Source organism: Erwinia aphidicola (assembly GCF_014773485.1).
In the GTDB taxonomy this organism is placed as follows: Bacteria; Pseudomonadota; Gammaproteobacteria; order Enterobacterales; family Enterobacteriaceae; genus Erwinia; species Erwinia aphidicola.
The window spans coordinates 402,675-633,360 of the sequence record NZ_JACXBP010000002.1; the positions used below are offsets into that span (position 1 = coordinate 402,675).

Annotated in this window: 196 protein-coding genes, 4 tRNA genes and 1 pseudogene (2 of these 201 only partly in view); 77 read left to right on the forward strand and 124 right to left on the reverse strand. The window is 56.5% G+C overall.

What is annotated here, in order from left to right; all coding sequences use genetic code 11:
• The 11 genes from ID864_RS06330 to nnr form a co-directional block, all read right to left on the reverse strand.
• Positions 1–832, reverse strand: the 5' portion of a protein-coding gene (locus ID864_RS06330) for an adenylosuccinate synthase (protein WP_048917431.1). It extends 467 nt beyond the left edge of the window; only the first 832 of its 1,299 coding nucleotides appear in the window; the start codon lies at positions 830–832; its stop codon lies beyond the left edge, outside the window.
• Positions 833–954: 122 nt separating this feature from the next.
• Positions 955–1,155, reverse strand: a complete 201-nt coding sequence (locus ID864_RS06335; RefSeq protein WP_048917398.1) for a DUF2065 domain-containing protein — start codon at positions 1,153–1,155, stop codon at positions 955–957.
• A gap of 81 nt (positions 1,156–1,236) precedes the next feature.
• Positions 1,237–2,241 (reverse strand): protease modulator HflC, encoded by a 1,005-nt coding sequence (gene hflC, locus ID864_RS06340; RefSeq protein WP_048917399.1) that lies wholly within the window; start codon positions 2,239–2,241, stop codon positions 1,237–1,239.
• Positions 2,242–2,244: 3 nt separating this feature from the next.
• The gene (gene hflK, locus ID864_RS06345; protein ID WP_048917400.1) at positions 2,245–3,507 is read right to left on the reverse strand and encodes an FtsH protease activity modulator HflK; all 1,263 of its coding nucleotides are present in this window, start codon (positions 3,505–3,507) and stop codon (positions 2,245–2,247) included.
• Positions 3,508–3,575: 68 nt separating this feature from the next.
• Positions 3,576–4,856, reverse strand: a complete 1,281-nt coding sequence (gene hflX, locus ID864_RS06350; protein WP_099753547.1) for a ribosome rescue GTPase HflX — start codon at positions 4,854–4,856, stop codon at positions 3,576–3,578.
• Between the two features lie 244 nt (positions 4,857–5,100).
• Positions 5,101–5,412: an RNA chaperone Hfq gene (hfq, locus tag ID864_RS06355; RefSeq protein WP_048917402.1), complete on the reverse strand. Its 312-nt coding sequence runs from the start codon at positions 5,410–5,412 to the stop codon at positions 5,101–5,103.
• A gap of 101 nt (positions 5,413–5,513) precedes the next feature.
• A complete protein-coding gene (gene miaA, locus ID864_RS06360) occupies positions 5,514–6,464 on the reverse strand; it encodes a tRNA (adenosine(37)-N6)-dimethylallyltransferase MiaA (RefSeq protein WP_048917403.1) in 951 nt (316 codons plus the stop codon).
• On the reverse strand, positions 6,457–8,301 hold the full coding sequence (gene mutL / locus ID864_RS06365) for a DNA mismatch repair endonuclease MutL (protein WP_191149580.1): 1,845 nt from the start codon (positions 8,299–8,301) through the stop codon (positions 6,457–6,459). The genes miaA and mutL overlap by 8 nt, the downstream gene beginning before the upstream one ends.
• Positions 8,302–8,410: 109 nt before the next feature.
• Positions 8,411–10,087: an N-acetylmuramoyl-L-alanine amidase AmiB gene (amiB, locus tag ID864_RS06370; RefSeq protein WP_191149581.1), complete on the reverse strand. Its 1,677-nt coding sequence runs from the start codon at positions 10,085–10,087 to the stop codon at positions 8,411–8,413.
• Positions 10,084–10,560: a tRNA (adenosine(37)-N6)-threonylcarbamoyltransferase complex ATPase subunit type 1 TsaE gene (gene tsaE / locus ID864_RS06375; protein WP_048917406.1), complete on the reverse strand. Its 477-nt coding sequence runs from the start codon at positions 10,558–10,560 to the stop codon at positions 10,084–10,086. The genes amiB and tsaE overlap by 4 nt, the downstream gene beginning before the upstream one ends.
• Positions 10,557–12,080 (reverse strand): bifunctional ADP-dependent NAD(P)H-hydrate dehydratase/NAD(P)H-hydrate epimerase, encoded by a 1,524-nt coding sequence (gene nnr / locus ID864_RS06380; RefSeq protein ID WP_048917407.1) that lies wholly within the window; start codon positions 12,078–12,080, stop codon positions 10,557–10,559. Before nnr ends, tsaE begins: the two co-directional genes overlap by 4 nt.
• Between nnr and queG the strand changes: the two genes are divergently transcribed.
• Positions 12,079–13,218 (forward strand): tRNA epoxyqueuosine(34) reductase QueG, encoded by a 1,140-nt coding sequence (gene queG, locus ID864_RS06385; protein WP_048917408.1) that lies wholly within the window; start codon positions 12,079–12,081, stop codon positions 13,216–13,218. The genes nnr and queG overlap by 2 nt on opposite strands.
• Before the next feature lie 314 nt (positions 13,219–13,532).
• Here the strand turns inward: queG and ID864_RS06390 are convergent.
• A tRNA-Gly gene (locus tag ID864_RS06390) sits at positions 13,533–13,608 on the reverse strand.
• Between the two features lie 200 nt (positions 13,609–13,808).
• Complete coding sequence (locus ID864_RS06395) at positions 13,809–14,276, reverse strand: nucleoside deaminase (protein ID WP_048917409.1); 468 nt, start codon at positions 14,274–14,276, stop codon at positions 13,809–13,811.
• A gap of 110 nt (positions 14,277–14,386) precedes the next feature.
• On the opposite strand from ID864_RS06395, the gene cynR reads away from it, so the two are divergent.
• Complete coding sequence (gene cynR, locus ID864_RS06400; protein ID WP_048917410.1) at positions 14,387–15,265, forward strand: transcriptional regulator CynR; 879 nt, start codon at positions 14,387–14,389, stop codon at positions 15,263–15,265.
• A gap of 82 nt (positions 15,266–15,347) precedes the next feature.
• On the opposite strand, the gene ID864_RS06405 is transcribed toward cynR, so the two are convergent.
• From ID864_RS06405 to orn, 3 genes are all read right to left on the reverse strand, one after another.
• Positions 15,348–15,423: transfer RNA gene (locus ID864_RS06405), tRNA-Gly, on the reverse strand.
• 33 nt (positions 15,424–15,456) lie between these two features.
• A tRNA-Gly gene (locus ID864_RS06410) sits at positions 15,457–15,532 on the reverse strand.
• Positions 15,533–15,707: 175 nt separating this feature from the next.
• The gene (gene orn, locus ID864_RS06415) at positions 15,708–16,253 is read right to left on the reverse strand and encodes an oligoribonuclease (RefSeq protein ID WP_048917432.1); all 546 of its coding nucleotides are present in this window, start codon (positions 16,251–16,253) and stop codon (positions 15,708–15,710) included.
• A 101-nt stretch (positions 16,254–16,354) separates the two neighbouring features.
• Here orn and rsgA point away from each other — a divergent pair, with 101 nt between their 5' ends.
• The 3 genes from rsgA to mscM all read left to right on the forward strand — a co-directional run bounded on the left by rsgA (position 16,355) and on the right by mscM (position 21,758).
• A complete protein-coding gene (gene rsgA / locus ID864_RS06420) occupies positions 16,355–17,416 on the forward strand; it encodes a small ribosomal subunit biogenesis GTPase RsgA (protein ID WP_048917411.1) in 1,062 nt (353 codons plus the stop codon).
• A 97-nt stretch (positions 17,417–17,513) separates the two neighbouring features.
• Positions 17,514–18,413 (forward strand): archaetidylserine decarboxylase, encoded by a 900-nt coding sequence (asd, locus tag ID864_RS06425; RefSeq protein ID WP_099753549.1) that lies wholly within the window; start codon positions 17,514–17,516, stop codon positions 18,411–18,413.
• Positions 18,414–18,422: 9 nt separating this feature from the next.
• Entirely contained in the window at positions 18,423–21,758 is a 3,336-nt protein-coding gene (gene mscM / locus ID864_RS06430) for a miniconductance mechanosensitive channel MscM (protein WP_048917413.1), read from the forward strand.
• A gap of 82 nt (positions 21,759–21,840) precedes the next feature.
• On the opposite strand, the gene ID864_RS06435 is transcribed toward mscM, so the two are convergent.
• Positions 21,841–23,025: a LysR family transcriptional regulator gene (locus ID864_RS06435; protein ID WP_048917433.1), complete on the reverse strand. Its 1,185-nt coding sequence runs from the start codon at positions 23,023–23,025 to the stop codon at positions 21,841–21,843.
• Positions 23,026–23,190: 165 nt separating this feature from the next.
• Between ID864_RS06435 and galB the strand changes: the two genes are divergently transcribed.
• The 8 genes from galB (at position 23,191) to ID864_RS06475 (ending at position 30,689) form a co-directional block, all read left to right on the forward strand.
• Complete coding sequence (galB, locus tag ID864_RS06440) at positions 23,191–23,931, forward strand: 4-oxalmesaconate hydratase (RefSeq protein WP_048917434.1); 741 nt, start codon at positions 23,191–23,193, stop codon at positions 23,929–23,931.
• A complete protein-coding gene (locus tag ID864_RS06445) occupies positions 23,928–24,641 on the forward strand; it encodes a 4-carboxy-4-hydroxy-2-oxoadipate aldolase/oxaloacetate decarboxylase (RefSeq protein ID WP_048917414.1) in 714 nt (237 codons plus the stop codon). The genes galB and ID864_RS06445 overlap by 4 nt, the downstream gene beginning before the upstream one ends.
• A gap of 3 nt (positions 24,642–24,644) precedes the next feature.
• Positions 24,645–25,733, forward strand: a complete 1,089-nt coding sequence (locus ID864_RS06450; protein ID WP_191149582.1) for a 4-oxalomesaconate tautomerase — start codon at positions 24,645–24,647, stop codon at positions 25,731–25,733.
• A 4-nt stretch (positions 25,734–25,737) separates the two neighbouring features.
• Positions 25,738–26,622 (forward strand): NAD(P)-dependent oxidoreductase, encoded by an 885-nt coding sequence (locus tag ID864_RS06455; protein WP_191149583.1) that lies wholly within the window; start codon positions 25,738–25,740, stop codon positions 26,620–26,622.
• Positions 26,623–26,771: 149 nt separating this feature from the next.
• Complete coding sequence (locus ID864_RS06460) at positions 26,772–27,227, forward strand: GlcG/HbpS family heme-binding protein (protein ID WP_099753553.1); 456 nt, start codon at positions 26,772–26,774, stop codon at positions 27,225–27,227.
• A gap of 16 nt (positions 27,228–27,243) precedes the next feature.
• Positions 27,244–27,771, forward strand: a complete 528-nt coding sequence (locus ID864_RS06465; protein WP_048917417.1) for a sugar dehydrogenase complex small subunit — start codon at positions 27,244–27,246, stop codon at positions 27,769–27,771.
• Positions 27,764–29,365, forward strand: coding sequence for a GMC family oxidoreductase (locus ID864_RS06470; RefSeq protein WP_048917418.1), 1,602 nt, complete (start codon positions 27,764–27,766; stop codon positions 29,363–29,365). Before ID864_RS06465 ends, ID864_RS06470 begins: the two co-directional genes overlap by 8 nt.
• 52 nt (positions 29,366–29,417) lie before the next feature.
• Positions 29,418–30,689, forward strand: coding sequence for a cytochrome c (locus ID864_RS06475; RefSeq protein WP_224750440.1), 1,272 nt, complete (start codon positions 29,418–29,420; stop codon positions 30,687–30,689).
• Here the strand turns inward: ID864_RS06475 and idnR are convergent.
• From idnR to idnD, 4 genes are all read right to left on the reverse strand, one after another.
• Positions 30,686–31,681 (reverse strand): DNA-binding transcriptional regulator IdnR, encoded by a 996-nt coding sequence (gene idnR / locus ID864_RS06480; protein ID WP_048917420.1) that lies wholly within the window; start codon positions 31,679–31,681, stop codon positions 30,686–30,688. The two genes, ID864_RS06475 and idnR, sit on opposite strands and share 4 nt — an antisense overlap.
• Positions 31,682–31,751: 70 nt before the next feature.
• Positions 31,752–33,071 carry a gluconate:H+ symporter gene (locus tag ID864_RS06485; protein ID WP_048917421.1) on the reverse strand — a complete coding sequence of 440 codons (1,320 nt, stop codon included), beginning with the start codon at positions 33,069–33,071 and terminating at the stop codon, positions 31,752–31,754.
• 51 nt (positions 33,072–33,122) lie between these two features.
• On the reverse strand, positions 33,123–33,887 hold the full coding sequence (idnO, locus tag ID864_RS06490) for a gluconate 5-dehydrogenase (RefSeq protein WP_048917422.1): 765 nt from the start codon (positions 33,885–33,887) through the stop codon (positions 33,123–33,125).
• Between the two features lie 9 nt (positions 33,888–33,896).
• Positions 33,897–34,928 carry an L-idonate 5-dehydrogenase gene (gene idnD, locus ID864_RS06495; RefSeq protein WP_191149584.1) on the reverse strand — a complete coding sequence of 344 codons (1,032 nt, stop codon included), beginning with the start codon at positions 34,926–34,928 and terminating at the stop codon, positions 33,897–33,899.
• Positions 34,929–35,171: 243 nt separating this feature from the next.
• On the opposite strand from idnD, the gene ID864_RS06500 reads away from it, so the two are divergent.
• The gene (locus tag ID864_RS06500; protein ID WP_191149585.1) at positions 35,172–37,181 is read left to right on the forward strand and encodes an NADPH-dependent 2,4-dienoyl-CoA reductase; all 2,010 of its coding nucleotides are present in this window, start codon (positions 35,172–35,174) and stop codon (positions 37,179–37,181) included.
• Positions 37,182–37,221: 40 nt separating this feature from the next.
• On the opposite strand, the gene ID864_RS06505 is transcribed toward ID864_RS06500, so the two are convergent.
• The 5 genes from ID864_RS06505 to ID864_RS06525 all read right to left on the reverse strand — a co-directional run bounded on the left by ID864_RS06505 (position 37,222) and on the right by ID864_RS06525 (position 40,856).
• Positions 37,222–38,268 (reverse strand): diguanylate cyclase, encoded by a 1,047-nt coding sequence (locus tag ID864_RS06505; protein ID WP_099753558.1) that lies wholly within the window; start codon positions 38,266–38,268, stop codon positions 37,222–37,224.
• Between the two features lie 147 nt (positions 38,269–38,415).
• The gene (locus tag ID864_RS06510) at positions 38,416–38,730 is read right to left on the reverse strand and encodes an ArsR/SmtB family transcription factor (RefSeq protein ID WP_191149586.1); all 315 of its coding nucleotides are present in this window, start codon (positions 38,728–38,730) and stop codon (positions 38,416–38,418) included.
• A gap of 16 nt (positions 38,731–38,746) precedes the next feature.
• Entirely contained in the window at positions 38,747–39,865 is a 1,119-nt protein-coding gene (locus ID864_RS06515; RefSeq protein WP_048917427.1) for an alkene reductase, read from the reverse strand.
• A 267-nt stretch (positions 39,866–40,132) separates the two neighbouring features.
• A complete protein-coding gene (locus ID864_RS06520) occupies positions 40,133–40,342 on the reverse strand; it encodes a hypothetical protein (protein ID WP_187498197.1) in 210 nt (69 codons plus the stop codon).
• On the reverse strand, positions 40,317–40,856 hold the full coding sequence (locus ID864_RS06525; protein ID WP_191149587.1) for a hypothetical protein: 540 nt from the start codon (positions 40,854–40,856) through the stop codon (positions 40,317–40,319). The genes ID864_RS06520 and ID864_RS06525 overlap by 26 nt, the downstream gene beginning before the upstream one ends.
• Before the next feature lie 391 nt (positions 40,857–41,247).
• On the opposite strand from ID864_RS06525, the gene ID864_RS06530 reads away from it, so the two are divergent.
• A complete protein-coding gene (locus ID864_RS06530) occupies positions 41,248–41,961 on the forward strand; it encodes a polyphenol oxidase family protein (RefSeq protein WP_191149588.1) in 714 nt (237 codons plus the stop codon).
• A gap of 124 nt (positions 41,962–42,085) precedes the next feature.
• On the opposite strand, the gene rlmG is transcribed toward ID864_RS06530, so the two are convergent.
• The gene (rlmG, locus tag ID864_RS06535) at positions 42,086–43,213 is read right to left on the reverse strand and encodes a 23S rRNA (guanine(1835)-N(2))-methyltransferase RlmG (RefSeq protein WP_099753561.1); all 1,128 of its coding nucleotides are present in this window, start codon (positions 43,211–43,213) and stop codon (positions 42,086–42,088) included.
• Positions 43,214–43,295: 82 nt separating this feature from the next.
• On the opposite strand from rlmG, the gene ID864_RS06540 reads away from it, so the two are divergent.
• Complete coding sequence (locus ID864_RS06540) at positions 43,296–43,799, forward strand: M48 metallopeptidase family protein (RefSeq protein WP_187497810.1); 504 nt, start codon at positions 43,296–43,298, stop codon at positions 43,797–43,799.
• Positions 43,800–44,071: 272 nt separating this feature from the next.
• Positions 44,072–44,521 (forward strand): response regulator transcription factor, encoded by a 450-nt coding sequence (locus ID864_RS06545; protein WP_191149589.1) that lies wholly within the window; start codon positions 44,072–44,074, stop codon positions 44,519–44,521.
• Between the two features lie 75 nt (positions 44,522–44,596).
• Here ID864_RS06545 and ID864_RS06550 read toward each other — a convergent pair whose 3' ends face one another.
• A complete protein-coding gene (locus tag ID864_RS06550) occupies positions 44,597–46,288 on the reverse strand; it encodes a chloride channel protein (protein ID WP_191149590.1) in 1,692 nt (563 codons plus the stop codon).
• Positions 46,289–46,421: 133 nt separating this feature from the next.
• Here ID864_RS06550 and ID864_RS06555 point away from each other — a divergent pair, with 133 nt between their 5' ends.
• Entirely contained in the window at positions 46,422–47,417 is a 996-nt protein-coding gene (locus tag ID864_RS06555; RefSeq protein ID WP_191149591.1) for a Gfo/Idh/MocA family protein, read from the forward strand.
• 250 nt (positions 47,418–47,667) lie between these two features.
• A complete protein-coding gene (locus ID864_RS06560; RefSeq protein ID WP_048917438.1) occupies positions 47,668–48,633 on the forward strand; it encodes a TerC family protein in 966 nt (321 codons plus the stop codon).
• 68 nt (positions 48,634–48,701) lie between these two features.
• Here ID864_RS06560 and ID864_RS06565 read toward each other — a convergent pair whose 3' ends face one another.
• The 4 genes from ID864_RS06565 to ID864_RS06580 all read right to left on the reverse strand — a co-directional run bounded on the left by ID864_RS06565 (position 48,702) and on the right by ID864_RS06580 (position 51,912).
• Positions 48,702–49,046 (reverse strand): DUF4156 domain-containing protein, encoded by a 345-nt coding sequence (locus ID864_RS06565; protein ID WP_048917447.1) that lies wholly within the window; start codon positions 49,044–49,046, stop codon positions 48,702–48,704.
• Positions 49,047–49,221: 175 nt separating this feature from the next.
• Positions 49,222–50,868, reverse strand: coding sequence for a chaperonin GroEL (gene groL / locus ID864_RS06570; protein WP_048917439.1), 1,647 nt, complete (start codon positions 50,866–50,868; stop codon positions 49,222–49,224).
• 60 nt (positions 50,869–50,928) lie between these two features.
• The gene (locus tag ID864_RS06575) at positions 50,929–51,222 is read right to left on the reverse strand and encodes a co-chaperone GroES (protein ID WP_048917440.1); all 294 of its coding nucleotides are present in this window, start codon (positions 51,220–51,222) and stop codon (positions 50,929–50,931) included.
• Positions 51,223–51,450: 228 nt separating this feature from the next.
• A complete protein-coding gene (locus ID864_RS06580; RefSeq protein WP_048917441.1) occupies positions 51,451–51,912 on the reverse strand; it encodes an FxsA family protein in 462 nt (153 codons plus the stop codon).
• A 366-nt stretch (positions 51,913–52,278) separates the two neighbouring features.
• Between ID864_RS06580 and aspA the strand changes: the two genes are divergently transcribed.
• From aspA to ID864_RS06605, 5 genes are all read left to right on the forward strand, one after another.
• Positions 52,279–53,715: an aspartate ammonia-lyase gene (gene aspA / locus ID864_RS06585; RefSeq protein WP_048917443.1), complete on the forward strand. Its 1,437-nt coding sequence runs from the start codon at positions 52,279–52,281 to the stop codon at positions 53,713–53,715.
• A 116-nt stretch (positions 53,716–53,831) separates the two neighbouring features.
• Positions 53,832–55,133: an anaerobic C4-dicarboxylate transporter gene (locus ID864_RS06590; RefSeq protein ID WP_048917444.1), complete on the forward strand. Its 1,302-nt coding sequence runs from the start codon at positions 53,832–53,834 to the stop codon at positions 55,131–55,133.
• A gap of 141 nt (positions 55,134–55,274) precedes the next feature.
• Positions 55,275–56,999 (forward strand): protein-disulfide reductase DsbD, encoded by a 1,725-nt coding sequence (locus ID864_RS06595; RefSeq protein WP_191149592.1) that lies wholly within the window; start codon positions 55,275–55,277, stop codon positions 56,997–56,999.
• Between the two features lie 44 nt (positions 57,000–57,043).
• Positions 57,044–57,622 (forward strand): transcriptional regulator, encoded by a 579-nt coding sequence (locus ID864_RS06600; protein ID WP_048917446.1) that lies wholly within the window; start codon positions 57,044–57,046, stop codon positions 57,620–57,622.
• A 110-nt stretch (positions 57,623–57,732) separates the two neighbouring features.
• Positions 57,733–57,808, forward strand: a tRNA-Phe gene (locus tag ID864_RS06605).
• Positions 57,809–57,901: 93 nt separating this feature from the next.
• On the opposite strand, the gene eptA is transcribed toward ID864_RS06605, so the two are convergent.
• The 3 genes from eptA to ID864_RS06620 form a co-directional block, all read right to left on the reverse strand.
• Entirely contained in the window at positions 57,902–59,542 is a 1,641-nt protein-coding gene (gene eptA, locus ID864_RS06610) for a phosphoethanolamine transferase EptA (RefSeq protein WP_191149593.1), read from the reverse strand.
• Positions 59,543–59,679: 137 nt separating this feature from the next.
• On the reverse strand, positions 59,680–60,567 hold the full coding sequence (locus ID864_RS06615; RefSeq protein WP_053110506.1) for a formyltransferase family protein: 888 nt from the start codon (positions 60,565–60,567) through the stop codon (positions 59,680–59,682).
• Positions 60,568–60,597: 30 nt separating this feature from the next.
• Positions 60,598–60,921, reverse strand: coding sequence for a hypothetical protein (locus ID864_RS06620; RefSeq protein WP_048918606.1), 324 nt, complete (start codon positions 60,919–60,921; stop codon positions 60,598–60,600).
• A 20-nt stretch (positions 60,922–60,941) separates the two neighbouring features.
• On the opposite strand from ID864_RS06620, the pseudogene ID864_RS23695 reads away from it, so the two are divergent.
• Positions 60,942–61,067: pseudogene (locus tag ID864_RS23695) on the forward strand (POTRA domain-containing protein); the annotation flags it as partial.
• A gap of 178 nt (positions 61,068–61,245) precedes the next feature.
• Here ID864_RS23695 and ID864_RS06630 read toward each other — a convergent pair.
• From ID864_RS06630 to tssH, 22 genes are all read right to left on the reverse strand, one after another.
• Complete coding sequence (locus ID864_RS06630; protein ID WP_062818474.1) at positions 61,246–62,508, reverse strand: O-antigen ligase family protein; 1,263 nt, start codon at positions 62,506–62,508, stop codon at positions 61,246–61,248.
• A complete protein-coding gene (locus ID864_RS06635) occupies positions 62,505–63,593 on the reverse strand; it encodes a glycosyltransferase (RefSeq protein WP_224750421.1) in 1,089 nt (362 codons plus the stop codon). The genes ID864_RS06630 and ID864_RS06635 overlap by 4 nt, the downstream gene beginning before the upstream one ends.
• Positions 63,594–63,802: 209 nt before the next feature.
• Positions 63,803–66,664, reverse strand: coding sequence for an autotransporter outer membrane beta-barrel domain-containing protein (locus ID864_RS06640; RefSeq protein ID WP_191149595.1), 2,862 nt, complete (start codon positions 66,662–66,664; stop codon positions 63,803–63,805).
• A 25-nt stretch (positions 66,665–66,689) separates the two neighbouring features.
• On the reverse strand, positions 66,690–67,298 hold the full coding sequence (locus tag ID864_RS06645; RefSeq protein WP_062818477.1) for a helix-turn-helix domain-containing protein: 609 nt from the start codon (positions 67,296–67,298) through the stop codon (positions 66,690–66,692).
• 344 nt (positions 67,299–67,642) lie between these two features.
• A complete protein-coding gene (locus ID864_RS06650) occupies positions 67,643–68,146 on the reverse strand; it encodes a type VI secretion system baseplate subunit TssE (RefSeq protein ID WP_099755048.1) in 504 nt (167 codons plus the stop codon).
• Positions 68,133–68,930, reverse strand: a complete 798-nt coding sequence (locus tag ID864_RS06655) for a type VI secretion system accessory protein TagJ (RefSeq protein ID WP_191149596.1) — start codon at positions 68,928–68,930, stop codon at positions 68,133–68,135. Before ID864_RS06655 ends, ID864_RS06650 begins: the two co-directional genes overlap by 14 nt.
• A 17-nt stretch (positions 68,931–68,947) precedes the next feature.
• Complete coding sequence (locus tag ID864_RS06660; protein ID WP_048918751.1) at positions 68,948–69,790, reverse strand: TagK domain-containing protein; 843 nt, start codon at positions 69,788–69,790, stop codon at positions 68,948–68,950.
• A gap of 4 nt (positions 69,791–69,794) precedes the next feature.
• The gene (locus ID864_RS06665; protein ID WP_099755045.1) at positions 69,795–70,061 is read right to left on the reverse strand and encodes a PAAR domain-containing protein; all 267 of its coding nucleotides are present in this window, start codon (positions 70,059–70,061) and stop codon (positions 69,795–69,797) included.
• A gap of 69 nt (positions 70,062–70,130) precedes the next feature.
• Positions 70,131–72,728 (reverse strand): type VI secretion system Vgr family protein, encoded by a 2,598-nt coding sequence (locus tag ID864_RS06670; RefSeq protein WP_191149644.1) that lies wholly within the window; start codon positions 72,726–72,728, stop codon positions 70,131–70,133.
• A 60-nt stretch (positions 72,729–72,788) separates the two neighbouring features.
• Positions 72,789–73,481: a T6SS protein Cts1T gene (locus ID864_RS06675; RefSeq protein WP_191149597.1), complete on the reverse strand. Its 693-nt coding sequence runs from the start codon at positions 73,479–73,481 to the stop codon at positions 72,789–72,791.
• A gap of 28 nt (positions 73,482–73,509) precedes the next feature.
• Positions 73,510–77,346, reverse strand: coding sequence for a type VI secretion system membrane subunit TssM (tssM, locus tag ID864_RS06680; RefSeq protein WP_191149598.1), 3,837 nt, complete (start codon positions 77,344–77,346; stop codon positions 73,510–73,512).
• A gap of 11 nt (positions 77,347–77,357) precedes the next feature.
• Entirely contained in the window at positions 77,358–78,725 is a 1,368-nt protein-coding gene (gene tssL / locus ID864_RS06685; protein ID WP_191149599.1) for a type VI secretion system protein TssL, long form, read from the reverse strand.
• Positions 78,725–80,071 (reverse strand): type VI secretion system baseplate subunit TssK, encoded by a 1,347-nt coding sequence (gene tssK, locus ID864_RS06690; protein ID WP_048918658.1) that lies wholly within the window; start codon positions 80,069–80,071, stop codon positions 78,725–78,727. Before tssK ends, tssL begins: the two co-directional genes overlap by 1 nt.
• A 3-nt stretch (positions 80,072–80,074) precedes the next feature.
• Positions 80,075–80,614, reverse strand: coding sequence for a type VI secretion system lipoprotein TssJ (gene tssJ, locus ID864_RS06695; RefSeq protein ID WP_191149600.1), 540 nt, complete (start codon positions 80,612–80,614; stop codon positions 80,075–80,077).
• Positions 80,615–80,695: 81 nt separating this feature from the next.
• Entirely contained in the window at positions 80,696–81,181 is a 486-nt protein-coding gene (locus ID864_RS06700; protein WP_191149601.1) for an Hcp family type VI secretion system effector, read from the reverse strand.
• A 150-nt stretch (positions 81,182–81,331) separates the two neighbouring features.
• Positions 81,332–82,831: a type VI secretion system contractile sheath large subunit gene (tssC, locus tag ID864_RS06705; RefSeq protein ID WP_062818479.1), complete on the reverse strand. Its 1,500-nt coding sequence runs from the start codon at positions 82,829–82,831 to the stop codon at positions 81,332–81,334.
• Between the two features lie 15 nt (positions 82,832–82,846).
• Complete coding sequence (tssB, locus tag ID864_RS06710) at positions 82,847–83,371, reverse strand: type VI secretion system contractile sheath small subunit (RefSeq protein WP_062818480.1); 525 nt, start codon at positions 83,369–83,371, stop codon at positions 82,847–82,849.
• Positions 83,372–83,457: 86 nt separating this feature from the next.
• Positions 83,458–84,048, reverse strand: a complete 591-nt coding sequence (locus ID864_RS06715; RefSeq protein WP_099755141.1) for a fimbrial protein — start codon at positions 84,046–84,048, stop codon at positions 83,458–83,460.
• Positions 84,039–86,678, reverse strand: a complete 2,640-nt coding sequence (locus ID864_RS06720) for a fimbria/pilus outer membrane usher protein (protein ID WP_191149602.1) — start codon at positions 86,676–86,678, stop codon at positions 84,039–84,041. Before ID864_RS06720 ends, ID864_RS06715 begins: the two co-directional genes overlap by 10 nt.
• A gap of 70 nt (positions 86,679–86,748) precedes the next feature.
• Complete coding sequence (locus ID864_RS06725; protein ID WP_048918770.1) at positions 86,749–87,516, reverse strand: fimbria/pilus periplasmic chaperone; 768 nt, start codon at positions 87,514–87,516, stop codon at positions 86,749–86,751.
• A 106-nt stretch (positions 87,517–87,622) separates the two neighbouring features.
• Complete coding sequence (locus ID864_RS06730; protein ID WP_048918771.1) at positions 87,623–88,186, reverse strand: fimbrial protein; 564 nt, start codon at positions 88,184–88,186, stop codon at positions 87,623–87,625.
• Positions 88,187–88,263: 77 nt separating this feature from the next.
• On the reverse strand, positions 88,264–90,960 hold the full coding sequence (gene tssH, locus ID864_RS06735) for a type VI secretion system ATPase TssH (protein WP_191149603.1): 2,697 nt from the start codon (positions 90,958–90,960) through the stop codon (positions 88,264–88,266).
• A 362-nt stretch (positions 90,961–91,322) separates the two neighbouring features.
• On the opposite strand from tssH, the gene tssF reads away from it, so the two are divergent.
• From tssF to ID864_RS06775, 8 genes are all read left to right on the forward strand, one after another.
• The gene (gene tssF, locus ID864_RS06740) at positions 91,323–93,203 is read left to right on the forward strand and encodes a type VI secretion system baseplate subunit TssF (RefSeq protein WP_048917477.1); all 1,881 of its coding nucleotides are present in this window, start codon (positions 91,323–91,325) and stop codon (positions 93,201–93,203) included.
• Positions 93,200–94,228 (forward strand): type VI secretion system baseplate subunit TssG, encoded by a 1,029-nt coding sequence (gene tssG / locus ID864_RS06745; RefSeq protein WP_191149604.1) that lies wholly within the window; start codon positions 93,200–93,202, stop codon positions 94,226–94,228. The genes tssF and tssG overlap by 4 nt, the downstream gene beginning before the upstream one ends.
• A 31-nt stretch (positions 94,229–94,259) precedes the next feature.
• On the forward strand, positions 94,260–95,366 hold the full coding sequence (locus ID864_RS06750; RefSeq protein ID WP_224750422.1) for a type VI secretion system protein TssA: 1,107 nt from the start codon (positions 94,260–94,262) through the stop codon (positions 95,364–95,366).
• 3 nt (positions 95,367–95,369) lie between these two features.
• Complete coding sequence (locus tag ID864_RS06755) at positions 95,370–96,368, forward strand: fimbrial protein (protein ID WP_099754414.1); 999 nt, start codon at positions 95,370–95,372, stop codon at positions 96,366–96,368.
• A gap of 28 nt (positions 96,369–96,396) precedes the next feature.
• Positions 96,397–97,746 (forward strand): GlcNAc-transferase family protein, encoded by a 1,350-nt coding sequence (locus ID864_RS06760; protein ID WP_191149605.1) that lies wholly within the window; start codon positions 96,397–96,399, stop codon positions 97,744–97,746.
• Positions 97,740–99,545, forward strand: coding sequence for an OmpA family protein (locus ID864_RS06765; protein ID WP_191149606.1), 1,806 nt, complete (start codon positions 97,740–97,742; stop codon positions 99,543–99,545). The genes ID864_RS06760 and ID864_RS06765 overlap by 7 nt, the downstream gene beginning before the upstream one ends.
• 10 nt (positions 99,546–99,555) lie before the next feature.
• Positions 99,556–100,047: a DcrB-related protein gene (locus ID864_RS06770; RefSeq protein ID WP_099754416.1), complete on the forward strand. Its 492-nt coding sequence runs from the start codon at positions 99,556–99,558 to the stop codon at positions 100,045–100,047.
• Between the two features lie 162 nt (positions 100,048–100,209).
• Positions 100,210–102,330, forward strand: a complete 2,121-nt coding sequence (locus ID864_RS06775; protein WP_191149607.1) for a TonB-dependent siderophore receptor — start codon at positions 100,210–100,212, stop codon at positions 102,328–102,330.
• A 35-nt stretch (positions 102,331–102,365) separates the two neighbouring features.
• Here the strand turns inward: ID864_RS06775 and ID864_RS06780 are convergent, their stop codons facing one another.
• On the reverse strand, positions 102,366–103,304 hold the full coding sequence (locus ID864_RS06780; protein ID WP_048917483.1) for a LysR family transcriptional regulator: 939 nt from the start codon (positions 103,302–103,304) through the stop codon (positions 102,366–102,368).
• A 100-nt stretch (positions 103,305–103,404) separates the two neighbouring features.
• Here ID864_RS06780 and ID864_RS06785 point away from each other — a divergent pair, with 100 nt between their 5' ends.
• Positions 103,405–104,634, forward strand: a complete 1,230-nt coding sequence (locus ID864_RS06785; protein WP_191149608.1) for an MFS transporter — start codon at positions 103,405–103,407, stop codon at positions 104,632–104,634.
• Here the strand turns inward: ID864_RS06785 and ID864_RS06790 are convergent.
• Positions 104,579–105,439 carry an EamA family transporter gene (locus ID864_RS06790; RefSeq protein WP_224750423.1) on the reverse strand — a complete coding sequence of 287 codons (861 nt, stop codon included), beginning with the start codon at positions 105,437–105,439 and terminating at the stop codon, positions 104,579–104,581. The two genes, ID864_RS06785 and ID864_RS06790, sit on opposite strands and share 56 nt — an antisense overlap.
• 187 nt (positions 105,440–105,626) lie before the next feature.
• Between ID864_RS06790 and ID864_RS06795 the strand changes: the two genes are divergently transcribed.
• A complete protein-coding gene (locus ID864_RS06795; protein WP_191149609.1) occupies positions 105,627–106,124 on the forward strand; it encodes a MarR family winged helix-turn-helix transcriptional regulator in 498 nt (165 codons plus the stop codon).
• Positions 106,125–106,129: 5 nt separating this feature from the next.
• On the opposite strand, the gene fsa is transcribed toward ID864_RS06795, so the two are convergent.
• Complete coding sequence (gene fsa / locus ID864_RS06800; protein ID WP_048917486.1) at positions 106,130–106,795, reverse strand: fructose-6-phosphate aldolase; 666 nt, start codon at positions 106,793–106,795, stop codon at positions 106,130–106,132.
• 253 nt (positions 106,796–107,048) lie between these two features.
• Positions 107,049–107,786 (reverse strand): DeoR/GlpR family DNA-binding transcription regulator, encoded by a 738-nt coding sequence (locus tag ID864_RS06805; protein WP_048917487.1) that lies wholly within the window; start codon positions 107,784–107,786, stop codon positions 107,049–107,051.
• Positions 107,787–108,100: 314 nt separating this feature from the next.
• On the opposite strand from ID864_RS06805, the gene ID864_RS06810 reads away from it, so the two are divergent.
• Positions 108,101–108,913, forward strand: coding sequence for a Cof-type HAD-IIB family hydrolase (locus ID864_RS06810; protein ID WP_099754417.1), 813 nt, complete (start codon positions 108,101–108,103; stop codon positions 108,911–108,913).
• A 95-nt stretch (positions 108,914–109,008) separates the two neighbouring features.
• Here ID864_RS06810 and hglS read toward each other — a convergent pair whose 3' ends face one another.
• Positions 109,009–110,343 (reverse strand): 2-oxoadipate dioxygenase/decarboxylase HglS, encoded by a 1,335-nt coding sequence (gene hglS / locus ID864_RS06815; RefSeq protein WP_048917489.1) that lies wholly within the window; start codon positions 110,341–110,343, stop codon positions 109,009–109,011.
• A 203-nt stretch (positions 110,344–110,546) separates the two neighbouring features.
• Here hglS and ID864_RS06820 point away from each other — a divergent pair, with 203 nt between their 5' ends.
• A complete protein-coding gene (locus ID864_RS06820; RefSeq protein ID WP_191149610.1) occupies positions 110,547–111,185 on the forward strand; it encodes an RpiB/LacA/LacB family sugar-phosphate isomerase in 639 nt (212 codons plus the stop codon).
• A gap of 43 nt (positions 111,186–111,228) precedes the next feature.
• Here the strand turns inward: ID864_RS06820 and ID864_RS06825 are convergent, their stop codons facing one another.
• The 3 genes from ID864_RS06825 to ID864_RS06835 are packed head-to-tail and all read right to left on the reverse strand — an operon-like array spanning position 111,229 to position 114,741.
• Entirely contained in the window at positions 111,229–112,605 is a 1,377-nt protein-coding gene (locus ID864_RS06825) for a cytochrome c (protein ID WP_099754419.1), read from the reverse strand.
• A complete protein-coding gene (locus ID864_RS06830; RefSeq protein ID WP_191149611.1) occupies positions 112,605–114,194 on the reverse strand; it encodes a GMC family oxidoreductase in 1,590 nt (529 codons plus the stop codon). The genes ID864_RS06825 and ID864_RS06830 overlap by 1 nt, the downstream gene beginning before the upstream one ends.
• A 28-nt stretch (positions 114,195–114,222) precedes the next feature.
• Positions 114,223–114,741, reverse strand: a complete 519-nt coding sequence (locus ID864_RS06835) for a sugar dehydrogenase complex small subunit (RefSeq protein WP_048917492.1) — start codon at positions 114,739–114,741, stop codon at positions 114,223–114,225.
• A 171-nt stretch (positions 114,742–114,912) separates the two neighbouring features.
• Between ID864_RS06835 and ID864_RS06840 the strand changes: the two genes are divergently transcribed.
• Positions 114,913–115,332, forward strand: coding sequence for a nucleotide triphosphate diphosphatase NUDT15 (locus tag ID864_RS06840; protein WP_048917493.1), 420 nt, complete (start codon positions 114,913–114,915; stop codon positions 115,330–115,332).
• 506 nt (positions 115,333–115,838) lie between these two features.
• Positions 115,839–116,618 (forward strand): HalD/BesD family halogenase, encoded by a 780-nt coding sequence (locus ID864_RS06845; protein ID WP_048917498.1) that lies wholly within the window; start codon positions 115,839–115,841, stop codon positions 116,616–116,618.
• 2 nt (positions 116,619–116,620) lie between these two features.
• On the opposite strand, the gene ID864_RS06850 is transcribed toward ID864_RS06845, so the two are convergent.
• The 3 genes from ID864_RS06850 to treF form a co-directional block, all read right to left on the reverse strand.
• The gene (locus tag ID864_RS06850) at positions 116,621–117,706 is read right to left on the reverse strand and encodes a DUF2817 domain-containing protein (RefSeq protein ID WP_048917502.1); all 1,086 of its coding nucleotides are present in this window, start codon (positions 117,704–117,706) and stop codon (positions 116,621–116,623) included.
• Positions 117,707–117,718: 12 nt separating this feature from the next.
• Positions 117,719–118,498 carry an ABC transporter substrate-binding protein gene (locus tag ID864_RS06855; RefSeq protein WP_191149612.1) on the reverse strand — a complete coding sequence of 260 codons (780 nt, stop codon included), beginning with the start codon at positions 118,496–118,498 and terminating at the stop codon, positions 117,719–117,721.
• 160 nt (positions 118,499–118,658) lie between these two features.
• Positions 118,659–120,293, reverse strand: coding sequence for an alpha,alpha-trehalase TreF (gene treF, locus ID864_RS06860; protein WP_191149646.1), 1,635 nt, complete (start codon positions 120,291–120,293; stop codon positions 118,659–118,661).
• A gap of 611 nt (positions 120,294–120,904) precedes the next feature.
• On the opposite strand from treF, the gene ID864_RS06865 reads away from it, so the two are divergent.
• On the forward strand, positions 120,905–121,531 hold the full coding sequence (locus tag ID864_RS06865; RefSeq protein WP_099754805.1) for a LysE family translocator: 627 nt from the start codon (positions 120,905–120,907) through the stop codon (positions 121,529–121,531).
• A gap of 1 nt (position 121,532) precedes the next feature.
• On the opposite strand, the gene ID864_RS06870 is transcribed toward ID864_RS06865, so the two are convergent.
• Positions 121,533–121,820 (reverse strand): aconitase family protein, encoded by a 288-nt coding sequence (locus ID864_RS06870; RefSeq protein ID WP_318153225.1) that lies wholly within the window; start codon positions 121,818–121,820, stop codon positions 121,533–121,535.
• 188 nt (positions 121,821–122,008) lie between these two features.
• On the opposite strand from ID864_RS06870, the gene ID864_RS06875 reads away from it, so the two are divergent.
• Entirely contained in the window at positions 122,009–122,902 is an 894-nt protein-coding gene (locus ID864_RS06875; protein WP_062818482.1) for a LysR family transcriptional regulator, read from the forward strand.
• A gap of 86 nt (positions 122,903–122,988) precedes the next feature.
• On the opposite strand, the gene ID864_RS06880 is transcribed toward ID864_RS06875, so the two are convergent.
• Positions 122,989–123,768, reverse strand: coding sequence for an L-threonylcarbamoyladenylate synthase (locus tag ID864_RS06880; RefSeq protein WP_099754802.1), 780 nt, complete (start codon positions 123,766–123,768; stop codon positions 122,989–122,991).
• 138 nt (positions 123,769–123,906) lie between these two features.
• On the reverse strand, positions 123,907–124,974 hold the full coding sequence (locus ID864_RS06885; RefSeq protein ID WP_048917504.1) for an SDR family oxidoreductase: 1,068 nt from the start codon (positions 124,972–124,974) through the stop codon (positions 123,907–123,909).
• A 96-nt stretch (positions 124,975–125,070) separates the two neighbouring features.
• Here ID864_RS06885 and ID864_RS06890 point away from each other — a divergent pair, with 96 nt between their 5' ends.
• Positions 125,071–125,979, forward strand: coding sequence for a LysR family transcriptional regulator (locus ID864_RS06890; RefSeq protein WP_062818487.1), 909 nt, complete (start codon positions 125,071–125,073; stop codon positions 125,977–125,979).
• A 40-nt stretch (positions 125,980–126,019) separates the two neighbouring features.
• On the opposite strand, the gene ID864_RS06895 is transcribed toward ID864_RS06890, so the two are convergent.
• Entirely contained in the window at positions 126,020–126,817 is a 798-nt protein-coding gene (locus ID864_RS06895; RefSeq protein WP_048917509.1) for an IclR family transcriptional regulator, read from the reverse strand.
• Between the two features lie 334 nt (positions 126,818–127,151).
• Here ID864_RS06895 and ID864_RS06900 point away from each other — a divergent pair, with 334 nt between their 5' ends.
• From ID864_RS06900 to araD, 11 genes are all read left to right on the forward strand, one after another.
• Entirely contained in the window at positions 127,152–128,678 is a 1,527-nt protein-coding gene (locus ID864_RS06900; RefSeq protein WP_048917510.1) for a sugar ABC transporter ATP-binding protein, read from the forward strand.
• Positions 128,679–128,719: 41 nt separating this feature from the next.
• Positions 128,720–129,820, forward strand: a complete 1,101-nt coding sequence (locus ID864_RS06905; protein WP_191149613.1) for an ABC transporter permease — start codon at positions 128,720–128,722, stop codon at positions 129,818–129,820.
• Entirely contained in the window at positions 129,817–130,917 is a 1,101-nt protein-coding gene (locus tag ID864_RS06910; protein ID WP_191149614.1) for an ABC transporter substrate-binding protein, read from the forward strand. Before ID864_RS06905 ends, ID864_RS06910 begins: the two co-directional genes overlap by 4 nt.
• Before the next feature lie 10 nt (positions 130,918–130,927).
• Positions 130,928–131,773 carry an SMP-30/gluconolactonase/LRE family protein gene (locus ID864_RS06915; protein ID WP_191149615.1) on the forward strand — a complete coding sequence of 282 codons (846 nt, stop codon included), beginning with the start codon at positions 130,928–130,930 and terminating at the stop codon, positions 131,771–131,773.
• 272 nt (positions 131,774–132,045) lie between these two features.
• Entirely contained in the window at positions 132,046–133,041 is a 996-nt protein-coding gene (gene yiaK / locus ID864_RS06920) for a 3-dehydro-L-gulonate 2-dehydrogenase (RefSeq protein WP_191149616.1), read from the forward strand.
• 14 nt (positions 133,042–133,055) lie between these two features.
• On the forward strand, positions 133,056–133,526 hold the full coding sequence (locus ID864_RS06925; RefSeq protein WP_187498537.1) for a YhcH/YjgK/YiaL family protein: 471 nt from the start codon (positions 133,056–133,058) through the stop codon (positions 133,524–133,526).
• A 12-nt stretch (positions 133,527–133,538) separates the two neighbouring features.
• Positions 133,539–134,834, forward strand: a complete 1,296-nt coding sequence (locus tag ID864_RS06930; RefSeq protein WP_099753696.1) for an MFS transporter — start codon at positions 133,539–133,541, stop codon at positions 134,832–134,834.
• Positions 134,831–136,312: an FGGY-family carbohydrate kinase gene (locus ID864_RS06935; protein ID WP_099753697.1), complete on the forward strand. Its 1,482-nt coding sequence runs from the start codon at positions 134,831–134,833 to the stop codon at positions 136,310–136,312. Before ID864_RS06930 ends, ID864_RS06935 begins: the two co-directional genes overlap by 4 nt.
• On the forward strand, positions 136,309–136,971 hold the full coding sequence (ulaD, locus tag ID864_RS06940) for a 3-keto-L-gulonate-6-phosphate decarboxylase UlaD (protein WP_099753698.1): 663 nt from the start codon (positions 136,309–136,311) through the stop codon (positions 136,969–136,971). The genes ID864_RS06935 and ulaD overlap by 4 nt, the downstream gene beginning before the upstream one ends.
• Before the next feature lie 2 nt (positions 136,972–136,973).
• A complete protein-coding gene (locus ID864_RS06945; RefSeq protein WP_099753699.1) occupies positions 136,974–137,831 on the forward strand; it encodes an L-ribulose-5-phosphate 3-epimerase in 858 nt (285 codons plus the stop codon).
• On the forward strand, positions 137,828–138,526 hold the full coding sequence (gene araD, locus ID864_RS06950) for an L-ribulose-5-phosphate 4-epimerase (RefSeq protein WP_048917519.1): 699 nt from the start codon (positions 137,828–137,830) through the stop codon (positions 138,524–138,526). The genes ID864_RS06945 and araD overlap by 4 nt, the downstream gene beginning before the upstream one ends.
• A 130-nt stretch (positions 138,527–138,656) precedes the next feature.
• Here the strand turns inward: araD and ID864_RS06955 are convergent, their stop codons facing one another.
• The 3 genes from ID864_RS06955 to ID864_RS06965 are packed head-to-tail and all read right to left on the reverse strand — an operon-like array spanning position 138,657 to position 142,508.
• Complete coding sequence (locus ID864_RS06955) at positions 138,657–139,973, reverse strand: cytochrome c (protein WP_048917520.1); 1,317 nt, start codon at positions 139,971–139,973, stop codon at positions 138,657–138,659.
• Between the two features lie 10 nt (positions 139,974–139,983).
• A complete protein-coding gene (locus ID864_RS06960) occupies positions 139,984–141,768 on the reverse strand; it encodes a GMC family oxidoreductase (RefSeq protein ID WP_048917521.1) in 1,785 nt (594 codons plus the stop codon).
• Positions 141,769–141,770: 2 nt separating this feature from the next.
• Complete coding sequence (locus tag ID864_RS06965) at positions 141,771–142,508, reverse strand: gluconate 2-dehydrogenase subunit 3 family protein (RefSeq protein ID WP_048917522.1); 738 nt, start codon at positions 142,506–142,508, stop codon at positions 141,771–141,773.
• A 161-nt stretch (positions 142,509–142,669) separates the two neighbouring features.
• Here ID864_RS06965 and ID864_RS06970 point away from each other — a divergent pair, with 161 nt between their 5' ends.
• On the forward strand, positions 142,670–142,870 hold the full coding sequence (locus ID864_RS06970) for a hypothetical protein (protein WP_048917523.1): 201 nt from the start codon (positions 142,670–142,672) through the stop codon (positions 142,868–142,870).
• Between the two features lie 75 nt (positions 142,871–142,945).
• A complete protein-coding gene (locus ID864_RS06975; protein ID WP_099753709.1) occupies positions 142,946–144,337 on the forward strand; it encodes an MFS transporter in 1,392 nt (463 codons plus the stop codon).
• 60 nt (positions 144,338–144,397) lie between these two features.
• Here the strand turns inward: ID864_RS06975 and ID864_RS06980 are convergent, their stop codons facing one another.
• Positions 144,398–146,476, reverse strand: coding sequence for a sensor domain-containing protein (locus tag ID864_RS06980; RefSeq protein WP_224750425.1), 2,079 nt, complete (start codon positions 146,474–146,476; stop codon positions 144,398–144,400).
• A gap of 454 nt (positions 146,477–146,930) precedes the next feature.
• Here ID864_RS06980 and sbmA point away from each other — a divergent pair, with 454 nt between their 5' ends.
• Positions 146,931–148,169 carry a peptide antibiotic transporter SbmA gene (gene sbmA, locus ID864_RS06985; protein ID WP_191149617.1) on the forward strand — a complete coding sequence of 413 codons (1,239 nt, stop codon included), beginning with the start codon at positions 146,931–146,933 and terminating at the stop codon, positions 148,167–148,169.
• A gap of 93 nt (positions 148,170–148,262) precedes the next feature.
• Here sbmA and ID864_RS06990 read toward each other — a convergent pair whose 3' ends face one another.
• Positions 148,263–149,909, reverse strand: a complete 1,647-nt coding sequence (locus ID864_RS06990; RefSeq protein ID WP_099753701.1) for a dihydroxyacetone kinase subunit DhaK — start codon at positions 149,907–149,909, stop codon at positions 148,263–148,265.
• A gap of 595 nt (positions 149,910–150,504) precedes the next feature.
• Between ID864_RS06990 and leuA the strand changes: the two genes are divergently transcribed.
• Positions 150,505–152,181, forward strand: coding sequence for a 2-isopropylmalate synthase (gene leuA / locus ID864_RS06995; protein ID WP_048917529.1), 1,677 nt, complete (start codon positions 150,505–150,507; stop codon positions 152,179–152,181).
• On the opposite strand, the gene ID864_RS07000 is transcribed toward leuA, so the two are convergent.
• The 4 genes from ID864_RS07000 to gltP all read right to left on the reverse strand — a co-directional run bounded on the left by ID864_RS07000 (position 152,160) and on the right by gltP (position 162,753).
• Positions 152,160–152,927, reverse strand: coding sequence for an AraC family transcriptional regulator (locus ID864_RS07000; RefSeq protein ID WP_048917530.1), 768 nt, complete (start codon positions 152,925–152,927; stop codon positions 152,160–152,162). The two genes, leuA and ID864_RS07000, sit on opposite strands and share 22 nt — an antisense overlap.
• Before the next feature lie 74 nt (positions 152,928–153,001).
• Entirely contained in the window at positions 153,002–154,546 is a 1,545-nt protein-coding gene (locus tag ID864_RS07005) for a methyl-accepting chemotaxis protein (RefSeq protein ID WP_191149618.1), read from the reverse strand.
• Positions 154,547–154,832: 286 nt separating this feature from the next.
• Positions 154,833–160,907: an autotransporter outer membrane beta-barrel domain-containing protein gene (locus ID864_RS07010; protein ID WP_191149619.1), complete on the reverse strand. Its 6,075-nt coding sequence runs from the start codon at positions 160,905–160,907 to the stop codon at positions 154,833–154,835.
• A 541-nt stretch (positions 160,908–161,448) separates the two neighbouring features.
• Positions 161,449–162,753: a glutamate/aspartate:proton symporter GltP gene (gltP, locus tag ID864_RS07015; RefSeq protein WP_048917532.1), complete on the reverse strand. Its 1,305-nt coding sequence runs from the start codon at positions 162,751–162,753 to the stop codon at positions 161,449–161,451.
• A 520-nt stretch (positions 162,754–163,273) separates the two neighbouring features.
• Between gltP and acs the strand changes: the two genes are divergently transcribed.
• The 3 genes from acs (at position 163,274) to actP (ending at position 167,337) form a co-directional block, all read left to right on the forward strand.
• Positions 163,274–165,229 carry an acetate--CoA ligase gene (acs, locus tag ID864_RS07020; RefSeq protein WP_191149620.1) on the forward strand — a complete coding sequence of 652 codons (1,956 nt, stop codon included), beginning with the start codon at positions 163,274–163,276 and terminating at the stop codon, positions 165,227–165,229.
• 141 nt (positions 165,230–165,370) lie between these two features.
• Positions 165,371–165,682: a DUF485 domain-containing protein gene (locus tag ID864_RS07025; protein WP_048917534.1), complete on the forward strand. Its 312-nt coding sequence runs from the start codon at positions 165,371–165,373 to the stop codon at positions 165,680–165,682.
• Positions 165,679–167,337, forward strand: a complete 1,659-nt coding sequence (actP, locus tag ID864_RS07030) for a cation/acetate symporter ActP (RefSeq protein ID WP_062818491.1) — start codon at positions 165,679–165,681, stop codon at positions 167,335–167,337. The genes ID864_RS07025 and actP overlap by 4 nt, the downstream gene beginning before the upstream one ends.
• Before the next feature lie 99 nt (positions 167,338–167,436).
• On the opposite strand, the gene ID864_RS07035 is transcribed toward actP, so the two are convergent.
• The 3 genes from ID864_RS07035 to ID864_RS07045 form a co-directional block, all read right to left on the reverse strand.
• On the reverse strand, positions 167,437–167,982 hold the full coding sequence (locus ID864_RS07035; protein ID WP_048917536.1) for a YfaZ family outer membrane protein: 546 nt from the start codon (positions 167,980–167,982) through the stop codon (positions 167,437–167,439).
• 140 nt (positions 167,983–168,122) lie between these two features.
• The gene (locus tag ID864_RS07040; protein WP_191149621.1) at positions 168,123–168,821 is read right to left on the reverse strand and encodes an LrgB family protein; all 699 of its coding nucleotides are present in this window, start codon (positions 168,819–168,821) and stop codon (positions 168,123–168,125) included.
• Entirely contained in the window at positions 168,814–169,242 is a 429-nt protein-coding gene (locus ID864_RS07045) for a CidA/LrgA family protein (RefSeq protein WP_191149622.1), read from the reverse strand. Before ID864_RS07045 ends, ID864_RS07040 begins: the two co-directional genes overlap by 8 nt.
• Before the next feature lie 108 nt (positions 169,243–169,350).
• Between ID864_RS07045 and ID864_RS07050 the strand changes: the two genes are divergently transcribed.
• Complete coding sequence (locus ID864_RS07050) at positions 169,351–170,253, forward strand: LysR family transcriptional regulator (RefSeq protein ID WP_187497523.1); 903 nt, start codon at positions 169,351–169,353, stop codon at positions 170,251–170,253.
• Between the two features lie 79 nt (positions 170,254–170,332).
• On the opposite strand, the gene ID864_RS07055 is transcribed toward ID864_RS07050, so the two are convergent.
• The 4 genes from ID864_RS07055 to soxR all read right to left on the reverse strand — a co-directional run bounded on the left by ID864_RS07055 (position 170,333) and on the right by soxR (position 175,035).
• Positions 170,333–171,982, reverse strand: a complete 1,650-nt coding sequence (locus ID864_RS07055; protein WP_048917539.1) for a Na+/H+ antiporter — start codon at positions 171,980–171,982, stop codon at positions 170,333–170,335.
• A 178-nt stretch (positions 171,983–172,160) separates the two neighbouring features.
• On the reverse strand, positions 172,161–173,510 hold the full coding sequence (locus ID864_RS07060) for an NCS2 family permease (protein WP_191149623.1): 1,350 nt from the start codon (positions 173,508–173,510) through the stop codon (positions 172,161–172,163).
• Positions 173,511–173,862: 352 nt separating this feature from the next.
• Entirely contained in the window at positions 173,863–174,525 is a 663-nt protein-coding gene (locus tag ID864_RS07065; protein WP_048917541.1) for a glutathione S-transferase family protein, read from the reverse strand.
• Positions 174,526–174,567: 42 nt separating this feature from the next.
• Complete coding sequence (gene soxR / locus ID864_RS07070; RefSeq protein ID WP_048917542.1) at positions 174,568–175,035, reverse strand: redox-sensitive transcriptional activator SoxR; 468 nt, start codon at positions 175,033–175,035, stop codon at positions 174,568–174,570.
• A gap of 92 nt (positions 175,036–175,127) precedes the next feature.
• On the opposite strand from soxR, the gene soxS reads away from it, so the two are divergent.
• Positions 175,128–175,520, forward strand: coding sequence for a superoxide response transcriptional regulator SoxS (gene soxS, locus ID864_RS07075; RefSeq protein ID WP_099753706.1), 393 nt, complete (start codon positions 175,128–175,130; stop codon positions 175,518–175,520).
• A gap of 1 nt (position 175,521) precedes the next feature.
• Here the strand turns inward: soxS and ID864_RS07080 are convergent, their stop codons facing one another.
• Positions 175,522–176,850 (reverse strand): diguanylate cyclase domain-containing protein, encoded by a 1,329-nt coding sequence (locus tag ID864_RS07080; RefSeq protein ID WP_230048711.1) that lies wholly within the window; start codon positions 176,848–176,850, stop codon positions 175,522–175,524.
• A 441-nt stretch (positions 176,851–177,291) separates the two neighbouring features.
• Here ID864_RS07080 and ID864_RS07085 point away from each other — a divergent pair, with 441 nt between their 5' ends.
• Positions 177,292–177,573 carry a YjcB family protein gene (locus ID864_RS07085; protein WP_048917544.1) on the forward strand — a complete coding sequence of 94 codons (282 nt, stop codon included), beginning with the start codon at positions 177,292–177,294 and terminating at the stop codon, positions 177,571–177,573.
• 58 nt (positions 177,574–177,631) lie between these two features.
• Here the strand turns inward: ID864_RS07085 and ID864_RS07090 are convergent, their stop codons facing one another.
• The gene (locus ID864_RS07090) at positions 177,632–178,588 is read right to left on the reverse strand and encodes an ATP-grasp fold amidoligase family protein (RefSeq protein ID WP_048917545.1); all 957 of its coding nucleotides are present in this window, start codon (positions 178,586–178,588) and stop codon (positions 177,632–177,634) included.
• A gap of 8 nt (positions 178,589–178,596) precedes the next feature.
• Entirely contained in the window at positions 178,597–179,853 is a 1,257-nt protein-coding gene (locus ID864_RS07095; protein WP_048917546.1) for an MATE family efflux transporter, read from the reverse strand.
• Between the two features lie 558 nt (positions 179,854–180,411).
• Here ID864_RS07095 and ID864_RS07100 point away from each other — a divergent pair.
• Positions 180,412–180,807 carry a transposase gene (locus tag ID864_RS07100; protein ID WP_048917547.1) on the forward strand — a complete coding sequence of 132 codons (396 nt, stop codon included), beginning with the start codon at positions 180,412–180,414 and terminating at the stop codon, positions 180,805–180,807.
• An 858-nt stretch (positions 180,808–181,665) separates the two neighbouring features.
• Here ID864_RS07100 and ID864_RS07105 read toward each other — a convergent pair.
• From ID864_RS07105 to gstA, 3 genes are all read right to left on the reverse strand, one after another.
• On the reverse strand, positions 181,666–182,628 hold the full coding sequence (locus ID864_RS07105; protein WP_048917548.1) for a DMT family transporter: 963 nt from the start codon (positions 182,626–182,628) through the stop codon (positions 181,666–181,668).
• A gap of 70 nt (positions 182,629–182,698) precedes the next feature.
• Positions 182,699–183,532, reverse strand: coding sequence for an AraC family transcriptional regulator (locus ID864_RS07110; protein WP_048917549.1), 834 nt, complete (start codon positions 183,530–183,532; stop codon positions 182,699–182,701).
• Positions 183,533–183,599: 67 nt separating this feature from the next.
• On the reverse strand, positions 183,600–184,205 hold the full coding sequence (gene gstA / locus ID864_RS07115) for a glutathione transferase GstA (RefSeq protein WP_048917550.1): 606 nt from the start codon (positions 184,203–184,205) through the stop codon (positions 183,600–183,602).
• A 212-nt stretch (positions 184,206–184,417) separates the two neighbouring features.
• Between gstA and ID864_RS07120 the strand changes: the two genes are divergently transcribed.
• Complete coding sequence (locus ID864_RS07120) at positions 184,418–185,353, forward strand: VirK/YbjX family protein (RefSeq protein WP_048917551.1); 936 nt, start codon at positions 184,418–184,420, stop codon at positions 185,351–185,353.
• A gap of 5 nt (positions 185,354–185,358) precedes the next feature.
• Here ID864_RS07120 and ID864_RS07125 read toward each other — a convergent pair whose 3' ends face one another.
• The 3 genes from ID864_RS07125 to dld all read right to left on the reverse strand — a co-directional run bounded on the left by ID864_RS07125 (position 185,359) and on the right by dld (position 188,333).
• Positions 185,359–185,805, reverse strand: a complete 447-nt coding sequence (locus ID864_RS07125; protein WP_099753707.1) for a DUF3828 domain-containing protein — start codon at positions 185,803–185,805, stop codon at positions 185,359–185,361.
• A 135-nt stretch (positions 185,806–185,940) separates the two neighbouring features.
• A complete protein-coding gene (locus ID864_RS07130; protein ID WP_048917553.1) occupies positions 185,941–186,645 on the reverse strand; it encodes an alpha/beta fold hydrolase in 705 nt (234 codons plus the stop codon).
• On the reverse strand, positions 186,642–188,333 hold the full coding sequence (gene dld, locus ID864_RS07135) for a D-lactate dehydrogenase (RefSeq protein WP_099753708.1): 1,692 nt from the start codon (positions 188,331–188,333) through the stop codon (positions 186,642–186,644). Before dld ends, ID864_RS07130 begins: the two co-directional genes overlap by 4 nt.
• A gap of 337 nt (positions 188,334–188,670) precedes the next feature.
• Here dld and ID864_RS07140 point away from each other — a divergent pair, with 337 nt between their 5' ends.
• Positions 188,671–190,068: an amino acid permease gene (locus tag ID864_RS07140; protein ID WP_099754668.1), complete on the forward strand. Its 1,398-nt coding sequence runs from the start codon at positions 188,671–188,673 to the stop codon at positions 190,066–190,068.
• Positions 190,069–190,123: 55 nt separating this feature from the next.
• On the opposite strand, the gene gdhA is transcribed toward ID864_RS07140, so the two are convergent.
• The gene (gdhA, locus tag ID864_RS07145) at positions 190,124–191,467 is read right to left on the reverse strand and encodes an NADP-specific glutamate dehydrogenase (RefSeq protein WP_191149624.1); all 1,344 of its coding nucleotides are present in this window, start codon (positions 191,465–191,467) and stop codon (positions 190,124–190,126) included.
• Positions 191,468–191,863: 396 nt separating this feature from the next.
• Between gdhA and ID864_RS07150 the strand changes: the two genes are divergently transcribed.
• From ID864_RS07150 to ID864_RS07160, 3 genes are all read left to right on the forward strand, one after another.
• The gene (locus ID864_RS07150; protein ID WP_191149625.1) at positions 191,864–192,778 is read left to right on the forward strand and encodes a lipid kinase; all 915 of its coding nucleotides are present in this window, start codon (positions 191,864–191,866) and stop codon (positions 192,776–192,778) included.
• A gap of 94 nt (positions 192,779–192,872) precedes the next feature.
• Positions 192,873–193,115, forward strand: a complete 243-nt coding sequence (locus ID864_RS07155; RefSeq protein ID WP_191149626.1) for a DUF4160 domain-containing protein — start codon at positions 192,873–192,875, stop codon at positions 193,113–193,115.
• The gene (locus tag ID864_RS07160) at positions 193,099–193,347 is read left to right on the forward strand and encodes a DUF2442 domain-containing protein (protein WP_191149627.1); all 249 of its coding nucleotides are present in this window, start codon (positions 193,099–193,101) and stop codon (positions 193,345–193,347) included. The genes ID864_RS07155 and ID864_RS07160 overlap by 17 nt, the downstream gene beginning before the upstream one ends.
• A 109-nt stretch (positions 193,348–193,456) precedes the next feature.
• Here ID864_RS07160 and ssb1 read toward each other — a convergent pair whose 3' ends face one another.
• Positions 193,457–194,005 carry a single-stranded DNA-binding protein SSB1 gene (gene ssb1, locus ID864_RS07165; RefSeq protein WP_048917558.1) on the reverse strand — a complete coding sequence of 183 codons (549 nt, stop codon included), beginning with the start codon at positions 194,003–194,005 and terminating at the stop codon, positions 193,457–193,459.
• Positions 194,006–194,256: 251 nt separating this feature from the next.
• Here ssb1 and uvrA point away from each other — a divergent pair, with 251 nt between their 5' ends.
• Entirely contained in the window at positions 194,257–197,085 is a 2,829-nt protein-coding gene (uvrA, locus tag ID864_RS07170; protein WP_191149628.1) for an excinuclease ABC subunit UvrA, read from the forward strand.
• Positions 197,086–197,385: 300 nt separating this feature from the next.
• Positions 197,386–198,438, forward strand: a complete 1,053-nt coding sequence (locus ID864_RS07175; RefSeq protein WP_048917560.1) for an NAD(P)-dependent alcohol dehydrogenase — start codon at positions 197,386–197,388, stop codon at positions 198,436–198,438.
• A gap of 77 nt (positions 198,439–198,515) precedes the next feature.
• On the opposite strand, the gene ID864_RS07180 is transcribed toward ID864_RS07175, so the two are convergent.
• The 6 genes from ID864_RS07180 to dnaB all read right to left on the reverse strand — a co-directional run bounded on the left by ID864_RS07180 (position 198,516) and on the right by dnaB (position 203,546).
• Complete coding sequence (locus tag ID864_RS07180) at positions 198,516–198,839, reverse strand: MmcQ/YjbR family DNA-binding protein (protein ID WP_048917561.1); 324 nt, start codon at positions 198,837–198,839, stop codon at positions 198,516–198,518.
• Positions 198,840–198,841: 2 nt separating this feature from the next.
• A complete protein-coding gene (locus ID864_RS07185) occupies positions 198,842–199,261 on the reverse strand; it encodes a secondary thiamine-phosphate synthase enzyme YjbQ (protein ID WP_191149629.1) in 420 nt (139 codons plus the stop codon).
• 105 nt (positions 199,262–199,366) lie between these two features.
• Positions 199,367–200,560 carry an amino acid aminotransferase gene (locus ID864_RS07190; protein WP_180276788.1) on the reverse strand — a complete coding sequence of 398 codons (1,194 nt, stop codon included), beginning with the start codon at positions 200,558–200,560 and terminating at the stop codon, positions 199,367–199,369.
• A gap of 39 nt (positions 200,561–200,599) precedes the next feature.
• Complete coding sequence (locus tag ID864_RS07195; RefSeq protein WP_048917564.1) at positions 200,600–201,214, reverse strand: YitT family protein; 615 nt, start codon at positions 201,212–201,214, stop codon at positions 200,600–200,602.
• Between the two features lie 276 nt (positions 201,215–201,490).
• The gene (locus tag ID864_RS07200; protein ID WP_099754663.1) at positions 201,491–201,970 is read right to left on the reverse strand and encodes an Lrp/AsnC family transcriptional regulator; all 480 of its coding nucleotides are present in this window, start codon (positions 201,968–201,970) and stop codon (positions 201,491–201,493) included.
• Positions 201,971–202,130: 160 nt separating this feature from the next.
• Complete coding sequence (dnaB, locus tag ID864_RS07205) at positions 202,131–203,546, reverse strand: replicative DNA helicase (RefSeq protein ID WP_048917566.1); 1,416 nt, start codon at positions 203,544–203,546, stop codon at positions 202,131–202,133.
• 100 nt (positions 203,547–203,646) lie between these two features.
• Between dnaB and ID864_RS07210 the strand changes: the two genes are divergently transcribed.
• Positions 203,647–204,627, forward strand: a complete 981-nt coding sequence (locus ID864_RS07210; RefSeq protein ID WP_048917567.1) for a quinone oxidoreductase — start codon at positions 203,647–203,649, stop codon at positions 204,625–204,627.
• A 269-nt stretch (positions 204,628–204,896) separates the two neighbouring features.
• On the opposite strand, the gene pspG is transcribed toward ID864_RS07210, so the two are convergent.
• From pspG to ID864_RS07230, 4 genes are all read right to left on the reverse strand, one after another.
• Complete coding sequence (gene pspG / locus ID864_RS07215; protein ID WP_048917568.1) at positions 204,897–205,130, reverse strand: envelope stress response protein PspG; 234 nt, start codon at positions 205,128–205,130, stop codon at positions 204,897–204,899.
• A 156-nt stretch (positions 205,131–205,286) separates the two neighbouring features.
• Positions 205,287–206,282 carry a tRNA dihydrouridine(20/20a) synthase DusA gene (dusA, locus tag ID864_RS07220; protein ID WP_048917569.1) on the reverse strand — a complete coding sequence of 332 codons (996 nt, stop codon included), beginning with the start codon at positions 206,280–206,282 and terminating at the stop codon, positions 205,287–205,289.
• Positions 206,283–206,562: 280 nt separating this feature from the next.
• Positions 206,563–206,841, reverse strand: coding sequence for a type II toxin-antitoxin system RelE/ParE family toxin (locus ID864_RS07225; protein WP_099754661.1), 279 nt, complete (start codon positions 206,839–206,841; stop codon positions 206,563–206,565).
• Between the two features lie 157 nt (positions 206,842–206,998).
• Positions 206,999–208,228, reverse strand: coding sequence for a conjugal transfer protein TraF (locus tag ID864_RS07230; protein WP_048917591.1), 1,230 nt, complete (start codon positions 208,226–208,228; stop codon positions 206,999–207,001).
• A gap of 443 nt (positions 208,229–208,671) precedes the next feature.
• Between ID864_RS07230 and zur the strand changes: the two genes are divergently transcribed.
• On the forward strand, positions 208,672–209,187 hold the full coding sequence (gene zur, locus ID864_RS07235; RefSeq protein ID WP_048917571.1) for a zinc uptake transcriptional repressor Zur: 516 nt from the start codon (positions 208,672–208,674) through the stop codon (positions 209,185–209,187).
• Positions 209,188–209,268: 81 nt separating this feature from the next.
• Here zur and ID864_RS07240 read toward each other — a convergent pair whose 3' ends face one another.
• From ID864_RS07240 to ID864_RS07255, 4 genes are all read right to left on the reverse strand, one after another.
• Positions 209,269–209,478 (reverse strand): CsbD family protein, encoded by a 210-nt coding sequence (locus ID864_RS07240; RefSeq protein WP_048917572.1) that lies wholly within the window; start codon positions 209,476–209,478, stop codon positions 209,269–209,271.
• Positions 209,479–209,694: 216 nt separating this feature from the next.
• Entirely contained in the window at positions 209,695–211,017 is a 1,323-nt protein-coding gene (gene dinF, locus ID864_RS07245) for an MATE family efflux transporter DinF (protein WP_191149630.1), read from the reverse strand.
• A gap of 84 nt (positions 211,018–211,101) precedes the next feature.
• Positions 211,102–211,710 carry a transcriptional repressor LexA gene (lexA, locus tag ID864_RS07250; protein WP_048917574.1) on the reverse strand — a complete coding sequence of 203 codons (609 nt, stop codon included), beginning with the start codon at positions 211,708–211,710 and terminating at the stop codon, positions 211,102–211,104.
• Between the two features lie 106 nt (positions 211,711–211,816).
• Positions 211,817–212,185 (reverse strand): diacylglycerol kinase, encoded by a 369-nt coding sequence (locus tag ID864_RS07255; RefSeq protein ID WP_048917592.1) that lies wholly within the window; start codon positions 212,183–212,185, stop codon positions 211,817–211,819.
• 128 nt (positions 212,186–212,313) lie between these two features.
• Between ID864_RS07255 and plsB the strand changes: the two genes are divergently transcribed.
• A complete protein-coding gene (gene plsB / locus ID864_RS07260) occupies positions 212,314–214,737 on the forward strand; it encodes a glycerol-3-phosphate 1-O-acyltransferase PlsB (RefSeq protein WP_048917575.1) in 2,424 nt (807 codons plus the stop codon).
• A 149-nt stretch (positions 214,738–214,886) separates the two neighbouring features.
• Here plsB and ubiA read toward each other — a convergent pair whose 3' ends face one another.
• From ubiA to malK, 5 genes are all read right to left on the reverse strand, one after another.
• Positions 214,887–215,756, reverse strand: a complete 870-nt coding sequence (gene ubiA / locus ID864_RS07265; protein WP_048917576.1) for a 4-hydroxybenzoate octaprenyltransferase — start codon at positions 215,754–215,756, stop codon at positions 214,887–214,889.
• A 1-nt stretch (position 215,757) separates the two neighbouring features.
• A complete protein-coding gene (gene ubiC / locus ID864_RS07270) occupies positions 215,758–216,276 on the reverse strand; it encodes a chorismate lyase (RefSeq protein ID WP_048917577.1) in 519 nt (172 codons plus the stop codon).
• Positions 216,277–216,489: 213 nt separating this feature from the next.
• The gene (gene malM, locus ID864_RS07275; protein ID WP_099754521.1) at positions 216,490–217,407 is read right to left on the reverse strand and encodes a maltose operon protein MalM; all 918 of its coding nucleotides are present in this window, start codon (positions 217,405–217,407) and stop codon (positions 216,490–216,492) included.
• 77 nt (positions 217,408–217,484) lie between these two features.
• Positions 217,485–218,768, reverse strand: coding sequence for a maltoporin (locus ID864_RS07280; protein WP_048917579.1), 1,284 nt, complete (start codon positions 218,766–218,768; stop codon positions 217,485–217,487).
• A gap of 18 nt (positions 218,769–218,786) precedes the next feature.
• The gene (gene malK, locus ID864_RS07285; protein ID WP_099754520.1) at positions 218,787–219,917 is read right to left on the reverse strand and encodes a maltose/maltodextrin ABC transporter ATP-binding protein MalK; all 1,131 of its coding nucleotides are present in this window, start codon (positions 219,915–219,917) and stop codon (positions 218,787–218,789) included.
• A 330-nt stretch (positions 219,918–220,247) separates the two neighbouring features.
• On the opposite strand from malK, the gene malE reads away from it, so the two are divergent.
• From malE to malG, 3 genes are read left to right on the forward strand one after another with little or no spacing between them, the layout of a single operon-like run.
• The gene (gene malE / locus ID864_RS07290; protein WP_048917581.1) at positions 220,248–221,444 is read left to right on the forward strand and encodes a maltose/maltodextrin ABC transporter substrate-binding protein MalE; all 1,197 of its coding nucleotides are present in this window, start codon (positions 220,248–220,250) and stop codon (positions 221,442–221,444) included.
• Between the two features lie 22 nt (positions 221,445–221,466).
• Positions 221,467–222,999 carry a maltose ABC transporter permease MalF gene (malF, locus tag ID864_RS07295; protein ID WP_187498036.1) on the forward strand — a complete coding sequence of 511 codons (1,533 nt, stop codon included), beginning with the start codon at positions 221,467–221,469 and terminating at the stop codon, positions 222,997–222,999.
• 7 nt (positions 223,000–223,006) lie between these two features.
• A complete protein-coding gene (malG, locus tag ID864_RS07300; RefSeq protein ID WP_048917583.1) occupies positions 223,007–223,897 on the forward strand; it encodes a maltose ABC transporter permease MalG in 891 nt (296 codons plus the stop codon).
• A 78-nt stretch (positions 223,898–223,975) separates the two neighbouring features.
• On the opposite strand, the gene psiE is transcribed toward malG, so the two are convergent.
• From psiE to pgi, 6 genes are all read right to left on the reverse strand, one after another.
• Positions 223,976–224,392 carry a phosphate-starvation-inducible protein PsiE gene (gene psiE / locus ID864_RS07305; RefSeq protein WP_048917584.1) on the reverse strand — a complete coding sequence of 139 codons (417 nt, stop codon included), beginning with the start codon at positions 224,390–224,392 and terminating at the stop codon, positions 223,976–223,978.
• A 208-nt stretch (positions 224,393–224,600) separates the two neighbouring features.
• Positions 224,601–226,694: a YjbH domain-containing protein gene (locus ID864_RS07310; protein ID WP_048917585.1), complete on the reverse strand. Its 2,094-nt coding sequence runs from the start codon at positions 226,692–226,694 to the stop codon at positions 224,601–224,603.
• The gene (locus tag ID864_RS07315; protein WP_048917586.1) at positions 226,694–227,452 is read right to left on the reverse strand and encodes a capsule biosynthesis GfcC D2 domain-containing protein; all 759 of its coding nucleotides are present in this window, start codon (positions 227,450–227,452) and stop codon (positions 226,694–226,696) included. The genes ID864_RS07310 and ID864_RS07315 overlap by 1 nt, the downstream gene beginning before the upstream one ends.
• Entirely contained in the window at positions 227,449–228,093 is a 645-nt protein-coding gene (locus ID864_RS07320) for a YjbF family lipoprotein (RefSeq protein WP_187498038.1), read from the reverse strand. The genes ID864_RS07315 and ID864_RS07320 overlap by 4 nt, the downstream gene beginning before the upstream one ends.
• 78 nt (positions 228,094–228,171) lie before the next feature.
• The gene (gene yjbE, locus ID864_RS07325) at positions 228,172–228,438 is read right to left on the reverse strand and encodes an exopolysaccharide production protein YjbE (protein WP_048917588.1); all 267 of its coding nucleotides are present in this window, start codon (positions 228,436–228,438) and stop codon (positions 228,172–228,174) included.
• A gap of 749 nt (positions 228,439–229,187) precedes the next feature.
• Positions 229,188–230,686, reverse strand: partial view of a glucose-6-phosphate isomerase gene (pgi, locus tag ID864_RS07330; RefSeq protein WP_048917593.1) — the 3' portion only. The gene runs 145 nt beyond the window's last position; the window shows 1,499 of its 1,644 coding nt (coding positions 146–1,644); its start codon lies beyond the right edge, outside the window — the gene reads right to left on this strand; its stop codon occupies positions 229,188–229,190.

Genomic DNA, 230,686 nt, shown 5'->3' on the forward strand with positions numbered 1-230,686 from the left:
GACCTGCACCAACGCGAGTGGAGTAGGCTTTGACAATGCCCAGCACGTAATCAACGTAGCGCGGACCAATACCTGAACCGGTTGCCACGCCGCCTGCGGTGGTGTTGGAAGAGGTCACGTACGGATAGGTACCGTGGTCGATATCCAGCAGCGTACCCTGCGCGCCTTCGAACATGATCAGGTCGCCACGCTTGCGCGCGCCGTCCAGCAGTTCAGAAACGTCAACCACCATGCCCGTCAGGATATCGGCAATCGCCAGAGTATCCGCCAGCACTTTGTCGAAGTCGACTGCCTCTTCTTTGTAGAAGTTCACCAGCTGGAAGTTATGGTAATCCATCACTTCTTTCAGCTTGGCCGCGAAGGTTTCTTTGTTGAACAGGTCGCTAACACGCAGGCCGCGACGGGCAACTTTATCTTCGTAGGCCGGGCCGATACCCCGACCGGTGGTGCCGATCGCTTTCGCGCCACGGGCTTTCTCACGTGCCACATCAAGGGCAACGTGATATTCAAGGATCAGCGGGCAGGCTTCTGAAATGAACAGACGTTCGCGTACCGGGAAGCCACGATCTTCCAGACCTTTCATCTCTTTCATCAGCGCGGCAGGCGACAGAACAACACCGTTGCCGATGATGCTGGTGACGTTTTCACGCAGGATGCCAGATGGAATTAAGTGGAGGACGGTTTTCTCACCGTTGATGACTAGCGTGTGGCCAGCGTTATGGCCACCCTGATAGCGCACTACGTATTTAGCGCGTTCTGTCAGAAGGTCAACAATCTTACCTTTACCTTCGTCACCCCATTGGGTGCCCAGTACGACGACGTTCTTACCCATTTTCAAAATCACCGATTGCTTAAAAAAGGATTCTACCATCGTCATTTTAGTCTTTCAGCTGTTTTAGCATACGATTGCGGACTTTTTTGCCAAAGTGCGCTACATCACCCGCAGCGTTAAGCCTATGCCCCGTTCGCGCGGCTGAGCATGTAGTAGATTACTGCGCCTGCCACCACCAGCCCACCGCCAACCCGGCGCAGCAGTCCATCGGGCATGTTTGCCATTGCCAGAATCATCCGCCGCCACAGCTGCGGATAGAGCACCGGGCCTAACCCCTCGAACACCAGCACCAGCCCTAACGCCATCCATACAGTTGTATTCATTATTGTTACTCGCCGCTTCGCCTGGAAAATCCCATAAAAAAAGGGCCGGAGAACCGGCCCTTCGCACGTTATAGCAGATTATTAGCGCGTGGAGGAAGACGGACTTTTCATAAAGCGGAAGAAGTCGCTATCCGGGCTCAGCACCATCACATCCTGATTGCTCTTGAAGCTGTTGTCGTAAGCACGCAGGCTACGCATAAAGGCGTAGAAATCCGGATCCTGACTGAAAGCATCAGCAAACAGTTTGGCCGCTTCGGCATCACCTTCACCCTGCGTGATCAGAGCCTGACGGCGGGCTTCTGCCAGCGTACGTTCAACTTCGTAGTCGGCCTGAGCACGCACTTTGGCGGCTTCTTCCGCACCCTGAGCACGCTGGCTACGGGCAACGGATTCACGCTCGGCACGCATACGCGCATAGATCGCATCAGACACTTCAGTTGGCAGGTTGATCTGCTTGATGCGCACGTCAACCACCTGGATACCCAACGCCGCCATACTGTTCGGGTTGATAGCCGGTTCGTTGCTGTTGGTCTCGCTCTCAACGCGCTTAGCCACAGAGGCAATCGCATCGTCTGCTGCTGGCGTAGCCACTTCATCATCCGCACCCGCACTACCGGTGTTCAGCGCATCGCGCACATCGGTGGTCAGACGGCCACGGGAATCGGTGACGATATCTTTCACGTCCAGACGCCCAATCTCAGAACGCAGACGGTCGCTGAACTTACGTTTCAGCAGCACTTCGGCCTGAGAAATATCACCGCCGCCGGTGGCGAGGTAATAACGGCTGAAGTCGCTGACGCGCCATTTGATATAGGAGTCAACAATCAGATCTTTCTTCTCTTTGGTGACGAAGCGGTCGGCCTGGTTGTCCATGGTCTGGATACGCGCATCAAGTGACTTCACAGATTCCAGGAATGGGATCTTGAAGTGCAGGCCTGGCGCATACACCAGCGGTTTATTTTCATCATCGCGCAGAACTTTACCGAAGCGCATCACAATGCCGCGCTGGCCTTCCTGCACCACAAACAGTGACGCGTACAGCACCACCAGCACAACAATCAATAGTACGATTAATGGCTTACGCATCGATTACTCTCTCCCTTCGCGCTGGCTATCGTTACGCTGAGCATTCACCCGGCGCTGATCCATGATGTCGTCCGGACTGAACGACGAACTGCTGCTGGCGCGCTCGCTGCTGCCTGAAGCGGGTGGCAGACGCAGCAGGCTGCTGCTTCCGCTCTGGTTATTGCCGGATGCCGCGCCACTCTGGCCGCGCATCAGCTGATCGAGAGGCAGCACCATCAGGCTGTTGCCTTTATCGTTAACCAGCACCTTACGCGTGTGTGACAGAACACGTTCCATGGTTTCGATATACAGACGCTCGCGGGTGATCTGCGGTGCGGCTTTGTATTCCGGCAGGATACGCGCAAAGCTGTCGACTTCACCCTGGGCTTCCAGCGTCACGCGGGACTTGTAGGCACGAGCCTGCTCAAGGATACCCTGCGCATCACCACGGGCGCGCGGCAGCTTATCGTTGGCGTAGGCTTCGGCTTCACGTACCGCCTGCTCACGGTTCTCACGTGCGGCAATGGCATCATCGAATGACGCTTTAACGTCTTCCGGTGGGCGCGCCGTCTGGAAGTTAACGTCCAGCAGGGTAATACCCATATCGTAAGGGCGAATCGTCTCTTCCAGCTCGCGCTGGGTTTCGCTACGCACCACGGTACGCCCTTCGGTCAGAATTCGGTCCATGGTCGAGCGACCAATCACGCCACGCAGGGCGCTGTCGGTTGCCTGACGCAGGCTGTCATCGGCGCTGGTCACCGCGTACAGGTAGCGTTCCGGATTGGTGATGCGGTACTGCACGTTCATCTCAACGCGCACCACGTTCTCATCCGAGGTTAGCATGGTGCCGGAAGCAGAGAGCTCGCGCACCGCCTCCACGTTCACCGCACGTACCTGATCGACAAAGGTCGGTTTCCAGTTCAGACCTGGCTCGACCAGATGGCTAAACTTACCGAAGCGTGTCACCACGCCGCGCTCGGCTTCTTTGATGGTGTAGAAACCGCTACCGGCCCAAATCACCACCACGGCCACGGCCACGATGCCAACCAGACGCCCGCCGCTGCCCGGCTTGCGCGGTGCGCTGCCGTTACCTGACCCGTCACCGCCGCTTTTTTTGCCACCGCCCAGTCCACCAAGCTTATTGCTCAGCTTACGGAAGATATCATCTAAATCAGGAGGCCCCTTATCGCGCCCTCCTTTATTTCCCCCAGAGTTGCCGCCTTGATTATTGCTGCTTCCCCACGGGTCGCGGTCCTGTCCGTTATTCCCGGGCTGATTCCACGCCATGTTTATACTCCATTAATTGTGTGTGCGGTGGTATCCCAAGCCGGGATACGCGTGTCAGGCAACATCAGTCAAACAATGTAATCCACCAGCGTCGGTTCCTGTTTGCACAGTCGGCGCCAGTCGACGATCGGCATGCGCACGTGTAATCCCACGCTACCGTCCTCTTCATTCCACTCTTTTTCAATCGCCTGCAACTGGTAAAAACGGCTACGCAGCCGCCCTGCAGCCGGCGGTAGACGTAAATCATACTGCGCAATCTCACCGGCCAGGCGCTCGGTCAGCGCCTGAAACAGCAGCGGGATGCCCTCTCCACTTTGGGCGGAGAGCCAGACCCGGATTGGCAGGTTCTCTTCATCACGGTCGATACGCGGGACGAAACCGTCAAGCATATCGATTTTATTCATCACCAGCAGGCTGGGGATTTCATCGGATTCAATCTCTTCCAGCACTTCGTTTACCGCTTCGATGTTCTCATCGACCCGCACGTCCGCTGCGTCAATCACGTGCAGCAGCAGCGCGGCCTCGCGGGTTTCCTGCAGCGTGGCTTTAAACGCGGCCACCAGGTCGTGCGGCAGGTGGCGAATAAAGCCTACGGTATCGGCCAGCACCACTTCGCCCACATCCACCACGTCAACGCGGCGCAGAGTCGGATCGAGGGTAGCGAACAGCTGGTCGGCCACGTAAACCTCAGACGTGGTCAGGCGGTTAAACAGTGTGGATTTACCGGCGTTGGTGTAACCCACCAGCGACACGGTCGGCACATCGGCCTTGTTGCGAGCCTGCCTGCCCTGCTCGCGCTGTTTCGAGACGCGCTCAAGGCGGGAGAGGATCAGAGTAATGCGATTACGCAGCAAGCGGCGGTCGGTCTCCAGCTGGGTTTCACCCGGCCCGCGTAAACCGATACCGCCTTTCTGGCGCTCAAGGTGCGTCCAGCCGCGCACCAGCCGCGTGGCCAGATGGCGCAGCTGCGCCAGCTCAACCTGTAATTTACCTTCATGGGTGCGCGCACGCTGGGCAAAAATATCGAGGATAAGCCCGGTGCGGTCGATAACGCGGCACTCGCACAGCGCTTCAAGGTTGCGCTCCTGCGCCGGACTCAGGGCGTGATCGAACAGCACCACGGTGGCACCGCTCTCTTTTACCGCTTCGGCGATTTCGACAGCTTTTCCTTCACCGACAAAATATTTGGGGTGTGGCGCTTTGCGGCTGCCAGTGACAACGCGCAGCGCTTCTACGCCAGCAGAAGAGACCAGGGTTTCGAACTCCTGCAAATCTTCCGTATCTCTGTCTTGCGAGAAATAGATGTGAACCAGTACGGCCTGCTCACCGGCATCATAACGGTCAAACAAACTTAAAACCTCTCAGTACCTTGTTAAACCTGCTACGCGTTGGGGCCATACAGCGTTAATACCAGATTCAAAATGCGCGTCCAGCTTGCCAGACGGCGTTTTTATGATCCCACCCAACCGGGGTGAGATGAGGAATTCAGCGATAGTTCTCTTGTTTAATTCTTGTTCATTATTCGAGTATCATCGCCAGGACGGGGAACCTGAATGCCAAAGACTCCCCGTCGTGGAGGGACAGCCACGCTACTTATTCAGCATCTTCACTGTCTTGTGAAGGCTGAGAAGACGCCCCCTGGTTACTGCCACTATGATGATAGTTGCTGCTTCCGCCACCCGTGTTGTTACTGTGGTGGGAGACCGGACGGGACGGAACAACGGTAGAGATCGCGTGCTTATACACCATCTGGCTAACCGTGTTTTTCAAAAGAATAACAAATTGGTCAAACGACTCGATCTGGCCCTGAAGTTTGATACCGTTTACCAAATAAATCGAAACCGGAACACGTTCGCGACGCAGTGCGTTCAAGAACGGATCTTGCAATGATTGCCCCTTAGCCATTCTATCTTTTCCTTATATGCTTGTTGTTTGTAACTTAAGAACCCTGCGGTTCGAAATACGACGTAAAAATTTGCGCAAGAAAACAGACCAATTGTACACAATCACCCATGCTTCGCACTAAGAACCTGTAACACTTGGGAGTACGCCGCTTCAGGCTGTTCGCTGTCAAGCCAGTGAACGTCCTTCCAGCCGCGTAACCAGGTTATCTGGCGCTTAGCCAACTGCCGGGTTGCGCAAATCCCCCGATAAACCATGTCATCGTAATCAATTTCACCGGATAAAAATGACCACATCTGGCGATAACCAACACAACGAATGGAAGGCATGTCCGTATGCAAATCACCTCGTGCAAAGAGCGCCCGAGCCTCCGCTTCAAATCCTGACGCCAGCATCTGATGAAAGCGCTGCTCAATTCGTTGATGGATCAGCTCGCGGCTCGCGGGTGCGATGGCGAACTGGGCAACATCATACGGCAGAGCTTCGCCCGATGTTTTTGTCAGTTCCGTTAAAGTTTTACCCGAAATAAAAAAAACTTCCAGTGCTCGCGAGAGTCTCTGGGGATCATTCGGATGAATACGACGTCCAGCAACGGGATCTACATCACATAACTGGCGGTGAAGTGCTTCCCAGCCCTCTTCACTCGCCATCTGCTCTATACGCTGACGTACCTCTGGATCCGCCGAGGGCAACGGCGACAATCCTTCCAGCAACGCCTTGTAGTAAAGCATGGTGCCACCAACAAGCAACGGAATATTCCCACGTTGGGTAATTTCCGCCATTTCAGCCAGCGCATCGCGACGAAACTCAGCGGCTGAATAGGTTTCAGCCGGGTCGCGGATGTCCAGCAAACGATGGGGCGCAAGCGCCAGTTCTTCGGCAGAAGGCTTGGCGGTGCCAATATCCATTCCGCGGTAGATCAGCGCCGAATCAACACTGATTAGCTCAACCGGTAACGCCTGACGTAATGCAATCGCCAGTGCGGTTTTACCGGAGGCCGTCGGCCCCATCAAAAATATTGCCTTAGGCAGGCCAGCCGTGGATTGTTCACTCATGCTTCAGGGCATTCATCGCCGTCGCAAGATCGACATCTTGCAGTAATCCAGAAGGTGGCGATTTCACCAGTTGCGGGCAGAGTCGTTCGACTTCAGCCAGCAGGGAGATCGCCTGCGAGTGATTCCAGTGCTGATGTTCAGAGACCGCCTGGCGCGCTAACCACTGCGCCGTCTGGCTGACTGAAACATCCTGCTGCCGGGCCAAATACCCTAACATTTCTGGAATCAAGTTTTGTAAATTTTGTTGGCGTAATGGTAAAGGCACGGCGCGCAGCATCACATGATGGCCGTCAAACTGCAGGTCGATACCCATCTGGTTTAATAAAGCCGTGCTGCTGCTACCCGCCTCTCGTTCCGCCTTCTCCAGCTTTAGCCGGACCGGAATCAGCAGCGGCTGCGGTTTTAACGCCTCGTTGCCAGGGTCGAGCTGCGCCTGCTTTAACCAGCGCTCCGCCACCGCTAACGCCACCAGCGCCAGCCCTCTCTTCCCTTCGACCAGCGCATACTGCTGCTCTACCACCGTCAGCACGCGGCCAAAGCTGTGAACGTGGGCGCCGAGCGGTGGCTCTTTTACCGGCTGCGCAGCAGGCTCTTCGCTGCGGGCGGGCGCTGGGGTTTTCAGCAGCTGCTGATACACCGCGCCTTCCCGTTGCTGATAGGTCGGAGGCAGCGGCGGCTGCCTGCTGCTGCCTCCCCCTCCGCCACCCGACGTTGCCGCCGGGCGCGGCGCCGCTGCCGGTGCCGGCGTGGCGAAGTGATTGCCGCCAGCCGCCTGGCGGTTTTCCGGCTGCCAGCGTTCAGCGGGCGCGGAATCGGTCACGTCGGGCAGGCTTTCCGCACCGGTTTCCTGTAGCGCGCTGACCACGCCCTGATAGATAAAGTCGTGCACCAGCCGCGACTGATGGAAGCGCACTTCGTGTTTCGCCGGATGCACGTTGACATCCACCTGGTGCGGATCGATCTCGAGATAGAGTACATAAGCGGGCTGATGCCGATCGCCGAGCTTATCCTGATAGGCCTGGCGGATGGCATGATTGATCAGGCGGTCACGCATCATACGCCCGTTGACGTAGCAATATTGCAGCTCAGGCAGCGCTTTCGACCCGACCGGGTCGGCGACCCAGCCGTGCAGGCTCAGCTCGCCGTGCTGCCACGCAATTTTGAGTGCATGGGTCAGGAAAGCGGTGCCGCAGATCGCTCCTAAACGGCGCTCGCGCTGGCTGTTATCGCTGACGCCGCGGTACTGGCGCATCAGTTTGCCATTGTGGCTGAGGGAGATCGCCACATCAAAGCGTGCCAGCGCAATACGGCGGATCACTTCATCAATATGGGTAAATTCGGTTTTCTCGGTGCGCATAAATTTACGCCGCGCCGGGGTGTTATAGAACAGGTCCAGCACTTCCAGGGTAGTGCCGACCGGGTGCGCGGCCGGTTTCACCGTGACGCTCTGATCGCGCCCTTCAGCATAGGCCTGCCAGGCTTCACTTTGCGCCTCGGTGCGCGAGGTCAGCGTCAGGCGTGAAACCGAACTGATACTGGCCAGCGCTTCACCACGAAAGCCGAGGCTGATAATCGCTTCAAGGTCATCCAGCGTGGTGATTTTACTGGTGGCGTGGCGCGCTAAGGCCATTGCCAGCTCGTCTTTACCTATGCCACAACCGTTATCGCGAATGCGGATCAGCCTGGCGCCGCCCTTCTCGATATCAATGTCGATGCGCGTGGCACCGGCATCCAGGCTATTTTCCACCAGCTCTTTGACTACCGAAGCCGGGCGTTCAACCACCTCTCCGGCGGCAATCTGGTTAGCAAGCTGTGGCGGTAATACCTGGATGGGCATGATGTATCCTTGAGTTCGTTTGGCACGGGCCGATCGGGAAAAAAGATCGGCCCCTACAAACGACAGCGAACATTGTAGGGGCGGACCCTCTTTTTCGGTCCGCCCGGGATTATGACGTCGGGATCTTCAGCGTCTGGCCCAGCATCACATTCTGCGACTTCATTTTGTTCGCCTGCTGGATCGCCTGCGGGCTGACGCCGTATTTGGCCGCAATCGCCGTGAGCGAGTCACCGCGCACCACTTTATGGCGCAGCGGTTTTTTACTTCTGGCCACGCTGGCCGTCGCCGCACTGCTGCTGCCTGCCGGCACTTTTAGCCGCTGTCCGACCCACACCACGTCTCTTTTCAGGGTGTTCATCGCACGCAGCGTCGCCATGCTGACGCCGTAGTTCGCGGCGATACCGGACAGCGTCTCACCGCGTTTCACCACGTGGCGCTGCGTCGGGCCGCTGTACTCTGTGCCTGCCGGGGCCGGGTTAGCTTCTACCTCAACCGCCGCTGCGGACTGCAACGGACGGTTTTCCTCCTTTGGGATTGATTGCAGCGGGTGCGCCAGGAAGTAGTTGCGTAAGCCTTTATAAATCGACTCGGCAATCTTCTGCTGGTATGCGCTACTGCCTAGCAGTCGCTCCTCCGAAGGATTACTGATAAAGCCGGTTTCCACCAGCAGGGAAGGAATATCCGGCGAGCGCAGAACGCCCAGGCTGGCATGTTCCGGTCGGCGCTTGTGCAGTGCGCCCACGCGCTGCAGCTGAGCAATCACTTTTACCGCGACATCATATCCCACCCGCTGCGAGTGGCCGAACTGCAGGTCGAGCACCGCCTGGCTGAGGTAGGGATCCGCCTGGCTATTTGCCAGCAGATCTCCGGCCCCGCCAAGCAGTTCAGACTGTTTCTCATGCTGCTCTAACCAGCCTGCCATTTCACTATTGGCGCGGCGGTTCGACAGCACCCATACCGATGCACCGGAGGCGCTGCGGTTTGGCGCGGCGTCGGCGTGAATCGAGACCAGCAGGTTGGCGTTCTGCTTACGCGCCACGTCCGAACGGCCCATCACTGAGATAAAGTAGTCGCCATCGCGCGTCATCACCCCTTTAAACATCGGGTCGGCATTCAGCAATGCCTTCAACTTGCGGGCAATGGCGATGGTCACATTCTTCTCTTTCAGCCCGCCGCCGCCAATCGCGCCAGGATCCTGACCACCGTGACCGGCATCGATCGCCACAATCACCGTGTCATTGCTGCTGGCAGCGCTGCGCGGCCGTGCCACCTGATTACCGCTGCTCACTGCCGTCACCGGGTTGGCATCGAATGGGCTTTTAGGCGGAGTGCTGCTGACCGGGCGTGAGGCGGTAGCGCTGCTGACCGGCGCACTGCGGCTGGCCGTTTGCGCCGGCTGCGTGCCGGAAATGGTGAACACCACGTTGTAATTGCTGCCGCTGCGCTTGGTGACCGCCCGCGTTTTGCCGCGCTGGGTCAGTTCAAACACCAGGCGGATGCTCTGGCTGTCCTGCGCGTTGCTGGAGCGGATGCGCTTCACGATATTCTCACCGCTGAAGGTCAGCGGTAATCCCTGCACCACCGCACTCTGGCGGATGTCGAGCACCACGCGCTCCGGATTATGCAGCGGGAAGAAAGCGTAGATCGGCTGTGAGCTAAAGCTGAGCGTCACTTCCGCCTGATTACTGCCGTTCGAGACTTTGATATCGGAAAGATTGGCGGAGAGCGCGCTAAACGAGCAGCAGAACAGGGCCAGCAGGCACCAGAATTTAAAACGCAGCATCATGCCTCACCCTGCTCAGCAGCAACGCGCTGCAGCATGGTTTCGCCCGCGGGCGAGCAGGCGCGCAGTTGGGCCTGGCGTGCGTGGCCGACATAGCTAAGGTGCAGCTCCAGGTCGGGCTCGGGTAAGACGCCTGCGCCCTGCTGCGGCCATTCGACCAGGCACAGGCTGTCCGCGCCGAAGTAATCACGAATGCCCATAAACTCCAGCTCTTCCGGGTCGGAGAGGCGATAAAGGTCAAAATGATAAACGCGGCGATCGGGCAGTTCATAAGGCTCCACCAGCGTATAGGTCGGGCTTTTAACATTGCCCTGATGCCCCAGCGCCTGCAAAAATCCGCGGCTAAAGGTGGTTTTACCCGCACCCAGGTCGCCATAAAGATAGAGGGTCGCCGCGCCGTCACAGGCGCGGGCCAGGCGGGCACCCAGTGCGAGGGTTGCTGCCTCATCGGGCAACGCAATTTCACAGGTCATCATTCTTTTGTATTCGACATCTCAGGATTGACAAACAGATACAGCTCGGAAAACAGATCGGTGGCTAACATCCCGCGTGTACCCTGACGTTTTGCCACCGCTTCGGCCGCCGCTCCGTGCGCTACGCATCCTGCGCAGGCGGCATCGTACAGTGAGAGCTTTTGCCCTGCCAGACTGCCGATGATACCAGATAACACATCTCCCATGCCCCCGCTGGCCATACCGGCATTACCCACATCCGCTATCGCCATGCTGCCGCCGGCGTCGGCGATTAACGTTCCGGCACCTTTTAACACCACGACACCGCCATAACGCTTCGCCAGGCGCCTTGCAGCAAGTAAGCGGTCACTCTCAATTTCACTGACTTTACAGTTAAGTAAGCGGGCCGCTTCACCGGGGTGCGGCGTAATGATTCGATTTTGACGTTTATCGGGGCTGATTGCCAGCAGGTTAAGCGCGTCAGCGTCCCAAAGCATCGGTTTCTGGCAGTTTTCTACTTTTTTCAGGGCTTTTTTGCCCCAGGCATTCTGTCCCAGACCGGGGCCAATCACGATGACATCGGCCCACTCCAGACCGTCATCCATTGCGGCCGCGCTCAGTTCCTGCACCATCAGTTCTGGCCGGGCGGTCAGCAGCGGGCCAAGGTTATCTTTGTGAGTAAGTACTCGCACCAAGCCAGCTCCACTTCGCAGCGCGGCCTCGGCGGTCATGCGGATGGCTCCCGCCGTGCCGTGGTCACCGCCAATCACCAGCAGCTTGCCGTGATCGCCCTTGTGCGAGGTGGGCCGACGCGGCTGCAGCCACTGCGTCAGGCTGGTGGCATCATAACGGGCCAGCGGCGCGGGCTGGGTGTCCAGCCAGCTATCCAGACTCAGCGCATGACAGTGCAGCTGCCCGACATGGTCACGCGCTTTGCCGGTCAGTAATCCCGGCTTAAGGGCAATAAACGTTAAGGTATGGTCGGCATTTATCACGCTGCCGGGCGCTGTGCCGTTAGCAGCCACTAACCCCGAGGGCACATCAACGGCAAAAATCGGCGCTGAATGGCGATTAGCCTGCTCAATCAGCTGGTCATACGGCGCTTGCACAGCCCGGTTGAGGCCGGTACCCAGCAGCGCATCGACAATCACCTCCACCTTTTCCGGCCAGGCGATCGCCGCATCGTGGATCGCGCCGCCCGCCGCCAGCCAGCCATCGCGCGCCTGCTGCGCCTCTTCCGGCAGCGCCTTGCTACCCTCCACGGCGATCACCGTCACCGTCAGCCCGGCGGACTGCGCCAGCCGCGCCACGATATAGCCATCGCCGCCGTTATTGCCATGCCCGCACAGCACCAGCCAGTGCTGAGCCGCAGGGTAGCGCTGGCGCAGCTGCGCAAATGCCGCTTCGCCGGCGCGCTGCATCAGTTCGAACAGCGTGAGGCCGAGTGCATCGGCCCCTTCGCGCTCCAGCCGGGCTAACGCCTCTACAGGCCAGACAGAATAGGGTAAACTGTCAGAGTCTTTCTGCTGGTTCAGGTTATTCATGTCGCATCCTCTCGATTTCAATCAACTCGCCCTGGATATTAAACAGTGGGGGCTGGCGCTCGGCTTTCAGCAGGTGGGTATCTGTGATACCGACCTGACGCTGGAAGAGCCGCGGCTGCAGGCCTGGCTGGATAAGCAATATCACGGTGAGATGGACTGGATGGCGCGTCACGGTATGATGCGCGCCCGTCCCCATGAACTGCTGCCCGGCACGCTGCGGGTGATCAGCGTGCGGATGAACTACCTGCCTGCCAAAGCAGCCTTTGCCAGCACGCTAAAAAATCCGCGTCTCGGATATGTTAGTCGCTATGCGTTGGGGCGTGACTATCACAAAGTATTACGCAACCGCCTGAAAAAGCTTGGCGATATGATCCGTGAGCACTGCGAACAGGCTGAGTTCCGCCCCTTTGTTGACTCCGCCCCGCTGCTGGAGCGCCCGCTGGCGGCGAAAGCCGGGCTGGGCTGGACCGGCAAACATTCGCTGATCCTCAATCGTGAAGCCGGCTCCTGGTTTTTCCTCGGCGAGCTGCTGATCAATCTGCCGCTGCCGGTGGATCAGCCGGTTGAGGAGAACTGCGGGCGCTGCGTCGCCTGTATCACTACCTGTCCAACCGGCGCCATTGTTGAACCCTACACCGTCGATGCCCGCCGCTGCATCTCCTATCTCACCATTGAGTTAGAAGGCGCAATCCCGGAAGAGTTTCGACCGCTGATTGGTAACCGTATTTACGGCTGTGACGACTGCCAGCTGATCTGCCCGTGGAACCGCTACGGCCAGCTTACCGATGAGGATGATTTTAGCCCACGTGCGGTACTGCACGCTCCGCCGCTGACCGATCTGTTTGCCTGGGATGAAGCAAAATTCCTGCGCGTGACGGAAGGGTCGGCTATCCGCCGCATTGGTCATCTGCGCTGGCTGCGCAATATTGCGGTGGCGCTGGGGAATGCCCCGTGGGACCAAGCCCACCTGTCAGCGCTGCAAGCGCGGCTGGGTGAAAACAGCATGCTGGATGAGCATATTCACTGGGCGATAGCCTGCCAGCTGGCGCGTAGAGATGAAAATACGATTGAAGTGCAGAGCAGCCAGCAAAAACGCCTGGTGCGGGTGGTGGAGAAAGGCTTACCCCGTGATGCTTAAATGCACAACACGCTGAATATTACCGAAGCGAAATCTTTTCCACATGCTGTGAATAAAAATAAAAACTCGTTGTCATTCAAGCGTCACAGAAAGCACAAGCGATCCAGATAACATTTTGAAATAATCACAATAAACTTAAAATCAATGAGTTACACAAGTCATGTAAGATTTTGCTCATTTCAGCTGATAAGCGTGCGGCAACAGAAGCTGTGGATAAGTCTGTTTAGAAAATTATTTCAGAGAGGGTAAATGAGCGAGCGCACGGCGTCTGGCGCTGTGGATAAGTATGGGGCTAAATGAGAAAAAATTTTATTTGGAGCGGGAAACGAGACTCGAACTCGCGACCCCGACCTTGGCAAGGTCGTGCTCTACCAACTGAGCTATTCCCGCTTAGGAGTGGTGCTGCTTTACTGCGCTAAAAACCTGTAAGTTATTGATTATACTGATTTTTAACCCTCTCTTTCTGAGGAGAGGTCGCCATTATGTACCTGTTTAATGGTGCTGGCAAGCGTTGCGTCAAAAAAAATTCATGTTGCACACAAATGCAACAGCACGCACTGCGCCTGCCAGCGGGCTGGCCAGCTGACTGGTTACTGAGAGTTCAGCTGTTGCCAGCGCTGATAAACCTTAATTGCCTCGCCACTCTTCTGCTGAACCATCGGCAGCCGGCGCTGGGCAATCGGCTTGCTGTACTCAGCATAGAAGGTATCCAGCTCAAAGTACTTGCGGTCATCCTGGTAGAATGGCGCGTAGTCTTCGCGCGTGGTGAGATAGACCACTTTTTTCGGGCTGCAGTAGTAGAGCGAACCCAGGCACATCGGGCACGGGCTGGCGAGAATATAAATTTCGCAGTCGGTCAGGTTTTCCGTGCCCAGCTTAGTGCAAGCTTCACGAATTGCGAGGATCTCCGCATGCGCGGTCGGATCGCTGGTCTGCGCAACTTGATTGGCGCTTTCTGCAATCACTTCGCCATTGCGCACAATCACCGTGGCAAACGGGCGCCCGCCCTCTTCAACGTTTTTCAGCGCCAGGTCAACGGTGCGTTGTACAAAATCCATGATCTTCTCCTCATTAGCAGTAGTGACAGCACTGAGGTTAAGCGCGCATTGGTATAATGTAAAAGTCGCATTTATAATCAATGCTATAAGCTGAAGTTATAGGAAGTGGTATGCTGTTGCGCCATATTCACTATTTTCTGGCCGTGGCCGAGCACGGCAGTTTTACCCGTGCTGCCAGCGCGCTCTACGTCTCCCAGCCCGCCCTGTCCCAGCAGATTAAACAGCTGGAGGAGACGCTCGGGGCGATACTGTTTGACCGCTCCGGCCGCACAGTACGCCTGACCGATGCCGGTGAAGTGTATGCCCGCTATGCGCAGCAGGCGCTGCGCGAGCTGTCGGCGGGCGAACGGGCTATCCACGACGTCGACAACCTCAGCCGAGGCGCGTTGCGCATCGCCATCAACCCGACGTTTACCGGCTACCTGCTTGGTCCGCTGGTGGCACGCTTCCATCAGCAGTATCCGTCGATTACGCTGGCGATCCGCGAGATGCCGCAGGAGCAGATGCAGCAGGATCTGCTGGCTGACCGGCTGGACCTGGCGCTGGGGTTTGCCGACGGCGTGCAGGCGGATATCGACGCCCAGCCGCTGCTGAGCGAGACGCTGGCGCTGGTCGTTGCCCGCCATCATCCGCTGGCCATTGAGAGCCAAATCGGGCTGAGCGCGCTTAACGACCTGCATCTGGTGCTGCTGACGCCCGAATATGCCACCCGCGAACAGATTGACTATTACTGCCGCCAGCACCAGCTGCGGCCAAAGGTGCAGATGGAAGCCAGTTCGGTCAGTGCGGTGGTGGAGATCGTGCGGCGCACGCAGCTGGCCACGCTGTTACCGGCGAAGATTGCACGGGAAAACGGGGAGCTGAAGGCGGTTGCACTCTCCCCTTCTCTGCTGGAGAGAACGGCGGTGCTGCTGCAAAGAAAAGGGGGCTATCAGACGGCGGCGGCGCGGGCGTTTATCGACCTCGCCAGACTGAGCTTTGCCCGCTAAGCCGCGCGAAAAACAGGCATAAAAAAAGAGCCTTGCGGCTCTTTCTTTAATTGCTTACAGACCGGGATCTGCAAACTGAATTTGGAGCGGGAAACGAGACTCGAACTCGCGACCCCGACCTTGGCAAGGTCGTGCTCTACCAACTGAGCTATTCCCGCTTGGGTGGTGCTGATACGGCTAAAAACGTAATTTGGAGCGGGAAACGAGACTCGAACTCGCGACCCCGACCTTGGCAAGGTCGTGCTCTACCAACTGAGCTATTCCCGCTCTGCGTAACGATGTAAATTCTTCACCGGTACGGGGTGCGCATTATACGAGGATTTTATCCTGTAGCAACCCTGTCCCGCTAAAAATTTTCACTTTTACGTCTGACTGCCGATTAAAACAGCGTAATGGGGTTTTAATCGGCAATCTGGCGCGAAAACAGCCTGCTTTCAGGCAATTAAAGCTGAATAAAATGTTCGCGGTAATAGGCCAGCTCGGCCACGGATTCGCGAATATCGTCCATCGCCTGGTGGGTACCCTGCTTTTTAAAGCCTGGCAGGATCTCCGGCTTCCAGCGACGCGCCAGCTCTTTCAGGGTGCTAACGTCGAGATAGCGATAATGGAAGTAGGCTTCCAGCTCCGGCATATATTTGAACAGGAAGCGGCGATCCTGGCCGATGCTGTTGCCGCAAATCGGCGAGCTGTTGTGCGGCACCCACTGTTTAAGGAACTCAATCGTCGCCAGCTCGGCGGCGCGGTCATCGTACTGGCTGGCCTTGACGCGTTCCACCAGGCCACTGTGGGTATGCGTATTGACGTTCCACTCATCCATCAGCGCCAGCTGCGCGTCAGACTGATGCACGGCAAACACCGGGCCTTCCGCAAGGATGTTTAAATCGGCATCGGTCACCAGCGTGGCGATCTCAATAATCCGGTCCTGCTCCGGGTCCAGCCCGGTCATCTCAAGGTCAATCCAAATCAGGTTATTAGCATTAGCAGTCATATCGGGTCTCACGGTGTTGAGCGGCATTGTTCACAATTAGCGTGTATGATAGACGTTTTGCCCTGCCAGGGCGAAATATGCCGAACAGGGTGTGAGGAACAGTGACTAAAAACAAACTATCCAAAGGTCAGCAACGTCGCGTAAGTGCCAACCACGATCGTCGCCTGAAGCAGCGTGCTGATAAACCCGAGCCAGATGACAATCTGTTCGGGGAAGCGCGTGATGGCGTGGTGATCAGCCGTTTTGGTATGCACTGCGATGTGGAAGATGCGGATGGTTCAGTTCACCGCTGCAACATCCGCCGTACTATTCGTTCGCTGGTGACCGGGGACCGCGTGCTGTGGCGCCCGGGTGCTGAAGGCGCAGCCACGGTCAAAGGCATTGTTGAAGCCGTCCACGAGCGCACCTCGGTGCTGACCCGCCCTGACTTTTATGACGGCGTGAAACCGATTGCCGCCAATATCGATCAGATCGTGGTGGTCTCGGCCATTCTGCCCGAGCTGTCGCTGAACATTATCGACCGCTATCTGGTGGCCTGCGAAACGCTCGGCGTGGAGCCGCTGATCGTGCTGAACAAAACCGACCTGCTGGATGAGGATGGCCGCAGGTTCGTTGACCAGCAGATGGATATCTATCGCCATATTGGCTACAAGGTGCTGATGGTCTCCAGCCATCGCAAAGAGGGTCTGACGGAGCTGGAAAGCGCGCTCACCGACCGTATCAGCATCTTTGCCGGGCAGTCGGGCGTGGGCAAATCCAGCCTGCTGAATGCGCTGCTGGGGCTGGAGCTGAGCAGCGCGGAGATCCTCACTAATGACGTCTCCGATAACTCGGGCCTGGGCCAGCACACCACCACCGCATCACGCCTGTACCACTTCCCGCACGGCGGCGATGTGATTGACTCGCCGGGCGTGCGGGAATTTGGTTTATGGCATCTGGAGCCGGAACAAATCACCCAGGGATTTGTCGAATTCCGTGACTATTTAGGTGGCTGCAAATTCCGCGACTGTAAGCATGACACCGACCCCGGCTGCGCCATCCGCGAAGCGGTGGAAAAAGGTGAGATCGACGAATCGCGTTTTGTTAACTATCACCTGATTCTGGAAACGATGTCTGAAGTGCAGGCGAAAACGCGCCGCAACTTTACCACGGACAAAGACTGACCGGGGCGCGCCCGCAGGCAGGCAATAGCCTAATCCTGCCGGCGCTGCTACAATCCGCCCCCTTTTATCGAGTGTCTTGCCAAGCCAGGAGGCTAACGTGTTAGATCGTATTAAACTCGGCCTGAATAATGTATTGCCTAAAAAAGCCCTGACTGAACTGGCAGGCTGGGGTGCCAGCAAGCGTGCAGGATGGCTGACCAAAGCCGTTATCGATGCTTTTGTCTGGTATTACAAAGTGGATATGAAAGAGGCGCAGAAACCCGATACCGCCAGCTATCGCACGTTTAACGATTTCTTCGTGCGCCCGCTGCGTGACGATGCCCGCCCGATTGAGACTGACCCAAACCTGCTGATCCTGCCTGCCGATGGCGCCATCAGCCAGCTGGGCCGCATTCACGGCGACCAGATTTTCCAGGCGAAGGGCCACACCTATTCGCTGGAAGCGCTGCTGGCCGGAAACGCCGCGATGACCGATATGTTCCGCGACGGCGAGTTCGTTACCACCTACCTGGCCCCGCGCGACTATCACCGCGTGCATATGCCGTGTAACGGGATCCTGCGCGAAATGATCTACGTACCGGGCGACCTGTACTCGGTAAACCCGCTGACCGCGCAGAACATTCCCAACCTGTTTGCCCGTAATGAGCGCGTCATCTGCCGCTTCGATACTGAAGTTGGCCCGATGGTGCAGATTCTGGTGGGCGCCACCATTGTCGGCAGTATTGAAACCGTCTGGTCCGGCACCGTGACCCCGCCGCGTGAAGGCGTAATCAAGCGCTGGAGCTGGCCGGGTGCTGACGAAGAAGGCGCCGTGGTGCTGCTGAAGGGCCAGGAGATGGGCCGCTTCAAGCTGGGTTCCACGGTGATCAACCTGTTCGCGGCGGGTAAAGTGAAACTGGCAGAGAGCCTGGCGGCAGAGAGCAAAACCCGCCTTGGCGAAACGCTGGCCATCGCACTCCAGAAAGAGAGTGCGGAAGACGTCCTCCATCACCCATAGCAGAGCGCCATGTCACGCCTGATCCTCACGCTTTTGTTAGGCTGGAGCTTGCTCCAGCCGGTTTATGCCGCCAGCGCACCGGATGCCGCGCAGATCAAACAGGAACTTGATGAGGCAAAGTCAGACAAAACCACCGCGAATCAGGCGGAACTTGTCGCCGCCCTGCAGGGCACGATTAACTGGCTGGATGAGCGCGAGGAGTCCCTTCAGCGCTCAAACGATTACCAGCAGGTTATTGATGACTTCCCTAAGCTCTCGCGCGAACTGCGCCAGCAAATCGTCAATCTGACCGACAGCAGCAGAACGCTGCGCAGCAATATGAGCGCGGCCGATCTCGATCAGGAGATCCTACAGGTCAGCAGTCAGCTGCTGGAAGAGAGCCGCCAGGCGCAGCAGGAGCAGGACCGCGCGCGCGAAATCAGTGACTCCCTTTCCCAGCTGCCGCAGCAGCAGACCGAAGCGCGCCGCGCGCTCAATGAAATCGAACGCCGCCTGCAGGGGCAGCCCGCTGCCACCACCCCGCTCGGCCAGGCTCAGCTGGCACAGCGCCAGGCGGAGTCCGCCGCGCAGAAGGCCCGCGTTGACGAGCTGGAGCTGGCGCAGCTGTCGGCCAACAATCGTCAGGAGCTGGCGCGTATGCGCGCGGAAGTCCACCAGCGCAAGTCCGCCGAGCTGGATGCCTACCTGCAGGACCTGCGCAATCAGCTCAACGGCCTGCGTCAGCGTGAAGCGGAAATGGCGCTGGCGCGCACCGAACAGCTGGCGGAAAACAGCGGCGACATGCCCAAAGGTATCACCGATCAGTTCCGCGTCAACCGCGAGCTCTCCGCCGCGCTGAACCAGCAGGCGCAGCGCATGGATCTGGTGGCCTCGCAGCAGCGCACCGCCGCTAACCAGACGATTCAGGTGCGCCAGGCGCTGAGCACCATCCGTGAGCAATCACAGTGGCTCGGCGTCTCGAACGTGCTGGGGGAAGCGCTGCGCGCTCAGGTATCACGCCTGCCGGATATGCCTAAACCACAGCAGCTCGACAGTGAAATGGCCCAGCTGCGCGTGCAGCGCCTGCACTATGAAGATCTGCTGGAGCGCCAGCAGTCGCTGCGCCAGCTGCGTCAGGACGATAACAGTAACCTGACCAACGAGCAGAAACGCATCCTCGAGGCGCAGCTGAAAACCCAGCGTGAGCTGCTGACCTCCCTGCTCTCCGGCTGCGATAACCTGATTCTGGAAGTCACCAAGCTGAAAGTGGGCAACAGCCAGCTGGTGGATGCGCTGAACGAAGTCAAAGAAGCCACCCACCGCTATCTGTTCTGGACCGCCGACGTCAGCGCGCTGAGCTTCAGCTATCCGCTTGATTTAGCGCGCGATCTGCAACGCCTGCTGTCGCTGGATACCCTCGGCCAGCTCGGCGGGGCGATGGTGATGATGGTCACCAGCCGTGAAACCGTGCTGCCGATCATCGGCGCGATCCTGCTGGTCGGCTTTAGCATCAGCTCGCGCCGCCACTTCCGCCGCTTCCTTGAACGTGCCTCCAGCAAAGTCGGCAAAGTCACGCAGGACCATTTCAGCCTGACGATGCGCACCGTATTCTGGTCAATACTGGTGGCATTGCCGCTGCCGGTGCTGTGGGCCGCGCTCGGCTACGGTTTACAGCACGCCTGGCCCTATCCGATTGCCGTGGCGATTGGCGATGGCGTCACCGCCAGCGTGCCGCTGCTGTGGGCGTTTATGATCAGCAACAGCTTCGCCCGCTCTCAGGGGCTGTTTATCGTTCATTTCCGCTGGCCGCAGGCGCGCGTGGCGCGTGCGATGCGCTTTTACACGCTGTGCATCGGGCTGGTGGTGCCGCTGATCATGCTGCTGATCGCCTTTGATAACCTCGAAGACCGCGAATTTTCGGCCACCCTCGGTCGCCTGTGCTTTATCCTGATCTGTGGCGCTCTGAGCATGGTGACCGTCAGCCTGAAACGCGCCGGTATTCCGCTGCACCTGGATAAAGAGGGTAACGGCGAGAATTTTATTAATAACGTGCTGTGGAACGCGATGATCGCCATTCCGCTGCTGGCGGCGCTGGCTTCCTGCATCGGCTATCTGGCCACCGCCCAGGCGCTGCTGGCCAGGCTGGAAACTTCGGTGGCGATCTGGTTCCTGCTGCTGGTGATTTACCACATTATCCGCCGCTGGATGCTGATCCAGCGCCGCCGCATCGCCTTTGATCGCGCCCGTCAGCGCCGCGCCGAGATTCTGGCACAGCGTGCACGCAGTGAAGAGGAGCTGACTGCGCAGCAAACCGCTGCCGATAATATCGATGTGGAAGAGCCGGTGATCGACCTTGATGCCATCAGCGCACAGTCGCTGCGGCTGGTGCGCTCGATCCTGACGCTGATCGCGCTGGTGTCGGTGATCGTGCTGTGGTCGGAGATCCACTCTGCCTTCGGCTTCCTCGAAAACATCCGCCTGTGGGATGTCAGCACCACCGTGCAGGGGGTGGAGAACCTGCAGCCGATCACCCTCGGATCGGTGCTGATCGCCGTGCTGGTGTTGATTATCACCACCCAGCTGGTGCGCAATATGCCTGCCCTGCTGGAGCTGGCGCTGTTGCAGCACCTCAGCCTGACGCCGGGTACCGGGTATGCCGTCACCACCATCACCAAGTATCTGCTGATCCTGATTGGCGGGCTGAGCGGCTTCTCCATGCTCGGCGTCGACTGGTCGAAGCTGCAGTGGCTGGTGGCGGCCTTAGGGGTCGGGTTAGGGTTTGGTTTGCAGGAGATTTTCGCCAACTTTATCTCCGGCCTGATCATCCTGTTTGAGAAACCGATCCGCATCGGCGATACCGTCACTATCCGCGACCTCACCGGCAGCATCACGCGCATCAATACGCGTGCGACCACGATTACCGACTGGGATCGCAAAGAGATTATCGTGCCGAACAAGGCCTTCATCACCGAGCAGTTTATCAACTGGTCGCTGACCGATCCGGTGACGCGCGTGGTGCTGACCATACCCGCTGCGGCAGAAGCCAACAGTGAAGAGGTCACCAACGTGCTGCTGACCGCGGCACAGCGCTGCAGTTATGTGCTCGATACGCCGCAGCCGGAAGCGTTCCTGGTGGATTTACAGCAGGGTATTCAGCTGTTTGAGCTGCGTATTCACGCCGCTGAAATGGGGCACCGCATGCCGCTGCGCCATGAGCTGCATCAGCTGATCCTGCGCGGTTATCATGAGCACGGGCTGGAGATGCCGTTCCCACCGTTCCAGGTACGCATGGAGACTATCGGTCGTAAAACGCCGGCCAGCAACGGCGCGCCGGCGGCGAGAAATTATAAGTCAGGCGGATTGTGATTTAAGCATGTCGCGGCTGCCCATGAAATATCCCCGACTTCGTTCGCTCAACGTGCGCTAACCGGTCAGAGGGAGGGCTAATTCAGGGTGCACACACCTCGCGCAGACAGCGGATTAGCGCATCGGCTGCCGGGGAGTGCAGGCAGCCGGCGCGCACCGTCAGCCCGATGGCGCGCTCGGTATCCGGCAGCGGTACCGGCAGCGCCACCAGCGCGCCGGAGGCCAGCTCAACTTCCAGCTGATGCGCGGAGACCGCCGCCAGCATATCAGACTGCATCAGCAGCCCGCGCACCAGCGCCAGATCGCCGGTTTCCACCACCGGATTAGGTGCCGGGATGCCCATTGCCTGAAAGCTGTTGTCCAGCAGATGGCGGGCAGGCGTTGCCGAACGCGGCAGCACCCAGCGCGCCGCCCGCAGATCGGCGCTGGAGATGTCACGCCCCACCAGCGGATGATCGTGGCGCGCCAGCAGCACCATGCGCTCGGAAAACAGCGTTTCACGCGTCACGTCGAGCGCCTCTTCATCACGCCGCAATGCCCCAAAGATAAAATCGATATCGCCGGAGCGCATCTCAGAGGCCAGCACGCCAAACGCGCTTTCGCTGGTCACCACCCGCACGCCAGGGTAGCGCGCCGTCAGCATCACAATCGCCTGCGGCAGAATGCGCGTGCGCCCCAGCGGCAGAGCACCGACCCGCACCGTCCCCTCCAGCACCCCGCTGCGGGCGGCGATATCAGCCGGAATATGGCGCAGTTCATTCAGCGCTCGCCGCACGTTAGGCTCTATTTCACGCCCGGCCAGCGACGGCATCATGCCGTGTGGGGTGCGCTCCAGCAGTGCGACGCCCGCGCCGTTTTCCAGCACGCGCAGCGCTGCACTCACCGCTGGCTGGCTCAGCCCGAGCCGGGCTGCCACTGTCTGCATATGCCGCGTCTGGCACAGGGTGATAAAAATTTGCAGGCGACGCACGTTGAATAACCACAGCGGCTCCGCGTCGCTGCGCAACCCCGCGCGCCCGTGCAGTTTTGCCAGCCGCTGCGGCACCTGATGCAGTTCATCAATTGCCCGTAGCGCGCGCGGCAGCACGCATTTGCCGAGGTCGGTCAGCATCATTCCCCCGGCGTGACGCTCAAATAACGTCACGCCTAAAGTGAGTTCGAGATCGCGAATTGCACGGGTTATTGCCGACTGGGTGCGAAATAATTCATCCGCAGCACGGGAGACACTCCCCTGGGCGACCACCTGACTGAATGCTCTGATTTGCATCAGGTTTGTCAGTTCCTGCGTTGCATTTTCCACTCTGATTCCCTGCCTGTTTTCGCCACCGTCCGAAGTTGCAATATAAATAAAACGCATACCCGCTGCAATCAAATGAATTATCGCCACCGCGCCGGCGGTGACAGCATGGAAAAAAACAGCGGAGGAAGTGCCATGACTGAGAACACCCCAAAAAAAACCGCGCTGGTGGTTAGCGCCCACTCGGCAGATTTCGTCTGGCGCGCGGGTGGGGCCATCGCTCTGCACCATGCCCGGGGCTATGACGTCCACGTGGTCTGCCTCTCATTTGGCGAGCGTGGCGAATCGGCCAAGCTGTGGCGCAAGGGTGAGATGAGCGAGGCCAAAGTGAAGGCGGCCCGCCGCAGCGAAGCGCAGGCCGCAGCGGAGATCCTCGGCGCCAGCATCGAATTTTTCGATCTCGGCGACTACCCGCTGCGCCCCGATAAAGAGACGCTGTTCCGTCTGGCGGACGTCTATCGCCGCGTGCAGCCGCACTTTGTGCTGACGCACTCGCTGCAGGACCCGTACAACTATGACCATCCGATGGCCACGCATCTGGCGCAGGAAGCGCGCATCATCGCCCAGGCCGAAGGTTACCGCCCGGGCGAGAAGATCATCGGGGCACCGCCGGTCTACTGCTTTGAACCGCATCAGCCTGAACAGTGCAGCTGGAAGCCGGACGTGCTGCTGGATATCACCACGGTGTGGGACAAAAAATATCAGGCCATCCAGTGCATGGCCGGGCAGGAACATCTGTGGGAATACTACACGCGGGTGGCGCAGCAGCGCGGCGTGCAGGCCAAGCGTAACGTCGGGATTACCAGCAGCCGCGACATCGTATACGGCGAAGGCTACCAGAGTATCTTCCCACGCGTGACGGAGGATCTGGCATGAGCATCATCGGTAAAAAGGGCGTCGTCGTGCGCCAGATCCCACGCGCAGCCAGCAGCGACATTGACGCGCTGGCCCGCTCCGGCGTCGCCACCGTCCATGAGGCCCAGGGGCGAAAAGGGTTGCTGGACCCGGCCATCCGCCCCATCCAGCAGGACTGCGGCATCGCCGGGAGTGCAGTCACCGTGCTGGTGGCACCGGGTGACAACTGGATGTTCCACGTGGCGGTAGAACTCTGCCAGCCGGGGGACGTGCTGGTGGTTGCGCCCACCTCTCCGTGCAGCGACGGCTACTTCGGCGATCTGCTGGCGACCTCATTGCAGTCACGCGGCGTGCGCGGGCTGGTGGCAGACCTTGGCGTGCGTGATACCCGCACGCTGCGCGCCATGGGCTTTGCCGTCTGGTCGCGGGCCGTGTATGCGCAGGGCACCGTGAAAGAGACGCTCGGCTCGGTCAATGTGCCGCTGGTGTGCGCCGGGCAGCCGATCTGGCCCGGAGATGTGATCGTCGCCGATGACGACGGCGTGGTGGTGGTAGCGCGCCGCGAAGCCGCCAGCGTGGCGGAAAAAGCGCAGCAGCGCGAAGCGCTGGAAGAGAGCAAGCGCGACCGCATGGCGGCAGGCGAGCTGGGGCTGGATATCTATCAGATGCGCCCGCGCCTGGCGGAAAAAGGGCTGCGCTATGTCGACACGCTTGAGCAACTGGAGGAGTAACCCATGCGCCAGCGCCGCATCCCCTGTTTACTGATGCGCGGCGGCACCTCAAAAGCCGCCTGCTTCCTGGCAGACGATCTGCCATCGGATCCCTCCGTGCGCGACCGGGTGCTGCTGGCGGTCATGGGCTCGCCCGATATCCGCCAGATAGACGGTCTGGGCGGCGCCGATCCGCTCACCAGCAAAGTGGCGATCGTCAGCGCTTCCCGCCGTGACGATGCGGATGTCGACTACCTGTTTGCCCAGGTCAACGTCGATCGGCCTTACGTTGATTACGGGCAGAACTGCGGCAATATTCTCGCCGCCGTGGGGCCATTCGCCGTTGAGCGTGGGCTGGTGACGGCGGGCAGTGAGCGTACCCGCGTGCGCATCTTCATGCAAAACACCGGGCAGATTGCCGAGGCGGAATTCGCCACCCCAGGCGGCGAGGTCGACTATGACGGCGATCTGCGCATCGATGGCGTACCAGGCACCGCGGGCGAGATCGCCCTTACCTTCGAAGAGATTGCCGGATCGAGCTGCGGGGCGCTGTTGCCGACCGGCCAGCCGCGCGATCGCTTTGACGACGTCGACGTCACCTGTATCGATAACGGCATGCCGGTGGTGCTGCTGCGCGCTGCGGATGTGGGCCGCAGCGGCTATGAGAGCCGTGAGCAGTTGGATAACGACAGCGAGCTGAAGCAGCGGCTGGAGTCGATTCGCCTGCAGGCCGGGCCGCGCATGAATCTGGGCGACGTCAGCCAGCGTACGGTGCCGAAAGTCACCCTGCTGGCCGAGGCGCGCCACGGCGGTGCTGTCAGCTCGCGCACCTTTATTCCGCACCGCTGTCACGCGTCGATTGGCGTGCTCGGCGCGGTCAGCGTCGCCAGCGCCTGCCTGATCCCGGGCAGCGTTGCTGACGGGCTGGCGCGCATCAGCAACGCCCCCCAGCAGCGCCTGAGCGTGGAGCATCCCAGCGGTGAGTTCAGCGTGCTGCTGCAGCGCGCTGGCGATAATCCGCTGGCGGGCTGCGGGCTACTGCGCACCGCGCGCGCCATTTTTGCCGGGGAAGTCCTCATCCCTGCGGCTGTCTGGCCGCTGAGCAAGGAGTAGCGTTATGAACATCACCTTTATCGGTTTTGGCGAAGCGGGCGGCATCCTGGCCCGTGACTTACAGGCGCAGGGCCATGTGCTGACGGTGTGGGACCGTAAAGCGCTGGAGGCGCAGAGCCTGCCCGCGCTGCGGGAAAAAGCGCTGCAGAGCGGCGTGCGGCTGGCGCCCTCGCTGGCTGAGGCGTTGCAGAGCGCCACGCTGGTCTTCTCCACGGTCACCGCATCCCAGGCGCTGGGCGTGGCGCAGCAGGCCGCGCCGCTGCTCAAGGCCGGGCAGCACTTCCTCGATCTGAATTCGGTGGCCCCGCATACCAAACGCGCGGCGGCCGACGCGGTGGGTGCGCACGGGGCCAGCTATATCGACGTCGCCGTGATGGCCCCGGTGCCGCCAAAACGCCTTGCCACGCCGCTGCTGGTCGGCGGAATTCAGGCTGAGGCAGTTAATGCCCTGCTGCTGCAGCTCGGTCTTAACAGCCGGCTGCTGGGCAGCGAAGTGGGGGAAGCTTCGGCCATTAAGATGTGCCGCAGCATCATGATCAAAGGGCTGGAAGCCCTGACCACTGAGTGTCTGAGCGCGGCGCGGCAGTACGGCGTCGAGCAGGCGGTGCTCGACTCACTGCACGCCAGCTTCCCTTCGCTCGGCTGGGATGGACAGCTGCCGCACTACCTGATTAGCCGCGTGGCGGAGCACGGCCAGCGCCGCGCCGAAGAGATGCAGGAAGTGGTGAAAACCCTGCGCGACGTCGGGGTTCCACCCGCCATGAGCGCGGCCATCTTCACAACCCAGCAGGGGCTGGTGGACGCACTGCAGGCGCGATCGCTGGAGTATCAGCAGCTCACTCCGTTTGTCTGGCAGGAGACGCTGGATAAGATCTATCCAGCACAATGAGTTATGTGGATAGAGGCATGAGTTTTGTTTATCGCGCGTTGCCTGGCTATGGGCAACGGCGTAGCGTAACGGCGACGAGATGGTCGTCTGAAAAAAATAAATACCGGGGCCAGTGCGCTCACCGGTGAATGGATATCAGGAAGCAATGTATGAAACTTAGAGCATCTGTAACCCTCTCCCTACTCCTGGCGGCTGGCATTGGCCAGGCCGCAGCGGCGCAGCTGGACGCCTCTCACGCTGACCAGGTGATCGCCAGCGTGAAAAACAGTATCAGCGCGCAGCACAGCACCGGCTGCGTCGCCGTGGTGGATGCCAGCGGCACGCTGCTTGCCTTCCAGCGCCTGGATGGCGCCTCGCCGGGCTGTGTCGATGCGGCAATCGGTAAAGCGCGCACCTCCGCGCTGTATCACGCCCCCTCGCTGAAATTTATGCAGCGCTTGCAGAGTGGCGAAACCACCGTGCTGGCTATCCCGCATGCCATCGCACTCGGCGGCGGTTATCCGCTGGCTCTGCAGGATGAAGTGGTCGGCGCCGTCGGCGTCAGCACGCCGAAACAGGAGCTGGACAATCAGGCTTCAGAGGCTGCCGCTCAGGCACTGAAATAACGCCAGGGGAATTCTGATGATAACTCTCTCACGCCGCCGGTTACTGACCGGCACGGCGGGCCTGCTGGTGGCTGGCGTCCTGGCTCAGGTGCTGCCCGCCAGCCTGGCCTTTGCCAGCCCTCCGCTGGCCGCTGCGGTGGCACCGTCCGCCAGTTTTCGCGCCATCTCCGTCAGGCTGACCGCTTTTGATCAGCCGGATGCCCTGCTGTCCCAGCGCCTGTACAGCTGGCTGCATGACCATTTCCCCCTGTTGGACAGCCAGCTGGATACGCTCAACACGCTGCTGCAACAGCAGCCTGACGCCAACGGCAGCGCCCTGTTAACGCTGCTGGCGGCGCAGCCTAAAGCGCTGAACGACCTCTATCAGGCGCTGGTTTCCGGCTGGTATCTCGGCGTGGTCGGCCCGCTGCCGCGCCCGCAGTGTATTGCCTTTGAAAATATTGCCAGCTATCGGCTGGTTCGCGATTCCCTGTTACCGCCGAGCTATGCGCCGGGGCAACCTGATTTCTGGACGCAGCCGCCAGCAAGGAGAGCACATGTCTGATTCATTAAGCGCCGATGTGGTGGTGATTGGTGCCGGGATTGCCGGTTCGCTGGCGGCACTGAAGATGGCCAAAGCGGGCGCTTCGGTGCTGATGCTGGAGTCCGGGCCGGAGATTAAGCGCGACGAAGCGGTGGAGTATTTTCGCAACTCGCCGTTTAAAGGCGACTTTACCGAACCCTTCCCGCCGCAGCCGTGGGCACCGCAGCCGAAGTTTATTCCTGCCGATAATAACTACCTGATCCAGAAAGGGCCGGACCCCTATCGCGCCCAGTACCTGCGCGGCATCGGCGGTACCACCTGGCACTGGGCAGGCCAGGCATTTCGCCTGCTGCCGAACGATATGCGCATCCACTCTCTGTACGGCATCGGGCGCGACTGGCCCATCAGCTACGCCGAACTGGAGCCGTACTACTGCGACGCCGAATACCAGATGGGCGTCTCCGGCGACAGCGATCTGGCGTCGCCGCGTTCGCGCCCCTACCCGCTGCCCGGCATTCCGCTGCCGTACGGCTTCGAACGCCTCAGGCAGCGCCTCGGCCCGCTGGGCTATGAGGTGGGTATTGGCCCGCAGGCGCGCAATAGCATCGCTTACGATGGCCGCCCAGCCTGCTGCGGCAACAATAACTGTATGCCGGTCTGCCCGATCGATGCGCAGTATCACGGCGGTATTTCGGCGCGTAAGGCGCTGGATGCCGGGGTGAAAATCGTTGCCAATGCGGTGGTGTTCCGCATTGAAGCTGATGACAAAGGGACCATCCAAGCGGTGCACTACCTCGATCGGAACAAAGTGCGCCATCGCGTCACCGGTAAACAGTTTGTCCTGACGGCCAACGGTATTGAAAGCCCGAAAATTCTGCTGCTCTCCACCAGCGAACGCTACCCGGACGGCATCGCCAACAGCTCCGGCATGGTCGGGCGCAATCTGATGGATCACCCGGGATCGTCGGTGGAGTTCTACGCCGATGAGCCGGTGTGGTTTGGCCGCGGGCCAATGCGTCCGGGCAGCATCAATAATCTGCGCGACGGGGATTTCCGCAGCGAGCGCTCGGCGCTGCGCATCGACCTCGCCAATACCTCGCCGGTGCGCTACCTCACCGAACGGCTGGTGCGCCAGGGCTACTACGGCAAAGCGCTCAACGACAAGCTGGCCTTCCAGTCCGAACGCTTTGTCCAGCTGAAGTGCCTGCTGGAAATGCTGCCGGAACCGCAGAACCGCGTCACGCTCAGCAAAACCGAAAAGGATGCCTGGGGCATTCCGCGGCTGGAGGTCTACTACAGCTTCCCGGAATATGTGCATCGCGGCTATGACCAGTCGATGATCGACTTCCAGCGCATGGTGAAGGAGATGGGCGGCAGCGAGGCGATCTACAGCAAGCGCGGCGTTTACGACAATAACCAGCACATTACCGGCACCATGATCATGGGCAGTAATCCGCAGGATTCCGTGGTGGACGGCCACTGCCGCACCCACGATCACCCGAACCTGTTTATTGCCGGAACCGGGATCATGCCGTCAGCCTCGACGGTGAACTCAACGCTGACCGGAACCGCGCTGGCACTGCGTATGGCCGACACCGTTCTTTCCAGCCTGTAAGGAGCACCCGATGAAAATTGTTTTAAGCACCTTCGTCATCGCGGTGGCCCTGATGCAGTGCGCAGCGGCGCAGGCGGCAGACAACAGCGCGCTGATCAAGCGCGGCGAGTACCTGGCGCGGGCGGGCGACTGTACCGCCTGCCATACCGCCACCAACGGCCCGCTGTTTGGCGGCGGCTTTGCCGTCAGCACCCCGTTTGGCCAGATCTGGGGTAGTAACATCTCTTCCGATAAGCAGTACGGCATCGGCAGCTGGAGCGACGACCAGTTTGTCGCGGCAGTGCAGGAGGGCATCGGCAAAAATGGCGAGCAGCTCTACCCGGCGATGCCTTACGACTCCTTCACCAAAATGAAGCGCGAGGATGTGCTGGCGATTAAAGCTTACCTGATGTCGATGCCTGCGGTGCATCAGGCGTCACCGCAGACCGACCTGCCGTTCCCGTTCAATCAGCGCTGGGGGATGCGCTTCTGGAAGTGGTTCAACTTTGATCGGGGTGAGCTGCAGAACGATGCGCAGCAGAGCGCACAGTGGAATAACGGCCGCTATCTGGTTGAGGCGCTGGCGCACTGCGGCACCTGCCATACGCCGCGCACTCTGACGATGGGCATGGATAACGATAAACCGCTGGCAGGCGGCGATCTGGGCGGCTGGCTGGCGTACAACATCACGCCGGATAAGCAGGCCGGGATTGGTGACTGGAGTCAGCAGGAGCTGGTGACCTACCTGAAAACCGGCTTTGTCGCCGGAAAAGCCAGCGCCTCCGGCCCGATGGCGGAAGCTATCGAGCACAGCCTGCAGTACCTGCCGGAGAGCGATCTTGAGGATATTGCCACCTATCTCAAGAGCGTGAAGCCTCAGGGGGATAAGCAGCAGACCCGGGCGCGGGACAGCTGGGGGCAACCGTCGAATGCGCTGATTACGCTGCGCGGTGCGGATGCCGCCACGCGTGATGCGCAGCCGGGTGCGGTGGTGTTTGCCGGCAACTGCGCCAGCTGCCACGGCGCGGACGGAGCGGGTTCGGGCAAAGGCTTCCATGCCTATCCATCGCTGTTCCACCACACCAGCACCGGCGCGGCCGATGCGCGTAACGTGGTGTCGGTAGTGCTGAACGGCGTGCGCCGCCACATGGCCGAAGGCGAGATCTTCATGCCCGCCTTTGCCCCGGAGCTGAGCGACCAGCAGGTGGCCGACGTCAGTAATTTTGTCAGCCAGCAGTTTGGTAACCCGGCGGCGGCAAACGTCAGCGCGAAGCAGGTTAATACGCTGCGCGAGGAGGCCAAACTGGCCTCGCCACCGGTTTTCCAGCAGGGCGATAAGCCTTAAATGGTCTCACCCATAAAGATCTGATAGCTGAGATCGACCGAGTCGGCGACAAAATGACTGTCGCCGATTTTTTTTAGCAGCAGCTCCGCGGCGGTGTAACCGATCGCATAACGCGGGGTGATGACGCTCGCCATTGTCGGGTACATTTCGCGGCTGATATCCAGCCCGTGAAAGCCGGCGATGGCAATACGCTGCGGCACCGCAATGCCGTGACGCTGGCAGTGCAGCAGCGCACCGAGCGCCAGATCGTCATTGGTGCAGAACACCGCATCAAGGTCGGGATGCCGCTCCAGCGCGCTGGCGAGCATCGCCGCCCCCAGCTTCTGCGAGGAGATCGCCTTTGGATTGATGCGCAGCCCCACCCCGCCGTGCTGCTCCATCGCCTGGCAGTAGCCCTGATAGCGAAACTCATCGCGCCGGTCATCCTGCGAGCCAAAGTAGATAATATTGCTGCGCCCCTGGTCGAGCAGCACCCGCGTCATATCGTAGCCCGCGCTGAAGTTATTAAAGCCAACCTGCATATCCAGACAGCCGCCTTGGGTGTCCATCACTTCAACAATCGGGATCTGCGCCGCACGCAGATATTTCACCGCACGCAGGGTGTGATCCTTCTCGCTCAGCAGAATGCCGTCGATGTTGTACGACAGCAGATTGATGATCTGCTCCTCTTCCGTCTGCCTGTCGTAGTTGTAGTTGGCGATCAGCGTCTGGTAGCGGCCCTCCTTGGTCGCCGCTTCAATGCCGCTCAGCAGGTCGGCGAAGATCTGATTTTTAAACGAGGGGATCAGCACGCCGAGGGTGTAGCTTTTCGAACTGAGCAGCATCTCCGGCGCGCGGTTGGGAATGTAGTTTATCTCTTCGATGATCTGCGCGATTTTCGCCCCGGTCTGCGGCGAAACGCGGTCGGGGGTGCGCAGATAGCGGCTTACCGTCATTTTGGTTACGCCAGCAAGCGAAGCGATGTCCTGCAGGGAGATTCGGTGCGCGCGCATCAGGGTTCCGTGATTAAATGTGAAAAGGGGCGACCAGAAAATCGGTCGCCCCCTACTGTACAGCACAGGATTAATGAATAATCGCGTTCAGGATCAACACCCCTGCCAGGCCGAGGAAGGAGATCAGGGTTTCCATCACCGTCCAGGTTTTCAGCGTTTCGACCACGCTCAGGTTGAAGTAACCTTTGAACAGCCAGAAGCCCGGGTCGTTAACGTGGGAGGCGATAACGCTACCGGAGCCGACCGCCAGCACCATCAGCGCCGGGTCGGCGTGGGTGATAGCGATAATTGGCGTGACGATACCCGCGGTAGTAATCGCCGCCACGGTTGCTGAACCCAGCGCGATACGCAGCATCGCCGCGACCGTCCAGCACATCAGCAGCGGAGACAGCGACGAGCCTTTCATCATATTGGCGATGTAGTCGCCCACGCCGCTGTCGACCAGCACCTGCTTAAAGGCACCGCCACCGGCGATAATAAAGACGATCATGGCAATGGCGGCAATCGACGAACCGCACATCTCCATCACCTCTTCCATCTTGCGTCCGTTCCGCAGGCCGAGGGTGAAGACGGCAATCACCACCGAGATAAACAGCGCCACCGCCGGGTTGCCGACAAATTCGAAGAACTGGCGCAGCACGTTCTCTTTCGGCGTGGTCAGCTCAAACACCGCCGCCACCGCCATCAGGATCACCGGGATCACTGCGGCAAAAATGCTGGTCCAGAAGCCCGGCATTTCGTGGTCTTCGAAGATTTTCGGGTTATACAGCCCTTCCGGCGGCGATTTTTCAAAGCCTTTGAGGAATTTAGAGAAGATTGGCCCGGCGATAATCACCGTCGGGATGGTGATGATCATGCCGTACAGCAGCGTGGTGCCGAGATTGGCGCCAAAGATGGTGGCGATCGCCGTCGGGCCCGGGTGCGGCGGCAGGAAGCAGTGGGTGACCGACAGCGCGGCAACCATCGGCAGGCCAACGTACAGCATCGGCATACCCGATGCGGCAACCACGGTAAACACCAGCGGCAGCAGCAGCACGAAGCCGATTTCATAGAACATCGCCAGGCCGACGATCAGCCCGGTGACCATCAGCGCCCACTGCACGCGCTGCTTGCCAAACGAGGCGATCAGCGTGGTGGCAACGCGCTGCGCGGCCCCGGTGTCCGACACCAGTTTCCCCAGCATCGCCCCGAATCCGAGGATCAGCGCCAGGCTGCCGAGCGTGCCGCCAACCCCCTTCTGGATTGAGGCGATAACGGCCAGCGGCGTCATCCCTTCCGCCATCCCCACCACGGCGGAGACAAATATCAAGGCGATAAAGCCGTTGACCTTGAAGACGATCATCAGCACCAACAGCAGGATTACGCCAATAGCTATTATTGTAATGGGCATAAAGCACTTCCTTTAAGGTAGAGGTAGGTACAGGTGAATAAGTTGTAGCTGTTACACCGCCACTCGCATGCCACCATCGACAAAAAGTAAGTGGCCGTTCACAAAATCAGAGGCTTTCGATGCCAGGAACACCGCCGCCCCGATCAACTCCTCCGGGTTACCCCAGCGCGCCGCCGGGGTGCGCTTGCACAGCCAGGAGGTGAAGGCTTCATCATCCGCCAGTGCCTGGGTCATTTCGGTTTTGAAATAGCCCGGGGCAATGCCGTTGACCTGAATATTGTGGCGCGCCAGCTCCACGCACATGCCGCGCGTCAGCATGGTGACCGCCCCTTTCGACGCGGCATACGGCGTAATGGTGTCGCGCCCCAGCTCGCTCTGCATTGAGCCGATGTTGATAATTTTACCTTTCTGGCGCGTGACCATCTGACGGGCCACCGCCTGCGAGACCAGGAACACCGCCGTCTGGTTGACCGCAATCACCTCGTTCCAGTCCTGCTCCGGGAATTCGAGGAACGGGCGGCGGCGCTGGATCCCGGCGTTATTCACCAGCACGTCAATCGGGCCTATTTCACTCTCAATCTTCGCTACCGCCGCGTTCACTTCGGCGGACTGGGTGACGTTAAAGGCCACCGCGTGGGCCTTAAAGCCCTGCTGTTGCAGCTCGGCGGCGGCTCTCTCTGCGCCCTGTTGCGTGGTGGCGTTGATAATCACCTCTGCCCCGGCTTCGCACAGGCCCTTCGCCATCAGAAAGCCGATGCCGCGAGCGGAACCGGTGATCAGCACGCGTTTGTTTTCCAGCGAGAAAAGTGTGGTCATGGTCATCCCTTAAAAAGTTAGCTGCACTTTGGCGGCTTTGCTCTTGTCACCGGCAAACTGCAGCGCCGCATCGATATTCTGGTAGTCATAGGCACCGCTAAACAGCGGCAGTGGGTTAACCGTGCCGTTGCCGAGCCACTCAACCGCCGTATTGAACTCGGTGGTGAAGCGGAAAGAGCCGACCAGATTAATCTCTTTGGCGATCAGCATCATGATCGGGAAGCCCGGTACGTCGCCGCCCATACCGACCTGCACCAGCGTGCCTTTGGCGCGGGTGACTTCCAGGCAGCGGGTCAGCGAGGAGGGATGGCCGGAGGCCTCAAACGACACGTCAAAATAGCCCTTATCCGCCAGGTAGGACGCAAAATCGCCGTCTGCGGCATGAATGGTGCGGGTAGCGCCCATGGCGGTTGCCATCTCCAGCGAGCGCTCGCTGACGTCGGCACAGACCACCTCCGCCGCGCCTTTGGCTTTCGCCGCGGCGGCAATCAGGCAGCCAATCGGACCCACGCCGGAGATAAACACTTTTTTGCCTTTCAGCGCGCCGCCCTGGTTGGCCGCGTGAATGCACACCGCCAGCGGTTCAGCGAACACCATAATGGTGTCGTCGGCGGCGTTGTCGTAGGGGATGCACTGCGCGCTGTCGACCACTTTGTACTGGGTAAAGCCGCCGTCCACGTGCGGGGTATACATCGCGCTGCCGAAGAAGCGCATGGTGGTGCACTGGTTATCTTCATCCGCCAGGCAATACTTGCAGCAGCCGCACGGCTTCGACGGGTTAACCGCCACTTTCTGCCCCTCTTTTAGCGCCGGGTTATCGCTTTTCACCACCTGGCCGATCACTTCGTGGCCGAGGATCATCGGCATCTTCACCGCAAAACTGCCGACTTTACCGTGCTGGTAGTAGTGCAGATCGGAACCGCAGATGCCGCCGCGCGTGATGCGCACCAGCGTGCCTTCGCCCTGGTAGTTGACCTGCTGGCTGATGACTTCAACCTGTTCTTTACCGTTAATCATGCAGGATTGCGTGATGGTGCTCATGACGTACCTCTAAATGCGTATCAGTTCAGCTGCCTATCAGACAGATGTTTAACTTGTAAAACTGTGAATCAGATCACCAAAATTCATGTTACTAAACCCATGTTACGCATAACGTGAAGCAGGTAGCCCTTTCAGGGTAGCGGGAATCAGTGGCGCGCATCACAAAGCCAATAACTGCACTTTCGTCACGGTCATATCACCGCTACAGTAGAACTCATCCGACCACTTCAGGAATCGCTGACGATGAGCGTCTCACTGTTTGCCCCCCTCGACCTGGGATTCACCCAGCTTAAAAACCGTTTTCTGATGGGTTCGATGCATACCGGGCTGGAAGAGCACCCGGATGGCGCGGCGCGGCTGGCCGCTTTTTATGCCGAGCGCGCCCGTGCCGGGGTGGCACTGATTGTTACCGGCGGCATCGCCCCCTCGCCGGAGGGGGGGGTGAGCAGAGGCGCTTCGGTGCTCAACGATGCGTCGCAGCTGCCGCATCACCGCGAAGTTACCGACGCGGTGCATCAGGCGGGTGGCAAAATCGCCATGCAGATCCTGCACGCCGGGCGCTACAGCTATCAGCCCGCGCTGGTCGCCCCTTCCGCACTGCAGGCGCCGATTAACCCGTTTACACCGCGCGCGTTAAGCCATGATGACATTGTCCAGCTGATCGCCGATTACGCCCGCTGTGCGCGGCTGGCGCAGCAGGCGGGCTATGACGGCGTGGAGATTATGGCCTCCGAAGGCTATCTGATTAACCAGTTCCTGGTGGCGCGTACCAACCAGCGCGACGACGAATGGGGCGGCGATGAAGCCCGCCGTCAGCGGCTGGCGCTGGAGATCCTGCGGGCGGTGCGCGCCGCCGTCGGTGAGGCGTTTATTATTATCTTCCGCCTGTCGATGCTCGACCTGGTGGAACAGGGCAGCACGCTGGAGCAGACCATCCGCCTGGCCAAAGCGGTGGAGCAGGCCGGTGCGACGCTGATCAACACCGGCATTGGCTGGCACGAGGCGCGCATTCCGACCATCGCCACTTCGGTGCCGCGCGCGGCGTTTGGCTGGGTAACGCAGACGCTGAAGCAGCATCTGCGCATCCCGCTGATTACCACCAACCGCATTAATCACCCGGACGTGGCGCAGGCGCTGCTGGACGAGGGCTGCGCTGATATGGTGTCGATGGCGCGGCCGTTCCTTGCCGACGCGGAGTTTGTGCTGAAAGCGCAGCAGGGGCGAAGCGATGAGATCAACACCTGCATTGGCTGTAACCAGGCCTGCCTCGACCAGATTTTCGTCGGCAAGCTGACCTCCTGCCTGGTGAATCCACGCGCCTGCCACGAGACCGAGCTGGTGATGACGCCCGCGCAGCAGATCAAACGCATTGCGGTGGTCGGTGCCGGGCCAGCCGGGCTGGCGTTTGCCGTTAACGCCGCGCAGCGCGGCCACCGGGTGACGCTGTTTGATGCCAGCCCGCAGGTTGGCGGCCAGTTCAATATTGCGCGTCAGATCCCCGGTAAAGAGGAGTTCAGCGAGACGCTGCGCTATTATCGCCGCCAGCTGGAGCTGCACCATGTTGTCCAGCGGCTGAATCACACGGCCCGTGCAGACCATCTGGCCGGGTTTGATGAAGTGGTGCTGGCGAGCGGTATCGTGCCGCGCACGCCGCAGATCCCCGGCATCGATCACCCTTCGGTGCTGAGCTATCTCGACGTGATCCGCGATAAAAGACCGGTCGGGCCGCGCGTGGCGATTATTGGCGCGGGCGGCATCGGCTTTGATACGGCGGAGTACCTGGCTGCCAGCGGCGAGCAGACCGCGCTGGATATCGCCGCATTTTGCCAGCAGTGGGGCATCGACCGCAGCCTGCAGCAGCCCGGGGGCCTGAAGCACCCGGTTCTGCCGCACAGCCGTCGTGACATCTGGCTGCTGCAGCGTAAACCCGGCAAGCCGGGCGCCGGGCTGGCAAAAACCACCGGCTGGATCCACCGCGCCAGCCTGCAAATGCACGGTGTGCAGATGTGGGGCGGCGTGCATTATCTGCGTATTGATAATGACGGGCTGCATATTCTGCGCGACGGCGAACCGCAGCTGCTGGCAGTCGATAACGTGGTGATCTGCGCCGGTCAGGAGCCCAACCGCCGTTTAGCCGATGCGCTGATGGCGCAGGGGAAGCAACCGCATATTATCGGCGGCGCGGATGTCGCCGAGGAGCTGGATGCCAGGCGGGCAATTGCCCAGGGCACCAGGCTGGGGCTGGCGATTTAGTGCCGGAATAGCGCGGGCCAGGCCGGATCCTGTCGGGTACTCAACTCGCCAGGATAACCTGGTCACGCCCCTGCTGCTTCCCTTTGTACAACGCTTGATCCGCGCGTAGCAGAGCGCTTTCAAAATCCTCCGCCGGGCGTATTTCGCTCACGGCCAGGGTTGCGGTGACGGTAATGGGCTTATCACCTGTCTGTCCGGCCCAATTGCGGATGCGCGACAGGATTTTATCCGCTACTGTCTCTGCCACTTGCGCCGATGTCAGGGGCATCAATATCAGAAATTCTTCGCCCCCCCAACGCGAAGCCACATCCGTCGTGCGCACATGACTGCCGATCGCCTCCGCGACGCGTTTGAGGATCAGATCGCCCCATTCGTGACCCAGGCGATCGTTAATCTGTTTGAAGTGATCGACGTCCAGCAAAATGATGGCTGTTGGCCCCGACTCAGATAATTGCCCGACCTCCTGCATGACCCGGCGGCGGGTGTAGAGATTGGTCAGGCTATCGCGATTGGCCGTGTGAAACAGTTTGGACTGCACAGAACGGGTGAAGCCCACGGATAAGGCGGTGCAGTGCAGCAGCACGCTAAGTGCGGCAAACACATTGATGACGCCGATCACCTCCAGCAACTGCCCCCCGACGCCAGAATTGATCCCCATGTGCCCTCGTAACGCAAACCCAGCCACCGAAACGGCAACGATGGCAAAATTAAGCATTAAACGTGGTACGGGTGCATGTTGAAAACTAAACGCGATAATCGGGATCAGGCAATACAGGTAAAAGTAAAAATTGCTGTCCCAACCCAGCTTCCAGGTCGCCAGCAGGGCATGCAGAATAATTTCTACACTCATCAATATGCCAGTAAAACTATAGCGACCTGCGCGTATCGCCTTCAGGCAGAACACATAAACGAAAATACTGACGACATTACCCGCTGCAAGGGAGGGAAATTGCAGCACGATAAACAGGATGAGAAATACGATGTGAATACCTAAGGCGAGCCACACAATGGGCACAATGTGCAGCCAGAACTGTCTGGTCGTTTCGCGCAGCAGTTGTGCGTTGTCACGCGACGATAGGGTATTCATCAGGCAGCCTCAGTGGGGGGATGGAGTGATATTATTACAGTTGATAAGTGCGAAACGTAATGCAGGGTGTGAAGAGTGTGATGTGGTCGTACAGGATTAATTCAGCGTGACTCTGGCGCAGTCTGACTGGCGTGATAATCCTGACTATCAGAGTTCCTGCAGTGACTGGGTGACGACACGGGTCAATTCGCCAATACGCGGTTCGCAGCGGCGATAATAGGTCCACTTGCCCACCTTGCTGGCTTCAATCAGGCCTGCATCATACAGCACCTTGAGGCAGAGTGAAGTGGCGGGCTGCGATAAGCCCGCCTTATCCTGAATGAGGCTGGCGCAGACGCCATATTGTTCGAAGGGATAGAGCTGGGAATAACCAGCAAACGCTTCTTCAGGATTTTTTAGCCATTTCAGTACTGCAACTCGCGTGGGGTTGGACAGCAACTTTAAGGCATTTTCCGCTGACATGCAGCCTCACAAAACATCAGGATGGATAAACAGGATAATCAGTATATCCTTTCTCATCACCGCCATACAGTGAGGAATTATCCGCGATATTGAGAGGATGGCCGCATTTTAAACGCTGCGGTAAATCCGGATTGGCAATAAAGGGGCGGCCAAAGCCGAACAGATCTCCCCAGCCTTTTTCCAGCATCCGTTCCGCTTTTTCCTGGGTATAGCGGCCTGAATACATAATGGGCGAACGGAAAGTTTCGCGCAGGGCGATCCTGAAGCTTTGCGGCAGCTCCGGACTGTTTTCCCAATCGGCTTCCGCAATGGAGAGATACCCCACGTCGAGCTCGTTGAGCAGCTGCGCGGCGCGCAGGTATGTGGCGTGCGGATCGCGCTCAACCAGTCCCAGATAGACGCGCTCTTCATCGGTGCTCGAAAACAGCGGCGCAAAGCGAACGCCAACGCGATGGCTGCCAAACACCGAACTGACCGCCTCGGTGACTTCGCGCAGAAAACGCAGACGATTATCCAGTGAACCGCCGTACTCATCATCGCGAAAGTTAGTATGTTCAGAAATAAACTGGTTAATCAGGTAGCCGTTGGCGGAGTGCAGTTCGACACCGTCGAAACCCGCCGTTTTCGCATTCTCCGCAGCGATTCGATAAAGTTCTACGATCTCTTTCACTTCTGCGGTGGTCAGCTCGCGCGGCGCGCTGGGTGCCGTCAATATTCCGGCTCCAGGCGCGGTTTCAATAAACACCCTGACGTTATCAGCGGCTACGGCTGAGGGGGCCACGGGTGGCTGGTTGCCCGGCTGAAGTTCCTGATGCGAAACGCGCCCCACATGCCAGAGCTGGCAGAAAATCGTGCCGCCTTCCTGATGTACCGCCTCGGTGACTTTTTTCCAGCCGGCAATCTGCGCAGCGCTGTGAATACCGGGCGTCCACGCATATCCCTGGCCGCGGGGTTCAATTTGTGTGCCTTCCGTCACCATAAACCCTGCGCTGGATCGCTGGCGGTAGTATTCCACCATCAGATCGCTGGGGATGTTGCCCGGCTGTGCGCTGCGGCAGCGTGTCAGAGGGGGCAAGGCGATACGGTTGCGTAGCGGCAGGCCACCCAGCGTCAGGGGGGTAAAAAGAGATGACATAACGAAAAATCCTCTGGCTGATAAAGTGGCGACATTATATTTATACATTTAAATTTGTAAATGCATTGTCCGTTCTTTTTTTCTCTGGCGCAACGTGGATAACCCTTCTCCTGCAGCCCGGATCCACAGCGAACCCGGCATTTTATCTGCTGACCGGGCGGACCAGAAAAGAGGGTCCGCCCCTACGCGACTCATGCTGGCTGGCTCTAACGGGAGGAGCGAAAAATAATAAAAAGCCCCTGCAACGGGGCTTGGTACCACGATGCTTTAGTCTGTAGCTTTGTCCGGCCGGGGGGGTCTCTTTGCAGGCTTCAAACACTCACCGACGTAGCGCCCATCGACGATTTTAATCTCACCCGAGGCCAGCTTTTCACGAACCAAACGGCCAGCGGCTTCGTGGAGTCGCTTACCCAGTTCCAGCGTCAAACGTTCGACCGCAGCGTTGTGCTGCTCAATAGTATTTTGTGGTGACGACATAACATCTTCCTCCTTTAGCAACATCACTGTAGGGGTGCCAGCCAGCAAACCTGGCCTTAAACAACCTGCTCTGTCTGAATCCATTCACACCCAGGGCTTTACTGTACAGAGTTGTTAAATCTGTTTTGCGCTGATGCTGTAGATCAATGGCGGCACAGAAGACATAAGCTCCTGCGTGACAAACACTATAATGATCAAAAATTATACTTGCAACCTCACGAAAAACGCTTCCAGCGTTATTAGCGGAATGACTAACATGACCGAAACCTTTAAATGACACAGTATCAGGATCAACCTCATCGAATGCCAAAGTCCATACTCCGCTGGCAGGAAATACGAAGTCAGGCTTAACGACAAATATATCAACTGCCTTATCGTTAAGATCATGAATATTTTCAACTCGTTGAAACCCAACGCCAAATAACTTGCCCCCTACGGAAAAAAGCCTGTAAATCATTTCACTACCGAATCGATCGTCAAAGGGTGCAAGCCACTGAATCGGGTTATTATTCATAGAGCGCCTCCTTGCTCTTGCTGCTTTTAGCGCCTCAACCAGATGCCGATCTGTTCCATGACTTTCAGGTCGAGGTGATTAATCCCCCAAGCTTGCCTCATAATTAAAATAATTTTATTAAATCTCTTTCAACTGACTTACTTCTCTTTATTTTTGGAATCGCTCTCGCAAACTATTTTCCCTGTTACAGCGATTTTTCATAAATTTAAAGTTCTGTTAAGCGGGTAGTTTCAACATGGAGGTAGCGGGCGGACCAGAAAAGAGGGTTCGCCCCTATAACAGTCGACTTCTGAAAATGTAGGGGCCGATTATTTTTTCGTTCGGCCGGTGGAATGGTTTCCGCCCGCTTTTCTGGTAGCATCGAGCTCTTTCCCGCTTTGAGGAATTCACCATGCCCTCCCCTTATCGCTCACCGCTGCTTTCCCGTTTTGACTGGCTCGACCACGCGTTTCTGCCCGCCGGGGAGCGCCCGCCGCAGGGGACGCTCTACAATCAGCAGCGCCATAGCGCGCGCGTGATCCGCGATGTTGAGGCCCTGCCGGTCAAAAGCCAGGATGCGGACGGGTTAATTGGCAGCGGGTCAAATCCGGTGGCGGTATATACCGCCGATTGCCTGCCGATCTTGCTGGCCGATACGCGCCAGCAGCAGGTGGCGGCGGTACACGGTGGGTTAAAAGGGGTGCTGAGCGGCGTGCTGATTAATGCGATACAGGCGTTATGCGCACGCGGGGCGACGCCGGATAGCCTGTATATTGCCATCGGCCCGGCGATTGGGCCGTGCTGCTATGAGCTGGGGCAGGATGTGATGGCGTGCGCGCAGCAGGATGACCCGCAGCAGCTGGCCGGATTGCTGCCGTGGTCGGCGCAGGCGGTCAACAATCCGCTGGCGCAGCGCGCGCAGGCGCAGGGCACGACGGGGGGAGTGTGGTTCGATCTGCCGCTGCTGGCACAGCGCATTGCCCGGCGTGCGGGCGTGCCGCAGGCGCAGATTGAGCAGGCGGGGATTTGTACCTACTGCATGGCGGAGGAGAAAGCCAGCTACCGCCGCAACAGCCATTGCCAGCACGGGTATGAGCAGCGCTTCTCGTGGATTGCGAAGCGGTGATAACAGCGGGCGAGGCATGCCTCGCCACTACGGTGGTGCAGGGTTTTCGTAGGGGGCGGGCATGCCTCGCCACTACGGTGGTGCAAGGTTTTCGTAGGGGTCGGGCATGCCCGACCCGCATGATTTACGGCATCTTCACCGAACGCAGCACCACAAATTTCTGGTTGCTGGCGACGGTCGTGCAGTTACCAAACAGCTTTTTCATTTTGTGGTAGTTATCGAGGTGGCGGTTGCCGACAATACGCAGCTCGCCGCCGTCCTGCAGGCAGCGGCGCGCATCGCGCAGCATCTGCCAGGCGATATGGTCGGTGACCGCGCTCTGCTGGTGGAACGGCGGGTTGCACAGCACCGCGTGCAGGCGATCGGACGGGAAGCCGGCCAGCGAGTTATTGACGCGAAACTCGCTGCGCGCCAGATCCTGCGGGCGGTTGGCTTCAATGTTCATGCGGCTGGAAGCCACCGCCATATACGACTCATCGACGAAATGTACCTGTGCCAGCGGGTTCTGCTGCAGCGCCATCAGGCCAATCACCCCATTGCCGCAGCCGAGGTCAACAATCTCCCCTTCCAGATCGGACGGCAGATGCTGCAGGAAGAAGCGCGCGCCCACGTCCAGCCCGCCGCGCGAGAAGACGTTGGCGTGGTTGCCGATCTGATAGTCGGTGCCATCCAGCTGCCAGCGCGCAATCACGTCACTCTCTGCCAGTGCGGGCTTTGTGAAGGTGCCGTAAATCAGACGCGCTTTTTTCCACGCCAGCGAGGTGGTAGTCGGGCCAAGCACTTTTTCAAACAGCTGCAGGGTCGAGGTGTGGATGTCCTTCGCTTTACCGGCGGCGATAATCTGGGTCTGCGGGGTAACAACAGCGCGCAGCGCACGCAGCTGCTGCTCCAGTAATGCGAGGGTCTTTGGCACTTTCATCAGCACGCGGGCCGGAGCGGCCGGTAGCGCTGCCAGGCTGTCCAGCAGCTGCACATCGCCCTCATCCAGCCCGTTGAGCGCCAGGTTCTGCCGCGTCGCCTGCTGGTTCAGCCACGAATCACTGATGCTGTATACGCCCTCGCCCGCCAGCGCACAGCCCAGCGCGCCGAAGGTATCGTTAAAGATCAGCGTCGGGCCGTTAACCGGGGCATCATCAAGATGGCGCAGCAGATATTCGTCGGCCGCATCCCAGGCCTGCAACGGGCTCTCTTCGCGCATTTGTGGAAATCGATGCAGCGTCAGCGTGCGGTTGCTCAGTTCAAGTTGGCTCATGGGATCACCTTAGTGGTAAAATTTCCGCGTTTTATCCCCTAAAACGGGCGCGCAGTAAACGTTTTTCTTTAATGGAGTTCGCATGTCGTCACTGATTTACCTGCAAGGTTACCCTGAATCACTGCTGTCACAGGTGCGCACGCTGATCGAACAGCAGCGTCTGGGCGAGGTGATCAACCAGCGTTATCCCTCCACGCACGGCATCACCAGCGATAAAGCGCTGTATGATTACGCGCTGGATTTAAAGAATCAGTCGCTGCGCAATGCCCCGCCGTTAAATAAAGTGCTGTACGACAGCAAGATCAAAGTGATGAAGCACGCCCTGGGGCTGCATACCGCTATTTCCCGCGTGCAGGGTGGCAAGCTAAAGGCCAAGGCGGAGATCCGCGTGGCGACCATTTTCAAACAGGCGCCGGAAGCGTTCCTGCGTATGATTGTGGTACACGAGCTGGCGCACATCAAAGAGAAGGATCACAACAAAGCGTTTTATCAGCTCTGCTGCCATATGGAGCCGCATTATCATCAGCTGGAGTTTGATACGCGGCTGTGGTTAACGGCGCAGGCGCTGGAGGGGCGCGAGAGTTAATTTAAGTCGTCATCTCGTCAGAATAATCCTACGGAAACAGAGGATTGCACTGATAGACAATAAATGGGGCCAGGAGTGTAATGAGATTATTCTAATTACACGGTCACCTGATTATGTCCCATATCGCCATACTTGATAGCGACGCATTTTGTATTAAAGGCGTTGAGGAATATTTTAAACTCAGCGAGATCCCAACAGTCGGCTGTTCTTCGCTGATCCAACTGGAAAATATCCTACAGAAAAATAGGATTAAGGTTGTCATTAGCGAGCTCATGACGGATAGCAATAATCTGTTCGCCTGCATTGATTTCTATAAGAATTTTCAGCACCGCTGGCCTACCATCAAGCTGGTTATTTTTACCCGCCTGCGCGATCCGGCACTGATTGCTTACGTGCGTAAAATTCTGCCGCGCTGCGAGCTGGCATTTAAATATGAAAGCGCTATTGCCCTGTCGCTCTGTATTACACCCTCAAGGTTGCATCAGCAAACCGTAGAAGAGGAGCTGGCCTGTTATCAGAAGGATATTTTAACCGCGCGTGAGTTTTATCTGCTGCGCTTCCTGTCGGAAGGGAAATGCCATAAGGATATTTCGCGCCGCTTGCCGCTGAGCATTAAAACCATTAGCTACTATAAATTAAAAATTATGGAAAAGCTGAAATGCAAAAACATGGCCGACTTCCAGAAAAGAATGAATGACTTTGGGGTTTACTATTATCAGTAACCTTTGTCAGCTTCACCAGCCGCTGTCAGACGCTGAGCGCCCCACGCAAAGGGGCGCTCTCTGTTTTTTTCAGCCTCAGATAAAGTCTTTTGCCTGCTGGATCAGGCTGGTTTTAGTCAGCGCGCCGAGAAACTTCTTCTCTACCGGGTTATTCAGCACCGGCAGGCGCTCCAGCGTCACCTGGGCGAAAGCTTCCCATCCCTCTTTGATGGTCTGATTTTCATAGATATAGGGGAAGCTGCTGTCCATCACGCAGCTCACCGGGGAGGTCAGGGTAATCTCTTTATCCAGCACTTTATGCGAGATGTCATGGATCGACACGGCGCCAAGGAACTTCCCCTCCTCGCTGACCACATAAACAAAACGCTCGCGCTTCAGGGAGCTGACCGCCAGCGCTTTGCCCACTGAGGCCTCCGGCGTCAGCGCCGCACCGGAAATAATAAACTGCGAAATGATGCCGTTATCAAAGTTGAACTTGGCGTCAGAGCGGCTGAAGTGGTTGTTCATCACCGGATAGGTGCTGGTGGAATGCAGGCGGTAAACCGTCATCGAGGCCAGCACGCAGGCGATCATCGCCGGAAACAGCAGGCTGCTGTTGAGCGTCATCTCCAGCACCATCAGCATCGCCATCAGCGGAGCCTGACTGACCGAGGCCAGCACCGCGCCCATACCCACGGCGGCGAACACTTCGGCATTACCGATGGGTAGCCCGGCAGCGGCGGCCACCAGCGCCACCGCCTCCCCCATCAGAGCACCAATCAGCAGCGCCGGGGTAAACAGGCCGCCCACCGCGCTGGAACCCACCGAGATCGCCGTCGCCAGCATCTTCAGCAGCAGCAGCGCCAGCAGCATCGGCAGCAGGAAATCCCCGGCCATAATGCGTACGATCACTTCGTAACCATTGCCGAGGATCTGGGTGCTGCCAATCGCCAGTACACCGACCAGCACGCCGCCGATACCGAGGCGCAGCGGCAGGCTTTTCAGCGGCGCGAACAGCCGCTTGCTCTGACCAATCAGCCCGATCATTGCCCAGCCAAGCAGCCCGGCCAGCAGCCCGATAAGCACCGTCAGGGCGATACTGCCTGCAGAGAGGTCAAACTGGCTGTGGGAGAAGGGATAGATGGCGGAGCGAAAGCCCAGCGACCACATGGTTAGCACCGCGACGCCGGCGGCGATGATTAGCGGGATCAGCCGCTGCATCGAGGAGATGCCAAAAGCGATCTCGGCGACGAAGATCGCCGAAGCCAGCGGTGCGTGATACACCGACGCCAGCCCGGCCGCGGCGGCCATCGCCACCACATCGCTGTTTTTCAGCGGCAGGGAGCGGAACAGCCAGCGCCCCATCAGGCTGCCGCTCAGCGCAGAGAGCTGCACCATCGGCCCTTCGCGCCCGATGGACGCACCGCTGCTGATACTCGCCAGCGAGGAGAGCCCGCGAAACAGCGAGGTTTTCGTCGGCACCGCATCGAGCCGGGCGTTGATCACTTCCAGATAGTCGGTGCGCACCGTCTCTTTCTGCTCGATGGCGGCGGCGTAGCGCAGGAAAAATCCGGCGACCAGCCCGCCCGCGCCAATAATCAGCGGCCAGCAGTACCAGAGGTAGGCGCGCATTGACTGCGTGATATCACCGGCGCCGCCAAAAATCAGGGTATCCACCAGGGCGATGGCTTCACGAAAGAGCAGCGTCACCAGCGTGGCGACCAGCCCGACGGGTATGGCGACCAGAATGCTGGTCCAGTTAAGTGCGTGCCTGCTGCTGATACTCATCGGGTTCCCTCAGGATGATTTCCTGTATGGTGCGAGAGGTGAGCTGAAAAATCAAATCACGCCTTTTTGTCATTGCCTCACTTTACACAAATGGTAATCTGCCTTTTCGTTCACCCAGCCGCACAGGAACACTATGATTCGCTTCGCCGTCGTTGGAACCAACTGGATCACCCGTCAGTTTGTCGATGCCGCTCACGAAACCGGAAAAATGAAGCTCAGCGCCGTCTATTCGCGCTCGCTGCAGCAGGCGCAAACCTTCGCCAGCGATTATCCGGTTGAGCTGCTGTTTGACTCCCTGGAGCAGCTGGCGCAGAGCGAGGCTATCGATGCGGTGTATATCGCCAGCCCAAACGCCCTGCACTGCCCGCAGGCGCTGCTGTTTATGCGCCACGGCAAGCATGTGATCTGCGAGAAGCCGCTGGCGTCCAACCTGCGCGAAGCGGAGGCGATGGTGGCCTGCGCACGTGACAACCAGGTCGTGCTGTTTGAGGCGTTTAAAACCGCCAGCCTGCCGAATTTCCTGACCCTGCAGCAGTCGCTCACCCGTATTGGCAAGCTGCGCAAAGCCTTTCTCAACTACTGTCAGTATTCGTCACGCTATCAGCGCTACCTTGACGGTGAGAACCCCAACACCTTCAACCCGGCGTGGTCGAACGGTTCAATTATGGATATCGGTTATTACTGCCTCGGCACCGCCGTCAGCCTGTGGGGGGCACCTTACAGCGTCACCGCCAGCGCCAGCCTGCTGGAGAGCGGCGTCGACGCCCACGGCAGCGTGATCCTTAACTACGGCGATTTTGACGTCACTATCCAGCACTCGAAGGTCAGCCAGTCGACGCTGCCGAGTGAGATCCAGGGCGAAGAGGGTTCGCTGGTGATTGAGCAGGTTTCCGAATGCCAGCGCGTGAGCCTGGTGCCCCGCGGCGGCAAAGCGCAGGATCTCAGCCAGCCGCAGCACATCAACACCATGCTGTACGAAGCGGAAACCTTCGCCCGCCTGGTGGAGCACAACGAGATCAATCATGCCGGCCTGGCAACCTCGCTGACCACCGCCCAGCTGCTGACCGAGATCCGCCGTCAGACCGGCGTGGTGTTCCCGGCGGACAGCCCCGATGCGGTGGTTGTGTAAATATTTCTAAATATTACTGAAGAATGTTGACCTGGCTGCGCGCGCAGCCTATCTTTTGCCAGGCAAAGGGGAGTAACTTCTTCGCCAGTTAATCGTCAATACGACATCCACACGATGTCCGGTTACTGGGGCAACCAAATTTTGGTTGTAAGTGAGACCTTGCCGGAAGGCGAGGTTTGCTTACAGCGACAATAATAATGTGGCTGGCGTCTTCCGACGTTGGCCATTTTTGTTATTGGGGCAAGAAAAAATGAATACTGTCGGCACACCGTTACTCTGGGGCAGCTTCGCTGTCGTTGTCGTAATTATGCTGGCGATTGACCTGCTGCTGCAGGGCCGTCGCGGCTCACACACCATGACCATGAAGCAGGCTGCGGCCTGGTCACTGGTCTGGGTGACCCTTTCGCTGCTGTTTAACGCTGCCTTCTGGTGGTATCTCACCGGCACTGCCGGGCGCGAGGTGGCCGATACCCAGGCGCTGGCGTTCCTCACCGGCTATCTGATTGAAAAAGCGCTGGCGGTGGATAACGTCTTCGTCTGGCTGATGCTGTTCAGCTACTTTGCCGTGCCTGCGGCGCTGCAGCGCCGGGTGCTGATCTACGGCGTGTTGGGCGCTATCGTGCTGCGTACCATCATGATTTTCGCCGGGAGCTGGCTGGTCACGCAGTTCAGCTGGCTGCTCTATATCTTCGGCGCGTTCCTGCTGTTCACCGGGATTAAAATGGCGCTGGCGAAGGAAGATGACAGCGCGATTGGCGATAAGCCGCTGGTGCGCTGGCTGCGCGGCCACCTGCGCATGACTGATAAGATCGAAGGCGAGAAGTTCTTCGTGCGTCAGAACGGCCTGCTGTATGCCACCCCGCTGCTGCTGGTGCTGATTATGGTCGAGCTGAGCGATGTGATTTTCGCGGTCGACAGTATTCCGGCGATCTTCGCCGTCACCACTGACCCGTTTATCGTGCTGACCTCTAACCTGTTCGCCATCCTCGGCCTGCGTGCGATGTACTTCCTGCTGGCGAACGTCGCGGAGCGCTTCAGCATGCTGAAATATGGCCTGTCGGTGATTCTGGTGTTTATCGGCGTGAAGATGCTGATTGTCGATTTCTTCCATATCCCGATTGCGATTTCGCTGGGGATTGTTGGCGGCATCCTGGCGCTGACGCTGGTGATTAACGCGGTGGTCAATTACCGTAACGACCGTAAGTCCGTTCACTAATCTGCATAAAAAAGGTGGCCGCAGAGGCCACCCTTATTCAAGGCACATCACCGCTTAAATCAGCGATTTCACGGGCACTTGTAAACCTGGCCGCTCATTTTACTGTCCAGCGGTGCGAAGCTGGACCAGATGTTCTGGGTTGGGCTGGTGGCACCATAAATGACGTTGCCGCCCATCTCGGCCGCACGGTTACGCAGGTCGTTGGCCGCGCCGCGCAGTGAGCTGCCTTCACCGCCTGCACCTGAGAACCAGTTGCTTTGCGCGCCGGTCACGTTGCCCAGCAGCTGGCAGCTGCTGGCCGGTTGCTGATCGGTAAAGGTGACGCGCTCGCCCGCAGAACTCAGGGTGTTAGAGGTACTACAGCCTGCCAGCAGCAGGGCCGCCACAGAGAGTCCCAGCAAGTTAATCCGCATTTTAATCCCCATTTATTATCATCAGATTCAGGCCAGAGCATCATCTATCCTTGCCCTGGAACCCGCAAAAAATTCATCAGGTTAGATCGTGTGCTAATGACTTTACTATTTTCCCCCCAAAAAGAAAAACCCCCTGTCAAAGACAGAGGGTTTTTACTCACGCGAGGTGGGGGAATTACATCATTCCGCCCATACCACCCATGCCGCCCATGCCGCCGCCAGCACCTAAGTCAGGCGCATCGCCTTTAGGCAGGTCGGTCACCATGCATTCGGTGGTGATCATCAGGCCAGCAACAGAGGCCGCGTACTGCAGAGCAGAACGGGTCACTTTAGTTGGGTCGAGGATACCGAAGTCGATCATGTCGCCGTACTCTTCGGTCTGCGCGTTGTAACCGTAGTTACCTTCACCCGCTTTCACGTTGTTGGTGACCACAGATGGCTCTTCACCGGCGTTAGAAACGATCTGACGCAGTGGGGATTCCATCGCACGCAGTGCCACTTTGATACCCACGTTCTGGTCTTCGTTCTGACCACGCAGTTCAGCCAGTTTAGAAGCCACGCGTACCAGTGCAACACCACCACCAGCAACCACGCCTTCTTCTACCGCAGCACGGGTTGCGTGCAGGGCATCTTCAACGCGCGCTTTCTTCTCTTTCATTTCAACTTCAGTTGCTGCGCCCACTTTCAGCACGGCCACGCCGCCTGCCAGTTTCGCTACGCGCTCCTGCAGTTTTTCACGGTCGTAATCAGAGGTCGCTTCTTCGATCTGCTGACGGATCTGAGTCACACGGCCGTTGATCGTCGCTTCTTCGCCGGTACCATCGATGATGATGGTGGTGTCTTTGTTGATCACAACGCGTTTCGCCTGGCCCATATCTTCCAGACCGGCTTTTTCCAGCTCCATACCGATCTCTTCAGAGATCACGGTACCACCGGTCAGCACTGCGATATCCTGCAGCATAGCTTTACGACGGTCGCCGAAGCCTGGTGCTTTAACCGCAGCCACTTTCACGATGCCGCGCATGGTGTTAACCACCAGGGTAGCCAGCGCTTCGCCTTCAACATCTTCAGCGATGATCAGCAGTGGTTTACCGGCTTTTGCAACGGCTTCCAGCACTGGCAGCATTTCACGGATGTTGGAGATTTTTTTGTCAGCCAGCAGGATGAATGGAGATTCCAGCTCAACTGCGCCAGTTTCTGGCTTGTTGATGAAGTACGGGGACAGGTAGCCACGGTCGAACTGCATACCTTCAACCACGTCCAGCTCGTCCTGCAGGCCGGTGCCTTCTTCAACGGTGATCACGCCTTCTTTGCCGACTTTTTCCATCGCCTGAGCAATCAGTTCGCCCACGGTTGCGTCGGAGTTAGCAGAGATAGTCCCCACCTGAGCGATAGCTTTAGAGTCAGAGCATGGCACAGACAGTTTTTTCAGTTCGTCAACCGCAGCGATAACCGCCTGGTCGATACCGCGCTTCAGATCCATCGGGTTCATGCCCGCAGCGACGGCTTTCAGGCCTTCGGTGATGATGGACTGAGCCAGTACGGTGGCGGTGGTGGTACCGTCGCCTGCAGCATCGTTCGCTTTAGAGGCCACTTCTTTCACCATCTGCGCGCCCATGTTTTCGAACTTGTCTTCCAGCTCGATTTCACGTGCGACAGAAACACCATCTTTGGTGATGGTCGGTGCACCAAAAGATTTATCCAGAACCACGTTACGGCCTTTCGGGCCCAGGGTAACTTTTACTGCATCTGCCAGTACGTTGACACCGCGCAGCATTTTTACGCGTGCGTCATTACCGAATTTTACGTCTTTAGCTGCCATTTTTACTTATTCCTTAAATTCGTTACGTTCAGTGACTGAAGTGAAATGAATGGGCGAGAATTACCCTTCAACAATCGCCAGAATGTCGTTTTCTGAGATGATCAGAACTTCTTCGTTGTCGATTTTTTCAGTTTTTGCGCCGTAGCCTTCGCTGAAGATCACGACATCACCCACTTTCACGTCCAACGGCTTCACGTCACCGTTTTCCAGGATGCGGCCGTTACCGACAGCCAGCACTTCGCCACGGGTCGATTTGCCCGCCGCGGAACCAGTCAGCACGATGCCGCCAGCAGATTTGGATTCAACTTCTTTACGCTTGACGATAACACGATCGTGCAATGGACGAATTTTCATTGTTAGCTCTCCTTTGAGAAGTCCAATCATTTTGGGATGAAAGCCGTGCTGCTTTGGCATCGGCCTCGTGACGGAAGAGATAAGGCCGGGTAGCACCCCTTTCAAGGGCAGGAGGTATTTTTTTTTGCTAACTGCTTCGTTCGGCGTTTTTTTGCGCAACTGGTCGCCCAGTGCAAAAAAAACGGCGCAGTCCTTAAGGCTGCGCCGCTAGCGAATTTATTGGGAAAATCAATGACGATCGTGGCGATCGTCATGCTCAATCAGATGAGACTCTTTGCGTTCGTATTCACCGTCGACGGTAAACCCGCTGTCCGGCCCGGCGCCATTGCCACGCCACATTTTAAGATGCGGCATCAGCTTCAGCGTCAGGTGCTTCTGCACCGGCGGTAACAGCAGCAGCAGGCCGAGGAAATCGGTGAAGAACCCCGGCAGCAGCAGCAGAAAGCCCGCCAGCACCAGCGAAACGCTCTTGATCATCTCCGCCGCCGGGCTTTCGCCCGCATTCAGCTTCTGCTGCATCAGCATAAAGTTTTTCATCCCCTGGTTTTTCACCAGCGAGATCCCGATGCAGGAGGTGAAGATCACCAGCAGCATGGTCAGTAAAACGCCCATCACGTGGGCCACCTGGATGAAGAGAGAGATCTCGATCCACACCAGGGCAAAAATCACTAAGAACGGTAACCAGCGCACCGTATTCTCCTGTATCAGTGGCCGCCCCACTGTGTTGCGGCGGCAGAAAATGGCGGTCTTCGCGACCGATAGTATAGAAGATGGGAGCGGCAACCCCGTTTTTCAACTGGAAATGCCGAAATTCACCCGCCCCTTTCAAAGTGACCAGGATCACATATCATTGAAACTGTTTGATATGGCAAGCGGTTTAAGTGATCTGGATTCAGGCTTTTGCAACATAGCAGAATATGATCGTGCTCAGCCCAGCGCAAACGGATAAGATCCCGCGGCGGGCTGTCCACGGCCCGATAATCACTGGATGCCAGCCACGGAGCAGGCACTTAAATTGTGATGATTTACCCGGTAATCCCCTAAAAGAAGGTTCACATGGCTAATAACATTCGTATCGAAGAAGACCTGTTAGGTATGCGTGAAGTTCCCGCCGATGCTTACTACGGTGTTCATACTCTGCGTGCGATTGAAAACTTCTATATCAGCAACAGCAAAATCAGCGATATCCCTGAGTTTGTGCGCGGTATGGTGATGGTAAAAAAAGCGGCTGCGCTGGCGAACAAAGAGCTACAAACCATTCCGCGCAACATCGCTAATGCGATCGTCAATGCCTGCGATGAAGTGCTGAACAACGGCAAATGCATGGATCAGTTCCCGATTGACGTCTATCAGGGCGGCGCGGGCACCTCGGTGAACATGAACACCAACGAAGTGTTAGCCAATATCGGTCTTGAGCTGATGGGCCATCAGAAAGGGGAGTATCAGTTCCTCAACCCGAACGACCATGTCAACAAATGCCAGTCAACCAACGATGCCTATCCAACCGGTTTCCGCATTGCGGTCTATAGCTCAATCCTCAAGCTGCTGGATGCTATCGGCCAGCTGAGCGAAGGCTTTCAGCGCAAGGCCGTCGAGTTTAATACCATTCTGAAGATGGGCCGTACCCAGCTGCAGGATGCCGTCCCGATGACGCTTGGCCAGGAGTTCCACGCGTTTAACGTACTGCTGAACGAAGAGATCCGCAGCATACTGCGCACCGCTGAACTGCTGCTGGAAGTGAACCTTGGCGCCACCGCCATCGGCACGCGCCTGAATACCCCGGATGGCTATCAGCAGCTGGCGGTGCAGAAGCTGGCGGAAGTCAGCGGCCTCGCCTGCGTTCCGGCGGAAGACCTGATCGAAGCGACCTCCGACTGTGGGGCTTACGTGATGGTGCACAGCTCGCTGAAGCGCCTGGCGGTTAAACTGTCAAAAATCTGTAATGACCTGCGCCTGCTCTCCTCCGGCCCGCGTGCTGGCCTGAATGAAATCAATCTGCCTGAACTGCAGGCCGGTTCGTCCATCATGCCCGCCAAGGTGAACCCGGTAGTGCCGGAAGTGGTGAATCAGGTCTGCTTCAAGGTGATCGGCAACGACATCACCGTCACCATGGCCTCTGAAGCGGGTCAGCTGCAGCTCAACGTGATGGAGCCGGTGATTGGCCAGGCGATGTTTGAGTCGATCCACATCCTGACCAACGCCTGCTACAACCTGCTGGAAAAATGCGTCGATGGCATCACTGCCAATAAAGCGGTGTGCGAAGCCTATGTGTTTAACTCCATCGGTATCGTCACCTACCTCAACCCGTACATCGGCCACCACAACGGCGATATCGTTGGCAAAATCTGCGCCGAAACCGGTAAGAGCGTACGCGAAGTGGTGCTGGAGCGCGGGCTGCTGACCGAAAGCGAGCTTGATGACATCTTCTCCACTCAGAACCTGATGTTCCCGGTGTATAAAGCCAAACGTTACACCGATGAAAATGAACAATAATCCACTCATCAGATAGCAGCTTAAGGCACGTCAGTTCTCAGAACGACGTGCCTTTTTACTTTGTATGGCGCACAAATTTTTAACGGTTTTTTATCTTTAGTCTTAAGGAATACAACATGTTATTACCAGAACTCATCGTCGTGTTTTTGGCGATCTATTTAGGTAGCCGGCTGGGCGGCATCGGCATTGGCTTTGCCGGGGGAATGGGGGTTCTGGTGCTCACCCTCGGTTTCCAGATCACCCCGGGAGCCATCCCGTTCGACGTGATTGAGATCATTATGGGGGTGATCGCCGCCATCGCCGCAATGCAGGTTGCCGGGGGGATGGATTACCTGGTCAGCCTGGCAGAGCGCCTGCTGCGCAAGCATCCGCGCTACATCACCTTCCTCGCGCCGCTGGTGACCTATTTTATGACGCTGCTGGCCGGAACCGGGCACACCGCATTCTCGACGCTGCCGGTGATTGCCGAAGTTGCCAAGGAGCAGGGTGTGCGCCCGTCGCGCCCGCTGTCGATTGCGGTCGTCGCCTCGCAGATTGCGATTACCGCCTCGCCTATCTCGGCGGCGGTGGTGTTTATGGCCGGCATTCTCGAACCTCGCGGCATCAGCTATCTGGCGCTGCTTGGCGTGGCGATCCCGTCCACCATGGCCGCCATCTTTATTGCCGCGCTGTTCACCAACTTCTTAGGTAAGGAGTTAAAAGATGATGATGTTTACCAGGCACGTCTGGCAAAGGGCGAGGTGACCCTGCGCGGCGCCAGCAAATTCCAGGAGAAGCCCGGCGCTAAGCGTTCAGTGCTGCTGCTGCTGCTGGGGATCGTTGCCGTGGTGCTGTACGCCACCGCCATCAGCGATGCCGTTGGGCTGATTGCCAACCCGGTGCTGCCGCGCAATGAGGCCATTGTGGTGTTTATGCTGACCGTGGCCGCGCTGATCTGCCTGACCTGTAAAATCGACACCGGGGAGATCCTCAGCGCCAGTACCTTTAAATCTGGCATGAGCGCCTGCGTCTGCGTACTCGGCGTAGCGTGGCTGGGCGACACTTTTGTTAAAGCGCATATCGGCGAGATTCAGCAGGTGGCGGGCGAGCTGCTGCATGACTATCCGTGGATGCTGGCGGTGATCCTGTTCTTCGCTTCCACCCTGCTCTATTCTCAGGCGGCGACCACCAAAGCGCTGATGCCAGCGGCGCTGCTGCTCGGCGTGTCGCCGGTTACCGCCGTCGCCTCATTTGCAGCGGTGTCCGCGCTGTTTGTGCTACCGACCTACCCAACCCTGCTGGCGGCAGTAGAGATGGACGACACCGGGTCGACGCGCATTGGCCGCTTTGTGTTTAACCACTCATTCCTGGTGCCCGGCACGCTGGCGATTATCCTGTCGGTTGCGTTTGGTTTCCTGCTCGGCGGAATTTTCCTCTGACATCAGGGGTCGATTCAGCACTGTAGGGGTCGACCTTTTTTCCGGTCGACCCGCTCATTTACTGTCGACCCGAAATTCCTACGCCATGCTATTATCTCTCCCCCGTAAGGCCGGTCCCACATGGAGAGAGAAAGACCCGTTATGACCCAGCGACTTATCCCCTACATTTTTCTGCTGTTGCTCAGCCTGTTCAGCGCTACCGCCAGTGCATCACTGTTCGGGCAGAACAGTAACAGCCAGTTTGTTCCGGTCAATCAGGCTTTTGCTTTTGATTTTTCTCAGAAAAACGATCAGCTCACGCTCAGCTGGCAGGTCAAGCCCGGCTACTACCTTTATCGCCAACAGCTGAAAATCAGCGTACAGGGCGCGACCCTGGCGCAGTGGGAACTGCCTGCAGGCAAGCCACACCAAGATGAGTTCTACGGCAAGACCGAAATCTACCCGCAGAGCCTGACGCTGCCGTTTACCCTTGAGCAGGCCGGAAACGGCGCGCAGATGACGGTCACCTATCAGGGCTGCGCCGCTGCCGGATTCTGCTACCCGCCGGAAACCCGCAGCGTGCCGCTCAATGCCGTGGCAGCCCACAGCAGCGCACCTGCGCCCGCGCCATCAGCCGCCGTCAGCGCCGCGCCGGATAACCGCAGCGATAATGCCCTGCCATTCTCCCCGCTGTGGGCATTGCTGATTGGGATTGGCGTGGCGTTCACCCCCTGCGTACTGCCGATGTATCCGCTGATCTCCGGCATTATCCTCGGCGGCAACCGCCAGTACCGCCTGGGCCGCCTGTTCGCGCTGGCGATGGTCTATGTGCAGGGAATGGCGCTGACCTACACGGTGATGGGGATTGTGGTCGCCGCTGCCGGGCTGCGCTTCCAGGCGGCACTGCAGGCTCCCGCCGTTCTGATCGTGCTTTCCGCGTTGTTTATCGTGCTGGCGCTGTCGATGTTTGGCCTGTTCAGCCTGCAGCTGCCCTCTTCCCTGCAGACCCGCCTGACGCTGTGGAGCAACCGCCAGCAGGGGGGATCGCTGCCCGGCGTATTCCTGATGGGCGCGCTGGCCGGGCTAATTTGCTCGCCGTGCACCACTGCCCCGCTCAGCGCCATCCTGCTGTATATCGCCCAGAGCGGCAATATGCTGGCCGGTGGCGGCACGCTGTATCTCTACGCGCTGGGCATGGGCCTGCCGCTGATTGCCATTACGCTGTTTGGTAACCGCCTGCTGCCGAAAAGCGGCCCGTGGATGCAGACGGTCAAAGAGGGCTTCGGCTTCGTCATCCTCGCCCTGCCGGTGTTCCTGCTGGAACGCGTTATCGGCGATGCCTGGGGCCTGCGCCTGTGGAGCGCGCTGGGCGTGGCCTTCTTCGGCTGGGCATTTATCAGCAGCCTGAAAGCCGACCGCGGCTGGCTGCGCGTGCTGCAAATCCTGCTGCTGGGCGCAATGCTGATTGCTGCCCGCCCGTTACAGGACTGGGCCTTCGGCAATGCGCCAACGGCAGAATCGGCCGCGCACCTCAGCTTTAACCGCGTCAGCAGCGTTAAGCAGCTCAACCAGCAGCTGCAAAACAGTGCGGGCAAAATCACCATGCTCGATCTGTATGCCGACTGGTGCGTGGCCTGCAAAGAGTTTGAGAAGTACACCTTCAGCGACGGCCAGGTGCAGAGCGCGCTCGGTCAGCTGCAGCTGTTACAGGCGGACGTTACCGCCAACAGTGCCACCGACAGCGCCCTGCTCCAGCACCTGAACGTGCTCGGCCTGCCGACCATTTTGTTCTTCGATGCCAGCGGCCACGAAATTCCCGGCTCGCGCATCACCGGCTTGATGAAACCTGCCGCTTTCCGCGCGCATTTGCAGAAACTGGCGCATTAAACGACACTAAGGTTCGATAATGAAGTGTAAAAGAGGAGAACCGCGTGCAGCGTGAACACGTACTTGAACAGGCTCTGAACGTGCTGGAGCAGCATGGCCTTGCGGCGACCACCTCTCTTGAAATGATGGCGGGTGAACTGGACTGCAGTGCACAGGAGCTGCAGCGCTTCTGGCCGGATCGCGACGCGCTGCTGTATGACGCGCTGCGCTATCACGGCCAGCAGATCGACGTGTGGCGCCGCCAGCTGCTGCTGGATGACAGCCTGAGCGCCGGGCAAAAACTGCTGGCCCGTTACCAGGTGCTGGCCGATGCGGTGAACAATAAGCGCTATCCCGGCTGCCTGTTTATTGCCGCCTGCAGCTTCTATCCGCAGCCGGAGCACCCGATCCACCAGATTGCCGAGCTGCAAAAGCAGGCTTCGTGGCAGTTCACTCATCAACTGCTGAGCGAGCTGGAAACGGACAACCCTGCGGGCGTCGCGCACCAGATGGAGCTGATTCTGGAGGGCTGCCTGTCACGCCTGCTGGTTAAACGCCAGGTAGAGGATGTCGAGACTGCGCGCTGTCTGGCGGAAGATGTGCTCAACTTTGCGCTGTGCCGCAAGAACGGTGCGCTGAGCTGAACAGCTTTTAATCCAGGCGGGTAAAAAGCAGGCAGTCGGCGGGAGTTTGCGTCTTTTTTATGACAAAGCCGTTGACGCCGAACGGCCTTTACGGTTTAATGCGCCCCGTTGCCCGAATAGCTCAGTCGGTAGAGCAGGGGATTGAAAATCCCCGTGTCCCTGGTTCGATTCCGGGTTCGGGCACCATATTTAGAAAAACCCGCCTCTGGCGGGTTTTTTGCTTTCTGCGCTTGATAATGAATCTCTTCCCTGAGACTCGTCGTTGCACTCAACGCCTGGTTATGACTTCCCTCTGCACGCCGTCAAAATATCATCACCCGCCACATACTCTTTGGTCTGCGTGCCGGTTAATCCCAGCATCGTGGAGAACAGGTTGTCCTGAGAAAACTCATCGTTTTCCGCCAGCTTTTTCAGACACTCGCCGTTAACGCCATAGCGCTGCTGATAATCCGGCGACAGCCAGATCAGCATCGGGACGTGCTTCTGCGTCATCGGCGCAATCGCATACGGCAGGCCGTGCAGATAGGCGCCGTTTTCCCCCAGCGACTCACCGTGATCGGAGAGATAAACCAGGCTGGTGGTGTACCGATCCTGATGTGATTTCAGCACGTTAATCGCTTTATCGACGACGTAATCGATATACAGAATGGTATTGTCGTAAGTATTTATCAGCTGCTGCTGCGAGCACTCCTGAATCTGGCTGGTATCACAGGTCGGGGTAAATTTGCGGAACTGTGGCGGATAACGGTGCCAGTAGGTCGGGCCGTGACTGCCAATGGTGTGCAGAACAATGACGCCGTTGCCTTTCAGGTTCTGAATATAATCCTCAAGATTGTGGAACAGCGCCTCGTCGTAACATTCACCGTTAATGCACATATCTGCCAGGTTCAGGCTGGTGACATCCTCATGCGGCACGCGATCGCAGGCCCCTTTACAGCCACCATCGTTATCCTTCCACAGCACCTGAATACCGGCGCGCTGAATGATATCCAGCATCCCCTCCTGGTGAGCGGCAAGGTCGCTGTCGTAATGGGCGCGTGGCATATTGGAGAACATGCAGGGCACCGACACTGCCGTGGCCGTGCCGCACGAAATGGTGTGCGGGAAGTAAGCCACATCCTCTTTTGCCAGCAGCGGCGTGGTCTCACGCGAATAAGTGCCGCCCAGCGAGAAGTTGTCCGCGCGCGTGGTTTCACCCAGCACGATAATGGTCAGATTTTTTTTACCGCCGCTCATTAACGGGTTTAGCTTTGCATCCTCGCCAATCTTAATCAGCGGAGCATTCGCCAGCTTCTGATGCGAGTAGTAAGAGAGCGAGGCGACAATGCTGTTCGACGGGCTTAGCGCCTTCACCAGTTCCTTATTATTGCGAAACAGCGAGGCATAATCTTTGTAGAAGAACAGCGCCACCAGCAGGATCAGGCAGATGGAGATCGCCACGCCGATCAGGCGATAAAGCGCGCTTTTCCACAGCGGCTGCGTCTTTTTAATCCGCACCCAGAACGCCATCACCATCATCAGTACCGCCGTCAGCAGCAGCGTAATCACCATTTTCGGCGTCAGTAGCGCAAAGGTCTCCGATGCGGTGGTGTCCATCATGTTCACGATCATCGAACGGTCGAGCACAATGCCGTAATTGATAATGAAATACTGCCCGCAGGCCGAGACCAGGATAAACAGGGCAATCACCAGACGGTCGAGCCACAGGAACGAGGCTAGCGTGGTGATGATATTAATCACGCTAAAAGCCACCACCGGCATCGACAGGAACACCAGCACGGTGCGCAGGTTATCGAGCGGCATATCCACTAAAACCTGACGGTAATAGGCAATATTCAGAAAGACAGAAATATAGAGTGAAAAGAGAATCAGATAAGAGATGCGGCTCAGCGCTGGTCTTTTAAAGTAAAGCAGTGGCATAACTTTTGGGCCCATTATCAAACAATTGCACCCAGTGTCGCCACCGCAGATTAGGAATACCTTAAGGCATTTAATAAATATGACATGGAGATTTTTTTACTTTTATTATCAATAAAATAACGCTGCTTACTCTACGCTCAGCCGCTTAATTTATCGCCAACCGCCATGTTCGCCATGGCCACACACTCCGCCTGTAGGATTTCCAACGCCCCAGAACCACAGGCAACCATCAGCGGTGAGATCGAAATCAGGGGGCCCGGCGGTTGCGGGGAAGATTCGTTGATCGCCCGGCTCTGCCAGATGATGATGCGCTGCCCCTGATAGCCGCTAAAAGCGCCTGGCCAGGGCCGCGTCAGCGCACGGATAAGATTGTGAACCTCGTCGGCGCTCTGCTGCCAATAAATTTCACCGTCTTCAGGCTTACGCGCACCAAAACTGCTGGCCTGGCTTTCGTCCTGTTCCGTTTCCGTCAGCCGCCCTGCCTTCAGCGCAGGAAGCCAGAGGGCCAACTGCGCCGCGCTGGTGGCGACCAGCTTGTTATGCAGCGAAAAAACATCATCCTGTGGGGTAATGGCCACCCGCTGTTGAGCAAGTATCGGCCCGGCATCGGGCCGCTCGGTGATACGGTGTAGCGTAACGCCGGTCTCTTTATCCCCTTTAATCAGCGCCCAGTTCAGGTGTGCCCTGCCGCGATGGGCAGGCAGCAATGAAGCATGCACATTGAAAGCTCCCACGCTGGCACAGGCCCGAATCTCTGCATTCAGCGCCTGACGGTATGAGAAACAAAAAATCGCTTCAGGTGCCAGCGCCCTGAGCTGCGCGACGATGGATGGCTGATTGATATCTTCAGGCATAAACACCGCAATGCCCTGCTCAGCGGCCTGCTGTGCCAGCGAACCGTGGAAGTGGTTTTCACCCGGCACATCGGCATGGGTGAAAACCGCCATGACCTCATAACCGGCCGCCAGCAGCGCCTGCAATCCACTGCATCCCATATCGTGATAGCCAAATACCACCGTCTTCATCGTGCGATCCTTAAGATTTACCGGAAAAACTCATGCGACAGAATAAACCATTACTGCGCGGCGACGAGCAAAGATGACAAATTTGTCATCTTCTGCTGCGCCCTCTGTTTTGTCCTGCCCAGCGCGAACTGACCGAGTCATATCGGTAAAATCAGCACGGTGGCCACACGCAGCAAAAACCTCAGCGTGACTCAGAAATAGCGGGTTTACTCCACCCCCGCTGCGCTTAAGAAGATCCCTTAGAAACGCACTAACGGGTTGCAAAACGACCAGGCTGTTCCTATTATTCGCCACCTCAACATGGCTAATTATTAAGCGTTTCATTAACAAGGATTGTTTGATGTTGTCCCTCATTTTTTGCGCCGGGCAGCGCCTTACTGCACTGGCTGCCGCTGCAGCGCATGTCGAATCAGGTGCAGGGCCAGTGCCTGGGTGGCAAAGGCATCAACCTGCTGATGAGCAGCATGCACAACAAGCTGGGGGATCACGGCTATATCACCGACAGCAGTGGGGCACTATCCCGAAGCCTTCTTAATCGTAACCGGGTTTTATAAGGTGATTGTGTGGATGGTGACCAAAACTGCGGATAAAATTGAAGCTGCACTGCGGATCAGGAGCTGTGCAATGCCATTCAAGGGGGGAAGTTAACTCATCCCCCAATAAACGAGACTTATTCTTTCACTCCATCATCTTGCGCTCTGAGTTGATAGAACAGAGAGCTAATGCAGAAACGAACACCATGGCTGTAGGGCCATAGATCAACACTGAATCTGTTAATCCCGTAATAAACAATGCCGCTACAGGCATAACAACCCCGTGAAGAGGCGAGTGTTTAAATTTACCAACAAGCACAACCAGGTAAAAGATGAACAATGAAGCAAAGCCTAACAAACCTTGCAGGCTCGTGACCTCTAAAAATTCATTATGCATATTATATTCAACATTATTATAAGCCGTGTGATTTTTGGGATCGATATGATGAATATACTTTCTTGAAACTTCAGTGCGTTCATCAGGAGAAGAAAACCCTATGTTTTTCTCAATAAAATTCACACCACTTGCCCATATAGAGAACCGCGCCCCAACAGATGTAGAACTATTAACATCGTAGTTATCAATATTATTGATCGCCTCAATCCATCGAGCCTGAGTGAAGGAGATGACCACCGTCATTAAACATACTGCAAGAGCAATATTCCTCTTGCTATATATAATGTTCCTCCAACCCAGCGCTTTAATATAGTAGAGAAAAGTGACACCCATAAATGCGAGGAACGTAATTCTAGTACCACACAGAACCATAACCAAAAATGCGACCGCAATAAATACTACATCAATCAATCGCCATAACTTCCCGAAATGGAAACCACATAGCCACAAATAAGCGCAGTAGATAAACATCACCATATAAGAAGAACTCGATGCAGCATCGGCCGTTAGTTTAATTCGACGATGTGTTACATAAAAATATTCGTAAAACCCGGCAACCAAGGTAACTATCATTCCAATGAGCAGGATAACCTTGACGCAGCTGACGGTTTTTTTGGATACTTTCCTTCCATATATCATCATTGCAGCAACGATAAAGGCCCCGAGGAACAATCTTTTCCCACTCAAACGATAACCGTCAAGAACTCCAGCGGCAATATCAGATATCTCCCGAGGTTCGCTTTGAATATAAACTACCCAAGCAACGCGCACAACCCCTATAAAAATCAATGCCAAAACCAGAAGATATGTGAAAAAATCTATTTCCTTTCTCTCTTCTTTTTTAAATAAGACCATCACGGTAAGAAAAGCGCAGATATAACCTGTAAGGTAAAATAGCTTCTGTGAGATCCCATAAGTAACAAGGTTGAGCGCTAGGGAAGTAGATAGAAAAACAACAGCAACATTGATCAACTTAGCAAAAATATTGTTATCTTTTATATCAATGTTCATTTTATTTCCAGTGCTTTATCATTAATTATTTTCTTGAATCTTTCCATATAAGAAGACTCATAAAAATCAGAAACGCTGTCTTTAATATCATTTTGTGATGACATTATGCCTTTCTTATTCAGGTTTTTTAACACCTCAGCCAACTGCTCAATATGATTGGTCTGATACAACTGACCATTCACTCCTGGTCTAATGATTTCTGATGGTCCACTGATACAATCAGAAGAAATGCAAAATACTCCACGCGATATTGCTTCCAGTAGTACCAGTGGAAAACCTTCGTTATTTGATGTCAGAAGGAGGCATGTCACGCTTTTTATATTTTTTTCGATATACCCCCATGAATCTTCTTGCCAACCATGCCAGAAAACTTTGTCACTGATATTTTTATCGACAGCATATTTTTTGCAACGTTCAGAATCAGGGCCATCCCCTACAATATCCAGTGACCAATCGAAGTCGAGTTGGCTGACTGCATCAAATAAATCTTTTAGCTGCTTCTGATCCTCAAAATGAACCCTTCCTACATAAAGGAATTTCATCTTTTTTGAACGGGGAATGACAGAATCATTTCTTTTTACCGGATTGAATACAACATCAATAGACTGCTCATTTGCACCTAAATCTATCAATTGTTGTTTGATACCTTCGCTTATAGCAAAATGATGATTGGCTAAAGTCAGGTAACGTGGTCTGTATCTATATTTCGGTGGGAGATGCATCCATGAAGATAGCATGATTTTCTGCCTGGATAGACAAATAGCACGATGGGCAATAAGGCAGGGGACCGTATTGAGTGCGATAATGTGTCCGGGCTTGTTTTTTTTCAAAAACCATGCAAGACGCAGCGTATGAAATAAGCGCGTTATTTTGGGATTTCTCATCACATCTGTGCTGGAACCCCATACGATATCCTTCATCCAGAAATCAGATTCACCTCCTGAATGATAATTGATAATGAACAATCCTGCAGAAATATACTCTTCATTATTCAGCATGTTAATCAATTGACAGGTTACATTCTCCATCCCCCCCCTGCCATTAAGCATCTCTACAATAAATAATATCTTCTTAGGATTGTTCATATCATGAAATATCTACGTTGTTTTACTACGAAAAATTTCTCTGATAGTACATGTCAATCACATTGACAGGCAACACTTTCAACGCTTTCGGACAACCAGAACACCGCTTATGTATGTCCCGTTAAGCTTTATGACAGAAACTAAGTAGCACGGTGATACCATACAACAAACCCGCCAGAAGCGGATTTGCTGGAGGTAGGCTGATAAGGTTAAAAATTGTACTTCACCCCAACCATCGCACCAGTATCGTTATAAGCGTGGCCACCGAATTGTGACCCAACGTTCCCCCAAAGATTCAACCGCGAATCGATTTGCCCTTCCACACCCATTTTGAGCTCGAGCAGATTAGTCGCACCATCCTGACTGACGCGTGCACCATCCATTTTGGCCGCGAATTTACGCGTGTTATGCAGCCAGTTCACTACGATGAAGGGCTGGAACTCACGCTGTTTACCGTTATCCAGCGCATGGTGCCCTTTCAGATAGGTTTTAATGCCCAGTCGCGTCAACAGATTACCGTCGCCCTCGCCTTTTACCACAGTGCGGTTATCTTCGTGATGCGTGTCTGCACGCACCCCCATCCAGACAAGCTGTGCCTGCGGCTGGATAAACCACTCGTTACGCGATCCATGGCTTCCCCAAAACTCGCCTGTTTTCCACGTGTATCCCCCTTCGAGAGAGGTTATTACCCCATGTGATTTATAGTGCTCCGTTGCCTGCTTTTCACCTTTCACGTCATTGGTAAACCAGGCGTACTGCAGCCAGCTATCCAGATAAGCCCCCGTTTGATCGGCAGCATTGGCGTACCAGGTCGCATATCCCCCTACGCTATAGCCATCGAGGGTGCCTTTAGAATGAAAGTGACTTTGCCGGTTATGCGTGTTGCTGTGCTGGTTACCATAGCCCGCCATAAATCCAAGATGCCAGCGGTCTGCGCCATTTTCACTCCATTGCGCGAGATCGCCGCCAATCTGAGCGACATAGCGATTGCCCTGGCTTCTTAACTGCCCACTACTGTCATGCCAGCTATTATGCCCACCCACCTGTCGCAGCCACAGGCTGGTGACTTCATTTTTATCCTTGAGGGTATCCGTAAACTGCGGTTCTCCCAGGCGGTCATGTAGGCTCATCACAAACAGGGTGTTGGCAGCAGCAAGGTTAGCAACGTAACTGCCACCTTCAGGACGCAGCACAGAAGGCTTATCCGTCCCGTCACCGGGACCTGTCGGGTGACTGGTCAGATACCAGTTTTGGCCTTTCTTATCGAGATCGTAATCATATGCTCCTGCCACGATCCGCCCGGTTTTGACAAAATTACCTTTAGAGGTCCCAGCAACATTCACAACCTCAATGCCTTCCACCGTTTGCGCACCATGCCCGCCAAGATTATTAATAGCAACATGAGTAGTACCCTGCTGCACATCTCCACCGACGATCATTTTGTTTATCGGTGAATCATCCGCTGCCAGTATGCCGTTCATCACCAGTGTGCCGCCATCGCCGAGGTAATCCCCCGCCACGTTAAGCGTGTCGAACTTCTTTTTGTCGGAAAAGGTAATGGTGCCATTATTGGTTAACTGCCCCACCAAGGAGCTATTATTCATATTCCACTGACTGCTGCTATCCAGCGTAATTGAAGACACCTTGTCTGCAGCGCCATTAAAAATAGAACCGCCAGTGAGATTTGCCCTCACCGCGTTATTGAAGCTGGATGACAGCATGTTGCCGTTAAGCGTGCTGTTTTCTGCATTGAACGTAACCTTACTGTAAATATTATTTTTTTTATCTTGAGGATCGGCAAAGTGGCGGACGGTCATAACCTGGCCGTTACCCCCGGTCAGACTGGAGTCTTTAACCTCAAGAGCCAGTTGGGTGGCGTTAACATCTATTGCCTGCGCCTGTCCGGCGTGCAGCGTCACATTATTCAAGCGGATATGATTTTCAGGGTGGGAAGCGTCAGCAGGTTTACCGTTTACATATAATCCGGCAGCCGCCTCACCAGAAGTCGTTATGATGCTCTTATTAACATTAAGTGTTCCTGCACGGCTCCACAGCCCGAAACCTTGTTTCCCTGAGGTATCGATGCGCACATTGTTAGCATCAATACGCGCCTGCGGATAAGCCACCAGAGCCGCGGCAAGTTCACCCTGGGTGGAAATATTGCTATTGATTAACGTGGCCTTACCGCCATTTGCGGTAAAAAGACCCACTGCATTGTTACCGAAGGTCGTAATGGCAACGTTATCGCCATCCAATTGATTCTCAGTGTATAGCCCATAGGAACGCTCGCCGTGGGTTTCAACCGTGCTGGTGGAAACTTTGGCGGTGCCCACCTGCGCATTCACCCCAATTGAAACGTTGCCCTGAGTGGCAACGTCGACATGGCTTAAGCTGACGGATGAATCATCGGATGGTATCCATACGGCATCACTCTGCGTGCCCTGGGTGGATAGTTTCCCGCCCTCCATGGCAACGGTAGCCGCCATGTTTGCGTTAATGGCATGGGTATCGTTGCCAAGGGTGCTGGCTGACACATGGTTCAACGCCAGATCGCCAGACATGACCATGATGGCATCGCCGTTTTCGGTCGAGAGGGTACTGTCATTAATTTTGGCGGTAGGCAGGGTGAACGGCCTATGCTGAGTACCATCCATTTGTAGCCCTACCGCAGTACCTTTCCCATGGATATTAATATGATCCAAGGCAGCATCGCTTTTACCTGCAAGATAAATTCCGGTACCATGACTCCCACTCACATTAATATTTAAGTCTCTGCCGTAAAACTTACTGTCTTGAATAATCGCGCCACCGCCGCGAATGCCTGAACTGTTGAGGAAAGAGTTCGTCGCACTAAAGCTGGCACCTTTCATCGCTCTGATAATGAAGCCATTAATTCCAATATCGCTGTTATTCAGGGTCTTATCAGAAATAGCGCCCTCTTTTCCATTGACGATAATGGTATCGTTAGTTTGCGCCCATACCGCTAAACTAACAGAAAAGAAAACTGGTAAAGAATACAGTGATGCATTGATCATTAAACCGAGAGTACATTGATTAACGTATCTTTTCATATTAAAATCCTTTTACACTGGTCACTCACAAACATAATGTATTTCTTTCGTTACACCCGCACTCTGCGATAAATGAGGCAAAACGATAGAATTCAGCTCTGTTTGCAACGCCAATCTTACGACTGGCGTTACGGTAGTGTGTATTGATCGTTTTGGGCGAACGACTCAGCATCCTTGAGATATCATTACTATTGAACCCTTTTCCCATCAAGACCATCACATCATTTTCAGCATCGGAAAGCTGCCGATACTTTTTAAGCCCAAAATTCCAGAAAGACTCCTCTTTATTAACCAGAATATTGTAATCGGCACAGGCAATCGCCAAAATTTTTCTAATCTTCATCGAAATATCATACAGAGTATGATATTTCGTCAAAAAAGGGATGTGGATAGTGATTTTTTCAGAATGTTCATCTGCTGTTTTAATGCGTTGAAGAGCAGCTTTTTTTTTAAAAAGATTAATCGTCACGGTATTGTCACGAAAAATTACATTTGAAATTTTTTCGCTACATTCCAGGGAAGGGATCACAAAACAAACATTGCCTAAACCCTCTTCGGAAATCTGTTCTGTGATTAAAAAACTCAACCCCGATAAATTATAAAAATCAGCATCCATGATAGCTATATTTAACATGCTTCACACCCATGTGTTGCACTTCGGTTATTATGTTATGTAGGTTCCACTTTTAATCCAGCATTCTACGCGCAACAGTATCGGCGATCAAACACCCGGTTAGATCATAAAAATAAAAAACAAATCACCATACAAATACTCAAAGGATACATATCCCCTCTGTAGGATTATAAAAATCGGTTTTTAATGTCGCAAGGAGCGGCCGATCGTCCGAAAAAGTTCACAATGAAATAACCGCTGTGAAATTTTAGGAAAATCAGCCAGGACTTTACCTACTAATTATTAATTACATGACGTTATCGATAACGGCCAGACAGCATCGATATTTCACTGTTTCTTCTCATCTAAAGCACCTGCAGCTCGACCTTTTCAGATTCGACGTCATACCGGCCACTCATGCATAGATCAACCGGCCTTGGGTACCAGTATATCAGCCCCCTGATTTCAAATTTAATGACGCCATAACGCGCCACGCGATCTTTTTCCTGCATAGATGTAACGATTAACGTTTCGGGAATAACTCTTGGTTCAAACCGCAGAATCGTGTTCCGGATAGATTTTTCGATAAAACTCCAGTTAGGGTGATTTTCCTGGGTGCCAATCAGTGCGGGCACACCATAATTGATCACCGAGCTCATAATAAGCTTATGTCGACGCTCATCCAAAATATCTTCAATATTGCTATGATTGATCAGATCGGCAATAGCATTTTGTACCAAAGTACGCATCTGCCTGATATCGATTGGCTTTGACCGATCGTGCAAATTTTTTGGCTCATCATCCTGAAGCCGTTCCAGCAGGGTTGGCAGATATTGTGTTTTTCTTGCCTGTGGTTTATCCGAAAACAATATCGCCAACCTCCATAATTGAGTGCTCATTAAGATTGGTAATTATAACTTTACGGCCGCGACCTGGTGAAAAAATGTCAGACAGCTGAGACCACTCCGTTTTAAAGCCGAGTTTCAATTCCTGTGCTTCCTGCTTTTCGACAGGATAACGAGCCGGTATAAACCCGTGATAGATCTCCTCACCTGTTTTAATGGTGGCAGGTACCCATAGCAGATCGAGTAGCTGATCTGGCGGTGAAACACTCAGTTGCTGAATAGAAGAAAAAGGTACCCAGCGATATCCACCGGCACAGATAAATTCGCAAACTGGGCCAAGGCGGCCATCACTATCAGCTATCCAGGAAAAATTACCCAGCAGAGCACTTTGGCCCGCCGTTTCATCAGCCAGATCGAAAGCTTCATAGCGCAAGATTTCCGCCTGTTCTACATCCCCATGATACTGCTGCACATTTGCATCATGCAATTTCTGCATCCACAGCGGGGTGTCCCCTTGCAGGGTTGCCGCCTGCCGTTCGCCGTGCAATACCTGAGCGCGCTGCATTTCACTGAACACCAGGTTTTTGCAGAGCTCGGTTTGTTTTTCACGACCGTCCTCAAGCAGCGCCAGGGTCTCCAGCTGTAGCAGGGCTTTCTGCCAGGCGCCATCAACACAATAAAGTTTAAACAGAGCCTCGCGTAATTTAAGGTTTTGTGGATACTCTTTTACCTGTGCGACTACCTGTTCAAATATCTCTTCCAGCGATGAGATTTTAAGTGCCTGAGTGAGGGAGGTTAAATCGTTCATAATAGCTATTCCTTTTCTCAGTAATGAGAATCCAGACCCACTTTATAAAAGTCCTGAAATACCAGGTCAGGGACTCTGTCTTTGTTTTTCGCCATGATATACTCAGGAGAGAGCGCTTTTAAAAGATCGGTTTTTTGATCTTGCTGGAAAAAATCATCAATAGATTCTCCTGTTTCAAAATCCGGCCAAACCTTCTCCATAAGAAAATCCCGTGCGATGATGCATTCAGTTAATGTTTTTCCTTTAACCTGCTCCCTGATGTGGTCGAAACGATCGTCCGTTTTAATAGTATGTTTTTCATAGTGACTCGCATCATGATATTCATCCCCCCCCTGCTTCTGCCAGATAAGGAAATATTTATATTCCGCCTCCAGCCTTTTCAAGATATCGCTACCCTTATCTTCTGCCTGGTCGAGTTCAATAAAGTAGTGCAGATCGTTGATATTACTTCCGCTATTGGGAAGCACCTCTTCAACCTCAGGAATTTTTTTGGAAGCCTGCAAGTCACTGCCAGAGTAAATCAGCTGGTAAAAATTCTGTTCTTCGGTTTCAACATCGCTCTCTCTCGCCAGAGAGAGTTTGAAATGACCGGCCTGAATTTTGCTTCCAGGCCGCAGCGAATGGGCGCTGCCATACTTGAGCTCTACGCTATCCAGACTACAGAGGTGATCAACGCACAAATTAAGTATTACGGGCCTGTTGAGATGCCAATAGAAGGCAACCACATCTCGCCCTGAGCGGCTATTCGTGATACCAAAGTCGCCACTGACCACATCAAGAACAGCAATATTCTCCGCAGTGAGCCTCTTATCCAGTGCTACAGGCTGGCGCAAAGCTGGCCATTCAAATTGAATATTCATGCCATTACCCCCCTATAAACACATCACCAGAGCCTGACACTATCGCAGCGCCACAGCCCGTGACATCGCCGACCCGCGCTGCTGGTTGACCATTGATAAATACCGAGCCAGAACCGGTCGCGACTGGTGCAGCGCCGTGCCCAATGGCACAGGGTGCAATGCTGACGCTAACCAGTGCCGCGGCACATCCATTAGTAGTCACGTTGTCAGAGCCGGTAGCTATCGCTCCTCCGTGAGAAGTCGCATCCCCAACTCTTGCTGCGTTTTGCATCGTTAATTCTCCTTAATGAAATTGAACTTACGACAGCGAATAAATCTGCTGTCGTAATTGCCTGAACCGTTAAGGCTCTGGTGTTGCGGTCGGTGTTGGTGGCGGCGTCGTTGGTGGCGGCGTCGTCGGTGGCGGCGTCGTTGGTGGCGGCGTCGTTGGTGGTGGCGTCGTTGCTGGCGGCGTCGTTGGTGGTGGCGTCGTTGCTGGCGGCGTCGTTGGTGGCGGCGTCGTTGCTGGCGGCGTCGTTGGTGGTGGCGTCGTTGGTGGCGGCGTCGTTGCTGGCGGCGTCGTTGCTGGCGGCGTCGTTGCTGGCGGCGTCGTTGGTGGTGGCGTCGTCGATGGCGGCGTCGTTGGTGGTGGCGTCGTCGATGGCGGCGTCGTTGCTGGCGGCGTCGTTGGTGGTGGCGTCGTCGATGGCGGCGTCGTTGCTGGTGGCGTCGTCGGTGGCGGCGTCGTTGCTGGTGGCGTCGTTGCTGGTGGCGTCGTCGGTGGCGGCGTCGTTGCTGGCGGTTCCGTGACCGGTGGTTCCGTTGGCTTCGGTGTTGGCAGCGGTGGCAGAGGGACAACCACCCCAGGCAACGTGCAAAGCATGGGTAACCCTGGCAACCCCATAAGGATACCGATGCCGCCGCCGCCGCCGCCGCCAGCACCGCAACTGTTACCGCAGTCACCAGGGTTGATATCTACCTCCCCCCCCTGGATAACGATTTTCCCAGCGACAAGCTTGATGACAGAGGCAGTAAGGCACAGCTCGCCCCCTACGGCGATGGTCATAGCCCCCCCCACCACCGTAGTATTGGCACCGCCAACGGCAAGTGAGTTGTAACCGCCGACGTTGGTCATAGATGCACCGCCGACGTTCGTCATCATCGCACCACCGACGTCAGTTATTGATGCGCCGCCGACGTTCGTCATCATCGCCGCTCCAACGTTGATCCCGTAGAGAGCGCCAACGTTAAGGCTATGGGCAGCACCAACCTGAATACCCAGCGCTGCCCCAATAATGGCGCTACTATTACCGCCTACGTCAGACTTATAGTTGGCACCGACAAACAGATTGCGTGAAACGCCAACGTTCACATCAGAATTTAGCCCAATGCTCTGCACTTCATTGCTTTTGGTCAGGCGGGTCATGTCGCGTTCCGCCTGCTCCCAGTAGTGCTCCGCGCCCGGTTTATCTTCAAAACGTACGCCGTTGTAGTTACTGCGGCCACCGCCGATCGTACGGCTGATCAGGCCACTCTGCGTGCCGTTAGCCGGAAGATCCCACGGCGGCATCGTGGTGTTGTTGTACAGGCAGCCGATAATCAACGGCCTGTCGGGATCACCATTGATAAAATCAACGATCACTTCATGTCCAATACGCGGAATATGAATCGCACCGAAATTATCCCCTGCCCAGCTCTGCGTGACGCGCAGCCAGCAGGAGTCAGACTCGCGGTTTACACCATAGCGGTCCCACAGGAAGTGGACTTTTACCCGCCCATACTCATCAGTCCAGACTGTCTCACCCGGAGGCCCGACGATAATCGCGGGCTGCGGGCCACTGGTTTTTGGCTTTACCACGGTCATAGGATGACGGTAGATTTTGGTGGTAGGTTGAACGGTGAACTGACACTGGTAAGTAAATTGATCCTGTGACGAGATCTGATCGACCTCCTCGATCTCAAGTGAACTGCGGAGGATCATATATTCCCGATTCGCTTTCGTTACGGGGTAATTGACCAGCTCGTAAACGCAGCCGCAAGCGATACCGCGCAGTTCTCCCGAGCCTTCACACCGGGAGCCCAGCGCCCCTCGTTCTTCCATGCGCACGCGCGCCAGCTGCTCACCAATTTGTGGCTGCTCATAGTCACCGGGCCAGTGAAATATCTCCATCTGGTTAAAACTGGTCTTCCTTGGCTTATTATCCAGCGCCATGATGTCTGCGCGTGATTTGGTAAAATCATAGTCATTAGTTACCCAGGAGCCGGAGGTAATAGTTTCTTCGAATTCGAATTTATTAATATACTCCTGATCCATCTTCGGGCTATCGGGGCCATACTGCATCACATGATAGGCTTCACTAGGGAATTTCTTATGCGCACCGACATTATCGACTAAAATCAACTTGTGATTTTTTTCACTGTGCTCAAAAAACCAGTAAATCCCCCACTCTTCCATGAGCCGCTGCAGAAATTCGTGATCGCTTTCCCCATACTGAACCTGGAAGTCAAGCGAGGGATAGTTACCCGCCAGCCGTTTTTCATAAGGGAAATTGTAATCGGACAGAACTTCGTCAATAATATCTACCACAGACTTCTGCTGGAATATTTTGAAATCTCTGGTTAATGTCGCCAGGTTAAACCAGGGACGGATCACTATTTCATATAAAGCCTGGTTACCATCACGACTTCGGTAACGCGCTTTTTCAACCAAGCCAGAAATTTCTCGCGTATCTTTACCAACGCCATAAACCTCACCCAGCCCGTTACCATCAATTTCTATCTCGATGGTCATCTCTTTACCAATCAACGCTTTCAAATCAACGTTTGATGCAGACTGCCATGGAATGAGTGAGTTAGCCGGTGTTTTCGCAGTAATCGTGTAGGAATAGAGCGTAGAAAGTGCCTCTTCCCCTTTCAACTTCGAGATGACCAACGCCGGCTCTCCAAGTAGTACCGGCATAGCCGGACTGCTTAATGTAATAGTACGTGACATATCACCACCCGATGCGTTGTGAATATCTTAGAATGGTGCCTCAGGCATTTTTGCCTCTGCCCCTCGTAACGGGATCCTGCGCGAATCCAAAATTTTCCTGTGCCGACTTTGCCGCCAAACCCAGATCCCCTCTTCCTGTTGAATACAGTCAGGCCAGCTCTTCCACGGCATTGCTTCGACACCGTCATTGATGCGAATCCCATAATCTTCCTTCGAACCCTCCATGAGTAAAACCTGAGAAAGTGTGTTAAAGCTCCATGCTTTTTTTAAAGCAAAAGATTCCCAAAAGGGTGAATAAGAACGCTTTAACGCTTTAACCCACTGAAACAATGTTTTCCATTTTTTGTCAGAAAAATCGCTTTTCTGCCGATTATTCAAAATCCTTGCTGCCCAGAATGTTAGTGGGTATTCAGCAAGCATATTTTTCTCAAGCCAGGGAGAAGAAACCGCACTGTAGATAATAACCAATGATTCTACTCCTGCCTCTCCAGGCTGAATAATAAATGAGCCGATGTAATATTTATTCACTTTCAAAGCAGCAGCCGAGATGACAAAGCACCACGGATACCCCCGTGAGCAATATTCATCTGACATAGCCTCACCCATATTCATTAGCACATTCTTCACAATAAAATCGTGCACTTTTCTCTGCGCTCTGCCCCAGCGACTAAACAGGCCTGCACGCGATCCGTCGACAAGTAAATACAGGCGTAACGACATAGTTCCCTCTATCTTAGATTTGCAGGTGTTATTTATCACCAGGGCAGCGGAAATCATGCAACAGGTCCATCGCAAGACGATCTCCAAAGGTCAGCCCACTAACTTCAATATTTGCGCGGCGCTTATCTAATTCATATACCAGTGCCATACCGTCGTCATCTGAATCGACAATATCTTTGGCCCCCTCGAGCCAATGGAATAGCGCCCATGGGCCACTGTATTTCCGCGATGATGAGCCGGAAATTACCCGCGGCATCGCATTCAACGTAATTTTTGACGCGATACGGGAGGTTGGCCAAGTGACAGACACTGGCGAAACGGCCCAGTGAGCATAATTCACCTGCGCGCCGTCAAAATTCATATTAAGCTGTGTAATTTCCGGGTCTAAGTAAGGAACGGATACTTTAAAAGAGAGCGACAGCTTACGCCCACCTTCCTCCTGAAAAAAAGCATCACGAATTTCTGCGGCCTGCTCAAAAACATTCAGTATGTCCTCATCGCTGTAATCGCTCTGCCCCTTATAGCGCCACGGATGGGAAGCGGTATCCACTTTATCCGCCAAATTTTTTTGGAAATAATTGTCAACCAGACCTCCGGCAGCAAAAAAGCGCTCAAAGTCAGATCGTTTTACTTCACGCTGACTTTGCGCAAAGGGGTAACGGCCTTCAATCGTTGCGCGGCAAACCTGCCCCAGGCTGTCCTCAATGCCTTCATTACTTTTGGCGATAGTTTCACGGCTGGCGTGGAGATAGGCATTTTCCAACAGCGGGCCAACCAGCTCAGGTAGCGGTTCAGGCCAGGTTTGCGCTTCTGCACTCATGTTAAGAGCGGCATTGGACAGCGCCAAAACGCTGCCGCTCTTCAATGCATCGTTGTAGAGTACGAACAGCGTATATTGCTCACTGAGCGCTGCCATCAGCTTGTTCAGCTCTGCTCCTGCCCTCGCCGGGCGCGCATCCATGGCTGGCTCACTGCTACCGGTCACAAATTCGCGCAGTGGAGAAAACTGACTGTCCACATGCTCACGCAGCAGCTTCTTTTCCACCGCGGCCCACGCCAGATTAACTTTCGCTACCGCATTTAAAATCCTGCCTTTATTTCTAACGTTATCGAGCAAAGACTTATCGTCTTTTCCTACCAGTGTCGTTTCCTCCACTGCTCGCTGGAGCAGATTCACCAATGGAGAATCCGTAGCGCTGAGCGTTTTTAGCATATATACATCGCCGATAACGCCAGCATCCCCGTACTCCAGCGGCATCACATCTGTTTTGATGCGAATATTACCCAGAAATTCCTGCCAGTGTCGGGCGTACTCATCCAGGTAAAGTGCCAAAATCTGCTGCTGAACCGGGTTAACTAACACCCCTTCGCCTGTCACTTTTATCTTTGGCCGCGCGCCGCCCTCCCCATTACTGCTGCCTTTGCCCAACACCCAGGCGTCCTCACGCTCCAGCAGCATTAAGCCCGGGTCCATTTTTTTTTTAAACAGCTCGTAATAGCCTGCGCGGGTAAAAAGGCCGGGAATGACCGTCTCCCCCGCGGCATCATCCATTGTGAAAAGCTCACCGCTGCGGGATTTTGTCATCGCATTCAGCGTCAAATCAGCAGGTACATCGGGTGCCAGTGAGGTTTTAATCCGCTCATACAGTCTGCTGGCAACATCCTCGCGCTCGATCAGGGTACGAGCATACTTCACCAGGCCGTCATCAACTCCCTGGCCATAGCGACGCCAGTCGGGCGAGGCCAGCAGGTTGGTCAGATGTGAGACGAAAATCCGACGCTCTTCATAAGCCTGCAGTTTCCCACTGGTCTCCCAAAGATGAGTGATGCTGTCGATCATGTATTCACGATCCATTTTCCCCTGCGCAAATACCTGCAAGTAGAGTTTTAACTGATTGAAAATTTGCTCGGTATTGCCTTTATCGATCGCCTGTTGCAACGCCTGTGTCGTCTGCTGTTCGATCTGCGGCAGCAGCAATCTTTGCAGGAAAAATTGATAGAGTGAATCCGAAGCATTCATCACATCCGTGCCGGTATAAAGGCCATAACGCCACTCTAACGTCGGATTAAAAATGTCCAGGTTGCCGTATTCTGGCAAATATTGTGAAAGCATCAGCAGCCGTGGCAGCAGATTGTGATTAGACGTGCTGACGAAGCGTTTCACTTCAGTATCTAGCGCCACGACTTTCGTCTGGACAGTATCCAGGAAAGAATTATTCAAGTGATAGCTGTTGTAAAAACCGTTAAGCATTATAAATGTCGTAATAATACAGAGCGTATGCCCAAGAAAACGCTGCAGGCGATATTTCGACTCATTCGCCAAATTATGGCGTGCTAAATCAAGGTCCTTAACGATCACTTCACTGAACAGTTGCTTCAGGAAATATTGCCGACCATAGGAGACATCTTTAATGAGGAAATCGCGGTCTCCAGGTACTGCCGTGAGAGAGGCTGATACCGTTGGGACCGTATGATCCACGTAGTTGGACCATTTGCGCATAATGGTCTCATTATTTAACAAACTAAAATCTACCGGCTGCAGGCTGCTGACGAAATACAAGCCCCGCAGCTGGGTATAACTCTGGGTTTCATCGTAGCGGGAAGAAAAGAAGATGTTGTTCACAACCTCAGACACCATGCCTGCAAGTAGACGAACATCCTGCGGTAGCGCGTACATCTTCTTACGGTCACGGTTATCGTACTCTTCCTGCTGCCGTACGATCATATCGCGTTCGATACGCTCTTCCAGCAGCTGTAACTCCGCTGTTATCTGGCCAGAGATATCAGAACACGACTCTGTTCGGGCATCGCCATACGGGAAGGTGACTCCCCAAACCTGCTCACGTTCCTGCTCGGTTAAGATCCTGAAATATTCGGCAAAACCGGGTAGCTGATCAAGCTTTGTCACCACGACATACACCGGGAAGCGAACGCCCAGCGTCTGGCGTAAATCCTCTATTCTGGCACGTAACGTCGCCGCCAGCTCGAACAACTCTGCTTTATTGCGCCCCATCACATCGGCTGCGGAAAAAGCGACCACCACGCCATTCAGCGCTTTCACCGGTCGGTATTTCTTTAACGCCTTGAGCATCGCATTCCACTCACTCAGATGCTTTTCGGCTTCGCTAACGTATTTACCCGCAGTATCAATATAAATGGCATCATTGGCGAACCAGCATTCACAGTTTCGCGTCTGCTTTGCCGGTTTCCCCACCAGATTTAACTGTTCAGGCAGAGGGAAGTTTTGTCCCGAAGCCAGAATAGCGGAAGTTTTCCCCGCATCTTCCGTGCCTAACATCATGTACCAGGGCAGCACTTCAAGTGGTTTGCGAGCGAGAATGACTCGTTGAAAAAACGAGAGGTTGCTACGATTTTTATTGACGTACTCTACCGCGCTGGCGATAGCTGAAGTCACTTCTGAGGTGTCCTCTTCGGCCGCAGCGGGAGCGTTACGAATGAATTTATCCAGCAGGGACGGGTTATCTTTTAACGCCAGCAGCAGTAACCACAAAGCGTAGAGCAAGGTGATGACCAGAACTGCCGCGATAATCATTAAGCGCGCGCTTATCGCGGCAAGCGGATGGCTATCTCCCGCCAGAAGGAACGGACCAAAAACCCAGACCAGGACGCAAACAGAGGCGCTTAGCACGATAAAAAGCGGCCAGCGCAGCCAGAAGCTCACCAGTGCCAGTATCGACAGCAGAATGAAGATAAACCGCGACTTAGCGCTGAGCAGCGGGCGCGATTCGCCAAAGCCAAAGAATGGCCCAAGCAGCCAGATAGCAGCAACGACCAGAGCAATGCAGCAAATAGTTAGCAGCGCCTTCAAAGACCGCCTGTTGAAGACTCTATTTAAATAAGACATGGTCACTCTCACTAATACGTGACAAAAAACTCTACGCGGCGATTTTTCGCCCGTCCCTGAGCAGTATCATCAGAAGCCAGCGGCTGGCTGCTGCCGACCCCCTGAACTTTCACCTTGCTGGCGGGCAAACCTGCCGCCGTGAAATAGCTGGCCACTTCCGCTGCGCGTTTTTCCGACAGCACCAGGTTGTCTTCCAGACCGGGGCGGTGGATAGGCGTGTTGTCCGTATGGCCAACAATCACCACATCCCCATCAACACGACGTACTTCACGCGCCACGCGTTCGATAACTTTCACCATTTGTGGCTGAACCTTGATGGAGCCAGACAGGAATAATGAATCGCCATGCAATACCACCTTGCTCAGTTTCTGCGTTTCATCCACGCTCAGGAGCTGCTGGTTAATTTCTTTACGCAACAGCACAGCCAGACGCAGGCGCATTTTCAGCTGCGGGCTGGTCACCTTAATGTTTTGCATCAGGTAGATGTCATTGTTCAGCCCATCTGCCCGCATTGACAGCCAGTATTTGCACCCGATAAATGCGGCAGCGACCACGATCCCGGCACAGAGTGCCGTCAGCCGCACCGGAACGATCATTTTCTTGCGTCGTACCGGTCCGTGCGGCTGCAGGCCATGCGGTGACAAGAGAGAAAGAGTGGTTTCGCGGGTGCTTTGAATCAACGTCAGTAGGCGCTGCCGTATTTTAGTCAGCTGGCGATCCCCCTCTTCAACGATGCTGTAACGCCCCTCAAAACCGAGTCCTAGAATACGTAGCAGCACTTCCAGCACATCAGCGAACTCGCTGGGGTTCATCGACAGACGGCCAATCAGCAGAAAAAATTTGTTGCCTCCGTCGTTATCCCCTTCAAAGTGGTTTAACAGGTTGCTTTGCGACCAGCCGGACTCCAGCCCCCACGCGGTGGTGTGCGCGGCCTCATCCAGAGCTGTGCACAGGCAGTAGCGGACTATTGCCATCTTTTTCCAGGGAATGTTGACCTCGTCACAGACGATACTGAACAGATTGATTTGGCTCTTAAGCGTAGTTTTGAGCATCTCGACGTAACTGAGATCGGCGATCTGTTCTGGCATATCACTCAGAGCGCGCAACAGCGGTTGAGCAGCCTCAAGCAGGGGACTTTCTGCCGTCGAAACCTTTAACATGCGCTGCTGTACGCTTTCGCTTTTCAGCATCAGGTGATTTTTGAAAATTTTATCATCAGGCTCGGGCATATCACCCTGCTCAGAGGATTTCACACCCGGCTTTTGAACCCAGTCACCCTGTTCATCAAGCAGGAATTTACCCAATGCCTGCGCTGAACTCTCTTGATCGGCAACCAGCTCTGAAGCAGCCGTGGTTGGCGGGTTGGTATCGTCTTTCATCAGCCCCTGATTCCCCAAAGATCCATTTTCAGGCCTGGGAATTCACCGGCAATGTGTAGCGCCAGCGCACCGGTGGTGGAAATCTTTTCCCAGAAAGGACCGCTTTTAAGCAACTCAAAATAAACATATCCCGAGCTATAAGGGATCTGCCGCGGAGGCACCGGTAACCCTTGCAACACCAGACCTGGCAGGTGTGAACGCACCAGTTCGTGAAGCTGCTGCGGCGCACTGATTTTGGCCTGTGCATGGAACTGCTGCTGCAACACATCCATCGGCAGCTGTGCATGAACCGCCAGAACCAGGTTAGTGAAGGAAAGCAGCTCATTCGGCAGGATGGCAGCCGACCAGACACCGTTACCCTTGTGGTGGAGATCGATGAGCTGACCTGCGCGCACCAAAATTTGGTTCAGCAAATCGTGAACATCATCAACCAAGGGACGAATGGAAGGATAAAGCCTGGCGTGATCGTAGCCAGGCGCCGGTTTTGGGCGGCGCGTTTTGGTCCGAACAAACGTCGACAGCTCGCCGGCAAGTTTAGCCAGTTCTTCATACAGAACTATCGGTGGCAGCTCCGGGATATTGCGCAGGTGATCGAGGATCGGTTCATATTTATTGAAGATTTGCAGTAGCAGATAGTCCACAACTTCCGCGCTGGCGCTGGCTTTTCCATCTGAAGTTGATAAACGGGTTGCCAGCATTTCAGCGCGCATTTTTACCAGACCGTTTAAATGTGTCAGCCACTCCGTGAGCAGATGATTAGCGGCATAACCGGTGACCGGAGGGATGTGGTCTTCCAAGTGCAACAGGACGCTGCCATCCGGTTGAATCGCCTTGACGCGTGTCAATGTTAGGCCAATCCATGATTCAGTCATCTCATCCTGAGAGACCAGTTTCAGCCGGAGCTTAGCAAGCTGTACGGGTTTAGGGCCCTGCCGAATCGAATTGGTATCACACAGCTCAGCTTCCTGGGCACGAAAACGCGCAAGAGAACTATTGTCATACTGACTGAAGATGGTCTCATCGCTGTTATCAAGCCGCAGCGGAACAGCCAGGCAGAGCGTTTTGCCCAGATGCTCTGGCAAAATGGTTAATGGTTCCGGCAAATCGGCATGATCCGGAATGTCAAAGGGGGTACCGTCTGGCAAAACGCCACGTGCAGAACGCAGCACTAATTTGCCATAGGCAAGCGCTTCACGATCTATCTCGTACTGTGAAAACCCCCAATAAAAAGGACTCAGGGTTGATGCTCTCTTATGAGCATAATATTCAAAGTAACGTTCCTGCTGTTGAAAAAGTTGCGGACGCAGAAACAGCCCTTCACTCCAGACGACTTTATTCGTTCTCACGGCTTAATCCATTTTATTGATTGTAATTTTTGTTTTTTGGAAATCCACACTCAGTTCAATCGAATCATCACTAAAAATATTTGACCACCACCATGATTTTTTTCTTTCGGGAAAAACCCAACTATTTGACCAAACTGAATCATTGATATCGCGATAAGCACCAATGAAACCCAATCCATGGACATCGCGATCTGGCTTAAGAAAAATCACGCGAGCTTCTCCCGGTTGTAAAATCGCTTCATAATCTTTAGACGTAGCTTCCTGGACTGGCTTGCTATTTCCATCAAATATTTCGAAAAAATCAACATTATTAAAAACGTCCATATCCCTGACGCTGTAAACAAATATTTTCAATGGTGCGGGATGGCCGTTTTCATTGGGGTTAACGTCTTTGCTTGCAGCCAGATTTATTTTTATCTCACCATTTACTGGCTCACGTTCTTCGTGGCTGCTGCAGGAGGTTAATAAGGTCGACAGAAGTATTACTGCCAGACCATGCTGAATACAAAAGCATACTTTTTGAACTCCTGTTCTGAACAACATAATCCTATCCATGATTTTTATTTTTTGAATGAGAGTTTTGCCGCTGCTACAGCAAAACTCTTTTACATCATACCCGTAAAATTAGCTGCGCAAGTTAGCTTTTACGTCGTAGCTTGTTGAGATAACACCAGATTTGGCACCCTCAGCATTTTGCATCACATAATCCTGAGTCAGCTTAGTGAAAGCGAATTTTACAGTCTCGCGCGGACGGGTTTCATCGTCATATGAACCCTCGGTGCTGACTCGAGTAATAATCGCATCGGTGAACTTGATTGTCAGATATTCCAGGGGATCGCCACCGGCTTTACGCACTACAAACTGGATGTTTTTAATGTGCTTACCCGAAAGACAATAGTTAAGAAGATTAGTACTGGCTTTATCAACGTAATGCACGAAGCAAAAATCTTCCACCGTTGCTTTGCCAGAACCGCCGCCAGAACCACTGTGCATATTTGAATGTTGAGAACTCTCCCACTTCCATGAAAGCACTTCTATTTCATTTTTGTGAGTAGCATCCAGTGATTCTCCTTCGATGCCTTCAATTTTGATAAACATATCTTGAGCCATAATATTTCCTTTATCATTTCTCATTGAGTTACGTCACACAAAGTGCAACAAGAAAAAAAATTATAAAAAAATCTAGAGTTAAATTTAGTTAATCAAAAAAATCTAAAAACCCGGTTTTTAGTCAAAGATTAATTAATAGCATCTAATAAATCAGGCAACATTTTTCAAAGAAGGTAATTTAGCCACCATACGTAATGAAACGGTCAAACCTTCCAGCTGGAAATGCGGTCGTAGGAAGAACTTCGCCTGATAATACCCCGGGTTGCCTTCCACATCTTCTACCACCACCTCAGCGGCAGCCAATGGTCGGCGGGCTTTACTCTCCTGAGAAGAGTTAGCTGGGTCGCCATCCACGTAGTTCATCACCCAGTTGTTCAGCCAGCGCTGCATATCCTCACGCTCTTTGAAAGAACCGATCTTGTCACGCACGATACATTTCAGATAATGCGCAAAGCGCGAGCAGGCAAACAGATAAGGCAAACGGGCGGAAAGATTAGCGTTTGCGGTGGCATCGGGATCGTAGTATTCCGCCGGCTTCTGAAGCGATTGCGCACCAATAAATGCTGCGTAGTCGGTATTTTTCCGGTGAATTAACGGGATAAATCCATTTTTCGCCAACTCGGCTTCGCGACGGTCAGAAATGGCGATTTCCGTCGGGCATTTCATATCGATTCCGCCATCATCGGTTGGAAAAGTGTGGCACGGAAGATCCTCTACGACGCCACCACTTTCTACTCCACGGATCATGGTGCACCAGCCGTAATACTTGAACGAACGGTTGATGTTCACCGCCATTGCGTAAGCCGCATTCGACCAAACATATTTACTGTGATCAGCACCGTCGGTGGTTTCTTCAAAATTGAAGTTATCGACCGGATTGGTTTTGATACCGTACGGCAGACGGGCGAGAAAACGCGGCATCGCCAGCCCGATGTAACGAGAGTCCTCAGACTGGCGCAAAGAGTTCCAGGCTGCATATTCGAGATTTTGCGTGAAGATTTTTGTCAAATCGCGCGGGTTTGCCAGTTCCTGCCAGGAATCCATCTGCATCACAGAAGGTGATGCGCCAGTTATAAATGGCATATGGGCGGATGCAGCCACCCGTCCAATTGATGAAAGGAGATCAACATCAGGTGCCGAATGATCGAAGTGGTAATCAGCGACCAGGCAACCATAGGGTTCACCCCCCAACTGGCCATACTCTTCTTCATAAATTTGCTTGAAAAGCGGGCTCTGATCCCAGGCAATGCCTTTATAACGCCGCATATTACGGCGTAGGTCATTTTTGGAAATGTCCATAAAACGTAACTTCAGCTTTTCATCAGTTTCGGTGTTGTAGACCAGGTAGTTCAGCCCACGCCAGGCACTCTCAAGGCGCTGAAAATCATCATGATGAAGGATCAGATTAATTTGCTCGGAAAGTTTCAGATCGATCTCTGCAATGATTGCCGCGATATTTTTATACGCGTCGTCAGCCAGGGTAATTGAAGTGCTTAACGCCTGTTCAGCGAGTGTTTTCACCGCAATTTCAACTGCCGTTTTAGCCTGCTCAGACTTCGGCTTAAACTCACGAGTTAATAAGGTGCTAAAATCACTCTGCGAGGCCGTCTGCGTCACAGCAGATTTATTTGTTTCTGAATGAGTTGCCATAGTTTTCTCTCTTCATCACTTTAAGGAAGTGCTGTCATCAGCCTTTTTTGGTTTAGGAGCCGAAGCCAGAGTACTTAATAGTGATTTGTCATTAAGCACTTTCATCACCAGGTTTTCTGCGCCGGCTTTACCGTCCATATAAGTTTGCAGGTTGGCAAGTTGAGTACGGGCCTCAAGCAGCTGCGCCAAAGAGTCAACTTTGCGGGCAATCGCATCTGGTGCAAAATCATCCATGCTTTCAAAAGTCATATCCACCATCAGCTGTCCTTCGCCCGTTAGCGTATTAGGAACCGCGAATGCAACGCGCGGTCGCATACCCTTCATACGTTCGTCAAAGTTGTCGATATCGATATTTAAAAACTTTCTGTCGGCAACAGGCGGCAGCGGCTCAAGTGGCTTACCAGACAGATCGGCAAGCACACCCATAACAAATGGCAATTCGATTTTCTTTTCACTACCATAAATTTCCACGTCATACTCTATCTGCACCCTTGGTGCACGATTGCGTGCAATAAATTTTTGCGAATTACTTCTTCTCATAGGAATATTTACTCTTTTAAAAGTGTTGAAGAATGTTTTTTAACCTGATGGCTACTGTCAGGTGATTAGCCAGCACTGCCTCCCTGTCATTTGTAATCCAACTCGACCCCGGCGATTGTCTGAATTTTACCTGCGGTAACGGCCGAGTCCCCTAATGCATAGTAGCTCGCTACAAACCTGTGACTTATTGGCTCCGCTGACTCTGGAATAAGATAAGTCTGACCAGTTGATGGATTATCAATAAAGACCTGCGAGCCATCTTCTTTTCTGACCCGTATTTGTACATTAAGACTATATGTTTTATCTATAGTATTATTTATTAAATTACCCGTGACGCTATCAAAACTTGATAAATGGCTATTGAAAAAAAGCGTCACTGAACGATTAGCTGGACAGTTTTTTAATGCAATATCAAAAGGCGTACTTCCTGCTTCACTCGCGTTATTCTTAAGAGAATTCGTAGATATCTGTGGCAATGTTACCACGCCATTATTACCACCATTATTAACCAGCACCTCACAGGTTTCTTCCGTATATTTTCCTGTAAAACTGACATCGATAGCACAATCAGTTAAACAAGCATCCGCGGATAAAATTAATTGGCCGCTTAATGCCGCAAAAATGAATATTACTCGGAAAATACCTACTTCCCCGATGGTAAATTTACTCAATGGCATACTACCTCCACCTGGGTAATTGCCCCCTTAGCATCAGCAATTTTTTGCGCAATACTTTCATCAGAATAGATGGTACAGAGACGACGACCGGATGAGTTTTCAACATAAAGATTATCTTTCTCAGCTTTCCAGCCGCGCACAAATGCCATACCCCCCTGACCGATAATACCGATGCTGCTGTTGCCTTCTTCCGCAAGATTTGCGCCAATCGGCAGCGGATTGCCTTTACTGTCGCGCACGATAAGTACCGCTGGGCTTCCGACAAGGGTCTTAACGTTTACTTTCACCGCCGCGCCCATCTGAGGGATCACTGTTGCTTCACTTTCCAGAACGTCCACCGTATCTGGCAAGCCTCGCGTATTCACCGCAACGGTGTTGGTACGATAAGGGGTCAACGACGGCACAATGGCATAACCGTTGGCATCGATTCTGGAGCCATAGCCATTGAGTAATCGCGCACCTTCAGCCCCCGGTGCGCTCACCAGGGCAAACGGATAATCCCCCAGGCGCGGGCCAAGAGTTACGCCACCACTGTGAGCGATGACGCTGCCACTCGCTGAAAGCGAGAGCTGACGTGCACTGTTGCCAACGGAGGCTGTCGAGCCAAACTCGCCGTATTGCGACTGATAGTTCAGGTTACCATTCACAGCCGCCTGCGTGCTTTCGCTCTTAGCACTGGAAACCGAGGTCCCGACACCGTAGCTCAGCTCATTTTGTGTACCCTGGTTACCAATCGCATTTGCCTGCAACGATGTCGCGCCGTCGTTATCATGCGTAACCGTGGAGTAAAGCGTATTGAACGCCGGCTTGTTGGCAATGCTGCTGTATCCCAAAGGAACACTGAATGACAGCATCAGATTATTTACATTATGACCGTCACTGGTATAGGAGCGTGAAGCCGAGATTGCCCAAGAGAAATGCCGCTGGGATTGGTTATAGGTCACCGTGTACTGACTGGCTGAGGAGCGCTTGCTCCAGTAACTGTAGAAATTGCCTGAGAAATTCAATCTGCCGTCACGCCACACGGGCTGCCCAATGTTCACTGTAAAACGCTGACGAGTTCGGTAGTCGACCAGATATTGATCGTTGTGCCTCGTTCCGTGCATCTCCAGCACCGCATCTCTCAGGCTGTAGAAGCCTTTGGATGAATAGCGATACGCAGCAAGGGTGACATCTGTATCGGTGGTACCGACATATTTACTGAACCCGATATTGAGGCTGTTACCGCTAGATACTTTGCCACTACCCAGTTGGCTACGTGCGCGGGTCATATCCATTGATATCCCACCTAACGGGGTATTAAATGCATGCCCCAGCCCCAATGCCGCATAGTTATCGGAAAGCTGGCCACCGCCATACAGCGTATAAAGATTGCCGATGCCGTATTGATAAAAACCCTGCGCCATTCCAGGCTTTTCGAGCAACGAATCGTCCTGCAGCTTGCCTACCGTAACACTAAAGCGGGCAACACCTTGATGCAGCAGCATAGGTGGGGCTGCAAAAGGAACAACCTGGGTTTTCTTGCGGCCGTCCGCTTCGGTCACAGTGACCTGCAGATCGCCCCCGTATCCGAGCGCGCCAATTTCGTCAATATCAAAGGGACCAGGGGGAACAGTGGTTTGGTATAATATCTGCCCACGCTGAGTCACTGTCACTTTCGCATTGGTTTCGGCCAGACCGCGGATGCGGGGCGTGTAGTAACGCAGCCCATCCGGCAGCATGCGATCATCCGACTGTAGCTGGATCCCGCGTATTGTCAGACTATCAAAAAGGTCACCGCTGGTCGTGCTGTCACCTAGCGTTAACTGGCTTCTCAGAACCGGGATATCTCGCTGAATATAGGTCAAAAGTGACTGAGTATGTTGCGAAGAATTGCTGCTTAAGCTGGTATTAATACGCTTGCGCAGGCGCCATCCCAGAGCATTCAGTCCGGCCATCATCCCTAAATTCCCGCTTAAAGAATGGGTATCACCACCTGAGGAGCTGCCCGTTCTCTGCTGGACGTAAAAGTTGGAGTTATAGTCCAGCAATGCCACGGTAGTACCCCTTTCCCAGCTATTTGGGTCGGTATAGCCGCGTGGAACTTGCACCAGGTAGGCCTGAGGAATAATCAGATCAAGGTGAAAATCACCAGCGATATAGTTGGCACTGGCACCGGGAATCCATTGTTCCATCGTCGCACACTGCCCGGCATCTTTTACATCACTGCCATTGACCGCAGCTGCTCCCTCCGCGTCCTCTACTTTGATCCCCAGTTTGGCAAGCTGCTCTCCCTTGAAACAGGGTTGCGCGCCGATAGCCCCTTTCACCGGCGCGAACAGTACGTTGTGCTGGCCACGGTTTTTACCATTGAGGGAAATGGAGATGGCAAACTCCCCGGCAGGATTAGGATTACCCTGGAAATATTGTGAGACATCAACGCTGATCCCATGCATAAAAGCACTGTTGAACTTCACATTTTCAGGGGAGGATCCCTGCTCATTTCGGGCTGGAAAATGAGCCACGCCCTCCTGGGCCGGAATTGAAAAACTCGCTACCAAAGAAGAGATAATAATCAGTCTGACTGCATAAGCTAACCTTGATTCATATATCAATCGGGATTGATGATGCTTAAATTTTATCGGTTTCACTTCCTTGCCTCCCCGACTAAAACAACAAGCTATGGCAACAAACTTACGACTGTCACCTTAAAGAAAACTCTCACTCTTTAATGGTTAAAACTTTCCCTAAACCAGGAGTAAGACTATATTTAATTACGCTACCATAATCGCTTATCAAACTAACTCCTCCGCCATTGACTGTGACCGGCGGCGCGTTACCTTTAAGTTGCAAAGGGAAATCTCTGCTGCTAAAAGGGGCAACCATATCAACAGACAGTGGATATTTCACTCCACCTGAAGTGATGAATGCGGAGTCAAACGAAAAATAGTAGGGCGTGGGATTTGTCACTTTAATCCCTTTCGTCGGACTGATAACTTCCCAACGCACTTTGTTAACATCTTTGTAGCTGCTACCGGTTAAAACCGCCGGGCGATAAAATATTTTAATCCGTGTTCTGAAAGCCAGTTCAAGTCGATCGGTGTTTTTCACTTTTTCATCGACCGGTGGAATTTCCAGCAGGTTAAAATAAAAAACCGACTCGCGGTCCTGGGGCAGAACCATGCCATTATAAATCAGGCGTATACTCTGCCCTCTTCCCGGCTCCACGCGATAAATCGGCGGGGTAACGGTAAACGGAACTTTAATGCTGTTGATATCATCATTCTTACTGCCATCATCAACCCACACCTGCACCAGCAGCGGACTATGACCTTTATTCGTGGTTCTGACGGTTTGCTCACGTTCGGCCGCTGGAAAAATAATGCGGGTGCCTGAGATGGTCATACCCGCTAATGCGAGCTGAGTAGTTAATGCAAGCGACAAAATCGTGCCGGAAAATAGTGAAACTATTTTTTTTTGATATGACATAGCGCTACCCTGCGGGTTTCATATCCCACCTGAAAAGAGGCATACGGGATGAGTTCTTGGTAAAATGGGGCGATTTCTCGCCCCATTTTCACCCATAGGTAAAAGGTTATGGATATGCCAGGGTGTAACGTGCCTTGGCATAGACCTTACCTGCGGTGGTCGCATCCGTGGCGTAATATCCACCGTAATAAGTCATGGTGGCTTTACCATCTGCATCGGGTTTAACTCCGGTGCCGGTATCTCCTAATTTCAGGTGCTTTTCGTTCGAGTCATAGAGGATCACTTCAACATTACCGGCTTTAGGATCCGCGGTACCACCATCCTGGTATTGGTTCGTCAGGTTGCCCGTTGCGGAATCCACACCACTACTGCCGATAGCTTCAAAATGCGCGGCAACATTAGTGATTTCTTTTGGACAGTTTTCCACATTGACATCAAAGTTTTTTGAACCTGCGGTTACGCCAGCAGATTTCAAAGTCTGAATAGAGAGGGTAGGAAGCTGTATCTGTATATCAAGTGAATCGCTGGCGATGGTACAGGTCTCTGCTATTAGCTTGCCGTTGAAGGTTACCGTCCCCTGTCCGGGAGCCAGGTCCGCGTCGGCTGCCATTGCTGATGCTGATACTGTAGCCAGTGCCACTGCGCACAGTTTCATTTTTAATTTACGCATTTAATAATTTCCTATAATTTTTCATTACGATTTGACGGGAAATATACCTTGCCGTTTTTTACTCAGATTCTTTGGAATCACTCTACTGATAACTCCTCCTCGTTTTGCATAAAAACTTCAATTCTCTTTTCATATGATAAGTTCACATACATCGTCATTTTCTTGCATTTTGAATCAGCAGCCCCCGTAGAGTTCAGCACGGCCACGCCAATTTTTGGCAAAATATTCTTCTCTATATAGCGAATTAATAGCCTTGCCCCGGTCTCAGCAACCGGGCACTGCTCAATAATATGGTGCATTAATTCATCACTAAAAATTATCTCGATGCCATAATTGCCCCTTGCTCGTTCGGCAATACGTTCAAGATGGATTTTTACAATATGCTGCAGTGAGTCTGTTGCCAGCGGAAGATAAGGTATGGTGGTAACACGGCCTAAAAATGCTGCCGGAAATGTCTGCAGTAACGCGGGCTTCAGCATTTCCAGCAAGCCTTCTTCATTCGGCATTGTTTCAGGATCGGCACAGGCGTGACTGATAATTTCACTCCCAGTATTACTGGTCAGCAAAATAATCGTATTTTTGAAATCTATCTGGCGCCCCTCGCCATCTTCCATTGAGCCTTTGTCGAAAACCTGGAAGAATAACTCGTGAACATCGGAGTGCGCTTTTTCTATTTCATCAAGTAAAATGACGCTGTAAGGTTTACGTCGTACCGCCTCGGTTAACACACCGCCTTCACCGTAACCGACATAACCCGGAGGAGAACCTTTAAGTGAAGAGACCGTATGCGCTTCCTGATACTCACTCATGTTAATAGTGATCAGATTCTGCTCACCGCCGTAAAGCTGGCTGGCAATCGCCAGTGCGGTTTCCGTTTTCCCCACGCCAGATGGCCCCACTAACATAAAGACCCCGAAAGGTTTTTTTGGGTCTGCAAGCCCGGCACGCGCAGTTTGGATACCTTGGCTCAGGCAGGTGAGAGCGTATTCCTGGCCAATGACCCTTTCTGAGAGACGCAGTGGAAGCTCCATTACTGCGCTAACGTCATCTTTCAACACCTGCCCAACAGGAATACCTGTCCAACTGGCAACAATAGCCGCTACTACACCCGCATTAACCTCTGCCTGCACCAGGGGCAGCTCACCACGAATATCACTTAGCGACTGCTCAAACTGATGCAGCTTGGCCTGAAGCGCGACAAGCTTTTCCGGCTCTTGAGGTGCATCTTTCATGTAATCAAGCAGCTGCCTGCGCGTTTCAACAATATCGGTTACCAGCTCACACTCTTGTGTCCAGCGGCTGCCAAGCACTTTCGCTTCTTCAGCATGCTGATTGATAACCGTGAGGATAGGCTGAATGCTTTTCCGCTCCTCCTTACCGAAGCCAATCGCTTTTTCAAGCAGCGACATTTCAGCCTGAGCTGACTGACTATTGAATTTCAAAATTTGCAGTTCGGTTGGCGGCGTATGCTGTGCAACAGCCACCCGAGCGCAGGCTGTATCCAGCAAACCGATCGCCTTATCAGGCAGCTGGCGGGCGGGAATATAGCGATGAGAAAGGCGTACAGCCGCCTGTATTGCCTCATCCATTACCCACACGCCGTGATGCTCTTCCAGCACAGGTAACAAGCCGCGCAGCATGGCGATCGCCATCTCTTCACTGGGTTCATCAACCTGGAGTACCTGAAAACGGCGCGTAAGGGCGGGGTCTTTTTCAATGTGGCGTTTGAATTCACTCCACGTGGTCGCGCCGATGGTCCTCAACTGGCCACGCGCCAGCATTGGCTTCATGAGGTTGGCGGCATCGCCCGTTCCGGCATTACCACCCGCCCCCACCAGAGTATGGACTTCATCAATAAACAGAATCACCGGCTCGGCCGAGTTGATCGCCTCTTCCAGCAGTGATTTTAAGCGGGCCTCAAACTCACCTTTCATGCTGGCGCCCGCAGAGAGTGCGACCAGGTCCAGCGTCAGCAGACGGACATTTTTCAGGGAGGGAGGGACTTCACCCGCCGCTACCGCCAGAGCCAGGCCTTCCACAACGGCAGTCTTACCTACGCCCGCTTCCCCGGTCAGTAACGGGTTATTCTGCCGACGACGCAGCAGGATATCGATCATGGTATTAATCTCTTTATCACGCCCCAACACCGGATCAATTTTTCCCTCGCGCGCGAGGGCCGTCAGATCCGTGGAGTATTGAGAAAGAGATGCCCCTGAATGAGGTGCACCCATCGCATGACTGGCTTCCCCGGGAACACCCGCGTCGTGGGGAAGCGCTGAGCCATCCGCTAAGTCGCTCTCCTCCGCCGATTCGCGAATGATATATCCCATATCTTTACTGATGTGTTCCAGCGGAATTTTTTCGAACTCACGAGATATCGCAAACGTTGCGCGCTGTAGCTCCCTATTATTAAGCAAGGAGATAAGTAAGTGCGCGCTACGAATACAAGCACTATGACACTCAAGGCTGGCAAAGACCCACGCGCGTTCAATTGCCATTTCAACATCATAGGAAAAATCAGAGATTGAGCTTGCGCCAGCGGGTAAACGGATTAATGCCTGAGAGAAATCGTGCTCAAGCACTTCAGCATCCAACTTAAAGTGGCGAATAATATGTTTAATATCACTATCTTGCTGATGATAAATTTGGTTCAACCAATGTATCAGCTCGACATAAGGATTGCCCCGAAGCTTACAGAGCGTTGTGGCACTTTCAAGGCTTTTGAATAAGCTTGTGTTTAGCTTACCAAACAGATTTTTGCGAGTGATGACCATAGTTACGCTCCCTGTAAATGTAAATTCTCATTTTTCACTCTTCCTAAGTGGGTAGACGCCCGGTTGTACCATAGAGATTATTTATACCGGAAACCGATGCCCGGGGCATATTAGCCAGTAGCCCCGAAAAGAAAAACCTTTCAGGAACCGCCAGCTCAATTTTAGGATTTTTGCCCGATGCAAATTCTTAAATTTGGCGACAAGAACAATATGCCCATCGTAAAGTTGATTTTTACTTTTAAAATAGTCACTAATTAATGAAGCTCAAACTCTTTGCGAACACAGGCTGCGGTTTTATTATAGGTATTCATTGTAATTTCAGAGAACCTTTTTCGCAAAAACGACAATTGACAGGATGGCGGGTGGAAAATAATTTTTTAGACTACTACAACAAGGAACTCACATTCGTGCGCGAAATGGCGCAGGAGTTTTCACAGCGCCATCCCAAAATTGCCGGGCGTTTGGGAATGAACGGTATCGAAGTTGCCGATCCTTACGTTGAACGTTTAATTGAAGCTTTTTGTTTTTTATCGGCAAGAACTCAGATTAAACTTGATGCTGAGTTCCCCAGGTTTACTCAGAGATTGCTGGATGTAGTTTATCCAAACTATAACTCACCCACTCCCTCAATGGGCGTTGTTCAGCTTGATCCCAATTTAAGCGAGGGAGATTTAACTCATGGCTACACTGTCGCTAAAAAAAGTGCTTTTTATAGCAGTATTTTACCGGGAGAAATGACCCGCTGCGAATTCCGAAACAATCAAGAAGTGACGCTCTGGCCTCTGGAAATTTCAGAAGTCAGATTAACATCCGTACCGCCAGACATACCAAACATGGAAAACCATCGTGTCAGCCATCAACAAATGAAGGGTGCGTTGCGGATTAAACTTAGACTAAAGGGTGATGTGCTCTTTTCAGATTTAATTGGGTTAGATGAGCTTCCGATCTATATTAAAGGTGATGAGCGTATTGTTTCACATACTTTTGAGTTGCTGCATGGCAGCCATATTGCCATGGTAGTCCGTAGTGGGGAGCAGGATAAACCACGGCACCACATCATCAACAGCCAGCCGTTAAAATTCGAAGGAATGAATGTGGATCAAAGCCTGCTGCCTATGCAATGGAATATTTTCCACGGACATACTTTGATTCAGGAGTACATCGCCTGCCGTGAGCGTTTTTACTTCTTCACCCTCACTCAGTTATCCCGTGCGCTCGCGGAGAATAATACCCAAGAGGTTGAGATAATTGTTCTGCTTAATAAACTCCCTCAGCATTTAATCGCTCACATGGATGCCTCGCGCTTTCTACTTTTTTGTACTCCTGTCATTAATCTTTTCCCGAAACGGGTCGATCGCATTGAAGTCAATCGGGCATTAAATAACTTCCATATTGTGCCCGATCGAAGCCGCCCGCTGGATTATGAGGTATTTTCAGTAAATAAAGTTTTCGGCCTGCAGGCTGAGACCAGTGATGAATTGACCTTTAACCCGCTCTATCAGACCCGCCACACTGATACCAATAATTTTGGCCGTTATTTCTCGGTAACAAGGGAAGTGCGGATTAAAGAAGCAACAGGAAGAAAATATGACACCCGGACCCCTTACAGCGGAACCGAAATATTTATCTCCCTGGTCGATCAGCTGGAAGCCCCTTACGGGGAACATATCCGCTACCTTCTGGTTGACACTATGGCGACTAATCGCGATTTGCCGCGCCTTCTTAGCAGCACCGGCAGCTTTGATTTAACCATGTCGAATGCTGTTCCTGTTCATGGCGCCCGCTTTGTCAGCTCTCCCAGCGTTCCACGCTCACCCTTTGCCGTAGGTGAAGCCGCATGGCGGCTTATCCGGCAGTTAAGCTTCAATTATTTGCCGCTGTCTGAGATGGAACATGCTCAGGGTGGGGAATCGCTGCGTAATATGCTACGGCTTTTTACCAACGCTTCCGATCTTGATTCCGTGGCGCAAATCAACAGCCTTGTGGGATGCAAAACCCAGCCGGTCGTGCGCCGCCTGTCAGAGGATGGCCTGCTGGTTTATGGCCGCGGAGTCAGCTGTAGCCTGACGGTAGATGAAGAAGGTTTCTCGGGTGTTAGTCCCTACCTGTTTGGTCTGATCATGGAGAACTACCTGGCGCGCCACGCCGCCATCAATATCTTTACGGAAACAGAGCTGCACTCTATGCAGCGAGGACTTATCGGCCGTTGGAAAGCACGCCCGGGTAGACGGGGAGCGTTATGACTCCGCCTGAACTTAATAATCAGCCGATGCTGCCCCCCGAGCTGGATGCCTGGTACGACAGTGCCAAGCCCTGGGAGGCCGGCTTCATAAGCGTCATGCGGGCTATTGCCGCCCTCACCCCAGATTTGCCTCCCCCCGGCCAGGCAGAGCGTCCGGCGCAAGAGCGCTTTCGCCTGGGGCAAGTTTCCAGCATGACTTTCTCTCCGCGTGAGATTTCTGCCATCAGCCTGCAAAATGAAAAAATTAAGCTGCAGCTGTATGGCCTCGGGATTTGGGGCGCACAGGGCGCAATGCCTTTTCACCTTTCTGAACTGGCCTATTCCCGTTACGAGCAGCATGACCACACGCTGATTGATTTTGCAGATATTTTCCACCATCGGGCACTCAGCCAGTTTTATCGCGCCTGGTTCTTATCGCAGGATACCGCATCCCTGGATCGCCATGAGGACGAACGTTTCTCCTTTTACATTGGCAGCCTTATTGGTCTGGACCCGGCAGAACTTGACCCTGCGCCGCTGCAGAAACACGCCAGGCTAGCTTCTTCAGCACACTTGATTCGTGAAGCCCGCAACCCAGACGGCTTGCTGGGGGCAATGCAGTACTACTTTGACGTATTGGTGCAGATTGAAGAGTTTGACCTGCAATGGATTTTCCTTGAAGGCAAGGATCAGACCGTGCTGGGAGACTATCACCACGCCTCGCTACTCGGAGATGGAGCTATCCTGGGGGACACCGTGCAGGACAGACAGCACAAGTTCAAGCTGATTATGGGCCCACTTACACTCACGCAATACCTGCAGTTTAGTCCCTGGGGCAGAGATATGTCGGTGATGCGCGAACTGGTGCGCAGCTACATCGGCTTTGAATACGCCTGGGATATGCAGTTAGTGCTGGCTGCCGATGCGGTACCGCTGGCAACGCTGGATGGCAGCCACCAACTTGGCTACGCCTGCTGGCTTTTACGGGAAACACACGATAAGCCGGTATTCGGTATTAGTTTTGCCCCTGAACTTTATCACCGCTAACGGTGGCTCAGGGAAAGATAAGCCACGACTCATGGATGAAAAACATATGAATCAGATAATTAAGTTAACTTTCTCCGATTATTATCAAGCCGTTTTACACCCCACCGTTGGGCATGCCCCCTGCGGCGAAAACATTGAGTACGATGCCGATTTTATTTTGCTGCAGTCAAGGCTGCAGCCGAGGCAGGATGTTGAATATGGCAGTTTTTTTGAAGCGGCAGAGCCAGTTAACTGGACCGATACCGAGCGCGATTGCCTTACTCTGCTGCAAAAAAGCAAAGACATCAGGCTGATTATCATTTTGATACGCTGCCGGCTACGCAAGATTGGCCTGCGCGCGCTGCCGGAGGGGCTGGAGGCACTCTATGTGGTATTACAAAGTTGGCCGAATGACCTTCATCCACAGCTGTACGACGAGGGGGAGTTTACCCCGATACTTCGCGCTAACGCCTTTTCCGAGCTGGAAGATACCAACGCCCTGCTGCACGATCTTCGCAATCATCCCCTGCCCAAAGCATCTGGCCTGCAGCTCACGATCAAAGACGTTGAGAAGGCCCATCTGATTCCCCGTGAAGAGAGCGCGCTGTCGGATACCGCTATTGCTGGCATCATGGATGAATGGCGACTGAACGCCAATGATGACATCCGTCCACTCTCAGAGGCTTATCACTATGTCATAGCGATAAAACAGCTCCTGACAGAGATGCTGGCGCACGAAGCGCCGGATTTCGCGCTGCTGAGCGGGCTGCTCCAGCCATTTTCCAGCGAGTTTCTTAGCGCACCCTTTGCACTCGCTGAGCTCACTGAAGCGCCTCCCCCGGCTCTGCCGTTACAACAGAGCGCAGAAGTTGTGGCGGAAGTCACCACCACCGATAGCGAGCCAGCCCTGCTTACCCCCCCCGTTGCGGTCGCCCCTTGCGCCGCTCAGTCGGTGACAAAACAGGCTGGCATTACCGGCCGTGCGGAGGCGTTACTCCGCCTGAGGGAAGTTCGCCAATGGTTTGCCACCAGCGAACCCAGCACCCCTGTTGTCCAGCTGCTGGACTATGCAGAACAGAGCATCGGCAGAAATTTTTCTGACCTGTTAAAAATGTACCCCGTAGAAATCGTCACCCTACTGAATCAAGAGAAGGAGTAACGAATGTTAAGGCTCTTAATCGTCGTACTTTCGGGGTTAATCTTCTCAATCGCAGCGCCAGCAGCTGCCGGTGGATTCTGCTATTTAGATGAAGGGAGCTCACCCACTACCCTCACCGTTGCTGAACAGACTATTAATATCTCCGCCGACGCAGCAAGCGGTACGACTTCAAGCATCGCAGATTTCTACTCGCCTTCAACCACCTCATATATAAAATACCAATTCTGCAGACCAGGTACACCGTATGGCAAAACAACGGAGAACCTGTCTGGCTTACCGAGCAGTGAAAAAATTTACCCGACCAATATTCCCGGTATTGGCGTGAAATTATGGTTTAACAACGCCACAGCAGAGGGCGCTTTTCCCAGTGACTCAAAAATGAGCTTCGCAGACGATAAAACAGGGTTATTCTCCATTTTTCCCGGCTCGTACTACCATATTCAGTTTTTCAAAACCAGTGACAGACTGCGCCTGAAAGATCCGCTGGGTGATACCGTGCTCGACCCAAACGAATATGGTTACAACTGGATAAATTCGCCAGCTGTATCCTCTTATTACCTCAAGCTCTATATCGATAAAATAAAAATCATCAGTACCCCAGTTTGCACCCCCGACAGCGCCAAAAATATCGATTTCGGTACTGTGACCCCTTCCCTGCTTAAAGACGGTGTAGAGCGCGATCTTGATTTCTCGATTACCTGTAAAAGCGATTACGGCAACTATACCGCCAGTGCCTCGATCACGACCAACACGCCCTCTTCAGATGCTTCCTTAATTCGGGCAGAAGATGCGTCGGGAAATAAAGACAAACTGGCAATTCAAATTAAAGACAGCAATGGAAAAGTGATGAAGCTCGATGGCAGTACTTCGGAGCAGCTTTCCAGCACCAGTCAGGGACCGGCAGAATACTCGTGGAAGGCCAGGCTGATTGCCGGACCAAAACCCTCCCCTGCTGAAGGCGTGTTCACCGCTAAGGCCGAAATAACTTTTGATATTGAGTGACAGGATAATTTTTCACGGAAGGAAAAAAATGAATAAACCGGAGACTGTATTTATCAGTATCGCCAGCTATCGTGACGCGGAATTGCTGCCCACTTTACGGGATATGCTGCACCATGCCGCGCACCCTGAAAATCTGCGTATCGCCATTTGCTGGCAGGATAACGAAGATATGCGCGTTTTCGAACAGGCAGGGCTGGAGCTGCAGGGCTGCCAGACCGTCGCGGGTGAAAAAGTGGCAAGCTATCGCTACCAGCAGGCAGAGATCGCGATAATCATTAAACATTATTACAGCAGCCAGGGCGCATGCTGGGCACGAAGCCTGGCCGAAAAGCTGTTTAACAATGAAACTTATTTCCTGCAAATCGACTCTCACTGCCGCTTCATTCCCGACTGGGATAGCGAGATGATCGCCATGCTACAGAAACTGCGCACAACATCAGCGTTACCGATTATTTCCTCTTACCCGCCGGCCTATTCTCCGGGAGAAGGCGAAGAAGAGAGCAAAAAGCGATATGTCAGCCGCTTGATATTTAATGAATACGATCGGCTGGGCATCCCTATGTTTAACTCCAAAACATTCGAGGATACCGCTCCGGTGCGCGGAAGTTATCTGGCAGCCGGCTTCATTTTCACCAGCGGTGACTTTGTCAGCACAGTTCCAAACGACCCGCAGATCTTTTTTGCTGGTGAGGAGATCGCCATGGCATTACGCGCTTTTACTCACGGCTACGATATTTATCATCCGCACAAACCTTTGCTGTGGCACTACTATCAGCGTGAAGATCGCCCCAAGGTCTGGGGCGATCACACCACCGAGGCCCAAGAGGAAGGCGCGGTAGAACAAGCCTGGTGGCAAAGAGATAACCTCTCCAAAAAGCGCGTCAGGACCTTATTAGGGTTGGAAGCCGAATGTGCGGATAGCCTTACTCCTTATACGCTAGGTAATAAAAGGACACTGAGGCAGTTTGAATACCAGGCGGGAATTTGCCTGCAAAATGGCACCGTACAGCCTGAAGTTGCAGGCCCAGACGCCGTGAGTTTTTTTGCTACCCCACCCAACGACGAAGCCGCATGGCTGGACCGCCAGTTTGCCTGGTATAGAAAGCCCATTACCTTAAATCAGGCGGACTTTACCTTCTGCGTGCAGCATGAGGGCTATCTCCACATCCAGGTTTATAGCCTTCAGAACGTGCTGCTTTATCAACGCAAACTCACCCCCGTCGATTTACAGGCGCTGCGCGCTGAAGCGATAAATGACGAGCTGCGCCTCTCAGTGGATTTTAAAGCCGCGAACCTGGCGCATAAGCCCGTCACCGTAAGGGTATGTCCGTGGTCGGCAGCCGATGGCTGGGGCGCAGTGACGGAGAGCGCATGGTGAAAAGTGACGTTTTTTTTAGCCGCCTGGTCGGCATAGACACGCTGTTCTCCTGCGAAGGTATCATTCCTTCTGCTGCGGATTTCCAGCTCAAACTCATTTCGCTGATAGAGCAGTTTAACAAAACACGACGTGCAGAAGGCCAGCCGGAAAGCGAGAGCGAAGCGCTGTGCAGGGCAATATGCTGTTATTTTGACCGGCATCTGCTCACCCACTCGCAGAGTGATATGCTGTCGTGGCAGCGCTATTCACTGGTGAATTACTTCTATGGCTACAGCGCAGAGAGTGATGAAAATCAGCCCGCTGCCATGCTGGAACGTCTGCTTAACAGCGAAAGCGAGGTGACTTTCCGTTACGCCTGGCAACTGTTAATGCTTTTCATACAGGTAGAAACGCAAACCGAAGCCTTGATTAGACTGCGCACTCACTGCCGCGCCCGCTACCTATACCGCCCCCGGCCGGCTCTGACTGCCTCAAGCGATAGCGAAACATGGCTGCCAGAAGATGAGTTTCAGCTCCGCTCCCCACGACTGATGGTGTTTATCATCGGGCCTTTTGCCAGCAAGTGGTTCAGTCAGTCCGACCTTTCCACCAGCAATGATAACGGCATTGTCTGGATAGTCGCCGGCCATGCCAACACCCTTGCCAAACGGCTGGTGCACCTGAAAGCCAACCAAAGCCACTTAGCCACCCTGGCCTATTTTCCCCTGCTGGCGGACGGGCTAGAGAACAGTGGATTACTGATCGAGCAGATCACCGCCTGGCAGCAGGCTTTATCTGCCACCCCCCTGACTGGAAATCTGCCTTGCCTGCTGGGGTTGTATTCCCGGCTTAGCCAGCAGCGCCATTCACACGACCCGGAACGCGCCACCTGGACAGGAAGGCTGACAACCTCGGGCGCTGGGCATCTGAACCTGGAAACCTGCCTTATCAAACTGCTCGCCGAACTCGACGCTGTCGATGACGGTAGTGATTTATATGCCATACAGCGTCAGGCGCTGGGAAGTATGTTTGTTGCCTGGATGGCTGAGAACCGTATTATGAATGTGCTACAAAGCCTGTTCGATAACTCGCAGCTGGATCTGGCCGGAGTGACTCTTGCTGACCACAGCGAGGGGTTCAGCCGTCATGGTGCCTGGTCGCTATGGATGCAGGAAAAGTACGGTATTCTGCCTGCACTTTCGGCCTCAACGGCGATGCCTCCGCTTCCTGCGATCCCGCTTCCTGCAGAAAGGGATATCCAGCCGTTTACCGCCCCCCTGGCGTTAACCGCTTCAGGCAAGCGACGCCGTCACTGGCCAGCCATTGCCGCGCTGTTAATCATGTTATTGGCGGCATTTACCCTCCATGAGTACCGCCAGCCTGTTCGCACCCCGTTAAGCGCCTTAAATCCCCTGAGGTCATTTTTGCCTGCCCCACCGCGCGACGGGGATGCGCGATCTTTCGTGTTAACCGATATCGTTCCGCTGTTTAAACATGGCAGCAGCAGCATGATGCCCGGCAGCGAAAAAAAGCTGGAGGAGATCGCCAGTACGCTGGTTCAGCATCCGCACCAGATGTTTCTGATCGTCGGCCATAGCGATAGCACGGGTTCTCCGCAGGCTAATTATGCTCTATCGACAGAACGGGCGCAGATGGTCAAAGACTGGCTGGTAACAAAAACCGGCTTGCCCACCACGCATTTTGTTGTTGAAGGCGCGGGTAACATGCATCCGATAGCCAGCAACGAGACCGAAGAAGGGCGCGCGCAGAATCGCCGCGTAGAAATCATTTCATTACCTGTAACAAGCAAAAGGAATTGAGAGAAACTTTATGTTAAAAAAATCAATTATTTACCCAATTAATGAAGGTGTATTTTCTACTTACCAACCGCAGGAAGATCAGTCGATCAATATTCTGCGCTATATGGATGAAGAGAATAATCCCTACAATATCTTGATTAATCGCGCCACCCTGGATGAAGACCAGAGCGTTGACGATTTTTGTGAAAAACAGTGGGAAAAAATGAAGCGATCTGTGCCGGGTTTTGAGGTGGAAGGAAAAAATCTCAAACATGAAATAGGCCCGGCTAAACTGGCGGTGCTGCAAACGGCCAATAAATTCCTTGAAGAGGGGGTATGGATTAAGCAGGTATCGTCTATTGTTACGCTTCCTGTGCATCCGCAACGCAATCCGGACTCTCGCAAACTTCTGGTATTCACTCTGGCGGTGAATAAAGATTTTACCGAAACCCAGCGTAAACATTACGTGCGTATCATCAACAGCTTTATCCCGGCGGAAACCCCTCTCAGTTCCGAGAGCTAACATTCAGCCGCATCTGCCTGAGGGTGAGATGCGGCTTTCACTGAGTCGCCAACTGCCACCCGCGATCAGCCTCCCTGCCGTTTTTATTTTCATCGCCTTATTGTTTTTGAATCGCTAATGATAATAATTGTCGTTATCTTTCACATTATCATAATGGCAACCATGAAAACGTTTACTTTTAAGCCGTGCCTTCTTGCCGTGCTTATCACCAGCAGCTTCAGTTCTTCCGCTTTTGCCGCCAGCGCCGATGACACCCTCGTGGTCAGTGCCTCCGGTGACGGCTCCGCAGCCACCCTGCCGGCTTACACCAACAGTGCCACTAAGTCGGCAGTGCCGGAGAGTAAAACACCGCAGGTGATTAACAGCGTCAGCAGCAGGGAAATTAGCCAGCGCCATGCCAACTCGCTGAATGAGATCCTGCGCTATGCGCCTGGCGTGTCGACAGAAACCCGCGGCTCGACCAGCTATATGAGCGAGTACAAAATTCGTGGTTTCACCGTCGATAACACCTTCTACGACGGCTTGCAGCTGCCGTATAACGTCACCGGTAATACCAAAGCCAATATTGACCCGATTCTGATCGATCACGTGGATATCCTGAAAGGCCCGGCCTCTGTGCTGTACGGCAACGGATCGCCGGGCGGCCTGGTCAACATTCAGAGTAAAAAACCGCAGCGCGAGCAGCAAACCGAAGTGGGCTTTAATACGGGTAGCCGCAACCTGCGCGAAGGCTATATCGACAGTACCGGTGCGATTGCCGACAGCGACTGGAGTTACCGCTTTATCGGCAAGGCCAGCGCGGGCGACGATCAGCCACATTCCACTCAATCAGAAAATTACCTGCTGGCCCCTTCCGTGACCTGGCAGCCATCGGATAAAACGCGTCTGACCCTTGATGCCCAGTACCAGGATATCCCAAGCCTGACGCCGTCTAATCCGCTGCCGATTGCTTATCTGCGTTCGGGGCACGCTTCCCGCCGTGATTACTCCGGTGATAACTGGAGCGGCTTTAAGCAGCGCCAGTGGTCCGTTGGCTACAGTTTTGAACATGAGTTTGACAGCGGCTGGGGCTTCGCGCAGAAAGCACGCTACTTCGATGTCGATACCCATCAGCGCAGCATCTACGCCACCGGTAGCATGACGCAGACGGCGGACAGCATTATCCTGCCGCGCTTTGCCTACACCACTGACGAAGACCTGCGCAGCTTTAATATCGATAATCAGCTCACCAAACAGGTAGATATCGGCGACGTTAAAAACCATCTGATGGTCGGTATCGATCACCAGCGCCTGGACTCGCACTTTAACTATCAGTACGCCTCGCAGAAATCACCGGATATCGATATGCTGCACCCGGATTACAACCTGGTGTCAGAGTCCGCTCTGGGGTTGTATACCGCGCAGAAAAATCGCCTGAGCTACAATCAGACCGGCTACTACTTCCAGGACCAAATCGAGTTTGACCAGCTAAGCCTGATCGCCGGACTGCGCTATGACGACTACCGTTCAACCAATACCAACTCTCTGAGCAACAACGATAAGAGCTGGGTTGAACAGCATCGTCTGACCAAACGCCTCGGCGCGCTTTACACCTTCGATAACGGTATTGCGCCGTTTATCAGCTACTCCGAAGGTTTCCTGCCCGTGTCGCCAACCGGCAATCTGACCAGCGCCAAACCCACTACCAGCCGCCAGCTGGAAGGCGGTGTGAAATATCTGCTGGCTGACTATGCCACCACCCTGACAGCCTCGGTGTTTACTATCCGCCAGAAAAACGTGCTGACTTCCGATCTCAGCTATCTGAACTATCGCCAGACCGGGGAAGTGGAGTCGAAGGGGGCCGAAGTGTCGCTGAACGCCCGCCCAACCGACAATATCACTATCATCGCCAACTACGCCTATACCCACGCGCTGAATACCAAAGATGATAAATACCAGGGCAAGCGCCCTACTCAGGTGGCCGAGAATGCATTTAACGTTTGGGGGGATTACACCTTCGACAGCAGCGTGCTGCGCGGTCTGACCGTCGGTGGCGGTGCGCGTTATACCGGTCCGATGGAGATTTCGCTGGCCAACGATCAGGGCAAACTGGGCGGCACCACGCTGTTTGATATGGCGCTGTCCTACAATATGGCGGCAGTGGATGCAACGCTGTCGGGCGTCACGCTGAAAGTCAGCGCGCAGAACCTGACCAACAAAGAGACCTTCACCTGCTACGACACCAATAACTGCTGGATCGGCCGCGACCGCACCTGGCAGGCGGGCGTCAGCTACAGCTTCTAATCACCGCTTAACGGGCGCTCCTGACGGGCGCCCTTCTATCTTCCCGGGTGCTGAGTTCCGCTCAGCGCCGGCATGACCTCTTTCATCAGCGCCAGAAACATGCGTAAACGCGCCGGGTAGTAGCGCGCGTGCGGATAAACCAGATAAACCGGCAGCGCGGAAGCCTGCCACTCGGGGGCCAGATGCAGCAGCTCACCGCGCGCAATATCCTCTGCCACCACCCAGGATGAGGCAATGCCCACCCCCATCCCAGCCAACGCCGCATTGCGCAGCGCGTACAGGCTGTCGGTCATCAGGCGTGGCTGAATATCAAAACGTTGCGTCTCCCCGCTCTGCTCATGGCTGAGCGTCACGCTGTGGCGATAGAAAATACTCAGCGACAGCCACGGCAGGTCCTGCAGCTGCTGGGGATGGCGCGGCAGCGGCCGCTGTGCCAGCAGCGCCGGGGTGCCGATCACAATACGCGGCACTTCCGCCACCAGCAGGGCCACCACCGACGGATCGGTTACCGGGCCGACGTGCACCGCGCAGTCGATACCCTCGGCAATAAAGTCCGGGCGGCGGTCGCTCAGCATCCAGTCGACGGTCATTTTGGGGTAACGCTGCAGATAGGATTGCAGCGGAGCGATCATCTGGTCCTGACCAAAGGCGTGCGGAGCCAGCACGCGCAGCACGCCCTGCGGCTCCTCGGTGACGCCGCGCAGATCGTCCTCGATCCCCTGCCAGCTCTCCAGCAGCGTTTTCGCATGCGCATAGCAGCGTTCGCCGTCCTCGGTCAGCTTCATGACGTGCGTGGTGCGCTGCACCAGCTTCAGGCCGAGCAGCTTTTCCAGCGCCTGCAGGCGGCGGCTGATGGTCGGCTGGCTGGTTTCCAGACGTGCGGCCGCCGCAGACAGGCTGCCTGCTTCAACGATGCGCACGAAGGTCTGCATCAGTTCTATACGGTCCGTGCCAGCAAGAGAAGATTTGTTCATACGCTCATCGTATAACAGTTTTACTCGCCAGGCGACTACCCAGCGTCACCCGCGCAGCGGACAATAGCGGCATCCACCACTGACTAACAGGCTACACAACATGTCGACCCTCTCCGGCGCATCACTCACTCCTCCACCGCTCAGCGGCCGCACCGTGCTGATGTTAGCCAGCGGCGCGGGCTTTAGCGTGGCATCCATCTATTACAGCCAGCCGATGCTGGCGATTTTATCCGGCGATCTGCACGCCAGCGTCACCGCCAGCGGCCTGGTGCCGACGCTGACGCAGATGGGCTACGCGCTGGGTATCTTACTGCTGGCTCCGCTGGGCGACCGTCACGATCGCCGCACCATCATCACCATCAAGGGCGTGCTGCTGACGCTGGCGCTGCTGCTGAGCGCCGCCGCGGGCAACATCATGGTGCTGCTGGCTGCCAGCCTGGCCATTGGTATTACCGCGACCATGGCGCAGGATATTGTTCCGGCCTCGGCCAGCCTGTCACCGGAAGCGCAGCGCGGTAAAACCGTCGGCACGGTGATGACCGGGCTGCTGCTCGGCATTCTGCTGTCGCGCGTGGTGAGCGGGCTGGTCGCGCAGGTTTTTGGCTGGCGCGTGATGTTTATCCTCGCGGCGGCGCTGGTGCTGATGATGACCCTGATTTTATGGCGCCGCCTGCCGCATATCGCCCCGAGCACCAGTCTGAGCTACCCGGCGCTGCTGGCCTCAATGCGCCATCTCTGGCGCCAGCATGGCGAACTGCGCCGCGCCGCGCTGGCGCAGGGGCTGCTGTCGGTTGGATTCAGCGCTTTCTGGTCGACGCTGGCGGTTATGCTGCATAACCACTACGGGCTTGGCAGCGCCACGGCGGGAGCATTTGGCCTCGCCGGCGCTGCCGGTGCGCTGGCGGCTCCGCTGGCCGGCGCCATGGCCGACCGCCGCGGCCCGGCGCTGGTGACGCAGTTCAGCACCGCGCTGGCGACCGTCTCCTTCGCGGCGCTGTTCTTACTGCCGCTGCTGCCGGTACCTGCGCAGCTGGCGCTGATTGTCACCTCCGCCATCGGCTTTGATTTCGGCGTGCAGGCTACGCTGGTATCGCACCAGACGCTGATTTTCGGCCTGGAACCGGCCGCCCGCAGCCGTCTCAATGCGCTGATGTTCACCGGGGTGTTTATCGGCATGGCAATAGGCTCAGCGCTCGGCAGCCTGATGCTGGAAAAAGCGGGCTGGCCTGGCGTGGTGGCGCTGCTGACGCTGGCAGGCGCGGGCAGCTTTATTGTCAGGATGCAGGGACGCGCCGCGCGTTGCCCCACTGCACCATCAGCACCACGCTGAAAATCAGCAGCGCCCCCACCCGCTGGCTGGCGTTCAGCGTCTGGTCGAGCAGCGCATAACCGATGATCAGCGCCACCAGCGGGCTGAGCAACCCCAGCAGCGACATCACCACCGGGGGGTTTGCCTCGGCGCCGGCAAACCACAGCCAGTAGGCGCACAGCGAACCGGGGATCGCCACCCAGGCATAGCCAAGCAGATTGGTCAGGGTCAGCGTTGCCGGCAAGGACTCCGTCAGCAGCTGGGCGGGCAGCACCACCAGTCCACCGGCCAGCAGCTGCCAGCCGGTAAACGTCATCATGCTCATCCGTGGGGGCCTGCCCCACTTTTTCGTTAAGACCAGCCCGCTGCCCATGCTCAGAGTGGCGAGAAACGCCGCCAGCAGCCCGACGGGATCGAGCCGTCCTGAAGGCAGCGCAATCAGCAGAAAAACGCCCACCGCCCCCAGCCCGGCCGCCAGCAGCTGGCTTCTGCTGGCGCGCTGCGCAAGCAGCAGGCTGGAGAGCGCGATCACCGCCAGCGGTTGCAGCGCCCCAATCAGCGCCACCACCCCACCCGGTACGCGATAGGCTGCAGAAAACAGCAGGATAAAGAACAGGCCGATATTCAGCGCACCCAGCACCAGCAGCCGCAGCAGCCAGCGCCACTCCGGCAGGCGAGCCCCACAAATCAGGATCAGCCCGGCGGGCAGCGCGCGGATCAGCGCCGCCAGCAGCGGTTTATCATCCGGTAAAAACTGGGTAGTGACATAGTAGGTGGAGCCCCACACGCAGGGGGCGAGAAACGCCAGGTGTCGTAACGCTATCATTTTGCACTCCGCGCATTATCCGGCGACAGGCCGAATTTATTACGAGATCGTAAAGTACGATAGCGTTATAAATCAGTCAAAGTATTTCGAAAGTGAAATATCCGCGGATGATATTTTTGCCCAAATTATGCTACTTTGGCGCAAGCATGCGAGTGACAGTAAAAAAATAAGAAGGAATATCAGAAAGATGAGTTCACAGATGCCTATCGACAAGATCATTGCGCAGTGGCAGCAGGAGCGTCCGGACCTTGATGTCGCGCCCATGCGGGTGATTGGTCAGCTCGGCCGCACCCGCTATTTCGCCGGGCTGAAAATCCAGCAGCTGTTCAGCCAGTACGGGCTCTCAAGCAGCGAATTCGATATTCTCGCTACCCTGCGCCGCAGCGGCGCGCCCTACGCACTGAACCCGTCGCAGCTTGTCAGCGCCCTGATGATCAACAACAGCACGCTAACCAGCCGCCTCGATCGCCTGGAGAAGCACGGCCACCTTATCCGCGTGCCGATTGTTGGCGACCGCCGTTCGGTGCACGTGCAGTTAACCGACAGCGGGTTTCAGCTGATTGATGAGCTGGTGGGCAAGCATGTGGCAAATGAGAGAGCGATGCTGACCGCCCTGAGTGATGATGAGCAGCAGCAGCTGGTGGCGCTGCTGGCGAAGCTGGAACAGCACCTCGCCAGCGAGTAAGAGATCTACGACAGCTGCAGGCTACCGTAGGCCGCAGACCAGTCCTGATCGAAGCGCTGCAGCGCGCTGTCGACCGCCGGATCGAGCAGGAACAGCTCGGCCACGTCGGGATCGACGGTGATCGCCTGGCAGCCCGCCAGCATACAGTCGAGCACCTGGCGCGGCGTGCGGAAGCTGGCCGCCAGCACTTTACTGTGCGGGCAGTGCAGCCCGAGCAGGGTTTGCAGCTCCTTCACCAGCGCAATGCCGTCTCCGCCCTGCGCATCGATGCGGTTCACATAGGGCGCGATATAGCTCGCCCCGGCCAGCGCCGCGTAAAACCCCTGTCCGGCACCGTATACTGCCGTGCCCAGGGTCGGGATATTCTGCTGCGTCAGCGCTTTAATCGCCGTCAGCCCCTGATGCGTCACCGGCACTTTCACCACCAGTTCCGGCACCGCTTCGCGCAGCTGCAGCGCCTCATCCACCATCGCCGCGGCATCGTGGGCGATCACCTGAGCAAACAGCGTACTGTCAGCAGGCAGGATTGAGACCAGCTCCTGCAGCACGCTGCTGAGCGGACGCCTGCTGCGTGCCACAATGCTGGGATTGGTGGTGACCCCTTTGATCGGCAGGATCGCCGCCAGGCGTTTCACCACGCCGACGTCAGCGGTATCTAAATAAAATTCCATCACACCCTCCGGGAAGCCAGTTTACCTTTCAAATGAAAGCTATTTTGTTTCACAGCAAGATAAATGAAATCCTGATGGCTAAATTTGATCGCCATCACGCTTCCACATGTGCAAATTACATGCGCGAATGGCGATGTATCTCTATGAAAATTAACTGATTAATGGTGTTACATCCACTGCCGCCTGCAATAAGTGAAAGCGCGCTTTCATCTGCGGCAGGATTGAGTCACTCAGGCTACGTTTTATGAAAGCTTCAGGCTTTCATCACCGTCACGCCCTGCTGCGTCAGCGCCGTTTCGACGTTCAGCAGCAGGCCCGCATCGGTAATCACCGTGTCGATATCGCTGTGCTTCGCCACGTTATAAGGGAACAGCTTGCCGAATTTCGCCGACTCGGCGATGACAAAGTTCTGCACGCCTTTCTCAATTGCCAGGCGGATATTCTCTGCGCGCATAATATCGCGGCCGGTGAAGCCATAGTTCGGGTGGTAGCCATCAATGCCGATGAATACCTTGTTAAAATTGATGTTATTGATGCACAGATGCGTCAGCGGCCCGACGAGGCACTCGCTGCGTTTTTGCAGCACGCCACCGATCAGCACCACATCCTGATGGCAGTTTTTCAGTTCATTAGCCACATAAACGCAGGGCGTGACCACCGTGACATCCAGCCCGGAGCGGCCAATCTCACGGGCGAAATGCGCATTGCTGCTGCCCGCTTCAATAAACAGCGTATCGCCCTCCTCCAGCAGCGTCAGCGCCCGTTTTGCCATCGCCTCTTTGGTGGTGAAGTTGCTGCTGACGCGTTCGCTGAGGTCGTTAAGCGACACCGCATAACCGTGGGCGCGGCTCAGATAGTGCAGGCTCTCCAGCTCCGCGAGATCTTTACGGATCGTCACCCCGGAAACCCCGGACAGACGCGCCAGCTCGCTGATGCTGACTTTACCTTTCTCTTCTACCCGATCGAGAATGCGCCGCTGTCTCTCTTTCATTTCTGCTCCATGACGTGACTGGATGTTTCAAAATAAAGCGTGATTTTCATAATATGAAAGCTGTGGCGGGTTCACAATCTCTTTCCACGGCGTTATTCGATGCCTCTTTTTTTACTCAGATATTTCTAACCTATCCTCTTTTGCTGCTGACGCCCTGTCAGGGGGAATAAAATCGCTACCGGCGTCTGATAACAGCCTGTGTTGCAGTTGAAAAGGGGAAGCCATCGGCAAAAACGACCTCTTTTTCACGGTATGTTTTTCCCCGATGATAGGCAGGGTTTATCTTCTGTTTATTTCAACCTGGGGCTGGCGTGATGATTAAGATGATTGCTGTGGATATGGACGGCACCTTTCTCGACGATAATAAGCGCTATAACAAGGCGCGATTTTTACAGCAGTATCAGCAGTTAAAGCAGCGGGGAATCAAGTTTGTGGTGGCCAGCGGCAACCAGTATTACCAGCTGATTAGCTTCTTCCCAGAAATCCGCGATGAGATTGCTTTTATCGCCGAAAATGGGGCGAATATCGTGGATAAGGGTAGAACGCTGTTTTGTGGAGCGCTCAGCGATGCGCATCTGCGGCGCGTGCTGGAAGTGCTGGCGGGCATTCCCTATATCCATGCCGTGGTGTGCGGACCGCGCAGCGCGTACATGCTTGATACCACCCCGCAACCGCTGCTGGCGCTGATGGCTAAGCATTATCATCGCCTTGAACTGCGCGAGAATTTTGCCGCGCTGGATGACACCATCTTTAAGTTCTCCCTGAATCTGAATGACGAGAAGATCCCCGAGCTGATGGCGCATATCGGGGATGCACTGGAGGGTATTGTCACCCCGGTTTCCAGCGGCTTTGGCTTTGTCGACCTGATCATACCCGGCGTACATAAAGCCCACGGGCTGAAGCTGCTGCAGCGTCAGTGGCAGATTGCCGATGAGGAAGTGGTGGCGGTCGGCGACAGCGGCAATGATATCGAAATGGTGGCCCACGCCGGCTTTGGCTTTGCCATGGATAATGCCCAGCCCGGGGTGAAAAAGGTCGCGGGGTATCACACCGAGAGTAACAATCAGCAAGGTGCGCTCAATGTGATTGAGCGCGTGCTGGCCGGAAGCCATCCGTTTAACCCCTAAAAACGGGCTGACCGAAAAATAAGGTCCGCCCCTACGAATGCAGTTTGTTGTAGGGGCCGACCATTTTTCCGCTCGCCCCGTGGTGGGCGTGCCCCTTAACGGAACAAATTATCGATTGAATCCTGCTGCAGCTGCTGGTACAGGCTGAACTCATCAATCACGGCCACGCCCAGCGCCCGTTCAAATTCCGCCTGGCTGGGGTTGCCGCTGCCCACTGAACTGGCATCGCTGCCCAGATTCGACTGGAAAATCCCTGCCGCACTCACCGGCAAAAAATCCTCGTAGATAATCGGCTCGGCCGTCACCGCGCCACGGGCAATCAGGCTTTCCAGATCTTCGCCCGGCTGCGCGCTGACCTGCTGATTACGCCGGTAGCGATACCACGCCAGCTGCTCGCGCCGTAAGGTTGCGGCATCATCCGGGAAGGCAGCGAACACCGCGCTGAGATGCTGCTGATGGCTGGCGTTATCGCTGTGTTTTTCCGCTGCGGCCTCGCGCAGCAGGCGGTCATACAGCTCGCGTCCTTTACGGGTTAACGCCACGCCGCGCTGCTCAATCTCGCCAAAGCGCGCCGTATGCGTGCCGGCCGTGCGATCGCTGAAATCAATCGCCTCGTTCAGGGCTTTAAAACTGGTCTGACGCAGCAGGATCGGACAGCTGCGCGCTGGCGGTCCTTCTATGGTCTCCTTCGGCGTGATGCCATACTCCGGCATCAGCTGCTGCACGCGGTCAATATCCAGCGTGCGCGGCGTCAGATGGTTGATATGCGGCCCGCGGAAGCAGACCACGTCGGCGATCAGCCGGTGCTGCGCCAGCAGGGTGTTATAGGTGCTGAGATCGACCGAGGCCTGCTGGTGCCAGCGGAACGTTTCCAGCGCCTGGCGCACAAACTCATCGGCATCATCATCCCTCAGCCCGCCCTCCTGCTGCCACTGCGCCAGCAGCTCGCGCAGGCGCGGCGTAAAGATATCGCGCTGTTGCAGGATCTCACTGACCCGCTGGCGCAGCGCGTCATCGCTAATCAGCTCCAGGCGCAGCAGCGAGGTAAACACGCGAAACGGATTGATCTGCAGCGCGCGCTCTTCCACCGGGCGGAACGCGGTGGAGTGCACCGGCACGCCCGCCGCCGACAGGTCGTAATAGCCGACCGCCGACATGCCCATCACCGCAAACACCTGGCGCAGCGTCGCTAACTCCTGCGCGCTGCCGACGCGGATAGCGCCGTGACGCTCCACGCTTAGCCGCTCCACTTCCTGCTGCCACTGCGCCGCTGCCAGCTGCTCAGGGTGCTGCTGTAAAACCTGTTGATTCACCTCACGCACCAGCTGCAACAGCGTGCCATATTGAGGAACTTCCGTCTGGTACATCGCCGACATCGCTTTGGAAAAGCGGTCACGAATATGGTCCGCGCTGATAAACCGGTCGCTCATTACTGTTCTCCTGAAAAGTCCCACCCGCAGGATAGTCATGCCGCTGCGAGCTAAGTGATAGTTTCATCACAGAATTTGATCTCATCGGGGGATGAGATAGCTAAATCACAAAAATGAAACACTGTTTTACTTTTACTTGAGCTCTTCGGCGGGCCGCACTACACTCACCTGACATCACGACCCGCTTAATCAGGAGAGACCGGATGAAAATTGCATTGATGATGGAAAACAGCCAGGCCGCGAAGAACGCCATCGTGCTGAATGAACTGCAGCAGGTTGCCGCCCAGCAGGACTTCCCGGTGTATAACGTCGGCATGAGCGATGAGCAGGATCACCACCTGACCTACATCCACCTGGGGATTATGGCCAGCCTGCTACTGAATTCAAAAGCCGTGGATTTTGTCATTGCCGGGTGCGGCACCGGTCAGGGCGCGCTGGTCTCTCTCAATATTCACCCCGGCGTGGTGTGCGGCTACTGCATCGACCCGGCGGATGCCTATTTATTTGCCCAGATCAACAATGGCAATGCGCTGTCGCTGCCGTTCGCTAAAGGTTTTGGCTGGGGCGCGGAGCTGAACCTGCGCTTTATCTTTGAGAAGGCCTTCGCCGGTGCCAAAGGTCAGGGTTACCCACCGGAGCGCAAAGAGCCACAGGTGCGCAACGCCGGGATCCTCAACCAGGTGAAGGCCGCGGTGACCAAAGATAACTATCTCGATACGCTGCGCGCCATTGACCCGGAGCTGGTGAAAACGGCGATTTCCGGGGAACGCTTCCAGCACTGCTTCTTTGAACACTGTCAGGAGAGCAGCATCCGTGATTTTGTGCAGGAACGTCTGCGCTAAAGAGAGAAGCGGACCAGAACGGTCCGCTCATGGGTTGGCGAGGTTAGCGCCTGCGCAGGCGCAGCAGCGCGAAGAGGAGCAGCAGCACCAGCACCACGCCTCCGGCAATCAGCCAGTTCATGTAACGCACAATCAGCGGCGCTTGCCCGCCCTGACGCAGCTGGGCGACCTCATCGGCCGTTAACTCATCATTAATTCCGGCAAAGTGGCTGCGCACATAGCGGGTGACCGAGGCAATCTGCGCGTTGTTCAGCTCGGTAGCAAACGCTGGCATGCCCACGTCCGCATCGCGGCTTTTACGATGAATGCCGTCAACGATGGTCATCACCAGGTTGTTCGGCGTGGCGGCGGAGACCGCGCTGTTGTGGGTCAGCGACGGGTAGAAGTTATCCTTCGTGCCCTCGCCCGTCCGGCCATGGCAGCTGGAACACGCGCCGCTGTATAGCACCGCACCGTCGGTGGTGGCACTGTCCGCCAGCGAAGCCTGGTCGCCCTGCCCGCTAATCACCGCGTTGATATCGGTTGCAGCCGGTTTATCAGCGGTGACCGCCAGCGGGCTTTGCTGCGCGGGGACCTGTTTGATCCACGCGGCAATTGCCTGCAAATCGTTATCCGGCAGGTACTGGAAGCTGTGCTCCACCGCTTCGCCCATCGCACCCGCCGCCTGCGCTTTGCCCTCAAGGTGGCCGGTTTTCAGATAGGTGACAATATCCTGCTGGCTCCAGTCGCCAATCCCTGATTTATCCGGCGTAATATTGGGGGCGTACCAGCCACCCAGCGGGCTGCCCGCCAGATAGCGGCTGCTCTCTTCCGCCATCATTAGGTTGCGCGGGGTATGGCAGGTGCTGCAGTGGGCCAGCACGTCGACCAGATATTTACCGCGATTGAGCTGCGCGCTGAGATCGGCCTGCGGTTTAAAAGGCTTATCGTCGCGGTACAGCAGGTTCCAGCCCCACATGATCTGGCGAATATTGAACGGGAACGCCAGTTGAGTTTTCTCCGCCGGAGCCTGCTCGACCGGCTTCACGTCGTGCATCAGGTAGGCGTACAGCGCGCGGATATCCTCATCGGTCATCCCCTGATAGGCGGTGTACGGCATCGCCGGGTAGAGATTACTGCCGTCGGCGGCCACCCCTTTGCGCAGCGCGTCGGCGAACTGCTGTTCCGTGTAGTTGCCGATGCCGAACTGCTTCGACGGGGTGATATTGCTGGCAATAATGCGCCCCATCGGCGAGTCGATGGCGTAGCCCCCGGCAAACGGCGCGCCGTTCTCAGCGGTCTGACGGTGGCAGGCGCCGCAGTCGGCGGCGACGGCCACGTACTTACCGCGGGCAATCAGCGCCGGGTCAGGCTGTGCATCAGCCGCCGCCGCGCTGAAAGCGCAGGTCAGCAGCAGAGTAGTCAGAAGCGTTTTCATCATCAGATCTCCCTCTCAATGATTTCCGCCATGCGGATACTCAGCGCCACGCCGGTCAGCGTGGGGTTGATGACTCCGGAAGCCGGAATAACGCCCGTCGTCGCAAGGAACAGATTGCTGTGATCCCAGCTGCGGCATTCGTGATTGACCACCGAATCTTTCGGGTCAGCGCCCATGATCACCGTGCCCATCAGGTGGTCGCGGTTCTGCCAGCCGGTGTTGTCCTCCACCACTTCTCCGCCCATCAGGCTGACGAAGCGGCGATAGTCGGCATCTACCACGTTTTTCGCCGCCTTGACGTAATCATCCACCTCGTAATGCACCGTCAGCATCGGGATGCCGAGGGCATCTTTGCGCGTGCTGCTCGGGCGCACGGTGTTGGTGGCGTGCGGCAGGATCTCAAATACCGTGGAGATATCCACCCAGCGCGCGGCCTGGTGACGGATCTGCTCGTCGAGTGCCTTACCGATGACCCCTTTGGCGATCAGCCGCTGCGCCACCGCCATATTCGGCACGTTGTTCGACATGGCGTGTTTGATTGCGGCGTGTTTCTTGCGGAAGTCGCCGTCGCGATAGTTGAAGATGCCGCCCTGCTGCACCGCTCCCCGGCCGGGCCACAGCGGCTCATCGGCAAGGAACTGCAGCCCCATGCCGGTGTGGTCCATCAGGTTACGCCCAACCTGATCGGAACTGTTGGCGACATCCGAGATCAGCAGCAGCTTGGGCGTTTCCAGCCCGTGTGCGGCAACGATAAAATATTTCGCCGTCAGGCGCGTATCGACGCCTTTTGAACTGCGTACGTGCACCGCCACAATCTTACTGTCGGCGCCTTTTTCCAGCTTCCACGCGGTGGAGTCGGTCAGCAGGCGCGCCCCGGCATCTTCCGCGTGCTGCGCGTGCTTGTCGCCGCTGTACATCGAGCCAATCGGGCACACCGGCATGCAGTTGTTGTTGCCGCTGCACGCCGGGCGACCGTCATAAGGTCGGGTGGCGCGGCCATTAGGCTCATGGATAAAGTTGTACCCGGCCGGGCTGAGGCGGCTTTTCAGGCGCTGGAAAATATAGGTTTCGCCTTCCGGCTCCATCGGGTACGGTTTTGAGCGCGGCGGGAAGGCGCTGCCGCCCTGGCCGCTCTGGTCGTCCGTATCGCTGCCGCACACGCCGAGCGCCTCTTCCGCCTTCTGGTAATACGGCTCCAGTTCGCTGTACTCCATCGGCCAGTCGCGACCGACGCCGTACAGAGTTTTCAGCTTCATATCATTCGGCAGATAGCGCCAGCAGGCTGCCGCCCAGTGCCAGGTCGTGCCGCCCACCAGCTTCAGCATGCCGGGGCGAAAGTCGAACGAACCGGTATTTTCAATATACTGTTCGTCGTAAGAGTGGTGCGCCCAGGGCTCATTCGGGTACGGCGAGTTATAGTTGCCTTTTTTCGGCGAATTACGGAAGTTTTCGACGATTTTCCAGCGCGGGATCTTCTCTCCGGCTTCCAGAATAATCACCGATTTGCCCATGCGGGCCAGCGTAGTGGCGGCATTACTGCCCAGCGCGCCGGAACCGACGACAATCACATCGGCATCGTATTGTTGGCTCATAGTGGTGCTCACATTAAAAGAGAAAGAGTTAATCGTTTTTTATTGTTGCTGGCGGCTGGGTCCAGTAATTGGTATGACCACGGGAATACGTTGGGATGACGGTGGCATCCAGCGTCGGGGCATACATCAGCGCATCGGTGTAGGTGACAAAACGGGTATTATCAACGGCACGCAGCGCAACCGGCGTACCGGTGTAGCCGAGATACCAGGCTGAGATAATGGTTTTGATCGTGTCACCGCTGGCCCCCTGCATCAGCGCATGACCGTTAAGCTGGTCCGCTTGAGTGATGCCCGCGCTCTGCAACGCGCTGCTCAGCTGCTGAAGATGGGCTGGAAACTGCGCATCTTCCGCCGCCAGGCAGTGCAGTGCGCGCTCTGAAACCAGCGGGCTAAGCTGCGTGCGCCCGGTTAATAACTGCGAGATCCGGTAAAAAATATGGCTGTCGCTCGAAGCGGCAGGCGCGGCGCCCCAGGAGAGGGACGGGTTGAGTACCGCCATGCCCAGCAGCGCCGCACCGGAAGTGATGAGTGTCCTGCGTGTTAACATAAATGGATGCCTGGTTTAAAAAATTGTGACCAGTTTCACACTACGTAGGCGGATTTGTAAATGGATTGTAAATTAGGGCAATAGTTAAGCGTGGCTGATACCCCAGTCTAATTTCAGCCCGCGGCTGATTGCAGGCTGAGGCAGCTTAAAACATCATCGTGAGGAGTAAATATGACCTATCCACGAGTGGGCGTTGGCGTCCTGATATTCCGCAATGGCCTGCTGTTACTGGGGAAACGCAGCGGCAGCCACGGTGCCGGCGACTGGTCAGCCCCCGGCGGGCATCTGGAGTATGGCGAGACGCCGCAGCAGTGCGCCGCGCGGGAGGTAGCCGAAGAAACCGGATTAACCTTAGGGAAATGCATTAATGGTCCCTTTACAAATGACTTTTTCAGCCGTGAGCAGAAACATTACGTCACGATTTTTATGCTTAATTACGACGCCGAAGGCACGCCGCAGCGCCTGGAACCGGAAAAATGTGAAGGCTGGCAGTGGTTTGACGTAGGCGCTCTGCCGCAGCCGCTGTTCGCCCCGCTGCAATCACTGCTGGCAGAAACCGATCTTAACGCGCTGAGCGAGGGCGCCCGCTGAGGTATCTCCACAAAAATTGATTTGAATAGTGTTGCGGGATGACAGGTGCCCGGTTTCAGGAGGGAGGGCTGCTTTCCGCACCGGCATGAATACGTCCCTGTAGCCTGGCTCACGGCCATCCCTGGCCGTGGGCCTGCTGCAATCAGCCCTCCCTCCCTGCACCCGAAGCCTCAGCGTCGCGGTTTGAAACCCACAGCGAGCACGATGCGAGTGGGGGATGAGCTCAGCCTGAGATAAACCGGACGTCACGCGGCAGGGATGCCGCGTGACGAGGCCCGCAGGGAGCGTCTTTTGCCGTTCCGGCGTGCTCAGGCTGAGCTCAGACCGGTTTGCGGACGTTTAGCGATAGAAGTCATTTCTGGGGATCCCTCACAGGGCGACCCTACGAAAGCGACGAAATGAAAATAGCGCCGGTGATAATCTGATGAAAAATCAGCCACACCCCGTAGCAACTCGTCGGGCAAAGCTTTACATTGGTTTATCCCCATTCTGCCGATGAGAACGCGATGAACCCTCTTGCCCCGCTGCTCAACCTCACTACCCACCCGATTGACGATGCTGACTATATCGCCCACTGCCAGCAGCAATTGGCCAGCGACGGCGCGCTGGTGCTGCGCGGTTTTCTGACTGCGGATGCGCTGGCCGCGATTAAGCAGGAAGGCGATGAAAATCAGCAGCTGGCGTTCTACGCTGCCAGCCAGCACAACGTCTATCTGCAAAAGCCCGATGCGCACTATGCTGACAACCACCCGCGCAACCGTCAGGTGGTCTCGTCGAAAGGCTGCATCACCGATGAAGAGATCCCGGCTGATTCCCCGCTGCGTACCCTTTACGACTCGCCGGTGTTTAAGGCCTTTCTCTGCGGGGTATTGCAGGAGCAGCAGCTCTATCCTTATGCCGACACGCTCTCCTCTATCAACCTGCACTACGCGCATACCGGGCAGGAGCTGGGCTGGCACTTTGATAACTCCTCATTTGCCATTACTTTGCTGATCCAGAAACCCGAGGCGGGCGGCGTGTTTGAGTACGTCAGCCATTTGCGTGATGCGGAAGCGGGTGAAATGAATTTTGCCGGGGTGGCCGAAGTGCTGGACGGGGAACGTGCGGTACAGCAGCTGGCGATTGAACCGGGGGATTTAGTGCTGTTCCGCGGGCGTAATGCGCTGCATCGCGTCTCACCAACGGAAGGCGATACCACGCGCATGCTGGTGGTGCTGGCTTACAATGCCCAGCCGGATATTGCGCTGTCGGAAAGCGCCCGCATGACCTTCTACGGGCGCCTGTAACCTTAGCCGATCAGGGCATCCCAACCGCGCTGGAAGATCTGGCGGGTGCGCAGTGCCGTTAGCGCTCGCCAGTCTTCATCCGCCGGATAGAACCCCTCAAACAGCTGCTTTTTCAGCGCGATGCCCTGCTCGCTAAGCGGCTCGCCGTAAAGATGCAGCCAGTGATCGTCGCGCACCCGGCGATGCATCTCACGCCCTTCGTAGGTGCCGCACTCTACTACCAGCTGCAGCAGTTCGGTGTCCGGTAACTGGTCGAGCATAAACTGTGACAGATAGCCGGTTGCCGTCGCGGTGACCCCGGTTTCGCTGTCGCGGTTGTCACCGGTCATGATCACCGTCAGCCACTCGCCGAACAGCTGCTTAGCCTGCTCCAGCGCCGCATAAGGGCGCTCGGCAATGGCTAACAGCATCGGATGGCCGTAAGCCCCCGCGCCGGTGTGCAGATCGAAGCTGATAATCCGCCGCGCCATTTGCAGATGATTCGCAATAATCTGGCGCAGCGTGCGCTGCGACCAGCTGGGCTCGCAGCCACCGTAGAAAATGCCGTCGGCAAACTGATACTGGCCGGCTTCGACAATCCGCTTTACGCCACTCCAGCCCATATCGGCACACTTCTGCGCCATCTGCATATCGGCGGCAGCGCGCTCGGGGCCATCGATATCCTGACAGCGATAAATGCTGTGCAGCGGCGGGTACGCCAGGTTTTGCGGAATAGCCGCGCTGAAATCGATAAAGTTGCGGTTCAGGTCAGCATTATCTTCATTGACGCGGCGCAGGTGCGCGGTGCCCCAGGGATTGATCAGATGCACCATCACCAGCGCCACGTGCGGCGGCAGCGAACTGCCGTCGAGCGCGTCGAGCCAGGCGATCTGGCTGTCAGAGCCATAATACCCTTCAACGCCGTGCGTGCCGGAAACCACCAGCATTACCTGCGGCGCATCGGCCCGGCCAATCACCGCCACCTCGGTGGAGAGTGCCTCGCCCTGCGGTCCTGTCAGCGGGTGCGGATAGCCAGTGATTGCCCCGCCCAGCCGCCCAACGGCCGCCAGGAAGCGCGCCCGCTGCTGGCGATAATCGGGCAGTGTTATCTGCGTCATGGTCTACTCCGGTCGATGGTAAACATCAAAGCTGAAGTACTTTTTCGACAGCTGGTCGTAGGTGCCGTTTTTATGCAGCTCGGCCATCGCCGCGTTAATTTTGGCAATGCGCGCAGTGTCATCTTTACGCAGCCCAATCCCCACGCCTTCACCAAAGTATTTCGGGTCATACAGCGGTTTACCGGCAATGTGATAACCGGCACCCTGAGGGGTTTTCAGAAAGCCCGATTCGGCGGATGCCGCGCTGGTAAAGGTGGAGTCGAGACGGCCCGAAGCGAGATCCGGATAAATCTCGGACTGGTTGGGGTAGCTAATCACTTCCACGCCCTGGCTGCCCCACATCGCTTTCGCGTAGCCTTCCTGGGTAGTGCCCTGCGCCACGCCGACGGTTTTGCCCTTCAGCGATGCCAGCTCCGGCAGCAGCTTACTCTCTTTACGCGTCAGCAGTGCGCTCGGCGTGTTGTAGAGCATATCGGTGAAGGCCACCTGCTGGCGGCGCTTTTCGGTCATCGCCATGGCCGAGAGAATTGCGTCAAATTTACGTGCCTGCAGCGCCGGGATGATGCCGTCATAGCCGGTCTGCACCCAGACGCATTTCACCTGCATCTGCTGGCAGATAGCGTTACCCATATCGATATCAAAACCCTGCAGCGAGCCATCAGGCGCTTTCGATTCAAACGGTGGGAAAGTCGGGTCGACGCCGAAGCGCAGCTCTTCAGCGGCGAATGCCGAAGCGCTAAACCCCGCCAACAGTGCCAGCGCGGTTAAAGTCAGTTTTTTCATGCCACGATCTCCGGGAGCTTTCTAGGGTTAAGCACCAGTAATAGCATGATTTCACATTAAGAAATAAAGCATTTGTCTTATGAAAGCGCGGCCGTTTATAAGCCACTTTTATAATGCGCGGGGAAATTAAACGGGGCGACAGCGTGCCGCCCCGGGGTCATTACAGCTGTGGATACATCTCCAGCAGGCGGCGCGTCACGCCATTGGTCCAGCCGAAGCCATCCTGCAGCGGATACTCACCGCCGCCGCCCAGCAGCGCGGCATCACCGCTGATGTTGTACTTCTCCACCATCTTATGGTGCTGGTCATAGGTCGCACCGACGGTTTTCAGCCAGCGGCTGGCAATCTCCTGCGCCAGCAGCTCTTCGCCGTAGCTGTTAAAGCCTTTCACCGCCAGCCACTGCAGCGGCGCCCAGCCGTTCGGGCTGTCCCACTGCTCGCCGGTCACTTCCATGCTGCACAGCATGCCGCCCGGAGCCAGCAGATAATTCCGCACCGCTTTCGAGGTGCGCGTCGCCTGATCCAGGCTCGACATGCCGACATACACCGGGGTTACCGCAGCGGCAGAGAACGACGCCTTTTCGCCATCGCGCCAGTTATAGTCACGATACAGGCCGGTATCCTCTTCCCACAGATACTTATCAACGATTTCACGGCGCGTCAGCGCCAGCTGCTGATAGCGATCCGCAGTCGCCTGGTCGCCTTTGCTGGCCGATAGGCGCGCAATGGTGGTTTCCAGCTTGTAGAGGAACGCATTCAGATCGATCGGCACAATGCTGGTGGTCTGGATACTCTCCAGACGGCCAGGCTCGCTCAGCCAGCGCGAGGTATAGTCCCAGCCGGAAGCCGCCCCGGCACGCAGGTCGCGGTAGACTTCGCTCGCCGGGCGTGACGACTGGCGGGCCGTCTCTACATCCTCATACCAGGATTCGTCGCGCGGCGTGTCGCGGTCATCCCAGTAGCGGTTCAGCACCGAGCCGTCCGGCAGCATCACCACGTGGCGATAGGCCTGATTCGGCTGCAGGTTTTCCTGCCCGTCCATCCAGAACGCATATTCGCTTTTCAGCTGCGGCAGATAGTGCGCCGCTTCATGCACGTCGTTCTTCTCAAACAGCTCGACCATCATGGCGAACACCGGCGGCTGCGAGCGGCTGAGATAATAGGTCCGGTTGCCGTTAGGGATATGGCCGTACTTGTCGATCATCCACGCAAAGTTATCGGCCATATTGCGCATCAGATCGCAGCGCCCTGCCGCCGCAAAGCCCAGCATGCTGAAGTATGAGTCCCAGTAATAGGTCTCACTAAAGCGACCACCCGGCACCACATAGGGTTTTGGCAGCGGCAGCAGGGAGGAGAACTCACTGTGCTTCTGCGGCTGACGGGTGAGTACCGGCCACAGCGCATCAATGTGCTGCGCCATGGTGTTGGTGGGGTCAGACACATAGCGGCTGTCATAAGTCCCCGGCAGATCGAAATTCTCCAGCACAAACTTCAGCAGGTCGAACTGCTGCTGCTCGCGTTCCAGATAATAGCGATACAGGATGCGCTCCGGTTCAATCTTCGGCGCACAGTCGGCAAAGGTTTTGCTGTCGGGGAAAATACGCGACATCTGCACCGCCTCGAACAGATCCTGATAACGGTCTGACGGCGTGAGGATGTCCGAGGCGGGCAGCCCACGAATCGGCTCCGGCTGCGGTTCAACCCCCGCCTCTGGACCCGACTCATAATCATCATACCAGGCTTCATATTCAGTATGGTTATTGTCAATCAGCGTTTCGTTTTGGTTGAAAGTGATAAGAACCTCCTGATGCCGAAAAAGTCCGACAAAGTCGCTTGGTGAATAAGCAACCTATTATAGTACCGCAGTCTCGCGACGCAACCCGATGTTTCTATTACTCTTAATGAAGAGATATTTCAAAAAATAAACAGATGGCGAATTTCCCCTAATTTATTGACAGCCAGGGGAAGTATTACGCGAAAATAAACATAAACTGACAAGGTTAATCGTAGTGTTAATTTCGATGAATTAATTGATTTATTACAGTGAGTTATCCCGCTGAGAAGCCAAACTGATAAAACAGCGTAAATTCGCGCAGCGCGCCATAATCTTCAATATGAACAGATAATTAGTTCACCTTCCGCTGAACAGGTCGAGATTACCCTTGCCGAGCCGTTACCCGCCCGCGTGTTACACCGGTGTAAAAGTTGCAAATCGGGCGCCGAACTGAGGTTTCAGACAATACTCAGCACAATCCTACACCTGAACCGGGATATTTCTTACGGCAGAGATTTACTTCTTATCGCCGGGAAAATAAACTATTGCGCCTTCGAAAGGCTTTACTCTGAACCCCATTCCCTATCGCTGAGACTCTCAGGCAGAGGGTTGTCAATTAAAGGATTTTTTTCATGACGCTTCAACTCTGGCTGGCGTACACCGGTGTGATTGCCGCACTGATTGCCATTCCCGGCCCTTCGGCGCTGATCAGCATGACCCACGGCCTGCGCTATGGCCGCAGGCAGGCGCTGGCGACCGTCAGCGGTGGCGTACTGGCCGCAATGATGCTGATGACGGCCTCCGCGCTGGGCCTGGGCGCGATCCTCGCCGCCTCAACCACCGCCTTTACCGTGCTGAAAGTGGTGGGCGCTGCCTATCTGATCTGGCTGGGAATTGCTGCCTGGCGCGATAACAGCGAGCCGACGGCGGTCAGCACCAGCGAAATGGAAGAGGCGCCAGGGGCATTTCGTCTGTTCCGCAAAGGCTTCACCGTCGGCATCAGCAACCCGAAGGATCTGCTGTTCTTCGCCGCGCTGTTCCCGAACTTCATCGATGCCAGCCAGCCGCACGCCCTGCAGTTCGCCACGCTGGCCATCACCTGGGCGGTGCTGGATTGCAGCATTATGTTCAGCTATGCCTGCGCCGGTCGCCGCCTGTCGGGCGTCTTCGCCAGCCGCCGCCGTCTGCGCATTCTCAACCGCTCAACGGGCAGCCTGTTCGTTTTTGCCGGTGGCGCACTGGCCCTCTCGGCGAAGTAATTTACCCGGCGGTTTTGATGCGTCCGCTGGCGCGGGCAAAGGCAAACAGCAGTAGCTCCCCGGCGGTCACGGTGTGCGAATCGGTGCCGGGCAGCATTTCATCAGGACGAGTATGCCCCCCTTCCGCCAGCCCGATGTGGCAGATACCTTTATACTGTGGCGTACCCACATCCTTGAAGTATTTAATTCCCTGCTCCGCGGCGAATTCGCGCATCACGCGGATATTTTGATTCGCCTGCGCATTAGCAGAATAGACAAAGCAGTCCGGGATCATAATAAAACGTTGCACATCCCAGACTTTAGCTCTGGGCGAGTATTTTCTGGCTGATTGTCTGACCCATTAAATTAACTCTCTGCGTTGTGAGATTATCGGGGAGTAAATGAATTTTAATCACCATAGCGCTTTTCCCTGCGCAGCAAACGCGGAATATGCTAATATCGCGCACTGTTTCCGCCTGAAAACAATCCGGGATAATAATGAGCGATTTTGAAAACCTGCACGGGATGATTATTTTTGCCAGGGTGGTGGAAACGCTGAGCTATACCGAAGCGGCAAAGACGCTCGGGCTGGCAAAATCCTCGGTGAGTAAAGAGATCTCGGCGCTGGAAGTGCGTCTCGGGGCGAAGCTGCTGCAGCGCACCACGCGGCGCATTCAGGTGACGGAAGTCGGTATGACCTATTACCACTACTGCTACCGCATTCTGCACGAGGTGAAAAGCGCAGACCTGTTTATCCGCCAGTTCCATGAGGAGCCAACCGGCAGCCTGCGCGTGGTGGCCCCGGTCACCTTTGGCTGCCAGTGCATTGTACCGGTGCTTAATAGCTTTGTGGCTGGCAATATCCACGTCAGCATTGACCTCGATCTCACCGACCGCCCGGTGAATCTGGAAGATGACCATTTTGATATCGCCATTGCCATCACCCGCGACCTGCCGGATCACCGCCACTACCGACCGCTCATTGATATTGCCTGGGGACTTTATGCCGCGCCGGGCTATCTTAGTAAGCTGAATGCCATCGCCAGCCCGGACGACCTGCCGCGCCAGGATTTTATTCTGTTCCGCGGCCCCGCCCACACCATTTCATTACCGTTTCGTAAGGAAAAGCAGAAGAAAGATATTGAGGTGCGCAGCCGTTTTCGCGCCAACAACAGTATCGCCCTGTTAAATTCCGCGGTCGCGCAGACCGGCATTGCTTATTTACCGAATTATATTGCGCAGGAAGCGGTAGAAAGCGGCAGGCTGGTGCAGATATTACCCGACTGGGAAATGGATATTTATAAATCGTATATTCTGGTGAAGAGCGATAATTTCATTTCGCCACGGGTGAGATTATTTATTGAAGATTTGCAGAAGGCGTTGCAGGAATAAAAGGGGCGATCGAAAAGAAGATCGCCCCCTACAGTAGGGGCTGACCTTCTGTTTCGGTCAGCCCTTTATTCATCTTCGACAGAAGATTAATAATAGTTGCCGTGACGGTAATCCCAGGTGGTAAAGATATCCGACATCATCGACATAATCTTATCCACGTCCAGACCTTTACGGATCAGTACCGGGCAAGGGGTAATATTGCGCTCGCCCTTCTGCTCTGGCACCAGTTTGCCATTCTCATCAACCATCGCCACCATCACACCCTGCTCATAGCGGGTCTTTTCAGACTCGTTTGGCTGGATAGATTTCACATAGTCGTTGGCCGCGATAATCAGGTCAGCGTGCTGCTCAATGCGCTCACCGATGCCCTCTACCAGGCCACGGTTGCCTTTGCCTGACGGGTTGGCCGAGCTGGCGAAGGAGAATTTACCGTGGTTTTCCCACAGCTCTTTCGCCAGATTTTCGCCCGGGGTACCGAACTTAATCACGAAGCAGCTGGTCTGGCGGCGGTCCATCATCAGATCTTTAGAACCGTCATTCGGGATACGCGCAACCGCTTCTTCTTTCCACGGCAGGATGCAGCCCAGCAGCACGTCTTTGTCCCAGTGCTGCTGATACAGCGCTTCGATTTCCGGGTTCAGCTGCGCCAGCTCTTTCAGCTGCGCCAGAGAACCACACAGCACGACGCCCGGCTTGTTACGGTTACGCTGCTTGGCGTCAAATTTGCGCTCCAGACCTTTGGCATCGGAAGTCATGATGATGTAGCCCACTTTAGTTGGGCAGACGATCATGCCGCCTTCAGCAGACAGGATCTTCACGGCTTCCGGCTGTAAGCCACCATTCCAGTTAACAACTTTATCGTTCATAGCAGACCCTTAATTCAGATTCGTCTCAATTTAAGTGGGTAATCACCCGTTGAAACCATCCTGCCACAGCCAGTTTTCAGCGCAACAATAAACTATCAAAGTGCACGATTGTTTCCATCAGGAAACAACCGTTGCCTCTCAGCGCGGGATCAGCTGCTCGGCTTTCAGGCGATCGAACAGTTCGAAGAACGCCTCACGCGTTGGCTGATAGCCAGTGAACCCGGCCTGACGGCTTTTGCTGACGTCGGTGAACACTTCCATCGGGCGACCGAGATCGGCATCGGTGTGCCACCAGGAGGCCAGCTTAGTCACATCGTCCTGCTTGAGCCCGTGCTGCTGCGCCAGCGCCTGCCACTGGGCAGGGGCGTCGTTCATCCGGCCTTCCAGCGGCTGCATCTCGCCACTGAACGGCGCGGCTTCGATACCGAAGTAGTCGGCAATTTCGCCCCACATCCACTGCCAGCGGAACACGTCGCCGTTGACCACATTGTAGTCCTGATTCTGTGCCGACGGCGTGGTCGCGGCCCACAGCAGCTGGTCGGCCAGCAGCCGTGCGTCGGTCATGTCGCTAACCCCTTCCCACTGCGCTTTCGAGCCAGGGAAGATAAACGGCTGCCCGCTCTGTTTACACAGGCTGGCATACACCGCCAGCGTCTGGCCCATGTTCATCGCGTTGCCGACGGCGAAACCAATCACCGTATGCGGGCGATGTACGCTCCAGCTGAAACCGTATTTCTCTGCGGCGGCAAATACCTCATCTTCCTGCGCGTAGTAGAAGTTTTCGACCGGCTGACGGCCCTGCTCCTCACGGAACGGCGTCTGCGGCACTGCCCCTTTACCGTAGGCGTCAAACGGGCCAAGGTAGTGTTTCAGACCGGTGATCAGCGCCACATGGCCGCCCTTCAGCGAGTCACCCAGCGCGCTCAGCACGTTACGCACCATGCCGCCGTTGACGCGGATATTCTCTTTTTCAGTTTCCTGGCGCGCCCAGGCGCTGAAGAACACCTTATCCACTACCACGCCCTGTAATGCGGACTGTACGGAAGCGGCATCGGTCAGGTCAGCAGTCAGCGATTGCACGCCTGCAGCAACCGGAGTCCGCCCGCGCGACAGCCCGTAAACCGCCCAGCCCTCAGCCAGCAGACGTTCCGCCAGCGCACTTCCGGTGACGCCACTGACGCCGACAATCAAAGCTCGTTGTTGCATAGGTTCTCTCCTGTTCGGTTGATGGATTAAGCTTAATAGAGAATATAATTCTCATCTCAGGTATAAATTCACAGGATTAATGAACTGGAGGAATGAATGGCGCTATCTGACGATCGTCTGCGCGGGATAACCCCGTTTGTTGCCACCGTGGAACACGGCAGCTTTACCGCGGCGGCGGAGAGCCTGCATCTGACCAGTTCGGCGGTGAGTAAGAGTGTCGCGCGGCTGGAGGAGCGGCTCGGCTCGCGGCTGTTCGAGCGCACCACCCGCAGCCTGGCGCTGACCGACGCCGGACAGGCATTTTATGATACCTGTACCCGCGTGCTGAACGAACTGGCGGAAGCCGAAGCGGTGCTGGCCGCCCAGCGCACCATCCCGGTCGGGCGCCTGATGCTAACGGTGCCGCACACTTACGGCCGCCTGCACGTGCTGCCGCTGCTCAACCCGTTCTGCCTGCAATACCCTGAGATGCAGCTCAGCCTGTCGTTCTCCGACCGCTTTGTCGATCTGTTTGAGGAAGGGGTGGATGTGGCGATCCGCATCGGCGGGCCGGGCAACTATCCCCCCTCCCTCAGCGTACGTTACCAGGGCTGCGAGCGGCTGATCTTCTGCGCTTCGCCCGCTTACCTGGCTCAGCACGGCACGCCGCAGTCGCTGGCCGAGCTGGAGCAGCACCGGGCGATTGTCTATTACCGCGGCGACGGCAGTACCAGCCCGTGGCACGTCACCTCACCGGACGGTCGGGTCACCACGCGCACCGTGGCGCACCGCATGGCTTTAGGGGATGGCGAAGCGCAGCGCGCAGCGGTAATGGCGGGTTTGGGGGTGGCGCAGATGGCAACGTGGCTGATGGAAGAGCAGTTAGCCAATGGCGAGCTGGTGCCATTCCTGCCGGAGCTGAGCGTGCCGGGTTTGCCGCTGTACGTGGTGTGGCCACGTAAAAAGCAGCTGACGCCAAAGGTGGATGCCCTGCTGAACACGCTGGAGAAATTAAGAATTGAATAAAGCGAGGCGACCGCAACACGGGCCGCCCCGGGATGATGCGTTAACCGTGGAAGCCCAATTCTGCGGAGATGGCTTTGGCGGTCGCCACCACCGGCGCCATCAGTTTTTTCACCCCAATCTGCTGCAGTTTCGCCGTCGGTAACGATACCGATACCGCGAACGGCACCCGCTGCTGAATATCAAACACCGGCGCGGCAATACAGGAAACGCCCAACTCGTTCTCCTCGCGGTCCATCGCCGTCTGCTGCTGACGAATATTTTTCAGCTCGTCCAGCATCTCTGGCAGCGTGGTGATGGTATTTTTCGTTAGCGGCTGGATAGTGTCCTGATGGCTCTGCCAGTACTGCGCGGGATAATCTTCGCTGCCCCAGGCCATAAAGATCTTGCCCATCGCCGAGCAGTAAAGCGGCATATGCTGGCCAATATAGGCGCGGGTCCGCATCATGCCGGTGGTCGGTTCCAGCTTGTAAATCAGGATCACATGGTCATCTTCGCGGCTGGAGAAGTTGACGGTTTCACCGACCTCAAGATTGAGTTTTTCCAGATGCGGCGCCGCAACGTGGATCACGTTCAGCGACGAGAGCGCCTTCTGCCCGACGGAGATAAATTTAGTGGTCAGACGATAACTGCCCGGCGACGGTGCCTGAGTCACATAGCCGCTGCTGTGCAGCCCCTGCAACAGGCGGTGTACCGTACTTTTATTCATCCCGGACAGCTCAGACAGAGTGGCCAGCGGGCAGCCGTTCGGATAATTGCTTAACAGTTCAATCAACTGAAGGCCACGAAACAGGCTCTGGGTGCCCAGCGGCTTGTCTTTCTTATCGTCCTTCACGCTCATCCACACTTCCCCTTAAGTTCCTGCCCCGCAACGGGGAGTGGCCCGATGTTACCCCATGCACCCTGCACTGTGAACATGGAACCCCGTTTCAGCGCCGTTTTAGGCAGAATTTCACCCGCAGGCGCCCGCTGCAGAAGTGCGCTGTCCATCACAATTCCACAACATCAAAAATAACCTGTTGTTTTAATTACACAAATAAAACAGCCGCTCCTTTGCTTTCCGTTTCAACTGAGAATAGTATTTTTGAAACTCGATTTCGCATATTGAAATATTGCGGTGATTATTTCCCAATCACGCCGCGTTGAATGCCCACCAGGAGTTGCAGGAGGCTGTCATGCAGCATACACCCGGTACGCCGGTTCTTACTCTGAGCCATATCACCAAACGCTTTGGCGGCAATATCGCTGTTAACGATGTCAGTCTGGAGGTTTTCCCTGGTGAAGTGGTCGCCCTGCTGGGGGAAAACGGGGCCGGAAAGTCCACGCTGATCAAAGTGCTGGCCGGAGTCTATGGCCGCGACAGCGGGGATATCCGTTTTCAACATACCAGCATCGCTTCTGCTGCCAGTTTAAAAACCGCACGCCAGCAGCCCATCGCTTTTATCCATCAGGATCTCGGGCTGATTGAGTGGATGACCGTGGCGGAGAATATGGCGCTGGTGATGGGATTTACCCGCCGTCTGGGGCTGATTGACTGGCGCGCGGTGCGTGAACGTTCGCGTGCGGCGCTGGAGGAAGTCGGCATCGCACTCGATCCGGACGCCCGCGTATTTGAGCTGTCGCGTACCGAAAAATCCCTACTGGCGATTGCCCGTGCCGTGGCGGTCAACGCCGAAGTACTGGTGCTGGATGAACCCACCGCCTCGCTACCCGCCAACGACGTGCGCCACCTGTTCAGCGTGATCAACCATCTGAAAAGTAAGAAGGTCGGGATGATTTACGTCACTCATCGTCTGGATGAGGTGATAGAGATTGCCGATCGCGTCTGCGTAATGCGCGACGGCAAACGGGTGGCGGGCGGGATGACGGCGCAATATACCCTGCGCAATCTGGTGGAAATGATCGTCGGAGAAGCGATCGACGGCGATCGGCGTGAAGCCCTGCCGGCAGGCAAAGATCCGGTACTGGCTCTCGACCAGGTGTGTATTGATGAGGTCGGCCCGGTCTCCTTCAGCCTGCAACCCGGCGAGATGCTGGCGCTGGCCGGTCTGCGCGGTGCCGGGCAGGAGGAGATTGGTCGCCTGCTGTTTGGCCTGCGCCAGCGCAGCGGCGGCAACATTCAGCTCCGGGACAAACGGTATGACGCGCAGTCGCCGCAGCAGGCGATGGCCGCAGGTATCTCTCTGGTGGCAGGCGACCGTACTGGCGAAAGCCTGGTGATGTCGATGAGCGTGCGCGAAAACCTGTTTATTAATCCCTGCGCCAGCGGCCATGCCCTGCTGTCACGCTACGGCCGCCGCGCCGAAATCGGGGCCAGCTGGTGGAAAGTGCAGCTGTTCGATGTCCGTCCGAAAGACGTCAACCTCGACATCAGCGCCCTCTCCGGCGGCAATCAGCAAAAAGTGGTGATGGCGCGCTGGATGCACCTCAATGCCCCGCTGCTGATCCTCGAAGATCCCACCGCTGGCGTCGATGTCGGCGCACGGGAAGAGATCTATCACCTGCTGAATAAAGCACTGGCCGACGGCGTGGCGGTGCTGGTGATCTCCAATGACTTTGAAGAGATCGCCCATATCTGCAACCGCGCGCTGGTGTTTAACCGTGGTCAGGTGGTGGGTGAACTGAAAAATGAACGCGTCACCTTTGCCAACTTACTCGAACTGGCCTCTGCCAGCCACGAAACCCCTGTCGCCACCGCCTGAATGATTAACGCCACCTCGCAACGGTGGCAGGAGAAGCTGCTATGTCCAAAACATCCGTGAAGTCTACCGCGCTTGAACAGCGGGTCAGCCTCAGCGAGCACGGCCCCGCCGCGTGGCTGATGCAGATCGTCACCCGCTACGGCCTGCTGCTGCTGTGTATTTTGCTCACCCTTCTGTTTTCCTTACTTTCGCCCTCATTTGCCAGCATGCTGACCTTACAGGCGATCCTCGCCAGTAAGGCCAAAATTGCCCTGCTGGCGCTGGCCGCCACCATTCCGATGATTGTTGGCAAAATCGACCTGAACGTCGGCTTTGGTATTGTGCTTTGGCATATCCTCGCCATCACCTTACAAGTGGAATATGGCTTCTCCTGGCAGATGGCGGTGCTGACCGTGCTGGCCATCTCCGCCGTTTACGGCTTGCTGAACGGCATTCTGGTGGCGCTGGCCGATATCGATAGCTTCGTTGCTACCCTGGGCTCCGGCACCGTGCTGTACGCCGTGGCGCTGTGGCACTCCGGCGGCCGCCAGATCGTCGGCGATCTGCCTGATGCTTTTACCGCCCTGCATCACACCGAAATCTTCGGTATCCCAATCGGCGCGTTCTACGTGCTGGCCGTGGCCATTATCCTGTGGCTGATCACCGAACACACCCCGCTTGGCCGCTGCATGTATGCCGTAGGCGGTAACCCTGCGGCGGCGCGGCTGAACGGTATTGCGGTGAATAAATTTACCATCGGTGCCTTTATCGCCTCCAGCGTGCTGACCGGCTTCAGCGGGGTGCTGATCGCCGCCGAACAGGGCGTTGGTCAGGCCAGCGTCGGCATGGATTACCTGCTGCCTGCGCTGGTGGGTGCATTCCTCGGCAGTACCACCATTCGCCCCGGACGCGTGAATGTCTGGGGCACCGTGGTCGGCATCGCCATCCTGGCCATCGGCATTGCCGGCATCCAGCAGTTCGGCGGCGACTTCTGGGTTGAACCGCTGTTTAACGGCGCCACCCTGCTGCTCTCCATCACCCTCGCCGGTTACGCCCAGCGTCGCCGGATGTTGAACCAAAAGGCCGTGGTGCGCAGTCAAACCGCTCCGGCTACCCCCCCTGACAATAACCAGAAAACCCTCACTCCAGGGAGTACCTTATGAAACGTCATCTTCTTGCTCTGACCCTTGGCGCCCTGCTGGCAGGTTCGCTGCCCGCCTGGGCCGACAGCTATATCGATCGGGCCACGGCGGCGGTCACCAAAGCCACTGCCAGCGTCACCGAGTGGGACGGCCCGACGACCGGCCCGACCCTGCAAAAGAATAAGAAGGTGATTTTTATCGCCTCTGATATGAAAAACGGCGGCGTACAGGGCGTGCAGCAGGGGCTGAGTGAAGCCGCGGCGGCGGCGGGCTGGAAGCTGGAAACCCTCGACGGTGGCGGCTCGGTGAAAGATCAGCTGGCGGCGCTCAATCAGGCGATCGCCCAGCGCCCTGACGGCATTGTTATTGGCGGCTGGAATCCGAACGTGGCGAAAATTCCGCTGAAAAAAGCGGTTCAGCAGAAAATCGTGCTGATGGCCTGGCACGCCGAACCGCAGCCGGGGCCGATTGCCAAATATAACGTGGTCGCCAACATCACCTCAGACTCTGACGAGGTCGCCCGCCTTGCCGCGCAGTATGCGGTGGTGCAGTCCGGTGGCAAGGCGCAGGTGCTGATTTTCACCGATTCGCTGTATCAAATTGCCCTGGACAAGGCCAACGCGATGAAGCAGGAAATTGAGAAATGCAGCGGCTGTAAAGTGGTGGAGTTTATCGATACCCCGCTGGCCGATACCGCTAACCGTATGCCATCGATGACCTTCAGCCTGCTGCAAAAATACGGCGACAACTTCCAGTACGCGCTGGCGATCAACGACCTCTACTTTGACTTTATGGCCCCGGCGCTGAAGACCGCCGGCAAAGGCGGCAAAAACGCGCCGTTTAATATCTCCGCCGGGGATGGGTCAATCTCTGCCTTCCAGCGTATTCGCAGCGGCGACAGCCAGATTGGCACGGTGGCCGAGCCGCTGAAACTGCACGGCTGGCAGCTGCTGGATGAGTTTAACCGCGCCTTTGCCGGGCAGCCGCCATCAGGTTACGTCACCCCCGCGCATCTGATCACCCGCGATAATATCGGCAGCGACGGCGGGCCGCAGAACCATTACGACCCGCAGAATGATTATCAGGGGCATTACAAAACTATCTGGGGCGTGAAGTAACGGAGGCGCTATGCAGACCGATAATCTGACGCTGGAAAAACTCTGCTCCCCGGCCATCTGGGCTGAGGGGCCGGTATGGCTGCCCGGGCAGGATGCGGTGGTGTTCAGCGACGTGAAGGGTAACCGCATGTTCTGCTGGCAGCGCAATGGCGAAGTCAGCCTGTGGCGGGCATCGTCGCACTACGCTAACGGCAATGCCCTGGATAATGAGGGCCGGGTGGTGAGCTGCGAGCATGGCCGCCGCGCCATCAGCCGCACCGAGCATGACGGCAGCGTCAGGCTGCTGGTGGAGAAGGTGGACGGCAAGCGTTTCAACTCGCCGAACGACGTCGTGGTGCGATCCGATGGCACGATCTGGTTCACCGATCCGCCCTACGGCATCGTCAGCGACGAGGAGGGCTATCACGCGCACAGCCAGGTGATCGGCTGTTATCTCTACTGCTTCGATCCGAACGAACAGCGGCTGACCATCGCCGCCAGCGATCTGCAACGCCCCAACGGGCTGGCCTTTTCGCCCGATGAAAGCCTGCTGTATGTCGCGGATATGTCGGTGGTTGACTTCCCGACGCTGGGTCGCCGCCAGCTCAGGGTCTATCCGGTAGATGGTCGGGAGCTGGGCAGCGGGCGGCTGTTTGCCGAGGTGGCCCCCGGTTTTCCGGATGGCTTCTGCGTGGATCCGCGCGGCAATGTTTACTGTAGCTGCGCCGACGGGGTGATTATTTTCGACAGCAAAGGCGTGACGCGCGGCAAGATCGCGGTGCCGGAACGGGTGTCAAACTGCACCCTCGGCGGTCCGCAGGGTAATGAGCTGTATATCACCGCCACCACCTCGCTGTACCGGGCGATCATCGGTTAACGGCCGGGCAAGGCGTGCCACGCCCTTACGGTAAGGGATGGCCGCGATGCGTTTTTTTGTCGGGGTCAGGCATGCCTGACCCGGCTTCCCCACGCCACGATTTCACCCGATGTGTTACCGATCACAGAACCCAACACTATTTTTATCTCACTGTTTTATAAAGACAAAATCACAGCTCATTTCTTTGACTTGTCCTCGTCAGGCGCATAGGATTTATTTGGAACGATATTCCATATATTGAAATAAAGCCATCTCCGGGGAGAAACAGCAGTATGAGAATCAGCTATCAGCAGTTGAAACAGGAGTTTCTGCGGGTGTTACTGGCGCGCGGTGTGCCAGCAGAGAAAGCCGAAAGCTGTGCCACCCTGTTCGCTGACACCAGCGAGAGCGGCGTTTACTCCCACGGGGTGAATCGTTTTCCCCGCTTTATCCAGCAGCTGGACGCCGGGCATATCGTGCCGCAGGCAGAAGCCGAAAAAATCCTCTCGCTGGGGGCGATCGAACAGTGGGATGCGCACCGTGCGATAGGCAATCTCACCGCCCGCAGCATGATGGATCGCGCCATTGAACTGGCCGACGGCCACGGGATCGGTCTGGTGGCGCTGCGTAATGCCAACCACTGGATGCGCGGCGGCAGCTACGGCTGGCAGGCAGCAGAAAAAGGCTATATCGGCGTCTGCTGGACCAACTCCATTGCGGTTATGCCGCCGTGGGGGGCCAAAAGCTGCGCCATCGGCACCAACCCGCTGATCGTTGCCGTGCCGGGCGAACCGATCACCATGGTCGATATGTCGATGTCGATGTTCTCCTACGGCATGCTGGAAGTGAACCGCCTGGCGGGCAAAACCCTGCCGGTCGACGGCGGTTTTGACAATGACGGCCAATACACTCGCGATCCCGCCACGATAGAAGAAAATCGCCGCATTTTACCCATGGGCTACTGGAAAGGTTCCGCGCTCTCAATCGTGCTGGATATGGTCGCCACCCTGCTCTCTAACGGGGCCTCCGTGACCGCAGTGACCGAGGACAACGGCGACGAATTTGGCATCTCCCAGGTCTTTATCGCCATCGATGTCGATCGCCTGATCGACGGCGCCACCCGCGACAGCAAGCTGGCGCGCATCCGCGCATCGATTACCGGTGCCGATCGCGCCGACCGGCAGGCGATCCGCCTGCCGGGCCACAAGTTCCCCGGTATTCGCGCTGAAAACCAGCGCCTCGGCATTCCGGTGGATGAACGCGTCTGGGCACGCATCCAGGCACTATAACGGGAGCACACACCATGATTTTTGGCCATATCAACAATACCGATGCCCGCCACTATCCGCCTGCGATTGCGCGCGCCATCGACTATTTAGCCCGCCACGATCTGGCCACTATGGCCGCCGGGCGTTACCAGGACAGCCAAACCGGCTGGCAGGTGCAGGTGCTTGACCTGCAAACCGCCCCGCACGGCGACAACTACCCGGAGGCGCACCGGCACTTTATCGATGTGCAGTACCTGGTCTGCGGCAATGAGCTGATGGGCGTCTCCACCGGGGGAGCGGAACCGGCGATCCACCAGCCGTATGATGACGTGCGCGACATCATCTTCTACCAGGATGCCCCCAATGAAACCCTGGTGCTGATGCAGCCGGGAAACTTCGCGGTGTTCTTCCCGCAGGATATTCACCGCCCAAACTGCGCGCTGCATGCCCCTGAGGCCATCCGCAAGGTGGTGGTGAAGGTCCCTGTGGCCGATCTCGCTGACTAAAAGAGGATCGCTATGAGCCTGACGTCTACCACCCTCGCCCGCGAAGGGATCCCGTCTCTGCGCTGGCTGCGGATCATTCCGCCAATCCTGATCACCTGCATTATTTCTTATATGGATCGGGTCAATATCGCCTTTGCCATGCCGGGCGGGATGGATGCCGATCTCGGCATCAGCGCCTCAATGGCCGGACTGGCCGGGGGCATCTTCTTTATCGGTTATCTGTTCTTACAGGTGCCGGGGGGCAAGCTGGCGGTCTACGGCAACGGTAAACGCTTTATCGGCTGGTCACTGCTGGCCTGGGCGGTAATCTCCCTGCTGACCGGCCTCGCCACCAATCAGTATCAGCTGCTGGCACTGCGTTTTGCGCTGGGGGTTTCCGAAGGCGGAATGTTACCGGTGGTGCTGACGATGATCGGCAACTGGTTCCCCGATGCCGAGCGCGGCCGCGCCAACGCCATTGTGATCATGTTTGTGCCGATCGCTGGGATCCTCACCGCCCCGCTCTCCGGCTGGATCATTACCGCCTGGGACTGGCGCATGCTGTTCTTCGTTGAGGGTGTACTGTCGCTGTTTGTCATGGGACTGTGGCATTTCACCATCAGCAACCGCCCGCAGGAGGCGAAGTGGATCTCCGCAGCGGAAAAACAGTATCTGATCAAAACCCTGCACGACGAGCAGCTGCTGATCAAAGGCCAAAACACCCGCAAAGCCTCACTGCGTCAGGTGATGCGTGAGCCGGTGATGTGGCGGCTGATCCTGGTGAACTTCTTCTACCAGACCGGGATCTACGGCTACACCCTGTGGCTGCCCACCATTCTCAAAGGGCTGACCCACGGCAATCTGGAGCAGGTCGGCTGGCTGGCGATCCTTCCCTATGTCTGCGCGATTTTCGGCATGTTCCTGTTCTCCGCGCTGTCGGATGCCACCGGACGCCGCAAACTGTTCGTCGCCCTTCCGCTGGCCGGTTTTGCCCTGTGTATGGCGCTGTCGGTACTGCTGAAAGCGCATATCTGGTGGTCTTACGCAGCGCTGGTCGGCTGCGGTTTCTTTATCCAGTCTGCGGCTGGGGTGTTCTGGAGCATTCCTCCACGCCTGTTTAATGCCGAAGTGGCCGGCGGTGCGCGCGGGGTGATTAACGCCCTGGGCAACCTCGGTGGCTTCTGCGGCCCCTATATGGTCGGGGTGTTAATCGTGGCGTACAGCAAAGATGCCGGAGTCTACAGCCTGGCGATCGCGCTGGCGATTGCCTCACTGCTGGCGCTGACGCTGCCAGCCCGCTGCGATGCGCAGCAACGGGAGGCCGCATGAACTACTGGTTAGGGCTGGACTGCGGCGGCACCTTTATTAAGGCCGGGCTGTATGACGCAAAGGGCGGCGAGCGCGCGGTGGCACGACAGACGCTGCCAGTACGGGTACCGCAACCGGGCTGGGCCGAGCGCGATATGCCGCTGCTCTGGCAGCAGGCCGCACGGGTCATCGCAGAGGTGCTGAAACGCAGCGGGCTGGATGCGGCACAGATTGCCGGAGTGGGCATTTCGGCGCAGGGCAAAGGGCTGTTTCTGCTGGATAAACAGCAGCAGCCGCTGGGTAACGGCATGCTCTCCTCCGATCGCCGGGCGCTGGCGCTGGTGCAGCAGTGGCAGCGTGACGGCATGCCGCAGACGCTTTATCCGCTCACCCGACAGACGTTATGGACCGGGCATCCCGTGTCACTGCTGCGCTGGCTGAAGGAGCATCAACCGCAGCGCTACGCGGCGATTGGCAGTGTGCTGATGGCCCATGACTATCTGCGCTACTGCCTGACCGGAGAGCTGGCCTGTGAAGAGACCAATATTTCCGAATCCAACCTGTACCACATGCAGCAGGGCGGCTGGTCTGCCGCGCTGGCAGAAACTCTCGGCATCGGCGACATTCTGCCTGCCCTGCCGCCGATTGTCGGGCCGACGGACACTGCGGGCTATGTCACCGCTGAAGCGGCCGCCCTGTGCGGACTGCGTGCCGGGACGCCGGTGGTCGGCGGGCTGTTCGACGTGGTGTCTACCGCGCTGTGCGCCGGGCTGCATGACGATACCCGGCTAAACGCCGTCATGGGCACCTGGTCGGTGACCAGCGGGATTACCGACCGCATCAGCGACGAAGCCGATTATCGCTTTGTCTACGGCCGCTATGCCATTGACGGACAGTACATTATTCACGAAGCCAGCCCAACCTCGGCCGCCAATCTGGAGTGGTTCTGCCAGCAGTGGGGCATCGATGACTACCACCAGCTGAATCAGTGGGTGGCCGAACTGCCGCCAGCCGCGAGTTCCCTGCTGTTCCTGCCGTTCCTCTACGGCTGCAACGCCGGGGCTGACCTGCACGCCAGCTTCTTCGGCATGCAGGCGGGCCACCAGCGCGGCCACCTGGTGCAGGCCATCTACGAAGGCGTGGTGTTCTCCCACCTCACCCATCTCAATCGCATTCTGACACGCTTCCCGCAGGTCAAGGCCTTGCGTCTGAGCGGGGGGGCGACGCGCTCGGCGGTGTGGATGCAAATGTTTGCCGACGCCAGCGGCCTGCCGGTGGAGATCCCTCAGATCGAAGAGAGTGGCTGCCTGGGCGCAGCGCTGGCGGCAATGACCGGCACCGGGGCATATGCCTCGCTGCAACAGGCACAGCAGGCGCTGGTACCCGAAATCCTGAGCTACCAGCCCGATAGCGAGCGTCATGCGCTGTATCAGAAAAAATATCAACGTTATCAGCAACTACTGGCGGCGCTGATCGCCACACAAGGAGTGACATCATGAGCCGTTCCCGGGTTCCCCAGCTTCAGCTGGCCCTCGACCACACCCGGCTGGATGCCGCGCTCGAGACGGCACAGCGCCTGCATCAGCAGGTCGATATTGTCGAAGCCGGCACCATTCTGTGCTTCAGCTCCGGGATAGACGCGGTGCGCCAGCTGCGCCAGCAGTTGCCCGCTAAAACCCTGGTGGCCGATTTTAAAGTGGCGGATGCCGGGGCGACGCTGGCGACGCTGGCGTTTGAAGCCGGGGCCAACTGGATGACGGTGATCTGCGCAGCCCCGCTGGCGACCTTTGCCAGCGCGCTGGAGGTGGCCCATCAGCATCAGGGCGATATCCAGATTGAGCTGTTCGGCCACTGGACGCTGGCTGAGGCTAAGCGCTGGCGCGAGCTGGGCCTGACGCAGGCCATTTACCACCGCGGACGCGATGCCCAGGCCAGCGGCCAGCAGTGGAGCCAGCAGGATCTGGATGCGATGAAAGCCCTGTCCGATCTGGGCTTTGCCCTGTCGGTCACCGGCGGCATTACCCCGGACGAGCTGCCGCAGTTTAAAAATATCGACGTGAAGGCATTTATCGTCGGGCGGGCACTCAGCGAAAGTGCCGACGGGCGCGCGGCCGCCGCCGACTTCCATCAGGCCATTGCCAGCATCTGGGGACAATAACTATGCGCCAACATCCGCTGGGAATTTATGAAAAAGCCCTGCCGCCTCATCTGAGCTGGCCGGAACGTCTGGCCCTGGCAAAAGCCTGCGGTTTCGACTTTGTCGAGATGTCGGTGGACGAGACCGATCTGCGGCTGTCGCGCCTGCAATGGAGCAAAGAGCAGCGCCTGTCGCTGGTGAACGCAATGATGGAAACCGGAGTGACTATCCCGTCGATGTGCCTCTCGGGCCACCGCCGCTTCCCGTTTGGCAGCCACGACCCGGCGATCCGCCAGCAGGCCTATAGCCTGATGGAGCAGGCGATCCAGCTGGCAACGGACGTTGGCATCCGCACCATCCAGCTGGCGGGCTACGACGTTTACTACGAAGCGCATGACGAGGGCACGGTGGCGCGCTTCGCGCAAGGGCTCGCCTGGGCGGTCGATCGCGCCGCAGCCGCGCAGGTGATGCTGGCTGTCGAGATTATGGATACCGAATTTATGAACGCCATCAGCAAGTGGAAACAGTGGGATAAGCAGCAGGCCTCGCCGTGGTTCACCGTCTATCCCGACGTCGGCAATCTGACCGCCTGGGGCAATGACGTCGCCGCCGAGCTGGCGCTGGGCATTGACCGTATTGCCGCTATCCATCTGAAAGACACGCAGCCCGTCACCGCCAGTTCGCCGGGGCAGTTTCGCGACGTACCGTTTGGTGAGGGGTGCGTCGATTTTGTTGGGGTGTTCCGCACGCTGAAACAGCTGAACTATCGTGGCGCGTTTCTGATTGAGATGTGGACAGAAAAAGCCGAGGAGCCGGTGGCTGAGATTGTGCAGGCACGGCGCTGGATTGAACAGAAAATGCAGGAAGGAGGCTTACAATGAGCTTATCAACACTGAAACAGCAGGTTTTGGCGGCCAATCTGGCACTGCCACGCCACCGTCTGGTGACCTTCACCTGGGGCAACGTCAGCGCCATTGACCGTCATCGCGGGCTGGTAGCGATCAAGCCTTCCGGGGTGGAGTATGACGGCATGACGGTTGACGATATCGTGGTGGTAGAGCTGGAAAGCGGCCGCACCGTGGAGGGCAGCAAGAAGCCCTCTTCTGATACCGCGACCCACCTGGCGCTGTACCGTGCGTTTAGCGATATCGGCGGCATTGTTCATACCCATTCGCGCCACGCCACTATCTGGGCGCAGGCCGGGCTGGATCTCCCCGCCTGGGGCACCACCCACGCCGACTATTTCTACGGCACCATTCCCTGCACGCGTCTGATGACAGCGCAGGAGATCGCGGAGAATTATGAGCACAACACCGGCGAGGTGATAATTGATACCTTCCAGTCACGCGGCATCAGTCCGACGGCGATCCCGGCGGTGCTGGTCAACGCCCACGGCCCGTTTGCCTGGGGCAGCAGCGCGGAGAATGCGGTGCATAACGCGGTGGTACTGGAGGAGATTGCCTATATGGGGATTTTCTCGCGCCAGCTGACGCCGGGGATGCGCGATATGCAGCAGGTGCTGCTGGATAAGCATTATCTGCGTAAACATGGGACAGGGGCGTATTACGGGCAATAGCGTGCCCTTTGACGGGCGGACCGAAACAGAAGGTCCGCCCCTACAACGGCCGGGTTTTCCGAACCGGACATGCCCACGAACCGTAGGGGTCGATCCTCTTTTCCGATCGACCCGCAAGGCCAGCTCAACGTTATGGCGTCAACTTCTCCACATCAACATTGCCCTGCTGATTGACCACCGCTTCATCCTTGCGCACTTTCGCCACGTCGCTGGCTGACACCGCAGACTTCGCGGTATTGCCCCAGCTGGTGCGGATAAAGTTCACCACGTCTGCGACCTGCTGGTCGTTCAGACGCCAGCCGAAGGCCGGCATGGTGATAGTGGTAGGCGCATCCTTGACGCCCGGCAGCTGTGCGCCGCTCAGCACAATATGGATCAGCGAAGTCGGATCTTCCGCCAGCACCACCGGATTACCGCGCAGCTCCGGGAAGAAGCGCTGGTAGCCGCTGCCGTCGGTTTTATGGCAGGCCGCGCAGCTGTCAACATAGACTGATGCGCCAGTTTTGCTGTCGTCGCCCTTCCACAGCGCTTTCGCCACTGCATCATCCGGCGTGAAGCCCACCTGGTTGGGATCTTTAGCCCCCAGCGATTTCAGGTAGCGTGCAATCGCGGTCGCATCTTCCGGCGTCAGATGCTGCAGGCTGTGCTGTACCACATCGGTCATACCGCCAAATACCGCGGTGCGATCGTTACGGCCCATGCGCAGGAACTGCACCAGGTCATCTTCACTCCAGCGGCCCAGCCCGTCGCGGCCATCACCGCGCAGATTGCTCGCGGTCCAGCCGTCGATGGGCGCGCTGCTGCCGGAGAGGTAATCACTGCCTTCCTCGTTGTTCAGCGCTTTTTCCTGCATGGTGATGCTGCGCGGCGTATGGCAGGCGCCGCAGTGGCCCAGGCCCTCAACCAGATACTGGCCACGCGCCAGCACCGGGTCCTGCCCTTTGATCGGCTGGAAGGCCTTCACGTCCGGCGCAAACACTCCGCGCCAGATCGCCAGCGGCCAGCGCATCGACAGCGGCCACGGAATGTCGCTCTCTTTGTTCGCCTGGTTCACCGGCTTAACGCCGTGCATAAAGTAGGCGTAAAGCGCCTGCATATCCTCGTCGCTGACCACCGCGTAGGACGGGTAAGGCATCGCCGGGTAGAGCGTGTCGCCGTTTTTCGCCACGCCGTGACGCACCGCTTTCTGGAAGTCGTCATAGCTGTAGCCGCCAATCCCGCTCTGCTTGTCCGGGGTGATATTGGTGGAGTAGATGGTGCCGATAGGCGTTGCCATCGGCAGGCCACCGGCAAAAGCTTCGCCGCCCGCTTTGGTGTGGCAGGCCACGCAGTCCCCGGCGCGCGCCAGATACTCACCGCGCTGAATTTCAGCCGCCGCGCTATCATCGGCCAGCGCATTAAACGCCAGCATGCCCGGCAGCAGGGCAATAAGAAGTAACTTTTTCATCTGCTTATCCTTATGCCTGCACCAGTGGACCCGGGTTTTTCAGGTACTGTTCACGAATCGCCTTCGCCGACCAGTAGGTCAGCGCCGCCACCATACCGGTCGGGTTGTAGCCCAGCCCCTGCGGGAAAGCGGAGGCGCCCGGCACAAAGACGTTCGGCACGTCCCAGCTTTGCAGATAACGGTTAATCGCGCTGGTTTTTGGATCTTCACCCATGATCGCGCCGCCGTTCATATGCGTGGTCTGATATACGGTGGTGTCGAAGTGCGCGCCCGGCATTTTTGGCGCACCGCTGATCAATTTCGGGTTCATCGCTTCGGCAATCTTGTGCATGCGACCGTGCATAAACTGCGACATTTTGATGTCGTTTTCCTGCCAGTCGAAGGTCATACGCAGCAGCGGCTGGCCGTGGATATCCTTGTAGTTGGGATCGAGGTCGAGGTAGTTATTGCGGTACGACTGATGCGCGCCGTGGGCATCCATCGACACGTGGTGGGTGTAGTGATCGGCCACCGCCGCTTTCCACTTGCTGCCCCAGTTCGGCGTGCCCGGAGGGGTCGGCAGGCCGGAGATCGGCTTGACCCCCGCCTGATTCACCCACATCGGCGAACCGCCAACGAAGCCATACTGCGCGTGGTCGAAGTTGTCGCCGTTGAAGTCATCCACCCCAACGCCCGCGCCGCCTGCACCGATAAAGTTATTGGTAAACACGTCTTTATCGAAGAACGCTTTGATGGTGGAGATGTTCTGATAGGCGAAGTTGCGCCCGACGGTGCCTTCGTTCGTCACCGGATCGTACGGCTTGCCGATGCCGGACAGCAGCATCAGATGCACGTTGTGGAACTGGAACGCGGAGAGGATCACCAGGTCAGCAGGCTGTTCGTTTTCACGCCCCAGTGCATCAACATAGGTGACGCCGGTCGCGTGCTTCTTGTCGTCCGTCAGGTTAACGCGCAGGACGTAAGCGTTATTGCGCAGCTCGAACTTCGACTCCTGACGCAGTGCAGGCAGGATGTTGACGTTCGGCGAGGCTTTGGAATACATGTAGCAGGCATAGCCGCTGCAGTAGCCGCAGAAGTTGCACGGCCCCATCTGCGCACCGTAGGTGTTGGTATACGGGCCGGAGGTATTGGCAGAAGGCAGGTCGTACGGATGGTAGCCAATGCTTTCCGCCGCCTGGGCAAACAGCTGCGCCGAGTAAGTGCGCTTCTGCGCGGGCAGCGGGAACGGGCTGGAGCGGTCCGGGGCAAACGGGTTGCCTTTGCCGCCCTGACCGACCACTTTACCCTTTACGCTCCAGGCTGAACCGGAAGTGCCGAACACCTTCTCGGCCTGGTCGAAATAGGGTTCCAGCTCGTCGTAAGTGACGCCGAAGTCCTGGATGGTCATCCCTTCCGGGATAAAGTTTTTGCCGTAGCGCTCTTCATAATGGCTGCGCATGCGCAGTTCCATCGGGTCGACGCGGAAATGCACGCCGGACCAGTGCAGGCCCGCGCCGCCGGTGCCGGTGCCGGGCAGGAATGCCGCCAGCTGACGATACGGCTGCGCGGTCTGCGCGGAGTTATGACGGATGGTCACGGTGCTTTTTGACAGATCCTGGAACAGCTTTTTACGAATGTTATAGGTCAGTTCGTCAATCACCTGCGGATACGCACCGTCAGGATAGGTATCGCGATGCGGGCCGCGCTCCAGCGCCACCACGTTAAGACCGGCTTCGGTCAGCTCTTTGGCCATAATCGCCCCGGCCCAGCCGAAACCAACGATTACCGCATCTACTTTCTTCTGTACGTTTGCCATGGTTATGCTCTTTCCCCACGAATTGACACCGGCGGCAGCGGATACTGCTCGCCGCGCTCCACCCAGTCCATAAAATCAGCGCGCGCGCCGGGGAAGTTAATCAGCTGCCAGCCGACCAGCCCCTGGTTGCCGCCGTGGATCGGGTCGCTGAAGAACCCTTCGCGGGTGTTCTGCAGCAGGAAGGAGAAAAAGGTTTTGGCAGGCAGCTGTTTCAGCTCCACGCTGCCCGCTTCCAGCGCCTGTAACAGCGCATCCTGCTGCTCGCCGCTTAGCGCAGCAAACACCTTGCCATGCTGCTGTTTTGCCAGCGCATCGGCATCGGCCAGGCCCAGGCGATAGATATCACGCGGGGTCAATGGCAGCTGGTAGCCCAGCGCTTTATCGGCATCCGGGTGGAACGGCCCCTGCATGTACCAGTTGGCGCCGGTGGCATACGGGGTGTTCATCTGGCGGTCGATATACTCGGGCACGCCCGCTTCCAGCGCGCCAGGGCCGCGTTCATCGGCCGGGATCAGACGCGCAACGGCGGCCTGCAGAAAGGCATACTCTTCGGGGGTGAACCACGTTGGCTGGTACTCGCGCGCCTGCTGTGGCCCGGTTTTAGCGGCCTCTTTCGCCACGGCGGGCGCAGCGGCGGCCAGTGAACCCAGCCCTGCGGAGCCAATCGCCATCGCCGGGGCGAGGGTGATAGTTTTCAGCAGAAAGTCTCTGCGCGTGCTTCCGGTTTTTTGCTCTGACATGACATTGCCTTCTCGAACCAGCACAGGGGGCTGATTAAAATGGGGGGTCGATTTTTTAATGACAAAAAGTTTAGTGACACAAAGTGTAGGGACAATAGTGAGTCGCCGCCTGCTTTTTTACCAGGCCGGTATTTACCGGCAGTTTGTTACCGGTAACAATCATGCAGATTGTAACAGTAACCGGGGAAAAGCGTGAGGGTATGGAAACAAAATGGCACAAAATCATTAACAACTGCGCAAGCTTCAGTCTGAACGCCTGGCGGATGAAACAGGAAGAAATAGCAGCAAAACGGCCATTGCCATTTTTTATGCTTATTTTTCTGCTTACGGGGCGTAATTCAAAATTTAAATTTTACTGCTAACTATTAGCATGGAAAATTATTTTACCGTGCAATGATTATCAGGAACGTAACATGAGTGAAGCCTGCGCCCCAGGGATGCCCGAACCGCAACATAAACCCTTTAATAACAATAAATTATCTGAACGCATCGATGCCCTTCCCGCTTCTGCCGGGCTGTGGCGCTTTATTGCCTTACTCTCACTTGGCGGTTTTTTCGAACTCTACGATCTGTTCCAGACGGGCTATATCAGTTCAGGTTTAATCGCCGGAGGCATATTTCATGTTGGCGATCTCGGCGTATTTGGCATATCTGACCAGGCCGCATTTGCTTCCGTGACCTTCCTCGGGCTGTTTTTCGGGGCCAGTCTGCTGGCCCCTTACGCCGATCGCTTTGGCCGCCGCCTGACGTTTATGTTTGCCCTGGCGTGGTACGGCTGTTTTTCACTGCTGATGGCGTTTCAGAATCAGGCGGAGTGGATCATCTTCTGCCGCTTTCTGGTCGGCGTCGGGCTGGGAATTGAGCTGGTGACCATCGATACTTATCTCACTGAATGTGTCCCGACGCGCCTGCGCAGCAAAGCCTTTGCCTTCGCCTTCTTTGTACAGTTTTTATCGGTTCCGGCGGTGGCGCTGATGTCCTGGTGGCTGGTGCCGCAGACCATTCTTGGCCTGACAGGCTGGCGCTGGGTGGTGATAGCCGGTGCGGTCTGCTCAATGGTTATCTGGCTGGTACGCAAGAACCTGCCGGAGTCTCCGCGCTGGCTGGCGCAGCAGGGGCGCCATCAGGAAGCGCATCAGGTGGTCAGCGCGATGGAAATTCGCTGCGGCGCGGCGGACAGCGCCCCACATCCACAAGAGATTGAAACGGCAGAAATCAGCCAGCGTAAAGGCCGTTTTCGCGATATCTGGGCGCCGCAATACCGCCAGCGCACGCTGATGCTGGTGGTGATGAATATCTTCCAGGCGATTGGTTTCTTCGGCTTCGGCAACTGGCTGCCCGCGCTGCTGTCCGGCAAAGGCGCGAGCATCACCCACAGCCTGCTGTACGCATTCTTTATTACCCTTGCCTACCCGCTCGGCTCGCTGATTTGCAGCCGCTACGCCGATAAGATTGAGAACAAGTGGCAGATCGTTCTGTCGTCGCTGATGACGGTGGTGTTCGGCACGCTGTTCGCGCTGCAGAATAATCCGCTGATGCTGATCCTCTGCGGCTTCTGCATTACTTACTCCAATGCCTGGCTGACCTACAGCTATCACGCTTATCAGACCGAGGTGTTCCCGACCTATATTCGCGCCCGTGCGGTCGGCTTCTGCTACTCCTTCAGCCGCCTGTCGACGGTGTTTAGCAGTCTGATTATCGGCATGATTTTGCAGGCGGCGGGCACCCAGGGGGTGATCGCATTTATCGTGGTCAGCATGCTGATCGTGATGCTAACCATCGGCATTTTCGGGCCGAAAACGCGCGGAATTAACCTGGAGAATATTTAAATTTCACTGGCGTGGCACAGTGCCCGACTGGAGGGGTCGGGCATGCCCGACCCGCAACAGTTAAAACTGCTGCAAACGGCTCTCCGACGGCTGCGGGCGGCCAAAGTAGTAGCCCTGGAACAGGGTGCACCCTTCCGCTTTCAGCCGTTCGAACTGCTCGTTGCTCTCCACCCCTTCGGCGGTGATTTGAATATCCAGGCTGCGGCTCATGCCGGTAATCGCCCGGATAATCGCCAGCGCTTCCCGACTGTCATGCATATCATTGATAAACGACTTGTCTATCTTGATCTTATCGAACGGGAATGAGCGCAGGTAGCTGAGCGATGAATAGCCGGTGCCGAAATCATCCAGCGCAATATGCACGCCCAGCGCCTTAAGCTTTTGCAGAATATGGATATTGACCAGCGTGTTATCCAGCAGCACCGATTCGGTGATCTCCACCTCCAGACGATGCGGGGCCAGCCCGGAATCTTTCAGCGCCGCTTCCACCACCGACACCAGGGCGCTGTTTTTAAACTGCAGCGGCGACAGATTGACCGCCACGCTCTGATCGCCAGGCCAGGTAGCGGCCTCGCGGCAGGCTTCATACAGCGCGTAAGCCCCCAGGCTGTGGATCAGGCCGGTCTCTTCGGCTATCGGAATAAAGTCCATCGGCATGATGGTGCCCTTTTGCGGGTGATGCCAGCGCATCAGCGCTTCATAGCCGATGATCTCCTGATGCAGATTGTTAGTGATCGGCTGATAGTAAAGCTTGAGCTGGCGGCTGGTGAGCGCCTCGCGCAGGTCGCTCTCGATGACCCGACGCTTCTGCGCTATATCGCCCATTGCAGCGGTGAAGTGTTCAAAGCGGTTGCGCCCGTTGCGCTTGGCTTCATACAGCGCCATATCCGCGCAGCGCAGCAGCTGGTCCGGGGTGGTCATGCCGCTGTCGGCGATGGCAATACCGATGCTCAGCCCGACGGAGAGGTTGTGCCCGTCCACGTTAAACGGCGGACGAATGGTTTCGATCAGGCGGCTGGCGACCACTTCCGCCTCCTGCTGATGCGACAGCCCCGGCAGCACGACAGAGAACTCATCGCCGCCGCTGCGCGCCAGCGTATCCTGGTCGCGCAGCACCGAGTGCAGACGCACCGCCACCGAACGCAGCAGCTCGTCGCCGACCTGATGGCCGAGCGCGTCGTTAACGTTTTTGAAGTTATCAAGATCCAGCCCCAGCGTGGCGGTCAGCCGGCGGGCATCGCGATCCTCGCGCAGCGCGGCGGTCAGGCGCTGGCTAAACAGCACGCGGTTCGGCAGGCTGGTGAGGTTATCGTGGTGCGCCATATGGTGGATGCGCGCATCCGCCGCACGCTGATCGGTGACGTCGTCAGCGATCAGCAGCACGTAGTTATGGCGTTCGTCGTTGCCGCGAATAATGGTGGCGGTGGTATTCAGAATACGCTCGCCGCCCGGCGTGTTCAGCAGACGTTCGTTGCGCTGCGTCCCCTCCTTGCGCTGCGCCGCATCGGAGAGCTGCATAAAATATTCGCCCATTTCCGCCGTCATGCAGTCGGGCGCGCGCTTGCCAATAAACTGGCGCTGCGTGCCGCCAAGCAGCTGCTGCGCCTTGCTGTTGATCAGCAGGATCTCGCGCGAGACCACATCCTCAACAATCACGCTGGACGGAATATTGGCGACGATAATGTCGAGGAATTTTGACAGCGAGGCCATTTTTTCACTGTTCTGCTCGGCCAGATCTTTCCCACGCAGGATCTGCTGTTCGTACTCGCGCACCTCGGTGCAATCGCGGGTGATCTTGGCGTAACCAATCAGCTTGCCGTCATCATCGCGTACCGCATCAATGACTACGTTTGCCCAAAACGCGCTGCCGTCTTTACGGTAGCGCCAGCCCTGCTCTTCAAAGCGCCCGGTTCGGTAAGCGGTGGCCAGATTCTTCTCCGGTACTTTGTCCAGCCGATCCTGAGTGCTGTAGAAACAACTAAAGTTTTTCCCGACGATCTCATCAGGGCGGTATCCTTTGGCGCGCTGCGCGCCCGGATTCCAGTTAGCGACGTTACCTTCTGGCGTCAGCATATATATGGCGTAGTCAACCACGCTCTGTACCAGTAGACGGTACATGACATCAGAGTCTTCATTCATTATTATTTTCGCCTGGGCGCTGGCCGTCATTTTCCCCACAGTAGAAAATATGCGCAACGCTGCAATACGCCATTAACTGACGTAAAAATTACCGTCCCACGCGCTCTTTCGCCGCAGGTACCCTGTTTTATGTGTGTTAAAACCACACGGGTATAAACCGAAAACATCAGCCAATTCAAGCAATTTCCGCTTCAGCACTGCGGTTCATTGATCGTTATCGGCTTTGTTTAAAAAACATTCAGCGCTGAAAAAAAATAAACTTGCCGCTGCGCTTATATTTATGTGGGAAATTTGTCTGTTGGCTTTTATAAAATAAATGAAATTGAGTTAAAAAAGGTATAAATAACTTATTCAAACGTTCAGGCTTCACCACTGAAATTAATAGATACAACCGCAGTGAGATTACTCACAGTCAATCAGGGTATAACCATCAAACATTGACAGCGGAGTGCCTATGTTTAAATCCTTTTTCCCCAGGCCAGCGCTGTTCTTCAGCAGTGCGGCAATCTGGAGCCTGCTGGCGATACTGCTGTGGTTCGGCTATGCCGACAGCCTGTTCGCTCACCTGATGCATTTCTCCCCGGTTGCCGACGGGCCTTTACCGAATAACGTTTCACGCTTTATTGCCCCATCGATGCTCGCAATCTACAGCTACTACCTGCTGGTCACGCTGCTGTTTGCCGGTTTCTGGTTTATTGCCAGCCCGCACCCGTGGCAATACTGGTCAATACTTGGCAGCGCGCTGATTATCTTCATTACCTGGTTTTCGGTAGAACTGGGCGTGGCAATCAACAGCTGGTATGAGCCTTTTTTCGATCTCATTCAGCAGGCGATGGCGCATCCCAATACCGTTAAGCTGACCACCCTCTACGCGTTAACCAGGACGTTTCTCTACATCGCCCTGATTTACGTAACAATTAACACGCTAAATCTGTTCTTTATCAGCCATTACGTGTTCCGCTGGCGCACGGCGATGAACAATTACTACATGCAGTACTGGCCGCGCCTGCGCCACATTGAGGGTGCCGCCCAGCGTGTGCAGGAGGACACGATGCGTTTTGCCTCCACGCTGGAGGATATGGGCGTCAGCTTTATTAACGCCATTATGACGCTGATTGCCTTCCTGCCGGTGCTGGTAACGCTGTCGGTGCATGTGAAAACCGTGCCAGTTCTGGGCAGCATCCCTTATGCATTGGTGATTGCCGCCGTGCTGTGGTCGCTGTTCGGCACCGGGCTGCTGGCCATCGTCGGCATCAAACTGCCGGGGCTGTCGTTCCGCAATCAGCGGGTGGAGGCGGCCTATCGTAAAGAGCTGGTCTACGGCGAGGATGATGCATCGCGGGCGCAGCCGCCGACGGTGCGTGAACTGTTCCTTGGCGTGCGCAGGAACTATTTCCGCCTCTACTTCCACTATCTCTACTTCAATATCGTGCGTATTTTCTATCTGCAGGTGGACGCGGTATTTGGCATGCTGATGCTGTTCCCGTCGATTGTTACCGGTGCGATCACGCTTGGGCTGATGAGACAGATCACTAACGTGTTCGATCAGGTACGTGGATCATTCCAGTACCTGATTAACTCATGGACCACGCTGGTCGAGCTGATGTCGATCTACAAACGTCTGCGTGGCTTTGAGCGCACGCTGGATGACCCCTTCGGGCTGACCGAAAAAGAGGGTCAGCCCCTACATTAGGGGCCGATCCTTCGTATGGATAAACCATTTGGACTGACCCAAAAGAGCGTTGTAGGGGCCGATCTTCTGTTTCGGTCGGCCCTTGTCACGACATTAACTCTGAGCGGCCAGCGCAGCGAAGACGCTCTCCACCGCGAAAGCCCCCGGATCTTTAACGTCCTTCAGGCTCTCCTGATTGAGGTAGGAGGAGCGCCCGGCGGCGGCGCTGAGCATCTGGCGGGTACTGTCTGCGCCCTGCTTCGCTGCGGCAGCGACAGCGGCCAGATTTTTGCCTGCCGCTAACGCGGCAAACGCCGGGTCGAGTGCGTCGATCATCGTGCGGTCGCCCACGCCCGCTCCACCGTAATGCTGCATGCGTTCAAGGCCAAAGGTCAGCGCCCCGGCCAGCGATTTACCCTGCTTCAACTGCTGCCCGGCAGCGGTAAACATAATCGACATCAGCACGCCGCTGGAGCCCCCCATCACGTTCGCCAGCTTTTCGCCCACCACCGTAAGCAGCGCATCCATCTGGTCGAGCGGCAGCTCCCCGTTCTGGCTGGCTTCCAGCACGCTGCGCGCTCCGGCAGAGAAGGTGGATCCGGTATCGCCATCGCCTACTTTGGCATCCAGCTGGTTTAGTTCGCTCTCCAGTTCAATCAGCGTCTGGCACAGCGTGTGAAGCGTTGCGGCCACGGCCGCATTATCCGAAGGCGTAAAGTTCTGCTGCTGCGCGACGCGTTTCGCTTCCTGCTCTTTTGCCGGCCGGGGTTCAAACGCACGCACCCAGCCGCTGGTTTCTACCGGGGCTAACAGCGCGGCTTCCAGCTCATCATCAAGCTGCAGGGTGGAGAGTGAGAAGCCTTTCATATCCAGCGCGCTGACCAGCGTTGCCGGGCCAATCAGCAGCTTCACCTGTTTACCGAGAGCAGATTTCAGCGTTTCGCGCGTCAGGATAGCCATCTCCAGCGCGGAGAAACCGCCCAGATTATTCACCAGCAGCGCCAGCTTACCGCTGCCACTTTTGCTGGCTAAACGCTGCGTCAGCTCCGCCACGATCTCCGCGCTGTTCTGCGTTTTCAGCGTCGAGGCGCCCGGCTCGCCGTGGATCCCCATGCCCAGCTCGCTGCACCCCGGCTTGACGCGATGATCGTCACGATCCTCCCCCGGCACGTGGCAGGTGGTAAAGGCCAGCCCGATAGAGGCAGTCGCATCAATTGCCCGCTGCGCCAGCGCGCTGACGGCCTCCAACCCCTGCCCCTGCTCAGCGGCAAAGCCAGCGACCTTATGCACCAGCGCCGTTCCGGCAATTCCGCGCGGCTGCGGATTATCCGGCAGGGCGATATCATCACGCACCATCACCATCTCAACGCGATAGCCCAGCTGTTTGGCTTTTTCCGCTGCAAGGCCGAAGTTGAGACGGTCGCCGGTGTAGTTTTTAACGATCAGCAGGCAGCCCGCTTCGCCCGTGACGTTAATAATGGCGTGCAGCACCGCATCCACGCTGGGTGAAGCAAATACATCGCCGCAGACCGCCGCGGTTAGCATGCCTTTGCCAACAAAACCGATATGGGCCGGTTCATGGCCAGAGCCACCGCCGGAGATCAGGGCAACCCGCGACTTATCCCAGTCGCTGCGTACCACCACCCGCATCTGCGGCCCCAGCGCCAGCCGCGCCAGATTGTGGCTGGCCGCGCTTTGCAGCACCCCTTCAATCGCCTCATTGACCAGATCCTGCTTCTGATTCATAAAGAACTGACTCATTGTCTCTCCCTCTTGTGCATGAGTAATATCTGTTACCTGTACATCTAATAATTAATAGCCTGCTAACGTCCAGTTATAGCCTTTTATTCGTCGTTTGCACGCGTGATGAAAGCGAAAAATAACCTTCGCGATACTGAACTCAGAAAAACCCCACAATGCATAACACCAACCAATTGAATGTTATGCATTTTTTCTTAGTGGTAATATTTAAACACATATTAGTGGCTGCATGGCGTACCAAATGAAATTGCAGTATCAATCACATTTTGCTATTAATCTTCCTGCACTGATGAGAAAAGACGCTTATAACCTTCAGTGTCAGATCCACTGACATAATAAAGCACGCCTATATCTCCATTAAAGCAGCAAGGATATAATGAGATATTTCTATCAGCCTTGCTGGCAGTGATCATTTATCCGCAGATAACAGACCTATCACGCCACCACCAGGGCGTTACAAGGGGCAAACTTCATCGTTTGCTCTTTTTTTTATGTTTTTCGCCTGTCAGTTTTGCACCACAGGTTGTCAGTTATGCGCCAGCCAGCCGCCGCGCTGCGCGTCAGACTAACGGCTCACAACACAAGGAGCCAGACCATGCTGCAACACCCCGCTGACAAGTATCATCCCTTTCCTCCGTTACAGTTAACCGATCGCCAGTGGCCCGGACGCACGCTCAGACAGGCCCCGCGCTGGCTCTCCACCGACCTGCGTGATGGCAATCAGTCGCTGGCGGAACCGATGGATGCCGTGCGGAAAAAGCAGTTCTGGCAGCTGCTGCTGCAGTGTGGCTTTAAAGAGATTGAGGTGGCGTTTCCTTCGGCGTCGCAGACCGATTTTAACTTTGTGCGCGAGCTGATCGAGGAGCGCATGATCCCCGACGATGTCACCCTCCAGGTGCTGACTCAGGCGAGGGACGACCTGATCGACCGCACCTTCGTCGCGCTGAAGGGTGCGCACAGTGCCTGCGTTCATCTGTACAACGCTACCGCGCCGGTGTTTCGCCGCCTGGTGTTCCGCCAGAGCAAAGCGCAGATTATTGAACTGGCAGTGAATGCCACCCGCCTGATCCGCCAACGCTGCGAAGCGCAGCCAGAGACGCGCTGGACCTATGAATACTCACCGGAAACCTTCTGCTTTACCGAAGCGGAGTTTGCGCTGGAGATCTGCGAGGCGGTCGCCGCCGTGTGGCAGCCGTGTGCCGCGCGGCCAATGATTATCAACCTGCCCGCCACCGTGGAGGTCAGCACGCCGAATGTTTACGCCGACCAGATTGAATACTTCTGCCGCCACTTCTCGCAGCGTGAGCAGGTATGCATCAGCGTGCATCCGCATAACGATCGCGGCACCGGCATTGCCGCTGCCGAGCTGGCGCTGCTGGCCGGTGCGGATCGCGTCGAAGGCTGCCTGTTTGGCAACGGCGAGCGCACTGGCAATGTCGACCTGGTAACGATGGCGCTCAACTTCTACAGCCAGGGCATACACCCGCAGCTCGATTTCAGTCAGATTAAGCAGGTGGTGGACGTCGTCGAGCTGTGCAATCAGCTGCCGGTGCATCCGCGCCATCCTTATGCCGGGGAGCTGGTATTTACCGCCTTCTCCGGATCGCACCAGGATGCGATTAAGAAAGGTTTCGCCGAACGCAAACAGCAGCAGGATAATCGCTGGGAAGTCCCTTATTTGCCGCTCGATCCGGCAGACATCGGCTGTAGCTATGAGGCCGTGATCCGCGTCAACAGCCAGTCCGGCAAGAGCGGGGCCGCGTGGATGATCGAGCAGAATCACGGTCTGAGCCTGCCGCGTGCGCTACAGCAGGACTTCAGCCAGCGGGTGCAGCAGGAAGCAGACCGCGAGAGTAAAGAGATGACCCAGGCGGCGCTCTGGCAGCTTTTCCGCCGGGAGTACGGCATTGATACGCCGCAGCTCCAGCTGGCGGAGTATCGCAGCGAAAGCGATAGCCAGGGCCAACTGCTGTTCAGCGCCAGCGTACGCCAGGGGGAAAAAATGCAGCAGATTAGCGGGCGTGGCAACGGCCTGTTGTCCGCGGCGGTTGACGCGCTGCGCCAGGCGTTTGACGTGCCGTTCTCAATCCAGGATTACTACGAGCACACCCTCGGCCAGCGTAGCGACAGCCGCTCCGCCACCTATCTGCTCTGCACTTTTCCCGATAACCGCAGCGCGTGGGGCGTGGGCATCGACAGCGACGTGTCGCGGGCCTCGCTGCAGGCGCTGCTGAATGCGCTGGCACAGGGTCAGCTGGCGGACGGGAAGTAGTCGCTGGGCGCCACGCCGAGAATGCGGCGGAACATAGCGCTGAAGGCGCTCTGGCTCTCATAACCCAGCTCGAGTGAGACCGCCAGCACCGACTCACCGAGCGCCAGGCGCGTCAGGGCCTCCATTACTCTGGCGCGCCGCACCCAGTCACTGAACTGCAGTCCGGTTTCCTGATAAAAGCGCCGCGCCAGAGTGCGGCTGCTGACGTTAATCCGCCGGGCGCTGCTCTCCAGCGTCCAGCTCTCCCCCGGGGCGGCCCGTAGTGCCTGGCACAGCGCAATCAGCGCGTCACTGCTCGGTTCCGGTAGGGTAAACGGCAGCTCGGCCATTACGCGGATCTCATCAAGGATCAGCTCATAAATCCGTTCGGCGCGGCTGGCAGGCGCATAGACCTCCGGCAGCTCAAGTGCGCTGACGATCAGCTCACGCAGCAGCGACGAAACCTGTACCACCTGGCAGGTGGCGGGCAGATCGGCGCGCGCCAGTGGGTCGATAAACAGTGTACGCGCCGCCACCTCCCCGGTGATCTGCAACGCATGAGGCACCCCAGCAGGCAGCCAGACGCCACGCCCCGGCGGCACAATCCAGTGCCCCTGCGGCGTCTCCACCTTCACCACGCCGCTCAGCGTATGCACCAGCTGCGCACAACTATGATGATGCGTCGGCTGGCAGTCGCCGTGGCGATAGTCGTGCGCATAGGGGATCAGCGGGCGGTGAGCAAAGGAGAAGTCGACGGTGGCTGACATGGGATCCTCACGAATGGATGGAGAGTCAGCATAGCAAATGTTTAGCGGGTCGGGCATGCCCGACCCCTACGCAATTAACGGAACACGCTGATCGCTTCGACCAGGCGGGTGGCCTGGCGGGTCATGCGGCCGGAGGCCTGCGCGCCCTCCTCCACCTTCGCGGCATTCTGATGGGTGATGTTGTCGAGATCTTCCACTGCCAGGCTAATCTCACCGATGGCAGTGGCCTGCTCGGCGGTGGCGGAGCTGATCTGGGCAATCAGCGCGGTGACGTTTTGCACCTGCGAGACAATACTTTCGATGGTTTTACCGGCCTCGTTAACGTGCAGCGTACCGGACTTCACCTTCTCGGCGCTGGTTTCCACCAGCTGTTTGATCTCGCTGGCGGCCTTGGCGCTGCGCTGGGCGAGACTGCGCACTTCCCCGGCGACCACGGCAAAACCTTTACCCTGCTCACCGGCGCGCGCCGCTTCCACCGCCGCATTCAGCGCCAGGATATTGGTCTGGAAGGCGATGCCGTCGATCACGCTGGTAATATTGGCGATTTTCTTCGAGCTGTCGGTAATTTCCGCCATCATCGTCACCATATCCGCCATCGCTTCTCCACCCTGCACCGCCGCACTGCTGGTGCTGGCTGACAGGGTTTTCACTTCGGCGGCAGTTTCGGTGTTGCTCTTCACCGTCGCAGTCATCTCGTTCATGGTCGCCGCCGTCTGCTGCACGTTGGCCGCAGCCTGTTCCGTGCGGCGGCTCAGCTCGCTGTTGCTCTGGGCAATAGAATCGCTGGCGCTCAGCACGTTGATCGCCTGGCCGCTGACGTCATCCACCAGCCAGCGGAACATCAGCCCCAGCTGACCAATGGCGCGTAGCGTCGTGCCAACTTCATCCACGCGGTCCATCTGCTCCACTTTATGATCGGCCCCGGTCGCCACGCGCAGCGCCTGGCGGCAGACGCGCTCAATCGGCCGGGAGACCTGCATCTCCAGCCAGGCCGAAGCCAGCAGCAGCAGCAGCGCCATGCCGCCAGCAAACATCGCCAGCGCGGCCGGGCTCAGCCCCAGCCCCCAAACGCCAAGCGTTGACAGCGGCAGCAGGGCCAGCAGCGCCGAGCGAATACGCCAGCGCAGCGACAGGGTTTTGAAAATCGAGCGCCAGCGCATCATGCCGGTGCGGACAATCAGCCCTTTATGAAAACGCAGCCCTTTGGCTTTGCCCTCGCGGAAGTTCTGATACAGGCGTTCTGTATCGCGCACCTCCTGAGGGGTTGGTTTGGTGCGCACCGACATATAGCCCTGTACCACGCCGTCGCGCACCACCGGAATGGCGTTGGCGCGCACCCAGTAGTGATCGCCGTTCTTGCGGCGGTTTTTTACCAGCGCGGTCCAGGGCTCGCCCTGCTTCAGGGTCGCCCACATATCGGCGAACGCTTCCGGCGGCATATCCGGGTGGCGCACCATATTGTGCGGCTGACCGTTAATCTCCTCCGGCGAGAAACCGCTGGCCTCAATAAACGCATCATTGGCATAGGTGATATGGCTGTGGGTGTCGGTGGTTGACATCAGGGTGGCGCGATCGTCAAACAGGTACTCTTGCTGTGTAACGGGCAAATTATTACGCATGGGTTAAATCCTTAAAGGGATCAACAAAGGTTGGCGAGGAGAATATTAATTACGTTTTTTTATATTTTCGGCGTGAGTTCGTGGATCTTTAGCCGGCGTTCGCCTGATTTTGCGATCGCGCCAGCAAAGCGCGCAATATTGCGACATAACGACATTTTGGCGGTGAGAGGCGGAAAAGAGCCAGCTAAGACACCTTCAGAGTCAGCGCTGACTCTAAAGGCAACGTTTATAATACTGCTGATGCATGTTTAGTACGGCGGGCTGCGTGATACAGCCCGCCTGACGATCAGAAGTTCCAGCGCACGCCGACGTTATAGCGCCAGCCCTTGGCCCCGTTGTCGTCGATCTGCTTGCGGTAGTCGGTTTCCGCATATAGCGAGATGTCGTTTTTAAAGGTGGTGGTGCCACCGACGCCCAGTTCCCACATCTGGCCAAAGTTGCCGCCGCTGAAGGTGTTACTGACGTCGAGGTTTTCCGCACCAATGCGGGTTTTTGACTCACCGCCCCAGCCGCGATAGTAGTTAGCGCGCACGTAAGGCGTGTACTGACGGTTGCTCTCATCGGTCCAGGTGCGATCGAGTCGCGCACCGAGGCGGCCAATGGTCTGGTTGTAGCTGTCATACTTCACGGTCAGCTGGTCTTTATCGGTGAAGTCATCCATCCCCAGGTGCATGTACATCAACTGCGCCTGCGGTTCCAGCCGCACGCCGTTATCAAACTCAAACGGGTAGCCGCTCTCCAGTGATGCCGTCCAGCCCTTGCCTCTCAGCTTCGCCACATCCTTCTGGCGCGGGATATCGGTTTCGCCACGGTGCCAGTCATACGACAGTGCGCCATCCAGGTAGAAGCCGCTTTCACGCTGCCAGGTCATATAGAGCGCCAGGCTGTCGCTGTCAAAGGTGGTGGAGCTGTAACCGTCCGCCGCATCCGGGCGCAGGCGGGTGTTGCCGCGAGTGTAGGCCAGGCCACCGCGCAGGCTGTCTTTCTCGCCGTCGAGCCGCAGCAGGTTACCGCCGATTTGCAGCGCGCTATAGTCGAGGTCGAAGTCATAACCGAAGTCTTTAAAGCTCTTATTACTGCTCCAGGCCAGGTTGGAGCCAATATAGCGCACGAACATCTCGCCGCTGTCGCCCGCCTGCTGGCTCTGCTGGTGGCGCAGCTCGCCAAGGCGTTTATGCAGGTCGTCGATAATCGCCGCGGTGTAGTAGGCCAGGCCGACCGGTGCAGAGATATAGGAAGGCACCTGCGGCACCACCGCCGGGCGGCTCTCCTGATTCGGCGCGAGGTAGTCGTTAAAGGTGGTCAGACAGGCAGCACCGCCAGCGCAGACGTAGTTATTTGCCAGGCGATAGTCCCAGAACTGATTATCGCTGCCCCCGGCAACGCGCCGCTGGCTGGCATCACTGGTGCCCGGTGCGAAGCTGTACAGCCCGTAGCTCCAGGGGCCGGCGGCCAGGTAGCCATCCTTCAGCGCAAAGCTATCTCTGCTGGCATTACCCGCCACCTGCGCCAGTGAAATCCCTTCATTACTCTCAATTGAGCTGCTGAAGTCGAGGTCGGTCAGCGCCCCCGTGCTGAGCGCGGTCGGGGTGACATCCAGCAGCGTGGTGCCGCTGGCATTGCCGGTCACCCGCAGGTTATCGCTGAACTGATTGCTCAGCGCGCCGCCTGCGTTCAGCTCGGTATTTATTTTCACCGAACCGCCTGCAGAGGCGAGATTGCCGTTAATCGTCAGCGAGTTGCCCGGCGATCCGCTGCCGTTAGTCAGGTCAATCAGCCCGCCGTTATTCACCGTCAGCGAGTTGCTGCTGCCGCCTGCCAGCACCGGATTAACGCCGTTCCCGGCATACAGCGTGGAGCCGCTGTCGATATTGACGGTGCTGTGCGCCAGCTGCAGATTATCGGTCAGCGTCCACTGGCTGTTACTGAAGTTAATGGTGCTCCAGCCCGAGCCGAGGTTGGTGCCTTTACTGATATCATCCGCGCTAAACGAGCCACCGCGCGCGCTGATATTGTCAAAGGTCAACGCACCGCCCGTTGCTCCGCCGTTAGTGATGTGACGCGTTTGCGCCAGGTCAACGCCCTGGATCAGGGCGCGGTTATTCACACCATTGCCCAGCGTCAGGCTGCCGTTCAGCGTACCGCCGGTCCACTCAAGTGCATCGGTGCCGCCGCCGGTATTGATATCCCCCAGCACGTCACCGTTAGTCAGCAGCACCACATCGTTGGCGTTGCTGCCCGCCACCGCCACGCCCTCAGGCGAGCCTGGCGTGATGGTGCCACGGTTTTCAAACACCGCCGTGCCGCCACGTAAATCCACTACCGGCGCACGGGTGCTGGCGGAGACCAGCGTCCCGGTGTTCAGCACCGAGCTGGCGGTGCCCGCTACCAGGGCCGAACCGCCGCTGGCGCTGGTGATATTGACGTTGGCCGCCGACTGCACCGCTCCGGTGGTATTGGCGCGGATCCCGGTGCCGCCCGCGCCGCTGACGTTAAACTGATAGCCGCTGCCGAGGATCAAATCGTTGGTGGTTGCGCTGCCGTTGGCCTGGGTGAAATTCAGCCCGGTGCCGCTGCCGCTGACGTTAGTGGTCACCGTCGAGGCGGGATCGAACGGTACGGCGGTACGCAGGCCGCTGCCGTCGGCGACGTTGACCGTCAGGTTATTTAGCGTCACGCTGCGCGTCTCGACGCGGTTTTCAATACCGTTGCCGCCGCCGTTAACGTTGATAGTGGCATCGCTGGCATTCAGCGCCGCCGCCCCGCTGTCGAGCAGAATGCCATGCGCGCTGCCGTTGGTAGCGATCACCGTGTCGCTGCCGCTTAGCGCAAGGCTGGAGCCGGCGCTGATACGCACCCCGGCCACGCCGTCCGCCACGTTAATCTCACCGCCTTTCGCCAGCGTGGTGCCGCTGCCGCTGATATCCAGCCCGGTGCCGTTGGCAACATTCACCACGCCGTTATTGGTGATGTTGCTGCCGCTGCGCGTGCGGATACCGATATTGTTGGCGCCGTTCATATTCACCGCACCGTCGTTAACCAGCGTGGCGCCGTTGGCCACGTCATAGCCGATGCTGTTGGCACCTGTTGCGCTCACGCTGGCGCTGCTGGTGACCAGGGTGGGCGCTGCACTGCCATCCAGCGCATTGCTGAGGTCGGTACGCAGATTATTCACCAGTACGCCAATGCTGCTGGCGCCGTTGAGCGCCACGCGGGTGCCGCTGCCGAGCGTGGCGCTGGCACCGCCTTCGACGCGCAGCGCATTCGCTCCGTTGCCGTTAACGTTGAACTGGCTGCTGCCGCTATTAAACAGGCTGTCGGGGCCGGAGGCGATCACGCCACTGCTGCCTGCCCCGCTGAGGGTAATATTGGCCGGCGTGCCGAAGTTCAGCGCGGCGGCATCGTCAATGCGGTACAGCGAGGAACGATCGGTGGTGACGTTGCTGGTTGCGCTACTGCTGTTGATGGTTGAGCCGATGCCCGCGGCGTGATAGGCGATCTGATCGCTATTATTAAACGCGGGCGTTGCAGCGCTACCCACGTTAACCGTTGCGCCGTTCAGCGCCTCGGCGCCTATCGCTCCGCGTCCGTTCATATTAATGGCCCCCGTCAGGTTTGCCACCGCCCTGGTGCCGGCCGCGCTGACGCCGCGCGTGCGCTGGCTGGTCGAGCCGCCTTCCACATTAATCGTGCCGCTATTGTTCGCCGTGGTCGCCTGGCTACCGCTGCCGTTGACGCGCATGCCGAAGCCGCCATCGGTCACCGAGATATCGCCGCTGTTGGTACCCGTTGCCCCGCTCTCCACCAGGATGCCGGTGGAGCCGGCGCCGGTGAAAGTGATATTCCCGGCGTTGGTGAGCTGCGCCCGGTTGCGGGCAATCAGTCCGGTTAGCCCGGTCTGGCCGGAGCTGAGGGCAGCCTGCGAGGTCAGCGTGGTGCTGGCCACCGGGCTGCCGCTGGTGCGCCCGGCCAGGGTGTGTTTCTGCCCGTCGGCAATCGCCCCGACAGCATTAACGCCGCTGAGATTGATGGAGGTTCCGGCATCAATATTTCCCACCGCTCCCCCTTCAATAATGACCGCGGTGGCACCACTGCCGGAAACCTCAAAGCTGGCGTTCTGCGTGTTGATCTCGGTGCCACCCGTTCCGGTCCCCATCACCCCGACGGAGTTAGCGCCGGAAGCGGTTAGCGACAGGTTGTTACCGGCAAAGTCCGCGCCCTGCTCCAGACGGAACAGGGTCGAGCCGCTGGTGGTCACGTCAAAGGCGTTATTATTGGTCACGTCGATCCTGGCATTCGGGCCGTAAGCGAAGAAGGCGATCTGATTGCTGCCCTGGCTGAAGCGCGGTACGGCGTCGCTGTTGACCAGCACCGTCGCATTGCCGCGCGCATGGACACCAATGGCCCCGTTACCGGTCAGGTTGATCGGGCCATCGACATTGGCCGTGGCCGTACCGCTGCCCTGGCCTTCCGCCCAGACGCCGAAGTTGCGCGTGCCGCTGTCGGGATCCGCGCCGCCCGCAACGTTGATAGTGCCGCTGGACTGCGCTGCCGCCGTATTGCCGTTGGTGGCCAGCACCTTCAGCCCGGTGGCGTTGACGCCGTTGAGGTTAATGGTACCGCGGTTTTCAATATTACCGCCGCTGCCCGCATTGAGCACCGACATGGCGATATTTTCCCGCGGTACAGCCGCCGCTGCGCCGTTGACGGTAATCACGCCGTCGGTATCGTTAATCAGGGTACTGTTAGCTCCGCCGCTGGCCAGCATGCCGGCGCCGTTCTGTACCCTGCTACCCATAATGATCTCACCATGGTTGATGGCGCTGCCGTTGCCGCTGACCGAAATGCCGCTGGTGGTCCCACTTTGATTCAGCGCGGTTTCTGCCGTCTCTTCACCCAGGCTGTTCTGCGGGCCGCGACCCAGGTAGATCGTCCCGCCGCGGGCGTTGGTAAAATCAGAGCCGGTATCCACCGCCACGCCGCTGGTGGTGCCGCTGGCGCTGGAGCCATTAACGCCGACGTTGATGTTGCCGCTGTTGGTCGCCGTGGAAGAGGTCAGATTAATCGCCGCCGTCGAGCCGCCCGCCGGGTTGCCGCCGCTGGCGAAGTTGACAATCCCGGCATTGTCGAAGGTGCTGCCCCCCGCCAGGTTAACGCCATTCGAGTTATAGCCGGTTGCCCCGACTCCAGTACCGTCGACGCGATTGTAAAAGCCGCCGTTGATCACCCCGGTAGCGGAGTTGGTGCCGCGGCTGCCGGTATTCAGGCTCAGCGCCGCGCTGTCGGAGCCCAGCCCGCCGGAGCTGGAGACTTTACCGTTATTTGTCACGGTCGCCCCGTCGGTGGCGCGAATGGCACCACCGTTGGCGCCGACCACTTCCAGCGTGCTGCCCGCCGCAATATTCACCTGCGCACTGGCCCCGCTGGCGCCGATCACCACCCGGTCGCCAATCGCCTGCGCCACGTCATCGTTCGGGTCATCCGCGCTGATGGTGTAGTCGATATTCTGGTTGGTTTTACTGAAGGCTTTGTTAAATTCGGTCAGGTAGGAGGCAGTATTGAGATTTCCGCTTTTCAGCTGGGTAATCAGCCAGTCGTTATAGCTTTTAAGCCCGGCAGCGCTGGTGACGTTAAACGCGTTACTTTTGCCATCAAGGGTGGTGACGCTAAATGCGCCCTTGTAGGTAGCGACGTTGGTGACCTGGAACTGGCGCGGCACCGTGGGGTCTGCGGCTGCGCCGGTAAAGGTGATGCGGTTGTTCGAATTCCAGTTCACCGTTGAGCTGTTGGTGGTACCGTCAACGTTGAACAGCGTGCTCTGCTTGGCCGCCATGGTCCAGCCATTGGTCGCGGCGGTCGACCGTGCCCCGCGCTGCCCAATATCGACGTTTAGCGTGCCGTTTGTGACATCGGCAATACGGGTATTGATGTACTGATCGTCACCCACGTTGACGATATCCGGTACCGCAGTGCTGGCGCCAACCGGGGTTTGCGCCACCAGACTGGCGGGGTTATATACCTGGAAAGTGGTGTTGCCGCCGGTGGTCGCATCGGGGATGGTTATCGCGAAATTCTGCGGGCCGGGATCGAGGCGCTCGGCACCAATCACCCCGTTGTCATTAACAATACGCCCGGCGCTTTGTAATGAGCCCAGCGTGGTATTGACTGCACCATTGGTTCCGGGCTGGAAGCGTTGATTACCGGTAATAGCGCCGACGGAACCATCATTAATTACCGCCTGTCGGTTAGCAAGATTATCGTTCGTTAGCGGGGAATAAATAGATAGCACATCGGCAGTAGCGAAAGGAATACTAAAAGTGGCGAGCAGGCCTGACAATACTGGATTTAATCTGTAACGCATATTTCCTCCGGGCGAATGCAGTCCCCCTAAGTCCATACAGGGTTTATTGCCGGGCCTTGGGAAGCAGCAGACTCATCCATCCGTGCGGAGTGACATCCCCAGAAAGGCACCTGTTAATAACAAGGATAAATATTCAAATAAAATAAATGATAAATAGAATCTCTATAAATAAATGGCGCTAATATCAATAATTAGTCTCATTAATACTTTTGCTGATAATAATGTCTATTCATCTATAGTTTTTGATTTATTTTCTGGCAACTCATTATTCTGAATTTTTTTATGAAATTCACGGCAAAGATAAAATAGTGTTACCAACAGCGACACTAATAGCAGCGAAAAATTCGCAGCTAACTTATTGATGATAAATCGTAATAGTAACCTTGCGGTATGAGACACCCGCTTCACAGATCGGAACTGAACGCCAGGGCACTTAAATCAAACTTACGGAAATTTTTGCGAGATTTGTGAGGTAGGATCCAGGGCTAAACTGGAGAGTGGAGGCAAAACGGGCAGGTGACGCATCACCCGCCCGCGATTTTTACTGGCCTGTAGGCTGGGCTTTCAGCTGTGCTTCATAGGCGAGCGCCTGCTTCGCATCAAACTGATCTTCCCACTTGGCAATCACCAGCACCGCCAGCGCGTTGCCCACCACGTTCAGCGCGGTACGTGCCATATCGAGGATACGGTCAACGCCAGCGATAAACGCCAGGCCTTCCAGCGGAATTCCGACACTGCCAAGAGTGGCCAGCAGCACCACGAAGGAGACGCCCGGCACGCCAGCAATCCCTTTTGACGTCACCATCAGCGTCAGCACCAGTACGATCTCATCGCCCAGCGACAGGTCAATGCCGTATAGCTGCGCGATAAAGATGGCGGCGATACTTTGGTACAGTGTCGAACCGTCCAGGTTAAACGAGTAGCCGGTCGGCACCACAAAGCTGGTGATCGACTTCGGCGCGCCGTAGGCTTCCATCTTCTCCATGATGCGCGGCAGCACGGTTTCAGAGCTGGCCGTGGAGTAAGAGAGGATGAGCTCATCCTTGAGGATACGTATCAGCGTGGTAATGCGCAGACCGCAGAAGCGCGCCACCCCACCCAGCACCACCAGCGCGAAGAAGAAGATAGCGGCATACACCAGTATCACCAGCTTCGCCAGCGGCCACAGCGAGGCAAAGCCGAAGTTTGCTACCGTCACCGAGATCAGCGCAAACACCCCAACAGGGGCATAACGCATAATCATATGGGTAACTTTGAACATCGCTTCTGACGTTGAGCGGAACACTTTTACCAGCGGATCGCGGTGTTCAGACGGCAGTGAAGAGAGTCCAAGGCCAAACAGCACCGAGAAGAAGATAATCGGCAGCATGTCACCCCTGGCAATCGCCGCGAAGATATTCTGCGGGATCAGCGACAGGATAGTGGTCACCAGGCTATGCGGGCCGCTCTGCACCTGCTGCGTGGTCGCTTCATATTTAGAGATGTCCACCGTTGCCAGCGTCGACATATCAATGCCGGAGCCGGGTTGGAACACGTTCGCCAGAGTAATACCTGTCACAATGGCAATGGTGGTAATCACTTCGAAGTAGACGATGGTTTTAACGCCAATACGCCCCAGTTTTTTCGCATCCCCGACGCCGGCAATGCCGACAATCAGCGTGGAAATTACGATAGGCACCACGATCATTTTAATCAGGTGGATAAAGATATCCCCAGCCGGCGTGAGTACGTTAGTGACTAACCATTCACGGTTTTCCGGCTGGTTATGCAGTATCGCCCCGACGGTGATCCCCAGTACCAACGCCACCAGAATTTGCCAGGCGAGGCTGAATTTTACAGCTTTCATATTGTATTTTTCCTTAACAAAACCTGCTTTCCGCGTAGTGCATGCGGAGTGAATAACACTCGAAGGAGGATGACCGGGATCGGGCAATTCGCAGGTAATGGATGGTTGATTCCTGTTTTGCAGGCGCGTAATCAGTACCATTTTCAGCGGTAAGAATGCAACCCTACGCGAGATGTGTCTATTTAATGCTCAGTAGACAGGATAAAGCACTGCCTGTAGCCACTTAAAATAAACCTTTGTTATAAAAGGTAATATTCTTAGAGCAAATAGCATAGCCATGCAAAAAGTGAACAATTACCCGTAACAACGAAATGGTCTGGTTGCGCTTTTTTTGCGCACCTTCGCGGGCATTTTTCTAAGATTGTTAGCATCGCCTCTTCTCTTTTGAGCAAAGTGATATTGCCATTTCATTACATTCCGTTATGACGTGATCTGCCGCGCAAAAAGAAAACAAAGCCAAACGCGCATCTTCACTTAACCATTGATTGACATATTATTAACATCTTCAAGGAGACCAGCCATGAGCCAATCACACGTATACCCGGTGCCCGCGAACATCGCGGAAAACACCCTGATTAATGCCCAGCAGTACCAGTCGATGTATCAGCAGTCGGTACAGGACCCAGACGCATTCTGGGGTGAGCAAGGCAAGATACTTGACTGGATCAAACCCTACCGCACGGTGAAGAACACCTCTTTCGCCCCCGGCAATATTTCCATTCGCTGGTATGAGGACGGCACGCTAAACCTTGCCGCTAACTGCCTTGATCGCCATCTGCAAACGCGCGGCGACCATCCGGCCATCATCTGGGAAGGTGATGACGCCAGCGAAAGCAAAACCATTAGCTACCGTGAGCTGCACCGCGACGTGTGCCGCTTTGCCAACACCCTGAAAGAGCTCGGCATCAACAAAGGCGATGTCGTGGCGATTTACATGCCCATGGTGCCGGAAGCGGCCGTGGCGATGCTGGCCTGCGCGCGCATTGGCGCGGTGCACTCGGTGATCTTCGGTGGCTTCTCGCCGGAAGCCGTCTCTGGCCGTATTATCGACAGTAACGCCCGCCTGGTGATCACCGCCGATGAGGGCGTGCGCGCCGGGCGCAGCATCCCGCTGAAGAAAAACGTCGACGACGCGCTGGCTAACCCCGCTGTCACCAGCGTAGGTAAAGTGGTGGTGTTTAAACGCACCGGCAAAGATGTCGGCTGGAACGGCGATCGCGATCTCTGGTGGCACGAGCTGATGAACAAAGCCAGCGCCCACCACCAGCCGGAAGAGATGAACGCCGAGGACCCGCTGTTTATCCTCTACACCTCGGGTTCCACCGGCAAGCCGAAAGGCGTGCTGCACACCACCGGTGGCTACCTGGTGTACGCAGCCACCACCTTTAAATACGTGTTTGATTACCATCCGGAAGATGTCTACTGGTGTACCGCCGATGTTGGCTGGGTCACCGGTCACAGCTACCTGCTGTACGGCCCGCTGGCGTGTGGTGCCACCACCCTGATGTTTGAAGGGGTGCCAAACTGGCCGAAACCGAGCCGGATGGCCGAAGTGGTGGACAAACATAAGGTCACCATTCTCTACACTGCGCCGACCGCCGTGCGTGCACTCATGGCAGAGGGCGACAGAGCCATTGAGGGCACCGACCGTTCCAGCCTGCGCATTCTCGGCTCCGTCGGTGAGCCAATCAACCCGGAAGCCTGGGAGTGGTTCCACAAGAAAATAGGTAACGGCAACTGCCCTATCTCTGACACCTGGTGGCAAACCGAAACCGGCGGCTTTATGATCACCCCGCTGCCGGGTGCCACCGCGCTGAAACCCGGCTCGGCGACCCATCCGTTCTTCGGCGTCCAGCCCGCGCTGGTGGATAACGAAGGCAACGTGCTGGAGGGCGCGACCGAAGGCAACCTGGCGATTGTCGACTCCTGGCCGGGTCAGGCGCGCACGCTGTTTGGCGATCACGAGCGCTTTGAGCAGACCTACTTCTCCACCTTTAAAAATATGTACTTCAGCGGCGACGGCGCGCGCCGTGATGAAGATGGCTATTACTGGATCACCGGGCGCGTGGATGACGTACTGAATGTCTCCGGCCACCGCCTGGGCACCGCGGAGATTGAATCTGCGCTGGTCTCCCATCCGAAAATCGCCGAGGCCGCCGTGGTCGGTATTCCACACGGGCTGAAGGGCCAGGCGATCTATGCCTATATCACGCTGAACAGCGGCGAAGAGCCGTCGCCGGAGCTGTATAGCGAAGTACGTAACTGGGTACGTAAAGAGATCGGCCCGATTGCCACGCCGGACGTGCTGCACTGGACCGACTCACTGCCTAAAACCCGCTCGGGGAAAATTATGCGCCGCATTTTGCGCAAAATTGCCGCCGGTGATACCAGCAACCTCGGCGATACCTCAACTCTCGCCGATCCAGGCGTGGTGGAGAAATTACTCGTAGAGAAGCAGTCCATTAAAATGCCATAACTCCGTGGGGGCCTCTCAGCGCCCCCATTATTCTCTCAATCCTAACTGCCACAGAGCAGCCCTGCCGTATTACGTCTTAATTTTCAGCACCGTGAAGTTATAAAAAAAATACTCACCCTCTCTACCTCTGGAGATGCTGCAATGAACGATGTCTTATATGAAAGAATAGAAAAAAGCGCACGCTTTAAAGAGCTGGTGAGAAAACGCCAGAGCTTTGCCACCCTGCTGTCGATAATTATGCTGGTGCTGTACGTCGGCTTTATTTTACTGATTGCCTTCGCGCCCGCGTGGCTGGGTACGCCGCTGCACCAAGGCACCAATGTGACGCGCGGCATTCCCATAGGCGTTGGCTTAATTGTCATCTCCTTCCTGTTGACCGGTGTGTATGTCTGGCGCGCGAATGGTGAATTCGATCGCCTGACCCGTGAACTGCTGAAAGAGGTGAAGGGATGAAATCACGATATCTGTTACCGGCTCTGGCGGTGTTACTGCCGGGCGGCGTGCTGGCGGCCGATGCTATCAGCGGGGCGGTTGAGCGGCAGCCGACCAACGTCGAAGCGATTATCATGTTTCTGATATTCGTCGCCTTTACGCTTGGCATCACTTACTGGGCGTCCAAACGCACCCGTTCACGCAGCGATTATTATACCGCAGGCGGCAATATCACCGGCTTCCAGAACGGGCTGGCGATGGCCGGGGACTTTATGTCGGCGGCCTCTTTCCTCGGGATCTCCGCGCTGGTTTACACCTCCGGCTATGACGGGCTGATCTACTCGCTCGGCTTCCTCGTCGGCTGGCCAATTATCCTGTTCCTGATTGCCGAACGCCTGCGCAACCTCGGGCGCTATACCTTTGCCGACGTCGCCTCTTACCGCCTGAAGCAGAAGCCGATCCGCGTACTGTCGGCCTGCGGCTCGCTGGTGGTGGTGGCGCTGTACCTGATTGCGCAGATGGTCGGCGCGGGCAAACTTATCCAGCTGCTTTTCGGCCTCGACTATCACGTTGCCGTGGTGCTGGTCGGTATTCTGATGGTGATGTATGTGCTGTTTGGCGGCATGCTCGCCACCACCTGGGTGCAGATTATTAAAGCCGTGCTGCTGCTGTTCGGCGCCAGCTTTATGGCAATTATGGTGATGAAGACCGTTGGCTTCAGCTTTAACACGCTGTTTACTGAAGCAATGAAGGTGCACCCGAAAGGCATTGCGATTATGAGCCCCGGCGGGCTGGTACATGACCCGATATCCGCGCTGTCGCTCGGCCTCGGGTTGATGTTTGGTACCGCCGGCCTGCCGCATATCCTGATGCGCTTCTTCACCGTCAGCGACGCGCGCGAGGCGCGTAAAAGCGTGTTCTACGCCACCGGCTTTATGGGCTACTTCTACTTCCTGACCTTTATTATCGGCTTCGGCGCCATCCTGCTGGTCGGGGCTAACCCGGCGTTTAAAGATGCCACCGGGGCGCTGATTGGCGGTAATAACATGGCGGCGGTGCATCTGGCCGATGCGGTGGGCGGCAGCCTGTTCCTTGGCTTTATCTCCGCCGTGGCGTTTGCCACTATCCTGGCGGTGGTCGCCGGGCTGACGCTGGCAGGCGCTTCTGCCGTTTCGCACGATCTCTACGCCAGCGTGTTCCGTCAGGGCCAGGCGAGTGAGAAAGAGGAGCTGCGCGTCTCGAAGATTACCGTGGTGATCCTGGGCGTGGTGGCGATTCTGCTGGGGATAATGTTTGAGAAGCAGAACATCGCCTTTATGGTCGGCCTGGCGTTCTCCATCGCGGCCAGCTGTAACTTCCCGATTATCCTGCTGTCGATGTACTGGTCGAAGCTGACCACGCGCGGCGCGATGATTGGCGGCTGGCTGGGGCTGCTGACGGCGGTACTGCTGATGATCCTCGGCCCGACGGTGTGGGTGCAGGTGCTGGGGCACGCCAAAGCGATCTTCCCGTATGAGTATCCGGCGCTGTTCTCAATGCTGGTGGCGTTTATCGGGACGTGGCTGTTCTCCATCACCGATCACTCGGCATCCGGCGCGCAGGAGCGCCTGCGCTTCCGCGCACAGTTTGTGCGTTCGCAGACCGGTATTGGCATTGAGGGTGGGAAAGGACATTAACTGCGGCATTGAAAAGGGCCGACCAGAAAAAGCGGTCGGCCCCGACAACGAACCCGTAGGGGCGGACCCTTTTTTTCGGTCCGCCCGCGCCGTTAAAGATTAGAAATGCACTGCGGCGCCAACGTATGGGCCATCGGCCACCACGTTGTCTTTACGGCCATCTTTACCGTTCATCGTCATGTATTTGTAACCCACGCTGACATCAACCAGCGAAATCGGCTGGAAGCTCACGCCCGCTGACGCTTCCTGATAGTTGTCGATATGGCTGGAGAACGAATCCGGCGACCAGAAATATTCACCGTATACGTTGAACATATTGGTAACCGGAACCTTCACGCCGCCACCGATAGCAATACCGTAGCCATCTTTGGTGTCTTTCGGGTTGGTGGACATGGCTTTCACGGTAGGTGACAGGAACACATCACCGACCGCGACGTTGTAGCCCAGACCCAGGCTTTCAACGTTACCGTCGTGATCGCTGCGCAACCAGTCACCGGAAAGGGCAAAACCAGGTGAGTTAGTTCCCAGGCCTACGTGTACGTCAGTGTAATTTTTGCCCACATTCACGCCACCTTCGATAGCCTGAGCAGAGCCTGCCAGCGCCAGCAGCGCCAGTGCGCCCGTTGTCATTGCCACTCTTTTCATTTTTTTCTCCTGATTAATTTTACTCACGCCGAAATGCGGCGGCTGTGCAGAGTAAACCAACCCAATACGGATTTATATGAGAAAGAAACCAATTGAGATGAATTTGAGTAACATTACAAAACATCGCGCAAGTGAATGTTTCAGGCAACCGCCCACATAACATGGCCAATCGCCGGGGCAATAACCACGGTCACCACGCCTGACAGCATCATTACCAGGCTGGAAACCACCCCCTCCTGCTGGCCGATCTCATAGGCGCGTGCCGTTCCCGCCCCGTGCGATGCCGCGCCAAACCCGGCACCTTTTGCCAACCCCTGCTTGATCGCCAGGCGCAGAAACAGCAGGTCACCGACCGCCATACCAAATACCCCGGTGATCACCACGAACAGCGCCACCAGATCCGGCTGCCCGCCGAGCTGTTTCGCCGCCGCCAGCGCAAACGGTGTGGTGATGGAGCGCACTGCCAGGCTGCGCTGGATCTCCTCCGGCAGCGTCAGCAGGCGCGCCAGCCACACCGAGCTGCACACCGCGACGGTAGTGGCGGTGATCACCCCGGCGCTGAGCGACAGCCAGTGGCGGCGGATAATCGCCAGGTTCTCATACACCGGCACGGCAAACGCCAGGGTGGCCGGGCCGAGCAGCCACAGCAGCCAGCGGCTCTGACCAATGTAATCCTGCCAGGAGATATGCGTCACCAGCAGCAGCGCCACCAGCACCATTGGCGTCATCACCAGCGGCATCATCAGCAGTCGGTGCCAGCGGCGGTAAAGGCGTTTGTTGAGGAAGTAAACCAGCAGCGTGGCCAGCAGGCAGGCGATACTCAGCAGCAAATCACGCATCGCGTTTCTCCTGTTTGCGCTGCGCCAGCCAGATTTCGAAACGATAAACCCGCTCGACCACCAGCGAGGTCGCCGCCAGCACCAGCAGCGTGCTGAGGCCAATCACCAGCAGAATGCGCCAGCCCTCAAGACGCAGCAGCTCGGCGTAGTTAACCACCGCCACCACCGCAGGAACAAAAAACAGCAGCATTTCCGCCAGCAGCCAGCTGGCCCCGGCCTTCACCCAGCCGAGCGGCATCACGCGGCAGATAATCAGCGTCAGCAGCATTAACATGCCGACGATATTGGCCGGAAGCGGCAAATGGAACCAGATAACTAGCTGTTCTGAAAAAACAAATAGCCCAATGTACAGCATCACCTGTAGCGGAACCTGTAACCTGTGCAGCCAGCCCGTTCTCTGCGGGCTTATTGCCAGCGCCATGATGTTTACCCCATCGCCAATTGTTTTTACTGCAAACATTATAAAGCGGTAACAAAGGGTGAAAAAAATGACTTAATATTATTCAAACTATGCCAGACAGGAATGATTATGGACGTTCGCGCCCTGCGCTACTTTGTGGAAGTGGTTCGCCAGCAGAGCTTTACCCGCGCAGCCGAGCAGCTGTACGTCACTCAGCCGACGATCAGTAAGATGCTGCGCCAGCTGGAAGACGAGCTGGGCTGTACGCTGCTGATCCGCGAGGGCCGCAAACTGCATCTGACCGATACCGGCCAGGCGGTGTATCAGCGCGGGCTGACCATCCTGCAGGAGTTTAAGCAGCTGGAAGCGGAGATCAGCGATATTAACGAGCTGAAAACCGGCGAGCTGCGCCTCGGCATTCCGCCCATGGTCGGGATGCAGATTGCCGGTTCCATTTCGGCCTTTCGCCAGCGCTATCCTGGGGTGAAGCTGAAAATTTCCGAATTTGGCGGCCTGACGGTGCAGCAGGCGGTGCTGTCTGGCAGCCTTGATATCGCCATGACCGCGCTGCCGGTAGCCGACGATTTGCCGCTAAACTCGCTGGCGCTGATGAGCCACCCGCTGTGCGTACTGGTGCCGCGCACCGAGCAGTGGCTGCGCCGCAGTCATCTGCCGATCAGCGAGCTGGCCGGGCTGCCGATCCTGATTTATAACGAAGAGTTCTCGCTCAATCGCCAGCTGATGCGCGCCTTCCAGGCCAGCGGCTTTACCCCACAGATTGCGGTGCGCAGCGGGCAGTGGGATTTTCTGGCGGCAATGGTGCAGGCGGGAATGGGGGTGGCGATCCTGCCGGAGCCAATCTGTCAGCGGCTGGATAAAAGCCAGCTGCTGTGGCTGCCGCTGGAGTCGGAGCTGGTGTGGAAACTGGGCTTGATCTGGCGGGAAGGCAGCTATCTGTCGCGCAGCGCCCAGGCGTGGATCACCTGCTGCCGCGAGTTCTGGCCGGGAGAAGCGCCGCGGTTATCGTTGTAATCCCGGCAAAACCAGGGCGAGGCGTGCCTCGCCCCTGCGAAATCGCGTAGGGGTCGGGCATGCCCGACCCGCAATCCCTTTATTCCTCTTTCTCAATCAGCAGCGTTTCCAGCAGGTCGAGGTCGTGCAGCAGTTTCTGCATGGTTTCGTTGCTGATCTGCTGCGTGGCGCGCAGATGATACAGCTCGCCGCGCTCGGCACGCAGGCCGCTGAGGCGGAAGCGGCGTTCGAGGTTCTCGGCATACAGTGCGCGCTCCAGATCTTCCTTACCGTCCACGCGGCGGCGCAGGTTACCCACCACGCGCGAACTGATCTCTTTCAGCAGCTCCGGGTCGATATTCTCTTCCGTATCCGCCGCCAGGCGCTCTTCCATCTTGTACAGGCTCTCGATCGCCGTGCCGGCCATCACCGCGCGCGCCATCTGTACTTCGCGGCGGTGAACGGTTTTATCAATCCCTTCGACCCCGCGCAGCAGCAGCGGCAGCACCACGACGCCGACCAGCAGTGAGAACAGGATCACCCCGGTGGCGAGGAACACCAGCTCATAGCGCGCCGGGAAATCATCGCCGTTGGTCAGCAGCAGTGGAATAGAGAGCACACCGGCCAGAGTAATCGCCCCGCGCACCCCGGCAAAGGAGGCAATCAGCAGTTCACGCGTCGAGTAGCTGGAGAACTCCATCGGACGCTTTTTCAGCGCGGTGCGGCTGATGAGGCGCATGGTCCACAGCCAGCCAAAACGTACAATCATCAGCGCGACATAGATCATCACCACGGAAGCAAACAGCGCCCACAGCTCAACGTTGGGATCCGCATCCGCCTGGTGCACCGAGATTTCAAGTATGCCCGGCAGCTGCAGGCCCAGCATCAGGAACACCATGCCGTTAAAGACAAACTCCAGCATCTGCCAGACGCTGTTGGCGCGCAGACGCATCGCCAGCGGTGCCTGGCGGATAATGCCGGAGCGCGAAATGGTCATCCCGGCTGCTACCGCCGCAAGGATACCGGAGACGCCGATATGTTCGGCAATCAGATAAGAAGCAAACGGCAGCAGCAACAGCAGCACGGTCTGGGTGGCCGGATCATCCCCGCTCCAGCGGCTGAACAGGCGCAGCGATTTACCGTACAGCCAGCAGATGGCAATACCCGCCAGCAGGCCGCCGATCGCCACTTTCAGGAACTCTATCGAGGCGCCGGAAACGGTAAACACCATGGTGCCCATCGCTACCGCAACGGCAAATTTCAGCGACACCAGGCCAGACGCATCGTTCATCAGCGCCTCGCCCTGCAAAATCGCCATGATCTTTTTCGGGATGCGCCCCTCGCCGACGATACCGGAGAGCGCCACGGCATCGGTGGGTGACAGCACCGCCGCCAGCGCAAAGGCGGCCAGCAGCGGAATGCCCGGCACCAGCCAGTAAATCAGATAGCCGATACCGACCACGGTAATCAGTACCAGCACAAGCGCCAGGCCGAGGATCTCGCGCCCGTGGTGCAGAAACTCACTGGTTGGGGTTTTCCAGCCATCGGCAAACAGCAGCGGCGGGATAAACAGGACTAAAAACAGCTCCGGGTCAAAGTCGACATGCAGACCAAAGGTCGGCCACGCCAGCAGCGCGCCCATGGCGATCTGCACCAGCGGCAGGGGAATTTGAAACGGAATGATGCGTGCAGCAACGCCGGACAGCGAAACAACCAGCGTCAAAATGAGGATGGTGAAGAAGATTTCCATGCTTTCCTTTCTTTATACGTCTTCCGGTGGGTAAAAAACAACCACGAACATGATGATGATCATGTCCTGAATGATAGTAAAACAAATTAAGAAAATGTTTAGAAACAGGATGTGCGTATAGAGGAGAAATTCAGTGACATCTGAAGGTGGGGCCGACGAATTCGGCCCCGAAACAGGATTAAATCGCCCAACCGCCGGCATAGAAAGCGACCAGGGCCACGGCAATGATCACCGTGCCCGCATTCAGCTTGCGCCACTCGCCGGCAAAGATACGGCCGATGACCAGGGCGCCGAAACCGAGCATGATGCCGGTGACGATGTTACAGGTCAGCACGATAAATACCGCAGCCAGCAGGCCGGACATCGCATCCACGAAGTCGCTGAAATCAATTTTCGACACATTGCTCAGCATCAGCAGGCCAACGTACATCAGCGCAGGCGCAGTGGCATAGCCAGGGACCAGATAGGCCAGCGGCGACAGGAACAGGATCATCAGGAACAGCACGCCAACCACAATCGCCGTCAGACCGGTTTTACCGCCCGCCGCCGTGCCCGCTGCCGATTCGATATACACGGCCGCAGGTGCGGCGCCGACCAGACCGGAGAAGATGCTGCTCAGTGAGTCGGTGGTCAGTGCCTTGCCGCCGTTAATAATCTGGTTATCTTTGTCCAGCAGATTTGCCTGGCCAGCCACCGCGCGGATGGTACCGGTGGCGTCAAACACCGCCGTCATCACCAGCGCCAGCACGCTTGGCAGCACCGCCGGTTTCAGCGCGCCAAGAATATCAAGGCTGAACAGCAGCGAGTTACCCTGCGCATCGCTCAGGCTTGGCATCGCGAACAGCCCCTGATAGCTCACCGCCGGGTCGAAGATCAGACCAATCACCGAGATAGCAATAATCGTCAGCAGGATGCCGCCCGGCACGCGCAGTTTTTCCAGGCCGAAAATCACCGCCAGACCAAGCAGCGTCATCACCACCGGGAAGGAGGGGAAGTGACCCAGCGTAACCGGCAGGCCTGGGCCCGGGTTTTTCACCACCAGACCAACGCCATCCGCCGCAATCAGCAGCAGGAACAGGCCAATACCCACGCCGGTGCCGTGCGCCACGCCCATCGGCAGGTTACGCAAAATCCACGCGCGAATACCGGTGGCGGAAATCAGCGTAAACAGCATCCCCATCAGGAATACCGCACCGAGTGCCACCGGAACGCTGATATGCTGGCCCAGCACCAGGCTGAAGGCGGTAAATGCCGTCAGCGAGATAGCACAGCCAATCGCCATCGGCAGGTTGGCCCACAGGCCCATCAGCAGCGAGCCGAAACCGGCCACCAGGCAGGTCGCGACGAACACGGCGGTCGGTGGGAAACCGGCTTTGCCCAGCATTGAAGGCACCACGATCACCGAGTAAACCATCGCAAGGAAGGTGGTGAGTCCGGCTAAGACTTCCTGGCGCACGCTACTGCCGCGCGCAGAGATTTTGAACCAGGCGTCTAAAGAGCCGCTGGCCGGTTGAGAAGGAGTCGACATAGTAATCCCCTGAGCTTTCTTATGAGTTATCGCTGCGCAGTACCGCTGTTACCCAGCGGCGTCCAACATTTGCATCCCTGGCACAATATACGCGGTACAAAAAACCTCAGGGCGAGGCGCTGACCGGATAAAGGCAAACGTTTTCTATTCCACGCAAAAAACCGCGTAATTGCAGTGCTTATTTATGAGCAAACGATTATCCGGTGTTTATTGGTGCATTTTCAACACCTGTTAAGCGGATCTCAGCAAAATAGTAGCGGGGGAGCGTGCCTGCATCGTAATAGCGCTTTCTTATGGCTATGGCACGATGCAGGCTGGGTGAAACCTTTATGCGTCAGGAGGAGAAAAAGATTCAGGAGAGGTTAATTTCGCCACCCTGCTGCAGAGCGCGCTGCCAGGCAGCACGCGCCTGCACTTTTTGCAGCCATGCCTGAATCGCCGGGCTGTCGGCGGCGCCTCCGCGTGCGGTCAGCGCCTGTAGCGGAAAACTCATTTGCACATCGGCAATGCTGAAGCGGCTGCCGGCAAACCACTGATGGCTGGTCAGGTGCTGCTCAATAAACTGGCGGTGAGTCGCGATCTGTGGATTGAGATACCCTTTCTGTACCCCTTTGCCAAAGGCGCTGCCGATCGGGCGCAGCAGCCACGGCACCGGAGCCTGCCCCATGCGGCTGAAGATCAGCTTCATCACCAGCAGCGGCATCAGTGAGCCTTCCGCGTAGTGCAGCCAGTAGCGCGACTGGATCACCTCCTCCTCATCGAAAAGTTTCAGCCGATTTTCTGCGTCATAGTGGGCTTCCAGGTATTCGAGGATCGCGCCGGACTCAGCCACCACGCGATTTCCGTCGGTGATAACCGGGGATTTCCCCAGCGGATGCACTTTTTTCAGCTCGGCGGGGGCCAGCATGCTGGCTTCGCGCTGGTAACGCTTGATCTGGTAGGGCACTTCCAGCTCTTCCAGCAGCCACAGCACACGCTGCGAGCGCGAATTATTCAGATGATGCACGGTGATCATAGCCACTCCTTCAAGCGGTGAACAAATTCTAAGTATAGGAGTTTATGGCCCTTTCACATCCAGCAGGATCGCGCCGGTGCCCTGCTCGCTCAGCCTGTCGCCCGGGTTGCGCAGCGGGCAGTCCTCCATCGACAGGCAGCCACAGCCGATGCAGCCGTCGAGATCGTCTCTGAGATGGGTCAGCGTCTCGATGCGGCGATCCAGCTCTACACGCCACTGCTGCGACAGCACCGCCCACTCTTTTGGCGACATGCGTTTGCCCGGCGGGTACTGCATCAGACTGTCGCTGATGGTCGCCAGCGGAATACCGATGCGCTGGGCAATCTTGATCACCGCCACGCGCCGCAGCACGTCGCGCGTGTAACGCCGCTGGTTGCCAGGGTTGCGATAGCTGCTGATTAATCCTTTGCTTTCATAGAAGTGCAGCGTGGAGACCGCCACGCCGCAGCGCTGCGCCACGTCGCCGGGGGTCAGTTCTCGCTTGTTGGGATTGTTGAGACTTTTTTTCATTTGGCCCTTTACCTCAAGTTAACTTGAGGAATTATACTCAGCAACCATTGAGACCGCGACCGTTTGACGCACAAGACCTGGGAGAATAAGGAATGCATGACGACATCATCAACACCCTGACCCACTGGATTGATAACAACCTGGATAAGACGTTGTCGATAGATGAAGTGGCGGCAAAATCGGGATATTCGAAATGGCACCTGCAGCGTATGTTCCGCACCGTCACCAGGCAGACGCTGGGCAACTATATTCGCGAACGCCGCCTGACGCTGGCCGCAGAAGCCCTGCGTCAGACCCAGCGCCCGGTGTTTGATATCGCTATGCAGTATGGCTATGACTCGCAGCAGACCTTCTCACGCGTGTTCCGCCGCCAGTTCTCACAGACGCCGACCGCTTATCGCCACGCTATGCGCCGCCAGTCTTTACAGCGCAGCAGCTGGAACTTCGACTGCAGCGACTACTCAAGCAGCGGGCTGCGCAACTGAATCAGCGCGACGCCACTGCGATTGTCGGTGGCAGCCCCTGCGCCTCCTGCCCCCAGTACGAGGGCGACAGGTACCAGCCACCGCCCATCTCCTTGATGTGATACATCGCCGCATCGGCCTGCGCCAGCAGCGACTCGGCGGAACGGTGATTTTTAGCCAGCGCCACGCCAATGCTTAGCGCCTGCCTTACCCGCGTGCCTTCCGGCAGAGGGATCGGCAGCGCCATCGCATCAAGGATGTTGCGCGCCACCTGAGCCACCTGCTCCTCACGCTCTACCGTTGGCAGCAGCACGGCAAACTCATCGCCGCCGAGACGCGCCACCAAATTATACGCGGGTAAACTGGCGCGCAGCCGCTGCGCGGTGACGGTCAGCACGTAGTCCCCCGCCGCGTGGCCGAAACGGTCGTTGACCTGCTTGAAGCGGTCGCCGTCAATAAACAGCACGCCAACCTGCTTGCGCGCCAGCGCATCCTGCATCAGCGTCGCCAGCTGCTGCTCAAACGCCTTGCGGTTGGGCAGGCCGGTCAGGGAATCGTGCAGCGCCTGATGGGCCAGCGTGTCATTTTCACGCTTCAGATGGCGCTGCCAGTTATCCAGCTCGTCGAGCAGGCTGTTAAAGTCGCCGCTTAGCTTGTTCAGCTCTGCAATCGACGATGACGGCACGCGCAGGGAAAATGCCCGTCGGCGGCGCACATCGTGGGCAACGGAGGCGATATTTTGCAGGCCCAGGAGGATCCCCGCATGCATGCGGTTCGACAGCGCACACGCCACCAGCGCGGTGACAAACAGGCTGCCGCTTAGCCACAGCAGTGCCTGCCACAGATAGTGCAGCACGCGAGTCGCATCGCCGCTGATCCACACCCGGCCAATTTCCTGCCGATGCAGCATCACCGGCGCGCTAACCGGTTGCGGAAACAGCCAGCGCGACACGGCAGCGCTCAGCCCGCTGTGCTCTGCCTTGCCCGGCTGCTGCCAGCTGGCGAGCAGCTGTAGGTTCGCGTTATAAATGCGCCCGGAGGCAAATTCTGCCTGGTTACCGATCTCGCGCAGGATCTCCTTTGCCGCTGCTGCATCATTCTGCGCTACCGCCATTTGCGCGCTGTAGCTGACGCTGGTTGCGACCAGCTGAATATTATTCTCGGCGTAGCTGCGCAGTGCGAACATCGACAGCGCCGACAGCGATGCACCGCTGAACAGCAGCGATACCACGATAATGATCAGGTGAATGCGCTGAAAAGACTCGCGCATGGTCGGCAGTTCGCGCGCGGCCACGGTTTTATTTCGCTGGTGTAAAAGGCTGGATAGCCAGGAGTTACCATTAAATGACACGCAGGCTCCTTATTATCTTCTGCCCCTGATTAATTATTTTTGCTTGGATTTCGGCAAGCGGAAACCCTCCAGAATAGATTTCTGGAAATTAAGATTAGGAGCAGCATTGATAAAAATCCTACAGGTCATCGCCAGGCCGCACAACTTTAAACAGCGTGAGATTCATCTTAAACCATCAAGTTTGACTTAGCGGTAAGTCAAATCACTGAGAGCAAACAGACGTTTTTCGCCAGAGGTTACGGTCACTTTTGATACTAAAAAAACTACCATACCAGGTATAAATATTGTTCAACTTTTAAAATCGAGTGATATAATGTGACCGCCGTCACACTTTAATGACCTGCGCGTCAAGGCGAAACGGAGCCTACCTGGCAGCTCCCGTCCGCTCATGGTGATGATGCATCCGTTTGTCAGGACCGATCACCGTGGAGTTTAGATAAGATGGCTACGATTACCACCAGCGTACTACTCATGAGATGGGAACTGCTGAGTGCAGTGATGATGTTTATTGCCAGCACCTTTAACGTGCAGTGCCGAAAAGCCAGTCGCAATGCGATGGCTTTCATGTTTACTGGTATCGGTATTGGTATGTCATGCTGGTTTGTCACCGGGCTGCTGGGTATTACGCTGAGTATGGAAAATCTGCACAACTTCTGGCATATCACCAAAGATGTGTTTGTCGAAGTGATGAGCCGTACACCCGCTGACTGGCCAATGCCGTAAGCGACACCTGCATGGCGAGCTGACCCGGCTCGCCGTACAGGGTATTATTTGCCACTCTTTAAATCTTTTTTAGCACCGCCGGTAACGGCACATCTTCGGGCTCTTTGCTTCCCGGCAACGCTTCTGATTTACGGTCCTGCAACCACATATCTCCCATCAGCTGATTCAGTCCGTTATCCAGACCGGTCACCAACCCCGCGCCTGGGGTAAACGTCAGTTCGCCAAAGTAGATATGCCCTTCATGGATATACCAGTCCACGCGCACATAGTCAAAATCTGCCGCCAGCTGTTTGCTGAGGGTTAGCGCACGTTCCAGCGTCTCCATATCGCCGCTGATATCAAAACCGGTATCGCGGATTTTGTAGAAGCAGTTCTTCAGGTTGTTAACGTAGAAGTTCATCGACAGCGCCGAACAGCCTGCGCGGTTGTAGATCACCTGCAGCACATACTCAAAGTTGCCGTCTTTCTTGTTGAACATATGGAACTTGTAGTCAACGGCGGCAAACTTGCCATCCCCAACGTATTGCTCAACCAGAATGCGCGGCTTGATATAGCGATAGTGGATCTCACGCGCATGGTGCGAGAAGTCCTGATGCAGCCACTCATCACAACGTTTAATCAGCAGCTGCTTCTGAATGCAGTCGGGCTCTTCCAGCACGATTTCGACCATCCCTGAGCCATGGTTCGGCTTGATCACGGTATTTTTCAGGCTGCCCAGGCTGAGCAGTGAAATCGGATCGTCAGTCTCATGAATCAACGGAATCAGATACTCTTCGCCAATAACGCGGGCAATATAATCTCTTACCAGCAATTTATCTGAAAGATTGGCATAGCGTACATGATCGCCGGTCACATATTTACGATACAGAACTTTCTCATTGAATAACTTAGGTTCCCGGATGTTAGGTATACTTCTGAATTTCTGAAAGTAATAAACTTTATCCTGGTAAGACCAAGGCATCTTTTTGAGCAGGTAAACAAAACCTTTTCTCAATTCTGCTTTGAGCTTCAACATGATTTACCTCATCTGTAGGTTTTGTAGTTGAGTGAGGAAAGCTGTATTTTAAGAATGACGCCATTCTTAAAGAAATAATTCATTATCGTCAGGGATAAAAGCTCAGTAACAAACACGCTCCAGGCTGCGCCTGTTAATCCCCAGGAGTGGATAAAGAAGTAAGACGTTGCCAGACCAATCACCACCAGTAAAATGACTTTCACCAGTAAGTAGTTGAAACCGCCCTCTTTAACCATGTAGCGATACGCTACTGTTCCCATTGCCGAAAAGCAGGTTGCTAACGACAACAACGTAATGAGGTTTCCCGATTGTGTGTAGTCTTGCCCATAAAGGCTGTTGATGATCCTGTCACCAAACAGCGTGACAAGGGAGAGCATCAAAAATGAAACTGCCATTACATATCCGTACAGTCGTGAAGCCAGTTTTACTGCCACATCACCGCGTTCCCGGAAAATCTCAGAAAAGCACGATGTAATGATTGCGACCGGAATAAAAATCCATGAAGCAGAAATGGTGTTTGCTGCGGTGAACAACCCCAGCTCATGCGCTGAGCCAACCCCAACCAGAAAGAACTGTGCCGTCTTTACCTGGATAGAGATAAACACGCTGGAAATCGCCAGTGGCAAACCCGCATGCAGTAAATAACGTAAATAATTCCTGCGCTTGCGCCGCGGCGGTGGGCTGATGCTGTTGGTCTGATAAAAGCGGCTGCGCTTGATCAGATACGGTACCAGCGTAACCGCAACAATCGACAGTGACAGCAGCAACGGGCTGAGTTTGAACCAGGCAACGCCAAAGCTGATGGCGAAACTGAGTATCATCCCCGTGGCATTGGCCACCGTGTTCATTCGCGATTCAAGGCGCGCATTGTTGTATACGCTAAAGATATCCTGAGTAACGAACATGGCCGAAATAAATGAAGCCACGGCAAAAACAATAAAATTTTCACGCATGGTCAACCAGACATACAGCAATACCGGTAACGACAGCACCAGTAATAATGTCAGGCGCAGTGATTTCGCTACGGCCATCAACCGCATTCCTTTCGATGCACTTTTGCTGATGCTTTTGAAAAGAATGGTTTCAGTACCAAAAATGGCAATAGTCTGAACAATTGAAAAAAGTGATGCAGAAAATGCTATTTGGCCAAATATGGCTGGACCGAAAGATTTGGCCACATAGGAGGTGACAAAAATTACACCAAAAACCGAGACAATCTTTTCAGACATCATCCAGGCAGCATTAGACATCACACTGTATTTCATCGAAGCATCCTTTGTGTTTCCAACACCCTAAAGCCACTAACCAACACATCCTTGTCCACAACTGATTCAATAACGCACAGTGATACCTGGCGACAAAGCGAAAATTAATCTGCTAATCAGGCATCGGCGTGCCTTTTATTAAATCATGCCATTTATTTTTGAGACGGTTTTTTTAACCGTGCCACATTCTCAACTGCTGCGAGTGTAGTTAACTCTGGTCTTATTCATACTGTGACCGTTTTCACAAAAATGCTTAAGTCGGGAGCAAAGTTAGCACAGTTTTTTTTCCCTGCCCGCTGGAGTTTTCCTAATTACTGCCTGGTCTTGTACTGGCATGAGACGAATTTATATCAAAAAAACCAATATCGAAAGCTAACAAAACCCTTTTGAAATAAAATAGGAGAAATCCCATGATGTTATTTCTTCATAATCCCTTAACTTAAAGCCTGCCATTCCAATCGCGTACTTTTAAACACTGCGCCAATATCTGTACAAAACAGATCCATTGATTAATGCAGTTATTCTCATCCCAATATTGTTAAGAAAGGTAATAGCATTATGAGAAAGTCACGATATACCGAAGAGCAAATCACCAGTGCCATTAAAGCTTCTGAGAGCGGCATTAAGGTGAAAGAGATTTGTGATGAACTGGGGATTTCTGAAGCAACTTTCTACAGTTGGAAAAAGAAATATGCTGGCCTCTCTTCAGAAGAAGGGCGAAAAATCAAAGAGTTGGAGGAAAAAGTACACACTATGGAGCGGGAACTGCAAACCCTGTCATCGGACAAAGAGATGCTGCAAAGCGTATTGAAGAATTTCTTTACCACCAATGACAAGCGCCAGGCCGTTAATTTTTTGCAGGATACTTACGACATCGGCACGCGCCGCAGCTGTCGCCTGCTGGATATCAGCCGTAGCGTCTATCATTACCCGTATAATCTCGAAAATCAGTAATCGTTTTAAGCTGTTTGTAATGTATTAACAGGTCCAAATTAAAATATTCTCAATACTTATTGAAAAGTACCGGACGTTTTTTTGGCGCGGATTTTCACTGATGAATTATTCGTAATCCCGCCCAGTAGTTTGGCCGTAACTTACTCAGTCACCAGCTAAAAACTCAGTAGCATCAAGGCTTTCAATGCGCGTTTATCTTTGCAGGCAAAGATAAACGCGCCGAAAGTGACTTAACAACTTCTAATAATTCCACCAATCCACGCCGCTAATGCCCCTGCCACGATAATCATTCTCGCTTAATCACTGGTTCATTAAACTGATTTATTGTGGGCGTTCCGTCTCTGAGGTTATGTTTAACGAAATGTGCTGCCACGCGCCTTTAAGGGCATCAGAATGTGAGTAGCATCATGCTACAAGTGCGCTTTTACATTATCAGAGTTAAACATTACAGGCTTAACCCACGCCTTCACTACTGTTAAATGATGTTTTATCTTATCAATCCCTCCTCTTCCCATGGGGAAAACCTCGGGCGACTTATCAATTTTTGACTCATTTTTTCGATTAAATAGTGGTATCCGCAAGATAAATGCGTCTCAAAAATGGAGAATTTAACATTCAGTAGGAGGGATTCACTGTCCAAAAAAAAGGTGCAATAAGAATAGCGATTATTCTTATAGCGGAACAATCCTGGATTGTGCCAAGCAGCGGTGGCAAGAGATGAAAAAAAGCGCGGCCGACATGGCCAAGAATGTGTGATCTAAATCACACAAATACGATTATATGGCCCGCGGTGAGCGCGAGCCAGAGCGGGCCGCTGCGCGACAGAAATCGTCAGGATTTCCTCGCCAGCAGCCTGCATTACTGAGTTATCTTCAACGACTTTACTACCGGCTCTGGCTTGATACGCATTGCGCTAATCACGCCGACCATCAGGCAAGCCACGCCGCACAGGGTAAGTAACGGCGGCCACGACTGACGTAATAAAAAGGTATAAGTGAGCCCGGCGAGGATTTCGAACACGATAAGTGGCCCCACCAGCACAGTCGGCAAGCGCTGGCTGGCTTCATTCCAGCACAGCGTGCCCAGCCACGAGCAGAGCAGCGCAATCGCCAGCATCAGCGCAATAAATACGCCGGGACGCGGGCCAAAGGGCAAGGCGAACTCCGGCCTGGTCACATGAAGCAGCGCCATCACCAGCAGATAACCCACGGCGGCCAGCGGCAGCGTGACCACCCCCTGCGCAGTTGCCCAGGTCGCCGGTCGGATGGGATGCCGGCGCAGCCAGCGGGCATTACGCAGTGGATACCATGTCCAGCAAACGACGGCGGCAAACGCCAGCGCCATGCCGCTCAGGTAGCGCCAAAGATCAAACTGCTGCCCCACTGTACGCAACTCGGCCACGTTGACGCACACCAGCCCGGCAGCAATCAGCAGCAGCGCGGGGCAGAGTTTCGCCCAGCGCAAGCGCCCTTCTTCAGCGCCGTAAAACAGATTGGCACTCACCGAGATAACCACCGGCAGCGTGCCGATAATCATGGTAGAGATTGGCGCGCCGGTGCGCTGGATCGCCGTCGCCAGGCAGGCGTAATAGAGAAGGTTGCCGACCAGCGTCAGGCGAAAAGCCTCCTGCCAGTCGCGGCGCGACAGTTTCTTCAGACGATGGCGATCCTGCCAGGCCAGCAGCAGCGCAATCAGTCCAAACGCCAGGTAACGCCCCATCGACTGCAGCGTGCCAGGATAATCCGGCACCATCAGCGGGCCAACGAAGATCAGCCCCCACATCAGCCCTGCAATCAGGGCAAAGAAAATTCCAGCAAGCATAGTCCGCTCCGGCCAAAAGAAAACGCCAGTATGGGGAAAGAGAGCGGGCAGAGATTGTAGCAAATTGCGATCAGCGCAGCTGAGCACGCACCTGCTTCTGATAGCGCGAAGGGGTAATGCCGTAGCGGATGGCGAAGGAGCGCGTCAGGTGCGCCTGGTCGGTCAGCCCAACCGATGCTGCCACGTCCGCCGCAGGCAGGCCGGCGGCCAACAGCTGGCTGGCGCGGTAAAGGCGAAATGCCATCAGCATCTGATGCGGGGTGACGTGGTACTGTGCCTTAAACTGCCGCTGAAAGTGATACGGGCTGAGCGAGACCAGCGCGGCCAGCTCATTCAGGGAGATGCGTTCGCAGAGGTTCGCGCGCAGATAATCACGCACCACGTCAAAGCGATGGCGTGGTCCTGCCGCTAAGGGGCGGGCGATGCGGGCGTGCGGGCGCAGTAGCTCGCAGAGGTTGAGCAACAGGCCATCCACGGCCAGCGGATCATCGTGATGCCACAGATTTTCCAGCAGCTGCGACAGCAGACGGGCGCGCTGTGGATCGTGGCACACCGCCTGTTCAAACCACCATTCTGCTTCCCCCGTCAGGGCAGCCAGACGTTGTGGCTCAAGGTAGATCATACGGTACTGCCAGCCGCCTTCGGTGGCGGATTCGCCGGTGTGCAGCTCGTCCGGGTTCATCAGCACCAGTGAATCGACCGGGGCGACATGCTGCGCCCCGCGATAGCGAAAGCGTTCGGCACCGCGATCGATGGTGCCGATGCCGAACGCTTCATGCGTATGAGGCTCGAAGGCGTAACGCGTGATATGCGCACGATACAGCTCGACGCCTGGCTGCCCGGAAAGATGCCGGAAGCTGGCGCGATCCTGCTCGTAGCAAAACTGCTCTGGTACCCCTTCCACTGCCGACCCCATCAAAAAATGAACAGGGCGTCAGCTTACGGTGTTTGCCTCACGCTTTCCAGCCGGTCTAGATCAGACCTTCCGCCTTCATCGCGCGCTGAACCGCCGGACGAGCCGCAACGCGGCCCGCAAACGCCTGCAGATCCGGCCAGTTATCCAGGCTAAAGCCCACCACTTTGCTCCAGCCGAGAACGGTAAACAGATAGGCATCGGCCACGGTAAATTTATCGCCCATCAGCCAGTTTTTACCCGCCAGCGCGCCGGAGAGCCAGTCGAGACGTTTGTTCAGATTGCCGGTCGCCGCCTGTTTCCAGTCCGCCGACTGCGCGGGGTTGAATAGCGACCCCATCGGCTTGTGCAGCTCGGTGCTGATAAAGCTCAGCCACTCCATCAGCCTGTAGCGTTCGGCGGTGCCGGCTAAGGGCGCAAGACCCGACTCCGGCTTGAGGTCAGCCACGTACTGCGCAATCACGGTACCTTCGGTCAGCAGGCTGCCATCATCCAGCAGTAAGGCAGGAATATAGCCTTTGCTGTTGATGGTGGTGAAATCTGCGCCGCTTTCGGTTTTTTTAGTTTTCAGATCAACGCGTTCCAGCGTGAAGGTCGCACCCACTTCTTCCAGAGCAATGTGGGGAGATAACGAACAGGCACCCGGGGTATAGAACAGTTTCATCAAGCTAACTCCTTGTTAATAGATGGGCATCACCATACGCGATTCAGTCTACGCCGCCGTTAGCCGTTTATGCCACCGCACAGGTGTTACCAGAGAAGAGTAAACGCCGATTCAACCGAATGATAACGTCACGAAACAGTCACCGGGCATTGAGGCACCATTAAGATTTGTCCTGTTTTAATCGGGACACTTTCCTACAACGGCTTATTGTCATGTCATCAGAAGCACTGTTTTTCAGCAGTCCCGAGAGCGCGCTCTCACTGTTTACTGCCCTGGTCAGCGGACGCATCACGCCGAACGCCACATGGCAATCCTCCGCTTATCGGGCAAAGTTCCTGCTGCGCTCGCTGGCCTTTCCGCACAGCACCGCCCTGCATATGAGGCAGCTGGCGGATATCCCGGCAATGCGCGAAGCACTTGTGCTTCAGCCGATGCTGCCGGGAAAAGTTCACCGCCCGTACCTGCATCTGGGGCTGAGCGCCACCCAGCGTGCCCGGACCATCGGCCAGCATTACCGTTTTATGCAACAGTTAACCGCTGGCGTTCTGCGCCAGGCGCTGCTGTCGCCGCACTCCACCGAGCTGGTGAGTTTTTATGGCAAGGATGACCAACCTTTTCGCGTCACAGTTGCCTGTAATGGCCGCTGCGAGCGCGAGGGTGAAGTGGTGATGCTGCTCAGTAGTGGGGAGGTTACGCTGGCGGTGCTGACGTTCGCCATTACCGAACAGCGCGGCCAGCCGGTGCTGGTAATTGGTTGCGTGCAGGGTGCCCATCGCGATACGCCCCACGAGGCAATCCGCCTCGCGACCAAGGCCTGCTACGGTCTGTTTCCGAAACGATTACTGCTGGAAGTGGCATTTTTGCTGGCGCGTGAGCTCGGTATCAGCACCCTGCAGGGGGTCAGCGACTGCAGCCACACCTGGCGCAGCCTGCGCTATCGCTTTAAAAAGAAAGAGGCGTTTGTCGCCAGCTATGATGAGTTCTGGCAGTCGCTTGATGCCAGCCGCCTGTCGCGCCAGCTATGGCAACTGCCAGCGGAACTGGCACACAAAGCCATGGAAGAGATCCCCAGTAAGAAACGCGCGGAGTATCGCCGCCGCTATCAGCTGCTGGACGATCTGCACCAGCAGTTTAGCCGCTTCGCCTGAGGGGATTACTGCGCGGGGGTGGATTCCTGCTGCACTTCGTCGATCTTCCAGCCGTCGCGTTCATGCACCAGCGTTACCAGCAGATGCTGCTGGTCGCTGGGATCGCGGCCGAGGATCACATCCCCGGCGGCGCGGTTGCCGTTGTAGGTAAAACGGCTGACGCTGACGTTATTGACCCAGCCATCGCTGTAGTCCTGATCCTGCAGAAAATAGTCATCGTCCATGCCATCAGGGCTTTTGATCAGCAGGTTAATTTTTTGCAGCAGGCGCTGGGTAACATATTCATTTAACAGCGGATCGTGTTCATCGATCGGGCTCTCTTCTTTACTCAATGCCGTCAGATACCAGCTGTAAAAGGCCAGGCTGGTCCCCTGTGGATCGACGTTATGCTCCGCCGCCACCGCCCCACAGGCAAACAGCGTGATAACCAGCATCAGCAACCACTTTTTCATGCAAACCATCCCGGATAAATCACCACTTACACTCCTGAGCATTTTAGTGCCGTCCTGGCCGACAGTGATTGTATTGAAATTATCCGGCTAATCCAGCCCTGCGCCCCTCTGCCCGCCTGTTTTTTTAGTAACTGTTTATGCCGCGTTGCCCAGCCAGTCGCGCAGCAGCATAAGCAGCGCACCGGGCTGCTCCAGCGGCAGCATATGCCCACTGTTTTCGACCACTTCCAGCCGCGATGCGGGAATGGCAGCCGCCAGCTGCCGCGACTCTTCCAGCGTGCGCATGCGATCGTCGGCGGCGGCAATCACCAGCGTGGGGCAGCGGATGGCCGACAGGAGATCGGTGTCGCTGCTGCGCGGCATCCGCAGCTGGCGGATAAAGGTCTCGCGCCCGAGGCGCACGCTCATATCGAGGATCGCCTGCTGCAGCTGCGGGTCGGACTGATGGTCACGGCTCAGCGATTGCGCGATCGCCCGCTGGCCGATGCCGTGGAAGGTGCCGCTGGCGCGCTGCAGATTCTCCGCCACCGCCTGCTTAAACTCCGCCATCGCCTCACTGTCCGCCGCGCTGGAGGTGGCTATCAGCACCAGACTCTGCACGCGCTGCGGCACCCGGCGCAGGATCTCGCGCGCGACATATCCGCCCATTGAGAAACCCACCAGCGTGAACCTTGGCGGGCAGGCTGCCAGTACCGCATCGGCCATCTCAGTAATGGAGCGCCCCTGCGACAGATCGCCGTAAATTAGCGGGCCAAGCTGCTCCAGCTCCGGCAGCATACGCTGCCACAGCCCGGCATCACACATCACGCCGGGCAGTAAAACTAACGGTGTCGGATTCATGCCCAGTGCTTCCTCTTGCTGGTTTTGCCAATGCCCGGATTGCAGCTATTGGTGGGATCGAGCTGATGGAAGTGCTGCTGATGCGCTTGTGAGGCGTGATACAGGTGGCCAATATTGTGCTCGGCCGGATATTTCGCCCCGCGCTGGTCGAGATACTCCAGCACCGCCGCCTTGAACCGGGCGCCATCAACGCCCGGCTTGAGGATATAGTCCTGATGGTTGACCAGGCAGAAGAAGTGGCCGCAGCAGGAGTCTTCCAGCACCTGTGACTGAAGCTCCGGCGGCAGGTGGATCAGCCACTGCGTATCGTTGCGGCGCAGGGCGACGTCAAAGGCGATCAGCCTGTCGTCGGTATTAATACCGTAATAGTCGCAGTAGAACACCGTGCAGGCACCCACGCCGAAACGCACCAGAAACGCATCCTGCTGTTCGGCTTCGCTGCAGTGAAACCACTCGCCGTTGCGCGCGGCGAAAAAGGCCGTCAGCAGACGGCTCATCGACGCAACCTCATCGTGGGCCAGTTTAATCATCAGATGGTGTTCATAGCGGCGATGCCAGGAGAGCAGGCGCGGCGCCACGGTTGATGGCGTCACGCGGTTGCCCCACTGGATCAGCTTATCGATGGTGTTGGCAGGGAACAGCTTCAGCTTTTTCACCCGTGCATCCCACAACGCCTTTTTACGCATCAGGCCGGGCAGCGCCGCCGGGCCAAGGCGCTTGATCGACAGGAACATATGGCGGGCATAGCGCAGCGTCAGACGGAAGGCGTTGCGATGGATATACTCCGCCTGAATCGGCAGGGTTTCCAGATTCTCAATCAGAAAGCGGCGCAGGTCGAGCAGCACCTGCTCATCGTTGCTGCCGATATAGAAGGTGTCCTCCTGCGGGGTAGCGTCAAAGGTTGCCAGGCGCACGGCGAAAACGATCACTTTGCCGGCGCAGCCCGCGCTGTCGTGCAGATACTGCGGATTGCCGTTGAAGCGCGTTGGGGTTTCCGCCGCCACGTCTTTGATCACCGCCGCATAGTCATCCGCCCAGATCTTACCCGCCCAATCCGGCGCGGTACCGGTGGTATACTGCCCGGCCTCCAGGTTGGCGATGATCTCCTCCGGCGCAGTGCCGAGATCGATACCGAGGTGATTGACCAGCAGCAGCTGGCCGTCCTCGGTAATTTGTGCAAACAGCGACTTCTCGGTAAACGCCGGGCCGCGCTGCAGTAGCGAGCCGCCGGAATTATTACAGATACCGCCCACCACCGACGCGCCAATGCACGAGGAGCCGATCACCGAATGCGGCTCCTTATTGTAAGGGGCAAGCGCCGCTTCCAGCTCGGTCAGGGTGCTGCCGGGAAAGGCAATAATCTGCTCTGCATTATCAATCACCTGCACGCCTTTGATCTTGCGCGTGCTGACGATAATCACCGGGCGATCGTAGTCATCACCGTGCGGCGTTGAACCGCCGGTTACCCCGGTATTAGACGCCTGCATCAAAATTATGCAGTCATTCTGCTGGCACACCTGCAGCACCTGCCACAGCTGCAGCAGCGTTTCCGGCAGCACCACCGCCAGCGCATCACCGTGCCCGACGCGAAAGCCTTTGCAGTACCAGGCTTTCTGGTAGCTATCGGTAATCAGATTATCGGCGCTGACCAGGTCGGTCAGCTTTTGCAGGGTAAGAGCATGTTGCATCTTCTTGCCTCTCCTTAGCGTTTATTTTTTTGCCGCATCGAGTGTACCTGACCCGCTTACGAATGAATAATTAGTTAGCTTTTTACTCTGGTATAGACAACGCAATTTTATGCAACTTATATGCAGTAAAAATGCATATAAAAAAATTTATCTCTGTTTTTCAAAAAGTTGAATGTGATCATAAAGTGAATAATTACGGATGACACTGTGTTGACTTTGTTACAGCACAGCGCCAGCATGATGCCCACTTACCGACTTCCTGCGCTCGTAACGCCCTGATATTTCAATGGGGAAGGGGTGGTTTTGCCCGCTAATAATACAATGTTGAGAGGATGCTATGTCTGACCAAACGGATGCGCAGCAACACCTGCATCGCGGCCTGAGTTCACGCCATATTCAGCTTATCTCCCTCGGCGGTGCGATCGGCACCGGGCTGTTTATGGGCGCGGGCAAAACCATCGCCGTTTCCGGCACCTCGATCCTTATCACCTATATCGTGGTCGGCTTCTTTATGTATATGGTGATGCGCGCGATGGGTGAAGTGCTGCTGACAAAGCTCGATTACCGCTCCTTCGCCGATTTCGTTTCCGACTATCTCGGCCCTAAGGCCAGCTTCTTCCTCGGTTGGTCCTACTGGCTGAGCTGGGTGGTGACCTGTATTGCCGATGTGGTGGTGTGCGGAGGTTATGTACAGTACTGGCTACCGGAGCTGTCACCGTGGATACCGGCGCTGTTCACCCTTGGGTTGCTGTGCCTGTTTAACCTGCTGTCGGTGAAAATGTTTGGCGAGGCGGAATTCTGGTTTGCGATTATTAAGGTGATCGCCATTGTGGCGCTGATCGTCACCGGCATCTGGATGGTGGCAACCGGCTGGACCTCCCCGGACGGCGTGACCGCCTCGCTGCATAACCTCAGCGACCCGGCGGTGTTTATGCCGCACGGCATTGTCGGCTTTTTTGCCGGTTTCCAGATCGCGATTTTCTCCTACACCGGTATTGAGCTGCTCGGCACCATGAGCGCCGAAACCAAATCGCCGCAGACGGTGCTGCCGAAGGCGATCAAGGCGATTCCGCTGCGCATCATCATCTTCTATGTGCTTTCGATGGTGGTGATTATTGCGGTGACCTCGTGGCAGCATATTTCGCCGGAAACCAGCCCGTTCGTCACGCTGTTTGCCAAGGCGGGCCTGCCTGCCGCCGCCGCGGTGATCAACTTTGTGGCCCTGACCTCGGCGATGTCCTCGGCCAACAGCGGCGTCTACTCCAGTACGCGCATGCTTTATGGCCTGTCGGTTGAGCAGCACGCCCACTGGCAGTTCCGCATTCTGTCGCGCACCACGCGCATTCCGGTGCGCAGCCTGATGTTCTCCTGCTTTTGCATGCTAAGCGGGACGCTGCTGCTGTTCCTGGTGCCGAACGTGATGACGCTGTTTACCGTGGTGTCGACGCTGGCGGCAATCCTGGTGATTTACAGCTGGGGGATGATTCTGGTGGCCTATCTGGTGTACCGCAAGCGCTGCCCGCAACTGCACCAGCGCTCGACGTTTAAGATGCCGGCGGGGATTGTGATGAGCTGGCTAACCCTGCTGTTTTTCCTGTTCTCGCTGGTGGTGATGGTGTTTGACCCGGATACGCTGAGCGCGCTCTGTGCAATGCCGCTGTGGTTTATCCTGCTGGCGTGGTTCTGGCGGGTGAAGCAGCGTCGGGAGCAGCAGCAGACCGCCACGGTTTTGTAATGGCCCGGCGGCCGATCGAAAAAGAGGATCGGCCCCGGCGGTGTGGTCATCGCGGTTACAGCACGCCCTGCGCCAGCATCGCGTCGGCGACTTTGACGAATCCGGCAATGTTGGCGCCGCGCACGTAGTGCGTCTGCTTGCCCTCCCCGCCGTGCTCCACGCAGGCGTGGTGGATATCCAGCATGATATGTTGCAGGCGGATATCGACCTTCTCCGCCTTCCAGCTCAGACGCGCGGCGTTCTGCGCCATCTCCAGCCCGGAAGTCGCTACCCCGCCCGCATTCGCTGCCTTGCCGGGCGCAAACAGCACGCCCGCATCAAGAAACGCATCGGTCGCCTGGATGGTGGTTGGCATGTTGGCACCTTCCGCCACCGCCTTCACGCCATTGGCAATCAGCAGACGGGCGGCAGGTAGATCCAGCTCATTCTGCGTGGCGCACGGCAGCGCGATATCCACCGGCACGCTCCACGGCTGCTGCCCGGCGAGATACACCAGGTTGCGTTCGCGCGCATACTCTTCCACGCTGCCGTATCGTTCGTTTTTGATCTCGGCCAGATGCGCCAGGCTCGCAGGCGTAAAGCCCGCTTCATCCACTACCGTGCCGCGTGAATCCGACGCGGTCAGCACGCGCGCGCCCAGCGCCATCGCCTTTTCAATCGCATACTGCGCCACGTTGCCCGCGCCGGACACGGCAACCGTGCTGCCCTCAAAGCCCAGACCGTGGCGTTTCAGCATCGCGTCGGTAAAGTACACCAGGCCATAGCCGGTCGCTTCCGGGCGGATCAGGCTGCCGCCGAACGACAGTCCTTTGCCGGTGAACACGCAGGCGGTGTTATTCGATAACTTCTTCATCATCCCAGCCATAAATGCCACTTCGCGCCCGCCCACGCCGATATCCCCGGCCGGAACGTCGGTATCCGGGCCAAGGTGGCGATACAGTTCGGTCATCAGCGCCTGACAGAAGCGCATCACTTCACCGTGACTTTTCCCTTTCGGGTTGAAGTCAGAACCGCCCTTGCCACCGCCCATGGGTAACGTCGTCAGCGCATTTTTAAAGGTCTGCTCGAAGCCGAGGAACTTGAGGATCGACAGATTTACCGATGGATGAAAGCGCATCCCTCCTTTATACGGACCAATCGCCGAGCTGAACTGCACGCGCCACGCACGATTAACCTGTACCTGGCCTTTATCATCAACCCAGGACACGCGGAACTGAATAGCGCGCTCCGGCTCAACCAGCCGCTCCAGCAGCGCCTGCTGCTGATAGTGAGGGTTTTGTTCGAGGAATGGCCACAGGGAGGTGAATACTTCGCGCACCGCCTGCAGATACTCCGGCTGATGCGGATCGCGCTGCTGTAAAGAGGTGAGAAACGCTTCCAGAGAGGTAAAAGCTGTCATAACAAATTCCTTATGCGAGATGAGCTAGCCCTGATGACATTCATTATTTTTCAGGATAATCAGAGGGATGATGAGGTTCCTTGCGCGACTATATCACCGCACTTTAAGGGTGCAATGAAAAAGTGATGAGTTGAAAAGCGCAGGGAAAAGCAGCAAAAATCGCGCAAAGCACCGCCAGCTCTGCCCTGGCGCCCCCTCAAGGCAGAGACGACCGATAAGAAAAAGTTATGACCGAAATCGTGAGATAAACAGGGGTAATTGGCGCAGAGGCAGAAAAAGGGGACGTCATGATTTATCGATAAATGTAAACATGAGAAATGGCGATTGCTCACCTGCTCATTACCGTGATTCGATGCACTCTCCCCCCGTTCCGTTCAATGAGTTGAATTAAGCCTAATGAGAAATAACACCGATTCTGAGCCACGCAATCTGACCGCGCTGTTATTGATCAATGAGCATTCGCGCAATGGCAAAGCGCTACGCCAGCAGGCGAAACAGAGCCTGTCAGCGCACCGCATCGACGTGATTGAACCGCCAAAAGAGGATCGCCGCAGCAGCAGTGACCTGATCCGCGCCTGGGCCGACGGCATTGATCTGGTGATTGTTGGCGGCGGTGACGGCAGCCTGAATGCCGCAGCGCCGGGGTTAATGAGCAGCGGCTTGCCGCTCGGCGTATTGCCGCTGGGTACCGCCAATGATTTTGCCCGCACGCTCGGCATCAGCAACGATCTGCATCAGGCGGTGAAAATTATTGCCGCCGGACATCGCCGGGAGGTCGATCTTGGCGAAGTTAATGGCCACCTGTTTTTCAACGTCTCCAGCATCGGCTTTTCCGCCACGCTTGCCCGCCATCTGACCGCCGAATCGAAAAAGCGCTGGGGCACCTTCGGCTATGCGCTGGCCGCGTTTAAGCTGCTGAAACAGAGCCGCCCGTTTAGCGCCACCATCGAGCATGACGGCGTGACCGAGAAGGTGAAAACCGTGCAGGTTTCAGTCGGCAACGGGCGTTTTTACGGCGGCGGAATGACCGTGGAACAGAGTGCTGCCCCCGATGACGGATTGCTGGACGTGTACAGCCTGGAAGTGGCGCACTGGTGGCAGATGATCGCCCTGCTGCCTGCGCTGCGGCGCGGCACGCATGGCCGCTGGCGCAAGGTGCGCACGCTTTCCACCACTGCGCTGACGCTGACCACCCGTCGCCCGCATGATATCAACGCCGACGGTGAGCTGATCGGGCAGACCCCTGCTCGCTTCACAATCAAAACTAAAGCTATTCAGGTGTTTGCGCCTGCGATAAAACCTGTTAATTGACCTTAAATTTCAATCCGGAGATTGAAAACATCCTCGTTTTGACGAGTGATGGTTATTTGTACATAATCGTACTGTCTTCAAGGAGGAAGCTGCGATGCCCGTGATACTGAGAATCGATGGATTCAAATTTTTTTTCTATTCGAACGAGGGGAATCCTCTTGAGCCGGCCCACATTCACGTGATGAAATCAGGTAGTGAAGCTAAGTTTTGGCTGACTCCCTGTGTAGCTCTGGCCAGCAATAATGGCTTTCACTCACGAATACTTAGAGAGCTCATTGAGCTCACCGAACAAAACCACACAGTGTTTCTGGAGGCCTGGAATGACTACTTCAGCTAAAAGTGTCAGATTCGATGAGGCCACCATGTGGGTCGAACTCAACGATGCCCGCACGATCGGCGTGCCTCTGGCGTGGTTTCCACGTTTGTTAGATGCCACCCCAGATCAGCGGAATAACTACGAGCTGAGTCCTGTTGGGATTCACTGGGATGAGCTGGATGAAGATATTTCTGTCGCAGGACTCCTTAAAGGCCGAGGTGATGTTACACACCGCCCTCATCATGTAGCCTGAAAGCGCCTCCGCGCTGGGCGGGCTGATTGAGCCCCCGTCATCAGCTGAAAACAAAAAGCCCCGCATTGGCATGCGGGGCTTTTTTTGACTCGCTGACGACGCTGTCAAATCAGAAAGGGATGTCGTCATCGAAGTCCATTGGTGGCTCGTTGTTAGCAGGTGCGCTGTTCTGCTGTGGAGCCTGCTGCGGACGGGACTGCTGTGCGCCGCCGCTGAACTGGTTGCCGCCCTGTGGCTGCTGAGGCTGGCCCCAACCGTTGTTGTTGCCTGCGCCCTGACCGCCGCCTGCTGGAGCACCGCCGCCCTGAGCACGACCGCCCAGCATCTGCATGGTGCCGCCAACGTTAACCACAACTTCGGTGGTGTACTTCTCAACGCCAGCCTGGTCAGTCCATTTACGGGTCTGCAGTGCGCCTTCGATATAAACCTGAGAGCCTTTACGCAGGTATTCACCGGCCACTTCAGCCAGCTTGCCGAACAGCACAACGCGGTGCCATTCAGTTTTCTCTTTGGTTTCGCCGGTCTGCTTGTCGCGCCAGGATTCGGAGGTAGCCAGAGTGATGTTGGCAACGGCACCGCCATTCGGCATGTAGCGAACTTCCGGGTCCTGCCCCAGATTTCCGACTAAAATTACTTTGTTTACGCCTCTGCTGGCCATGTTGCTCTCTCCGGTTAATGTTCGTTCTCTAAGTCTAGGCGCAAAATTCTATCATGGGCTACCCTGAGATCCTACATTTAGGAGACGCCTCGAAAAAGGCTTACTTTCGTTGCAGCGTTGCATCAGTTTGCATGGCACTTCAGGGCAAAACACTGGTTATCCATTCAGGTTTTTTTGTGCCATAATGACACGTTTCTTTCTGGCCGTGCCGGGCAGGCATGGTGAGGTTTGTGCTAATCCGGGAATTGTGAATGGATAAGATCGAAGTACGGGGTGCCCGCACCCACAATTTGAAAAACATCAACCTGACCATTCCGCGCGATAAACTGATCGTGGTGACCGGCCTGTCAGGTTCCGGCAAGTCCTCGCTGGCGTTTGATACGCTGTACGCCGAGGGTCAGCGCCGCTACGTTGAATCGCTCTCCGCCTATGCGCGCCAGTTCCTGTCACTGATGGAAAAACCGGACGTTGACCACATTGAGGGTCTTTCTCCGGCGATTTCGATCGAGCAGAAATCTACCTCGCATAACCCGCGTTCCACCGTCGGCACCATCACCGAAATCCATGACTACCTGCGCCTGCTGTTTGCCCGCGTTGGCGAACCGCGCTGTCCGGATCACGACGTCACGCTGGCGGCACAGACCGTTAGCCAGATGGTGGACAACGTGCTGGCGCAGCCGGAAGGCCGCCGCCTGATGCTGCTGGCCCCGATCGTCAAAGATCGCAAAGGTGAGCACAGCAAAACGCTGGAAAACCTCGCCAGCCAGGGCTATATCCGCGCCCGCATCGACGGTGAAGTGTGCGATCTCTCCGATCCGCCAAAGCTGGAACTGCAGAAGAAACACACCATCGAAGTGGTGGTGGACCGCTTTAAGGTACGTGACGATCTCGCGCAGCGCCTGGCAGAGTCGTTTGAAACCGCGCTGGAGCTCTCCGGCGGCACCGCCGTGGTGGCCGATATGGATGACGCCGCCGCTGAAGAGCTGCTGTTCTCGGCCAACTTCGCCTGCCCGATTTGCGGCTACAGCATGAACGAGCTGGAACCCCGCCTGTTCTCCTTCAATAACCCGGCCGGTGCCTGCCCGACCTGTGACGGGCTGGGCGTTCAGCAGTATTTCGACCCGGAGCGCGTGGTGCAGAACCCGGAGCTGTCGCTGGCCGGCGGCGCGATCCGCGGCTGGGACCGCCGCAACTTCTACTATTTCCAGATGCTGCGCTCGCTGGCGGAGCATCTGAAGTTTGATATCGAAGCGCCGTTCAACTCCCTGCCGGAAGAGAGCCGCAAGGTGATCCTGTACGGTTCCGGCAAAGACAATATCGAGTTTAAATACGTCAACGATCGCGGAGACACTTCAGTGCGCCGCCATCCGTTCGAGGGCGTGCTGCACAATATCGAGCGCCGTTATAAAGAGACAGAATCGTCTGCGGTACGCGAAGAGCTGGCGAAGTTTATCAGTAACCGCTCCTGCACCAGCTGCCACGGCACCCGTCTGCGCCGTGAAGCGCGCCACGTTTTTGTTGAGAACACCACGCTGCCGACCATCTCAGATATGAGCATCGGCCATGCGATGGCGTTTTTCCAGAATATGAAGCTCAGCGGCCAGCGCGCGCAGATTGCTGAGAAAGTGCTGAAAGAGATCGGCGACCGCCTGAAGTTCCTGGTGAACGTCGGGCTGAACTACCTGTCGATGTCGCGCTCGGCGGAAACGCTCTCCGGCGGCGAGGCACAGCGTATTCGTCTGGCCAGCCAGATTGGTGCCGGACTGGTCGGCGTGATGTACGTACTGGATGAGCCGTCTATCGGTCTGCATCAGCGCGACAATGAACGCCTGCTGGAAACGCTGGTCCACCTGCGCAATCTCGGCAATACGGTGATTGTGGTAGAGCATGATGAAGATGCGATTCGCGCTGCTGACCATGTGATCGATATCGGGCCCGGCGCGGGCGTGCACGGCGGGCAGATTGTCGCCGAAGGCACCGTTGACGACATTATGGCTGTAGAAGCGTCGCTGACCGGGCAGTTCCTCAGCGGCAAGCGCGGCATCGCCATTCCTGAGGAGCGGGTGAAGGGCGACCCGGCGAAAGTGCTGAAGCTGACCGGAGCCAGCGGCAACAACCTGAAGGATGTCACCCTGACGCTGCCGGTTGGCCTGTTTACCTGCGTTACCGGCGTGTCCGGCTCCGGTAAATCCACGCTGATCAACGATACCCTGTTCCCGCTGGCCCAGCGCCAGCTGAACGGCGCCACCATTGCCGAAGCCGCGCCTTACCGCAGCATCAGCGGCATGGAGCACTTCGACAAAGTTATCGATATCGATCAAAGCCCGATTGGCCGCACGCCGCGCTCCAACCCGGCAACCTATACCGGTATCTTTACCCCGGTGCGCGAGCTGTTTGCCGGGGTGCCGGAATCACGTACCCGTGGCTACACGCCGGGGCGTTTCAGCTTTAACGTGCGCGGCGGGCGCTGCGAAGCCTGCCAGGGCGACGGCGTGATCAAGGTTGAGATGCACTTCCTGCCGGATATCTACGTGCCGTGCGACCAGTGTAAAGGCAAACGCTATAACCGCGAGACGCTGGAAGTGAAGTACAAGGGCAAGAGCATTCATGAAGTGCTGGAGATGACCATTGAAGAAGCGCGTGAGTTCTTCGATGCGGTACCGGCGCTGGCGCGTAAGCTGCAAACGCTGATGGACGTTGGCCTGTCGTATATCCGCCTCGGTCAGTCGGCTACCACGCTGTCCGGCGGTGAAGCGCAGCGCGTGAAGCTGGCGCGTGAGCTGTCGAAGCGCGGCACCGGGCAGACGCTGTATATCCTTGATGAGCCGACCACCGGTCTGCACTTCGCCGATATCCAGCAGCTGCTGGAAGTCCTGCACCAGCTGCGCGACCAGGGCAATACCATCGTGGTGATTGAGCACAATCTTGATGTGATCAAAACCGCCGACTGGATTGTCGATCTCGGCCCGGAAGGCGGCAGCGGCGGCGGTGAAATCCTCGTCTCCGGCACGCCGGAAACCGTGGCGCAGTGCAAGCGTTCGCACACCGCGCGCTTCCTGAAACCGCTGTTACAGGGTTAATAACCGACGGGCGAGGCATGCCTCGCCCCTGGCTTATACCCGCCGCAATCCCGTACGGGTCGGGCACGCCTGCCCCGCTACTGTCAGCCCTGGTTTTCCCCGCTATTTGCTGCACTTTTCTTACAATTACCACAAAATCTTGCAGGATCAGGCAAGACTTAGCGAGTTTTGGATATACCCGTTACGCCGTTGAGTGACTATGCTTAACCTTCATCTTTTTGCGGAGAAGGCCCGCTTTTCCTGCTGCCTGCTCCCGCCATTACGGCCACTGCGCCACATCATCCACAACTGGAGAGACCAATGAATATTACGCATGCTTATGCCGCTCAGGACGCAAAATCTCCGCTGGCTCCGTTTGAATTTAAACCGCGCGAACTGCGTGAACATGATGTGCAGATTGAAGTGCAGTACTGCGGCGTGTGCCACTCTGACCTGCACCAGGCGCGCAATGAATGGCGCAACACGATCTTCCCGGTGGTGCCAGGCCACGAGATTGTTGGCCGCGTGACGGCAGTCGGCGCGCACGGCCATAAATACAAAGTTGGCGATCTGGTCGGCGTAGGCTGTATGGTCGACTCCTGTCGCACCTGCGACAGCTGTAAAGAGGATCTTGAGCAGTACTGCGAAGAGGGTTTCGTCGGCACCTACAACGGTAAAGACCGCACCAGCGGCGATATCACCTACGGCGGTTACTCGACTCAAGTGGTCGTACACGAAGACTTCGTGCTGCGCGTGCCGGAAAATCTTGATCCGGCCGGTGCTGCTCCGCTGCTGTGCGCGGGTATCACCACCTTCTCCCCACTACACCACTGGGGCGTTGGCCCGGGCAAAAAAGTTGGTATCGTTGGCCTTGGCGGACTGGGTCATATGGGCGTGAAAATTGCTCATGCGATGGGTGCGCACGTGGTGCTCTTCACTACTTCGCCTTCTAAAGTAGAAGACGGTAAGCGCCTGGGCGCCGATGAAGTGGTGATCTCGAAAGATGCCGATCAGATGGCGCAGCACACCAACAGCTTCGACTTCATTCTTAACACCGTTGCTGCTCAGCACGATCTCAACCCGTTTATCAACCTGCTGCGCCGCGATGGCACCATGACGCTGGTTGGCGTGCCGGAGCATGACCATCCGTCAACGCAGGTGGTTAATATGATCTTCAAACGCCGCAGCGTGGCAGGATCGCTGATCGGTGGGATCAAAGAGACGCAGGAGATGCTGGATTTCTGTGGTAAGCACAACATCACTTCCGATATCGAGATGATTAAGATCGATCAGATCAATGAGGCCTACGAGCGTATGCTGAAAAGCGACGTGAAGTACCGTTTCGTGATCGATATCGATTCACTGCGCGCATAAGCACGGCGTTCCTCTGTGAGACGGGCGGACCGAAACAAAAGGTCCGCCCCTACAGGTTTCCTGGAGGTCAACACCCGTTATAACTGTTTCTGGATCTGCTGCAGCGATGCATCGACCAGATAATAGATCTGTGAATCTTTAAGCGAACCGTCGAGCAGTACGGTGTTCCAGTGCGATGGATTGAGGTGCGCGCTGGGATGCACATCGCTGTGCTGCTCGCGGATCAACTCCGCCAGCGCCGGGCTGCACTTCAGTGCCACCGCCGGGTGGCCATCAATCTCGTGCACCATGGCAAACATCACATCATCGACCTTAATCTGCGTGGCTTTCCAGTCGCTGTGCACGCTCTGCTGCGCGCCGGGTTTGTTCATGCAGTAGGTGAGCAAATCGGAAACCGTCATAATTAATCATCCCCCTGTAAAGTGGCGACAATGCGCCGCTGCCCGCCGTGAATACGGTGTTCACCAAGATAAATCCCCTGCCAGGTCCCCAGCAGCAGACGCCCGCGGCTGACCGGCAGCATCAGCGAGGTGCCCAGCAGTGAGGACTTGATGTGGGCGGGCATATCGTCGGCCCCTTCGTAATCGTGCTGATACGGCGCATCTTCCGGTATCGTGCGCAGGAAATGCTGCTCCATATCGGCACGGACCGTTGGGTCGCAGTTCTCATTCAGCGTCAGTGAGGCGGAAGTGTGCTGCAACAGCAGGTGCAACAGCCCGGTCTGAACATCCGCTAAGCGGCGCAGCTCTGCGAGGATTTCGTCAGTAACCAGATGAAATCCGCGTGGTTTTTCGTTCAGGGTAAGGGTTTGCTGATACCACATGATACGGCTCCTTAACTTATCGGTTCCGTTAAGTGTGCAGCAAGTGGCGAAAAGGTAAACCTGAAAAGGGAAAAACTGTGGCCGGGCAGCCCCGGCCAGCAGAAATTACATCACGGCGGCGAAGGCTTCCGCTACCTGATGCACGTTGTTGCGGTTGAGACCGGCCATGCAGACGCGGCCGCTGGCGATCAGATAGACACCAAACTCGTTACGCAGGCGATCAACCTGTGCAGCGCTCAGGCCGGTGTAGCTGAACATACCGCGCTGCTTGAGCAGGAAGTCGAAGTTCTTGCCCGGCACCGCCTGAGTCAGCGCGTCCACCAGCACCTGGCGCATCTCAATAATACGCAGGCGCATCGCTTCCACTTCCGCCAGCCAGCTGGCCTTCAGCTCAGGGTTATTCAGCACGCAGGAAACCACCTGCGCCCCGAAGTTTGGCGGGCTGGAGTAGTTGCGGCGCACGGTGGCCTTCAGCTGGCCCAGTACGCGGGCGGCTTCTTCGGCGTCATCGCAGACGATTGACAGACCGCCAACGCGCTCGCCGTACAGCGAGAAGATTTTCGAGAATGAGTTACTGACCAGCGCTGGCAGGCCCGCTGCGGCGATGCTGCGAATAGCGTAGGCATCTTCCTCCATGCCGCCGCCAAAGCCCTGATAGGCGATGTCGAGGAACGGGATCAGCTCGCGGTCTTTCAGCACCCTGGTCACTTCATCCCACTGCGCATTAGTCAGGTCAGCACCGGTTGGGTTGTGACAGCACGGATGCAGCAGCACGATGCTTTGCGCCGGCAGCGTACTGAGTTTTTCCAGCAGCGCATCAAACTTCACGCCGTTGGTTGCCGTGTCGTACCACGGGTAGGTATTTACGGTGAAACCGGCACCGTTGAAGATGGCGATATGGTTTTCCCACGTCGGATCGCTGACCCACACCTGCGAATTCGGGAAGTAGAACTTCAGGAAGTCGGCACCGACTTTCAGCGCACCGGAACCGCCCAGCGTCTGAATAGTGGCGATGCGGCCCGCTTTCAGTACCGGGTGCTCGGCGCCGAACAGCAAAGGTGCGATGGCGCTGCGGTAAGGCGGCAGCCCTTCCATCGGCAGATAGAGCGAGGCGGCCTGCGGCTGGGCGTGCAGCTGCTCTTCAGCGGCGGCAACAGCCTGCATCTGTGGGATCACACCCTGCTCGTTGTAGTACAGACCAATGCTCAGGTTGACCTTGTGCGGGCGGGCATCCTGCTTGAAGGTTTCCATCAGGGAGAGGATCGGGTCGCCAGCGTAGGCATCAACGTTTTGAAACACGGTGCAAATCTCCATTAAATAATCAATAATTTCAGCGACTCAGACGAAATAGCGGCCAGGGCGATGGTTCATGGCGATAATCAGGTTGAGCACCACGGCTCCGGCAATTGAGGCTGCCAGCATCTCGCGTGAGACCACAAACAGCGAGGCCAGCACCACGCAGGTATCGACCACCATCTGCAATTTTCCGGCACGGATACCGTAACGGTCCTGCAGCCACAGCGCCAGAATATTGATGCCGCCAAGGCTGGCCTTATGGCGAAATAACACTATAAACCCAATTCCCATCACCACGTTACCGAACAGTGTCGCATAAAAGGGATCCAGCGCGGAAAAATGGATAAATAACGGGTGCAGGTGGCTGAAGAGCGAAACCAGCGCCACGGCAGAGAAGGTTTTTACAGTGAATGCCCATCCCATGCGCCTGACCGCCAGCCAGTAGAACGGGATGTTAATCAGAAAGAAAGCGAGGCCAAAAGAGGTTTTGCTCAGGTAACTGATGAGAAAGGCAATGCCTGCAGTGCTGCCGGTTAACGCCCCGGCCTGTTTTAACAGGGTAACACCAAAGGAGACCATCAGAGTGCCGAGCACGATAGCCAGCACATCTTCCAGCAGGGTATGGGGGATTTTGACAGGGTGTACCACGTTGTCCATCAGATTGATTCTCTGGTGATTATGACTAGGGATATGGCAGAGGGACCGCCAAATTTTAGCAATAACCTAGCAAAAATCGCACCAATCCGGTGGAGGTTCAAACCACCGGATGGTGCCAGCGAATTAACCCATTGAATACAAGGCGCTTTATTGCTCTATTTTGTGCATGAAATGATTAACACAGCATCATTTCACGCACTGAAAGCTGTTTTCCCGCACGGATACCGCATGCATCCGGAGTTTTATGCACAATTGGGGTGCGTAACACGCACCATTCTAGCGCAGCAGAGTCTCGCTTACCGACATCAAACCATTCTCCTTCAGACGGTCGAGGACCACTGAGGTTTTCACATGCGCCACGCTCTGATGCCCGGCGACCAGCTGGCTGATTAAAGCACTCAGCCCGGCGAGATCGGCAACCGCGACTTTCAACAGGTAATCGGCATCTCCGGTGGTTTTATAGGCATCAACAATGCCCGCCTGCTCCGCCACCATGCGGTGAAAACTCTCAACGTATTCCGCGGTATGGTTGATCAGACGCACCTCAATCAGGCCGATCATGCCTAAACCCACCGCATCCGGCGATAGCCTGGCGTGGTAGCCGAGGATCAATCCCGCCTGCTCAAGGTTAATGCGGCGGCGGGAACACTGTGAGGCGGAAAGCCCGACGATATCGCTCAGTTCCTGATTGGTCAGGCGGCCGTTTGCTTCCAGTAAAGTCAGTATCTTAAGGTCGAAATCATCAATCTGGGTCATCGTTCGTCCATGCCGGTTGCTGGGTACTGCTTACCGACAGATAACCGCATTTTTTGCAGTGTTGTCCAACACTATTTTGTGATGATCCGGAGAGGGTAACGAGGCTGGGGTGAACCGTAGGGGCCGATCCTCTTTTTCGATCGGCCCGTTAATGATGTGATTATTCGTCGTCGTACTGTGGGCCCGCGTAGTTATCGAAGCGTGACCACTGGCCGTTAAAGGTCAGGCGCACGGTGCCGATGGGGCCGTTACGCTGCTTACCCAGAATGATCTCCGCCACCCCTTTCAGATCGCTGTTTTCGTGATACACCTCATCACGGTAGATAAACATGATCAGATCGGCATCCTGCTCGATGGAGCCGGATTCACGCAGGTCGGAGTTGACCGGGCGCTTATCGGCACGCTGCTCCAGGGAGCGGTTAAGCTGCGACAGCGCCACCACCGGCACCTGCAGCTCTTTCGCCAGTGCCTTAAGCGAGCGTGAGATCTCGGCGATCTCCAGCGTACGGTTATCGGACAGTGACGGCACGCGCATCAGCTGCAGGTAGTCGATCATGATCATGCTCAGACCGCCGTGCTCGCGGAAGATACGGCGCGCACGCGAGCGGACTTCGGTTGGCGTCAGGCCGGAAGAGTCATCAATAAACATGTTCTTCTTCTCCAGCAGGATGCCCATGGTGCTGGAGATACGCGCCCAGTCCTCATCATCCAGCTGGCCGGTACGAATGCGCGTCTGGTCCACGCGTGACAGCGACGCCAGCATACGCATCATGATCTGCTCGCCGGGCATCTCGAGGCTGAAGATCAGCACCGGTTTATCCTGCAGCATCGCGGCGTTTTCACACAGGTTCATGGCGAAGGTGGTTTTACCCATTGCCGGACGAGCCGCCACGATAATCAGATCCGAGCGCTGCAGACCTGCGGTCTTCTTGTTCAGGTCGTGATAGCCGGTATCGACGCCGGTTACCCCGTCGTGCGGCGTCTGATAGAGCGATTCAATACGCGCAATGGTGGCTTCGAGGATCTGATCGACGCTTTTCGGGCCGTCATCTTTATTGGCGCGGCTTTCGGCGATCTGGAATACGCGGGATTCAGCGAGATCGAGCAGATCCTCGCTGGTACGGCCCTGCGGATCGTAACCCGCGTCGGCGATCTCATTCGCCACCGCAATCATCTCACGTACTACCGCGCGTTCGCGCACGATATCGGCATAAGCGCCAATGTTCGCCGCACTTGGCGTATTTTTCGACAGCTCAGCCAGATAAGCAAAGCCACCCACCATGCTCAGCTCGCCCTTGGTTTCCATCGACTCGGACAGCGTGATCAGATCGATCGGCTTGCCCTGTTCCAGCAGGTGCTGCATTTCCGCGAAAATCATGCGGTGCGGTCGGCTGAAGAAGTCCTTCGCCACCACGCGCTCGGAGACATTATCCCAGCGTTCGTTATCCAGCATTAAACCGCCCAACACCGACTGTTCTGCTTCCAGCGAGTGCGGCGGCAGCTTCAGACCTTCCATCTGACGGTCACGCGGCTCACGGTTTTCGAAGGATTTGTTGGTGGGTTTATTTCCTGCCATAGTGATGTAATACCAAAAATCTTGTGGGGGGACGCGCAAGTATACTCGTTTGCATAGCCTGCGTCCTCCCCCATTCGCGGCGCAATCCACAGGAGTGATCATGGCAAAACGTATACAAATCAGCCAGCACGGCGCACCCGAAGTGATGCAACTGGTGGACTTCGACCCGGCCGATCCGGCTGCGGGAGAGGTGCAGGTTGAGAATAAAGCGATAGGTATCAACTATATCGATACCTACGTGCGCAGCGGGCTTTATCCTGCCCCGCTGCCATCCGGTTTAGGCACCGAAGCGGCAGGCGTGGTGACGCGTGTTGGCCCCGGCGTCAGCGAACTGAAGCCGGGTGACCGCGTGGTGTACGCGCAATCCTCCCTCGGTGCCTACAGCGAAGTGCATAACGTGCCGGTAGATAAGCTGGCGCTGCTGCCGGATGCCATCTCCTTTGAGCAGGCTGCTGCCTCCTTCCTCAAAGGGCTGACCGTGCATTACCTGCTGCGCCAGACCTATGTGGTGCAGCCGGATGAGGTATTCCTGTTCCACGCGGCGGCCGGGGGCGTTGGGCTGATTGCCTGCCAGTGGGCGAAAGCGCTGGGTGCGCATTTGATCGGTACGGTCGGCTCAGCAGAGAAGGCGCAGATGGCAAAAGATGCCGGGGCATGGGCCACCATTAATTATCGCGAAGAGAATATTGCCGGGCGGGTCAGCGAGCTAACGCACGGTAAAAAGCTGCGCGTGGTGTATGACTCGGTGGGGAAAGATACCTGGGAAGCCTCGCTCGACTGCCTGCAACGCCGTGGGCTGATGGTTAGCTTTGGCAACTCTTCCGGCCCGGTCACCGGGGTGAATCTGGCGATCCTGAATCAGAAAGGCTCGCTGTACGTTACCCGCCCGTCGCTCAACGGCTATATCACCACGCGTGAGGCGCTGACGCAGGCCAGCAATGAGCTGTTCTCGCTGATTGCCAGCAACGCGATCAGGGTAGATGTGCCACAGGCGCAGAAATTTGCCCTGGCGGATGCGCAAAAGGCACATCAGACGCTGGAGAGCCGCGGCACCCAGGGGTCGAGCTTGTTGATTCCCTAGATGTTCCAGGGTCAGGCATGCCTGACCCACTGCATCATTCAGGCAAAAAAATGGGGCTCCCTTGCGGAAGCCCCTTTTTGTTTCTTTCTTTTTTATAGTTCGCGCTGGTGTAGGGTCAGCGGCGATGAATACGTGATGATTCAGTTAAACCATCCTGACAGAATTCATAAGTAAAAAATATGTTTAATTGCGATATTCAGCTAAGCAATTTGTCATGATGTGATCCAGCCCGCATTACATTCACGGAAGCAGCAGACTCCTGATTGATATCAGCGAGATAGCCAGGGCTTATCATCCGCTGACGGCTTGCGCAACGCGCGATACAGCCACACGGCAACCACCGCCACCACCAGCCACGGCAACAATTTAATAACAATAGCAAACAGCCCACCCACGAACATCACCACGGTGGCAACCAGCAGCGCCGCGATAATTCCCAGCAGGGAAATACCGGTCAGCAGCAGCATCAGAAAAAAACCGATGACAAACAGGATCTCTAACATAATCACTCGCTCCAGATATTGAACTCCAGGAGAGCTATTACAAGAAGCGTGCCAGAATGGAGAAGAAGTTAACTGATTGATATTCATGAGAGATATTCACCAGGGGAGGATTTCCCCTGATGAAATTCATCACAATCTGGTGAAGTTTTGACGAACTTAAACTGCGGCAGGGATCTTATCGGCAACCAGCGAGAGCGCCTTCTCGACCACGTCAACGCCCGCGCCCGCTTTGTGTGCGTTTTCGCTGAGGTAACGCCGCCACTGGCGCGCACCCGGGATCCCCTGGAACAGGCCCAACATATGACGGGTAACATGGCCGAGGTAGGTGCCGTTCGCCAGTTCACGTTCAATGTAGGGGTACATTGAGCGCACCACGGCAACCGGGTCCACCACCGGCTGACTGCTGCCGAAAATCTGCTGGTCCACCTGCGCCAGCAGGCCAGGGTTCTGATAGGCTTCGCGCCCCATCATTACGCCGTCCAGATGCTGCAGGTGAGTTTGCGCTTCTTCCAGCGTCTTCACGCCGCCGTTAATCGCCAGCGTCAGGTGCGGGAAATCGCGCTTCAGCTGATAAACGCGCGGGTAGTCGAGCGGTGGGATTTCACGGTTCTCTTTCGGGCTGAGGCCGGAAAGCCAGGCTTTACGCGCATGGATGATAAAAGAGTCGCAGCCGCCCTGCTCTGACACCGTGCGGATAAAATCACAGAGAAATTCATAGCTGTCCTGGTCATCAATGCCGATGCGGGTTTTCACCGTGACCGGAATCGAGACCTTATCGCGCATCGCTTTAATGCCATCCGCCACCAGCTGGGCTTCACCCATCAGGCAGGCACCAAAGCGGCCGTTCTGCACGCGGTCTGATGGGCAGCCCACGTTGAGGTTCACCTCATTGTAGCCGCGCTGTTCCGCCAGCACGGCACACTGCGCCAGCGCAGCGGGATCGCTGCCGCCCAGCTGCAGTGCAACCGGCTGCTCTTCCGGGCTGAATGCCAGATAGTCGCCTTTACCGTGGATGATCGCGCCGGTGGTCACCATTTCGGTGTACAGCAGCGTCTGCCGCGTCAACTGGCGATGGAAGTAACGGCAGTGACGATCGGTCCAGTCGAGCATCGGGGCAATGGAAAAGCGGTGTGCAGGTAATTTCTCGGTCATGAAAAGCGCTAACTCTGTATCAGAAGGGGTGACGATATTGTGCGCAATGATAGCACGGTGGGGAGTGATCCTGTAGGGGACGACCTTTTTTTCCGGTCGTCCCCTGGTATCAACCCAGCGCGGTGGCGAATTGCTCCTCGCGACTTTCCGGATCGCAGCTATCAGAAATCACCGCGCACAGTGGATGTTTCGGACCCGGCGGAGTTTATTGATAAGCGAAGAAAGGAAGCTAAAGACGAAGCGATGATTTCGCCCGGATAGGCGGGGGTTGCCATTCTCATTAGTGATAATCCTCCAAATTGAGAATTTCTGCATCTCCGTCGATAAACCTGAACGTGATGCGCCAGTTCCCGGAGACACTGATTGACCCGATGTCGGCACGATCGCCCTTGAGCTGATGCAGGTCATACCCGGGGAGATTGATAGCATCGATGGTTTCAGCCGCGTCGATTACGGTAAGCCGTGTCTTGATGCGGGGCACCCATTTTTGTTCAATCCCGCTACGATCGACTTTCATGAAAAAATTTTCCAATCCTTTGTGTTTGAAGCTTGTAATCATTGTGGCGTCCGTGTTCCTAAATGTGGAACGGCATACCACGTGTTCCTGAACGTGCAACGCCTGGCGATATTTACATCATCCGTGCAGTTCAGGGCACTGTTTTGGCTATGTAAAACGGGGATCGCGCAGGGGCGAGGCAAGCCTCGCCCGCAGAGGGTTAGAAGGTGAAGTTAAGCTGCGCCACCGCGCCCCAGGTGTTGTCCTTACCCGCCATTCCGGCGAGATCCAGATGCACCTTGTTGTACGGTGAAATACCGAAACCACCGGTGAACACGTTGGTATCGTTCGATTTCATATCGGCGCGGTAGCCGGCGCGCAGCTGCAGCCAGCTCAGCAGACGATATTCTGCACCGACCGAGGCGTACTGGCTGTCCTGCATTGACTTAAAGCGTTTGGTTGGCGTCAGGTCAACATCCAGCGCGGTGGTCAGACGCTCGGTGTGGAACGACACGCCAGAAGTGACCAGCGGGCGGATCTGGTAGGTATCGATGTAACCGTTCACTTCTTTGGTGTCGATATCACGCGAAATCAGGTTTTGCCCGCTCAGGCCGAACGTCCAGTTGTCACCGAGATCGGTGGCGACACCGGCGTCAACGTTAAAGCCGGTATTGTTGTTCTTGTAACGACCGTCGGTAAAGTCTGACTTGTCGTAGGTGTACACCGAGGCGCTGTAGTTATACAGCGTGGTTTTCTGCAGTTTCGGCGTCACGCCAAACGACACCGGGTGGCCACCGATATCAAATTCATGCGCCATTGCCACGCCGAAATCATAGACGATGGCCCCGCGGCCCAGCCCGACGGAAGTGAGATCCAGCGATGATGGCAAGCCTCCCCCGGCGACCGCGTTCAGGTTGTCGATATCGCTCTGGCTGATTTCACTACTGACTGAGGCTGTTCCGTAGGCTTTGGTCACCAGGGCAAAGGTCAGCACATCATTCGGCACCGTCACGGCAAATGCCGCACCGGCCTGCCCCCAGGCTTTCTCACCGCGAATATCCTCCAGCCGGTTAGCTAAATCGCCCGCCGCGGCCTGGATACGCGGAATATCGGTGGGGAAAACGAAGTTATTCAGCAGGTCACGATAACCGTCGACGGAGTTGGTCAGATCGTCAACTTTGTCGATCAGCTTATCGTTGTCACTGATCTGCGCACCGGCCGCAGGCAGGATGATACTGACCTTATCCTCCGGCTGCGCTTTGGTCATCAGGGCTGGGTTAGCCAGCACCGCAGATCCGTAGGTTGAAGAGGCCACGCCGGTGCCGCCCATCGCATCGTTGCGGGCGTCGAAATAGTTGCCGGCGGCCATCACGCTGAAAGGCGCCAGAAACAGAGCGGGTAACACCACAGGCCGGGAAACCCCGATCAACTTTTTGAATGTATTAGCCATTTACCCAGAATCCACCATAGAAAATGTAAAAGCGAATGCGAAAACGCGCGCACAACCGTCATACCTGAATGATGAACATACAGGCAGCATTTCATTGCTGTGAATTGAGAGAAAATGAGTGGGCTTTTCAGGTCATTGCCATTTTATTAATCTGTTAACACGCTAACAGTTGAGCATTTTTACACTGTGACTTCGCGGTAAAAACGCATCCGGCCCTAGGAAAAAGGTAGACATAAACGCTAAGCGCTGCAAATCAGATTAGTTGTGTTAATCAAAAAAAATCTGGACCTGATCGTTAAGCCGCCACTGATTAAACCTTCTTTATCAGCTTAGCTTATCGGCAATACCAGTCATTTATACAGGGTCGGCAGGTTAAAATGGCAAACTCGGCGTTTTGTGGCAGACGTGATAAAATAACATCCTATCTTGCCTGAGGGGGATCCATGAATATTACCAGTGCAGAAAAAATCCTGACGCAGGCTGAAGTGATTTGCCAGCAGCGTAGCGTGCGTCTGACGCCACAGCGCCTTGAAGTGCTGCGGCTGATGAGCGAACAGAATGGGGCTATCAGCGCCTATGACCTGCTGGACCTGCTGCGCGTCTCTGAACCCCAGGCAAAACCCCCGACCATTTATCGGGCGCTGGACTTCCTGCTGGAGCAGGGTTTTATCCACCGCGTCGAGTCAACCAATAGCTACGTGGTCTGCCACCATTTTGAAGAGCCTTCGCACACCTCAGCGATGTTGATTTGCGATCGCTGCGGTTCAGTAAGCGAGCAGCATGCGGATGGCGTGGAAGATATCTTGAAATCTTTGGCCCTGAAGTCAGGTTTTACCCTTGGGCATAGTGTGATTGAAGCGCACGGATTTTGTCAGGAGTGTGGTGAGATTGAAGCCTGCACCCATCAGGATGCGTGCCAGCACGATCATAGCGTGCAGAGTAAAAAGCGCGGGCGTTGATAAATTTTTTTGCGGGAATTATTGGGGGATGGCACATTCCATGTGCCTGGGTAGGAGCTAATACTTACTGTCGTTCGTCGCTTACCAGCGATGATCGTTACGGGTTTCCCAGTCTTTAAGCTCTTTTTCGGCCTGATCTTTCTGATAGCCGTAGCGCTCCTGGATTTTGCCGACCAACTGATCGCGTTTACCTTCAACCACGGTCAGGTCGTCATCCGTCAGCTTGCCCCATTGCTCTTTCACTTTACCTTTAAACTGTTTCCAGTTACCGCCGGCTTCGTCTTTATTCATGATGTGTTTCCTCTACCTTGGGTTAAAACAGCTTTTATGGTTAAGAATTCCACTTAGATACCAGTCAAATATCTGGTCAAGTGCTTAACGTAGAGATAATTGTAGTAGAGAAATGGGTTCTCGTTGCGACAACCCCTGACAAAAAAGCTATAAAGCAGAGAAAAACCCTAATACATCATAGAGGTAGCGCAGCGGCGGAAGACGTAAACAAATGTTTCAGTGAGCAAACCAGGTGCCGTTGCGCCAGTGCCTGCGCCAGATAATCCACAGCGTCAGGCCGCGCAGGAGCAGGAACACGGTCATTGCCAGCCACAGCCCATGATTACCCAACCAGGGAACGCTGCACAGGGTTAAGGCAAAACCGACCGCGGCTATCGCCATGCCGTTGCGCATCTCGCTGGCGCGCGTGGCGCCAATAAACATCCCGTCCAGCAGATAGCATCCCACTCCCGCCAGCGGCATCACAACCTGCCACCAAAGATAGCGATCGGCCAGCTGCTGCAGCGGCTGTAGCGAGGTCAGCAACGCGACTATCTGCTCGCCACACAGCGCATAGAGTAACGAGAAGGCGATGGCTACCACCACCGACTGGCGGCAGGCAGCGTGCCAGACGCTGAGCAGGCGCTGGCTGTTGCTGGCGCCGTAGGCTTCGCCGGAGCAGGCTTCCACCGCATAGGCAAAGCCGTCGAGCGCATAGGCGGTAAAAGTCAGGAACATCAGCAGCACTGCATTGACCGCCACCACATCGCTGCCGAGCCGCGCCCCTAAGAGGGTCAGCGAGGCGAAGCAGATTTGCAGCAGCAGAGAGCGCAGCATGATGTCGCGATTAAGTCGCAGCAGGCGCCCCAGGTTTCCGCGCCAGGCATTGAGCAGCAGGCGCAGCGACAGGCCGCGCAGTACCATCACCCGCCACACCAGCAGCAGCCCGACAATAAAGCTGACGTACTCCGCAATAGCGGTGGCCGCCGCCGCGCCCTGCACGCCCCACCCCAGGCCGATAACGAACCACAGGTCGAGCAGAATATTCACCAGGTTACCGACCACCAGCAGGATCACCGGCGCACGCGCATACTGCACGCCCAGCAGCCAGCCGAGCAGCACCAGGTTAGCCAGCGTTGCCGGGGCGCTGAGCCAGCGGATCTGCATAAACAGCGCCGCCTGGTGCAGCACCGCCTCGCTGCCGCCGGTCAGACTGAGCGCCAGCTGAGTGAGCGGCGTTTTCAGGATGATGAACAGCAGCCCGGCGAGCAGTGCCAGCAGCAGCGGCTGCATTAGCGCGCGCGCCAGCGCGGGTTTGTCCTGCGCGCCAAATGCCTGCGCGGTCAGCCCGGTGGTGCTCATACGCAGGAACAGCAGCAGCATAAACAGGAAGCTGGTAACGATAGTACCGACCGCAACGCCGCCCAGGTAAACCGGGCTATCGAGATGGCCAATCACGGCGGTATCCACCAGGCCTAGCAGCGGCACGGTGATATTGGAGAGGATCATCGGCAGCGCCAGCCGCCAGAGGTGTTTATCAGCTGTAGTGAGGAGTCGCATGGTGCGTTACCAGGATTTCACAGGGGTCGGTATCTGGATTTAGTCGGGGTCGGTCATGACCGACCCGCTTAGAGGGAGTAACTGCTACAGCCAGTTGCCGTTGCGGATCACGCCGACGGCCAGACCTTCGATGGTCAGCGTCTGGTTACGCAGGTCAACCACGATAGGCTGGAATTCCGGGTTTTCCGGCAGCAGATGCACGGTGTTACCCTGGCGCTTCAGGCGCTTCACGGTCACTTCATCATCGATACGGGCAACCACCACCTGGCCGTTACGCACGTCTTCAGTTTTATGTACCGCCAGCAGGTCACCATCCATAATGCCGATATCTCTCATCGACATTCCGCTGACGCGCAGCAGGAAATCGGCGCCCGGTTTAAACAGGTCAGGGTCCACTTTGTAGTGGCCTTCGATATGTTGCTCAGCCAGCAGCGGTTCACCTGCGGCGACGCGACCAATCAGCGGAAGACCGTCTTCTTCTTCCATCATCAGGCGGATACCGCGTGAAGCGCCTGAAACAATCTCAATCACGCCTTTACGCGCCAACGCTTTGAGGTGTTCTTCAGCGGCATTCGGGGAACGGAAACCGAGCTGCGTAGCAATCTCTGCCCGTGTCGGCGGCATGCCGGTCTGGTTAATGTGGTCGCGAATCAGGTCGTAAACCTGCTGCTGCCTTGCCGTTAGTGCTTTCATCCCGCCCCCTGGTTGTTTATACAGTCGACTGTGAGTATATACAGGTATTTGCGCGATGAAAACCTAAAGTTGGTCAAAATTCAGTTTGTTGCAAATTTTGGAAAACTCATCGCAAATGCGGCACTAACAGCATGATCCAGACAAAAACAGCCAGCAAAATCGTCAGCAAGACGGCTGCCGAACCCATGTCTTTCGCCCGGCCTGCCAGCGGGTGAATTTCACTGCCGATGCGGTCGACGACCGCTTCGACGGCGCTATTGAGCACCTCAACGATAATCACCAGCACCACGGAGCCGACCAGCAGGACACGAGTGATGGCGTCCACGTCGAGCCACAGAGCAACAACAATGGCAACAATCGCGGCGATAGCCTCCTGACGAAATGCCGCTTCATGCTGCCATGCCGCGCGTAAACCTTTCCAGGAATAGCCCGCAGCTTTTATAATCCGAGTCAATCCGGTGACGTTATTTGCCATAATCAGGGAACCCTTTACGATGTTGAACGTCAATGTCTGGGTGGCGCACATTTTGCAACACCACAGAATCTGTTGGCGCTTTCTGGTATGCTTGCGGCGCTTTGCTAACAAGAGGCTTCATGTTGTCTATGTCAGGTTGGCGTAATTTATATTATAACTTATTGAATCTACCAGTTAAATTCCTGGTAAAAAGCAAGGCGATCCCCGCTGAGCCGGTTGCCGAGCTCGGGCTGGATACGTCGCGCCCTATTATGTATGTACTGCCTTATGATTCAAAGGCCGATCTCCTTGCACTGCGAGAGCAGTGCCGCAAGCAGGATCTCCCCGATCCGCTGGAACCGCTGGAGATAGACGGGGCCGTTTTGCCACGTCATGTGTTTATCCATGATGGCCCACGCGTATTCCCCTATTTCGTGCCGAACCTTGAGTCAGTCAAGCTGTTCCATGAATATCTCGACCTGCACCGCAGCCATCCGGAACTGGATGTGCAGATGGTGCCGGTATCGGTGATGTTCGGGCGCTCGCCGGGCCGCGAGGTTCAGGGTGATGCACAGCCGCATCTGCGGATGCTGAACGGCATTCAGAAATTCTTTGCAGTGCTGTGGCTGGGCCGCGACAGCTTTGTGCGCTTCTCGCCGATGGTCTCTTTACGCCATATGGCCACCGAGCATGGCACCGACAAGATTATTGCCCAGAAGCTGGCCCGCGTGGCGCGGATGCACTTTGCCCGCCAGCGTCTGGCTGCCGTCGGGCCACGCCTGCCGGTGCGTCAGGACCTGTTCAATAAGCTGCTGCAGTCGAAAGCTATCGCCAAGGCGGTGGAGGATGAAGCGCGCAGTAAGAAAATTTCCCATGAGAAAGCCCAGCAGAACGCCGTTGAGCTGATGGAAGAGATCGCTGCCGACTTCTCCTACGAGGCTATTCGCCTCACCGACCGCATCATGGGCTGGACCTGGAGCAAGCTGTATCAGGGCATCAACGTTAATGGCGGCGAGCGCGTGCGCCAGCTGGCGCAGGACGGGCATGAAATTGTTTACGTCCCCTGCCATCGCAGCCATATGGACTACCTGCTGCTCTCTTACGTACTGTATCACCAGGGTCTGGTGCCGCCGCATATCGCTGCCGGTATCAACCTGAACTTCTGGCCAGCCGGTCCGATCTTCCGCCGCCTGGGTGCGTTCTTTATTCGCCGCACCTTCAAGGGCAACAAGCTCTATTCCACGGTGTTCCGCGAATATCTCGGCGAGCTGTTTACCCGCGGCTATTCGGTGGAGTATTTCGTTGAGGGGGGCCGTTCACGTACCGGTCGCCTGCTCGACCCGAAAACCGGCACGCTGTCGATGACCATTCAGGCAATGCTGCGCGGTGGTAATCGCCCAATCACCCTGGTGCCCATCTACATCGGTTATGAGCACGTGATGGAAGTGGGTACTTACGCCAAAGAGCTGCGCGGGGCGACGAAAGAGAAAGAGGGCTTTATGTCGATGGTGCGCGGGCTGCGTAAGCTGCGCAACCTCGGTCAGGGCTACGTCAACTTCGGTGAGCCGCTGCCGCTGGTCTCCTACCTTAACCAGCAGGTGCCGGAGTGGCGTGACGCGATCGACCCTATTGAAGCCCAGCGCCCGGCGTGGCTGACCCCGGCCGTCAACGATATCGCCCAGAAAGTGATGGTGCGCATCAACAACGCCGGTGCCGCTAATGCCATGAACCTGTGCGTCACCGCGCTGCTGGCCTCGCGCCAGCGTTCGATGACGCGTGAACAGCTGACTGAACAGCTCGACTGCTATACCCAACTGCTGCGCAACGTGCCCTATTCGCCGGACTCCACCGTGCCAGATATGACGCCGGAAGCGCTGCTGGAACATGCGCTGAGCATGAATAAGTTCGAGCTGGAGCAGGACAGCATCGGTGAGATTGTCATTCTGCCGCGCGAGCAGGCGGTGCTGATGACCTATTACCGCAACAACATTCATCACATGCTGGTCCTGCCGTCGCTGATTGCTGCGATTCTGATGCAGCACCGCGAGATCGACCGCGCCGGGCTGCTGCGCCAGGTGAGCGTGGTTTATCCGATGCTGAAGGCCGAGCTGTTCCTGCGCTGGGATATTGCAGAACTGCCTGCGGTGCTGGATGCGCTGATCGCGGAGATGGCGCGCCAGGGGCTGCTGAATGCCGATGAAAGCACGCTGCGCCTGAGCCCGGGTCGTTTCCGCACGCTGCAGCTGCTGGCGGCGGGCGTCCGTGAAACCCTGCAGCGTTACGCGATTACCTTCTCTATCCTCAGCGCTAACCCGGCAATCAACCGCGGTACGCTGGAGAAAGAGAGCCGCACCATGGCCCAGCGCCTGTCGGTGCTGCACGGGATTAACGCGCCGGAGTTCTTTGATAAAGCGGTGTTTACTTCACTGGTGCTGACGCTGCGTGATGAGGGCTATATCAGTGATTCTGGCGACGCCCAGGTCGAGCGCACGCAGCAGGTTTATCAGCTGCTGGCCGAGCTGATTACTCAGGAAGTCCGGATGACGATTGAGAGCGCGGTCGCGCCCGACTGAGGACAGGATCTACGGGCCGATCGACACAAAAGATCGGCCCCTATAATTCACGGCACCCGATCCCGGTAAGGGTCGACCTTTTTTTTGCGGTCGACCCTTTTTTAATGCGTTGGAAACTTGGTGCCTGCGGGACGGGCATGCCCGTCCCGCTACTGCCAGATGCCCAGCACCACGCCGACGAACAGCGTGAAGCCTACCCAGTTATTATTGAGAAACGCCTTGAAGCACAGCTCGCGCTGGCGATTGGCGGTCAGCTTCTGTTGATAAACAAACAACCCCGCCGCCACCAGCATCGACCAGTAGAAGGCACTGCCCAGCCCGCTACGCATGCCAACCAGCGCCAGCAGGCCCAGCGCCGCCAGCTGCAGCACGCCGTTAATCAAATTGTCGAAGCGCCCAAACAGGATTGCCGTCGATTTCACGCCGATCTTCAGGTCGTCATCGCGGTCGACCATCGCATACTGCGTGTCGTAGGCCACGGTCCAGCAGATATTGGCAAGGAACAGCAGCCAGCAGTTCAGCGGCACGCTGCCGCTCACTGCCGCCCAGCCCATCGGGATCGACCAGCCAAACGCCGCACCGAGCACCACCTGCGGCAGATGGGTATGGCGCTTCATAAACGGGTACATCCACGCCAGCGCCAGGCCACCAAATGACAGCCAGATAGTCAGGCGGTTCATGGTCAGCACCAGCGCAAAGGAGATGAGCACCAGCACGGCAAACAGCACTTTAGCCTCTTTACTGCTGACCGCGCCGCTCGGCAGCGGGCGCCCGCGCGTGCGCTTAACGTGGCCGTCGATTTTACGGTCGGCAAAGTCATTCACCACGCAGCCCGCGGCGCGCATAAAGAATACGCCCAGCACGAACACCAGCAGCACATTGAGTGGCGGCATCTGCATGCCGGACAGCCACAGCGCCCACAGCGTTGGCCACAGCAGCAGCAGCGAGCCAATCGGTTTATCGATGCGCATCAGGCGGCTATATGCCGACAGCTTACTCATTGGCAACGTTCTCTCCATGCTACTTGGCCTCCAGGCTGGCGTAGAGCGGTGAAGGCGGTAAAAACAGTTCGGTTAACAGCAGCGGTTTGCCCGCCAGGCGCAGGCGCGAGCGCCGCCCCCACAGTTCAGCACTGTGGCCAACGTCAATAAAATCGCGCGTCAGGGTCGAGGTGGCAAACAGATAGCGCCCGAGCGGGACAGTGCCGAGCTGCTGGAGCTTTTGCTCCGGGCCGTTGAGGGTCGATTCCGGCACCAGGGTGCGCGCCACCAGCCACGGCACGCCATCGCCACACAGCTCGATTTCCCGCAGCCAGTATTGAGACTCATCCGGCAGCAGCGCCGCATCCTCTCCCGCTTCCTCAGCGCCAACAAACCCTTCACGCAGCAGGTTAACCGTCACGCACTGGCAGTGACGCTCAAAGCGGCGGGTCATGGAATCAACTTCCATCAGCCAGTCGAGCAGGGGGGCGGTTAGCAGGGGTGATGAGTTCGGTAGCCAGTTGATCGCGCGCAACAGCGACAGCGCGTTATCAGCCATAACACTTCTCCGTAAAACTTTTGATGCCTGAGTGTATCGCACACCCAGGGGGCAAACCTATTAAAGCGCGGTAAAAGTGAGGAATTTTGTCAGGAAAAAGCGTGAAAAAAAGTGCGCCCGATAACGCAGCGCACCAGTCATCCCGCCACAACAGCAGTGCGGGGTTTTACGCCGTCCCCCGCCATGGGCTTGCAGCCCATGGCGGGGCAGAGCTTAGCCCTTGCCTTTCACACTGCTGATAAAGGTTTTGCGCGCTGAGGTGGAGCCTAAACGCTCAGCCTCATTCATCAGGCGCAGGGCTTTGTCGATATCGCCCGCTTTCGCCGCCTGGCGGATGCCCTGGTTGAAGTAGCTTTCGGTATCGCTGAGCATCGGTTCGCCTTTAGCTGCAGGCGCTGACGCCGCCGGAGCCGGAGCGCTGGCGGGTGCGCTGCCGCCAACCACCACCGGCTGCGGTTCAGGCTGGTTAAACACCTGGCCTATCATAATGTTGCCGCTACCCTGCTCCGCCTTAACCTTTAGCTTGATCAGGCCATCGCTGACGTGAGTCGCCACCGGATCGGGGATTGACGGCACCGCATTACCCACCCCTTCCGCGTAGGCTTTTGCTGGATTTTTCAGCTGGGTGGTGGTGGTCAGATCCTGACGGGTGGTGTAGATCAGCAGATAGATCTGCTTCTGGCCCAGCGCCGGGGTGAGCTTCAGCGTTCCCTCCAGCCTGTCCATCGACACCACGCCAGGTTTTTCATACGGGAAGTAGCTACCGGGATAGAAGGCCGCCGGGCGCTTCTGCTCATCCAGCACCAGCACGTTCGGCACGTACACGCGCTTGTCTTTCACCACGCTGGTGAGGGTAATCTCCAGCGAGCCGCGATCGGCGGGCAGCGTCACGGCGGCAACCGGGCCGGTGATTTCGCCCTGGTTGAGCGACTGCGACGAGGCGTTCAGCTGGATATCGTTCGAGACAGGCGGCGTCATCGGCAGCCAGGAGAGGCGCTGAAGCGCGTCCGCCGGGATGCTCGGTGCCACCGCCACGTTAGTCGGAGAAGTGAAGGTTTCCGCCTGCGACAGCGGGGCTGCACCGAGGCCAAGCGCGGCGATCAGGCAGAGAGACAGCAGATTTTTTTTCATTTTAGGTTCCTCAAACGGACAACCCCGATGCCGCCAGGCAATGCAACATCGGGGTAAAACATGCGCTCAGGCAGGGGTTACCACCAGGCTTCCATCTGCACGCCGAAGGTGACTTCGTCATCGTTTCCGCGGCTGAAGGTTTTGGCGCTGGTATCGTTGTAGGCGGTGCCGGAGGTGAAGCCGGTATCGTCCGCCGTGGCGTAGCCCCACTTCTCATCCCACTTGGCGTAGGTAGCGAACAGGCGGATTGCCGGGCGCGACCAGATGCTGTCACCGGCCTGCCACTGCTGGGCAAGGGTCACTTTATACTGGCTGTTGCGATCGCCGGTTTCCTGCGACTTGACGTTGTCATAGCCCAGCTCCAGCAGGGTGCTCATGATTGGCGTCCATTTGTACATCGGGCGCACGCCGGCGGTGTACCAGGTGGTGCCGTTCTGGTTGTCGCGGTCCACATCCTGGAACATCGCCACGTACATCAGGCCCCATTTGTCATTGAAGTCGAGCGCGCCATGGTCGATTAAGCGCATCATTTTGCCGTTGTTATCAATGCTGGAACCTTCGGTACGGCCGTTACGCTGGGAGGTCAGCGCATCGGTCGCGTACTGCACGACAAACTTGTTGTAGCCGTTGTAGATAGTCTGGGTATGTTCTGCGGTCAGCATCCAGCCATCTTTGGTGGCACCGTCGGCCAGCGAGTAGCCGTCCTGCACGTTAGCACGACCGTAGTCGACGCCGAACTCCAGCACGCCGCCCGGGTTAGTATTCAGCTCGGCAAGCCGCACGTCGAAGGTGTCGTTAATGGTCGGCACCTGGTTCTGCTGGTTATCGATAAAGCCGTAAGAGCCGCCTGCTTCGCCGTTACGCGTCACTGCCATCGACAGTTTACCGAAGCCGAGATCGACGTTTTCCAGACCGGCACCCGGCCCGGAGATGTCCCAGTAGTAGAAGTCGATCATATGGACGTCATGACGCTGATAGAAGCGTTTACCCGCCCACAGGGTAGAACCTGGCAGCCACTCAATCAGGTTTTTACCCTGCACGTTCACTTCACGAAAGCCGGGATCGACGCTTTCGAAATCTGAACGCTGAGACACGGCATAGGCCAGGTTGGTGTCGAAGTAGAAGCTCTTATCGCCCTCTTTCCACAGCTCCTGCCCGAGTTTTAATTCGGCGTAGGTTTCACATTCGTTACCCAGACGGTATTTGCTGTTGGCCCCGGTCGCCTGGAAGCACTGCTGCTCGCCGCCGCTGCCGGTCCAGCCGATGCCTGAACGCGCATAGCCTTTAAAATCTACCGCCGCTGCCTGGCCGGAGATGGCCATCGCAATGGCCACTGCCAGAGGATATTTCAGCTTAATCATTCTGTTTGACTCCTGTTATCACTGCTTTTGCTGGAGTGCTTCAACACCCGGTTCCTGATGCAGCCGGCGACAGGCACGACCATCTTCGCGAAACAGATGGCAACGCTGGGGCGGCAGGCCGATGGCGTAATGGGCACCTTCTTCTACCAGCACCACGTCGTTCTGGCGGTAAACCAGGTTCTGACGCAGCGCGGGGATCTGGATATGGATCTGGGTTTCGTGGCCGAGCTGTTCGACCACCTGCACCACCCCGGCGAGCGTGACGTCGGCGACCTCGCTCGGCAGCAGGTGCTCGGGGCGAATGCCAAGCGACATATTGCTGCCGGGCTGCACGCCGTCACTGGAGACGGGTAGCCAGATCTGTTGGCGATTCGGCAGCTCAACCTGCACCTGATCAATGGCGGTGGCGGTCACTTTGACCGGCAGGAAGTTCATCTTCGGCGAGCCGATAAACCCGGCAACGAAGCGGTTGGCGGGATAGTGGTACAGCTCGAGCGGTTTACCGATCTGGGCAATGCGACCGCCCTCAAGCACCACGATTTTGTCGGCCAGCGTCATCGCTTCTACCTGGTCGTGAGTGACGTAAATCATGGTGCGCTGTAAGCGCTTATGCAGGCGGGAGATCTCAATGCGCATCTGCACGCGCAGCGCGGCATCGAGGTTTGACAAGGGTTCATCCAGCAGGAATACCTGCGGCTCTGCCACCAGCGTGCGGCCGATTGCCACGCGCTGACGCTGGCCGCCGGAGAGCGCTTTCGGCTGGCGTTCCAGCAGGTGCGCCAGCTGCAGCACTTCGGCGACCTGGTTCACCCGCTGCTGGATTTGCGCTTTCGGCACCCCGGCCAGCTTCAGGCCGAAGGACATGTTTTCCGCCACGGTCAGATGGGGATAGAGCGCGTATGACTGGAACACCATGCCAACGCCGCGCCCGGCGGGCGGCACTTCATTCATGCGGCGGTCGCCAATCAGCAGCTCGCCGGAGGTGATCTCCTCCAGCCCGGCAATCATCCGCAGCAGCGTTGACTTGCCGCAGCCCGAAGGACCGACAAACACCACGAATTCCCCTTCGGCAATCGTCAGGTCAATCGCATCTGATACCACCACGTCACCCCATGCTTTGGTGACATTATTCAGCACCACGCTGGCCATCTGCCTCTCCCTTCCACGCTGTTCGATGGCCGGAGTGTGCGGCAGGCGGCGGCGCGGCAACTCCTCCACCGGGCGCTTTTTTATGGGGGAGGAGAAAGGAGGATGAGGAAACGGGCAGCATGAAGGCAAGCCGGGGCGGCGGCGGAAATTCGTGACGTCACGGGCAAAATCAGGGGGTGTTTTTTGTGCGCGCACACGCAGATTTCACGCTTATGTAAGCGCGATCACATAACGCAATTGGGGGGAGTAGACGCAGGGAGGAAGCCAGTTGCGTGCATTAACCGCAGACTGCGGGCACATCCCGGCTTCTCACACTTAGAGGAACGAAATATGGCGAAGTTCAGATTAAGTACGAAAACCCTGCTGCTGTGCAGCCTGACCTGCGCGCTGCTCCCGGCGACGGCGCTGGCAAAGATTGAAGAGGGCAAACTGGTTATCTGGATCAACGGCGACAAGGGCTACAACGGTCTGGCGGAAGTCGGGAAGAAGTTTGAGCAGGATACCGGCATTAAGGTCTCGGTAGAGCACCCGGACAAGCTGGAAGAGAAGTATCCGCAGGTGGCGGCTACCGGGGACGGCCCGGACATTATCTTCTGGGCGCATGATCGCTTTGGCGGCTACGCGCAGTCCGGCCTGCTGGCGGAGGTGTCGCCGGATAAAGCCTTCCAGGACAAGCTCTACCCCTTCACCTGGGACGCGGTACGTTTTAACGGTAAGCTGATTGGCTACCCGATTGCTGCCGAAGCGCTGTCGCTGATCTACAACAAAGACCTGCTGCCCGAGCCGCCAAAAAGTTGGGAAGCGATCCCGGCGCTCGACAAGCAGCTGCGCGCCAAAGGCAAAAGCGCCATCATGTTTAACCTGCAGGAACCCTATTTCACCTGGCCGCTCACCGCCGCTGACGGTGGCTACGCCTTCAAGAAAAAACCTGACGGCAGCTATGACCTGAAGGATGTTGGCGTGGCGAACAAAGGCTCGCAGGAGGGCTTACAGTTCCTCGTCGATCTGATTAAAAACAAACACCTGAATGCCGATACCGACTTTGCCATTGCCGAAGCCGCCTTTAACAAGGGCGAAACGGCGATGACCATCAACGGCCCGTGGGCGTGGGGCAATATCGACAGCGCCAAAATCAACTACGGCGTTACCCTGCTGCCGACCTTTAAAGGCCAGCCGTCGAAACCGTTTGTTGGCGTGCTGAGCGCGGGCATCAACGCCGCCAGTCCGAACAAAGAGCTGGCGAAAGAGTTTATCGAAAACTATCTGCTGACCGATGACGGGCTGGCGAAAGTGAACGCCGATAAGCCGCTGGGTGCCGTGGCGCTGAAGTCGATGCAGGAAAAGCTGGCGCAGGATCCGAAAATCGCCGCCACCATGGCCAACTCGCAGAAGGGTGAAATCATGCCGAACGTGCCGCAGATGAGCGCCTTCTGGTATGCCGAGCGCACGGCAGTGCTGAATGCGATTAATGGCCGTCAGACGGTGGATGCCGCGCTGAAAGACGCGCAGACGCGCATCACCAAATAACCCACCGGATAAGGAATCTCGTATGGTGAAGCCAGCCGGACAGAACGCCCTGAAGTGGCTTGTTATCAGCCTGTTTGCCATTTTCACCGGTTATCTGGTGGTGCTGATGTATGCGCAGGGCGAAACGCTGTTTGCCGCCCTGACGCTGATTGTGCTCAGCACCGGGCTGGTGATTTTCGCCCAGCGCCGCGCCAGCGCCTGGCGCTATGTGTATCCGGGGCTGGCGGGCATGGCGCTGTTCGTCCTGTTCCCGCTGGCGGCCACCATTGCCATTGCCTTTACCAACTACAGCAGCACCAACCAGCTGACCTTTGAACGGGCGCAGACGGTGCTGCTGGACCGTCAGTACCAGGCCGGGGAGCACTACAGCTTCAGCCTGTGGCCGGCGGGCAATCAGTGGATTTTACAGCTCAGCGACGACAATCAGCAGCGTTTCCTCTCTGCGCCGTTCTCGTTCGATGAGCAGAAAGACCTGTCTCTGACGCTGCAAGCGCAGAGCAGCAACCCTCCGGGCGAGCGAGCCATGCTGCGCGTGGTGACGCAGAACCGCCAGGCACTGGCGCGCATCAGCGCCACGCTGCCGGACGGCAGCCGCCTGCGCATGAGTTCACTGCGCCAGTTCTCCGCCAGTCAGCCGCTCTACAAGCTGGGCAGCGCGGGTGAGCTGACCAATCAGCAGAACGGCACGGTTTACTGGCCGAACGACGCCAGCGGGTTTTATCAGGCAAAAGACGCCGCGCAGCAGTGGAGCGGCGAGCGTCTCAGCCCGGGCTATACCGTGCCGATCGGCTGGAAAAACTTCCTGCGGGTGATGACCGACGATGGCATTCAGAAACCGTTCCTGGCGATCTTCGTCTGGACCGTGGTGTTCTCACTGCTGACGGTTCTGCTGACCACCGCCGTGGGCATGGTGCTGGCCTGCCTGATGCAGTGGGAAGCGCTGCGCGGCCGCGCCACCTATCGCCTGCTGCTAATCCTGCCGTATGCGGTCCCGGCGTTTATCTCGATTCTGATCTTCAAAGGGTTGTTCAACCAGAGCTTCGGCGAGATCAATATCATGCTGCAAAGCCTGCTGGGGATAAAACCGGCCTGGTTTAGCGACCCGACGCTGGCGCGCGGCATGCTGGTGATCGTCAATACCTGGCTTGGCTATCCGTACATGATGATTCTGTGCATGGGGCTGCTGAAGGCGATCCCGGAGGATCTCTATGAGGCCTCAGCGCTCGACGGCGCCACGCCAGGGCAGAACTTCTTCCGCATCACGCTACCGCTGCTGCTCAAGCCGCTGACGCCGCTGATGATTGCCAGCTTCGCCTTTAACTTTAATAACTTTGTGCTGATCCAGCTGCTGACCAACGGCGGCCCGGACCGGCTTGGTACCACCACTCCGGCGGGCTATACCGACCTGCTGGTGAGCTACACCTGGCGCATCGCCTTTGAGGGCGGCGGCGGGCAGGACTTTGGCCTGGCGGCGGCGATTGCCACGCTAATCTTCCTGTTAGTTGGCGGGCTGGCGGTGCTGAACCTGAAAGCCACGCGTATGAAAATCGAGTGAGGTAGATATGGCTGTCGTGCAACCTAAATCGCAAAAGCTGCGGCTGCTGCTGACCCACCTGCTGCTGCTGGCGTTTGTCGCGGTGATTATGTATCCGCTGCTGATGGTGATCGCCATTTCGCTGCGCCCCGGCAACTATGCGATTGGCTCGCTGCTGCCGGAGCATATTTCCTGGGATCACTGGAAGCTGGCGCTCGGCTTTGCGGTGACGCATGAGAACGGCAGCGTGACGCCGCCGCCGTTCCCGGTGCTGCTGTGGCTGTGGAATTCGGTGAAGGTCGCGGCGATCACCGCCGTCGGCATCGTCGCCCTCTCCACCACCTGCGCTTATGCCTTTGCCCGCATGCGCTTTCGCGGCAAAGCCAGCCTGCTGAAGGGGATGCTGATTTTCCAGATGTTCCCGGCGGTGCTGTCGCTGGTGGCGCTGTATGCGCTGTTTGACCGCCTTGGCCAGTATCTGCCATTTATCGGGCTGAATACCCATGCCGGGCTGATCTTCGCCTATCTGGGCGGTATCGCGCTGCATGTCTGGACGATTAAGGGCTATTTCGAAACGATCGATGGCTCGCTGGAAGAAGCAGCGGCGCTGGACGGTGCCACGCCGTGGCAGGCGTTCCGTCTGATCCTGCTGCCGCTGTCGGTGCCGATTCTGGCGGTGGTGTTTATTCTGTCGTTTATTGCTGCCGTTACCGAAGTGCCGGTCGCCTCGCTGCTGCTGCGCGACGTTAACAGCTACACGCTGGCGGTCGGCATGCAGCAGTATCTGAATCCGCAGAACTATCTGTGGGGCGATTTTGCCGCGGCGGCGGTGCTGTCGGCGCTGCCGATTACGCTGGTGTTTATTGTCGCCCAGCGCTGGCTGGTCAATGGCCTGACGGCGGGCGGCGTAAAGGGTTAATTCGATTTTGTTGTTGCCACTGCGAGAGTGCTTAGCGTTACCCTGTGTCTTCAGGCGATCTTCGGATCGCCTGTTTTTTTATTCGCGCTTCAGCCGGTTGCTGTTCGCCAGCCACAGCGTGACCACTAAGATCAGGATGGCTATGGAGTAGGCCAGGGTGTCGAACGGGTTTTTATGGTCGACGATAATCAGGCGGATAATCGCGGTGATGCCGATATAAACAAAGTAGCGCAGCGGGAAGTGGTAGCCCGACTGGAAGTATTTAATGATCAGGGCGATAAACTCGAAGTAAAGGAAGTAGATAACGATGCCTTCAATCAGCAGATACGACGAGGTCTGCTCGCCGGTGTTGAGCAGCACATTGCCGAGGTGGATGGTCTCTTTGCCGAGGAAGATGATCAGGATACAGGCCAGCACGATCAGGCCGGTGTTTAATACCATTTGCAGGGCAAAGGCCAGCCGGGTGGCGGGCGTGTTACGGTCTTGGGAAGTCATCTCGGGTGCCTCAAAGTCATTGTTATCCGTCGGGAATGCCGACGGATACAATATGCTTGAGCGTGACGCAGATCACAACATTTCGATTTAAGAAAGGCATTTCGCCGGCTGTGACAGGTAGGGGCTGACCCGCTGTTTCGTTCAGCCCGTCAAACCGTCGGCACGGGGCGACCGGAAGAGAAGGTCGCCCCCGACATCAACGGGGTGGTTAACGGTAGTTGGCGTCGCGGTCGGTGGTCATATCGTACAGCTGGTACTTACGGCCCAGCATCTGACCGCCATCGCGCGTCAGCGGCGTCCAGTTAACCTGCGCACGGCCACGGGTTGGCGACACGCTGAACACATCCATCGGCACCGAAATATAGAAGCCTTTGGTGAAGTCACCCTCGCCGTACTCCTCCGCCGAGACGTTGGTTTTGGTGGCGTAAGCGCCAACGATAATGCCGCTGTCGAAGCGCTTCGACACGTCGACCGTCACGCCTTTATCTTCCGCCAGGTACTGCCCGACGCTGGCTTTCACCAGCACGTTGCGCATAAACCACGGCTGCCAGTAACCGGTAATGTTGCCCACCTTCGCCGTATAGTCGGTGAACTGCATCATATTGTCCCAGTCACGCTGCTTGACGTAGTTGGCATCGACGCCCACCGCCCAGCTGGCATCCAGCGGACGATACAGCACTTCCCCACCCACGCCGCCGTACATGGTCTCCAGATAGCCGCCGTAGAGCTGACCGTAGAAACCGTTGCCCAGCTCGCGCATGTAGTTGGCCTGCAGGTTATTCACATAGACGTTGTTTTCCACGTAGTCGCGAATGTGGGTACGCACGCGCGGCAGCGAGGAGTCGGACGGGGCGCCGTTGTAGTTAAACTTGTCGTAGTTGTTGGTCAGGTTGCCGAACAGGCTGCCGTCCAGCAGCAGGTGGTCGGTCAGCCAGAAGCTGGCATTGGCCATCACCCCCACCTGATACAGATAGAAACTTTCCGGGCCGCCTACCGACTGATTAAGCACCGGCGACAGGCTGTAGTTGAGACGGTCGCCGTCAATGCGGAAGCCCTGCTCGGTATGGCCCAGCCTGACCGGATTTACCCGCTGCTGCTGTAGCGTCTCTTCACGCCCGAGCGGATAGCCTGCCAGCTGGCGTTGCAGGCTGCCGACGTTGGTTTCGGTAGTCACCTGCGGCATGTTGCTGCGCGTCTGGGTGACGCGCAGCGTCTCAATACCTGACGGCAGATGATTGGCGAGGATCACGTTGGCGCGATCGACGCCGCGCTGGGTATCGCGATATTTATACTGTTCGCCGGTGACGGTCATGGTGCTGCCATCCACCTGAATATTCGGCGCGTTAAGCCCGGCATTGTACTTCAGGTCGGTCAGCTGGCTGGCGGTCACCGTCGGGTCGAGGAAGCGATCCTGCGGCTGCGGATTGTACTCCGGCTTCGGCGTGTCGCGCTGGTTTTGATGCAGGTCGTTGAAGTTGGTGCGCAGGGTAAAGCCCGCCATAAAGGTGTTGCCACGCTCATAGCTGACGTTGACGTCTGCCCAGTCGGTGAGGCGGTAAATTGCCCCGACGTTGAACTTGCTCTTCTGCTCCAGACGACCGGCAAAATCATCCTGGTAGTCGTTGCCTTCGTACTCCATTTTCAGGCGCAGCGGCTGCCACGGGGTCTGGTATTCGATGCCGCCAAACAGCGCCGTCGGGCCTTTGAACATATCGCTGCCGCTGACCGAACCGGCGGTGCCGTTGCCTTCAGTGCGGTAGCAGTATTTTTCACTGGCGGAGCAGAACGGGTTCTTGATGGTGCCGCTGTTACCGATGTAGCCCCAGCCGAGGCCAAGGGTGAAATCAAACGGTCCCCAGGCTTTGGTCGCCACCAGGTATTCACTGTCGAACAGCCCGGTACCGCCGAGATCGCGCGAGCCCACCGAGACTTCCGGCAGCCAGAAGCCCTCTTCCCACAGCCGCAGCTTGAGGTCGAACGCTTTATCTTTATAGGTCTGATCGCCCGAGAAGCTCGACACCGCGCTGTACTCGCGGGTTTTTACGTCGGTGTAGCGGATGGTGGCTTCCAGCCACGGGAACAGCTGCACCGAGGAGGAGTAGAAATGGTACTGGTCGTTGTAGCGATAGTTAAGGCTGAACTCGCCCTCTTTTGCCATACGCGCGGTCGGCACCTGCATCAGGCCCACGCCGCCGAAGTCGGACTGGGAGGGGCCGATCGGGTCGGGCCAGGTGGCCGCCTGCGCCTGGCAGGCACAGGCGACGGAAAATGACAGCAGGCTGAGAAGATAACGTTTTTTCATCAGTCAGGGATCCGGTGCGTCAGAACAGAAACGATCTGCTGGTTGAGATCGGCATAGGCGCTCGGCAGCGTCCAGGAGGAGAAGCCAACAAAGAGGATGCTACCCGGCTGCGGCTCGTAGTGACGTCGATTCCAGTAAGCCACGGGCACCTCGGTCACCTCACCCGCCGGGGAGATCACCTGCGCGGTGTTGCGCTCGCCGCCGCTCATGCGTGGGTGAGCATCGAGGTAATCCACCACGGATCGCCCGGCCGCCCACGGCGTATTGCCCGCCTTCTCCACCACTCCGGCCAGCGTCACCGAGGTGGGTTTTTCCAGGGTATAGACGCTGTACTCGCCCTGCAGCGTGCGGTTAGCCTCTGGCCGTAAGCGCACCCAGTCCGGGTCGAGATTGACTCTCTGCCGTCCTGTCACTTTTAGCGCCGCGATCTGCTGACGCACGTTGTCCACGATGGCCGCCTGTTCGCCGTCACCGTCACTTTTCAATTCGTCGCGCCACGCCTGCAGGCGCGCCATCAGCATCTGCTGCTGCTGTACTGCCACCGCCGTAGCCAGCTTTTCGCTTATCACCGTGCCGGGCCACCAGGTTTTCTGCTGGAGTACCGGGCTGGTGACTAGCTGAGCGAGATTTTCGGCGTGGACGATCGCCACCGGTACCGTTTGCCCGGGATAAAATACCGTGACCTGGCTATCCGCCACAGCCTGCAGCGACAGCGATGCCACTATCCCTGCGAGAAGAGTTGTTAGGGTTTTTTTCATGATTTCGCAGGCTTCAGGATAGTGAATTCAACCGGGATAGTGTCCGCACCCAGCATCTGCCGGGCCTGACGGACCTGCCCGCTGGTGGTATCAATCCAGAACGTATTGCGCCAGGCGTGGCCGTCGTCGGCGCTGACCTCTTCCTGCCACACGCGGCACGCCACCGGCTCACCGGCCAGCTGCAGCACCTCATCCTTCAGGCGGGTAAAGCGGGATGTCGCGCTGCCGGCGCGCGGCTGGCCGTTTTCCGTCCAGCTCATCGCCCGCGCCCAGCTGGCCCCATCGCTAAGGTGCAGCGCATCACGCAGCGGGTCGTTAGCCAGATTACTGACGTCATTGAGGTTATCGGCCATACCCAGCGTTTTCACCAGACGACCATGCTGGGTCACCAGCATCGCCCGATCGCGGGTGATCCACTTCTGCTGGCCGTTCTCGTTGAAGCCGAGCACCACGAAGATTTGCTGGCCGTCATTGACGCGCAAATACATGCTGGCGTAGGGCAAACTGTCGATTTGTTGGTTAGTCATCTGGATGTCGTCAGCGCCGAGAAATGCCAGCTTGACGGTTTCACCCAATCCTTTTTGCGTTTGAGTACAGGCCTGAAGCAGCAGGCAGAGGATCAGCAGTGGAAGGTTTCGCACCTGTGTGTGTCCCTGAGCAAAGTAGAACAAGGCTGAAAATAACCACACAAGCGTGTGGTTATGATTAATTTTTTGTACTTAGCGGGTGGTGCTTGTGGTCGTGGTGGTCGTGGTTCCGGTATTGGAACCATTACCACCGCTGCTCGCGGCCAGCGCAATACCGGCCAGAGCGCCAGCAGCACCAATACCAACGGCAGTGGTTACACCGGCCGACATCGCACCGGCTTCAGCACCGGCAGCTGCACCGGTCTCTGTCGCTGATGCGCCAGCTGCTTCTGCGGCAAACGCGCCCGAAGCACTCGCTAAGTACACTATGGCTGCAGTAGCCCATAAGACTTTTTTCATCACACTTTCCCTTCATTAAATGAATGGATACCAGGGCCTGGATGGCACCTGGCGACACCAGTATGGGGAATAAATTATCAGAAAGCAGCGGGCCATCCGGCGCGGAAAGAGATGGTGTAAAACACTGGTAAATGGCGGGAAAGTTGCGGTTAAGGCAGATATTTATCTACATAAGTGCCTTAAACGGAGATTAATACCAATATTTAATTTAAATCTGGCGCCATAGGCTAAAAATCCCAGCCAGATGAAATATTAATGACATGACGGTAGCAAATGGCATTATCTTTGTAATAATCCATTTAAAAACATGAAGATAATCACAGAGAATGACCGCGTTTAGCCCCTGTAAACAGCGGCCAGATTCGGAATTTTCTGCCGCGAAATCGGGCGATTTTGCGCAATTTTAGGAATATGCCCATCTCAAAAACGCAAACTTTACTCATCTTTGGGGGGGTTTTACGGCGAGATGACGGTGGGATTATCGCTGACAGGGGGCTGCCCGGCTGTCAACCAGTGCCAGGGAATACCAGAAAATAAAAAACCCCCAGTAAATGGGGGTTCGGCAATATTGTGCAGGCCATCGGAACGGGTCGACCGGAAAAAATGGTCTTCATTATGGCCGGTGCAGGCCAACGGAACGGGTCGACCGGAAAAAATGGTCGACCCCTACGGTTCACGGGTATGCGGATTTGTAGGGGTCAGGCACGCCTGACCCAGGGCGAGGCACACCTCGCCCCTTCGAGGGAGAATTAACGCCAGGACTTATAGCGGTTAATCAGGCCATTGGTAGAGCTGTCGTGGCTGGTGACGTTATCCGCGCCGGAGAGTTCCGGCAGGATGCGGTTAGCCAGCTGTTTGCCCAGCTCAACGCCCCACTGATCGAAGGTAAAGATGTTGAGGATTGCGCCCTGAGTGAAGATCTTATGCTCATACAGCGCAATCAGCGCGCCGAGGCTGAACGGCGTGATATCACGCAGCAGGATGGAGTTGGTCGGGCGGTTACCTTCAAACACTTTGAACGGCACCACGTGCTCGACGGACTGCGCATCTTTTCCGGCATCGGCAAACTCTTTCTCTACCACGTCACGCGCTTTACCAAACGCCAGCGCTTCGGTCTGGGCAAAGAAGTTCGACAGCAGCTTGCTGTGATGATCGCCCAGCTTGTTGTGGGTGTTCGCCGGAGCAATAAAGTCGCAAGGGATAAGCTTAGTGCCCTGGTGGATCAGCTGGTAGAACGCATGCTGGCCGTTAGTGCCCGGCTCGCCCCAGATAATCGGACCCGTTTCGTAAGTTACCGGCGTGCCGTTACGGTCAACGTACTTACCGTTGGACTCCATGTTGCCCTGCTGGAAATAGGCGGCAAAGCGGTGCATATACTGGTCGTACGGCAGGATCGCTTCGGTTTCAGCACCAAAGAAGTTGTTGTACCAGATGCCGATCAGCGCCAGCAGCACCGGCAGGTTTTTCTCTTCCGGCGTGTCGGCAAAGTGGCGGTCCATCGCGTGCGCGCCGCTCAGCAGCTTCTCAAAGTTGCTGAAACCGATAGACAGGATGATCGACAGGCCAATCGCCGACCACAGTGAGTAGCGGCCGCCGACCCAGTCCCAGAACTCGAACATATTGTCAGTATCAATCCCGAACTCGCTGACCGCTTTAGCGTTGGTCGACAGCGCGGCAAAGTGCTTCGCCACGTCTTCCTGTTCACCGGAGGTCAGGAACCAGTCACGCGCGCTGTGGGCGTTGGTCATGGTCTCCTGAGTGGTGAAAGTTTTCGAGGCCACGAGGAACAGCGTGGTTTCCGGGTTCAGCGTTTTCAGCGTTTCGGCAATATGGGTGCCGTCGACGTTGGAAACGAAGTGCATATTCAGGTGGTTCTTATATGGGCGCAGTGCTTCGGTGACCATAAACGGACCGAGGTCGGAGCCGCCGATACCAATGTTCACCACGTCAGTGATGGCTTTGCCGGTGTAGCCTTTCCAGTCGCCGCTGATAATGCGCTCGGAGAAGCCTTTCATCTTTTCCAGCACCGCGTTGACTTCCGGCATCACATCTTTGCCATCAACCATGATCGGGGTGTTGCTGCGGTTGCGCAGCGCCACGTGCAGCACGGCACGATCTTCAGTGCGGTTGATCTTCTCGCCGGAGAACATCGACTTGATCGCGCCCTGCAGGTCGGTCTCTTTCGCCAGCGCTTGCAGCTTGTCGAGGGTTTCCTGGGTGATGCGGTTTTTGGAAAAATCCACCAGCA

Excerpts from the sequence above, each read along its gene's own strand:
- ID864_RS06335 (WP_048917398.1), bottom strand. The coding sequence starts at position 1,155 with ATGAATACAACTGTATGGATGGCGTTAGGGCTGGTGCTGGTGTTCGAG.
- hflC (WP_048917399.1), bottom strand. The coding sequence starts at position 2,241 with ATGCGTAAGCCATTAATCGTACTATTGATTGTTGTGCTGGTGGTGCTG.
- hflK (WP_048917400.1), bottom strand. The coding sequence starts at position 3,507 with ATGGCGTGGAATCAGCCCGGGAATAACGGACAGGACCGCGACCCGTGG.
- hfq (WP_048917402.1), bottom strand. The coding sequence starts at position 5,412 with ATGGCTAAGGGGCAATCATTGCAAGATCCGTTCTTGAACGCACTGCGT.
- miaA (WP_048917403.1), bottom strand. The coding sequence starts at position 6,464 with ATGAGTGAACAATCCACGGCTGGCCTGCCTAAGGCAATATTTTTGATG.
- mutL (WP_191149580.1), bottom strand. The coding sequence starts at position 8,301 with ATGCCCATCCAGGTATTACCGCCACAGCTTGCTAACCAGATTGCCGCC.
- amiB (WP_191149581.1), bottom strand. The coding sequence starts at position 10,087 with ATGATGCTGCGTTTTAAATTCTGGTGCCTGCTGGCCCTGTTCTGCTGC.
- tsaE (WP_048917406.1), bottom strand. The coding sequence starts at position 10,560 with ATGATGACCTGTGAAATTGCGTTGCCCGATGAGGCAGCAACCCTCGCA.
- queG (WP_048917408.1), top strand. The coding sequence starts at position 12,079 with ATGTCGCATCCTCTCGATTTCAATCAACTCGCCCTGGATATTAAACAG.
- nnr (WP_048917407.1), bottom strand. The coding sequence starts at position 12,080 with ATGAATAACCTGAACCAGCAGAAAGACTCTGACAGTTTACCCTATTCT.
- ID864_RS06395 (WP_048917409.1), bottom strand. The coding sequence starts at position 14,276 with ATGGATTTTGTACAACGCACCGTTGACCTGGCGCTGAAAAACGTTGAA.
- cynR (WP_048917410.1), top strand. The coding sequence starts at position 14,387 with ATGCTGTTGCGCCATATTCACTATTTTCTGGCCGTGGCCGAGCACGGC.
- orn (WP_048917432.1), bottom strand. The coding sequence starts at position 16,253 with ATGACTGCTAATGCTAATAACCTGATTTGGATTGACCTTGAGATGACC.
- mscM (WP_048917413.1), top strand. The coding sequence starts at position 18,423 with ATGTCACGCCTGATCCTCACGCTTTTGTTAGGCTGGAGCTTGCTCCAG.
- ID864_RS06435 (WP_048917433.1), bottom strand. The coding sequence starts at position 23,025 with ATGCAAATCAGAGCATTCAGTCAGGTGGTCGCCCAGGGGAGTGTCTCC.
- galB (WP_048917434.1), top strand. The coding sequence starts at position 23,191 with ATGACTGAGAACACCCCAAAAAAAACCGCGCTGGTGGTTAGCGCCCAC.
- ID864_RS06445 (WP_048917414.1), top strand. The coding sequence starts at position 23,928 with ATGAGCATCATCGGTAAAAAGGGCGTCGTCGTGCGCCAGATCCCACGC.
- ID864_RS06450 (WP_191149582.1), top strand. The coding sequence starts at position 24,645 with ATGCGCCAGCGCCGCATCCCCTGTTTACTGATGCGCGGCGGCACCTCA.
- ID864_RS06455 (WP_191149583.1), top strand. The coding sequence starts at position 25,738 with ATGAACATCACCTTTATCGGTTTTGGCGAAGCGGGCGGCATCCTGGCC.
- ID864_RS06460 (WP_099753553.1), top strand. The coding sequence starts at position 26,772 with ATGAAACTTAGAGCATCTGTAACCCTCTCCCTACTCCTGGCGGCTGGC.
- ID864_RS06465 (WP_048917417.1), top strand. The coding sequence starts at position 27,244 with ATGATAACTCTCTCACGCCGCCGGTTACTGACCGGCACGGCGGGCCTG.
- ID864_RS06470 (WP_048917418.1), top strand. The coding sequence starts at position 27,764 with ATGTCTGATTCATTAAGCGCCGATGTGGTGGTGATTGGTGCCGGGATT.
- ID864_RS06475 (WP_224750440.1), top strand. The coding sequence starts at position 29,418 with ATGCAGTGCGCAGCGGCGCAGGCGGCAGACAACAGCGCGCTGATCAAG.
- idnR (WP_048917420.1), bottom strand. The coding sequence starts at position 31,681 with ATGCGCGCGCACCGAATCTCCCTGCAGGACATCGCTTCGCTTGCTGGC.
- ID864_RS06485 (WP_048917421.1), bottom strand. The coding sequence starts at position 33,071 with ATGCCCATTACAATAATAGCTATTGGCGTAATCCTGCTGTTGGTGCTG.
- idnO (WP_048917422.1), bottom strand. The coding sequence starts at position 33,887 with ATGACCACACTTTTCTCGCTGGAAAACAAACGCGTGCTGATCACCGGT.
- idnD (WP_191149584.1), bottom strand. The coding sequence starts at position 34,928 with ATGAGCACCATCACGCAATCCTGCATGATTAACGGTAAAGAACAGGTT.
- ID864_RS06500 (WP_191149585.1), top strand. The coding sequence starts at position 35,172 with ATGAGCGTCTCACTGTTTGCCCCCCTCGACCTGGGATTCACCCAGCTT.
- ID864_RS06505 (WP_099753558.1), bottom strand. The coding sequence starts at position 38,268 with ATGAATACCCTATCGTCGCGTGACAACGCACAACTGCTGCGCGAAACG.
- ID864_RS06510 (WP_191149586.1), bottom strand. The coding sequence starts at position 38,730 with ATGTCAGCGGAAAATGCCTTAAAGTTGCTGTCCAACCCCACGCGAGTT.
- ID864_RS06515 (WP_048917427.1), bottom strand. The coding sequence starts at position 39,865 with ATGTCATCTCTTTTTACCCCCCTGACGCTGGGTGGCCTGCCGCTACGC.
- ID864_RS06520 (WP_187498197.1), bottom strand. The coding sequence starts at position 40,342 with ATGTCGTCACCACAAAATACTATTGAGCAGCACAACGCTGCGGTCGAA.
- ID864_RS06525 (WP_191149587.1), bottom strand. The coding sequence starts at position 40,856 with ATGAATAATAACCCGATTCAGTGGCTTGCACCCTTTGACGATCGATTC.
- ID864_RS06530 (WP_191149588.1), top strand. The coding sequence starts at position 41,248 with ATGCCCTCCCCTTATCGCTCACCGCTGCTTTCCCGTTTTGACTGGCTC.
- rlmG (WP_099753561.1), bottom strand. The coding sequence starts at position 43,213 with ATGAGCCAACTTGAACTGAGCAACCGCACGCTGACGCTGCATCGATTT.
- ID864_RS06540 (WP_187497810.1), top strand. The coding sequence starts at position 43,296 with ATGTCGTCACTGATTTACCTGCAAGGTTACCCTGAATCACTGCTGTCA.
- ID864_RS06545 (WP_191149589.1), top strand. The coding sequence starts at position 44,072 with ATGACGGATAGCAATAATCTGTTCGCCTGCATTGATTTCTATAAGAAT.
- ID864_RS06550 (WP_191149590.1), bottom strand. The coding sequence starts at position 46,288 with ATGAGTATCAGCAGCAGGCACGCACTTAACTGGACCAGCATTCTGGTC.
- ID864_RS06555 (WP_191149591.1), top strand. The coding sequence starts at position 46,422 with ATGATTCGCTTCGCCGTCGTTGGAACCAACTGGATCACCCGTCAGTTT.
- ID864_RS06560 (WP_048917438.1), top strand. The coding sequence starts at position 47,668 with ATGAATACTGTCGGCACACCGTTACTCTGGGGCAGCTTCGCTGTCGTT.
- ID864_RS06565 (WP_048917447.1), bottom strand. The coding sequence starts at position 49,046 with ATGCGGATTAACTTGCTGGGACTCTCTGTGGCGGCCCTGCTGCTGGCA.
- groL (WP_048917439.1), bottom strand. The coding sequence starts at position 50,868 with ATGGCAGCTAAAGACGTAAAATTCGGTAATGACGCACGCGTAAAAATG.
- ID864_RS06575 (WP_048917440.1), bottom strand. The coding sequence starts at position 51,222 with ATGAAAATTCGTCCATTGCACGATCGTGTTATCGTCAAGCGTAAAGAA.
- aspA (WP_048917443.1), top strand. The coding sequence starts at position 52,279 with ATGGCTAATAACATTCGTATCGAAGAAGACCTGTTAGGTATGCGTGAA.
- ID864_RS06590 (WP_048917444.1), top strand. The coding sequence starts at position 53,832 with ATGTTATTACCAGAACTCATCGTCGTGTTTTTGGCGATCTATTTAGGT.
- ID864_RS06595 (WP_191149592.1), top strand. The coding sequence starts at position 55,275 with ATGACCCAGCGACTTATCCCCTACATTTTTCTGCTGTTGCTCAGCCTG.
- eptA (WP_191149593.1), bottom strand. The coding sequence starts at position 59,542 with ATGCCACTGCTTTACTTTAAAAGACCAGCGCTGAGCCGCATCTCTTAT.
- ID864_RS06615 (WP_053110506.1), bottom strand. The coding sequence starts at position 60,567 with ATGAAGACGGTGGTATTTGGCTATCACGATATGGGATGCAGTGGATTG.
- ID864_RS06620 (WP_048918606.1), bottom strand. The coding sequence starts at position 60,921 with ATGAGGGACAACATCAAACAATCCTTGTTAATGAAACGCTTAATAATT.
- ID864_RS06630 (WP_062818474.1), bottom strand. The coding sequence starts at position 62,508 with ATGAACATTGATATAAAAGATAACAATATTTTTGCTAAGTTGATCAAT.
- ID864_RS06635 (WP_224750421.1), bottom strand. The coding sequence starts at position 63,593 with ATGAACAATCCTAAGAAGATATTATTTATTGTAGAGATGCTTAATGGC.
- ID864_RS06640 (WP_191149595.1), bottom strand. The coding sequence starts at position 66,664 with ATGAAAAGATACGTTAATCAATGTACTCTCGGTTTAATGATCAATGCA.
- ID864_RS06645 (WP_062818477.1), bottom strand. The coding sequence starts at position 67,298 with ATGTTAAATATAGCTATCATGGATGCTGATTTTTATAATTTATCGGGG.
- ID864_RS06655 (WP_191149596.1), bottom strand. The coding sequence starts at position 68,930 with ATGAACGATTTAACCTCCCTCACTCAGGCACTTAAAATCTCATCGCTG.
- ID864_RS06660 (WP_048918751.1), bottom strand. The coding sequence starts at position 69,790 with ATGAATATTCAATTTGAATGGCCAGCTTTGCGCCAGCCTGTAGCACTG.
- ID864_RS06665 (WP_099755045.1), bottom strand. The coding sequence starts at position 70,061 with ATGCAAAACGCAGCAAGAGTTGGGGATGCGACTTCTCACGGAGGAGCG.
- ID864_RS06670 (WP_191149644.1), bottom strand. The coding sequence starts at position 72,728 with ATGCCGGTACTACTTGGAGAGCCGGCGTTGGTCATCTCGAAGTTGAAA.
- ID864_RS06675 (WP_191149597.1), bottom strand. The coding sequence starts at position 73,481 with ATGTCGTTACGCCTGTATTTACTTGTCGACGGATCGCGTGCAGGCCTG.
- tssM (WP_191149598.1), bottom strand. The coding sequence starts at position 77,346 with ATGTCTTATTTAAATAGAGTCTTCAACAGGCGGTCTTTGAAGGCGCTG.
- tssL (WP_191149599.1), bottom strand. The coding sequence starts at position 78,725 with ATGAAAGACGATACCAACCCGCCAACCACGGCTGCTTCAGAGCTGGTT.
- tssJ (WP_191149600.1), bottom strand. The coding sequence starts at position 80,614 with ATGTTGTTCAGAACAGGAGTTCAAAAAGTATGCTTTTGTATTCAGCAT.
- ID864_RS06700 (WP_191149601.1), bottom strand. The coding sequence starts at position 81,181 with ATGGCTCAAGATATGTTTATCAAAATTGAAGGCATCGAAGGAGAATCA.
- tssC (WP_062818479.1), bottom strand. The coding sequence starts at position 82,831 with ATGGCAACTCATTCAGAAACAAATAAATCTGCTGTGACGCAGACGGCC.
- tssB (WP_062818480.1), bottom strand. The coding sequence starts at position 83,371 with ATGAGAAGAAGTAATTCGCAAAAATTTATTGCACGCAATCGTGCACCA.
- ID864_RS06715 (WP_099755141.1), bottom strand. The coding sequence starts at position 84,048 with ATGCCATTGAGTAAATTTACCATCGGGGAAGTAGGTATTTTCCGAGTA.
- ID864_RS06725 (WP_048918770.1), bottom strand. The coding sequence starts at position 87,516 with ATGTCATATCAAAAAAAAATAGTTTCACTATTTTCCGGCACGATTTTG.
- ID864_RS06730 (WP_048918771.1), bottom strand. The coding sequence starts at position 88,186 with ATGCGTAAATTAAAAATGAAACTGTGCGCAGTGGCACTGGCTACAGTA.
- tssH (WP_191149603.1), bottom strand. The coding sequence starts at position 90,960 with ATGGTCATCACTCGCAAAAATCTGTTTGGTAAGCTAAACACAAGCTTA.
- tssG (WP_191149604.1), top strand. The coding sequence starts at position 93,200 with ATGACTCCGCCTGAACTTAATAATCAGCCGATGCTGCCCCCCGAGCTG.
- ID864_RS06750 (WP_224750422.1), top strand. The coding sequence starts at position 94,260 with ATGGATGAAAAACATATGAATCAGATAATTAAGTTAACTTTCTCCGAT.
- ID864_RS06755 (WP_099754414.1), top strand. The coding sequence starts at position 95,370 with ATGTTAAGGCTCTTAATCGTCGTACTTTCGGGGTTAATCTTCTCAATC.
- ID864_RS06760 (WP_191149605.1), top strand. The coding sequence starts at position 96,397 with ATGAATAAACCGGAGACTGTATTTATCAGTATCGCCAGCTATCGTGAC.
- ID864_RS06765 (WP_191149606.1), top strand. The coding sequence starts at position 97,740 with ATGGTGAAAAGTGACGTTTTTTTTAGCCGCCTGGTCGGCATAGACACG.
- ID864_RS06770 (WP_099754416.1), top strand. The coding sequence starts at position 99,556 with ATGTTAAAAAAATCAATTATTTACCCAATTAATGAAGGTGTATTTTCT.
- ID864_RS06775 (WP_191149607.1), top strand. The coding sequence starts at position 100,210 with ATGAAAACGTTTACTTTTAAGCCGTGCCTTCTTGCCGTGCTTATCACC.
- ID864_RS06780 (WP_048917483.1), bottom strand. The coding sequence starts at position 103,304 with ATGAACAAATCTTCTCTTGCTGGCACGGACCGTATAGAACTGATGCAG.
- ID864_RS06785 (WP_191149608.1), top strand. The coding sequence starts at position 103,405 with ATGTCGACCCTCTCCGGCGCATCACTCACTCCTCCACCGCTCAGCGGC.
- ID864_RS06790 (WP_224750423.1), bottom strand. The coding sequence starts at position 105,439 with ATGATAGCGTTACGACACCTGGCGTTTCTCGCCCCCTGCGTGTGGGGC.
- ID864_RS06795 (WP_191149609.1), top strand. The coding sequence starts at position 105,627 with ATGAGTTCACAGATGCCTATCGACAAGATCATTGCGCAGTGGCAGCAG.
- fsa (WP_048917486.1), bottom strand. The coding sequence starts at position 106,795 with ATGGAATTTTATTTAGATACCGCTGACGTCGGCGTGGTGAAACGCCTG.
- ID864_RS06805 (WP_048917487.1), bottom strand. The coding sequence starts at position 107,786 with ATGAAAGAGAGACAGCGGCGCATTCTCGATCGGGTAGAAGAGAAAGGT.
- ID864_RS06810 (WP_099754417.1), top strand. The coding sequence starts at position 108,101 with ATGATTAAGATGATTGCTGTGGATATGGACGGCACCTTTCTCGACGAT.
- hglS (WP_048917489.1), bottom strand. The coding sequence starts at position 110,343 with ATGAGCGACCGGTTTATCAGCGCGGACCATATTCGTGACCGCTTTTCC.
- ID864_RS06820 (WP_191149610.1), top strand. The coding sequence starts at position 110,547 with ATGAAAATTGCATTGATGATGGAAAACAGCCAGGCCGCGAAGAACGCC.
- ID864_RS06825 (WP_099754419.1), bottom strand. The coding sequence starts at position 112,605 with ATGATGAAAACGCTTCTGACTACTCTGCTGCTGACCTGCGCTTTCAGC.
- ID864_RS06830 (WP_191149611.1), bottom strand. The coding sequence starts at position 114,194 with ATGAGCCAACAATACGATGCCGATGTGATTGTCGTCGGTTCCGGCGCG.
- ID864_RS06835 (WP_048917492.1), bottom strand. The coding sequence starts at position 114,741 with ATGTTAACACGCAGGACACTCATCACTTCCGGTGCGGCGCTGCTGGGC.
- ID864_RS06840 (WP_048917493.1), top strand. The coding sequence starts at position 114,913 with ATGACCTATCCACGAGTGGGCGTTGGCGTCCTGATATTCCGCAATGGC.
- ID864_RS06845 (WP_048917498.1), top strand. The coding sequence starts at position 115,839 with ATGAACCCTCTTGCCCCGCTGCTCAACCTCACTACCCACCCGATTGAC.
- ID864_RS06855 (WP_191149612.1), bottom strand. The coding sequence starts at position 118,498 with ATGAAAAAACTGACTTTAACCGCGCTGGCACTGTTGGCGGGGTTTAGC.
- ID864_RS06865 (WP_099754805.1), top strand. The coding sequence starts at position 120,905 with ATGACGCTTCAACTCTGGCTGGCGTACACCGGTGTGATTGCCGCACTG.
- ID864_RS06875 (WP_062818482.1), top strand. The coding sequence starts at position 122,009 with ATGAGCGATTTTGAAAACCTGCACGGGATGATTATTTTTGCCAGGGTG.
- ID864_RS06880 (WP_099754802.1), bottom strand. The coding sequence starts at position 123,768 with ATGAACGATAAAGTTGTTAACTGGAATGGTGGCTTACAGCCGGAAGCC.
- ID864_RS06885 (WP_048917504.1), bottom strand. The coding sequence starts at position 124,974 with ATGCAACAACGAGCTTTGATTGTCGGCGTCAGTGGCGTCACCGGAAGT.
- ID864_RS06890 (WP_062818487.1), top strand. The coding sequence starts at position 125,071 with ATGGCGCTATCTGACGATCGTCTGCGCGGGATAACCCCGTTTGTTGCC.
- ID864_RS06895 (WP_048917509.1), bottom strand. The coding sequence starts at position 126,817 with ATGAGCGTGAAGGACGATAAGAAAGACAAGCCGCTGGGCACCCAGAGC.
- ID864_RS06900 (WP_048917510.1), top strand. The coding sequence starts at position 127,152 with ATGCAGCATACACCCGGTACGCCGGTTCTTACTCTGAGCCATATCACC.
- ID864_RS06905 (WP_191149613.1), top strand. The coding sequence starts at position 128,720 with ATGTCCAAAACATCCGTGAAGTCTACCGCGCTTGAACAGCGGGTCAGC.
- ID864_RS06910 (WP_191149614.1), top strand. The coding sequence starts at position 129,817 with ATGAAACGTCATCTTCTTGCTCTGACCCTTGGCGCCCTGCTGGCAGGT.
- ID864_RS06915 (WP_191149615.1), top strand. The coding sequence starts at position 130,928 with ATGCAGACCGATAATCTGACGCTGGAAAAACTCTGCTCCCCGGCCATC.
- yiaK (WP_191149616.1), top strand. The coding sequence starts at position 132,046 with ATGAGAATCAGCTATCAGCAGTTGAAACAGGAGTTTCTGCGGGTGTTA.
- ID864_RS06925 (WP_187498537.1), top strand. The coding sequence starts at position 133,056 with ATGATTTTTGGCCATATCAACAATACCGATGCCCGCCACTATCCGCCT.
- ID864_RS06930 (WP_099753696.1), top strand. The coding sequence starts at position 133,539 with ATGAGCCTGACGTCTACCACCCTCGCCCGCGAAGGGATCCCGTCTCTG.
- ID864_RS06935 (WP_099753697.1), top strand. The coding sequence starts at position 134,831 with ATGAACTACTGGTTAGGGCTGGACTGCGGCGGCACCTTTATTAAGGCC.
- ulaD (WP_099753698.1), top strand. The coding sequence starts at position 136,309 with ATGAGCCGTTCCCGGGTTCCCCAGCTTCAGCTGGCCCTCGACCACACC.
- ID864_RS06945 (WP_099753699.1), top strand. The coding sequence starts at position 136,974 with ATGCGCCAACATCCGCTGGGAATTTATGAAAAAGCCCTGCCGCCTCAT.
- araD (WP_048917519.1), top strand. The coding sequence starts at position 137,828 with ATGAGCTTATCAACACTGAAACAGCAGGTTTTGGCGGCCAATCTGGCA.
- ID864_RS06955 (WP_048917520.1), bottom strand. The coding sequence starts at position 139,973 with ATGAAAAAGTTACTTCTTATTGCCCTGCTGCCGGGCATGCTGGCGTTT.
- ID864_RS06960 (WP_048917521.1), bottom strand. The coding sequence starts at position 141,768 with ATGGCAAACGTACAGAAGAAAGTAGATGCGGTAATCGTTGGTTTCGGC.
- ID864_RS06965 (WP_048917522.1), bottom strand. The coding sequence starts at position 142,508 with ATGTCAGAGCAAAAAACCGGAAGCACGCGCAGAGACTTTCTGCTGAAA.
- ID864_RS06970 (WP_048917523.1), top strand. The coding sequence starts at position 142,670 with ATGCAGATTGTAACAGTAACCGGGGAAAAGCGTGAGGGTATGGAAACA.
- ID864_RS06975 (WP_099753709.1), top strand. The coding sequence starts at position 142,946 with ATGCCCGAACCGCAACATAAACCCTTTAATAACAATAAATTATCTGAA.
- ID864_RS06980 (WP_224750425.1), bottom strand. The coding sequence starts at position 146,476 with ATGAATGAAGACTCTGATGTCATGTACCGTCTACTGGTACAGAGCGTG.
- sbmA (WP_191149617.1), top strand. The coding sequence starts at position 146,931 with ATGTTTAAATCCTTTTTCCCCAGGCCAGCGCTGTTCTTCAGCAGTGCG.
- ID864_RS06990 (WP_099753701.1), bottom strand. The coding sequence starts at position 149,909 with ATGAGTCAGTTCTTTATGAATCAGAAGCAGGATCTGGTCAATGAGGCG.
- leuA (WP_048917529.1), top strand. The coding sequence starts at position 150,505 with ATGCTGCAACACCCCGCTGACAAGTATCATCCCTTTCCTCCGTTACAG.
- ID864_RS07000 (WP_048917530.1), bottom strand. The coding sequence starts at position 152,927 with ATGTCAGCCACCGTCGACTTCTCCTTTGCTCACCGCCCGCTGATCCCC.
- ID864_RS07005 (WP_191149618.1), bottom strand. The coding sequence starts at position 154,546 with ATGCGTAATAATTTGCCCGTTACACAGCAAGAGTACCTGTTTGACGAT.
- ID864_RS07010 (WP_191149619.1), bottom strand. The coding sequence starts at position 160,907 with ATGCGTTACAGATTAAATCCAGTATTGTCAGGCCTGCTCGCCACTTTT.
- gltP (WP_048917532.1), bottom strand. The coding sequence starts at position 162,753 with ATGAAAGCTGTAAAATTCAGCCTCGCCTGGCAAATTCTGGTGGCGTTG.
- acs (WP_191149620.1), top strand. The coding sequence starts at position 163,274 with ATGAGCCAATCACACGTATACCCGGTGCCCGCGAACATCGCGGAAAAC.
- ID864_RS07025 (WP_048917534.1), top strand. The coding sequence starts at position 165,371 with ATGAACGATGTCTTATATGAAAGAATAGAAAAAAGCGCACGCTTTAAA.
- actP (WP_062818491.1), top strand. The coding sequence starts at position 165,679 with ATGAAATCACGATATCTGTTACCGGCTCTGGCGGTGTTACTGCCGGGC.
- ID864_RS07035 (WP_048917536.1), bottom strand. The coding sequence starts at position 167,982 with ATGAAAAGAGTGGCAATGACAACGGGCGCACTGGCGCTGCTGGCGCTG.
- ID864_RS07040 (WP_191149621.1), bottom strand. The coding sequence starts at position 168,821 with ATGCGTGATTTGCTGCTGAGTATCGCCTGCCTGCTGGCCACGCTGCTG.
- ID864_RS07045 (WP_191149622.1), bottom strand. The coding sequence starts at position 169,242 with ATGGCGCTGGCAATAAGCCCGCAGAGAACGGGCTGGCTGCACAGGTTA.
- ID864_RS07050 (WP_187497523.1), top strand. The coding sequence starts at position 169,351 with ATGGACGTTCGCGCCCTGCGCTACTTTGTGGAAGTGGTTCGCCAGCAG.
- ID864_RS07055 (WP_048917539.1), bottom strand. The coding sequence starts at position 171,982 with ATGGAAATCTTCTTCACCATCCTCATTTTGACGCTGGTTGTTTCGCTG.
- ID864_RS07060 (WP_191149623.1), bottom strand. The coding sequence starts at position 173,510 with ATGTCGACTCCTTCTCAACCGGCCAGCGGCTCTTTAGACGCCTGGTTC.
- ID864_RS07065 (WP_048917541.1), bottom strand. The coding sequence starts at position 174,525 with ATGATCACCGTGCATCATCTGAATAATTCGCGCTCGCAGCGTGTGCTG.
- soxR (WP_048917542.1), bottom strand. The coding sequence starts at position 175,035 with ATGAAAAAAAGTCTCAACAATCCCAACAAGCGAGAACTGACCCCCGGC.
- soxS (WP_099753706.1), top strand. The coding sequence starts at position 175,128 with ATGCATGACGACATCATCAACACCCTGACCCACTGGATTGATAACAAC.
- ID864_RS07085 (WP_048917544.1), top strand. The coding sequence starts at position 177,292 with ATGGCTACGATTACCACCAGCGTACTACTCATGAGATGGGAACTGCTG.
- ID864_RS07090 (WP_048917545.1), bottom strand. The coding sequence starts at position 178,588 with ATGTTGAAGCTCAAAGCAGAATTGAGAAAAGGTTTTGTTTACCTGCTC.
- ID864_RS07095 (WP_048917546.1), bottom strand. The coding sequence starts at position 179,853 with ATGAAATACAGTGTGATGTCTAATGCTGCCTGGATGATGTCTGAAAAG.
- ID864_RS07100 (WP_048917547.1), top strand. The coding sequence starts at position 180,412 with ATGAGAAAGTCACGATATACCGAAGAGCAAATCACCAGTGCCATTAAA.
- ID864_RS07105 (WP_048917548.1), bottom strand. The coding sequence starts at position 182,628 with ATGCTTGCTGGAATTTTCTTTGCCCTGATTGCAGGGCTGATGTGGGGG.
- gstA (WP_048917550.1), bottom strand. The coding sequence starts at position 184,205 with ATGAAACTGTTCTATACCCCGGGTGCCTGTTCGTTATCTCCCCACATT.
- ID864_RS07120 (WP_048917551.1), top strand. The coding sequence starts at position 184,418 with ATGTCATCAGAAGCACTGTTTTTCAGCAGTCCCGAGAGCGCGCTCTCA.
- ID864_RS07125 (WP_099753707.1), bottom strand. The coding sequence starts at position 185,805 with ATGAAAAAGTGGTTGCTGATGCTGGTTATCACGCTGTTTGCCTGTGGG.
- ID864_RS07130 (WP_048917553.1), bottom strand. The coding sequence starts at position 186,645 with ATGAATCCGACACCGTTAGTTTTACTGCCCGGCGTGATGTGTGATGCC.
- dld (WP_099753708.1), bottom strand. The coding sequence starts at position 188,333 with ATGCAACATGCTCTTACCCTGCAAAAGCTGACCGACCTGGTCAGCGCC.
- ID864_RS07140 (WP_099754668.1), top strand. The coding sequence starts at position 188,671 with ATGTCTGACCAAACGGATGCGCAGCAACACCTGCATCGCGGCCTGAGT.
- gdhA (WP_191149624.1), bottom strand. The coding sequence starts at position 191,467 with ATGACAGCTTTTACCTCTCTGGAAGCGTTTCTCACCTCTTTACAGCAG.
- ID864_RS07150 (WP_191149625.1), top strand. The coding sequence starts at position 191,864 with ATGAGAAATAACACCGATTCTGAGCCACGCAATCTGACCGCGCTGTTA.
- ID864_RS07155 (WP_191149626.1), top strand. The coding sequence starts at position 192,873 with ATGCCCGTGATACTGAGAATCGATGGATTCAAATTTTTTTTCTATTCG.
- ID864_RS07160 (WP_191149627.1), top strand. The coding sequence starts at position 193,099 with ATGACTACTTCAGCTAAAAGTGTCAGATTCGATGAGGCCACCATGTGG.
- ssb1 (WP_048917558.1), bottom strand. The coding sequence starts at position 194,005 with ATGGCCAGCAGAGGCGTAAACAAAGTAATTTTAGTCGGAAATCTGGGG.
- uvrA (WP_191149628.1), top strand. The coding sequence starts at position 194,257 with ATGGATAAGATCGAAGTACGGGGTGCCCGCACCCACAATTTGAAAAAC.
- ID864_RS07175 (WP_048917560.1), top strand. The coding sequence starts at position 197,386 with ATGAATATTACGCATGCTTATGCCGCTCAGGACGCAAAATCTCCGCTG.
- ID864_RS07180 (WP_048917561.1), bottom strand. The coding sequence starts at position 198,839 with ATGACGGTTTCCGATTTGCTCACCTACTGCATGAACAAACCCGGCGCG.
- ID864_RS07185 (WP_191149629.1), bottom strand. The coding sequence starts at position 199,261 with ATGTGGTATCAGCAAACCCTTACCCTGAACGAAAAACCACGCGGATTT.
- ID864_RS07195 (WP_048917564.1), bottom strand. The coding sequence starts at position 201,214 with ATGGACAACGTGGTACACCCTGTCAAAATCCCCCATACCCTGCTGGAA.
- ID864_RS07200 (WP_099754663.1), bottom strand. The coding sequence starts at position 201,970 with ATGACCCAGATTGATGATTTCGACCTTAAGATACTGACTTTACTGGAA.
- dnaB (WP_048917566.1), bottom strand. The coding sequence starts at position 203,546 with ATGGCAGGAAATAAACCCACCAACAAATCCTTCGAAAACCGTGAGCCG.
- ID864_RS07210 (WP_048917567.1), top strand. The coding sequence starts at position 203,647 with ATGGCAAAACGTATACAAATCAGCCAGCACGGCGCACCCGAAGTGATG.
- pspG (WP_048917568.1), bottom strand. The coding sequence starts at position 205,130 with ATGTTAGAGATCCTGTTTGTCATCGGTTTTTTTCTGATGCTGCTGCTG.
- dusA (WP_048917569.1), bottom strand. The coding sequence starts at position 206,282 with ATGACCGAGAAATTACCTGCACACCGCTTTTCCATTGCCCCGATGCTC.
- ID864_RS07225 (WP_099754661.1), bottom strand. The coding sequence starts at position 206,841 with ATGATTACAAGCTTCAAACACAAAGGATTGGAAAATTTTTTCATGAAA.
- ID864_RS07230 (WP_048917591.1), bottom strand. The coding sequence starts at position 208,228 with ATGGCTAATACATTCAAAAAGTTGATCGGGGTTTCCCGGCCTGTGGTG.
- zur (WP_048917571.1), top strand. The coding sequence starts at position 208,672 with ATGAATATTACCAGTGCAGAAAAAATCCTGACGCAGGCTGAAGTGATT.
- ID864_RS07240 (WP_048917572.1), bottom strand. The coding sequence starts at position 209,478 with ATGAATAAAGACGAAGCCGGCGGTAACTGGAAACAGTTTAAAGGTAAA.
- dinF (WP_191149630.1), bottom strand. The coding sequence starts at position 211,017 with ATGCGACTCCTCACTACAGCTGATAAACACCTCTGGCGGCTGGCGCTG.
- lexA (WP_048917574.1), bottom strand. The coding sequence starts at position 211,710 with ATGAAAGCACTAACGGCAAGGCAGCAGCAGGTTTACGACCTGATTCGC.
- ID864_RS07255 (WP_048917592.1), bottom strand. The coding sequence starts at position 212,185 with ATGGCAAATAACGTCACCGGATTGACTCGGATTATAAAAGCTGCGGGC.
- plsB (WP_048917575.1), top strand. The coding sequence starts at position 212,314 with ATGTCAGGTTGGCGTAATTTATATTATAACTTATTGAATCTACCAGTT.
- ubiA (WP_048917576.1), bottom strand. The coding sequence starts at position 215,756 with ATGGAGAGAACGTTGCCAATGAGTAAGCTGTCGGCATATAGCCGCCTG.
- ubiC (WP_048917577.1), bottom strand. The coding sequence starts at position 216,276 with ATGGCTGATAACGCGCTGTCGCTGTTGCGCGCGATCAACTGGCTACCG.
- malM (WP_099754521.1), bottom strand. The coding sequence starts at position 217,407 with ATGAAAAAAAATCTGCTGTCTCTCTGCCTGATCGCCGCGCTTGGCCTC.
- ID864_RS07280 (WP_048917579.1), bottom strand. The coding sequence starts at position 218,768 with ATGATTAAGCTGAAATATCCTCTGGCAGTGGCCATTGCGATGGCCATC.
- malK (WP_099754520.1), bottom strand. The coding sequence starts at position 219,917 with ATGGCCAGCGTGGTGCTGAATAATGTCACCAAAGCATGGGGTGACGTG.
- malE (WP_048917581.1), top strand. The coding sequence starts at position 220,248 with ATGGCGAAGTTCAGATTAAGTACGAAAACCCTGCTGCTGTGCAGCCTG.
- malF (WP_187498036.1), top strand. The coding sequence starts at position 221,467 with ATGGTGAAGCCAGCCGGACAGAACGCCCTGAAGTGGCTTGTTATCAGC.
- malG (WP_048917583.1), top strand. The coding sequence starts at position 223,007 with ATGGCTGTCGTGCAACCTAAATCGCAAAAGCTGCGGCTGCTGCTGACC.
- psiE (WP_048917584.1), bottom strand. The coding sequence starts at position 224,392 with ATGACTTCCCAAGACCGTAACACGCCCGCCACCCGGCTGGCCTTTGCC.
- ID864_RS07310 (WP_048917585.1), bottom strand. The coding sequence starts at position 226,694 with ATGAAAAAACGTTATCTTCTCAGCCTGCTGTCATTTTCCGTCGCCTGT.
- ID864_RS07315 (WP_048917586.1), bottom strand. The coding sequence starts at position 227,452 with ATGAAAAAAACCCTAACAACTCTTCTCGCAGGGATAGTGGCATCGCTG.
- yjbE (WP_048917588.1), bottom strand. The coding sequence starts at position 228,438 with ATGAAAAAAGTCTTATGGGCTACTGCAGCCATAGTGTACTTAGCGAGT.